The sequence below is a fragment of the Actinomadura terrae genome (assembly GCF_022751215.1).
Lineage (GTDB): Bacteria > Actinomycetota > Actinomycetes > Streptosporangiales > Streptosporangiaceae > Spirillospora > Spirillospora terrae.
Genome location: NZ_JAICDG010000002.1, coordinates 1,542,099 through 1,769,505 on the forward strand (window position 1 = coordinate 1,542,099; position 227,407 = coordinate 1,769,505).

The window sequence follows — 227,407 nt, forward strand, 5'->3', positions numbered from 1 at the left end:
GGACCCAGTCGGCCGCCGTCGAGAGCTGCTGCCAGCCCGCGAGCGGCCGCACCTTCTCCTGCCCGACGTAGTGCGCCCAGCCGCCGCCGTTCACGCCCTGGCAGCCGGTGAGCAGCAGCAGCGACAGGAACGAGCGGTAGATCGTGTCGGAGTGGTACCAGTGGTTGGTGCCCGCGCCCATCACGATCATCGAGCGGCCCCGGGTGCGCTCGGCGTTGTCGGCGAACTCCCGCGCGATCGCGGCGACGCGCGCGGCGGGCACGCCGGTGATCTGCTCCTGCCAGGCGGGCGTGCACGGGACGCGCGGGTCGTCGTAGTCCACCGGCCACTCCCCGGGCAGCCCGGGGCGGTCCACGCCGTGCTGGGCGAGGAGCAGGTCGTACACGGTGGTCACGGTGCGCCCGCCCACCCGGAGCACGGGCACACCGCGACGCACCGCGCCGCCACCACCGGCGGTGGTTCCCTCGCCGTCCGCCGCCCCGTCGGCCGCCCCGTCGCCGTTCGCGCTCGCGGCGGGCGCCCCGGGGATTTCGGTGTCGAAGCGGGGCAGCAGCACCTCGGCGCTCTGCGCGCCGTCGGAGTAGAGGGTGAGCAGCGGGTCGATGCCGCCGAGGTCGAGGTTCCAGCGGCCCTCGCCCGCGGGCGCCCAGCGGTCGGCGAGCGTGCCGTTCGGGGCCGCCGGGGCGCCGGTCCGCGCGTCCATCAGGACGGGCTGCCAGTGCCGGTCGTCCGGCGCCGCCGCCGTCTCCAGGCCGATGTCGGCCGCCGTCACGAACTTGCCGGGGACGAACGCGCCGTCCCGCTCCTGCAACTCGACCAGGAAAGGCAGGTCGGTGAAACGCTTCACGTACCCGTCGAAATAGGGTGTGGTGCGGTCCACAAAATGTTCGCGCAGGATCACATGGCCCATCGCCATGGCGAGCGCGCCGTCGGTTCCGGGATGCGGATGCATCCACTCGTCGGCGAACTTCGTGGCGTCGGAATAGTCGGGCGAGACCACCACGACCTTCTGTCCGCGATAACGCGCCTCGGTCATCCAATGGGCGTCGGGGGTGCGCGTCACCGGGACGTTGGAGCCCCACAGCATCAGGTATCCCGCGTCCCACCAGTCGGCCGACTCGGGCACGTCGGTCTGGTCGCCGAACACCTGCGGCGAGGCGACCGGGAGGTCGGCGTACCAGTCGTAGAACGACAGCATCGGCGCGCCGATCAGCGACATGAATCGGGCGCCGACCGCGTGCGAGGCCATCGACATCGCCGGGATGGGGGAGAAGCCCGCGACCCGGTCCGGCCCGTGGGTCTGGATCGTGTGGACGTGCGCGGCGGCGGCGATCTCCAGCGCCTCGTCCCAGCCGACGCGCACCAGCCCGCCGCGGCCCCGCGCCGACTGGTAGCGGCGCCGCCGCTCGGGGTCCTCGACGATCTCGGCCCAGGCCGCGACGGGATCGCCGAGACGCCGTCTGGCCTCCCGGTACATCTCGATCAGCACGCCGCGCGCGTGCGGGTAGCGCACCCGCGTGGGCGAGTAGGTGTACCAGGAGAAGGACGCCCCGCGCGGGCACCCGCGCGGCTCGTACTCGGGACGGTCGGGCCCGACGCTCGGGTAGTCGGTCTGCTGCGTCTCCCAGGTGATCAGCCCGTCCTTGACGTACACCTTCCACGAGCAGGACCCGGTGCAGTTGACCCCGTGGGTGGAACGCACCACCCTGTCGTGCGCCCAGCGCTCGCGGTACGGCGCGTCGTTGACCTTCTGGTCGTCGCGGTAGACGAAGCGGAGATCGGCCGCGGTCCGGGTGGGACGGAGCAGTCGCCCCGCTCTCAGCAGCCGCTCCTCCGCTTCCGCCGCCACCTGACCGGCACGTTCACGGCCTCCACGAAGAACCACGACACACTCCTTCACAAGCGCACGCCGCTGTACTGGCCGGAACCGGCCCCCGAGAAATCTCACGCTCCTTGACCATAGGAGTCAATGCTCTTTGCCGTTCGCTAACCTAAATTCCTCGCGCGGGGGTTCTGGGGCGTGCCGGCGCCACCGGTGAATATAGGAAAAACTCCGTGGTCAGGTGTGCTGAAAATCAGACGTCACGGCCTTCCGAGGGCCACGAACGATCCAACTGATAAGCCGGTGACATAAAACGCGAAACGTACAGTCCCCCGGGGGCCGGTCCGGCCGAACCCGCGCGTCGCGGCGGGGCGCGCGGACCGTTCGGCCCACCGGACGAGCGATGGCGCCCGCCGGAACGTCCGGCGGGCGCCATGGCCCTTCACGATCGTGCGGTCGGACCCTGCGGGGTCAGCCCGCCCTCTTGGGGAAGCGGAGGATGCGGTCGTCGGTCGCGGCGGGGCTGCCCCGGCCGTCGCGGTTGCTCGTCGTCACCCAGAGCCACCCGTCCGGGCCCAGCTCGACCGTGCGCAGCCGCCCGTAGGTGCCCTGGAGCACCGCCGTGGGCGTACCGGACGAGCCGCCCTTGCCGTCCAGGGGGACCGTCCACAGCCGCCGCCCGCCGAGGGCGGCGGTGTAGAGCGTGTCGCCCACGACGGCGGCGCCGCTGGGCGAGGCCTCCCTCGTGCGCCAGGTGGCGATGGGATCGATGTAGTTCGACCCGCCGCCGGTGCCCTCGACGTTCGGCCAGCCGTAGTTGCCGCCGGGCGTGATGTGGTTGACCTCGTCCCAGGTGTCCTGGCCGAACTCGCTGGCGTACATTCCGCCGGCGCCCCACGCGAATCCCTGCACGTTGCGGTGCCCGAGCGAATAGACGACGGAGTTCGGGGCCGGGTTGCCGGGCGCGGGCTTGCCCTCCGCCGTCATCCGCAGGATCTTCCCGTTCGGGCTGGACGCGTTCTGCGCGTTGGGCTTCGTCCCGGCGTCACCGGTGCTCGCGTACAGGAACCCGTCGGGGCCGAAGTGGATCCGGCCGCCGTCGTGGAAGGAGTTCTTCGCGATTCCGGAGAAGACGACTTCCTGCTGGGGCGAGGCGGCGAGCTTGAACCGGACGATCCGGTTGTCGGTCGAGGAGGTGTAGTAGGCGTAGACGTAGCCGTCCTTCGCGTAGTCCGGCGAGACCGCGAGGCCGAGCAGGCCGCCCTCGCCGGTGGGCGTGACGCCCGACAGCTTCGCCACCTCGGTCGGCGTCGAGCCGGGCGTCGTCAGCTTGAGGATGCGGGCGGTCGTCCGCTCCGCGATCAGCGCGCTTCCGTCGGGCAGGAACGCCAGTCCCCACGGCACCGTGAGATTGGACGCGGCGGTCTGCGGCTTGGAGAAGTCGAACGCGGGATTGGCCCGCGTGACTGTGCCGGGGGCCGCCTGCGGCGTCGCCGACGCGGGCGCCGCGACCAGGGACGCTGCGGTGAAGACCGCGATCGGGAAGGCCATCGCGCGTGTTTTCCGGGGCATTTTCCACTCCATGTCGCTTGGTGCTGCCGGTTGCCCCCGGTTGCGCCTCCGCAGTGGCGAAATGATCGGATCCAGATCCCTCCGTATCGCCTTGTAACGTACCTGTCCCACCGTCCGCTGTGAAGGTTCGATTTTTCACCTTCAACATTCAGAGGTGTCGCGAGAATCAGAAATAACCGCGATGACCAGCGGTATCAACCGTGCCTTGGCGACCCTTCGGCAAGATCAACCTCTTGCCGCGCATTGCGCGCTTCCAATATCGATGGTCAGCGGGCGGACGGGCCGGTGGAGTCGAGGCTCATGACGGCCGCGTGCAGGGACGTCCGGACGTCCGCCGACTCCAGGCTGACGCCGAGCACCCGCTCGATCGCCGCGAGGCGCTGGTAGAGGCTCTGCCGCGACAGGTGCGCCGCGGTGGCGGCCTCGGACTTGTTCCCGCCGTGCGCGACGTAGGCGCGCAGCGTCTCCAGCAGGTTCGTGCCGTGCCGGTTGTCGTGGTCGAGCAGCGGCCCCAGCGTGCGCTCGACGAACGCCTGCAACCGCGGGTCGTCGCCGAGGATGTAGAGGAGGCCGCGAAGCTGGATGTCCGGCAGCTCGTAGTAGGGCCGGTGGTGCCCGGTCGCGGGCGGCGGCGCCGCGTCGGCGACCTGGTGGGCCTCGGCGAACGAGCGCCTGACCTCGGCCAGGTCGCGGGCCGTCGTCCCGGCCGCGACGGTCGCGGGACGGCCGAGCCGCTCGTGCACGCCCCGCGCGAACCGCTCCAGCACGCCGGGCCGCCCCGCCGGGTCGGGCAGCGCCAGCAGCGCCCCGACGCGGCGGCCGTCCAGCGCCCCGACCAGCGCCCGCGCACCGGCGGCGCGCGCGGCCGCCGCGACGGGCTCGGCGGCGAGCGGCCCGGCGGCGAGCGGGCCGACCGGCTCGTCCGGCCCGTGCTCGGGCTCGACGATGACGGCGACCAGTGCGGACTGGTCGATCGGGACGCCGAGCGCGGCGGTGCGCGCCGCGATGTCCTGCGGGGAGGCGTACCGGCCGTCGATGATGTCCGACAGCGTCGAGCGGTGCGCCTGGCGCTCCAGGCTCTCCCGGTTGCGCTCCAGCAGCCGGTTGAGGGTGAGCGCGGTGGCGCCGCGCTCCAGCACCAGCAGCTGGGTCTGGGACGGTTCGCCGGACGGCAGCAGCACCAGCCGCCCCCACGCCTCGCCGCGCGCCTCGACGTCGGTGACCGCCCAGCGCTCGTCGCCGCAGACCGCCGTCCGGCCGTCCGCGCGGGCCATCCGGGAGCGGGCCTCCCAGTTGCGGAGCAGGTCGTCCACCGGAATGTCGGCCGCCGCGTGCGCGACGACGCGGTGCATGAGGTCCTCGAAGACGACCGGGCAGCCGGCCATGTCCGCGACCTCGGCGACGATCTCCGCCGGGGACGCCCCGCGCACGCACAGCGCCGTGAACCGCTCGTGCGCCCGCTCGGACGCGCGCAGCACCGCGAACTGCTGCTCGACGATCCAGGTGTGGATCGCCTCGGTGATCTTGACGAACCGCACCTCGCGGTGCAGCGCCACCAGCGGCAGGCCGCCGCGCTCCATCGCCTGGACGAGCGGCCCCGGCAACCGCCGGAAGCGGCGTCCGAGCTCCACCACCAGCCCGGCCGCGCCCGCCTCGGCCAACCCGGCGGCGTAGCGGCGCAGCTCGTCGTCGCCGTCGGGCAGGCCGATCCCGGTGGACAGGATCAGCTCGCCGCCGAGCAGCAGCCCGGCGATGTCGGGGATCTCGCCGACGTGCACCCACCGGACGCGCCGGTCGAGGCGGTCGCGCCCGGCGAGGACCTCGGGCCGTCCGACCCGCAGCGCGGGCAGCTCCAGCACCTCGGCGACCGTCGGCAGGGCCACCCGGACGAGCGGGCCGTCGGCCTCGTCACCCATGCCGTGCTCCCTCCGCCCGTCCGTCGAGCCTGCCCGTGCTTCGGGCCCGCGCCCGCGATCTCCGAAAAACCTGTTCAGGACCATTGTGGGTCAACAAAGTGTCAGCAGAGAACACCGAGCGTGGGCAGTCTGTTCGTTGTCCCGGCCCCCGTGCGTTGCGCACACTCGGTGTCACAGCCCGCAGTCGCGCTGGAAGGGAGTCGATGCCTGTGGTGGTGGACGTCCCTGCCGTCCGGCGTACGAGCCCGCTCCCGCAGATGCTGGTCGTGACCGTGGGCGCCGTGCTCCTCAACCTGGCGATGACCGGGGCGCAGGACCACCTGCCCGCGAGCGGGCCCGAGGCGGCCGTGCCGAGCGGCCGGGGGATCGCCGCGTGGCTCGACTGGATGCTCGGCGACACCACCGAGGCGCAATTCTACAAGGCCTGGCTCGCGGGGGCGGGCCTGCTCGCGGCGGCGGCGGTCGCGCACCTGGCGGCGCGGCGGCGGTGGCGGGGCCGGGGCTTCGACATCGCCTACGGCACGGGGCTGTGGCCCTGGGCGCTGCTGGCGGCGGGCTGCGGCCTGCTGCTGTCGAACGCCCTCTGGGGCTGGACGCTGTCGGGCGGCGAGTGGCAGCCGACGTTCGTCCCGTTCGTGTCGGTCCCGCCCGCGATGGTGCTGATCTACGGCGGCGGCCTGCCGGTGGCGCTGACCTCGGGGGTGCTCGGGGCGCTGCTGGTGACGCCGGTGTCGCTGCTGCTGTGGCACTACCTCTGCCCGCCGCTCGACCTGCCGTCGGTGGTCGCGAACGTCGGCGGGATGTCGGTCGGCGCGCTGGCGGCCTTCTCCGTCGCGCGCCGCCTGCCCTGGATGCCCGCCCCGCCGCCCCCGGACGACCCCCGCACCGACCCGGCCGACCCGGCCGAGGAGGACCCGGCGCCGCGGCCCCGGCTGTGGCTGGTGCGGCGCGCGCTCGCCGACTTCAGCGAGGCCCAGTTCCACGGCAACGAGTGGGCGTCGGCGGGTCTGCTCGCCGGGCTCCTGGCCGCCTGGACGATCGACACGATGGGCCCCTCCTACAGCAGCGGCCTCGTCCCCGACCTGCTGACCGCCCAGATCCTCACGGCCGTCTGGGGTGTCTGGTTGCACGCCGGGCGGTGGGCGCGGTACGGCTGGTATCCGACGTTCGTTCCCGTCGTGTCGCTCGCCCCGGCGGCCGTCCTCGCCACCGGCGGCGGCTGGCGCGCGATCGTGCTGGCGGCCGCCGTGGGCGCGGCGGTCGGGCCTCCGCTGGCGCGGGCCATCGCCGTCCGGCTGCCCGCCGACTTCCATCCGTTCATAGGGAGTGTCATGTCGATGACCGTCATCAGCGCACTGGGGATTCCCGCGCTCACCTCGCTCGACTCGGCGGGTCTCGTATGAGCCGGACGGAGGTCCCCCGCCACCCGCTGCGCCTCGTGCGGGCGAGCCGCGTCATCACCATGGACGCGCCCGACGAGAAGGGCGGCGCCGACGCGTTCGTGATCCTGGGCGAACAGATCGTCGCGGTGGGCGACGCCCGCGACCTGAGCGAACGGTTTCCCGACGCCGAGACGGTCGACCTGGGCGGCGACGTGGTCGTGCCGGGGTTCAACGACGCGCACGCCCACCCGTCGCTGCTGGCCGACGGCGGCCTCTACGTCGATCTCGCGCCCACGGTGACGCGCAGCGCCGAGGAGGTGCGGCAAGCGCTGGCCGAGCGCGCGGCCCGCACCCCGGAGGGGGAGTGGGTCGTCGGCCACAACTTCGACGTCTCCCGCACCGAGGACGGCGGCGCCGTCGACCGCGCCCTCCTGGACCGGGTCTCCGCACGCCACCCCGTGCTGATCATCCACTACTCGTACCACGGCGCGGTCGCGGGCTCCGCCGCGCTGGCCGCCGCCGGATACGACGAGGACACCCCCGACCCCGTCGGCGGCGAGCTGGTCCGCGACGGCGGGCGGCTGACCGGCGTCGTCTGGGAGCGGGCCTGGATGGAGGGGTTCCTCGGGCACGGCTCGCGGCCCCCGCTCGTCCCGGCCCCGACGATGGAGGCGCGGGTCGAGTCGCTGCGGCGGGTGATCGGCGAGCTGAACGCGGCGGGGATCACCTCGATCTGCGACGCGATGGTCCACCCGGCCGACTGGAAGCTGTACCAGACCGCCCGCGACCAGGGCGCGCTCACCGCCCGGATCGGCATGCTGCTCTGGTACGAGTTCTTCGACCCGGCGCCGGGCCTGGGCCTGAACACCGGTTTCGGCGACGAGTGGCTACGGTTCACCGGCGTGAAGATGATGAGCGACGGCGCGGTCTCCGGCGGCACCTGCCTGTGCTCGCGGCCCTACCGGGGCGCCCAGGGCGAGCCGACCGGCGGCATCCAGGTCATGCCGGACGAGGAGATCGCCGACGTGATCCACCGGGTGCACGCGGCGGGCGCGAGGCTCGCCGTCCACGCCAACGGCGATCTCGCGATCGGCAAGGTGCTGGACGCGATGGAACGGGCCATCGCCGCGACGCCGCCGCGTCCCGGCCAGGCGCACCGCATCGAGCACTGCTCGGTGGTGGACGAGGGGCTCGTCCGCCGCATCCGGGACCTCGGCGTGGTGCCCGTCCCGTTCGGCGCGTTCGTCCGCTACCACGGGCGCAACCTGGTGGACCACTACGGCCCCGAGCGCGCGGCCCGGATCAGCCCGCACCGCACGTTCCGGAACGCGGGGATCACGGTCGCGGGCTCGTCCGACTACCCGTGCGGCCCGCTTGAGCCGCTGTACGCGCTCCAGTCGATGACGACCCGCCGCAGCCTGGACGGCACCGTCCTCGGCGAGGGGGAGCGGCTGACCCCGCGCGAGGCGCTGGAGGTCTACACGCTCGGGTCGGCCGCCGCGTCCGGCGAGGAGCATGTCAAGGGCCGTATCGCGCCCGGCTATCTGGCCGACTTCACGGTCCTCGCCGAGGACCCGCTGCGCGCCGACCCCGAGCGCCTGGCCGACATCCCCGTGACCGGCACCTGGGTCGGCGGCAGTCCCGTCTGGGAGAAGGGGAACTGACGATGGACGAGATCCTGGACGCCCCGATCCGCGAGCTGCGCGCCCGCTACGCCGACGGTGCCGTCTCCCCGGCGGAGGTCGTCGAGATGGCGCTCGACCGCGTCGCACGGGACCCGCTGAGCGCCATCGCCCACGTCCGCGCCGACGAGGCCCGCGCGGAGGCGGCGCGCGCGTCCGAGCGGCACGCCGCCGGGGCCCCGCTCGGCCCGCTGGACGGCGTGCCCGTCGCGGTCAAGGCCATGATCGCCATCGCGGGCATGCCGCAGGACGCGGGCTCGCGCGTCCTGGCTGGGGCGATCGCGCCGGAGGACGCGTCGGTGGTCGCCGCGCTGCGCCGCGCGGGCGCGGTCATCGTCGCCTCCACCACGCAGGACGAGTTCGCCCTCACCACGCTCGGCCCGGCCCGCAACCCGTTCGACCCCGCGCGCACGGCGGGCGGGTCCAGCGGCGGTTCGGCCGCGGCCGTCCGCGCCGGGATGTGCTTCGCCGCCCTCGGCACCGACACCGGCGGCAGCGTCCGCATCCCCGCCGCCTGCTGCGCGGTGGTCGGCCTCAAGCCCACCTACGGCCTCCTGCCCACCGAGGGGATCGTCCCGCTCGCCTGGTCGCTGGACCACGCCGGGCCGATCGGCCGCACCGTCGCCGACGTCGCCCTCACGCTGGACGCCCTGCTCGCCGGTTCCGGCGACACCGGTTCCGGTGACCCGGCGCACCTGCCGGGACGGCGGATCGGCGTCCCCACCGACGACTACCTGAGCGTCGTCGACCCGCACCTGTGCGACGACTTCACCACCGCGCTCGGCGCCGCCCGCGCCGCCGGGGCCGAGCTGGTCACCGTCGACCTTCCCGACCAGGAGGACGTCAAGGCCGTCCACTGGCCGGTCCTCTCCGCCGAGATGGCCGCCTACCACCGCCGCCGCTTCGGCGAGCCGGACGACCGCTACGGGACGGCGATGCGCGACGGCATCCTCGCGGGCGCCGGGGTGAAGACCGCCGACTACCTCGCCGCGCAGCGCGGCCGCCTCGTCCTGCGGTCCCGCCTCGACGAGATCCTCACCGGCGTGGACGCGATCGCCCTGCCCACCATGGCCATCGACCCGCCGCCCCTCGGCCGGACCGAGGTGGACCTGGCCGGGGCACCCGAGGACGCCGTGGCCGCGATGGTCCGGCTGACGTCCCTGGCCAACCACACCGGCCACCCGGCGGTGTCGGTCCCGGTGGGCACCGTCGCCCCGGGCCGCCCGTCCGGCGTCCAGCTCATCGCGCCCCACTACGGCGAGCGTGATCTCCTTTCCCTCGCCGCGGCCCTGGAGGCCCTGCGAAACTGAGGGCATGGCGGCAGGCGGTTCGGCGGGTGAACGGGGGCGGCGGGCGCGCGAGCAGGCGCTCGAACTGGCGCGGCGGTCGCGCGAGGCGTGGGCGGTGGCGGCGCGCTGGGAGGCGGGCGCCGAGGCCGAGCGGGTGGTCGCGGCCTCGCTCGTCAGCCTGACCGCCGTCGGCTGGCGGCTGCTGGTGGACCGGCACTGGCCGGGCACCCGCGCCGCGAACATCGACATGATCCTCGTCGGTCCCGGCGGCGTGTTCGTCATCGACGTCAAGCGCTGGCGCGAGCCGCCGGAGGTCGTGGACGACCATCTGACCACCGGCGGCGAGAACCGCGACGGGGAGCTGGCCAAGCTGCTGGCGATGACGCGGACGGCCGACGAGCAGGTCGCCGCGCTCGGCATGTCGCCGGTCGCGCTGCGCCCGCTCATGGTGTTCGCGGGGCACCGCCTCGACGTGCGCCTCGGCCGGGCTCGGCTGCTCGGCCATCCCGACCTCGTCCACGCGCTGGTCGCCGAACCGAAACGGCTGACCCCGGCGCTCGTGCGCATCGTCGGCGACCACCTGGCCCAGGCGTTCCCCGCCTACGAGTCCACCGCGTTGAAGGAAGGCACCGCGCCCGCCGACATGGCCGACGACGCCCTTTTCCAGACCGAGGACGTCGAGAAGGCCGCGATGGAATCGCTGCTGCACGCGCCGATCGAGCAGTGGATGACGTTTCTGGACTCCGACCAGGTGGCCCTCGCGCGCCGCGACTGGAGCGGGCCCGCGCGCATCACCGGCCCGGCCGGAACGGGAAAGACCGTCGTCGGGCTGCACCGCGCCGCCCATCTCGCCGGACGGACCTCGGGCCGCATCCTCTACGTCACGTTCGTCAACAATCTGCCGCGCGTGCAGAAGCAGCTCTTCGGACGGATGGCCTCCACCTTCGCCGACCGCGTCGAATTCCGCAGCCTGCACGGATGGGCGTCGGCGTTCCTCGCCGAACGCGGTGTCGCGCTGACGCTGAATCCGCCGCGCGCCGACGACGCGTTCTCGCGCGCGTGGGTGACGGTCGGCCGCGACAGCGCGCTCGCCGAGATCGACCCGAGCCCCGGATACTGGCGCGAGGAGATCGACCACGTCATCAAGGGACGCGGGCTGACCTCCCTGGAGGAGTACCGCACGGTCGCCCGGCACGGACGCCGTACCGCGCTCCAGCCCGCGCACCGCGAAGCCGCCTGGCTGCTCTACGAGGAATACGAGATGCTGCGCGAAGCGCGCGGCGTCGGCGACTTCAACGACGTGCTCTCCGCGGCCCTGGAAGAACTGCGCGAACGCCCCGCCGATCCGCCTTATTCCGCCGTCATCGTGGACGAGGTCCAAGACCTCACGCTGATCGGCGTCAGGCTGCTGCACGCCATTTCCGGCGACGGTCCGAACGGCCTGCTGCTGATCGGCGACGGTCAGCAGGCGGTCTATCCGGGCGGTTTCCGGCTCGCGGACGCGGGGATCGCCGTGAAAGGTCGAGGCGCCGTCCTGCGCACCAACTACCGGAACGCCGCGCGCATCCTAGAAGCGGCGATGGAGGTCGTTTCCGACGACCCCTTCGACGACCTCGACGGCCCCAACCCGAACGGTCGCCGCACGGTCGATCTCACCTATCACGAAGGAGAGGTCCTCCGGGTGGACGCGGCCGACGAGGAGGACCACGACCGCCGCCTCATCGAGGCGATCAGGGCCCTGCCCGAACGCGACGGCGGCGGCGCCACCGCGCTCGCCGACTCGGTGGTCCTGTGCCGCTCGCTCCGCGAGATCGAGCAGTACCACCGCCTGTTCGCCCGCGAGGGGATCCCCGTCCTGCGCCTGGAGAGCTACGACGGCCGCCCGGTCGAGGCGATCAAACTCGGCACCTACCGCCGCGCCAAGGGCCTCGAATTCAAGAACGTCTTTCTCCCGCATTTCGACAACGACCTTTCGCCGGAAAGGGACGCGGGAGCCGCCGAGCGGGAACGCGCGGAACTGGCCCGCCGCCAGTTGTTCGTCGCGATGACGCGCGCCCGCGACCTGCTCTGGCTCGGCTGTGCCGACAAGTCCCACGAAAACGGGCGAACGGCGGGCAACGCGGAGCTATAGTGCACGGCGATAGGGGTGGGCCGAAACAGCGGTTCACGGCAACCCGCGAGCGAGAGGCAGGATCCCCCGACATGCCGGACGCCGGACAACGCCCCGACCAGCAGGAACCGATCGACCAGACCGACCTGCAAACCGACCGGCCCCATTCGGCGCGGGTCTACGACTACATCATGGGCGGCAAGGACAACTTCGTCGCCGACCGGGAGACCGCCGCCACCGTCCTCGCCGACTGGCCGGGCCTGCGCACCTCCATGCTCGCCAACCGCGCCTGCATGCACCGCATGGCCCGCCACCTCGCCGACCAGGGGATACGGCAGTTCATCGACGTCGGCACCGGCATCCCGTCCTCGCCGAACCTGCACGAGGTCGTGCAGGAGGCGGCCCCGGACGCGCGGGTCGTCTACGTCGACAACGACCCGATCGTCCTGGCCCACGCGCGGGCGCTGCTGGCCAGCTCACCGGAGGGCCGCACCGCCTACATCCAGGCCGACATGCGCTCGCCTGGAACGCTCCTCGACGACCCCGCGCTCGCCGCGACCCTCGACCTGACCCGCCCGGTCGCGCTCACGCTGATCGCCGTCCTCCAGTTCGTGGAGGACGCGCAGGCGCTGGTGGAGGCGCTCGTCGCGCCGCTCCCGTCCGGCAGCTACCTCGCGCTCACGATCCCCACCGGCGACCTCGCGCCCGAGTCCGCGCACCTCGCCGCCGAGTACACCCGCCGCGGCATCCCCATGTACCTGCGCGACCGCGCGCAGGTGGAACGCCTGATCGCCGGGCTGGAACCGGTGGCACCGGGCGTCGTCCCGATGCCGCGCTGGCACCCCGCCCCCGGCGAGGAGATCCTGCCCGACACCGCCACCAACATGTACGCCGTCGCCGCCCGCAAGCCGTAACCGATGTGCGCCCGGCCGATTGCCGGGCATGAATGCATCGCGGCCATCGAAACAGCCGAAACGCGGGAGAGCTCCGAAATGCGCGGCAGCGGCATCACCCCATCGCAGATTCCCGGGCCGTCCGCGGAGGGCGACGGCGCGCAGGCCATCGTGGCCGCCGGTGGGCTGCACAACTACCAGCTCGGCCTGCACGCCGAGTACGGGCCCGTGGTGCGCTTCCCCCTCCCCGGCGCGGGCCTCGCGGTGTCGGTCGCCGACCCGGTGCTGCTGGAGGCCACCGCGAAGATCAACAAGCGGCCGGAGCGGCTGTTCGAGTTCCTCGCCCCGCTCCAGGAGGCGGGCAACCTGCAAACGCTCCCGGCCGACGAGCACGGCCCGTGGCGCCGCGTGATGCTGTCGGTGCTGGCCGGACGCCCCTCCCACGAGGCCCACTTCGCGCACTTCACCGCCCTCGCGACCGACCTGGCCGACCACTGGGAGACCCGCGCCGCGTCCGGCCCTGCTGCTGGTGGGGGGACGACCCCCCACACCCCCCGGAACGGCACTATCACCTCCCAGAAGGACCTGAGCGAACTCTCCCTACGCATGATCTGCCGCTACTCCCTCGGCAGCGGCCTCACGCCCGAGGAGTCCGGACGCGTCGTCTCCGCCTTCGAGGCCGTCCTCACCGAGTACCTGGGCCGCCTCTACCAGCCGGACGCCCCCGACACCTCCGACGCCGCCGACGAGGGCCTCGCCTACCTGCGCGCGACCGTCGACAGGGTCCTCGCGGCCCACCGCGAGAGCACCGGCCGCAGCGACATGATCGCCGCGCTGGTCGAGTCGGGCGAGTCCCCGGCGCGCATCCGCGACTCGGTGCTGATGACCATGCTCGCCGCCCACCACACGACGGGCGTCGCGATCTCCTGGGTGCTCTACACGCTGGCTCAGCACCCGGACATCGCCGGACGTGTCGCCGCCGAACTCGACAATGTCCTCGGCGACCGCGCCGTCCCCGAATACGCCGACCTGAAGAAACTGAAGTACCTCGACCGGGTCCTCAGAGAAACAATGCGCCTGTACCCGCCGGGCCCCTACGGAGCCCGAGAGGCCACCGAAGACCTCACAATCGGCGACTACGAAATTCCGGCCGGGACGACCATCTTCTACCCCTTCTGGGCCGTCCACCTCAACCCCCGATACTGGCCGGACCCGCACGTGTTCGACCCCGACCGGTTCACCCCCGAGGCGTCGGCGGGCCGCCCCCAGCTCGCCTACATCCCGTTCGGAATCGGCCCCCGCAGCTGCGAGGGCGCCGCCCTCGCGATGGTCGAGGCGGAACTCGTCCTCGCCGTCCTGCTGAAGCGATTCGAGTTCCGCCTCGCCCCAGGCCACACGGTGACCCCCACAGAACGCTTCGTCCTATGGGCGGCCAACGACATCCACCTGGACCTCACCCCCCGGGCGCGTCCGCATTAGGCCAGCGGCATAGGTCATCCAGACGCCCACGGCCCGCGAACAGGAGGGAGAACGAGACCGAACACGGGGGCCGCATCATGGGGGACTTGTTCAAGCTGCTGGAGAGCCGGGTGGGCGCCAACGCGCGGCGCGCCGTCGAGATCTACGCGCGTGAGGTGCCCGAGTTCCGCGCCGTGGCCGCCGACGCCTCGGCGCGGGAGGCGCTCGTGGAGTTCTCGGTGCTGCTGCGGCGCCGGACCGTCGAACTGGCCGTCGACGAAATGCCCCTGAGCAGCGACGATTTAGCGGCCATCGCCGCCGCCGGACGCGAACGCGCCCTGGCCGGGATGTCCCTGAAGGCCCACGACCACGTCCTCGGCCTGCACTCGGCCCTGGCGGTGCAGGAGCTGCACGAGGCGGCCGGGCCGGGCGAGGCGGACGCGCTCATGCGGCTCCTCGGCTGGCTCGGCCCCCAGGGCACGGCGGCCAAGGACGCCTACACCCACGGATTCCTGGACGGGCAGAGGAACGTCCTGACCTTCGCCCACCGCGTCCAGCAGCTCGCCGAGGCGCTGCTGACCGGCGACCCGGTCGCGTCCGGGCTGGCCGAGGTCCTCGGCCTCCCGCTCGCCGCCGGCTACACGGTGACGGTCGTCCGGATCGCCGGACGCGGCCCCGACACGCCCGCGGCGGAACGCCAGAAGATCGTCGGTGCCCTGACCGCCGAGCACCGGGTGCCGTTGCGGTGGCGCGAGCCGCTCGAAGTCGTCGCGCTCGTCCCCGGCGACACCGCGCAGGCCCGCGTCCGGCGGAGTGCGCTCGACTTCGCCCGCGCGGTGGCGGGCGCGGTCGGGCGGCCCTGCGCCGTCGGGGCGTCGAGCGCGCGCCGGCACGCGCTGCCCGACGCGCTGGCGATGGCGCGGCGGATCGCCGAGGCCGCGCCGCTGCGCGCCGTCCCGCGCGAGGTCAGCACGCTCCAGGACGTCTTCGTCGAGCTCGGCGCCGGACGGCTGCCCGAGGTCGAGCGCTGGCTGCGCCAGGTGGCCCAGCAGCTCGCGCGCGGCCCCGACCTGGTCACCACCCTCGACGCCTACTACCGGCACGACATGAACCGGCTGGCCACCGCGTCCCACCTGCACATCCATCCCCGCACCGTCGACTACCGGCTGCACCGGGCGCGCGAGCTGACCGGCATCGCGCCCGCCACCGCGCACGGCGTGCGCGTGCTGACCGCGGCGGTGGCGCGCGTGCTGGCCGTCAACCCGTGACGCCCGGCGGCCGGTCAGCGCGTGATGGCCGCGATGATCCGCGGACGCAGCTCGGCGGCACCGATCACCGCGTCCACCGAGCCGACCTCGACCGCGCGCCGGATGTCGTGGACGCGGTCGAACTCCGCCGCGACCTCGTTGAGCTTCTCCGTCCGGACGGACGAGCGCAGCTCGTCCAGCTCGGCGGTCAGCGTCGCGCGCTCGGCGCCGGACGCGGCCGTGACCCGGCCCTCCAGGTCCCGGACGCGGGGGTCGGCGGCCGTGCGGGCGTTGACCTCCCCGGCGAACACCGCCGCCGCGGCGGGCGCCCCGCCGAGCACGGACGCGAACGAGCCCTCCAGCGCGAGCACGGTCATGTTCGGGTTCAGCGCCTTGGAGAACACCACGAACGCGCCGCCGTGGTACCGCGAGATCACGCAGAACACGATGGGCCCGCGGAAGTTCACGATCGCGCGGCCGATCTCCGCGCCGTACTCCAGCTGGAGCTTGCGCATCGACTCCGGCGACCCGTCGAAGCCCGACAGGTTCGCCAGCACCACCAGCGGACGGTTGCCGCTGGCCGCGTTGATCGCGCGGGCGGCCTTCTTCGACGACTGCGGGAACAGCGTGCCCGCCGTGTAGCTGTCGGGCCCGTCGGTGGGCGGGAAGCCGCGCCGGGGCACCGCCTGCGACTCGATGCCGAGCAGGCAGGCGGGCTGCCCGCCGAGGTGGACGTCCTGCACGACCGCCGTCTCGGCGTCGGCCATGCCCGCCCAGCGCTCCAGCACCGGGTGGTCCTGGTCCGACAGCGCCCGCATGACGGTCCGGATGTCGAACGGCTTCTTGCGGTCCGGGTTGGCCTCGGCGGAGAAGATCTCCCCGACCGTGGCGAAGTCGCTGCCCGCCACCGTGTGCGGGAAGGACGACACGTCCCGGTCGACGGGGTCGGTAGTGCTCGCCCGGCGCGGCCCGTCCTCCCCAGGCGCAACATAAGTGTGGTCGTAATGCGCCATGAGAACATCCCGCGCGGCGGCCAGGTTCGGCGCCCAGTACTGCGCCTGCCCGTTCGGCCCCATCACGCGGTCGTAGCCGCCGATGCCGAAGTTGTCCTCCGCCGACACGCCGCCGGAGAAGTCGAGCGCCTGCTTGCCGGTCAGCACCATCGCCGAGTCCGGCGTCATCACGAGGATGCCCTTGGTGTGCATGAGCATCGTCGCCTCGGCGTTCCAGTACGGCTGCGCGCCGACGTTGATGCCCGCGACGACGATGTTGATCTCGCCGCCGTCCTGGGTGAACTCGACGATCCGCTTGAGCGCGGCGGCGACCCAGTCCATGTTCTCGGTGCCGGACTCCATCGAGACCCGGGCGCCCGACGACAGCGCGTACCACTCCAGCGGCACCCGCATCCGCTCGGCGAGGTCCAGCGCGCCGATCACGCGGCGGCACTCCGGCTCCGACAGCGCGCCGAGCGACTTGGTCGGGTCGCCGAGCAGCACGACCCGGCTGACGCCCTGCGGGTGCCGCGCGGTCCGCGTCGTGACGACGCCCGCGACCATCGCGGCCGTGTTGCGCCCCTTCGGACGGTCCACCGGCACCAGCGCGTGCGTCTCGTCGAGGTCGTGCTCGACGAAGTCGCCGAGCAGCCCCACCAGCTCGTACGGGTAGACGGTGTTGCGGCTGCTCGCGCGCAGCACCTTCTGCCGGTAGCCGTCGATCGGCTCGACCGGCGCGTCGGACGGCGCGCCGATGTGCAGTTCGCTGCGTCCGGCCGCGTCGAAGGTGACCCGGACGGCGATCTTGCGCAGCTCCCCGGTCCGCTCGTGGCGGTGCCGGGCGATGAACAGCATCTCCTCCAGGCCCGCGCCCGCCGCCGTCGGCAGCACGCGCTCGGCGATCGTCTCCAGCTCGGCGCGGGTCATGTGGCTCGGCGGCCACACGTAGATGACGACGCGGTTGGTGGGGAACAGCTTCTTGGACGGCCGCCGCGACCGCGCCCGCCGGATCGAGTCCAGGCACGCGGCGATGGTGTCCTCCGCGGTCGGCAGCGCGACGAGCCTGCCGTCCAGGTCGCGCAGCTCGGTCAGGTCGCGGACCTGCGCGAACGCCACGAGCCTGTCGTCGGACGGGTTGCCCCGCGCCACCGCCTGGAACAGGTAGACCTCCTCGTCGGAGGACGGCAGCCGGGTCAGGTCGAACTCGCTCAGCCGCTCGATCTGCATCCGGTGCGCGATGTAGGGGTGCAGGCCCCGGATCAGCCGCTCCTCGACCATCCCGCCCTCGGACGGGCGGAACGTGAAGTGGTGGTGCATCACGGCGCCGCCGCTGCCCGCGACGGTCGCGGTCACCCGCCGGACCGGCTCCGGCAGCGGGTGGGCGTCGATGACCTCCTGCAACGCCTCCGCCATCGCGCCGAAGTCCTCCGGCTGCCGCTCCCAGGCGAGGTAGATGTCGGCGTCGATGGCCTCCTCGCCGCGCGCCAGCTCGGCGAGGCCGTCCAGCGCGCCGCCGAGGGCCTCGAAGCCCACCGCCGCCGACACCACGGCCGAGCCCGCGCGCTCGGCGACGACGAACGTGCAGCCCGCGGCCTCCCGCGTCCGGACGCCGGTGATCCCCTTGTTGCCGTAGTAGCGGCGGGTCAGCACCTCCAGCAGGATCGAGTTGTCCCGGCCGTCGCGGCCGAGGCGCTGGCCGAGCAGCCGCACGAGCGGCTCGGTGCTGCGGACCATCTCGGCGATGCGCTCGCCGCGCTCCGGCGCGTCGGGGTTGGCGTCCAGGTGCCGCAGGTGCTTGCGGACCTCGGCGTAGACGCGGGCGCGGTTGCGGCGCAGCAGCGGCTGCGCGAACCAGGCGAACACCACGCCGCGCGCGAGGTCGCAGACGACGGGGAAGCGCACCTGCGTCGCCGCGACCAGCCGCTCCAGCGCGAGGCCCACGTCCTCGCGCAGCGTCAGGTCGGGCGGCGGCTCCCGCAGCCACGCCCGCAGCAGCGCCACGATCACCGCCGTGTCGGCGGCGGCGCGCTGCTGCGACAGGAAGATCCGGAACACCGCCGCGTCCAGCTCGGGGGAGCGCTCCAGCTCGGTCACGCCGTAGTGGCCGAGCGCCTTGGCGAGCTTGGCCTGGAACGCCTCCGGCAGCCCGGCCCGCTCGACGTCCAGGCTCTGGAGGTAGGTGTGGAAGTACTCGCGGGCGCTGTGCACGTGGCCGCCGTCGGTGCCGTCGCCGCTCACGGGCCGGTCGCGGCCCAGCTCGGCGAGGTCGGCGAACACGTCGACCAGGCGCAGCTCCCCGAGCAGCGGCTGGTGCCCGTTCCGCTCGGCGGCCTTGCGCGCGTCGAGGTAGTCGTCCAGGACGCGGCGCTCGTCATGCGGGTCCACGTCGAAGCCCAGCAACAGGCTGCGCAGGTCCTCCTGGCCGCGGACGGCGCGGACCCGCGCCGGGACCTCCTCGGGCGCGGCGGGCAGTTCCAGCTCGACGGTCGGCCCTTCCGCGGCCGCCTCGTCCTGCGCGCCGTCGGCGAGCGGCTCCAGCCGCAGCAGCGGCGCGCCGGTCTCGACCTGGCTCCCGACGGACACGACGCATTCCTTCAGCCGCGCCCGGAACGGCGCGCGCAGCACCGTCTCCATCTTCATGCTCTCCAGCACCAGCACCGGCGCGCCCGCCTCGACCTCGTCGCCCGCCTTCAACGGCGTCGCGACGACCAGCGCGGGCGCGGGGGAGCGGACGACGCCGCCCTCGTCCCGGCTGACGCGGTGCGCCACCCCGTCGACCTCGACGAGGTGGATCGGCCCGTGCGTGCCGGTCAGCAGCCGGTACCGGACGCCGTTCACGGCGATCTGCCCGGTGTGCTTGCTGAAGCGGTCGAGCTCCACGTCGGCGGTGCGGACGTCCTCGCCCACGTCGAAGCCGACCCGGAACCGGTGCGCGCCGACCCGCGCCACGCGCAGCCGGTAGGAGACGCCGCGCAGCTTGAGGTCCAGCGGGCGGCCGCTCTCGTGCCGCGCCTGCGGGCGCCCGCCGGACGCCGTCGACAGCAGCCGCTGCCGCTCGGCGCGCTCCTCCTCCTCGTACGCCTCGATCGCGGCGGCGGCCAGCGCGACCGCCGAGTGCCGGTGCGAGACCAGCCCGCCCTCGCCGCGGACGCGGTCGATCCAGCCGGTGTCGGCGCTGCCGTCGATCACCTCGGGCCGGTCGAGCAGGTCGAGCACGAAGCTCTTGTTGGTCGCGCCGCCCTCGATGATCACGGTGGTCTCGGTCATCGCGCGGCGCAGCCGGCCGAGCGCCTCGTCCCGGTCCCGGCCGTAGGCGATGATCTTCGCGATCATCGAGTCGAAGTCGGCGGGGATCGTGTCGCCCTCGCGGACCCCGGTGTCCACCCGGACGCCGGGCCCGGCGGGCAGGTCGAGCCGCGCGATGCGGCCGGGGGAGGGGGCGAAGTCGCGGTCGGGGTCCTCGGCGTTCAGCCGCGCCTCGACGGCGTGCCCGCGCTCGACCGGCGGCTCGCCTTCGAGCCGTCCGCCGGACGCCACGTGCAGCTGGGCCTTGACCAGGTCGAACCCGGTGGTGGACTCGGTGATCGGGTGCTCGACCTGGAGCCGGGTGTTGACCTCCAGGAACGCGAACAGCCGCTCGCCGGGGTGGTAGAGGAACTCCACGGTCGCCGCGCCCCGGTAGCCGACCGCGAGCGCCAGCCGCTCGGCCGAGGACTTCAGCTCCGCCGCCTGCTCGGCGCTCAGCACCGGCGAGGCCGACTCCTCGATGACCTTCTGGTTGCGCCGCTGCACCGAGCAGTCGCGGACGCCGAGCGCCCACGCCGTCCCCTGCCCGTCGGCGATCACCTGGACCTCGACGTGCCGCGCGCCGGTGACCAGGCGCTCCAGGAACACGACGCCGCTGCCGAACGCCCGCGCGGCCTCCTGGCCGGTGCGCTCGTAGGCGTCCTCCAGCCCGGCCGGGTTCGTGACGACGCGGATGCCGCGCCCGCCGCCGCCCGCCGTCGCCTTCAGCATCAGCGGGTAGCCGATCTCGGATGCCTTGGCCAGCGCGTCCTCCAGCGTCTCGACCGCCCCGCGGCTCCACGGCGCGACCGGGACCCCGACCTCCTCGGCGATCAGCTTCGCGCCGATCTTGTCGCCGAGCTTGCGCATCGCCTCCGGGCTCGGGCCGACGAACCTCACCCCGACCCGCTCGCACAGCTCCGCGAACGCCGGGTCCTCGGCGACGAAGCCCCAGCCGACCCAGGCCGCGTCCGCGCCGGACTCCACCAGCGCGCGCTCCAGCACCTTCAGGTCGAGGTACGGACGCGCGGACGCGGGCCCGAGATCGTAGGACCGGTCGGCCTCCCGCACGAACGCCGCCGCGCGGTCGACGTCGGTGTGCAGGGCGACGGTCTCGATCCGGGTCCCGGTCTCCGCGGCGATGTCCCGTACTGCGTGGATGAGCCGCATGGCGGCCTCACCACGGTTGACGATGGCGACACGACTGAACACCGTCCGAGCCCTCCTCTAGACCACCGATGTGCGCGCCGTGGACACGGTCGGCCCCGGCCATGCTCACCCTTCCGCCTCCGGCCCGGCTGCGCCATGCCGCTGAGGGGGCAGGCTGAGCGCCCCCAGTTTGTGGGAAACATCCAAAAGCCGCCGCCCACCTGCACGCCCTCCGAGCATGCGCCACCCCGCCAGCGGCAACCTTGTCCCCACCTATAGCCCCCACCCTGACCAGGCGAAACGCCCGCCCACCACGCGGTATCCGAAGCTCCGATCAAGAAACCACCCCTCCGCTGGTAACCACACGCAACCAATGAATCACGCTCCGCGTCCACTCCCGTCCAGACTTCCGACTCGCACGCCGACCCGCCCGCCGAGGACGCTTTTCGCCCCGGAGGGCATAACCGCTGAGCTATCCCCAGAATGGTCGAAGCGGTCTCAAAAACGCCCAGTCAAATACCGCCTAAGCTCGCCCGGGCGCAAACATTGACAATTGCCGTTACAAGGCTGGTCACTTATCAACGAATCTCGGCAGGACGCGAGCTGGTCCGGCCCCTGATCTGCGCTGGTCTATTACGATGCGAATCGACGGCGCCCAATTGGCCCTTGCCCGCTATTCGGAGCGGCGGCTATCGTATAGCAAATCCGATAGGAAGATTTCCTAGCGGACGAAAGCAATGCCCCGCCCCCCGCTCCCCGCTCCCCGCCATGGACGAGGTCGCCGACGGAAGTCACGGCTCCCACCGTCCAGGATCACATGGCTCCGCAGGCCATGCCCGACCGCCCACCCCTAGCCCGGGCGGTCGCGACGAAAGCCCGCCTCCAGGGCCCGGAGGCGGCGTTCGTCTCCTGAGCGAACCCGCCATCGCGGGGTCGCGTACCCGCCCTGCTCCGGTCCCGAGAGCAAGGGCTGGGGGTCGTCGGCGGCATGACGCCGATTGGAGAAACTGCCATGCGCAAGCTGATGCAAGCGACGCTGGGCGCGTGCGCCCTCGCCCTTGCGATGGGTGGCGCGACCGCCGCGAACGCGGCCCAGCCCCCCGCCCCCAGCGGTCCCGCGCCCATCATCGGCGGGCACAACGCGACTGAGACCTACCCCTGGATGGTGGCGCTCAGCAACGGCTGCGGCGGCAGCCTCGTCGCTCCCCAGTGGATCGTGACGGCGAACCACTGCGGCTCCGCGTCCTCGGGCCGGATCGGCTCGAACAGCAAGAGCTCCGGCGGCGAGGTCCGCTCGATCGACCGGCGGACCACCCGCTCGGGCACCGACCTCACGCTGATGCACCTGTCCACGCCCGCGACGGGCACGCCGGTGAAGATGGCGCAGAGCCAGCCCGCCGCGAACACCCCCGTCCGGCTGCTGGGCTTCGGCTGCATGAGCTGGCCGAGCTGCCGTAACGCCACCACGCTCCAGGAGATCGACCTGACCATCCTGCCGAGCGGCAACTGCGCGGCCGGCGGCGGCACCGCGAACGACGTCTGCGTCTCGGGCGACCGCGGCCACTCCGCCTGCCACGGCGACTCCGGCGGCCCGGCGGTCACCGGCTCCAGCGGCAACTGGACGCTCGTCGGCGAGACCCACGGCCCGGGCGACAACCGCGGCGAGTGCGCGACCACCACGCTCTACACCGGCATCGCGCCGTACCTGTCCTGGATCAACCAGCAGATCGGCAAGTGACGCAGGCTCCCCTCCTACCCGCAGGAGTTCCGATGTCCATCCGCAAGATCATGGTGACGCTGGCCGTCACCCTCGGCCTGGCGATGCTGCTCCCGGCGCTGGTGGTCGACACCGCGTCCGCCGCGGCGCCCGCGGCCGTCCGCACGATCTACTACGACGCCAGCGCGTCGCAGGAGTTCAAGGCCGCCGTGGACGAGGGCGCCGAGGCCTGGAACGTGGCCGTGCCCACGATCAAGCTCGTCGCCGCCACCGGCGGCCAGGCGACCATCAAGGTCTACGCCGACAACGGCTGGCCCCGCACGATCTCCTACGGCTTCGGCCAGGGCACGATCTACATGGGCCGCCAGGCCGTCCAGGACGGCTTCTACCCGCCGCGGATCGCCGCGCACGAGCTCGGCCACGCGCTCGGCCTGCCCGACAACCGCAACGGCCGCTGTGACTACCTGATGTCCGGCCACAGCTCGCCGACCTCGTGCAAGACCACCGCCCCGCACGCGACCGAGGCCGCCACGGTCCGCCGCAACGCGGGCGGCGGCTGGGTCACCACCCTCACCCGGCAGAACGCCTACGCGAACTGCTACACCTTCTAACCCATCGCCCCACACCGCGGGCACGAGCCAAGCCGTGCCCGCGGTGCGGCACGTCCGGGGTCAGGTGGCGGGTTGTTGCATGGCCTGGTCCAGGTGGGTGATGACGGCCGGGACGTCGTGGCTCTCGCTGGCGCGGATCAGTTCCAGCGCCGGGCGGACGAGGCCGCCGGGTCGCGCGATCAGCCGGGCCAGGACGGCCGCGCGGACGTCCATGCGTTCGATCGTCGCCGCCTGCTCCGCGTCGTTCTGCCCCGCGAGCAGGACGGCGTTGTGCCAGGCCTCCTCGCGGGACTGGCGGATGCTGAAGTCCAGGATGTGCTCGTCGCTGCGCCCGCCCACCTGGTCGAGCAGCCACAGCAGCGGCGACACGTCGCCCACCGCCGCCTGGACGGCCAGCACGACCCGCGTCAGGATCTCGTTGATCAGCAGGAAGTCGCGGCGCAGCGCGTGGATCTCCTCGCCCGGGCTCGTGCGCGCGGCGGCGACCGCGAGGTCGAGGCCGATGTGGGCGTTCACGCCGAGGATCAGGTGCTGGACGATGATCGTGTCGGCGTCGGTCAGCAGGCCGAACGTCTCGCGCCAGCAGCGGGGGCCGCTCCGGTCGCGCAGCCAGGCGTCGCGGGCCTCGAAGTAGCGGTTGCCGAAGTGGGTGTCGAAGCGGTCCATGCGGGGGCCGTCGTCGAACCGGCCCTCGTGGATCGCCGTGCGGACCTCGACGGTGACCTGCCGGTACAGCGCGGCGAAGTACCCCGCGCGGTCGCCGGTCCGGACGGCCTTTCCCACGATCTCGGCGAGCCCCGCGACGACTTCGTCGATGTTCTTCGCGGCCATATGCCACCTCCCCAAAAATGCGGACTTTTGGTAGGAGCCGTTAATTGACGCCCGGGGGACGCGGGCCGAAGAACCAGTCTCCCTCCAGGCGCTCGCGAATGAGCTCGAATCTGTGAACCTTGGCCTTTTCGCTTTCCGGCAGCGGCTCGGAGCCCAGGGCCAGGAAGACGAGGGCGGCGAGGCCCGCGACGATGAGGACGACGACCCCGAGGGCGACCACCCCGCTTGAGAAGGCGGCGAGCCCGAGGGCGGTGCCCACGACGGCGGCCCCGGCACTGGAGGCGTAGAGCGCCGCCTGCCGTTTCCGGTGGCCTGACCGGCAGGTCGCGCAGCGCGGCACGTTCACCGTCAGCACCTGCCAGGCGACGCGTCCCATATGGTGCTGGACGTTGCCGCTGAGCTTCTGCTCGTAGGCGCTCTCCTTGTCGGCCGGGTGCTCCTTGCAGAACCAGCAGGTCAGGTACATCAAATTGCTCTTGGCGATGTCGAGGCTGTCGGAGACGCGTTTGCGCACGGCGTTCGTCGCCGCGACCGCGAGCGCGCGTTCGAGCACCCGGACGGCGGGCGGCCAGTCGTCGGTCTTGTTGGCGTAGGGGATCACGCAGCCGAGCGCCCGGTTCGCGACGTCGTCCCGGGCGCCGCGCAGGACCGGGCTGTCGTCGGGGAGCGCGATCGCCAGGACGTCCAGCAGCGGCCCCGCCTGGTCGAGCAGGCGTTCGGCGGACTCGGCGCCCCGGGCCGGGTCGGCGTCGGCGGTGTTCTCGGCGTGCTCCCCGAGCGTCCGGAGCCGGGACGCGTCGGGCTCCACCGCGCGGCGCAGCGCCTCGGCGACGTCGAGCCGGGCGAAGCCCGACCGCTCCATGTGGACGATGTGGGCCTCGGCCTCGGGGCGGCGGCCGTCCCGGAGCGCGGTCACCGCGAGCCGCGCGTTGATGCCCAGCAGCGCTTCGGGCAGGTCAGCGCGGATGCGGGCGGCGGTGGCGGGGCCGAGGCGCGGGTCGTCGAAGTCGCGGGCGCGGGACTCCAGGAGCGTCCAGAAATTGCGGTCGTGGACGACCTTCACCCACGCCATGAACACCTCGGGCCAGGACGCCGTCCCGGACGCGTCGAGCGCGCGGGCGTGCGCGAGGACCGCCAGGTTGTGCCTGCCCACGGAGGACGCGGACTCCGTCCACAGGCGTTCGGCCTCGTCCAGGTCGCCGCGTCGCAGCGCCGTGAGCGCCAGATCGGGACGCCCCGGCTGCACGGGCCAGAACCAGAACAGCTCGTCGAGCAGCCGCCGGGCCGGGTCGCGCAGCCGTTGCGCGGCCTCCTGGATCTCGGTCGCATCGGGATCGGGACCGAACAGGACGCTCTCGGATGTGGAATCGGACCCGAAACGGTTCGCCACCCGCATCTTCTCAGCGTGCCGCCGGATTTCACGCGGGCTCGCAAGTATCCCCAGCCCCGTCACCCGGAACGCGTTCCTGCGATACAGATCGGGGCCCAACTCGTCCAGGAGCGGGCCGAACACGTCCTCGGTCATCGCCCTCACTCCTGACCGGCCGGGGAGATCCGCAGGCCGACGGTCCGGTTCCGGGCGGGGGAGCGGTCACCTTCGAGGGCGGACGCGGCGCCGAGGGTCGACACCGTGAACCTGCCGGTCGGTATCCCCGCGCGGTCGTGGAGCAGTTCCCGGACGACCATCGCCCGCAGCGTCCCGAGTTCGGTGTTGGTCGCATACCCGCGCCCGGGCGGCACCGGCTGGTCGTCGGTGTGCCCGATGACGGCCACCGAAATGCGCGTCGCATAAGGCCGCAGCCGCGTCCCGAGCGCGGCCAGAACAGAACGCCCATCCCGCGACAACCGCACCCCGTCCAGAAACAGGCCCTTACTAAAACTGACGGAAATCTCCCCTTGGCGGCGCCGCACGACCGCCCCCGGCACCCCGAGATCCATCCCCGCCAGCACATCCGCCGTGGGCGACGGCCGCACCGGCGCCGGAGCAACCGGAACCGTCCGCACCACCACAGGCGGCGGCGTGGAGCCGTCCTCCCCGAAACTCACCACGCCCAGGACGACGGCCGCCACCCCCACCACCGCCACCGCATAAGGCCAGGCAGGACGCGTCGTCCGCCGCGCGCGGGCCATCGCGACCCGCCGCCGGCACTCCGCGATCTCCGGGGACCCCGGGGCGAGGTGCTCGGCCTCGTCCCAGGCCGCGTCCGCCTCGTCCAGCCGTCCCTGCTGGGCATGGATGCGGGCCAGCAGGTCCAGCAGCGGGACGCTCGGCTCGATGTCGCGCCCCGCCTCCGTCAGGATCGCCTCGGCCTGGGCGTAGCGGCCGTGCCGGGCCAGCGTGCGGGCCTGCGCCAGCGCCAGCTCGCGGGTCGCGAGCAGCAGCGGTGCCTGGTCGGCCATCAGACCTTCCTCACCGTGCTCAGCAGGTCGAGGCCCGCGCGCTCGTCCGGCAGCAGGTCGGCGAGGACGCGGTTGATGTCGCGCAGCGTCCCGGCGTCGCCGTTCGCCGCCGCGCGGCGGCCCGCCGCGACGAGCTTGCGGGCCTCGCCCGGATCGCGCATCTCCGACTGGTGGGCGCACAGGTTGTCGAAGATGATGAACGGCAGGTCGCCCGACTCGTCCAGCACCCGCATCGCGAGCGTGCGCAGGTCCTCGATCCGCTGCCGCAGCAGCTGCGCGTCCCGCGAGGCGCGCGCGGACTGCACCGACGACTCGGCGATCGACAGCGACCGCCGGTGATCGCCGTTGCCCCGCTCCCGCACGATGTCCTGGACGACGGCCAGCAGCTCCTGCGACTCCCTGACCAGCTCGGGCCATTCGAGCGCGTCCTCGATGTCGTCTACCGCCGCCCGCAGGACGAGGATCAGCTTCCCGCACTCGATCGCCTCGGTCGTGTCCGCCCGCGCCGCCTCCGCCTTCGCCTCCACGTCCGCGACGAGCCGGTCCCGGTCGATCCGCAGCAGCAGGTCCGTCGCCCGCGCGTCGCCGATCTCGGTGAGCCGCCGCCGCACGGTCTCCAGCCGGTGCTTCTCGGCCTTGGCGTCCCGGACCAGGTCGGCATGCTTCGGGACGGTCTCGGTCCGCATGTTGATCACGTGCTCGAACTCCTCGTCCAGCATCGGGACGTAGGCGCGCGCGACGACCAGGCGCGACTCGTCCACCACGATGGTGAAGTCGACCGCGCTGCCCTCGGGCACGTCCCGCCGCACCTGGTCGGGCACGACCTCCAGGCGGCCGATGCGCAGGTTGCGGTCCGCGCGGGCGTGCTCGCCCTCCATGACCGGGATGCGGATCATCCCCTCCCCGGTGCCCCGGTTGACCGCGACCGTCGTGCGCAGCTCGACGTTCCGCCGCGCCGGAAGCGGGGTGTTGCGCGTGACGAGCGGCAGGAACTCGTTGCCGTCGAGCCCGACGCCGAGCGTCTGCTGGAGCAGCGGCTGCGTCTCGACCGCGCCGACCGTGTAGTCGATCCGGTCCTGGCTCAGCCGCAGGACGGCGCCGGACGCGTCGGTCAGCTCGATCCCGAACGTGTTCCGGCGCCCCTTCTCCGCCCAGAGCGTCGCGGTGAAGGTGCCCTCGTCCGACAGGGGAATCCTTCCGCTACGCCATGCGGGCCTGGCCTCGGCATTGACGAACTCAACGGCGAGCCCCGCCGCTTCCGGCCCGGTCACCTTCCCGCCGACAAACGGCTCGGTCTCCGGCCCGGTCGGGCTGTACTCCAGCTCGATCGCGTACACGCCCGGGTCCGTCTTCGCCAGCGACGGCGTGACCTCCAGCCGCTTGGACCCGGCGAAGATCGCCGCGCCCTTGGCGACCACGGTGAGCGGGTCCTGGCTCTGGTCGATCGCGATCCCGAGCCCCTCCTTCGGGTCGGCGATGCGCTCACGCAGATACGGAGACAGCGTCGTCCCCCCGACCAGCAGCACCTTCTCGATGTCGCCGGGCCCCAGCCCGCTCTCCTTCAACGCCCGGCGGCACAGGTCCACCGACCGCGCGATGTAGGGTTCGGCGATCCGCTCGACGTCCCCGCGCCGCAGATCGAAGTCGAACTCGAACCGCTGCTCCTGCGCGTCGACGAGGACAACGTCGATATCGACCGACTCTCTCCTCGACAGCTGGATCTTGGCGGCCTCGGCGGCGAGCTTGAGCGTGTTCACGGCGGCGGGCCAGCGCGGATTCCCCCGCGTGAAGTCGGAGAACCCGTACCGCTTCTTCACCGCCGGGATCAGCAGCGTCTCGACGATCTTCCAGTCGATCAGCTTGCCGCCGAGCAGGTTGTCCCCCCGGTGGTTGACGACGTTGAACTCGCCGTCGCGCATGTTGACCACGGCCGCGTCGAACGTCCCGCCGCCGAAGTCGTAGACGAGCCAAAACGCGTTCTCGACGTCCGACTGGAACCCGTAGGCAAGCGCCGCCGCCGTAGGCTCCTGAAGTAGAGGTGCCTGCGCCAACCCCGCCAACTCGGCGGCCCGCTTCGTCGCCTCGCACGCGCTCAACTCGAACGCCGCCGGGACCGTGATGACGGCGGCGGCCACCTCGTCCCCGACACTCTCCACGTCCCGCTTCAAGGACTTCAGCACCTCGGCCGAAAGCTCCTCGGGTTCCATGGACCGCCCCGCGTCCCGAAAGACCTTGGGCTGCCCGGTCGTCCCCATCCGAAGCTTGAACTCGACGCAGGTGTTCTCCGGGTCCTGCTCGCTGCGCTCCTTGGCCTCGCGCCCGACGTACAGCCGGTTGCGCTGGTCGACCCGCACCGCCGACGGGGTCGTCTCGCTGCCGTCGACGTTCTTGAAGACCTTGGCGTCCACGCCGCCCAGCACGGCGATCGCGCTGTTGGTCGTGCCGAGGTCGATCCCGAAGTCGATCGTGGTCCTGGTCATGGACGCTGCTCCCTCGCTTCCTCGCGCGGCCTCTGGTCGGCGGACTCCGGGGTGCCCACGATGACCTCGGCCATCTGGATCCGCTGGTCACCGAAGTAGACACTCGGCCGGATGGTCTCGATCACGCGTTCGCGTTCCAGCCCCGGCGTGGGCTGGAACGCGACGACGCTGATGCTCAGCCCCGAGTCGAAGGGCTCGTTGAGGTGGTCCTTGATCTCGACCCCGGCCTGGACGAGCGTGTCCCACGCCTTCTCGACCTGCCGGGTGGTGGAGCGCATCCCGTCGGGCAGGCTCGCCGTCCGAACATGAAGCCGCCAAACGGACGTCGCCACATCCGCCAGCGACCGCCCACCCAACCCAGCGACTTCTTCAGGGGCCACCCCGGGACGTTCTTCAGGCCCGGCCATCCCCACCCCGGGACGCTCCTCAGCCCCGCGCAACCCGGTCAAATGTGTGAAGGCGGCCAGAATGTCGTCCGGCCACTGGGCCTGTTGGATGCGGAACTCCCGGGGCCACCGCCACTGCCGCAGCGTCGCCCCGGCCTCCCCGGCCCATCGTCGCTTCACGACCGGACGCTTCGGTTGACGGGGACGGTGCGCGACAGTTCGGGAGGCATGGGGCCGAACCTAGACACACCCCACCGGGACCGGTCCCGGACCGTATATGAAAGGCCCCGACCCTAATCCGTAGGTTGTGGGTTCGAGTCCCACGCGAGCCACCTAGCCGTCTGTGTGGGAATGCGACAACAGCATCCCTGGCGAGTGGCCCCGGTCGTGATCGATCTGGAGCCGCCGGAGGGCGTGGGCGTTGTCGGGTCCTACAAGGCGCGTGCGTTACGGTGCTCTGCCCACCGCTGGGCAATGGGCAGGTTGGCCGGGGGCTCTGCGTCTGGATTAGCGGCGGCGCGTCGCCTCCAGCGTTCAGCCGATGCTCGCGTGTACAGGTCGAGCGCCTCAGGGGCGGCGCTTGTCCATGCGGGGAACTGGGCCACCCAGCGTTCGGCGTCGGCGGGGGTGTGCCCAGCGTGGATCAACCAGGGGATGATCTGACCGATCTCCACCCAGGACGTGCCCCGAGACGCGAACCCCCAATCCACCACGTAGGCGTGTTCTGGGGTGATCAGCAGATTGTAGGGGTTGAGGTCGGTGTGCAGAAGGGCGTCACCGGCCATCGGAGCCACGTCCGGTACGAGATGCTCCCAACGACGTTCCACACGCATGACGACCGCATCCGGGCATGGCGTGCTTTGGAGTTGATGAGCCGTCTTCGCCAGAGCCGCCAGGTCGGGGGAACCGGGCGAGTAGTCGGCATGGCGGCCTTGGACGTGCTCGAACCCCACCGCGAGCCACCCCCCGGCTTCCACGGTCCACAGAAGCCGGGGGGCGAACTCGGGCACGACAGGGTTGGTCGTGGTTTCCCTGCGCAGCGCGCGGACGCGTGGTCCGTCCTGGCCCAGGGAGGCTTTCCGAGCGGCCTTGACGAACGATGGCCCGGACGAGCCGGTCACAGTGGCGGCAAAGTCGGCGTTACCGCCGCCGGGAACCGCCCGAACACTGAGGACCGCGCCGGTTCGTCCGGTGATGGCCGTCCGGACCGCTTCCGGTAGGCGGGTCCACTGGTCGCGCATCTGCGCCCTTCGTCAGTCGGCGATCGTGCTGCACTCGGGCGGGCAGCAGCCCGCCCCGGCACCGGCCTCCCAGAATTCCATGTCCACGTGATAGCCCGTGGCCCGCAGGATCGGGACGGTCCTCTCCAGAGCGGCCACGGAGAGGATGTCAGCGTCCACCACCGGCACGTGGTGGAGGTACGTCCCCGCGTGTGTCATGCCGAACTCGTGGTAGGGCTTGGTGCGCTTGAGGAAGGCATGCCAACCCTCATCCACCGGGACCGACGGAACGATTCTGACCCACGCCTCAGGGTCCGTCGCGGCGGCCTTGATGAGTTCGGCGTGTGCCTTGAGGAACACCAGGGCCTGTCCTATCAGGCGTTCGGCGTAGGCGCGGGTGACGTGGTCGTACCGCATGATGTCTTCGACCAGGAGGGCGAACACCTCGGGTGAGACCAGCTCGCGGGGGTCCTTGACCGCCTCCGCCGTTCTCTCGGGAGCGATGGTCATTGCGACTACCTCCAGGGATTGAGCGCGACCGGTCGCCGCGCTTGAACCTCCGAGCGGCGGCGGAGTGTGAGGGTTACGAAGACCCACCACCACCGCGCGGAGAGGTCTAGGCGCCGGGCTCGGCGCTATCCTCCTGCGCCGCTACCTCAGCAAGCTGGGATTCGGCGTGGGCGTGAACCGATGGGCTGGTCAGCGGCTCTTCTTGCATGTCGGGGAGTGCCGAAGCTCATGCCCACAACGCTAGGAACGTCTGTTCTCGCTCGTCCACAATGTTGCGGGTTGTTGAGCACTAGAACGCCGCAAGTGCCTTCCTGATCAAGGCTTGGGCATCCGGGCCGTAGACGGCGGCCTCTCTGAGCACGTCAAACATCCGAACATACTGCGCCACCTCTTGGGGGCGAGTCACTTCGATCGAAGCAGTAGGAGTCTCCAAGCAGACAAGGGAATCATCGAAGATCCAGAACCCGGCGGAACCCACGGCCTTCCGCTCCCTCATCATCGGGATGATGCCAATCGATACATTGGGCAATCCCATGTCAGCCAGCAAGCGGTCAAGCTGTCCAATCTGGACTTCCGCTGTTCCGAACCAGGTGCACAGCGCCTGTTCCTCCAGAAGTACGGCAACGCGCTTGCTGCTCTGATATATGACTTTCTGACGTTCCATCCTGATCGCCAGGGCTTGCTCAAGATCGTTAGGCGAGTCCAGGAAGTCAATCCAAAAGGACAGCATCGATGCCGCATAGTCGGCGGTCTGGAACAGTCCAGGAATCGCGTTGTGCTCGTAGATTCTGAAGTGCTCGGTACGTTCGTAGAGCGGAACGTGCGCCGCCATCAGACGCTTCATTCCCGCACGCGTTTGTCTGCGAAATTCCAGGTAGGCCGACTCGACTGCCCGAGCGGTTGCAACGAGGTCTGGAGCTTCTTCCTCTACGCCGCAAGCATTGCACCAGGCGCGAATATCCGCATCCGAGGGCGCCTGCGAGCCCGTCTCTAGACGACTCACCTTGGAGTAGTGAAAACCCCGGGAGGCGAGTTCCCTGCCAGAGAAACCGGCATCCTTACGAAGCTCCCGCAGGCGTGCCCCGAGCGCCTCCCTCGCCTGCCTAGCCGAACTAGAAGGGACGGTAGTCACTGTGAGGGACCGAGAACTTCCATACTGCCTCAAAGGAGGAGCGGCAAAGGTCAGCTACATCTGGGTCATCCGTCGCCGTCATTCCAACAGACAGACCGTTGCCAGCATAATGAAGGAACACCGCCAAGTAACCGTCGAAGAGATAGAAATCGTTTCCGGGAACCCCGACAGCGGACACCGCAGGGCGAGGGACCCACCTGATGTCCTCGCCGGCCTCCACCATCGGGCCGGCGATGCTATGCGACCAGAGCTGGTATTCGCTCAGAGGCTCGGACACGATCCTAGCCCGCCGGACCGACCTCCCCGCCCTGACGTGCTCGCGAAGCGTTTGACACCAGCCACCTAGCCATGCCAAGTCGTCCGGCTCACCGGCAAGCCATTTAGCGAGGTATGGCAACTCAGTGGCAGTGCCGTACGCATCCCTCGCCTCAAGATGTAGGGCTTCACGTTTGAACGTCTTCAAGAGCCGTTCAAACTCATCAGCTTCCACTTCCCGCACGAGCCTCCTCCTCGAAGAACTCTCGGAAGAACTGAATCATGCGATCGGGGATCTCAACAACCGTCTCCCCTTCGGGGATGTCCATCGTCGCGAGCGCCTCCGGGTCCGACACGACCCACCCCTGAACGAACCAAGAGCCCCGGTCCGTCCGGTAGATCGTCGGCGAGCCAGTCGGGTTCGAGTCCGGGTCCTTGCCGACCAATCTCGGACGCATGAGCCTCTCCCGTCGGGTTGTTGCGCTGCGTTGCGCCCTCTCAGGCTCCTGTTGGGCCGCGTTGACCGTCAAGGGGTGTTGCACGATGTTGCACACCAACAGTCGCAGGGCCGTGTTCGACCCCCATTCGATCCCCACGGATGGGGTCACCAGGCCGGAACAGGTTCCAGACAGCCAGAACCCCCTCGTTAATCCGCCTCCCTCATGCGGACGGCGACGGTACTGGCCGTACGAACGAATTCGGCCAGGGCTTCCGAGCGGCGGCCCCGCGGCCACGCCAGCACCATCGGGGTGGACGGGGCGTCCTCGACCGGCACGGGACCAGGTCGGCCCGGATCTGCCCGCGCACGGAGGAGGGGACTACGGCGACGAGCCGTCCAAGGGCGATGAGCTGTATCAACTGGCCGACGTCCTGCGCCTTCGGACGCGCCGACCAGGGGGGCAACGCCTCGTCCCTGAGGTCGGCCATGGTGAGGCTCGTCCTACAGGCGAGCCGGTGCCGCCGGGGAAAGACCGCCGGCCGCGATTCGACGAGGAGCTCGGCGGTGTCGAGATCGTGCAGGTCGGCGAACGAACCGTGCAGCAGGCTGACATCCGCGCGGCCGTCACGCAGGACGGCGGTGCGCTCGTGGATCCCGCACATGATGACATCGACCGAAACCGCATCCAGCGCCTTCCCGCCCTCGGCGAGCAGCACTTCACCCGCTGGCGCGAGCGCGACCTTCCGGCTGCTGCGCTCGAACAGGACCACGCCGAGCCGCCGGTCGCCTGGTCGTCCTCGACGTCACCGACGGCGCGTCCGTGCGCAGGGCCGCCCGCTCCATCGAGGCCGACGTCGGCGGGCTCGACGTCCTGGTGAACAACGCTGGGCTGACCGGCGACCTCGGCCGCCAGACCCCGGCCGAGGCCGACCCGGACGTCGTCCGCCAGGTGTTCGAGACCAATTTCTTCGGCGTCATCACGGTCACCAACGCCATGCTTCCGCTGCTGCGGCGCTCGTCCAGCCCGCGCATCGTCAATATGTCGAGCAGCGTGGGGTCACTCAGCAAAATGTCGGACCCCGCGCATTATCTAGCGAGGATGCCGGGCTACGGGGCCTACCCGACCGTCGAAGACGGCGCTCAACTCGCTGACGGTGCAGTACGCCAAGGATCTGCGCGACGAGGGGATTCTGGTCAACGCCGCCGACCCGGGCCCCTGCGGCACCGACCTGACCCGCCCCCTCGGACGCACCATCACCCGGACCGCGGCGGAAGGGGCCGCCATCGTGGTCGAGCTGGCGACGCTCGGCCCTGACGGCCCGACCGGCGGACTGTTCAACGACGACGGCCCGGTCCCCTGGTAACTATGCTTGCCGACGCGTCGCGCCGCGCGTGAGGAGTGCGCGAACTTCCTTCTCGGGGTAACGCCGATGCCCGCCGAGAGTCCAGACATAAGGGATCTTGTCCTGTTGCGCCCACCGAGTGACGGTTTTCGCGTCCACACGGAACATGGCGGCCACCTCCGCCGGGGTGAGCAGGACGTCGTGTTGCAGTGTCTTTCGTGGCATTGGGGGGATCTCCTGTAGTAGGTGATGGACAAGGAACTCAGGAAAGGTCGAGCCGCCGCACCGACGAGATGCGCAGGATGGCCCAGACCGTCTTTCCGCCGGGCTCTTTCCTGACTCCGTGATGCCGGGAGAGGGCCTCGACGATGCCCATGCCCCACCCATGCGGGTCGGGCGCGTCATCGGGAACCGGCTCGGTCGGCATCGTCAGATCGGGTTCGCTCCTCTTGGGAGTCTTCCGAGAGAAATCGCGAACCTCGACATGGAACCCGTCCTTGGAGGCGAACATCCGCAACATGATCGGCTTATCCGTGGCCCGGATCGCATTGGTCACCAGTTCGACCGCCACGAGCACGGCGTCCTCGGTGGTCTCGATCCCGACGTTGTAGGTGGCGGCCGCCGCCCTCACCAGGCATCGGACGTCCGGGACGACGCTGGGCGTGCTCGCCACCTTGTGCCGCACCGCCACCGGCTCGTACCGCGCGGCCCCCAGAATCGCGCTCATGTCCCGCTCGATTCCGGACGCTTGCGCTGCGCCAGTTCGTCCTGCTGCGCCATAAGTGCGGCCAGCGCGGATTCGCTGGAAGCGGTGAGCGTGTCCACCAGCCGATCATCACCGACGATCATTTCGGGACACCTGAGGTGCACGGTCCACAGCTCATCGTCATAGCGCTGATAGGGCTCCGCCCAGCGACCTTCGGGCGGCTGGTACGCCGGTAGGGGATCGGTGTGACTGATTCGCGGGCTTTTGGGGGACCTGTCAACGCTCATGGACCTGATCGCTTTCGCTTTGTCCTTGTGTTCGAGCCCCAGATTGGCCCCGCCGTCGTATTGTGGGCTAGACGTACCCCCGGTACCTCGCGAAATACCAGCGATGGAGGATGGCTTATGCCCCCTTCTGCCCCCATAGATCCGCGCCAGAGCATGAGAGCCCAACTGGCCTACGCGCTTCGTCTGATGAGAGAGGCGAAGGGCCTGAGTCAGGACGGCCTGGCCAAGGAGCTGTACACGACGCGCGAGTCGATCGCCGCCTACGAGTCCCAGCGAAACCGTCCTGACAAGGACTTCTGCAAGAAGCTTGACGACTTCTTCGAAACCGGCGAGCTCTTCCAGGGTCTCTGGCACCACGCCCGGCGCGAGCACATCCACGAGTGGCTCGAAGCCTATTTCGCGCACGAGAGCGAGTCTCTGGAGATCCGCAGCTTCCAGCCGCTCTACATCCCTGGTCTGCTCCAGACTGAGGGTTACATGAGGGCAGCGGCTGCCAAGGGTCAGGTGGATGAGGACCAGATCCGCCAGCGACTGGCCCGGCGGGGCATCCTGACCCGCGCCGAGAACCAGCCGCATCTCTTCGTGGTCCTGGACGAAGCCGCCATTCTTCGTCGCAGCCACGACGGAAGCGTGATGCACGAGCAGCTTCAGTACCTGCTCGACGCCACTGAACTGCCTCGGATTCACGTACAGGTAGTGCGGATCGCCGATGGCTGGTACCACGGACTCAAGGGAGCGATGATCGTTCTCACCAAGCCCGACCGACTCCGGATCGGCTATGTGGAAGCCCAGTTTGGTGGGAGACTGGTCCAGGAGCCAGCTGAGGTCACTCGGCTGGGAATTCGGTTCGATGAGATCAGGGGCCATGCGCTGTCAGAAGAGGCCACTCGGGCCCTGATCCAGAAGACGATGGAGACGATGCGGCATGATCCAGTGGCGTAAGAGCAGCCACAGCCAGGGCGGCGAGGGCGAGTGCGTCGAGGTCTCGACCAACACCGTGGACACCCTGATCCGCGACTCCAAGGACCCCGAAGGCCCCCGCCTGACTCTCGGCCGCACCGGCCTGACCGCTCTCCTCGGCCAGATCAAGGCCGGAGAACTGGACCTGAGCTAGCTCCCTCGGCTCCGATCGTCCAACGACGGAGAGGATGCAGCATGATCCAGTGGCGTAAAAGCAGCCACAGCCAGGGCGGCGGCGAGGGCGAGTGCGTGGAGCTCTCGACCAACACTGTCGACACGCTCGTCCGCGACTCCAAGGACCCCGAAGGTGCCCGCCTGGCTCTCGGCCGGGGCGACCTGACCGCTCTCCTCCACCAGATCAAGGCCGGTGAACTGGACCTCTAGTCCACCGCAGGAGCCCCCCGACACGAGTCGGGGGGCTTCTTGCTGCTTCACCGTGAACGGCATCGCTGAGCCGGGCAGACTCTTCCCATGGCAACCAGTTACGACGAGATCGTGGGCAGGGCCGAGACCGAGATCGCGACGTTCGCCCTCTCCGGGTGGGTGGGCGCGATCGTGGTCGTTGAGGGCGCGGTGTGGGTCGCCGTCAAGCGTCCCGGCGGCGAGGAGGTCGTCGAACAGGGCCCGCTGTCCACCGCCCTGCGCCACTACACCTCGTCCCTCCGCCAGGCCGCCAACCGCACCACGTCCCTCTAACCCGTCGCGCGCGCCGGATTGTCCGTACGCGGACCTAAGCTCTCCCCATGCCGATATCCGCCGTCGCCGCGTCCCTGCGCTATGCCGACGCCGATGCCCGCCTGGGCGGCGCGTTGTCCGCCGTGTTCGAGGGGTCGGGGGCGTCGCCCGGCTACGACGAGGTGCTGTTCTTCGACGGGGACCTCAGCCTCGACGGGGATTTCCTGGACGCCGTCCGGGACCGTCGATACCCCCTGGGTGAACAACTACGACGACGATGACGACGACATCGACTTCGCCGTCGGGGACGGCATCGTCGAGGCGTTCGTGCCCGAGGTCGTCGACGCGGAGGCCTGCTGCCTGAACGTCGACGACTTCCTGGACCGGCTACGGGCCGGGCTGCCCGTCCTGCGACCCGGAGCCCAGGACGGCGGCCGGGTCGGCGAGTGACCACGTGTCTCGGGCCCGGCGCCACCACACCTCGTCCCCCCTGCAACCACAGCACGTCCCTCTGACCCCAGGGGAACCGGGACAAGCATTGTTGGTGGACGCGGCCCCGCCATTTCGCTGCGGCTTTGTGGAGCCGGTCCGGCCACAGCGGTACGGGAGCTTTGCCGGCCGGGCCCAATGCTTCTGACCTGCATCGAATGTGATTCCCTAAACGGCGCTCCCGTTACCGGCACGGCCGAATTCTCGACGCTCGGTCGGCGGAATCACGTCACCGGCTCAGGGAGAGGGGCGTGACCGCCTGGGCTGACCAGGGTCACTTTCAGTCATTAATCGATTACGAGGTGTGATGATGTTCCTGCCGCTCCCGATCTCCGGGGATCACAGATCCCACCGGGAGCCCGGACTCCACGAGTAGGCAGGAGAACACATGCAGCTCCCCGCACGCATCGCCACCGCGACCGCCGTCGCGGTGCTGGGCCTCGGGGCGGCCCCGGCCATCGTCCTGGCCGCTCCCGCCGCCCAGCAGGTGGACGTGGACCAGTGCGGCGGCCACATCTATGACCGGGTCGGCCTTCGCGGCGCCGTCTACAACGGGGTCCGCTGCCCTGCGAGTTCGAGGACGGCGTCATCAAGGCCCACCGGATCGGCCTCAAGATCGTCCTGGGCAACCCCCAGTGCCGCGTCGGCACTGACGTCGCCGAGGCCGATCTGACGCTCGACAGCTCCCAGAATCCCCCTTGTACGCGGAGGGCACGGCCACCCGGACGAGCCGGGCGGCCTGAGGCGACGCTGAGCACGCCGACCGGACAGGGCTCGCTCTCCACCGCCCTGTGGCACGACACCTCGCTATTTCCCGGCCCCCGGGGATCACAGATCCCACCGGGAAAGCGCGCTCCAATCAGCAATCAGGAGAAACAGATGAACCGCTTCCCCGCACGCATCGCCATCGCGCTCGCGGCCGCGGCGCTCGGTCTCGGGGTGGCTCCGGCCATCGCCCTGGCCGCCCCCGCCACCACCATCGCCATCGAGCAGTGCGGCTCCCACATCGAGGACTGGATCAACGGCAACGGCGGCTTCTACGTGGGAACCCTGCACGGGACCACCAAGGACCCGGTCGCGGCGTCGGTCGACATCAGGCGCGAACGCCTCGTCCTGACCCTGGACGGGCACACCGGAGGGCCCCGGCCCTATGAGTTCGAGAACCGCACCATCACCTCGAATTTGATCGGCTACAGCGTCGTCCTGGACAACCCCATCTGCCGCGTGGGCAACTTCGTCAACGAAGCCACTCTCACGATCAACAGCCCCCAGAACCCCCCTCTGCACCTGAAGGGCCAGGTTCGCCGGGTGCACTAGTGACCTGAGGCGAGGCCGAGCACGGGCCGGGCAGAGTCGACCGACACTCTGTCCGGCCTGTCGCATGACGACCCGCCGATAACCAACCGAACAGGGCCCGCATTCCACTGCCCTGCGCCACCGCAATTCCCGCCGGGAGCCCGAGCTTTCACAAGTAGAGCAGGAGAACACATGAACCGCTTCCCCGCACGCGTGCTGACCACGACGGCGGCCGTGGCACTCGGCCTGGGACTGGCGCCGGCCGCCGCCCTGGCCGCCCCCGCGCACCCCACCACCGTCCAGCGGACGGATCTGGACCGGTGCGGCTCCCACCTGGACGACTGGATCGACGGTCGCGGCGCCGTCTACAGGGGGCCGCTGGACAAGAGCGGCGGCGGCCGTCCGGTCGAGGCGACGGTCGAGGTCGACCGCGACCACCTCGTCCTGACCCTGGACGGGAACCGGGGAGACCCGCGTCCCTACGAGTTCGAATACGGCGCGATCATCTCGGACGTGACTGGCTTCAAGGTCATCCTGGACAACCCCATCTGCAAGCTGGCCACCATCGTCAACGAGACTGAACTGACGGTCGCCGGCCCCCTGGAGCCCCCCGTGTATCTGAAGGGCAGGATCTACCGGGGGCGCCGGTGACCTGACACGCCGCCGACCACAGGCCGGACAGAGTCGACCGACTCTCTGTCCGGCCTGCCGCGTCCCCCGAGGCCATGTTCGCGGCGGCTTTGCGGTACCGGTTCGGATAAACCGCTACGAGCGTTTAGTTTCCCGAATCCAATGGCCTTGACCTGCATTGTTTGTGGCGCCCTGGACGGAGGGTCCGTTACCGGCACGGCCGAATCGCCGAATCGCAGTCGGCGGAATCACGTCACCGACTCAGAAAGAGACGCGTGGCCGTCCAGGCTGAGTGCGGTCACTTTCGGTCATTTATCGGCCACAAAGTGTGATGCTGTTCCTGTCGCTCCCGACCACCGAGGATCACAGATCCCATCGGGAGCCTGAGCTCCACGAGCAGAGCAGGAGAACACATGAAGCTCGCCACGCGCATCGCCACCACCACCACGGTCGCGGCGCTCGGTCTCGGGCTGGCTCCGGCCGTCGCCCAGGCCGCTCCCGCCACCACCGCCACCACCGCCATCGTCCAGCCGGTGGTGGCGGACGGGTGCGGCGCCCGCAAGGAGGACTGGGTCGGCGTCTACAAGGGCAAGGTGCGCGGCCCCAAGGGCTCGAAGGAGGTCACGGTCGATGTCAAGGCCAACTACGAGCTCAACCTTTTCGTGGACAACACGCGGATCGACCTGCGCTACGAATTCAAGAACGGCACCCTCCACGCGGCGCGGCCCGGCATCGACGTCACCTTGAGCGAGCCCCACTGCAAGGTGGGCTCGACCGTCACCGAGGCCACGCTGACGATCCGCCGGGGCTCGCCCCCGCCCGTGAGCGGCCATGTCGTGCGGCAGTCGCGGTGACCTGAGGCGACGCTGAACGCAGACCGGACAGAGGTGCTCGGCGCTCTGTCCGGTCTGTCATGTGACGACCCGCTCATGACCGACCAGAGACCGGGGGACCGGGCTCCACAAGGAGAGCAGGAGAACAGATGAACCGCTTCCCCGCACGTGCCATGACCGCCGTCGCGGTCGCGGCCCTCGGCCTCGGGTCGGCTCCGACCATCGCCCGGGCCGCCCCCGTCCGCCTCGCCGCGGGGGTGTCCGAGTGCGGCGCCCGCCTGGACGACTGGCTCAACGCCAACGGCGCCGTCTACAAGGGGGACCTGAGCAAGAGAGGCGGCAAGTCGATCAAGGCGGTGGTCGACATCAACCCCGAGGACGTCGTCCTGATCCTGGACGGCAACCGGATGGAGGGGCGGTCCTACAGGTTCGGGCAGCGCGCCATCGTCGTGGCCCGGAGGGGCTTCACCGTCCGCATGGTCGACCCCGTCTGCGAGGTGGGCACGACCGTCAGCGCGGTCACCCTGACGGTCGACAGCTCCCCAGAGCCCCTGGCGCACCGGGAGGGCCACATCGTCCGGACGCCCGGGTGACCCGAGGCAACGCCCGCGGTGGCTTTGTGGCCCCGCCCGGCCGACCCTGCACAGAAGCCTTGGTCGCCGGTCTCGATAGTGCTGACCTGCACCGTTCGCAATAGGCCTGGACGGCGTTCCAGTTACCTGCACGCCCGAATTCTCGAAGCGCGGCTGTCGGAAACACGTCACCGGCTCAGCGAGAGGCGTGTGACCGTCCAGGCTGACCACAATCACTTTCGGTCATCGATCAACCTCGAAATGTAATGCTGCTCATGCCGCTCCCGACCCCCGAGGGTCACAGATCCCACCGGGAGCCCGGACTCCACGAGTAGAGCAGGAGAACACATGAACCTCTCCGCACGCCTCATGACCACGGTCGCAGCCGCGGCGCTCGGCCTCGGGCTCGTCCCGGCCGCCGCCCTGGCCGCCCCGGCCCCCGCCCCCGCCGTCCAGCAGACGGACGACCGCGCGTGCGGCTCCCACCTGGAGGACTGGATCAACGGGAACGGCGCCGCCTACCTGGGGACGCTGAAGCACGTCGACGGCGGCCACGGAACGGTCGAGGCGAGGGTCGACATCAACCACGACGAGGTCGTCCTGACCCTGGACGAGAACCCGGGCGAGCCGGAGGCGTACGAGTTCAACAATGGCGTCATCACCTGGGGGGGGAATTCGGCAGGTCCGCCCGCCTGCACAAGCCCGTCTGCGAGGTGGGCACGATCGTGACCAAAGCCGAACTGGAGATCTACATCCCCCAGAGCCCGCCCGTGCACCTGAAGGGCGAGGTCGAGCGGGCCCTCGGCTGACCGTGAGCCGACGCTGAGCACAGACCGGACAGAGAAGGCCACCCCTCTGTCCGGTCTGTCCCTTCTACAGCGGGTAGGTGGAGTACGGGGGCTATGGTGCGAGTGATCGGGTGGGTTTCGGGAGGACCGGGACTCTTTCGCTCAAGGCCGCGCTGGAAGAACTGGGCTTCGGGCCCTGCCACCACATGCTCACGCTGGTGCGGGAACCGGCTCGGATCGCGATGTGGCAGCGGGCGAGCGAGCAGGCGGCGCGCGGGAACGCGGTCGACTGGGACGCCCTGTACGCCGGGTACGGTTCGGCGGTCGACTGGCCGGGGGTGCGGTACTGGCGGGAGCTCGTCGCCCATTTCGCCACCGCCAAGGTCATCTTGACGGTTCGCGACGCCGACCGCTGGTACGCCAGTGCCCGCCGGACGATCTACGCCAACGCCCAGATCCCGCGCACCGATCCGGCGTCGGCCGCGCGCCGGGAACTGAACCGCCGCGTGGTCTGGGACGGGCAGTTCGATGGCCGCTTCGCCGACGAACAGCACGCCACCGAGGTCTTCACCAGGCACAACGAGGCGGTGCGGCAGGAAGTCGAACCGCACCGCCTACTCGTGTACGAGACCGGCCAGGGCTGGCGGCCGCTCTGCGAGTTCTTGAACGCCCCCGTCCCCGCGACACCGTTCCCCTGGCTCAACTCCCGCGAGACCTTCGCCGACCTGTTCCCCACCGACTGACCCCAGGCCGCCCGCAGCACCCCTGAACGACCCTCACCAACTGACCCTGGCCGCCACCGGACGGTGATCGCTGCCGGTCCGCGGCAGCACCCACGAACTCCTCGGCTCCAACCCGCGCACCAGAATCTGGTCGATCCGCACCACGGGGAAGGACGCGGGCCAGGTGAAGCCGAACCCGTCCCCGGCCGCGTCCTGCGCCGAGCGCATCCGCGAGGTGAGGTCGTCGAACGCGCGGTCGCCGACGCTGCCGTTCAGGTCGCCGAGCAGCACCACCCGCTCGTTGCGCTCGGCGGCGACGGCCTGGCCGAGCGCCTCCACGCCCCGGTCCCGCTGCGCCGTCCCGAAACCCGCCCTCGGATTCACCCGCACGGACGCCAGGTGCGCGACGAACACCACCAGCGGCCCCTTGTCCGTGGCCACGGTGGCGCGCAACGACCGGTTCTCGTCCAACCTGGGCTGCTTGGCCCCCGCCAGCGGCCCGTAGTCCATCTTGATATCGATCGGCCGGACGTCCGACAGCGGCAGCTTGCTCCACAGCCCGGCCGTGCCCTGCACCGTGTGGTGCGGGTACGCCTTCGCCAGCTCCCTCTCATAGACGCCCGTGGCCTGACTGCCCAGCTCCTCCAGCGCCAGCACGTCCGCCCCGGACGCGGCCAGCTCCCGCGCGGTGCCCACCGGATCGCGATTGGCGGCCCCCACGTTATGGCTGGCCAGCGTCAGATCGCCGCCCGAATGGGATTTGCCGACGAGCGGCCCCCCGAAGAAATTCACCCACACCAAGACCGGCACCAGCAAAGCCACCGCCGCAGACGCGGAACGGCGCACCAACGCCCCGACCGCCAACACCGGCACACCAAGGCCGAACCACGGCAAGAACGTGTCGACCAGGCTGCCGAGCCGCATGCTCCCGTTCGGAACAAACGAGTGCAGCAGCATGAACAGGCCCAACAACACCGCCAGCGCCGCGAGCACCAGCCCGCGCCTCCAGACCCCCGGCCACGAGCCGCCCCCGCCGACCCGGGGCACGGCCGCGCGGGTATCAACGCGGTCGGTGGCGCCCTGACCGGCCACCACCGTGTCCACCTGCGTCAACGTCTGCCCAGACTCACTGCCCGTCACACCGGTCCCACTTCCGTCACCCCGTTGGACCGATCTGGCCCCCACCCCAATGGAAGCCGACCGACCGTCACAGCGGCGTATCCGATTTTCGATACACCCGCGATACACCCACCCCGCTACACTCCCCGCCCTCACCCCTTCCCCTGGTCAGTCGATCAGCGAACGCCGCCCCGGGCTCAACTCTCGACTTGTATCCCAAGCTCGGTGAGTAGTGCTTCGGTGAGCTGGGGTACCTGGGTGTCATCAAGGGTGCTTCCGGCCAGGCAGTTGATCCCGGTCAGCGTTGTGAGCGTGCTGCCGCGCAGGTCGGCTCCGCGCATGCGGGTGCGGGCGATCTGGGCGCCGGGCATCGGGCAGTCGGCGAGGACCGCGTTGTCGAGGCGGGAGTCGTGGATGGTGGTCTCACGGAGGACGCAGTCGGTGAACGCGACCGCACCGGTGGCGTGCAGGCCGGTGAGGTCGGCGTAGTCGAGGCGGCAGCGTTCGAAGATCACGTCGGCCAGGGTGATGTCGCCGGCTTGAAGGCCGATCATGCGGCAGCCGCGGAACATGCACCGGTCGATCTTGAGGTTGGTCCAGCGCGCCGAGGCGAAGTCGCAGTTGTCGAAGACGGTGTTGGTGAGGCGGGCCTCTTCGAGATGGGCTTCGGCCAAGGTCACGCTGGTGAGGCTGCAACCGGAGATGTCGCGTTCGGCGGCCCGCAGGCGTGACCAATCGGTGTTCCGGACGCGAAGGTCGGTCAGGTCGCCGCGGACGGGAGGCTGGGCGGCGGGGGTGAGCCGGTCCTCCGCGTCGGAGGGAAGCAAGATCTTCGCCTCGCGGATCTGCCGGATGTCCATGCGGGGCGCCTTCCGAACGGCCGGGCGCGTCCCGCTCGACCCGTGGGGTGAGCGGAACGTCCCGGGTAGTCATCAATTACCGCTTGCTCCAGTTGTCCCAGGTTGGACGGTTGTCCCAGGCTGTGGCCAGGGCCGGGGCGGTGGCGGTCACCTCGGCGACAAACTCCTCCACCGTAGTGTCGGTGGTGTTCTCCAGCGTTTCGAGGACGGGCATGGTGGTCACTCCTTGATGGTGTTGGCGAAGGCGTTGACGAGGGCTTGTCGGGTGTTGCGGCAGTGGGCGGTCTCGGTCGCGGCGAAGGTGCCGTGTTCGTAGTACCGGTTGCCGGCGTGTGCGCCGCGGCAGAAGTCGAAGAACGCGCAGCTGGCCTGGCAGTTGTCGAGGCCGTGCAAAAGTTCTCGGACGTAGCCGACCTGGTGCGCGCGGCGAAGCATGGTGGGCAGCGACTGGTGGAGCACGTTGCCGACGACGAAGTCGTGGTGCTCGGGGGCGTCGATGCCGAGCAGTTCCGGGGACATCAGCACGGTGTCGCCGTTCCAGGCGATTGTGGGGATCGGATCGTGTTTGGCCTTGGTCCATTCCTCCTTCCGCCCGTTGCGGGCTTGGGCCAGGTAGGCGCCAAGCTGGTCGATCTCCCGGACGGGCAGCCGGGAGGCCGTCCCTCGGTGGTGGCCGATCTGGTGGGCGAGGACGCTCCTCCAGAACGTCTCGGCGGCCGTGATGTCGACGGGAATGCGGGTGTTGACTCCCTCGTATTCCTCGATGTTGAACCCGACCTGGGTGCAGCCGAGTTGGTCGAAGAAGGTCATCAGGGCCTCGGGAGCGGTGATGGTCTGCGGGGAAACGACGCAGATCACGCTGAATGGAATCTGGTACCGGCGCAGCATGCCGATGCCGCGCATGATCCGGTCGAAGACGGGGTGGCCGGACCAGTCGGCGCGGTTGAGGTTCGCGGCCGCCGGGCCGTCGATGCTGACCCCGACTTCGAACCGGTAGTCGCGGAACAGCTCGCACCACGCGTGGTCGATCAGGGTCGCGTTCGTCTGGATCGCGTGTCTCACCTGCCCGGTCCGGCGCAGGTCCTCGAACACCTGGAGTCGTTCGCCGAACCGGAGGATGGGCATGGCGGTGGGCTCGCCGCCGTGCCAGACCACGTCGACCGGTTCGGCGGTCGGCTCGTGGCCGTGTTCGGTGGCCTGCTCGGCGATCGATGCCGCCGCCGCCTCGGCGACGGTCGGCGGCATTTCGTAGCGTCTCTTGCGGGTGGGCAAGTAGCAGTAGACGCAATCGAGGTTGCAGAGGCTCGTCGGCTGGAGGACGACGGTCCGAAAGGTGCGGCCGATCCGGTCGTCGAAGCATGGAGTGCCTAACGGCCAGGAAGGGGCGCCGTCGGCGTGAGCGTGGTAGGGAACTCGGGTGTTCATGCCGTCAGCATCGGCCGTTGGACGGCCGGATCCCGCTGACATTTCGATGTCATGACAAATGACCTGTCATCGCCTTTTCGATGACATGTCATAGGGGAGCTGACAGCCTGCGCGCGGTTTCCTGATCCGCCTGGTTGATCGTGATCGGTGGGCTATGGTGGCGGACGTGGCGCGACGTTCGATCCTCATCCGGGACGACGAGGTGACCAAGGACACCGGATTCGTCCTCATCTGCTCGGGCTATCTGGTCGAGCGGGGCCGGGTCCTGCTGGTACATCACAACCGGTTCGGCAAGTGGGTGCCGCCGGGCGGGCACATCGAACCGGCCGAGACGTTCGCCGAGACCGCCGTCCGGGAGTTCAAGGAGGAAACCGGGCTGCTGGTCGAGGTCCTGTCCGCCCAGCCGGTGATCCATCCCCCCGACGACAACGCCACCCCCGAGCCGGTCCCGTTCTATGTGGATCTGGAACGCGAGGGCTTCCGCATTCCAGCGATCGTCCAGTTCTTCTATGTCCGCCGGGTCGGCGGCGAGCAGGAACCGCGGGCCCAGCTCGAAGAGGTCGCCGACGCCGACTGGTTCACCTTCGGTGACCTCGCCGACCTACCCACCTTTGAGCAGGTCAGGTCTCTGGCTCGGTTCGCGCTTCGCAATTACCCGATCGAGGGCGAGCGGGCCTGACCGTGCGACGATCCGGCCTGGGCGTCACGGGAGCGGGCCCGGTGTACGGCTCTGCGAGGTGTCCTCGGTCTGGACGCGGTCGACTCGTGCGGCCAGGGCGTAGCCGCTCACCAGGCCGCCACTCCCGCCGACCTGGCCGCCGATGACCTGGCGGGGAACCACCAGCTTGATCGGTTTTCCGCCGAACGCGTCGGCGACCGCGTTGTTGAGCCGCTGAACGTACTTGGGCACTGATGAGGAGGCGACATGCAATGCGGCGGCGATCTGCGGGACTGCCAGCCCGCCGGGGGCGGGATGCAGAATTAGCGCCAGGTCGAACAGCCGCTGCGACACGGCGCAGGTTGCCGACGCTTCGGCGGTGCTCACCACGATCTGGCGGCCGTCCTGCATCAGCGAGATCTCGCGTATGTCCGGCGGCGCGTCCTCCAGCCGGACGGCGCCGGACCCGTCCGCCTCGGCCATACTGAGCCGACCGATCCGCAGGCGGGCCTCCTCGTATGCGGTGACGGTGTAGTAGGCCGCCCGGACGGTGGCGCGCTGCCCAGAGGCGCCGGGCTCGTTCCAGAGCCCGGCCTCGGGGTCCCAGAGATCGTTCATCAACCGCCAGGCTCGTGTCAGCCTGCGGTCATGCGGGTTGCCGCCGGCGTGGAGCACGCCCTGGACGCCGAGCGCGTAGGCCATGTGCTCCCAGGCGGTGCCCTGGACGTCCTTGTCGTCCTCGACGAAGGTCTCCCATCGATGATGGTTGCGCAGCAGCCACTGCCCGGCCTGAGTGACGATCTGTGCCGGACGCAGCCGCTGCGGCCTGCCATCCACCCCACCGACCTCGTGCGGTTGGTCCCAGGTGCGGGGGCCGCCCGCCGGGTGGCCACGTCGGCTCCCTGCCGCCGCGGCGACGGCCATCAGACACAGAGCCGTCTTGCTCGGGCTCGGCTCGGTGTCGACATAGGTCCGCCACCCCCAGGCGCCGCCTGCGCGACGGTGGTAGAGCAGCCCGGCCAGCCCGTGCCCGATCAGCGGCTCGACCCGGGCGGCCAGGATGCTGGTGTCGGTTCCACCGGGCAGCGTCAGCCCCGGGCCCAGCGCCGTCAACGCATCGCGCAGCCGCGACAGCGCCAGCACCGCCAGCGCGGTCTGGTGAAGCGAGGTGTCATCGATCCCGGCGACCTCCGGCCAGCCGTGCTCGATCCGGTGGCGATCGAGCCAGTCCACGCACCAGGCCGCGGTCTCGGCGACCTCGGGCTGGGTGAAGAACTCCGGGTAACGCAGCAGCCCGGTCAGCCCGAAGCAGACGAACCGGGTGTTCTCCCCGCGGCCGCCCTTCTGCCGGGGACGGCAATGTCGTTCGACCGCCTCGGCGAGGTAGGCCAACGCGTCGCGAGCCGGGGCGCCGCCGACGTCCGCGGCGCGCAGGATCGCCAGCGCTTCGCTGGTATTCACGATCGAGGACACCGACGACAGCGTCAGCCCCCACCCGCCGTCGAACCCCTGGCAAACCAGCAACGTCTGGGCCGCGCGGGTGACACGCCCGTCGTAGGCAGCGAGCCCGGCCAGCTTCATCGTCGACCACCCTCACTGCGTCCAGCGATAACGGCGTCCGGCTGAGGTCACGCGGTCACCGTGAGCATAACGATTCACGCCCAAGGTCAGGTGCCGGACGTGATGGAGCAGCGATAGGCACTTAGAGTCAATGATCTTTCACTATGTGTCATGATCGTGAGGGTCGCGGCGCGAGGGAGTCGAGGCAGGGGGACGGGGCCGCGCATCGCTGGGCGCCGTGGGTCTGGGGCCCCGCGTCAGTCATCGCTTCATCAATACGAAGGCGAGGAACGATGGGCATCTACACCAACCCGACGCGGTGCGGTTCGGCTGTGCTGCGGGGGGCCGTCCTGGCTGCGGGCGCCGTCATCGGCACGGCCGGGATAGGCGGCGGCGGCCTCGCCGATGCCTCCGGCGCCGAGGCGAAGTCGCGCTGCAACAGGATCGTCGCCGCGACCCCGGGCCACTGGACCGAGGACAGCGGCTGTGATTGGAGCACGCCTCGCGGAAAGGGGCCCTTCAGGGTCACCTTCTCGTGGGACATCGCGCCGAGCGGCACCAACCAGACGGCATGCGTCCAAGCCAAGGCGGACGCGAACGGCCCATGGCACAGCGCCGGGTGCGGCAAGCGAGGCGCCATCGGCCTTCCCGCGCCGGGCAACTCGATCGGCGCGTACCGGATTCGTGTCAAGAGCATGCAGCCCTTCAGCATCGCGCAGGTGCGGTGGGGCGGCGCGTAACGCCGACGGGGGTCAGGCGGGGGACGGGAGGCCGAGGGAGCGGATGAGGTCGATGATCTCGTCGCGGTAGAGGGCGGCGGGTTCGTGGGTGAGGCCGCGCAGGTGGCCGTAGATCTCCAGAGCCATCAGGCCGTGCATGCGGCCCCACACGCGGAGCGAGAGCGCGACGGCGGCCGGGGGCAGGCCCGGGAACCTCTCCTGGACGTGGGCGGCGAGGCCGGGGTCGAAGTCGTCCCAGGTGTAGCGGTGCAGGTCCCGGTGCAGGGGTTCGGCCTGCGGCCAGGCCGCGACGACGAGCCCGGTCAGGCCGGTGCAGGCGCGCTGCTCGGCCTCCTGCGCGGGCCCCTCGTCGGGCGCCTGGTAGCCCGACACCGGATCACCGTAGATCAGACGGAACCCCTCCGGATTGGCCAAGGCCCATTCGCGGACGGCCTGCGCCCAGGCCAGAATCCGGCCGCCCGGGTCGTCGGCCGGGACGGCGTCGCGCGCGGCCTCCGCGGTCTCCACGAGCGACGTGTAGACGTCGCTGATCAGCGTCGTGACCAGGTCGTCGCGGGTGGCGAAGTAGCTGTAGATCGCGCCCGCCGTCATGCCCATCTCGCGGGCGATGGCGCGCAGCGAGATCGCGTCGGGGCCGCCCTCCGCCATCAGCTTGAGCGCGATCGCCTTGATCTCCGAGCTGGTCTGCGCGCGCAGCCGGTCGCGTCGGCTCGTCGTCTGGTCCTTCACCCTTGACACTCTACAGCGTTGCAGTACTGTTCGCCGTGATGAAACTGAACGGCGTGTAGTAAATCAACGCTGTATAGGAGATGCTCGTGGAACCGGCCGCTTCCAGACCGCCGTCCCGCACCGGCCTCAGGCTGGCGCTGTTGGCGTTCACCCAGCTCATCGTCGCCCTCGACTACAACATCGTTTACGTGGCGCTGCCCGACATCACCGCCGCGCTCGGCTTCACCGCGGCGTCGGCGCAGTGGGTCGTCAGCGCGTACGCCGTCGGCCTCGGCGGGCTGCTGCTGTTCGGCGGCCGGGCCGTCGACCGGCTCGGCGCGCGCCGCATGTTCATGCTCGGACTGGTGCTGTACGGCGTCGCCTCGCTGACCGGCGGCCTCGCGACGGACTCCGGCGCGCTGATCGCCGCGCGCGCCGTCCAGGGGGCGGGCGGGGCACTGCTCACCCCGGCGACGCTCGCGCTGATCTACCGGGGATTCGCCGAGGGCCCCGAACGCAACCGGGCGCTCGGCGCCTGGGGCATGGCGGGCAGCGCGGGCCTGGCCGCCGGGTCGCTGCTCGGCGGGGTCGTGACCAACTACTGGGGCTGGGAGTGGGTCTTCTTCGTCAACGTCCCGCTGGCCATCGGTGCCGCCGTGGCCGCGCTGCGGCTGCTCGACGCCGACCCGGCCCGCACGTCCGGCCTCGGCGGGTTCGACGTGCCGGGCGCCGTACTGGCGACGGCCGGTTCGGTGCTGCTGGTGTTCGGCCTGGCCAGCGGGCCCGAGCACGGGTGGACGTCGGTCCGCGGCGCGGGTGCGCTGATCGCCGGGGCCGTCCTGCTGGGCGCGCTGCTCGCCGTCGAGTCGCGCACCCGCGACCCGCTGATCCCGCTGCGGCTCCTGCGCAACCGCAGCCTGGCCACGACGATGGTGGTGATCGCCATGTTCCAGGGCACGCTGGGCGGCGGCTACTACGTGCTCACCTCCTACCTGCAACCCGTCCTCGGCTACAGCGTCCTGGAAGCGGGCCTGTCCTTCCTGCCCCTCACGATCGTGGCCATGATCGCCGCCGTGCGGCTCGCCCCGGCGATGATCGGCCGCTGGGGAGTCCGGACCACGCTCAGCGTCGGGATGTTCGGCGCCGCGGCGGGGATCGCGATCCTGGTCGCGGGGATGCCCGCGGGCGGCGGCTTCTGGACGCTCGTGCCCGGCAGCGTCATCTGGGGCGCCTTCGGCGGCGTCGCCTTCGTCACCCTGTTCGTCTCGGCCGGAACCGGAACCGCGCCCCACGAGCAGGGCGTCGCCTCCGGTCTGGCCAGCACTGCCAAGGAGGTCGGCGGCGCCATGGGCCTGGCCGTCTTCGTCGCCATCGCCACCACCGGTTTGGACGTCCGTCCCGACAAGTCCCACCTCCTGGACGGCCTCCACACGGCCGGATGGGTCGCTGCCGCCGTCACCGCGGTTGGCGGGCTCATCGCCCTCGTACTCAAGTCCTCCTCGGCGCCGACCGCGCCGCGCGAACGAACCGATTCCACGAATCTGGAGGAAGTCACCCCATGAGCACCGTCAACGACCTGATCCAGCAGTACATCGACGTCTGGAACGAGCGGGACCCCGCCGCCCGCGACGCCCTTCTCAAAGCTGCCCTCACCGAGGACTCGGTCTACAGCGACCCCGACTACGCCGGGCTCCGCGGCCACGGCGAACTGTCCGCCGCGATCACCAAGGCCCAGGAGAAGTTCGGCGACCTGGTCTTCACGCTCGGCACCGTGATCGACGTCCACCACGACACGGCATTGTTCACCTGGAAGCTGGGCGCACCGGGCGGCGAAAAGCCCGTCGCCACCGGCTACGACTTCGTGGAACTCGCCGGCGACCGCATTCGACGGGTGGTCGGCTTCTTCGAATAGGACGGGAACGGCGGCCGCCCGCGAGGGGACGGGCGGCCGCCACATCGGTTCCGTCAGCCGTCGGATACGGCCGTGGCCGTGAAGTGGAAGGCCCGGTAGGCGGTTCTGGACTTCTCGACCACTCCCGTGCTGATGACGGCGTGCGCGGCGGTGGCCTCGCGGACATGGGCGTTGGAGCGCGGATCCTGGGGGCCGAAAATGGAGACGGTGACGATGGGCGGCTCGGGGAACGGGACGCTGAAGGTGATGGTGAAATCGCCGTCCTGATGGGCCCTGGTCACGGTGAACCCGTTGCCCGCGACCCGCTTCCCCTCCTTGCTGACGCTGCCCCGCACGATGGTCGGGCCTCGCCCGCCGGGGTGCAGGTACAGCACGTACCCGCCCTCGCTGCCCAGGAAGAGCCGCGTCGAGCCCTCCAGCCCGACGAATTCGACCTTCCTTCCCTTGTCGCTCTCGACGACGACCTTCACATGCTCCAGGCACCAGTCGTCCTCGCGGGAGTCGACCGTGTCGGGCAACGGAGAGAAGCGGATGTAGACGGGGTAGGCGTGGACGTCCGCCATCGTCTGGTTCGTCGGGTCGCTGGCCTTGGCGGCCTTGACGTTGGCGCCGCGTCCGAAGACGAACGTCGCGGTCGAGCCGGCCTCTAACGCGTCTCGGTCGCCGCGGGCACAGCGCAGTTCACGCCCGGCGAGGCCGAGCAGGATCCGGCTGTGGGACGAACTGTCGGGCGTTTCCTGGAGGATCTTGGCGGCGTCCTGCTTCTTGCTCGTCAGGAGTGTGACGGTCACCTTCTGGATCGTCTCTGCCATCTGCCGGTTCCTCTCTGGTCATCACCGCGATGGGTTCGGTCACCACTGGGAAGCGCGGGTGTCCAGGCTCGACACCCGCAGGCTCGCGTAGCTCGTCGTCCCGTCCTTATGCCGTCGTTCCAGGGATATCTCTCCGCCGTCCGACATGCTGATCCACCGGTTCTCCTCGCCCGGGACGAATTGCCGCTGATATATGCCGGACTCGGCGAACACGGCACCGATCCGGGGAGTGTCGAAGTTCCCGTTGCAGACCTGGAGGCCGCCTTCGGGGAAGGTGATCCATCCGGCGCGGCTGCCCGTTCCCTGCACCCGGTCGGTGTTCACCCGTTCGGCGACGACCGAGAAGGATTGGACCACTCCGCGGGTGCCGGTGTTGCTGAAGACGTCTATTCCCACGCTGGTGAAGGTGAGGCTCCCGGTGTTCCCGATTCCCTGGACCTTGAGGGCGTGGACGCCGGTCTCGAAGGTGGGGGTGCGCACCTGGACGGTGGTGGTGAGGTAATGCCGATGTCCGGTGCCCGGTTCGGTGGCGATGAGCGTGTAAGTGGAGTCGCGTTTCGGGCCGGTGCCGGGGGCGGGCTTCCACTCAAGCGGCCCCGGGGTGGGGACGGCCGCGTTGGTGCCGTCCGGGAGAGCGATCGTGTAAGCCCAGTCGGCGGGTCCGTCCCAGCGCAGGTGGAGGCGGTCCCCGTCGTCCACCATGGCCTGGACGGGCCGGAAGCCGCTCGGCGCCGCGCTCGCCCTGGCGGCGGTCTTGACCAGCGGCAGCACCGCGAAACCGGTGCTGACCTTGGCCTTCGTCGTCCTGCTGGCGAGCTCCTTGACCCGCACCACGGCCAGCCCGGCGGCCGCCGCGACCGCGACGCCCTCCAGCTTCAGCAGCAGATGGTCGCCCTGGGCGAACGGGATCTTGACGCCGGACGGGTCGGTGACCACGAACGGGCCGGTGGCGGCCGGGGTCGGGACCTTCAGCTTCCGCACGCCGCCCGTCTTCGCATCGTGGAACGTGCCCGTGGCCTTGATCGTGGAAAGGTCGGGGGTGAGTCCGTCGGTGCCCTCGCCGACGGGCAGCGTCACCTCGTTCCCGGACCAGTGCGCCGCGGTCGGCCCGGTGTTGGTGACCATCAGATACACCGTTCCCGTACTGCGGGCCTGCCCGGCCGTCGAGGCCGCCAACGGCGCCGGGTCGCTGAGCAGGGTGTAGGTCAGCATGGTCATGGTCACCACTCCTTGGCTAGGAGGACCGGCGTCCCTGAAACCCGCCGCCGGTGACACCCATCGAAGATCACCCCTTGATCCAATCGAAGTCAGCAAAGCACGCCAAGAACCTCAAAGAGCCCATAAAGGGGCGATCCGGCAATATGTTCAGCATCTTGACAAACAGCTGATCTCGACTAGATCACAAGAAGCCGGTGCGTCTCAGCGGTAGCCGGTCAAGCCGTCCGCGAGTTCTTCTTCGTCACCGTCGCGGATTGCGTAAAAGGCTTGCTGCAAGGCGAATGTATTGCGGATCGTCGCGATGCGGTCGGGCAGGCCGTCGTTTGTCCAGTTGCCCAGGGCGAGCACCCGTGCCAGATGTTCGCGGCCGTGGCCGGCGCCGATGGCCGCGAGGTCCTCGGCCGGATCGCCGAGCGCGACCTCGTCCCAGTCGAGTACGCCGGAAAGGCGCGGCAGACCCCGCGTCCACTCCCACAGGACGTTCTCGGCGCCGAGATCGCCGTGCACCACCGCTCGGGTGATGTGGGGGAGGCCGTCGAGTGCCGCGAGTTCCCGTTCGGCGCGGAGGCGCCCGCTCGCGGACATGAGCGGGAACAGTTCCGCGCGCACGCCGTCCGCGAACCGTCGCCACCGGTCCTCCGCCGCCTGCGGGAGAACCGCCCGCGCCGCCTCGTCGGCACCGGCACGGGCCAGAGTGGACAGCAGCGTCGCGTACTGCGCCGCCACGCTCTCGGCCACCTGGGCATTGTCGAGCGCGGCGTCGTCCAGCGTTTCCCCGGGAATTCGGCTGAGGACGAGGAACGGCGTCTCGCCGGTACCGCTCTCAAGCAGTGGCTCAGGTGTGCGGAAGCCGAGGTCGAGACGCGCGAGGGCGTTCAGCGTGGCCGCCCGCTCGGGCAGCCGGGCCGCCGCCGCCGGGGTGCGGGGGAGGCACACGACGCGGTCCGAGCCCATGACCACGATGTGGAACTGCCCCTGACGCACCGGAAGGTCGTCCGGTCGATCGTCGGGCAGCAGCCGGTTCAGCAGGGCGCGGTGCGTCGTGGTGATGTTCACGAGAGTGAACCTAGCCCTGAACACGGCCGGTGGAGGGGAGGGCTTCGGCCCGTGGCCGCCGCCCTCCCCGGGGCGCGCTAGATCGACGCTTCCACCAGGTGCAGGTAGGAGTTCACGGGCTGCATGTTGACGACGCGCAGGTCCGCGTTGCGCACCACGGCGGTGATGGTCTCCGTCGTGTGCTTGCGGCCGTTGGAGTTCAGCAGGAACAGCAGGTCGGTTCCGGTGGTGAACTTGATCTCCGGGCTGCCGTCGATCATGTTGGTGATGATGAAGATGCGGCTGTCCTTGCGGCCCGCCTTGGCGGCGTTCCGCAGAGCCTTCACCGACTTCTCGTCCGCCCATTCGAGAATGTTCTTGAACAGGTAGACATCGGCCTCGACGGGGATCTCCTGAAGGCAGTCGCCGCCGACGATACGGGCGCGGGACGCGAACTCGCCGCCCTCGCGCAGCCGCGGGTCGGCGTCGGCGACGACGGGCGGCAGATCGAACAGGATGCCGTTCAGATCCCGGTTCTTCGCCAGCAGGGACGTCAGCGTGTAGCCGTGGCCGCCGGCGATGTCGACCAGCGTGCCGACACCGCGCAGGTCGAGCGCGGCGGCGACCGCGTTGTTGGCGAGCCTGCTCAGCTCGGTCTGCGCCTTGTTGAACACCTCCGCCGATTCCGGCCACATGGCGTGCAGGTAAGAGAAGAAGTCCGTCCCGTACTTCTCCTCGAAACCGCCGCGGCCATTGCGGACGGCCTCCTCAAGGTGCGGCCACAGTTCCCAGGTCCACGGCTCGGTGACCCACAGGACATAGTGCTTGAGGCTGTTGGGGTCGTTCTCCCTCAGCAGCCGCGACGTCGAGGTGTGCGCGTATCCCTGCGCGGTCTCGACGAAAACGCCGTGCTGCGTGAGCGCGCGCAGCAGCCGCGCCAGCATTTCGGCGTTGACGTTGAGCGCCTTGGCCAGATCCGCGGGCGACCTGGGGTCGTCCTCCAGCACCTCGGCGACGCCGATGCGTACGGCGGCCCGGAGCGCCGCGGCGCCCGCGGCGTTGAGCGCGAGCTCCCGCACGCCGATGACCGCACCGTGATCGGCGATGTCCTTCTCCTGGATCGTCATCGCTCTCTCCATTCGACAATCTTCGTTTTTCTGGCCTCCGCAGGCTTCACGGTAGAGGGGCACCCCTCAAGGAGCGGTCGAGAAATCTATGAATGGAACGGAGATCGACACACTTGATCACTCAAGGTGTCCTCAGCGCCAATTCGAGGCGGGCATAGGACGATGGGGCACAGAACCCAACACGACCACCCAGGAGAGCACATGGCAAAGGAACTCGGAAGGGTCGCTCTGGTAACAGGCGCCACGAGTGGGATCGGGCTGGCCATCGCCAATCGGCTCGCCCGCGCCGGGCACCGGGTGTTCATCTGTAGCCGGGACGCCGCCGCGGTGAAGGAAACGGTGGAGAAGCTGCGCGGCGACGGATACGAGGCCGACGGCATCGCGTGCGACGTGACCGACGTCGCACAGATCGAGCAGCTGGTCAAGGCCGCGAAGGACACCTTCGGGCCCATCTCCGTGCTGGTGAACAACGCCGGCCGCAGCGGCGGCGGCCCGACGGCGAAGGTCCCGGACGAGCTGTGGTTCGACGTGATCAACGTCAATCTCAACAGCGTCTTCCTGGTGACCAAGCGCGTCCTTTCGGACGGCGGAATGCTCGAACTCGGACGCGGCCGGATCATCAACATCGCCTCGACCGGCGGAAAGCAGGGCGTTGTTTTCGGCGCGCCCTATTCGGCGTCCAAGCACGGCGTCGTCGGCTTCACCAAGGCGCTCGGCCTGGAGCTCGCGCGGACGGGCGTCACCGTCAACGCCGTCTGCCCCGGCTATGTCGAGACCCCGATGGCCCAGCGGGTGCGGGAGGTCTACTCCAACATCTGGGACATCTCCGAGGACGCGGTGCTCGACAAGTTCAACACGAAGATCCCCATGGGGCGCTACGGCGAGCCGGAGGAGGTCGCCGCGATGGTCGACTATCTGGCCGGCGACGACGCGGCCGTCGTCACGGCCCAGGCGATGAACGTCTGCGGAGGGCTCGGCAATTACTAGGCCGGCCTCCTGGACCGGGTCCGCCAGGCCGGGCTGGGCCGGGTCCGCGAGGCCGGGCCGGCCCGAGTGGCCGACCGTCGTGCCTGGCCGACCGTCGTGCCTGGACCTCGCCGGTGGGAGCACACCACCCGCCGGTGAGGACCAGGCCCGCTGGTGACGATCCGCTCGTCGAGATCCGTGTTCCCCGTCGGATCGATGGGAGCACGGGCCGTCGTTCAGGAACCAGATCCGCTTGCCGGAATTCGCCGGTCGGGAGCGATTCGCCCGCCCGCTAACAGGGCAGGCCGGGCGACGGCGACACGCTGGTAAAAAAGCATGCTGGCGGTCACCCCCTCCGGAACTCCGAGGCATTCGGCCCGGTATTCAGAACGCACAGGCGATGGTCTTGTCCGCACCCCCCCGATCCATGCGCCAGTTCCCGTCCGAGGACGGTTCCGACGCCGGGTCATCCGGCGCTCAGTTCGTCCAGGGCGGGGGCACCGTCGAGGGCGGGAGCGCCGTCGAGAAGAGCGTGGTGGAGTCGTTGCAGACGCGGTGACGGCTCGAGTCCGAGTTCGTCCCTCATCCATTTGCGGAGGCTCCGGTACCGCTCCAGTGCCTTACTCCGCCGGCCCGCCCGGTAGAGCGCGAGCATGTACAGCGCGTGCAGATTCTCGTTGTCGTCGTAGCGCGCGGTCAGCGACGCCAGTTCGCTGAGCGACTGGCGGTGTCGCCCGCGCCGCAGCTCGGTTTCGAGGCGACATTCCACGACCGTCAGGCGCGACTGCTCGAGCCTCGCGACCTCGGGCTCCAGAACGCGCCCGAGTTCGACGTCGGCGAGCGCCCTTCCGCGCCACAGCGCCAACGCCTTGTCGAAGATGCGCACCGCGCTCTCGTGGTCGCGCGCCTCGAACGCCGCCATCCCCGCCTGCTCCAGCGACCTGTATTCGTACAGGTCCACGTCGGCGTCCCGGAGCATGAGCATGTACCCGCCGTTCCGGGTCAGCAGCACGTTGCCGGCGACCTCGGCCGCGGGAATCTGGAGTGCCTTCGCGAGGTGCTTGCGCACCTGCACCACATAGGTCTGCAATGTGGTCTGCACACTCTTGGGCGGCTGCGTGTCCCAGATCTCGCTGATCAGCGAATTCGTCGACACGACGTCGCCCTCGTTCAGCAGCAGGAGCGAGAGCAGTTGCCGTGGCTTGCGCGCCGACGGTGTGGCATCGCGATTATTATGCGATACCGTAAGTGGTCCCAGAATTCGAACGTCCATCCGTGGCTCCAGATCTCGTGCGCGAATCGAACCCTTGCGGCAGGAGGCGCGTATCGTAGAGCGCGATCCTCCTCGACCCATGGAACGAAGAACGGGGGTGCCACCACATTGCGAAAGACTCATTCCCGGCCACGAACATCACACCGTGTTCGTAGTGATATACGCCGCGCTATTGAGTACAGGCAGGGGTGCCCTCAATCCGCGACCGGTGGCCAGGTACGGCCATTTCTGCCAAACGATGTCAGTGTGGCACGTTGAGCGCGCCGGCGATGGCCGTCAACAACGTCGTCTCCTCACTGAACTCCCCCCTAAGTGCGTCCTGGCCTCGGCAAACTAATGCCGATAATTCATGTTACATGAGCATCCCTGGGACTTGTGGTATCGGCGGGATGAATGTTGACGTTGCAACTGAACGTGTTGCGTGCGTCGTGAGCCGCCTTGAGGGACGCGAGTCGCTCGAAGGTGTCGGGCTCGTAGCATTCCCGCGCCAGCTCGCCCGCGCCCTGGTCGCCCTGGACGAACCCCGGCGCGCGGCCGACCGTCCACGGCTTCACCGCGCCCATCACGCGGTCGGCCGTCTCGTGCGCCGCGTCGCGCGCGGGCCCCTGCGGAAGCGTGACCAGGCGCAACACGTGTGAGGCGTCCCGATGCCCCACCGCGTTCGCCACCTCGGGCAGACCGGTGAGAGCCCCGCCCAGATGGTTGACCTGCACGACCCCGAAGACCCCGGCGCCCGGGCCGACGAGATCGAGAAGGGCGTCCGGGGCCGACGCGTCGAACTCGCTCAGCATCGCGTTGGAGCAGAGGAAGTTGCGCGGCTGTTTCGGCTCGTTGTGAATGGTCCCCGAGGCCGTGAACGGCATTTCCCCGAGGGTGTCCACGATGCGCGGACCGAGCGCGCGCAGCGGCTTGACCAGCCGTTCTCCGTTCTGCACGGTGCCGACGTAGGCGATCCGCACATGCGCGAGATGCCGTCCCCGCAGCGGCGCCGGCACGGCCGGGACGTCCGGCATCGGAATGAGCCCGATGCTGGACCCCATCGTGTCCGGCACAGTTTCGGTCCATTCCCGGTACGTCTTGAACACCGTCGGTAGCAGATCGGTGTCGAAGTACAGGCCGCCGCCGTAGATCAGGTCGACCGGGAACAGGTCGAACTCGATCCCGGTGACCACTCCGAAGTTCCCGCCGCCGCCCCGCAGCGCCCAGAACAGCTCGTCGCCGGGCGTCACCGTTCTCGGCTCGCCGTCGGCGGTGACCACGTCGATCCGCCGGACGTGGTCGGCCGCGTACCCGAACGTCCGGCCGAGCAGGCCGAGCCCGCCGCTGAGGATGTAGCCGACCACGCCGACGTCGGGGGAGGAGCCGCTGAGCGGCGCCAGCCCGTGCTCGCCCGCGGCGTCGATGACCTTCTCCCAGCGCGTTCCCGCCTCCGCCCACGCGGTGCGCGCCGCCGGGTCCACCCGGACGCCCGACATCCGCGAGGTGTCGATCAGCACGCCGCCCTCGGTCGGGACGTTCAGCCCGTGCCCGGTCGCCTGGACCGCGACGGCCAGGCCGTGCTCCACCGCGTGCCGGACGGCGCGCGCGACGTCGGCGACCCCCTCGGCCCGCACGATCACCGAAGGGCGGTGCAGGTAGCTGCGCTGGACGCCGCTGCGGGCCTCGTCGTAGCCGGTGTCGCCGGGCCCCAGCGCGACGCCGTCCAGCCCGTTCATCAGTTTCATCAGCCCCCGCAGCGTCATCAGGCGCTCCCGGCCTTCGATTTCGCGAGGAGGTCGTCGCGGGTGACGGTGCGGTACCGGACGAGCAGTTTCTCGCCGGAGCCGACGAGTTCGTCGCGCATCACCGTGCTCGTGGTGAGGTTCGTGACGCCGTCGATGGTGTCGAACACCGGGACGTAACAGGTCGTCCACAGCGTTCCGTCGGGAGCGGTCTCGACGATGACGTTGAACACGAAATGGCGCCGGATGGCGCCCTGCTCGTCGAGCCGGGCGACGGCCTGGCTGCCGAGCGTGCGGAGTCCGTCCCGGCCCTCGACCGGGTCGGGCAGGCCGTTGGAGACGAAAACGCCGTCGTCGGTGAAGGTGTCCACCCACGCGGCGATGTCGCCGTCGTCCAAGGCCTGCATCTGCATCGCGTAGAACTGGTCGATCCGAGAATAGATCTCGGGCGAAACGGTTCCGTTGGCGGATTTGACTCTCTGGCTCATGGCTCCTTCTCTCAACCTAGGGGCACGTTCTGCGACGCGGCGTTGCGGCCGAGGTCGTCCCGCTCGATCTCGCGGGACATCACCCGCCAGGTGGTCCCGTGCCGGCGCAGGACGTCGGAGATCATCGCCGCCGACTGGAGGCAGGAGCCCCGCTCGGCGTCGATGACCAGGAACAGGCCGTAGAACCGCGACACGACGAGGTCGTCGTGGGTCGTGAAGGTGAAGGACTGCACGCAGTGGCGCCGCTGGATCCCCTTCTCGTGGAAGGACGCGTCCAGCTTCCAGACCTCGGGGACGAAATCGCTCTTCCGCACGGGCGTGCTGCCGTCGCCGATCACTTTCGTGGTGATCGTCGCGTCGTCGTCGAAGACGTCCAGCCATACCTGGGTGTCGCCGCGGTCGCGGGCGTCCAGCTGGTCCAGGTAGAACCTCCTCAGTTCGTAGTAGGTGTCCAGGGAAACGCCGTTTCCCTGGTGGGAGCCGGCCTCTGTCATTGTTCGGTCCTCCTCGAATCTCCCGTTCCAAAATCGGCGCGCTCGTTCAGGCCAGGCATGCCGGCAGGCCCCCGTGGTACTCGATCACCTCGTTGAAGACCGCCACCGGGTCGACCTCGACGCCGAGCGGCAGATCCGGCCGCGCGACCTCGAGAAAGGCGCGGTGCAGGTTCGCGGCGAGCCGCTCGGAGTCCAGCCAGTCGCTGAATTCGCCGGGCCCGTAGTCGCGGGCGGCCTGGAGCGGGGTGATCCCCGCGGCGACGCCCTGCTCCGCGATGGCGAGGATCCGCCGCAGATAGCGCTCGGTCTGGTCGAACACCTCGGGGCCGCCGATCCGGCCGTGCCCGCCGACCACCGTCTCGGCCCCGAAGCCGCGGAGCCGGTCGAGCGTGAGGAGGGAGCCGCGGATCGAGCCCATCATGCAGAACGGGGTGCAGCCGGGCAGCGCCACGTCGCCGACGAACAGCACCCGCGCGTCCGGCACCCAGACGACCGTGTCGTTGGTGCTGTGCGCCGGGCCGAGGTGGTGCAGCTCGACCGTCCGGGCCCCGACCTGCAACGACATGCTCCGCGCGAACGTGATCGTCGGCGTCGCGAGGGACAGCTCGCCCCACTCGACGTCCGGCCAGATCTTCGTCAGGCCCATGCCGATCTTCTCGACCTCCGGCCCGAGCGCCTCGTGCGCGATGATCGTGGCGGACGGCGCGAAGACGCAGTTCCCGAAGACGTGGTCGCCATGGCTGTGGGTGTTCACCACCGACCGCACGGGCCCGCGCCCGAGCCCCTCGGCCTGCTCCCGCAGCGCCTCGGCGCGCGCCCGGGTCGCGGCCGTGTCGATCAGGAGCAGCCCGTCCGGCCCGGCGATCACCCCGGCGTTGTTGAGGCACCAGGTGCCCGGCGGCTGGAGGAAGGCGTGCACGCCGTCCGCCACCTCGTGGAGCCGGCCGAGCGGCGCCCGGACCGCCGTGTTCATCGCGCCGCCCCGATCGACGCGGAGTACAGCGACGCGTGCTCCATCGTGACCCGGCTGTTGGCCGACAGCGCGGCGCGCACGCGGCTCGCCGCCTCCCGCGCCGGGACGTCCGGCCCGTACACCTCGGCGACCCCGGCGGGGTCGAGCAGGAAGGTGTGCGTGGAGCGGACCGCGGCGCCCGATGTGTCGGAGTGGAACTCCCACCGGCCGCTGTGCCCGAGCAGCACCCTCGGTGGTTTGGTCTGCTTGTAGACGATCGAGCCGTCCGACAGCATCACCCGGATCGACCGGGTGGTGTGCACCGAGCCGTCGGGCGCGCGCGTCCCCATCGTCATGTCCTGGACGCCGCCGGGCTGCTCCGCCAGCTCCAGGTCATTGACGTGGGGGAGCCGCTCCGGCCAGCGTCCCGCGTCCCAGACGAACTCCCGCGCGGCCTTCGCCGAGCCCGCGAGCTCGATCGTCTCGGTGAAGGTGAGCAGCCAGGGCTCGATGCCGCCGGGCAGCGTCGAGACGGTCCGCAGCGCCTCCAGCTCGGCGGCGCCGTTGTGGTCCAGCTCCCGGGCGATCCTGTCCCGGGCGTCGGCCTGGTCCGGCGGCGGGTTGAAGCGGTGTTCGAGGATCACCCGCGTCCGGTCGCCGTCCAGCGGCGCGCAGGTCCAGCCGCCGCCCATGAGGCCGAACAGCGGATTGTCGTGGTCCTGCCTGAACGTCACGCGCCGCGCGTCCGCGTCGAACTCGCGGCGGGAGCGCCAGGTGTTCACATCGCCGCTCGAAACGGTCGCCCAGATCTCGAACCGGTCGCCCTTCGCCGAGCGTTCCAGCACCCGCGTATGGACGGTGGGCCGGAAGATCACGGGCCACAAAGCGACATTCGTGATCAGCTCATACACCGTCGACGGCGGTGCCGCCACCTCGGTCTCATGGTGCGCGTTAATCTCCGCAGCGGTCATTTCGCACTCGCCCTCTTGTGGTCGCGGTCGAATGGTTCCGTCAGGTGGTCGCCTCGATCGAGGAGTTCACCCGGCCGAGGATGAGACGGAAGGTCCGTAGGTCGGTCACCTCCTCGTCGGGGATGTCCACCGAGAACCTCTGCTGAATGCGCGCGGCCACTTCCATGAGCGCGAGCGAGTCGTAGCCGAGGTCGTAGAGGTCGGCGTCGATCATTTCCTGGTCCAGCTCCACCCCCTCGACCGCTCCGGCGGCATCGATGAGAATCGAGCGCAGATCGTCGTAGTTCATCTGGTCAGCCATGATCTCCCCGTGCTTCCCTTCGCTTCGGCCCTGGTCGAGCGGGCACTCGGGCGCGGCTCAGGCGGTGGCCTAAGCCGCGACCGCGACGACGACGCTAGACGGCGACGCCAGCCCGACGGTCTCGGCGAGCCGCAGCCCGGCCTTCTCGAAGACCTCGACGAACTCGAATTCGGTACGGTCCCGGCCCTCGCTCAGCGCCATCATCGTGATATCCATGAACTTCCCGGGGTGCGGAGCGTCGCCCTCGGGAATGAGCGGGTCGATGATCAGCACCCGCGCGCCCGGAGCCATCGCCTTCCGGACGTTCGTCAGAATGGTGATCGCGTCGCTGTCGCTCAACTGGTGCAGGACGTGGGAGATGGTGTAGACGTCGCCGCCCGCCGGCACCTCCCGCAGATAGCTGCCGCCGACCAGCTCGGCCCGGTCGAACACGCCCGCCTCGGTCAGCACCTGCTCCGCCCCCGGGACGACATGCGGCTGGTCGAAGACCACGCCCCGCATTTCCGGGTACTTGCTCAAAATGGCGGCCATCAGGTGCCCGTGCGCCCCGCCGACGTCGACCAGCTTGCGCACACCGGTGAGGTCATAGGCCTCGATGGCGGCCTGCTGCGTGTCCCCGGCCGCGTTTCCCATCGCGCCGCTGAAGAGCTTGTTCATCTCCGGGTGCTGGGCGAGGTAGGCGAACATCTCCTCGCCGTTCACATAGTCGAAGGCGGGCCGGCCGGTGCGAATGCAGTAACCGATCTCGGCGTAGGAGTTCCGCATGAACTCCTTGCCCTGGAGCCGGAAGACGTCGCGCATCGAGCCGGGCGAGTCCGCCCGCAGGATGTCCGCCAGCGGGGTCAGCGCGAAGGTGCGGCGGGACACCTCCGTGAAGACGCCCTTGCTGGCCATGGCCCTGAGCACCCGGTACAGGGAGTCCGCGTGGCTCCCGGTGCGCTCGGCCAGCTCGTCCGCCGACAGCGGGCCGTCCGCGAGGTGGTCGGCGACGCCGATCTCCGCGACGGCCGACAGCATGAATCCCATCCGCAGACCGCTGTGGAAGTCCCACATCGCGCGGCGCAGCGCCTCGGTGTCTTCGCTCGTGGTGCTCACAGTTTTCTCGGGCATCTCCGGTCCTTCCTCGAATCGGGTGGGCGCCGTGGATCAGTCGGTCGCCGTGAATCAGGCGATCGCCGTGAATCAGGCGGGCAGTGCGATGACCACGCTCGACGGGAGCGCCCGGCCGGAGATGCTGTCCAGCCGCAGGCCCGCCTCCTTGAAGAGCTCGACGAATTCCGCCTCGGTGCGGTCCTTGATGGGCCCCATCAGGAGCATGGTGGCGTCCAGGACCTTCGCCAGATGCGGCGAATCACCCTCGGGCAGGACGGGGTCGATGACGACGACCTTGCTGGTCGGCGCCATCGCCTGGCGGATGTTCTTCAGAAGGGCGAGCCCTTCGTCGTCGCTGATCCGGTGCAGCACCTGCGGAAGCAGATAGGCGTCGGCCTCCGGCGGCACCGACTCCAGGTAGTTGGCGGCGATGATCTCGGCCCGGTCGGCGACGCCCGCGCCCCCCAGGATCTTCTCCGCGACCGGCGCCATGAAAGGCAGGTCGACATAGACGCCGTGCAGTTCCGGGTACCGGCGCAGAAGGCCCGCGAGCAGGCTCCCGTTCATCTCGCCGATGTCGACGAGCGTCCGCACCCCGGACAGGTCGTAGGTCTCCAGGGCGGCGTTCTGGATACGCCGGGCGGCGCCACCGGTGAAGGAGTCGAAAAGCGGCTTCTTCTCGGGGTCGCGCGCGAAGTACTGGAACATCGGCGCGCCGTTCACGTGGTCGAACGCCGGCTCCCCGGTGCGCAGCGTGTGCCGGACCGCGGTGAAGGTGTCGCGCATCTCCTTCTGCGCGTGCATCCGGAACGCGTCCCGCAGCGAGTTCGGCTGGTCGGACCGGAGGAGCCGGCCGAGCTGGGTCTGGCCGAAGGTGCGGTGCGCGACCTCGGTGAAGACGCCCGTGGTCGCCACTCCCCGCAGGATCCGGTAGAGGGCGTCGGGGTTGCTGTCGGTGCGCTTCGCCAACTCCTCCACCGAGAGCGGGCCGTCCTCCAGTTCGTCGGCGATGCCGAGTTCCGCGATCGCCTGGAGCATGCACGCGAGCGGCATTCCGCTGATCAACCACAGCATTTGGCTGAACAGTGAGTCGCTGTGCAGTTCCGCCGCGTTGCTCATCGTCGGCGCCGTTCCGGCACCGTTCGCGGCGGCACGCGTGGCCTGTTCGGTCATGATGGTTCTCCGCTTCTGTGGTCTTGGTGTTGCCGGTCCCGATCCGCCGGTTCGCCGCTCCGCCGTGGAGGCGATCGGGCGATCCGCCGGTCGGGCGATCCGTCGATCAGGCGATCTGTCGATCAGGCGGTGATGACTACCGCGGAGTTGAAACCGCCCCGGCCGCGCGCCAGCACGACGGCGACCTCGACCCTCGTCCGCCGCGGTTCGACGACCAGGTCGAGGGCGTACTCGTCCGGGACCGTCCTGGTGTGCGGGGTCGGCGGGATCACACCGTCCCGGATGCTCAGCAGCGCGGTCACCACGTCCAGCGGCCCCCCGCCCGCGAGGAGACGTCCCACCCCCGCCTTGGGCGCGGTGACCGGAACCCCCCTCGGCCCGAACACCCCGGCGATGTCCCGGGCCTCGCTCCGGTCGCGCTCCGGGACGCCGGCGGCGTCGGCGAAGACCACGTCCACCCGGCCGGGCTCGATCCCGGCGTCCTCCAGCGCGAGCCGCAGGGCCCGCCCCAGGTTGGACGGCCGGCCGCTGCCGGGCGGCGGATCGAACGTCGAGGCGTACCCCGCCACCCGCCCGTACCGCTTGGCGGACGGGCCGACCGCGTCACCGTGTTCGAGCACCAGCATCGCGCCGCCCTCGCCCGGGATGTAGCCGTGCGCGTCGGCGTCGAAGGGAAGGTAGGCGTTCGAGGCGTCCTCGGCGGTGCTGACCTCGCCGCCGGAGATGTGCGAGAGCCACCCCCACGGGTCGAACGCCGAGTCCATCCCCCCGGTCACCATGAGCTTGGCGCCCCGGCGCAGGTTGCGGCGGGCCTGGCCGATCGCGTCCAGCCCCCCGGCCTGGTCGGCCACCAGCACGCCGCTGGCGGCGCGCAGCCCGTTGCGGATGGAGATCTGGCCGGTATTGGCCGCGTAGAACCAGGCGAAGGACTCGTACACGCTGACCTTCTCCGGCCCCTCCGTCCACAGCTTCTTGAACTCGTGGTGGGTGAACTCCCAGCCGGCCGAGGCGTTGGACGTGACGACGCCCATCTCGAAGTCGTCGTAGTCGCGTCCGGCGAACCCCGCGTCGGCCAGCGCCTGGTCGCTGGCGACCAGCGCGAGCCGCGTCACCCGGTCGGTCTGCGGGATGAGGCGGCTCGGCAGGTGCTCCTTCGCGTCGAAGTCGACGACCTGGCCCGCCAGCCGGGCACTGTAGCGCGAGGCGTCGTACCGCTGGATCGGCCGGATCCAGGACCGGCCCTCGAGGACGCCCTTCCAGTGCTCCTCGATGCCGGTGCCGTCCCCGACCATCGTGCCGATCCCGGTCACGACGGCGGAAACGGCGCCGGTCACCTCACTGGTCGCTTCGCCGGACGCGGCGCCGGTCGCCTTGCCGGTCGCGGCGCCGGTCGCCGTGTTGGGCGCGTTGGCGGGGGCGCTCATGCCGCGAGCTCTGGGGATCGCAGCACGACCGCGCTCTGGAAGCCCCCGAAACCGCTGCCCACCGACAGCACCGTGTTCACCGGGACCTCGCGCGCCTCCAGCGGGACGTAGTCCAGGTCGCACTCGGGGTCCGGTTCGTGCAGGTTCGCGGTCGGCGGGATCACGTCGTTGTCGATGGCCAGCGCGCACGCGGCCACCTCGATCGAGCCGATCGCGCCGAGCGAGTGACCGATCATCGACTTGATCGAGCTGACCGGCGTCCGGTAGGCGTGCGCCCCGAGCGCGTCCTTGAACGCGGCGGTCTCGTGGCGGTCGTTCTGCCTGGTGCCGGAGCCGTGCGCGTTGACGTAGTCGATCGACTCGGGCGCGCACCGGGCGTCGGCCAGCGCGTGCCGGATCGCCTCGGCCATCTCCCGGCCGTCCGGCCGCAACCCCGTCATGTGGTAGGCGTTGCAGCGGGTGGCGTGGCTCGCGACCTCGGCGTAGATCCGGGCGCCGCGCGCCATCGCGTGCTCGCGCTCCTCCAGCACCATGACCGCCGCGCCCTCGGCGAGGACGAACCCGTTCCGCGTCGCGTCGAACGGACGGGAGGCGTGCTCGGCGTCGTCGTTGCGCGGCGTCGTCGCCTTGATCGCGTCGAAGCACGCGACCACGATCGGCGAGACCGGGGTATCGGTGGCGCCCGCGAACATCACGTCGGCGCTACCGTCCATGATCTTCTCGTACGCGCGTCCGACCGCGTCCAGGCCGGCGGTGCACCCGGTCGCGACCATCGCGACCGGCCCCTCCGAACCGGTCCGCCACGCCACCTCGGCGGCCGCCGCGCTCGGCACCATGTAGTCGTACATGTGCGGGGACAGGTGGCCCTCGTCCATCAGCCACTCGCGCCCGCTGTCGGAGAGCACGAGGTACTCGCGCTCGATGCTGGTCGTCGCCCCGACCGCGCTGCCGAGGCTCACCCCCACGCGGGTGGGGTCGACCGTGCTCATGTCGAGGCCGCTGTCGGCTAGGGACTCGCTGGCGCACGTCACAGCGAACTGTGTGGCGCGATCCATTCTTCGGATCTCGCGCGGCTGCAAGCCCACCGAAGCGGGGTTGAAATCACATTCGCCCGCAATTCGCGAACGGAATGCACTAGGGTCGAAAAAAGAAATGTCCCTGGTCGCGGTGCGGCCCGAGGTGAGCAGATTCCAAAACTCTTTCTTGCCTACCCCCCCTGGCGCGATCACGTCGATACCAGTGATCACTACTGCCCGGTTCACAAGCACTCCTCTGGAGTCCGCCAGCCACCGCTCTTTCCGATGGCAATACTTCAACAGCGGACTTGAGAGCACCTTGAACGATACTAGACCGAGCAGGTTGGAATTTGATCTTTGCTCGCGTTGACGCAGGTCACAGGTCGAGGCGGTCGCAAGTGTCGTCGCCGGTGGATGAGTCGAACACGGTGCGTGCCCGCGAACTCGGCTGGATCAGCCCGGTTTCGTAGGCGATGACGACGAGTTGGGCGCGGTCGTGCGCGTCGAGTTTGGTGAGCAGTCGGCTGACGTGCGTCTTGACAGTGGCGACACTGATGTGCAGCCGTCCGGCTATGTCGTTGTTCGAGTGGCCGGAGGCGACATGGACGAGGATCTCCCTCTCGCGGTCGGTGAGCGGGTCGAGCAGGGACGGCAGGGCGCGGGGGTCGGCGGCGGGACGGTTGACGAAGTCGCGGATGAGACGGCGTGTCACGCTCGGGGCGAGGAGCGCGTCACCGGCGGCGACGGTGCGGATTCCGGCCAGCAGCAGCTCGGGCGGGGTGTCCTTGAGCAGGAACCCGCTGGCGCCGGCCTTGAGCGCACCGAAGACGTAACTGTCGAGATCGAAAGTGGTCAGGATGAGGCTGCGGATGGACTTGGTCGCCGGGTCGTCAAGGAGCAGCCGGGTTGCCTCGATTCCATCCATGGTGGGCATTCGGATGTCCATCAGGATGACATCCGGCAAATGGCGCCGCCCGGCGGCGACGGCGTCCGGACCGGTTCCGGCTTCGGCGACGACCTCCATATCCGTCGCGGCGTTGACGAGGACGCTGAATCCGGCCCGCACGAGAACCTGGTCGTCGGCGATGACCACGCGGATGGTCATGAGCGACCTCCGTGCGCCGATCCGGAGTCTGAATCCGGTTCGATCTCGGAATCTGAATCGGATCCGGCCGGGATTGGCACCGAGAATGATCTTGCGGGCTGCCTGGACGGCGCGGCGGCGGAGGCCCCGTCATCGGGCGGTGCGGGGCGGTTGGTCATGGGGCTGGATTCGTCCGTCCGGAGCAGCGCCTGAACGCGGAAACCGTCGCCGTGGCGGTCGGCACGCAGGTAGCCGCCGTAAAGAGCCGCGCGTTCACGCATGCCGATCAGCCCGTGCCCGGCGGACGCGCGGGAGTGCTCCGAGGGCTCGGGGTCGGGATCGGTGGTGGGGTGGAAGTTGACGACGGTGTGGATGTCGGGGTGGATGACGGCGTGGATGGTGGTCTTCCCTGTCCGGCGGGGTTCGGGCGGGGCGCTGTTGGTGACCTCGATCTTCACGTCCTCGTCGCGGTACTCGATGCGGAGGGAGGCCGGCACCGGGCCCGCGTGGCGGACGACGTTGGTGAGCGCCTCCTGCGCGATGCGGTAGGCCGACAGGTCCACGCCCGGGGGCAGCGGACGGGGCGTCCCGATGATGTCGAGGCTCAGGTCGACGCCCGCGCAGCGGACCTGGTCGGCGAGCGCGGCGATGTCGTCCAGCCCCGGGGTGGGGGCGAGCGCGGGGTCGACGGCGTGCTCGTGCCGCAGCACCTGCACCAGCAGCCGCATCTCGTGCAGCGCCTGCCGGGTGGTGGTCTCGACGATGCCGAGCGTCTCCCGCGCCTGGCCCGGGTCGCTGTTCATCACCATCCGCGCGACCCCGGCGCGCACGGCGATGACGCTCATCGAGTGCGCGACGATGTCGTGCAGCTCGCGGGCGATCACCAGCCGCTCGTCGATGGCGGCCTGCCGGATGGCGGCCGCGTGCTGGCGCTCCCGCTCGGTGCGCTGCTCGGCGATCGCGGCGAGCCGCTTGCGGTGCTCGCGGGCGGCGAGGCCCGCGAACCAGCCGGCGCAGATGATCGCGACATCGGCCATCAGCACGGCCTCCCAGCTCGACGCGACGCGTCCGATGCCGATCCCGGCGGCGGTGAGCAGGCTGGCCGCGCCCGGACGCGCCCACCAGAACACGAACTCGCCCGCCTCGGCGACCGTGTAGGCGGTGACGGCGACGCACACCGACACCTGCGGCGCGCCGCCGACCGCGGTGACCGCGAACGTGCAGAGCGTCGCGACGGCGAACGACCATCGCGGGCGGAGGCGGCGGACGGCGACGGACAGGGAGGCGAGGGCGATTCCCCCCGCCCGCACGGCGGACTCGGCCGCGGCGGCGTCGTGCAGGCCGCTGCGGGCGTCGGCCATGATCAGGCCGACGAGCAGCAGGACGGCGACGGCGATGTCGAGCAGCACCAGCGGATGCGGATGCCTGGTGACGAATCGCCGAATGGGCCGTGTGAGGGCGGTGCCGGACACGCCATCAGGCTACCCATGGGGTGGGGCGCCAGTCGTCAGGTCACGGTCGCGTCGACCGCGTACAACCAGGGCTGTACGCGGCGGCCGGGTACCGCTCTGGTCGGACGCCGATTCCATCCCGAAGCCTGACGACCGCAGCGTCCACTGACCGACAGTCTTGGAGAAGCGGAGTCCCGCCCGTTGTACGAGTGGCCGCGTCGGCGCGAAGCGCGGCCACTCGTACCTGGGCGAACCGCAGGACGTCACCGTGTGCGCGGCCCCGCGCACGGGCGTCCCGAAATCTCGCCACACTCCAAAAATCAATTCGATCCAGTCCATGGGGGGACCCGATGAGCGTGATCGCTCGCTGGTGTTTCCGGCATCACTTCGTCGTCATCGGTGCCTGGCTGCTCACCCTGGCGGTCCTCGGGGGGACCGCCATCTCCGCCGGCGCGATGTTCTCCGACCGGTACTCGCTGCCGGGAACCGAGTCCACCCGTGCCTCCGACCTGCTGGAGACGCAGTTCCAGCGCGGCTCCGGCGACCGGACCACGATCGTGCTGCACACCACGAACGGCAAGGTGACCGACCCGGCCGTGCAGGGCAAGGTCAACGCGATGCTCGCCGAGGTCGGCAAGGTGCCCGAGGTCGGCGCGGTGGTCAACCCGTTCAGCGCGCGGGGGGCGGCCCAGATCAGCCCCGACCGCCAGACAGCCTACGCGACGGTCACCTTCACCAAGCAGAGCCAGAGCCTGGACACGGCGAACATCCAGAAGGTCGTGGACCTCGGCTCGAAGCTGCGCGGCGACTCGCTGCGGGTCGAGTTCGGCGGGGCCGCGATGGCTCAGCTCGAGAAACCCTCGACCTCCACCGCGGAACTGGTCGGCATCGTGGCCGCCGCCGTGGTCATGCTGTTCGCCTTCGCGTCCGTGCTGGCGACGGCCATCCCGCTCATCGCCGCCATCCTCGCGCTCGGCAACGCGCTCTTCTGCATCGACCTGCTCACCCACGTGATGGACATCGGCACCACCGCGCCGATCATCGCCGCGTTCGTCGGCCTCGGCGTCGGCATCGACTACGCCCTGTTCGTGGTCGCCCGGTACCGCAACGGGATCATCGCCGGGCTCACGGAGGAGGAGGCCGCGGTCGAGGCCATGAACACCTCCGGCCGCGCGATCGTGTTCGCGGGCGGGACGGTCGCGGTCGCGATGCTCGGCCTCCTGGTCCTCGGCATCAGCGTCATGTCCGGCATCGGCCTGGCCGCCGCGATCATGGTGGCGTTCGCCGTCGCGGTCGCCGCGACCCTGCTCCCGGCGCTGTTCGGCATCCTCGGCACGCGCGTGCTCAGCCGCCGCCAGCGGGCCCGCCTCAAGAACGAGGGGCCGCGCGGCGCCAGCACGTCCGACGGCTGGGCCCGCTGGGCCGGGTTCGTGCAGAAGCGGCCGGTCACGCTGACGCTGGCCGCGACGCTGGTCATGGTGGTGCTGACCGTCCCGTTCTTCTCGATGCGGCTCGGCGCCGCCGACGCCGGCAACAACGCGCCCGACACCACGACCCGCAAGGCCTACGACCTGCTCGCCGAGGGGTTCGGCCCCGGCTACAACGGCCCGCTGCTGCTCGTGGCGAAGGTCCCCGCCGGCGGGGCGGCCGCCACCGACTTCGGACGGCTGGAGCAGGACCTCCGGACCGTCCCCGGGGTCGCCTCGGTTCAGTCCGGGCCGGTCGCTCCGGGTGCGACGGTGCGGACGTTGCAGGTCACGCCCACGACGGCACCGGACACCAAGGAGACCGCCGACCTCATCGACACGCTCCGCGACCGCGTGATCCCGAGCTATGAGAAGGACGGGCTCACCGTCCATGTGGGCGGCCAGACCGCCGTCTTCAAGGACTTCGCGTCCGTGGTCGGCGGGAAGATGCCGCTGTTCGTCGCCATCGTCGTCGCGTTCGGGTGCGTGCTGCTGATGCTCGCCTTCCGCAGCCTCGTCGTGCCGCTCACGGCGGCGGTGATGAACCTGCTCTCGACCGGCGCCGGGTTCGGCGTCGTGGTCGCGGTGTTCCAGTGGGGCTGGGGCGCCTCGGCCCTCGGCGCGGGCTCCGCCGGGCCGGTGGAGTCGTTCCTGCCCGCGATGATGCTGGCGGTGCTGTTCGGGCTGTCGATGGACTACGAGGTGTTCCTGGTCAGCCGCATCCACGAGGAATGGCTGCACACCGGCGACAACGACCTCGCCGTCCGGCGCGGGCAGGCCGCCACCGGCCGGATCATCACCGCCGCCGCGATCATCATGATCTGCGTGTTCATGGCGTTCGTGTTCGCGGGGATGCGCACCATCGCCGAGTTCGGCCTCGGCGTGGCCGTGGCCATTCTGCTGGACGCCCTGGTGGTGCGGACCATCCTCGTCCCGGCGGTCATGCAGCTGTGCGGCAAGTGGAACTGGTACCTGCCGAAGGCGATCGACAAGATCCTGCCGCACGTCTCCGTGGAGGGCCCGTCCAAGCCGCCCGTCAGCCGGGAGCCGGAACTCCAGGCGGCCGACGGCCGCACCTGACACCACGCGCCCGTGCTCTCCTTCGCCGCCGGACATGGCCATATCCGGCGGCGAAGGGACGTCCGGCCAACCAGGTCAGGCATGTGAACTCACTTGAGCGACCGGGCCCCTTGCGGCTGTTCGCGGTGGCCTTGGCGACGGGGCGTCCGCACCTCCCTGAGCCCATGCGGCGGCGGCAACGGAACAGTGGCCGGGACCCCTCCCGTCCCCCGCCGAGGACCATCTGCCCGATCTGTCGGCCCCGGACCGCGCCGGTCCCCGAGCACGGACGAGGGCCGTGATCTCAGGGAGGTCCCATGCCGTGGATCCGCTTGGCCTCGTTCGTGTCGCTGCTCTCCTTACTCCTGTTACCAGGCCCGGTCTCGCTCGCCGGAACGCGGGCCGCGCCACCGGCCGCCCCTGCCGAAAAAGGCATCGCCGGGAAGGGCATCGCCTGGAAGCCATGCCCCGAAGATCCGTGGGTGCAGTGCGGCAAGGTGGCGGTCCCGGTCGACTGGGCCCACCCCGCGGGCGCCAAGATCGACCTCGCGGTGGCCCGGCGCCCGGCCCTCAAGCCGCGAGAGCGGATCGGCTCGCTGTTCCTGCTGCCCGGCGGCCCGGGCGATTCCGGCGTCGACTTCGCGTTCTACGCCGATCTGGAGCTTGACCCCGAGCTCTTGCAGCGGTTCGACATCATCGGGTTCGACGCGCGCGGAATCGGCCGCAGCCACCCGGTGACGTGCCCCGTCGATCCCGACCCCGTATCGGAATTCCCGCAGGACGCGAAGGCCTACCAGCAGCTGCTGCGCTCGCACAAGGACCGAGCCCAGGAATGCCGGCGGCGAAGCGGGCCGTTGTTCGATCACATCGACACCCGCAGCGTCGCCCGCGACGCCGACGTCGTCCGTGGGGCGCTGGGCGAGCGCCAGATCTCCCTGCACGGGGAGTCCTACGGAACGCTGCTGGGCCAGCAGTACGCCGAGGAGTATCCCGGCCGCATTCGCGCGCTGGTGCTCGACGGCAATATGGACCACAGCGTCACCGGCGCCCGCCGCTACCTGCTCGGTGGATCGACCACCCTGGAGGAGCACTACCGGAAGTTCGCCGCCTGGTGCAACGAAAGCTCACACTGCACGCTGCGCGGAAAAAACGTGTTCAAGGTCCTGGACGGCCTGCTGGCGAGGGCGGACCGAGGGGAGCTGAAAGACCCCGCAGGGACCGCGATCACGTCCGACGAACTGTTGGAAACGGTTCGCCGGGCGATGTACGCGCCGAACAACAATGTAGGCGGCTGGCGACCCCTGGCTATTTATTTCACCAGGCTGCAAGCGCGAAAATCGATACAGCTGCCGGGCTGGTTCCCGGACTCCTTCCAGCCGATCTTCTGCAATGACTTCAGCTTCCCGGTCCGTGACTTCGAGCACCTGAAAAGCCTCATGGCCGCCTCCCGGAATGCAGCGCCGCACACCCGGTTCAACAACCTGAACTGGCTGTCCATCACCGGTTGCCAGGGCTTCCTGCCCCGGGCCAGCAACCCGCAGCACCCATACCGAATCAAGGGCGCTCCGCCGATTCTCCTGACCAACAGCCGATACGACGTCTCCACACCGTACCCGGACGCGCAGAACGTGGCCCGTCAGATCCCCGGATCGGTACTGCTCACCTACGACGGCATCGGCCACCGGGCCTATAACCGAAGCGCCTGTATCAACGCGGCCGTCAACCGCTACCTGCTGACGCTGCGCACCCCGCCACCAAACACGCACTGCCCGGCCGAGCCGGCACCGCTCACCGAAACGCCGTCCAAGCCGAACCGCCATACACCCCACTGGCTTTGGTGAATCGCCTTTGAGGGCGGCGGAGACACCGCCCTCAAGGGTTCTATCGCCGGGTCTCGACCCTCATATCACCCTGGACCAGCTCTCGGCCGAAGCCGCTGGCGAGCAGATCGTGCGGAGAACCGAGTTCGGGTCCGCTGGCATCGTCGAGCCGCGCCAACTGCGCGCCCGTGAGCTCGACTTCCAGAGCACCCAGATTGTCCTCTAGTTGCTTGGAGGTGCGGGCGCCGATAATCGGCGCGGTAACGTCGGGCCGACGCAGCACCCAGGCCAACCCGACCTGCGCGGGTGTGCGACCCAACTCCCGAGCGACCTCTTTCACCACGTCGGCGATGGCAAGGCCCCGTTCGGTGATTCCGCCCCTGGCCAGGTTGAAGTCCCTGCGGGTGCCGTCATCGGACGATCCGCCCACCGGAGCCAGATCACCACGACCGTACTTCCCGGTGAGCACCCCGCCGGCCAGCGGTGAGAACGGGACCACCCCGAGCCCCATTTCCCGCGCCATGGGGATCAGGTCCCGCTCCCCGGTACGTTCGACCAGGTTGTACTCGAGTTGCAGCGCGACCAGCGGCGACCACCCCCGCAGGTCGGCGATCGCCTGCATCCTCGACACCTGCCATGCCGGGGCATTGGAGATCGCCACGTACAGGACCTTGCCCTGCCGGACGAGATCGTCCATGCCGCGCAGGATCTCCCCGACCGGCGTCACGAAATCCCAGACATGAAGGTAGAGCAGATCGATGTAGTCCGTACCCAGCCGCCGCAAACTGGTCTCCACCGAAGCGAAAAGGTTCTTGCGCTGGCTGCCCCCGGAATTCGGGTCCCCCTCCCGGCGCAACGTCGTGTACTTCGTGGCCAACACCAGCCCCTCACGCTTTCCCCGGGCAAATTCCCCCAGCAAATGCTCCGAACTGCCGTCCGTATATGTGACGGCGGTGTCGATGAAATTGCCACCGCGCTCAACGTAGAGGTCGAACAGCCTGCGCGCCTCGTCCTTCTCGGCGCCCCACCCCCACTCGGTACCGAAGGTGGCCGCGCCCAGGGCCAGCGGCGAGAGCCGGAACGCATCAACGGCAGCGTCCGGCAGTCGATCGAAGTGGTACTGGCCACCATCCACAAGTACGCGCCCAATGCTAAAATCGTCCTTATGGGGTACCCCCGGCTGCTGGACGGCAACGGCCAGTGCATCCCCGGTATCGGGACCTCCGAGGCGCCATGGCTGAACGATCTCGCCGACGTCCTGGCGGCGGCGATGAAGACCGCCTCCGAGAACGCCACCCAGGCCGGTGCCCCGACCTGGTTCTCCGACCCCCGCGCGAAATTCGCCGGTGAAGCGGTCTGCGGCAATCCCGAAACCATCCACGGGATCGTCCTGGACAAGACGCCCGATGACGACCTATCCCCGACCTCGCCCAACTCACCCCAGTCATTCCACCCGAAGATCGAAGGAACCGCCCACTATTCAGCGGCGCTGAACGAAACCCTGCGCCAGATGGGCCTGTAGCCGATGACACGACCCAGGGCGCTGGCGGGCATCCTGTTAATCCTGCTCACCAGCGCCCTGGGCGCCGGCTGTGCCGACGCCCAGGACCAGGCCATAAGGGATGCGGCCGACCGGGCCCGCGACGCGGCGACCGCGTTGAAGCAAACGATCGAACTTCGCCTCGGTCAGGCACCAGACCGGCGGAACGCCTACGACAGGTTGCTGACGAGCCTTCCCCGCCACACCCCCCAACGAGGCGGGCTCCTCCTGAAAAGCGACCTCACGGCAGACCAGGCATGGTTCGACGTCACCGTGGTCAAGACCGCGACCGCCTCGGACGGGTTCAGCAGCGAAAGCCGCACCGTACGGCTGTGCGCCCACGTCGTCGTCAGATTTCCGGCGGGTCAGCGTCCCGCAGCCAGCATGACCAATCTCGACTGCCCGAGCGACCTGCCCAGAACCGACCCGCGACTGGGAACCATCGACAAAATAGTCAGCCTGACCACCTGAACTGCCACCCAAAATGGCATTCAGCAACTCGCGCCCAGGCCAGAGGCGCCACAAACAGTCAACTGGCACTGATCGATATGTCAAGCTTGCAAAGGCCTGCGATCTGGGAGCGAATCCCCTCGACGGGACGCTCTGTGGCCGCCTGCTGCGTGACCGTGCCGATGAGGAACGAACTGAGCCCGTGACCGACAACACTCGCGTCCCGCACACCGAGGTCCTCCAGAAGCTCGGTGAAGATGCTCGTGACGTTGCCGAACATCCGCTCCAGCGGTTCGAGCCGACCTCGCCGCACCGAGTCGATCCAGTACTCGTGCCAGAGCACCAGCCCCCTCGGCACCTCCTGGAAAATGGCCACGTACTCGTCGACCGCGGCCCACAAACGGTCAACCGGCCCGGTATGGCGCGCGATCGCTGACCGCACGCGCTCGATAAAGGAAGAGATATGATCGGCCATCGCCTGATCGATGATCTCGTCCATATCCGAAAAGTAGTAATGAACGGCACTTTTGGTCAGCGGACTAGCATCGGCGACAGACCGCACCGTGCAGCCGGCCAGACCATCACGGACGAGCACCTGCTTGGCCGCCTCGATGATCTGCCGCTGCTTGGCAGCCTGGTTCGGCGAGACCTGGTCCCCCCACGATGCTGATGTCCGCATAACACCAGGCTAGTCGAGTCGACCCAGAACCCAGGACACGTGACCCACCTTCGACGCCACCCGAATGTTCACAACCGCGTCCGCAATGATCGTCCGCCCTCACCAGACCTCGGCGAACGCCTTGAGCTCGCCCGCCACGTCCGAGCCGCTGGGGACGTAAACGACCTCGGTGATCCCGGCTTGGCCGGCCTCGTCCAGCCGGGCGCCGATCGCCGCCGCGTCGCCCGTCCACCCCGGCCCGAGAATCGCCGGCCCGGCCGCCGCCACCGCCGCCCGGTCGCGTTCGGTCATGGCCACGAGATGACCCTCATGGACGGCCTACCGGGTGAGCTGCCGGGTTCGGGCCGGAGTCGCCCTACCGCTCGCGGGAGCGGATTCACCCCAGGTGGAGAAACGGTTCCCCGGTTCCGCGAACGTCGGGGGTCCGCAGGATTCGGCGGGGTCGACGTCGTCCCCGGCGGGGACGCCTGACGACGACCTCCTACGAAGTGTAGGAGGCGGAGGGCTCATTCGCCACACAAGTGGCTGATTGCGGCAAACCGCCTCTGCGGTCACATGGGTGTCGGCACGGCGCCGCCTCCGCGACCGCGCCCTCAGGCGTTGAGGAGCGGCAGTTCTGGGGTGCGGGCTCCGCCTCAGCAGACGTGAGACAAGCTCGCGATCGTCGCGACGGCGACCACGACGGGAGCGACGACGGCGACCGTCGCAAAGACGGAAGCGGCCACCCTGGCGGCGTGGCGGGGCCTGCCCGTCTCGACGGTCTCCAGCCGCTGTACGCGCTCCGCCAAAGCCCCGGTGGACGGCCCCGCGGCGCCGAGGGCGCCGGCGACCCCCGGGATCGTCGCGAGCCGGCGCAGGGCGTCGACGAGCGTTCGGCTGCCGCATGCCCGCACTGCCACGTCGTCCGCGGCCATTTCCAGCAGCAGCGGCAGGGTGGTCTTGGCCCGCCGGACGGTGGGCGGCCACGGCAGGAGGGCATGGACGAGATCGAGCATGAGCAGCAGCGCGTGGTGTCGCTGGCGGAGGTGGGCCCGTTCGTGGATGAGGACCGCGTTGAACTCTTCGGGAGTGAGAGTGTCCTGGGTGCCCGTGCTGACCACGATCGGGCGCCGGCGGGCGGGGAGGGAGTAGGCCACGGGGACGGGATGGTCGAGGATGAGGACGTCCTCGTGCCGCTCGTGCTCCCTTGCGACGAGCCGGAGCATCTCCCGATGCTGACGCCGATGACGCACCGCACGCCGAAGGCGGGGCAGGCTCAGGAAGAGCCTGACAGAGCAGGCGGTCAGCAGAACCAGGCTGGCGGCCGTCCCGAGGATGATCGCCACGTCGCGCCATGGTGCGGCAGGCAGTCGCGCAGCCACTCCAGCAGGCCGTGACCCGGCGTCGGCGGCGCCAGCAGCGCCACCGCGACGACTCCGATGTCGGCGATGAAAGCGCCGGTCAGCGCCGCGACCCAGCAGGCGATGGCGATCCCGGGACAGGCGGCGGGACGCTGGAACCGATCGAGGACCGGCCCCGCCAGCCAGCCCAGCATGACCGCCGTGGAGACCAAACCGGCCACGAGGTAGATCACGCCGTCACCGCTGCTCACCGTCGGAGGTCCGGCGACGGAGGGCGTCCATCAGGTGGCGCGCATCCTCCGGAGGCATGCTCTCGGCGAACCGGGCGAGGATGCTTCCGTGATCGGAGGTCTCGGTAAGCGCGTCGAGCATCAGCTCGACGACATAATCTTCCCGCGCTTGGGTGGGGGTGTAACGGAAGGCCAGCCCGTCCTGCTCGCGCCGCAGCAGCCCCTTCTGCGCCAGCCGCTCGGCGACGGTCTGGACGGTGTTGTAGGCGAGCGCCTTGTCCGCGTTCTCGTTCAGCTTCGCCAGCAGCTCACGCACCCGCAACGGGCTAGGCGCGTCCCAGAGCACGTCCATGATGGAACGCTCAAGTGAACCACCCAGTAGGGCCATGCGCACCCCTCCATCCTCCGCACATTGTGCCGGAGAAGCCGCTCTGGGCGGGAACGCCGGCCCGCACCCTCGCAGCGTTGAGGCTGGCGAATCGCCTCCGCCAGCAGCAAGAGCGATGTCACAAGCCGAGCGGTTCAACGGCTCGCTCGTGGCCTCCCGAGCCTTCCGCGCCGGTGTCGCCAGTGAGGTAGCGGCCGGGAGAGGTGCCGACGGTGCGCCGGAAGGCCGCGAGGAACGCGCTCGATGTCGCGTATCCCACGGCGTGTGCGGCCTGCGACACGGGACGGCCCTCGGCGAGCAGCGGTAGGGCCGCCCGCATGCGCATGTGGGTGCGCCAGCGATCGAAACTCATGCCGGTGTCGTGGACGAACAGCCGCGTCAGAGTCCGTCTGCTCACGCCGATGGCGCGGGCGTGCGCGTCGAGGCTGCGCGGGTCCGCCGGGTCCGCGAGCAGGGCGGCGGTAACGGCTCGGACGCGTGCGTCGACGGGCTCGGGCACGTCGATGGGCGTCGTCGGTAGCGGATGCAGCAGGTCCAGCACGACGCCCTCGGCCCGCAGCCGGACGTCGTCTTTCAGGTCGTGGCGGCCGAGGTAGGCGATCAAGTGGGCCAGCAGGCCGTCCACGGCGACCGGCGTGGGCGTCGTCCAGTCCAGGTGGCATCGTTCCGGGTCCAGGTAGAGGCTGCACAGCACCGCCTCGCGGGTCGCCCCGGTCCGATGGACGACGCCGGCCGGAAGCCACAGGGCGCGGGTGGGCGGCAGGACCCAATGGGCATCGCCGACGGCCACGCAGAGTACGCCGCGGCGGGTCCACGCCAGTTGGTGTTGGGGATGCCTGTGGGGGGCGATCCTTCGTGCCCCGCGAGCGACGAGGTGCCGCTCTGGTCGTGCTGTGCTTCGTGCAGTTCATGCTCGTCCTGGACGACACCGTCGTGAACGTCGCGCTGCCCAGCATCCGGGACGCTCTCGGCTTCGATGCCACCGGCCTCGCCTGGGTCGTCAACGCCTACTTCCTCGCCTTCGGCGGACTGCTGTTGCTGTTCGGGCGTGCGGCCGACCTCCTGGGCCGCCGCCGTGTCTTCCTGATCGGTGTCGGATTGTTCGGCGCGGCCAGTCTGGCCTGCGGGCTGGCTCAGGAGCCCTGGCAGCTGGTGGTCGGACGGTTCGTGCAGGGTGCGGGCGCCGCCATGGCCGGACCCGCCGCGCTGTCCCTGATCACGCTGCTGTTCCCGGGGACCGAAGAGCGCACCAAGGCGCTCGGTATCTGGGGCGGCATCGCGGGCCTGGGCGGCACCCTGGGCCTGGTGGTCTCCGGTGCCCTCACCGGTCTGGCCTCCTGGCGCTGGATCTTCTTGATCAACCTGCCCGTCGTCCTGGTCGCGTGCGCGCTGCTCCCGCGCCTGGTCCCCGAGAGCCGGGTCACCCGCGGGGCGCGCTTGGACGTCCCCGGTGCGGTGCTGGGCACCGGCACGGTCCTGCTTCTCGTCTACGGCCTGCTCCAGGCCGGCGAGTCGGGCTGGACGGGCGTGAGTGTCGTGGCGCCGATGTTCGCCGCCGTTGGCTTGGCGGCCGTGTTCCTCGTGGTCGAAGCCCATGCCGCCGACCCGCTGGTGCCCTTGCCCTTCCTTTCGTTTCGGACGCGCGCCGTCGGCAACGGCATGACCCTGCTCTTTTCGGCCGCCTTCTACGCGATGGCCTTCCTGCTGATGATCCACATGCAGACGGTCCTCGGCTACGGCCCGCTCAGGGCCGGTCTCGCCTACCTGCCCTACGGTGCCGGAATCCTCGCGGGCATGTGGCTGTCCTCCCGCGCGGTGATCAAACTCGGGATGCGTCCGACCCTGGTCCTGTCCTTCCTGGTCAGCGCCGCCGGACTGCTTCTGCTGTCGAGGGTGGCGCCGGGCGACGGCTACGCGGCCGGTGTCCTGCCGGGCATGCTCGTGACCAGCCTCGGCTGCGGCCTGAGTCTGCCCGCGCTGACGGTGGCCGCGGTCACGGGCACGACCGAGGAGGACGCCGGTCTCGGCTCCGCTCTGTTCAGCTCCGTACAACAGGTCGGTGGTGCCGTCGGAGTGGCGGTCCTGGTCGCTCTCGCCGCGCGCCGCACCGACGCCGCGGTCGACTCGGCAGGTCGGCTGCACGCAGCGACGGACGGCTTCTCTCTCGCGCTCACCGTCGCCGGAGGTCTTCTCGTGCTCGGCGCCGCTCTGATCGCCGTCCTGCTCGGCGATGGCCGTCCAGATGCCGGAGGTGACTCCGGTGCGGCCCCGACGCAACGCAGGGCGAAGCCAGGTGACGAGTCGGTCGACGCGGAACGCGACCCCTCTCCCTTGTGACGTGCGGATGTAGTGCGGTGGTTGTCGCCGAGCCGGACTGGTAGGGGTGCGAAATCCTCTCCACTCCACCTGGGACTAATACCCCCGGGCTGTATGTTACGGTCTGGCAGATACCCCCTAGGGGTAAGTCTCAGGAAGGGTGCACCCTCATGTCCGCAGATCCGAGGCGCTGGTGGGCGCTCGCCGTGCTCGCCACCGCCCAGTTCATGGTCATCATGGACACCTCGATCATCGGGGTCGCGCTCCCCGACATGCAGCGCGACCTCGGCTTCTCCCAGGGCGGCCTGCAATGGGTGTTCAACGCCTACGTCGTCGCCCTCGGGGGGCTCCTCCTGCTCGGCGGCAAGCTGTCGGACCTGCTCGGGGCGAGGCGCGTCTTCGCGGCGGGATGGCTGGTGCTGATCGGCGGCTCGGTGGTCGCGGCGGCCGCCACGGGCGCCGAGGCCGAGATCATCGGCCGCGCGATCCAGGGCGTCGGCTCCGCGCTGATCGCGCCGTCGGCGCTGACGCTGCTGATGGTCCTGTTCTCGGCGCGGCCCAGGGAACTGGCCAAGGCGATGGCCTTCTACGGCGCCGCGGCCCCGGCGGGCGGCACCGCCGGGGTGTTCCTCGGCGGCGTCATCACCGAGTGGCTGAGCTGGCCCTGGGTGTTCATCATCTACGTCCCGATCGGCCTGGCCACGCTGGCCGCGGTTCCGGCCGTCCTGCCGAACGTCCCCGGCCGCCGCACCGGCCTGGACGTGCTGGGCGCGCTCGCCGTCACGGCGGGGCTGGCCCTCGCCGTCTACGCGATCGTCCAGGCGCCCGGACGGGGCTGGGACGCCCCGGCGACCGCTCTCCAGCTCGGCGGCGCCGTCCTGCTGCTGGCCGCGTTCATCGGCGTCCAGCGGATCACCCGCGACCCGCTGATGCCGCTGTCGGTGTGGCGCACCCCGAACCTGGCCGGCGCCAACGTGGCGATGACGCTGCTGGGCGCCGCCTGGATCCCGATGTGGTACTTCCTCAACCTCTACCTCCAGCAGGTCCTGGGCTACGGGGCCTTCCCGAGCGGCGCGGCCCTGCTTCCGATGACGGCGCTGATGATGGTGCTGATGGTCGGCGTCACCGGACGGCTCATCGCCCGGTTCGGCACGAAGCCGCTCATTGTCACCGGCCTCGTGGTCCTCGCGGGCGGCCTGGCCGTCCTGTCCACGATCGACGCGGGCGGGAGCTTCGCCACCGACGTGCTGCCCGGGTCGCTGATCTCGGCGGTCGGCATGTCGCTGGTGTTCATCCCCGCCACCATGGCGGCGCTGAACGGCGTCGCACCCGAGCAGGGCGGACTGGCGTCGGGCATCGTCAACACGACCTACCAGGTCGGCTCGGCGATCGGGCTGGCGGCGATGACCGCCATCGCCACCTCGCGGGGCGCGGACGAGCTCGGCGACCTGCCCAGCTTGACCGACGGCTTCCGCGCCGCCTTCATCGGCGCGGCCGTCGTCGCCCTGGCGGGCGCCGTCCTGGCCCTGGTCACCCTGCGCACCCCCGCCGTCCCCGCGAACGCGGACGAGCCCGTGAAGGAGAGCATCTAGGCATGATCGGCTGTACCGGAACCGCCGCCCGGGTCACCGACCCGGGCGGCGCAGCCTGCCGGGGACGGACGTTCAGCCGATCGTGAGGGCGATGCCGCTTCCGACGCCGAGGACGAGTGAACCCGCGGCCGCCAGGTAGGCCGTTCCTTGGGCGACGCGGTCCAGGCGCCGATCCGGTTCGGTCTCGTGGGCGAATGCGGGCACGATCCAGCGCAGGTAGTAGAAGACGCTGGCGACGGAGTTGAGGGCGGCCACGACCGCCAGCCATGCGTAGCGGCCGTCCAGCGCGGCTCCGAACATCAGCAGCTTGCCGACGAACACGGCCGTGGGCGGAGTGCCCACCAAGCCCAGCAGGCAGATGACCAGGGAGAGTGCCAGAAGTCGGGAGCGGCGTATCAGCGCGGTATAGGCGGACAGTTCGTCGCGGCCAACGGCGATGACGACGGCGAACGCACCGATATTGGTGACCGCGTATGCGGCGAGATAGAACAGCAGCGCGGGCTCGGCGAGGTCGGTGCGCCCGGCCATCGCGATCGGGACCAGCAGGTAACCGGCCTGGCTGACGGTGGAGTAGGCGAGCAGTCGGCGGACGTTGTCCTGGGCGAACGCGGCGAGGTTGCCGAGCGTCATGGTCGCCGTGGCGGTGATCGCGATGAGCGGGGGCCAGTCGCCCGCGCCGGGTGGAAGGGCTTCGGTCGCGAAGCGGAAGAGGGCGGCGAAGGCCCCGATCTTCGGGACGGTGGTGACGAAGGCCGCCACCACCGGGGGAGCGCCTTCCGTGACGTCCGGGACCCAGAAGTGCGCCGGGACCGCGCCCGCCTTGAACAGAAGTCCGGCCAGCAGGAGCACCACGCCGACCGTGACCGCGCCGCCCGGGGCCGCCCCGAGCCCGGCGCGGAGCGTCCCGTAGGACGTGCCGCGGCCGAGCCCGTAGAGCAGGGTGACTCCGGCCAGCATGAGGATGCCCAGGAAGGCCCCCATGAGGTAGTACTTGAGCGCCGCCTCGGTGCCCGGCGCGTCCTTCCCGAAACCCGCGAGCGCGTAGCCCGGAATGCTCGCCAGCAGGTAGGCCGCGACCAGCACCAGCAGGTCGGACGCGGCGCCCAGCGCGATCGTGCCGAGCGCTGCCAGCAGAATGAGGACGTGGAACTCGCTCTCCCGCCGGTGCCCGCGCATCGGGCCCGCCGCGAGCACGATGACCAGCAGCGTCGCCGCCAGGACGACGGCCCGCGTCACATGGGTGACGGCGTCGAGCATGAACGCGTCGAAGGTCGTCAGGTCAGCCCGGTTCGCGGCGAGGGCCGTCGTGACCAGGCCCGCCACCAGGCCGGACGCGCAGATCAGCGCGACGATCCACTGCCGTGTTCGCGGCAGGAACGACCCGGTCAGCAGCCCGGCCACCGCCGCGCCGAGGACGGACAGCTCCGGCAGGAGGTCCGCCGGGTTCTCGCGCATCATCGCGCCACCAGCGAGACCACCGTCGCCGAGAACGGCTCGATGACGTCCAGGAGGAACCGGGGCGCGACCCCGATGACCACCGCGAGCACCAGCAGCGGGACGATCGCGCCGAGTTCGCTGCGATGCGCGTCGGTGACCCGCGCGGTGAGCTCGCCCGGCGGCCCGAGGACGGCGCGGTGCAGCAGGCGCAGGAACAGCGCGGCGGTGATGAGGATGCCCACGATCGCCAGCGCGCCGGCGACGGCGGTTCCGGTGCCGCCGCTGCCGATCACTCCGGTGAAGATCTGGAACTCGGCGATGAACCCGGCGAAGCCGGGCAGCCCGAGGGAGGCGAACGCGCCGACCGCGACGAGTCCGGAGAAGATCGGCGCGCGCCCGGCCAAGCCGCCGAAGCGTCCCATGTCATAGGTGCCGACCCGGCCGTAGAGCACCCCGGCCAGCAGGAACAGCTCGGCGGTGATCAGTCCGTGGCTCACCATCTGGGTGACCGCGCCGGTCACCGCCAGCCGCCGCGCCGCCTGATCGCCGGCGGCACCGGCGGCACCGGCGGCACCGAGCGCCACGATGATGTACCCCATGTGGTTGACCGAGGTGTAGGCGATCAGCCGCTTGAGGTCCTCCTGGGCGTAGGCGACCAGCGCGCCGTAGAGGACGCTGACCAGGCCCACGATGATGACGACCCAGGCGTAGCGGCGCCAGGCGTCCGGGAGCATGGGCATCGCGATGCGGACGAAGCCGTAGGTGCCCATTTTCAGCAGGATTCCGGCGAGGATCGCCGACCCGGCCGCGGGCGCGTCGGTGTGCGCGGGCGGCAGCCAGGTATGGAACGGCACGGTCGGCGTCTTGATGGCCAGGCCGACGCCGACCGCCAGCAGGACGAGCCCGCCGAGCCCCGCCGATGCGGCCGGCGGCGGCGTGCGGGTGAGCTCGACCATGTCGAAGGTGTGCGGCTCGGCTCCCAGGTAGAGCCCGATGAACCCCAGCAGCAGGACCAGCGAGCCGAGGAAGGTGTAGAGGAAGAACTTCAGCGCCGACCGCATCCTGTCGCCGTGTCCCCACCCGGCGATGACGAAGTACATCGCGACGATGGACAGGTCGAAGAACACGAAGAACAGCAGCAGGTCCAGGGCGGCGAACAGGCCGAGCGAGGCGGTCTGAAGAAAGAGGAAAAGCGCGGCGAAGGCCCGTACCTGCCGTTCCTGGCGCAGCGAGTAGATCGCGCAGGCCAGGAACAGGAGCGAGGTCAGGGCCAGCAACGGCAATGAGAGGCCGTCGACGCCGATGTGGTAACCGGCGCGGACGGACGGGATCCAGCGCGCATTCGTCTCGTAGGAGATCCCGTCGCCGGTGCCGCGCCCGATCCACAGTGCGATGACCAGGGCGAGGTCGACGGCGCACGCGGCGATCCACGTCCAGGTCACCGCCCGGTCGCCGAGCCCCGGCACCGCGTACAGCCCGAGCGCGACGGCGAGCGGAAGGAAGACCACGAGAGAGAGCACGTTCACCCGACCATGAGGACGACGACGATGAGCACGGCGAACAGCACCGCTGCCTGCGCGTAGTACGTGTGCGCCTGCCCGGTCTGCGGACGGCGGGCGAGGTCCGCCAGGCGGCGGGCTCCCCGGCCGATCGCGTTGACGAGCCCGTCAACCCTGATCTCGATCCGGCGGCCCGCGAGCGCGGCGGCGAGACGTCCCAGGGCGGCGGTCGCGCGCACTCCCGCGTCGATGACGCGGTCGTCGAACCGGGCGAGTGCGGTGGCCAGTGCGAACACCGGACGGGCGACGAGCAGCCCGGCGAGCCGTTCGAGATGGAGCCAGTTCAGTGCGGGCGCCGTCCAGGCCGTCCGGACCCGAGCGCCGTGCCGCATGAGAGCCCAGGTCACTGCCAGGACGAGCAACGCCAGAGCGGAGGAGAGCACCAGCTCGGCCGAGCCTGGGCCCTGCCCGTTTTCGGTATCGAGAAGGTTCCCCCACGCCTCGTCCACCGCCGGCAGGGCGAAGATCCCGAGTGCCGCCGAACCCAGGGCCAGCGCGGGCAGCGGCAGCCTTTCGAGCTGGCCGACGTGGCGTGTCCCGGTCTCCTCGGTGTCCAACCGCGTCGCCGCGTCGATCGGCCGGGTCACGGCGAACAGCGCACGCGCCGCGTACCCCGCCGAGAGCAGCGCGGCGGCGAGCCCCACCGCGTACAGCAGGGGAGACTCCTTCAGGGCCGCGCTGAGGATCGTGTCCTTGGTGGCCCACAGTGACAGCGGCGGCGCTCCGGCGAGGGCGAGCACTCCGACGCCGAACGTGATCCCTACCAGGCGGTACCGGCGGGCGGCGCCGTGCAGCTCGCCGAGGTCCTTGGTGCCGAGGGCACCTAGCCAGGCACCCGCACCGAGGAACAGCAGGCTCTTCACCGCGGCGTGCGCGACGAGATGCGCGGTCCCTCCGGCCACCGTGCCGACGCCCGCACCGAGCACCATGAACCCGATCTGCGCGCAGGTGGAGGCCGCCAGCAACTGCTTGAGGTCGCGTTGGGCCAGCGCGACCGCGCCCAGCAGGAGCGCGGTGAGCGCGCCCGCCCACGCCACCAGCGACGCCGCCCAACCGGTCGCGTCGAGCAGCGGTTCCAGGCGCAGCAGCAGGTAGGCCCCGGCCGCCACCATCGTCGCCGAGTGCAGCAACGCGGACACCGGGCTCGGGCCGTCCATGGCCCGCGACAGCCAGAACGAGAACGGCAACTGCGCCGACTTGCCCAGCGCGGCCAGGACGACGCCGACCGCGACCAGATCCCGCCAGAGCCCGCCCGCGCCGGCCAGGCCGTCGAGGTCCAGCGAACCGGTGCCGACCAGGGCGGCGCCCGCCGCGAAGTACAGGCCGAGGTCGCCGGTGCGCGTCGTGACGAACGAGATGCCGGCGGAACCGACGCGTCCCGGCTCACGCCACCAGAAGCCGATGAGCGCGTACGACATCGCGCCCATGACCTCCCAGCCCATCAGCAGGACGGCCAGGTCGGTCGCGGTAGCCGTCACGAGCATGGCCCCGGTGAACACCAGCATCAGCCCGAAGAAGCGCGCCCGGGACTCGTCCGGGGCGAACTCACCGGCGGCGAAGACCAGGACCGCGAGGCTGACCGACGTGACGGTCAGGACGAGGACGGCGGAAAGACCGTCCACCGCCAGGCCGGACGGCAAGTCGCCGAGCAGCGGGAACCGCACGGTCGGCCGAACCAGTGCCGCCGCGATCGCCAGCGACAGCGCGACGAGTGCGGCTCCGATGGCGATCGTGGGCGCCGTCCGGTCGATGCGGCGTCCGACGGCGAACCGCCCGGTGAGCAGCAGCACGCCGGTCACGATCGGGGCCGCCGGTAGGAGCCAGCCGAGAGCGCTCATCCCCTGAGGTCCCCGGCGTCGTCGGTCACGTCCACGTCGCGCGCGCGGAAGAGCGCGGTGACGACGGCGAACCCCATCGCCATCTCCAGGGCCATCACCGTGACGGCGACGAGCACCAGGACCTGGCCGTCCGCCGCCCCGGGCGCGATGTAGAACCAGAACGCGGCGCCCGCCACCAGCAGCCCGTTGATCATGAGTTCGAGACCCATCATCAGCATCACGACCGACTGCTGCGACAGCGCCCCGTAGAGGCCGACCGAGAACAGCGCGGCGGCCAGAAGGAGAAAGGCGTCGAGGCTCATTTCGCACCGCGCCCGCGGTCGGTCGGCCGGTCGTAGCGGCCCCGGTCGGTCGCCAGCACCACCGCGGCGATCATCGTCGCGAGGATGGCGATGCCGATCAGCATCATCGCGAGCATCTTCGGGCCCATGATCGCTTCACCGGCGGAGAAGGTCGGGTCGGCGGGCACGGTCCCGCGCCGCCGCGGCCAGGGGGTGAGGAGGATCCCGGCCGTCAGGGCGGCGAAGACGGTGCCGGAGATGGCGAGGGCTCCCCGGTTGTTGTGCACCATCGTCATCGGCATGAGCCCGCCCGGGTTCATCATGTACATGATCATGAAGACCGCCATGACCAGCATCTCCATGATCATCATCAGCACCACCAGGACGCCGAGGTAGTCGAGGTTGAGCAGCAGAAGCTCGACGCCGACGCACAGGAACGAGGCCAGCAGCGCGAAGGTCGCCCGTGCCATCGAGTCCACGACGAACACGGCCGCACCGAAGCCCACGGCCGCCACCGCCAGGACCCAGAACGCGACGGTCTGCATCCCACCCCCTCAGTTCACGACCACGACGCCGACCACCAGGGCCTGCAACAGCGTGGCCGGAATCAGGAGCATCCAGGCGGCCTCCATGAACCGGTCCATCCGCAGCACCGGGAACCGGCCTCGAACCCAGACCAGCAGGGCCAGCACCGCGTACGTCTTGACCAGCGACCAGGCCCATCCCGGCAGCCACGGCCCCGCGCCGCCGCCCAGGAACAGCGGCACCGCGGCCGCCGCCGCGACCGACAGCAACGCGAACCGCCCGGCGGAGAACACCAACCGGTCCGGCCCCGACAGCTCGGCCGCGACCCCGCCCGCGAGATCGTCCGCCACCGGGTGGCCCAGCGGTCCCCAGAACGCCATCGCGAGCGCCGACAGCAGGTAGGTGGCGAGTGCGACCGGCATCCAGACGGCGAACCAGAGACCGTCCTGCGCGGCCGCGACCCCACCGAAGTCGAGGGAACCGGCTCCGAGACCGGCGGTGATGAGGGCGAACATGTGCGGCAACTCGTAGGCCAGCCCCTGAGCCAGGAACCGGTACCCGCCGACCAGCGGGAACGCCGCGTTGACGCCCCAACCGGTCAGCCAGAGCGAAGCCCAGGCCACGACCTCCATCGCGTTGAACCACACCACGCCCACCGGCAGATCCCACACGCTCGTGTCGCCCAGCGGGATCACCGTCGCCGCCAGCAGCGCCGCGGTCGCGAGACTGATCACGCCGATCCGCGACAGCAGCACGTCGGGCGCGTGCGTACGCCTCCGCTGCTGGACGATCAGCCGGACGCCCTCCCGCAACGGGCCGACCACGCCGTCACCGGTGCGGAGCGCCGCGTCCATCGCCGCGGCCGAGTAGGCCAGGGCGCCGAGGACGACGGGAAGCGCCACGACCGTCCAGACCGGTACCGGCTCACTCACCGGGAGCCTCCGCTAGGGCGGCGACCTGGTCGAGGTCGGGGTCCAGGCTGGCGACGATCAGCCTCGCCGCCGCCAGCTCCGCGCCGTCCAGCAGCTCGGGGAGCATCGCGACGACGGCGGCGCTCGCCCGGCCGTCCACCGGGCCGCGCGGGCCGTCGATGCTCTCCACGGGTGCCGGATCGTTCAGCCGTTCCGAGGCTTCGGCGATGTCGCCGAGCCAGCCGGTCAGCCGGGTGAGCGCGTCGCCGGGGCGGCGGGCGGACGGTCCCTCAAGCTGAAGATTCTCCGCCTGCTCAGGGGTGATGGCGCCGACGCCGCTGAGCATCCACCGCAGCGTTCTCGACCTGCCGGTGCGGCGCACGAACCTGGCGACGCGGGGCGCGATCTCATTCTGCCCACCACCCGCGATGAGCTGATCACGCAGGAGGCGAGCCTGGTCGGCGGCCACCTCCCAGCCCGCGACGGCCAGCAATCGCCCCACGCTGTCGAGACGGCTTGCGGCCCGCCGTCGTTCCGCCTCACCGGTCGTGACCCGCTCTCCGGCGGCGGCTCGCAGCCACGGCTCGTCCCAGAAGGCCGGCCCGGACGCCGCGCCGCCCATCACGGCGGGCTCCACGCCTTGGAGGACGTCGCCCTGCACGGTCAGGTCGAGCACGAGCCCGGCAGGCCAGTCCGCGAGAGCCGGGCCCAGCGGGAGGTGCAGGACATCCAGCTTCAACCCGTCCCGGTCGGCCGCCCGCCCGGCCATGGCCAGCCCCATCGGAGTACCCATGTGATGCTCGTGGCCGCCATGGCCGCCGCCGTGCTCCATAGGGCCACCGTGATCATCCTCTTCGGCGGACGAACCTTCGTCGTGCCCAGCGTGATCAGGGTCGTGTCCGGCCTCAGGGCTTGCGTGGTCGTCTCCATGGCGCATCTCACCGTGGTCGGACCCGGGCGAGGCCCCGTGGTGGTGCTCATGCCCGGACATGTGATCGTCGTGTTCGCCCGTCCGCTCGGACTCGTCGGCGGGTGCCCACGGTCCGCGATCTCTGCGGGCTGCGGCGTCCGCCCATTGGGCAGGGACGTCGGCCAGTTCCCGTTGTGCGCGGTCGAGGTCAGCGGCGACTTCTTCGGCCGACGCCGCCTCGTCCAGCCGGACGAGGGATCGCGGACCCGGCATGCTCTCCCAGATGGTGTCCACCGCCGCCGCCAGATCCATTCCGGGACGTCCGCACACGACGAGGATCGCCGCCGCTGCCGGGGATGAGACCGGCCGTCCCCCGCGCCGGCGCAGCTCGGCCTCGACGAACAGCCTGGTCCGCGTCGCACCGGGTGCCGTGATGACGAAGGCGCGGGGACGCGCGTGGGCGAAGCGGAAGAGCCGCTCCCTCAGGCCCATCTGAACGCCCCCTCGCGCCACGCGTACACGACCCCGGCCATGAGGAGCGCGAGGAACCCGAACATCTCCACCACGGCCTTCGTCCCCACGGAGGCGACCACCACCGCCCACGGGTACATGAAGACCATCTCCATGTCGAAGGCCAGGAAGACCATCGTCACCACGTACCAGCGCACGTGATAGCGCGACACCGCATGCTCCCTGGGCACTCCGCCCGACAGGAACGGCCCGGTACCGAGGGTGCCGGGCGGCGCGTAGACGAACGACAGCGCGTATACGGCCACGACCACGGCGGCCAGCAAACCCAGCAGCGCGAGCACCGCTACGTACGACTGCATACCGGCCCCCTGAATCGACTCCTCCTACACGCCGTAGGAGATGATGCCCCACGGGTGCGCGATGGGGACCCCACCCCCGCCTCTGACCTGCGATCCCATGATTGCTGGCGCGGTCGGTAGGACGCGGCTCGTCGGGCCCCGCCCTACAGACCCGGAGCTTGAGGGCGCGACGATGGGCCCACGGCGACCTCTCCAACCCAGCATGGGCCGGCCGGAGGGTCCCAGGAAGACTCACCGGGCTTGCCGTCTTCGGACGGCTCGCTGGCACCGCCATGGCCTGTGCGGTCGGTCATAGTTGCCGGACCGCCTCAAACTGCTGGTCACCTCGTGACCAGACGGCTCAGGATAACGGGCTGTGCCGTTTCCGATCGAGGACCTGTCTCGCCCATTCCGCCGCCCGAGTGAATTGCTGCGTCTGATCGAGGCCGTACGCGCCCCGATGAGAAAGACGAGTCGCTGTGGCTGGAATGGAAGAACCCGCTGGATCTGACCTCGCAGCCTGGGCGGCTGCACTTGGTCCGGCAAATCCTGGGCTTCGCCAACCGGGCGCCGGAGGCGGCCGCGATCCCCAGCGCCTGGTGCAGAGCCTGCGGCCCTACCTCGGTACCGAGATCACCTGGACGCCCGAGTACGTCACCGTCGAGGGACGAGAGGTGCTGGTGGTGGAGATCGGCCCGCCCAAATCGGGTGACCCGATCCACTTCCTGCTCAAGGACCTGTTCATCACCAAGACGGTGAACACCGCGAGCGGGCCGGTGACCAAGCAGCACGGCTACCATCACGGCACCATCCTCATCCGCCGGCCCGGCGACACCGAGCGCGCCGACCACCACGAGCGGCAGATGCTGTTGCGCCGGGCCCGCGCCACCGGAACCCGCTTGCACGCGCGGGTGGTCGCCGACCGTCCAGAGATCGAGGCAGCGCCGGCGCTGGAGGAATGCTGGCCCGGTTCACCGAAGGTGAACGCGAGCGCCTGCTGGCCGCCCGTTACCAGCCGCCCGCCGACGAGCACGAGCGGCAACCGCGCGGCTTGCTGTCGACTGCCGCCGACCGTGCGCTGAGGGGATCCGCGCAGCCTGGAGGAGTATGCAGCGGAGATCGAGGCCCATCTGGAGCGGGTCTGCCCGGGTGTGCGGTACATCGACCCGGACTGGGAGGCCAGCTCTAAGGAGCTCGACCTCCCCGAGCCCCCCAAGCCCTACGGAACCCCGCGAAGCACCCGCGCTCTTGCCTGGCCCGTTGTGCCGCATCTCGCCATTTCGCCCGTGCGCCCGTATTTGAGGACGATCACCGATTGGCAGGCCGAACAGCGTCCCGAGGGGGTGCGGATCACCTTTAAGCCGGTCGACCTGCGAGCCCACGCCCGAGTGCTGCTGGAACCCGTTCCACTCGCCACAGCCCCGGGGGCCGCCGACCCGCTCGCCGTGCATTGGACCGCCGCCGGGATCGATGCCATCCGCCAAGACAACGGCACCATCGCGCTGACCGTGGTGCCCTCCACCCTGCCGATCCTGCAGGGCGGTTTGGTCGACGGCGACGACCCCGACGGCATGGCGGCCGGCGGCGCCGGAGCACGGACGACCTAGACGGCGCGTCGGGATATTTCCAGACAGGTCCACGCTCTCAAGTGGGTCGTTTGGGGGTGAGGACGGCGGCCGCGAGGGCCGAGACGGCGGCGGCGACCGCGGCGAGGACGAACCCGTGGGTGAAGCCGTCGAGGGTGTCGCCGACGAGGCTGGCGGCGGCGACGCTGGAGATGACGGCGGCCCCGATGGACGCGCCGAACTCGTGGAAGGTGCTGACGATGCCGGAGGCGACGCCGGACTCGTGCGGGGCGACCTGGCCGAGGGCGGTGGCGGACGCGACGACGAACATCGCGCCGGTTCCGGCGCCCGCGATGGCCGTCCCGACGGCGACGGTCGCGGTGTGCATGGACAGTGCCGGTATGGCCATGCCGATGGCGGCGGTGAGGAGTCCGCCGACGGCGAGCGGCCGTGCTCCGGTGCGGGCGATGGCGCGGCCGGTGAGGTCGGCGCCGAGCATGGTCGCCGCCGCGACCGGCAGGAACAGCAGGCCGGTGCGCAGGGCGCCGTAGCCGTGCGCGTGCTGGAAGTAGAAGGTGCCGAGGAAGAACACCGCGATCATCAGGGCGGTCGCCATGAGGATCAGGAAGGTGCCGGTGGCCACCGGCCGCCGCACCAGCAGCGCGAGGTCCATCATCGGGGACGCGGCGGTCCGTTGCCTGACCACGAAGGCCAGGTAGCCGAGGGCGGCGACCAGCACGAGCAGCCCGGTACCGCTGGTGAGCCAGCCGTGGTCTCCGGCGCGGACGAAGGCGTAGATCAGGCTGCCGGACGCGGCGGTGACCAGCAGCGCGCCGAGCGCGTCGAGCCCGCCGCGCGTCCGGGGCGCCTCCTGCCGGGGCAGCATCCGGGCGAGCGCGGCGACGATGACGATGCCGATGGGCACGTTGATGTAGAACACCCATGGCCAGCCCGGGCCCGCGGTGAGGGCGCCGCCGAGCAGGACGCCGAGCGCGGCGCCGCCCCCGCCGAGCGCGGACCAGACACCGAGTGCCTTGTTGCGCTCCTCGCCCTCGAACAGGCTCACCACGAACGACAGCGCGGACGGCGACAGCAGCGCCGCGCCGAGCCCCTGGGCGATCCGTCCGCCGAGCAGTAGCCCGGCTCCTCCGGCGAGGCCGGTCACCAGGGACGCGGCGGTGAAGACCGCCAACCCGGTGAGGACGACGCGTTTGGCGCCGAGCAGGTCGGCGGCGCGCCCGCCGAGCAGCATGAGGCCGCCGAAGGTCAGGGTGTAGGCGCTGACCGTCCAGGTCACGGCCTGGCGGCTCAGATGCAGGTCGGCCTCGATGTGAGGCAGTGCGATGGCGACGACGGTGACGTCCAGGATCAGCATGAGCTGGGCGACTCCGAGGAGGCCGAGGATCCGCCAGCGCAGCGGATGGGGCTTGTTCTCCTGGGCGGCCGTGGTGCGGGTCTGGTGCGTCATGACGCCCCTCCATTCTTAACTCGTACTTCCATGTACGAGTTCAATGCCGGGGAGGGTAACATGTATTCCGGGGTACGAGTTAGCATGGGGCATGCCCACAGCCAGTCCCGGGCGGCGCCGCCGCGCGGACGCCGAGCGCAGCATCGCCCGCATCGTCGGTGCGGCACGCGAGTGCCTGAGCAGAGATCCGAACGCCAGCATCGACGACATCGCCAAGCACGCCGGGGTGGGCCGGATGACGCTCTACGGCCACTTCCCCAACCGCGCCGAACTGGTCGAGGCCGCTTTGGCGGACGCACTGCGCGCGGGCGAACAGGTGCTCTCGGCCATCGACCTCGCCGGCGACGCGCGGGACGCGCTCACCCGGTTGCTCGAATCAAGCTGGTCGCTGGTCGCCGAGTCCACGGCGTTGCTGGCCGCCGCTCAGGGCACCCTTCCGGCCGGACGCATCCGCGAGTTGCACTCCGCGCCCGCCCAGCGCGTGGAAGAACTGATCCACCGAGGCCAGGAGCAAGGCGTGTTCCGCACCGACATGCCGCTCACCTGGTTGGTCAGTGTCATCCAGTACGTCCTGCACGGCGCGGCCGAAGAGAACCGCACCGGCCGCCTCACGCAACAGGAAACGGGCCGCATCGTCACCGAAACCGTACAGTCGATTCTCGCCCCACCCCCAACAAGCGACGCATAACGACGGGGGCAGACTCAGTCGAACTGCCAGTCTCTACGTCACAATCATGCTGTTGAGACGGGAATACCTGGCCATCAATTACGCGTGGATGCGAGGAAGCATGGCTACAAAGAGCGACTTCTACACCAGTGTGCTGCCCCAGGTCGCTCGCGAGGCGGCGGAAGCGGCCGCCGCGTTGGTCCCGCGTGCGATCGATCCGTCCTCGCTCGGTACTGGGGTTCTCATACCGTTCCCACAACTCACTCGAGCACTACAAAAGGCGCTCTTCGCGTACGAAGAACGCCCTGGGCAGAGAGGAAACACGGGTGCGCCGTCAGGGACTTGAACCCCGAACCCGCGGATTAAGAGTCCGCTGCTCTGCCAATTGAGCTAACGGCGCGTGTCGGACGGGGCTCCGGCCTTGGCCGGTGTCCCTCGCGACAGGAAGAACAGTACCAGGGGCCGCGGACCTGTGCGAATCGGTTAGTCCTTGGCCGGGAGCACGCTCATCATGCCGCGCCAGAGGGCGATGGCGGTGGCGCGGGAGCTGACGCCCAGCTTGGCGTAGATCCGGTTGACGTGGTTCTTGACGGTCTTCTCGCTGAGGAAGAGCTGGCGGGCGATCTCGCCGTTGGAGCGGCCGGTGGCGATGAGGTCCATCACCTCGGACTCGCGGGCGGACAGGCCCAGGGATACGCGGGACGCGTCGCGGACGCCGCGGATCAGGTCAAGGACGGTGAACGCGCCCGGTACGAGATGACCGCAGGCGCCGCCCCGGATGGCGACCTCGACGCACTGGTCGCCGGCGGACGCCAGGACGAATACGCGGGAGGTGCGGCTCAGTGGGGTGGCGTGGCCGGTGCGGGCGGAGTCGGCGTCCAGTAGAACGATGTCAGGACGCAGGCGTTCAGCCAGCTCGACGGCGTCACCGGCCGTGGCGGTCTGTGCAATGACCTCAAGCTCGTCGCTGTCGTCGAGTAGAGCGACGACGTCCGCGCGGACGCGGGGGTCGCCGTCCACCACGAGGACGCGCAGTGGGGCCGTTTCGTCGACACTCATCCGCTGCCCTTGGGGTGTCGTTGGGCGTTTATAAGGACGGAGCATAACCGGCCGATCATCCTGAGTCGATGAACCGCGCCATGAAGAAGCCGCTGTCCGGGCGACCCGGGCTGGTTTCGGGCGATACGTCCTTCGTGGCGGGCCAGGCGAGCGCCGCACAGGTCAAGGTCCGCAAAGCAGCGGATATTGCCCATCTGCGGGAGATGCCGTGCGTATGAAGGCATGTCCGTAGCCGATCAATCCACCGACCTGACCGAGTCGGCTACCGGCGCCCACGACCTTGGAACCTTCCTGGCACGGCTCCCCGCTGACGGCGTGTCCCTGCGGGTGGACGCCCGGCTGACCTCGATCTCGCGCAACCGGCCTTCAGTAAGCGAGCGCTTGCGGAGCAGCGGGAAGTCGGTGGGTATCGGCCGCTCGGCGGAGGAGCTTCAAGGCGCCAGGCGGCGATTCTCAACTGAGTTGGAGGCGCCGGCCGCGCACGAATGGCTCGCTAAGATCGCGTGCTGGACGGCCGATCATCTGCTTCGAAGCTAAGCAGAAGCGCCGCCACCGCGACATGGTGGGGTTCAGGGACCGCGGCCGAACTCGCCCTCTGGCCTCATTCAGCGGTCGATTTTGCTGCTCATCCGGTTCCAGGCTATGTACGCCTTGCCGTCGAACTTCCGAAAGGCGTTGCGGGCAAGCAGTTCCCGAAAGTGATCGAGTAGAGCCGCATCCACCCGGTTGGTGGCACATCAACCTGAATTCCTGCGACTCATATCGTTTCGCCGTAGGGCCCAAATAATTTGATGCAGCCTCGACGGTAATCAGGACTTGCATGCCCTTCCCTAGGTGACCGGGCAGCTTCACTGGCGTCTCGCGGGGCTCCGGCCCGGAACCAGGATGGCTGCTCCGCAGCGGTCACCCTCGGTTCCTTGCGAGTCCCCTGGGTGAGGGCCCGCGCTGAGTCCACCTGGCACCAGCTCCTGACCGCATCCGGCGGCGCCGGGGCTCGCTGGTCGGTCGAAATCACGTACATGGGTGCAAAAATGATCAGATCAGCTCACAGGTGGTAAACCCGGCCAAGAGGACCGAGTGTGACGGGCGTAGTCATCCTCAGGCCGGGCCCGGTTCTGGGGCGCCAGATCGTTCCAGAAGAGCAAGATGGCGCGCGTGCGGTCCGGCGATGTCGTGTTGTTCACAGGACAGAAGAAGGTCTGCGCTATCGGGGAAGTCGGCGTCCTCCTTGAAAACGCGGCTTTCGCCGACACTCTCTGGACTCCGGGTGAGGGCGGAAGCTGGAACCACATCTACAGTCTGCTGAGCTTCCAGCCCACAGAGATTCCCTACGAGGAGATCTGGGCGCTGCCGGGGTTCAACGCCGGTGACAACTTCATGGGGCTTCGGATACTGGATGCCGGTAAGGCGGAAGCGGTGCTCCAAGGGCTCGGGATCGCTCCGTCCAGCGACCTTCAGCACGAGCTTGCTCAGGAGGACGCGGTCGCTCAGGCGCTCGCCCACGGTACACAGGTGGTGGACCTGGAGAAGGTCCACACTGCCCAGGCCAGTTACCGGACCGCTGGGCGGCAGATTCTCGTTCGCCGCGCGGAGGCCTTGCTTGTCCGCGAGTACGTCGAGAGCTTGGAAGCCTGCGAGACGGGACGGTTGCGGACGCCTGTCGGCATCACGGACATCCATATCACGGGACCCGGTGGTACCGAGATCGTTGAAGCGAAGAGCGGTTCCGGACACCGGTATGTGCGCGATGCTCTGGGTCAGCTTCTTGATTATGCACCCCATAGTCCTCAGCCCGCCGACAGGCTTGCCGGGCTGTTTCCGGAGCGGCCGGACGAAGTCTCCGTCATGCTTCTGCATCGGTACGGGGTGAATTGTGTGTACCGGCAGGCGCCGGGGACGTTCGTGCGGCTATCCGCACCGGCGACGGCACCGAAGGTCTGGACGGTCGGCTCAGGGCAGGATGGGTAGGGTGCGGGCGCGTTGTCTGGCTGTGGAGCTGATCTCGGTGAGCTGGGCGTGGAATGCGTTGTGCTTGTTCTGGTCCAGGTTGAGGGGGAGGTCGAGCTGGTTGATTAGCTCGGTTTCCTGAAGCCAGGGCTCGGGGTCCATGTTCCAGCACACGAGGGCGTGCTCGGCCATCCAGGCCGTGAGCTGTTGTTCGCCGTGCTTGCCGAACGTCATGCGCGTGCCGCTGCCGACGCGCCGGAGTTCGAGGCCGAGCAGGCAGCCGAGGGTGCGGCGGAGGGTGGATCCCTCCGCGTTGCCGCGGTAGTGGTTACGGACCCTGGTTCGGAGGGTCTGCTTGCTGCGCCGTGAGGTCATTCTGCGCGGCGCGATCCCCACGTACAGCAATTGCCGGGGAGGCAGCGAGGGGTGGGGCGGGACGTCGAAGTGCCAGCCGTAGACGCCGGGAGCGGCCGGGACGGGGGTGGGTCTGGCGAGGACCTCGGCGGCAGTCCAGAGGCGGTCCGGGGCAAGGAGCTTGGTCGCGAGCGTTTCCGTGGGGGGCGTCATGGCGGCTCCCGGCGCGATTCCGAGATGGGTCCTGGGAATGAGAAAGGCCTGGCCACTGTCGGTGACCAGGCTCTTTGCTTGGGGTGAGTGAGGGGACTTGAACCCCCGACATCTTGGACCACAACCAAGTGCTCTGCCAGCTGAGCTACACCCACCGTGGCCGGGAGCGCGTCCCGGCTTTCAGTAGTGTAGCGGGTTCTGCCGGGTGGGTCAGCCGGTGACGCCGGACGCCAGGGTGCGGGCGGTCTCGGAGTCGGGGCCCGGCTGGGGGACGAAGACGGCGGCGCGGTAGTAGCGGAGTTCCTGGATGCTCTCGGTGATGTCGGCGAGGGCGCGGTGGCCGCCCTTCTTCTCCGGGCTGGCGAAGTAGACGCGGGGGTACCAGCGGCGGGCCAGTTCCTTGATGGAGGAGACGTCCACCATGCGGTAGTGGAGGTGGCCGTCGAGGGAGGGCATGTCGCGGGCCAGGAAGGAGCGGTCGGTGGCGATGGAGTTGCCGCAGAGGGGGGCCTTCTTGGCGTCCTTGACGTGGGTGCGGATGTAGGTGAGGACGGTGTCCTCGGCCTCGGTCAGCGTGACGCCGCCGGGGAGGGCCTCCAGCAGGCCGGACGTGGTGTGCATGTCCCGCACGACCTTGGTCATCTGGGCGATCGACTCCGGCGGGGGCTTGATGATGACGTCGACGCCCTCGTCCAGGATGTTGAGTTCGCTGTCGGTCACCAGCGCGGCTATCTCGATGAGCGCGTCGTGACGCAGGTCGAGTCCTGTCATTTCGCAGTCGATCCAGACCAGCCGCTCGTTCATGGGTTCACCCTACGACCATGAACGACTGCGCGGGGCATCGAGACGGGTCGATTTACGAGGTCGGAGCCGTTTCGGTACCGCGGGCGGCGATGTGCGGAGGGACGGAAATGCCGGGGCGGAGCAATGGGTCGGGGGACGGGGTGCCGAAGGTCTGGCTCACGGGGACCACTCCGGCCCAGAGGTCGAGGGAGTAGTCCTCCTCGTCGTCTCCGGGCGGGCCCTGCCGCATCTTGACGGACGCCTCGTCCAGGGAGAGGGCGAGGACGGTGGTGGCCGCGAGTTCCTTGCGGGTGGGCTGGCGGGCGACGTCCCACTGGCCGGGGGCGAGGCGGTCCACGATCGCGCGGAGGCCCGCGAGCTTCTCGTCGCCGGTGGTGAGGCGGGGGGTGCCGTAGATCACGGCGCTGCGGTAGTTGATCGAGTGGTGGAACAGGGAGCGGGCGACGACGATGCCGTCCAGGTGGGTGACGGTGACGCAGATCTCCTGGGACGGGGCGGCCATGAGGCTGCGCGCGCCGGTGGAGCCGTGGACGTAGAGGGTGTCGCCGGAGCGGCCGTAGCCGGTGGGCAGGACGCGGGGCGCGCCGTCCACGATGAGGCCGAGGTGGCAGATCATGCCGTCGTCGAGGATCGCGTGCAGGACGGAGCGGTCGCCGGTGGAGCGCTCGGGGTAGCGGCCGAGGCGGGTGCGGTCGGTGGCGGAGAGTGCGGTCATGTCCGTTTACGCTAGGTGGAGAGTGGCCTGGTCGGTAGTGCCACTTGGGCCCGATAGCCGGAGACCAGTTTGTTGATAGACCTACCCCTCGTCGTTGACCGGCACGCCGGGGAGCCGATGAACGCCCAGCTCGTGGCGCAGTTGCGCGCGGCGATGCGGGACGGGCGGCTCGCCGCCGGGGAGCGCCTGCCCGGCAGTAGAGCGCTGGCGGCACTGCTCGGTGTGAGCCGGACGGTGGTGACCGAGGCATACGAGCAGCTGTACGCGGAGGGGTGGTTGGAGGGGCGGCACGGTTCCGGGACGTATGTGACCGACGGCGTCGCGCCCGTGCCGCTGCCCAAGCCGATCGTGGACCAGGCCGTCTACCGGACGTCGGTCCCGGGGATGCTCGACCTGCGCGCCGGGGTGTCGTGGGTCGGGGCGCTGGACACGCCCGCGTGGCGGCGGGCGTGGCGGATCGCGTCGGGGATGCCGCCGCAGGAGCGGCAGGAACCGCACGGGATGGCGGAGCTGCGGGTGGCGCTGGCCGACTACACGCGGCGCAGCCGGGGGGTGAGCTGTCCGGCGGAGGGGCTGCTGGTCACGCGGGGGGCGACCAGCGGGCTCGATCTGCTGGCGGCGACCGTGCTGCGGCCGGGCGACCGGGTCGGGGTGGAGGAGCCGGGGTGGCCGCGGGCGTGGACGGTGCTGGCGGGACGGGGCGCGGTGCCGGTGCCGTGCCCGGTGGACGAGCACGGGCTGGTCGTCGACGGGCTTCCGGACGATCTGCGGCTGATCTACACGACGCCCTCGCACCAGTTCCCGCTGGGCGGGGTGCTGCCCGTCCGGCGCAGGCAGGCGCTGCTGGCGTGGGCGCGGCGCACCGGGGCGCTGGTGGTGGAGGACGACTACGACGGCGAGTTCCGCTACGACGTCGGGCCGCTGCCCGCGCTGTACGGCTTGGACCCGGACGTCGTCGTCTACCTGGGCACCACCGCGAAGATCCTCACCGCGGACATGGGGGTCGGCTGGCTGGTGGGACGGCCGGACCTGGTCGCGGCGATCGCCTCAAGGCGGGAGGAGTTGAACGACCGGACGGCGGTGGTGCCGCAGCACGCGCTGCGGCTGCTGCTCGAACGCGGCGACCTGGACCGCTACGTCCGGCGGATGCGGGGCGAGTACGCGCGGCGGCGCGAGGCCGTGGTCGGGGCGCTGGACGGGTTGCCCCTGCAAGGCGACACCGCCGGCCTGCACCTGGTCGTGGCCGTGCCGGGCGCGGTGGCGGACCGGGTCGTCGACGCGGCGGCCGAGCGCGGCGTGCTGGTGGAGACGCTCGACCGCTGCCACCGCGGCCCCGGCGGGCCGTTCACCGGTCTGGTGATCGGTTACGGGTCCGCGCCGGGGCTCGCCGATCTGCGGTGGGGCTGCGGGCTCGTCCGCGACCTCGTCCTGGAGAACCGCTAGTTCGACATCGCGCGGGGGCGTGCGCCGGGGGCGGCCAGGTGGTCGGGCGGCGCGGCGACCGAGAGCGGAGCCGGACGGGCCGGGACGGGGGTGGGCCCCGGCGGCGTGTGGTCGGGGCCGGGGCCGGGACGGGCGTTCTCACCCGCGCGGGTCGGGCGCGGCACGAGCCGGGCGCCGGCCGGCTCGGGGATCGGGCCGCGCGTCGTGGGCAGCGGCGCGACCGGCGTGTTCGGGCCGGTGATGCGGCGGATGTCGATGCCGCCCGGGTCGGGACGGTCGGCGACGGGGACCTGCGAGGCGCCGAAGTGGCCGCCGCGGGCCCAGTCCTTGCGGGCGCGCAGCGAGTGGTAGGACTGCGGGGACGGCAGCGGCGGTCCGGCGGGCCAGCGGCGCTCGATGCCCCAGGTGTCCAGCCAGCCGACGATCGTCTCGACGCCGATCATGAGGGCGGCGGTGAACGGGACGCGGGCCTGGCCGATCACGACGATCTGGAGGCAGGCGCGGCCCTCGCGGCCGACGGGGTCGCCGAGCAGCCGGGCGGCGCGGGTGGCGGGCAGCGTCTGGATGATCTCGCCGGTGCCCGGATGCCAGACCAGGTGCGCGGGCCGGTCCTCCTTGACCATGTCGGCGGCGACCGAGCGTGCCGAGACGGTACGGGGGTCGGACTCGCTGGCGAACCAGACGACCCTTGGCGCGCCTCCTCCCAGTCTTCCCCCGTCCTGTCGCGCCGGCATGCGGCCGGCTCCCGGCAGCCATGCGTCTGCCACGGTGTGTCCCCCCAATCGGGCGGTCTAGCCCCGAGTGGTCTAGTCCCTGTAGTAGCCCAGCGGGACACAAAAGTCCAGCTTGCCGCCATGGGCCGGATATGGCGGCATTCGACCTCCATGCCGGAAGAGGTCCACTCTGCTCGGGTGTCGTCGCAGATGCGTACCCCGGCCGTACTCCGAATCCACCTTGCGGTCGGGGATTCCTGTGCAAGTTTCACGTCCCGCGGTGGGTTCAGGGTACGTACTCGCAGGTCAGCGTCCAGACTGGGGGGAGGCTGAAGGCTGCCTGAACGGCGACCGGAAGTGGCCGACGGCGCCGGTATACGTACCGGTCGCGCCGCGCGTCGAGAATGCGTCGTCGCAGGTCACGCCGTGGGCAAGGCGGCTCAGGCGGTCGAGAGGGCAAAACGGGGGACGCGCGCCCGGGGCCCGCCACGGGCGCGCGTCCTGTCCGCGACGATTGTCAGCAGACGGTTCTCAGCAATGGTAGGAGACGCCCGCGGAGGCGCCGGGGGAGAACGACACGGATCCGCTGCGGCTGCCGAGGCAGAGGCCGTTCTCGTCGCGCCAGACGCGCACGGTCGTCGACTGGCCCGCCGACAGGCTTCCGGAGCCGCCCGCCTCCACCGGGCCGCTGGTGCTGGTCACGCGCCAGGACACCGGGCCGCCGACGGCCGTGATCCGGACGGCGCACCAGTCCTCGTAGCCCATGCTGCACCCCGCCGCCGACAATGTGCCGGGCTGGGACGGCGGCGGCGGGTCGTCGTTGTCCTTCGGCGGCGGTGCCGTCGTCGTCGAGGTGGACTTGGAGGGCGTCTTGGACGGAGACTTCGACGGCGACGCGGACGGGGACTTCGACGGCGACGCCGACGTCCGCGAGGGGGACGGGCTGGTCGGCGAGGGGTCCGCGCTCGTCCCGGTCGGGGAGCCGCTGCCGCTGTCGCCCGGGGCCGGGCCGGACGCGCCGGCCTGGGGGGAGGAGCCGCCGCCGTCCTCCTCGCCGCCGAACGCCGACATCGCGCCGACCAGCACCACGACCGCGGCGACCGCGGCGGCGGCGACGCCGATCAGCGGGCCGCGGCGGCGGCGCGACTCGCGGTCGCGGGCGCGCGAGGGGGCGGGCTCGTAGGGGAGCGGCCAGCCGTACTCGTCGAACGGCTCGGTCCAGGCGGCGATCGCGCGCCGGTTGTCGGCGCGGTCGGCGGCGGTCGCGGCGGTCAGCACGTCCAGCCGCAGGTCGGCGGGGATCGCGGCGATCGGCAGCACCGACAGCAGCCGGTCGGGGGGCAGCGGCGGGGTGTCGCGCTCGCCGCACACCGGGCAGCTCCCGACGTGCCGGACGAGGGACGCCGAGGTCTGCGGCGACAGCGGCCACGACTCGGTCAGCGCGGAGACGCTGGGGCAGTCCTTCCAGTGGTTCTGCGCGATGAGGGCGGCGTGCAGGGCGGCGGCGAGGTCCTCGCGGGACTCCTCCACCAGTCGCAGGGTCTCCTCCAGCGGCATGCCGAACACGCCGGACAGGTCGACCTCGTCCAGCTCGTGCCGCACCGACAGGTCGATGGCCTCGCGCTGGCGCCCGGTGAGCGCGGCGAGCGCGCTGTGGGCGAGCAGGCGCCGCTCCTCGCGGCGGGCCAGCTGGTCGTCGGTGAGGTCGTCGTCGGCCTCCGGCGCCTCCTGGCCGGTGTGCCGGTTCGGGCTGTCGCGCCGCCGCATGCACTCCTTGCGCGCGATCGCGTACAGCCAGCCGCGCAGCCGGTCGGGCTCGTTGAGCCGTCCGACGTGCTCGCGGGCCGCGATGACGCAGTTGCGCAGCGCCCCGGCGGCCTCGACGCGGTCGCGCAGCAGGCCGTGGCAGTAGTCGTAGAGGAACGGCGCGTAGGTGTCGTAGACCTCGGTCAGCGCGATGACGTCGCCGTCGCGGAGCGCTTCCGCGAGCCTGATGTCGTCGGACTGCCCGGGCCCTGGCTCACCGGCCACGGGATCCCTCCAGATGAATCGGGGACGTTGATCGTGCGCCCGGAGAACGCGTCCCCGGGCGAGCGCCGACGCCTGACCGCCCGCACTGGTTGCCCGATCTTGCCACCAAGTTCCTGGATTTTCTCCCCTATGTGCGGATTTATGTGACCAGCACGGTACGCCCCGTGGCCGTCTGTCCTCGTAGAGACGGGGTTTCGGCTTCGAATGTGATGTGGATCACTCTTGACTTTCGGGGCGCCCTCATCACTCTTCGGGACACGCCAGAGTGATCGACGCGGCGCCGCTGGGGGAGAAGCTCACCGATCCCGATCCGACGCCCGGGGGACACCCGCCGTTGAGCGTGACCGTGACGGGTTGCGAGCCGCCGCCGGCGACCCGTCCGCCGCCCGGGCTGACGCTGAGGAAGGAGGAGCGACCCGCGACATGCCAGTTCACGGGCCCGCCGGACGCCGACAACGTCACCGTGCAGCTGCCGCCGGGCGCGCTGATCGTGCAACCGCTCGCCGCGAGCGTCCCGGGCCGCGAGTGGGTCGGGGACGAGTGGGGCGGACGGGTCGACGGGCGCCGCGTCGGCGTCCGCGTCGGGGTCGGGGTGGTCGGCGACGGCGTCGTCGGCGTGGGCGTCGGCGTCGTGCTCTCCGTCGGCGTGGGCGAGTCCGACGGCTCGTCGCTCTCGCTGGGCGACTCCGACGGGTCGTCCACGGACGCCGACGTGCTCCCGGCGGGGCCCGAGGCGCCCGTCGGCTTGTTGGACGAGTCGGGCATCAGGAAGAACGCCCCGGCGACGATGAGGACGACCGCGGCGGCCGCGGCCAGCGCCGGCCAGAGCGCGCGCGGCGACCGCCGGGACGGCTCGTCCGGCGGCGCGGTCTCGCCCGCGACCATCGGCCAGCCCTGGCCGTCGAACGGCCCGGCGCGGTGCGCGATCGCGGTGCGGTCGGCCGACAGCGCCGGGTCGGTGGCGGTCGCGAGCACGAGGCCGCGCAGGTCGGTCGGCATCATCGCGACCGGCAGCACCTGGAGCAGCCGCGCCGCCGACAGCCGCTCGCGCCGGGCGTGGCAGACCGGGCAGCCGCCGATGTGCTCGGCCACCCGCTGCGCGAGCGGCGGCGGCAGCGGCCAGGGGGCGGCGCCGACGAGGGCGGAGAGTTCGGGGCAGTCGTCGCGTCCGGTGCGGGCGACGAACGCGACGGCGAGCGCCTCGTCGAGGCGGACGCGGGCCTCGGCGACCAGCGCGGTCGCCTCCTGGCCGTCCATGCCGAGGACGCCGGAGACCTCCAGCGGGTCGAGGCCGTGCCGGAGCACGAGGTCGAGCGACTCGCGCTCGCGTCCGCGCAGGCCCGCCATCGCGCCGTGGACGAGCTGCCGCGCCTCCTGCCGCCGGGCGCGCTCCGCGTCGTCCACGAAGCCGTCCTCGACCTCTGGAGCCTCGCGCCGCTCCACGGGACGGTCTGGAGCGCGCAGGCGGCGCAGGCACTCGCCTCGAACGAGCGCGTACAGCCAGGCGCGGAACCACTCGGGTTCGCGCAACGCGTGCACATGCGCATACGCGGCGATGAGCGCGTCGTGCAGGGCGCCTGCGGCGAGCTCCTGGTCGCGCAGCAGCGCGTGGCAGTAGTCGTAGAGTCGCGCGGCATAGCGGTCCATAACCTGGATGAGCGCGCCGGGGTCACCGGCGGCGAGCGCGCGCGCGAGCCGTTCGTCGTCTGCGCGGTCGAGGCTGGGCCAACCGGACACGAGGGCCTCCCGAGCTTGGGTGAAGCGATCCCCGGCGGACGGTCCACCGGGGATTTCAGCCGTTCGATGGGGGATACTCGCCGGGGGCCGGGGTCGGCCAGCACACCCTTGGCGGGGGGCGTTCCGCTGGGGCGGGACGTCCTGCGAAAGAGGTCTTCCGCGAAGAGCGGGGCGTCCTGCGAAAAGGGAATCCGCTTCCCCGTGAAGGGGATTCCTTCTCCCGCGCCGGGGGAATTCGCCCCCGGGGCCGGCGGCCGACCGGCCAGGACCGGTGGGCCGGAACCACTCCCCGTCACCGACAGGGAGGGAAGAGGTCGGAGGCCCGACGGCCCCGCTCCCCGTCGGGCCTCCACTTAGAATGACGGGCGGCTCGCGCGTCCGGTTGACACCGGAGCACGGGAAAATCGAGAACTTCGAACCGTGTCCGGAAGATCACGAAGTGATGCGCCGGGACAGCATCTTGAGAAAGATCTTTGAAATCTCCTGCGGCGTCATCGCGATCTGGACGTTACCCCCCGTAGCCGACGCGATCTGCTCCAGCTCGGCGCGGTCCACGCCCTTCCCGAACCCGATCATGTTGACCTGGATCGGCTTGTTCGGGTCCTGCATGGCCCGCAGCTCGGCCAGCGCCTCCTTCAGCGACGGTCCGCCCGGATCGTCGTTCTTGCCGTCGGTCATCAGCAGGATCGAGTTGCCGAACTCCGGCTTGTAGGACCGGTTCATCGCCTTGTAGGCGGCGAGCATCGTCCGGTAGAGGCCGGTGTCGCCGTCCGGCTTCGGCTTCATCTGGTTCAGCCACGACAGGACGAGGCCGCGCCGCGTGTTGGACCCGACGCGCTCGCCGAGCGGCCCGACCGGCACCGTCTCCCGGTAGGGGAGCCCGCCCCGCATGTTCGTCGAGAACAGCCACTGCCCGAGCTCGGTGTCGTTCGACATCATGCTCAGCCCGCCCTGCGACACCTGCGCGATCGCCTGGAGCCGGTTCGTGTGCGGGGCGACCTCCTCGGCCATCGACCCCGACACGTCGACCAGCGTGAGGATGCGCAGCCCGAGCGACAGCTTCGACCACGCCTGCATCACCTGCGTGACCTCGGCGGCCTGCGGCATCGGCAGCTGGCGCGGGCGGGCCGGGCTGACGCCGGTCTTCTCGCCGAACGTCGGCGGCGCCTTCCCGTCCGGCGACCGGAACCCGGCGTCGCGGACGTCGTTCTTGGTCGCCTCGGTGCTCATCGCCTCCTCCAGCAACCGCGCGGCCTTGCTCTGGTCGTCGTCCTCCGCGGTGATCGTGAACGGGTAGTCCATCGACAGCGTGCCCTCGAGCGGGTACAGCGCCACGGCGGGCTCGGCCGGGCCGCCCCGGTCGTACTTCCACAGCGCCTGCTCCGACGACAGCGAGATCGGCTGCTTGCCCGTCCGGTCCTTGCGGAAGTGCGTGAACTGCTCCTCGACGTCCGGGACGATGCTCTCCCGCACCGTCCGCACGATCCCGGTGAAGATCGACTCCTTGTTCGGGTCGTTCGCCAGCAGCGCACTGGTGATCATCAGGGAGCCCATCCCGGCCGCGTTGCGCGTCGGGTCGGGGACGAGCAGCCGCACCGACCCCGCCGGGATCATCTGGTTCTTGGTCACCGCGCCGCCCGCGACACCGCCCGCCGCCTTCAGCAGGTTGTCCCAGGACGGGGTGGCCGTGACGCCCGACCGCTTCAGCTGTTCCGCGAGCGTCTGGGGGAGGCCGACCACGATCGGGCTCGTCGCCACCGACGTCTTCGTCGGCACGATCGTGTTCTTCTGCTTCGTCTCGCCGCTCTGGCCCTGCGCGAGGGACGGCCACAGGGAGGAGTCGGGGATCCACACGTCCGGACGCTGGTTGGAGGCGTTCGCCACCCCCTGACCGGACAGCAGCGTCGCCACCGAGGCGGGCTCCACGCTCCGCACGTTCGCGCGGACGCACCTGTCGCCGACCTTCTCCTTGCCGTCGTTGAACCGCTCGGCCGCCTTGGTCACGACCGGCGCGATGTCGGGCGCGGCCGCGACCGAGAGGCTCAGCGCGTCGCCGCCGCAGTCCGACCCGCTCTCGGCGAACGCGTACACGCCGACGCCGAGCAGCAGCGCCAGCCCGATCGCCCCGGCCATCGGGCCGATCAGCGCGGCGAGGCTGCGCTTGCGCCTGCGGTGCCCGTACTCGCCGCTTCCGTACTCGCCGCTTCCGTATCCGCCGGAGCCGCGGGGGCTGCTCGGGGGGATGCCCGGCCCGCCGGGTCCGCTCGCGCCGCCGAAGAAGCCGGACGGTCGCTCGGCGGAACTGCGCAGCACGTCGTACTCGCCGGGCGGCGGGGCGCTGCCGGGGTAGCCGCGCGGTGACGCCGCGGGTTCGGAGGGATACAGGTTCGGAGGTTCCGTCCCTTGGCCCCCTTGGTCCCTTTGACCCCCGTGGCCCTCTCGGCCCCCGGGCTCCTCGGCGCCGTAGACGCCGTACCCTCCGGGGCCGTAGACGGGCTCCTCGGACGACCGTCGCGGTATGAACCACGACGGGGTCTCGCCGGACCCGGGCGGCGGCCCCTGGGGCATCTGAGGGCCTTGTGGGGATTGCGAGCTTTGCGGCGGGCGCGGGGCCTGAGGTTCGTGCGCGGGCGGCGGGGGTGGCATCGGACGACCCTCCCGGGTTCCGAACCAATCGGACGACCCGTCGTTGGCGGGACCGAAAACAGGCGCGCCGGGGTCGTTCCCGTCCTCGCCGATGCCTTCGGGGAAGTCATCGCGATGGCGTCCGCTCATGGCTGCCCTCGATTCACCAGATACCCGCCGATGCCATGCGGCACTGTAGTAGTACGCACTAGAGGTTACAAAGACCTCAAAACTGATGATGACGCAGGTCATCGGCGTGCGACCCGGTCACCTCGGGCCCCTTCGACTCTCGTGACCGCCCGCGATCGGAACGGCACTCCACGGCGCGGAAAACGATCTTTCTCGGCCAATCAAGATCAAATTAAGCCGGGTTTCCGGTGCGCCGGGCAATGCCGTTTCCCCTGGGTTCGGGGCATGCCGCGCGCCCCGGCACAATTGGGGGATGGCCCGCCTGGTACCCGTCTCCGACCCCGCCGACCCGCGCCTCGCCGACTACGTCCGGCTGCGGGACGTGAACCTGCGCAAGAGCCTGGAGGCCGAGCACGGGCTGTTCGTCGCCGAGGGGGAGAAGGTGATCCGCCGCGCGGTCGGCGCCGGTCACCCCGTCCGCTCGCTGCTGATGGCGCGCCGCTGGGCCGAGCCGCTGTCCGACGTCCTGGACGGCGTGGACGCGCCGGTCTACATCGCCGACGACGCCACCATGGAGGGGCTCGTCGGCTTCCAGGTGCACCGGGGCGCGCTCGCGTCCCTGGAGCGGCTGCCCCTGCCCCCGGTCGAGTCGGTGCTGCGGGACGCCCGCCGCGTCCTCGTACTGGAGGACCTGGTCGACCACGGCAACGTCGGCGCCATCTTCCGCTGCGCCGCCGCGCTCGGCGTGGACGCCGTCGTCCTGTCGCCGCGCTGCGCCGACCCCCTCTACCGCCGCTCGGTGAAGGTGTCGATGGGCGCGGTGTTCGCGATCCCCTACGCGCGTTTGGCGGGCTGGCACGACGGGCTCGCCCGCCTTCGCGGCGCGGGCTTCACGCTGCTGGCCCTCACGCCCGACGACGCGGCCGTCCCGCTCGACAAGGCGCCGCTGTCGGGACGCGTCGCGCTGATGCTCGGCTCCGAGGGCGACGGCCTGTCCTCGCACTGGATCCACGAGGCGGACGAGGCCGTCCGCATCCCCATGAGCCCGGACGCCACGTCCGCCGGGGTGGACTCGCTCAACGTCGTCGCGGCGGCGGCCATCGCCTGCCACACTCTCGTCGGCGCGCCGGACGTCCCGTAGCGGGCCCCTACTTGGCTAGTGGCCCCTACTTGGCGAAGGTGCCGCGCCGCGTACGGCGGTGCATGCCCCTCGCCCGCCGCGCCGCCGCGGCGGCCGCCGCGCTCGGCGTCCCCTTGCGGCCGAGGCGGAGCTGCGTCAGCAGCAGCGAGAACACCACCAGCAGCGCCGCCAGCCACGCGATCTGCGTGCTGGCCATCCGCTCGAACGTCAGGTCCTGCGCGACCGGCGCCTTGTTGTTGCGCAACCGGCTGACCGGCGTCGCGTCGGCGAGGTTCGGCGCGACCTGCGGGCTCGGCGCGGCGATCGGCGGCGGCAGCGCCACCTCCGGGCTCTTGTCGAAGTTCGGCGTGGGCGGGACGTAGGTTCCGTTCCCGGAACTCGACCCGGTACCGCTGTTCGTCCCGGTTCCGGTCCCGGTGCCAGAACCAGTACCGGTTCCGCTGCCCGAACCGCCCGTCCCGGTGCCGCCGCTGCCGGTGGTGCCGTGGCCGCTGCCGCCCGAGTCGTGGCCCTTGCCGCCCTTGTCGGACGACCCCTTCCCGCCCTTGCCCTTGTCGTCGCCCTTCTCCGGCGGCTTCTGCTTGGGCGCCTTGAACGTCACCGTGACCGGTTTCGGGTCGGCCTTCTGGCCGTCGTCCGTGCTCACCTTCACGGTGAGCGTCACCTTGAGGTCCTTCTTGATGCTCTTGGGCACGGTCACCCGCGACCTGATGAACTCGCGGTCGCCGTCGACGGCCCCCAGCTGGCAGCCCACCGACTCGAACGGCTTCAGGCACTGGCCGTCCAGCGTCGCCTGCTTGGTGCTCAACTGGATGTCGGTGATCCGCACGTCCTTGACGGGGCCGCCGTGCGTGATGAAGTAGGTGTTCACCACGATCGTCTTGCCCGCGTCCGTCGAGGACACGTCCGGGACGACGTCCACCGAGAGCTTCCCGGGCTTGACCGGTTCCCCGGACGGGTCGCCGGGCGGGTCGCCGGTCGGAGCCGTCGAACCCGAAGCCGACGTGGACGGGGAAGGCCCGTCGTACGCGAAAGCGACCGCGGATCCGGAGCCCGCGGCGAGCACCGCCGCCGTCCCCAGCCCTACGATGATCGGTTTTACCGCCGATCGGGAGACCACCGCCGCCGCACCTCCGCCGCGTCGCCATTGAGCGCCTGAGCCCCGGATCTTTACCCGGGGAGTCCACACCGGAATCATGCGAACACGGAACTACTGTTCAAATCAACCCCGGTTGAGCCCTGCCGTCGATCAGATGAACTCCTCGCGCACGTCCTCGATCTCCGAGCCGGGCGCCCACGCCTGCCAGATGCCCTGGTCGACGCGGTCCAGCCCGAGCCGCTCGGCGGTCGGGGCGCGTCCACCGGCGTACTCGACCCGGAGCCAAGTTTCATGCTCCCCGACGATCACGAAGCGCTCCCCGCGCCAGGCGCACGTCGTCCGGACATAGCGCAGGTCCTCGATCTCCGACGCCGGGACGATCCGCCGGAACCGTCCCGGACGCAGCTCCTCGAACCCGTCGGTGGGCTCGGGCGCGTACAGCCGGACCTCGCCGTCCGCGCCCGGCGCGGCCTCGAAGTCGCGGCCGAGCCAGCGCGCGACGTACCCGTCCCGGATCACTGCGCCGCCTCCGATCGGCCGTCCCAGCCCTCGGGACCGGTCGCCGCGTCCGGCCGCAGCCAGGCGAGCCTGTCGGGGTCGTACATGGCCACGAAACGCTCGGACCGGTCGTGGCCGAGATAGTACATCTCCGCTCCGTAGGGCAGCCGGACGCTGTCCACCTTGTACTCCCGGATCGATCCCGCGCTGCCCGGCGCGAACCCGGTGCCGAGGAACGGCGGCCGTTCGATCACCCACCCGGCGTCGCCCCAGGCCGCGAGCTCGGCCTCGTCCTGTCCGCCGAACGGGGTCCGGTACAGGTCGGGGCAGTACGCGGGCCACCGGATGACGTACACGCCCTCGTCCGAGGGCGAGAACGACGTGTCCTCGTACAGCAGGCCCAGCGCCTCGTACAGCTGGACGGGCGTCTGCAATTCCGTCACGTCCGCCGTCGGGTGGACGAACCCGCCGACGCGGTCGTATCCCTGGTCCAGGTACCAGCCGACATGGCCGTGCGGGACCACCTTCTGCATGATGGTCGGCTGCGCGACCCGGTCGCCCTCGAAGTAGGGCTGCCGCTCCACGGCCTGCGGAACATCTTCGACGACGGCCCGCGGCGGCACCTCCCGCACCACGTCCTGCGCCGTGACCAGCGGCGACGGCTCCGGCGGCGGCAACGGCACCTCGGGCCGCGCCGGGACGAGCCCGACCCGCACCGCCCACTCGCTCAGCGCCAGCACCTGGTCGCCGCGCAGCGACGCCCCGATCCGCGTGCCCGGGTTGAGCAGCATCGCCCAGTCCTCGCGGGGCCACGCCGCGATCAGCTCCCGGAAGTCCGCGTACACGAACCGCGACTCAGGCAGCACCTCCCGCAGCCGCACGAGCGAGGTGAACACCCGCACGGACGACGCGCACTGGAGCGCCGCGTCCCACCGGAACTCCTTCTGCACCGGCGTGACCTCGAGCGGCGCGTCCTCCGGGATGGGCACCAGCACGTTCGCGTTGAGCAGCACCCGCAGGAACGCGTCGGAGTCGCCGCCGAGCGTCGCCTCGTACAGCTCCTGGTCGATGCGGTTGCCGGGCTCGAACTCCGGCTCGGACGGCTCGGGGGGCGCCTCCACGACGTCCGGCGCCACGGCCTCGGGCGCGGGGACGTCCTCCCTGGGCTGCCCGCTCAACGCCCGCACCTGCTCGCCCGGCATCGTCGCGTCGATCGGCGTCCCCGGGTTGAGGACCAGCGTCCACGACACGTCCGGCCACGCCGACACCATCTCCAGCAGCGTCGGCATCACGAACCGCGACGACCCGATCGCCTCGTTCATCCACTTCAGCGACGTGAACAACTGCACGCACACCTCGCCGTGCACGGCCACCGGCCGCCACGGGAAGTCCGGATCGTCCGGCGCGATGCCCCACGGCGTATCCGGCTCCGCCGGGACGAGCACCTGCGCGCCCAGCAGCACCTTGAAGAACGCGTCGGTGTCCCGCCGCGTCGCCGCCTCAAACAACCGCTGCTCGACGTCGTTCTGCGGCTCGAACCCGTCCGTCATCCGCTGGACGGCCCGCTGGTCGGCCCACCGCGCGAGCCCCGGCAACTGCTGCGCCAGGATCGTCCCGCCCGCCGGCGACCCGGAGTTGATCGCCAGTGGCCACTCCCGGTCAGGCCAGTACCGCAGCACGACCGTGAACGGAACCTTGATGTACTCCGTCCCCGTCCCGGCCGCCCGCGCCGCCTCGATCAGCCGCTCGGGCGAGGTGAACACGGGCACCACGGTCGCCCCGTCCACCTCCCGCGTCTGCCACGGGAACCCGGCCCGCCCCGGCCGCAGCGTGTAGTCCATCTCCTCGGGCGTGGGCAGCAGCACCTCCGCCCCCGCCATCGTCTGCAAGAACAGGTCATGGTCGTTGTTCGCGGCGGCCCGCAACAACTCGCGCTCGACCTCGTTGGCAGGCTGGAACGCCGGCCGCGCCCCCTCCCGCTGCAACCCCCGATGCTGGGCCTGCAACTCCTCCCACTCACCCGCGTCCCCGGCCCCCGAAGCCGCATCCGCACCCCGCCCAGCCTCCGGCACCCCAGGCTGCCCCTGCGAGCCGGAGACGCCAGGCGCACTGAGTCCGTCCTGCGCAGGCTGTTGCGCCTGCGCAGCAGCCTCTTCCGGCCCGGCAGGGTGACCTTGCGTGGAGTGCGGCCCCTGCGTGGTGGCCTCACCACGCGCGGTGCGCTCCCCCTGCGCGCTGAGCCCATCCCGCGCGGACGTGCTGGCCTGCTCTGGTCCGATGGGGTGGCCCTGCGTGGAGTGCGGCGCCTGCGAGGCAGCTTCGCCATGCGCGCCGGACACGCCCGACGCGCCGACTCCGTCCTTCGCAGAGTGCGGTGTCTGCGTTGTGGACTCGCCGCGTGCGGCGTGCTGGCGCGACCGGCCTAGCTCGTCCCGCATGGTGTGTTGCTCTGGCGCGTCAGGCTGCCCCTGCGCGGCGAGTCCATCTTGCGCGGGCGTGCCGGCTTGCTCTGGCCCGATGGGGTGACCTGGCGCGCTTTGCCGCGCCTGCGGGGCAACTTCGCCATGCGCGCCGGGCTGCCCCTGCGCAGTGCGCTCTGTCGTGCCGGGCTGCCCCTGCGGGCCGGACGCGCTCGGCGTGCCGGGTCCGTTCTGCGTGGGGTGTTGGCCCTGCGCGGCTGCCTCTTCTGGACCGGCCGGGTGGCGTTGCGTGGAGTACGGCGCCTGCGCGGTGCCTTCACCGTGTGCGGGAGGCTGCCCTTGCACACCGTGTGGCGCGCGCGGCTCGTCCCGTGCGGGGGGTGGCTCCGTCGCGCCGGGCTGCCCCTGCGCGCTGAGTCCGTCTCGCGCGGGCGTGCTGGCTTGCGTTGGCCCGGCAGGGGGGCCTTGCGCGGTGTGCCGCGCCTGCGCGGCGGCCTCGCCATGCGCGCCCGCCTGCCCCTGCGGGCCGGACGCTTTCTGCACGCCGAGTCCGTCCTGCGCGGCTGTCTCTTCTGGACCGGCGGAGTGGCCTTGTGTGGAGTGCGGCGCGTGTGTGGTGGACGCCCCGGGTGCGGGGGGCTGCCCCGGTGTGCTGAGTCCGTCCCGCGCGGGCGCTGGCCCGGTGGGCTGCTCCTGGGGGCCGGACGCGCCTGGTGCGCTGAGGCCGTCGTGCCGGGGCTGCTGCCCTTGTGCGGCTGCCTCTTCCGGTCCGGTGGGGTGGCCTTGTGTGGTGGACGGGCCGGGTGTGGGGGGCTGTCCCTGCGCGCTGTGTGGCGTGCCCGGCTCGTCCGGCGCGGGGGGCTGCTCCGGCGCGCTTAGTCCATTCCGTGCGGAGCCCGGCACGGCGGGGAGTCCTTGCGCGGTGGCCTCGCCATGCGCGGCGGGCTGCTCCTGCGGGACGGATGGTCCATGTGCGCTGAGTGCACCTTGCGCGCGGGTCTGCTCCGGCCCGGCGAGGTGGCCTTGCTTGCCGTGCTGCTCCTGCGCACCGGGCAGCTCCGGTGCGCTGGAGTCCGTTTGCGTCGCATGTCGTCCCTGCGCGCCTGCCTCGTCCTGGGCGGCGTACGGTGCCTGCGGACCGGGCTGACCTGGTGTGAGGTGTTGGCCCGGTGCGGTGGACGGGCCGCCATCTTGCGGGCGGGTCTGCTCCGGCCCGGCAAGAGGGGGTTGCGCGGCGTGCTGCGCCTGCGCGGGGACGTTGCCGTGCGCGATGGGGTGGTCTTGGGCGGCGGGCTGGCTTGGTGCGTTCGAAGGTGCGGCGTGCCGGGGCTGGGGGGCCGGGGCCTCGGGGAGGGCGGGGCGGCCCACCTGGGGTGGACGGACGTCGCCCTCCGCCACCTGGCGGACGAACCACGCGGGCATGCGGGCCTCGATGGGGAGGGGCGCGCCATGTCCGGCGGGGACGTCGACGGCGAGCCACCAGCGGCCGTCCGGCCAGGCTTCGGCCAGGTCGCGGAAGCGCAGCGTCATGTAGTGCCGGTAGGCCGGGCTGAGGCAGGCGTGCATCGCCGCGGGCGAGGTGTAGACCAGCACGTGGACGCGGCCGTCCTCCTCGTGGAGGGGCCACGACGGGTGGGACGTGTTCGCCAGCAGGTCGTCGACCGCGCCCGGCGGGACGGGAACGAGAAGTTCACTGTCGGCCAGGAGGCGGAAGTAGCCCTCCTGGTCCCCGGTCCGGACGCTCTCCTGAAGTCGGCGCTCCAGTTCCGACGTGGGTCGCCAGGCGTCGGCCACGGTCGGCACCCCCTGTTTCTGTCTTGCTGTCCCCGACCCGCGGCAGCGGGAAGCCGCGCGACTGCCTACGCTACATGGGTGAACAGGACCAATCGCCCGCGTCGGAGAGTTCGCTGGTCAGACGGGTGAGCGCGGCGAGCAGGCGGTCGATGTGCTCCACGGTGGTGCCGATCCCGAAGCTCGCGCGGACGGCGGATCCGTCGTTGTCGACGCCCTCGGCCGACAGCAGGTGCCGGACGAACGGATGCGCGCAGAACTTACCGTCGCGGACGCCGATGCCGTGCCGTCCCGACAGGGCCAGCGACACGTCGCGGGCGGCGAGGCCGTCCACGGTGAAGGAGACGATGCCGACGCGCGGGCCGCCGCCCCACAGGGTGAGTTCGCGGACGCCGGGGATCGCGGCGAGGCCGGAGCGCAACCGGGTGAGGAGGCGCTCCTCGTGGGCGGCGAGGTCGCTCCAGTGCGGGGCGAGGGCGTCGCAGGCGGCGGCGAGGGCGATGGCGCCGAGGACGTTGGGGGTGCCCGCCTCGTGGCGCTGCTCGGCGCCGGACGCCCAGCGGACGGTGGAGGTGACGGACGCGCTGGCCCCGCCGCCCTTCAGGTACGGTTCGGCGGCGCGCAGCCAGTCGGCGCGTCCGGCGAGGACGCCCGCGCCGAACGGCGCGTAGAGCTTGTGGCCGGAGAACGCGACGTAGTCGAGGTCGAGCGCGGTCATGTCGAGCGGGCGGTGCGGGACGAGTTGCGCCGCGTCCACGGCGATGCGGGCGCCGTGCTCGTGCGCGACGCGGGCGAGTTCGCCGATCGGCCACAGTTCGCCGGTGACGTTGGACGCGGCGGTGACGACGAGCAGCCGGGGGCCGGTGGGCGCGGCGGCGAGAGCGCGGTCCGCGAGCGTGATGGCCTCGGCGGGCGTCGCGGGGGCGGGCAGCCGGACCGGCCGCCGCCACGGCAGCAGCGACGCGTGGTGCTCCGTCTCGAACGTGACGACGGTCGTGCGGGGCGGGACGGCGTGCGCGAGCAGGTTCATCGCGTCGGTGGTGTTGCGGGTGAACACGACGGCGGCGCGCCGCCACGCGCCGAGGAACACGCGCACGGTTTCGCGGGCGTTCTCGTACGCCTCGGTCGTCACCTGGGACGCGTGCCCCGCGCCGCGGTGGACGCTGCTGTAGTACGGCAGCGCGCGGGTGACGGCCTCGTGCACCGCCTCCAGGCAGGGGGCGGACGCGGCGTAGTCGAGGTTGGCGTAGGGGACGCGGCGTCCGTCGTCCAGCGGGACGAGGGAGTCGGCGCCGATCACATTGGGTCGAACCCCGACCCCCGATCGGGACGTCACAGAAAAGGTCGGACGGACGGCGGCGGGGGTGAGCGTGGACACAGGAAGCCTTCCGGGGTCAGGGACCCCGCGAAGGGTGGGGCCCGCGCTTGCCGGGCGCGTTCTCGCGCTCGGCCAGGTCCTCACCCGGGGCACCCCATCGCGGACGAAGGGTTGCCGGCCAGCGAGCCGGGGCTTGGCGCTGGCGCTCATGACCTAATGCGGAAGTATATGCGGAGCCTTACGGGGATCAAAGGGGAGGATGCGATGCGGTACCGGGTGGGTGGGGTGCTGGCCGCGGTGCTGCTCGGCGCGTCGAGCGCGTGCGGGGTGCTGAGCGGCGGCGGCGACACCGGGAAGGTGTGCGCCGATACCAAGCAGGCGTTCCAGCAGTACGTGACGCGGGTGCGGAGTGTGTCGGCGGCCGAACCCGGCCAGTGGCGGGAGGCCACCGGGCAGCTCGCCGGACGCCTGGACGGCCTCGCGGGCAAGACCGACGACGCCGCGCTCAAGAAGGCGTTGAAGACGGAGGCGGACCGGCTGCGTTCGGCGGCCACGGCGGTCGGCACGGGCGACGCGTCCCAGCTGAACGCCGCGATGAACGAGGCCCCCGCACAAATCGGCAAGGCCTGCGACTAACGCGAAGTCCGAAGCGCAAATCCGAGGTCCGAATCCGAGGTCCGAAGCGCGGAGAGCGAAGCGCAGGGGACCGAGGCGCGCAGATCGAAGTCCTAGGCGCGAAGTCCGGGGCGCGGGGTCCGAAGCGTGGAGAGCGAGGTGGGGCCCGGTCTTTGGAAGGCCGGGCCCCCGTTTTGTGGGTTAGGCGTTGAAGCCTGGGCGGGTCGGGCCGCCTCCGCCGCCGTCTCCGCCGTCGCCCCCACCACCGTCTCCGCCGTCGCCGCCACCGTCGCCTCCGCCGTTGCCGCCGCCCGGGGGTTCGGGCTCGTGCGTGGGGATGCGGGTGGGCGGGACGGGGATCTCGGGGGTGTCCGGCCTGGTGGTCGGCGTCTCACGGGGGCGGACGGGCGTGCGCGGCTCCACCGGGCCGCCGGGGTTCGGGAACACCGGGCCGCCGTCGCCGCCGCCCGGCGTCTCCGAGGGCGAGCCGAACTCCTTCTGCTCGTAGCCCTTGATGTTGACCGCGTCGCTCATGTAGGAGTTCCAGATCTGCGCGGGCAGCTGGCCGCCGTACGCGCCGTATCCGGGAATGTTGAGCGGCTTGTTGTCGGTCCGGAACATCGCGACCGACGTCGCCATCTGCGGGATGAACCCGTTGAACCAGATCGCGCGGCCCTGGTCGGTGGTGCCGGTCTTGCCCGCGACCTCGCGGCCGTCGGGGAGCTGCGCGGCGCGTCCCGTGCCGCCCTGGACGACCTGCTGCATCGCGTAGGTCGCGTCCCGCGCGGTGCGGGTGCTGAACGCCCGGTCGCCCTTCTCGGAGAACGTGCGCTTCTCGCCCTCGTCGTCGGTCACCGACTTGACCACGTAGGGCGTCTTGTGGACGCCCTCGGCCGCGAACGTCGCGTACACCCCGGCCTGCTGGACGGGGTGCAGCGACACCACGCCGAGCGGGAAGGACGGCGCGGCGCGCTGCGCGGGCGACATCTGCTCGGCGGGGATGCCCATCTTCTCGGCCATCTCGGCGATGCGGCGGGTGCCGATGTCCTGGCCGAGGTTGACGTAGGCGGTGTTGATCGAGTGCTCGGTGGCGGTGACGAGGTCGACCTGCCCGAAGTTCTCGCCGCTGTCGTTCTCGATCGGATGGCCGTTGTAGTACTGCGGCGAGCTGCCGTCGTAGGAGCTGCTGAGGCTCTTGCCGTTCTCCAGCGCGGCGGCGAGCGCGATGGGCTTGAAGCCCGACCCGACCTGCGCGGTGTCGTAGAAGGCGCTGCTGGCCATCTCCGAGAGGTAGTCGCGGCCGCCGTAGAACGCCAGGACCTGCCCGGTGGACGGGTCGACCGACACGACCGCCGTGCGGATGCGCTTGCTCATCCCGTCCGGGGCGTTGGCGGTCACAGCGCGGCGCGTCGCGTCCATCAGCCGCCGGTCGAACGTCGTAGTGATCTTGAGCCCGCTGCGGTTGATCTCGTCCTCGCTGTAGCCGCGGCGCTCGATGAGCTCCTTCTTGGCCACGTTGACCATGTAGCCCTTCTGGCCCTTGAGGATGTCGGTGATCTTCTGGTTGACCGGCGCGGGGAACCGCATCGCGGCGGCCTGCGCGGGGGTCACCGCGCCGTCCCGGACCATGTTCGCGACGACCGCGTGCCAGCGCTGCTCGGCGTAGGTGCGGCGCGCGCCGCTCGGGTCGGAGAAGTTGCTCGGCTGCTGGATCGCGGCGGCGAGGTAGGCGCCCTCGGCCGGGGTCAGCTCGGAGACGTCCTTGTTGTAGTAGGCCTTGGCGGCGGCCTGCACGCCGTAGGCGTCGCGTCCGAAGTAGATCGTGTTGAGGTACTGCTCCAGGATCCAGTTCTTGGACTTCTCCCGGCCGACCTTCAGGGAGACCATGATCTCCTTGAGCTTGCGGGTGACCGACCGCTCCTTGCCGATGCCGCCGTAGTAGTTGCGGACCATCTGCTGGGTGATCGTGGACCCGCCCTGGAGCTGCTCGCCGGTCACCGTGGACCAGAACGCGCGCCCCGTCCCCTGCACGGAGACGCCCGGGTCCTCGTAGAAGCTGCGGTTCTCGGCCGCGATCACCGCGTTCCGCACGCCCGGGGGGATCTTGTCGAGCGTGACCGCGTCGCGGTTGACGCCCGTCTTGGCGATCAGCGTCTTGCCGTCGGAGTAGTAGAACGCCGGGCCCTGCGCGACGGCCTGCTCCTGCGGGGAGGGCACCGGCGTGAACAGGTAGGCGATGGCGAACGCGCCGACGAAGAAGCCGATGAGCCCGAGCAGGGTGAACAGGATCCGCCGCGCGTAGCGGACCTTGCGGCTGCGCGTCTTCTTGGGCTTCCGGCCGCCCTTGCCGCCTTTGCCGGGACGTTCGGCGGCCGGGGCGGGCGGCCCGGTTCGTCCGGGCGTTTCCGACATGGCGGCTGTCTCCTCGGGCACCTTCTCGGACTTCTCGGGTTCTTCGACCTTCTTCTCGGACGACTCGGACGACTCGGACGACTCGCCGTCCGCGTCCTCGACGTCCTCGTCGGCCGGTTCCTCGGGTGACTTCTGGTGGTTCAGGGGCTTTTCTGGGACGGAGGTTTCGTCGTCCCCCTCGTCCGGGACGGGGGTTTCGGCGGCCTTGTGCCCGTTTCGAGATATGTGGTCGTCGCCGGAAATCGCGCCGTCGCCGGCCGAATCGTCGTCGCCGTCCTCCCGGTCACGGGCGGTGGCCGTCACCTCGGCGCCACTGTCTTCCGGCGGCGTGGTCACACTGTCGTCGCGATTCTTTTCGCCCGGCCCGCCGGGCTCGTCGCCCTCAGGACCCTTTCTGCCGATGCTCACAAGCCCCCCGTGACTAATGCGTTACAGACGATACCCGAGGGCGTCCATGCGTTGGGCGGCTCCGATCCAAGGCGATCGCGGCACACGCTCGGGCTCACCGTCGCTCCCATTAGGAGGACGACCAGTGAGCCCGCGAGGTTGTCGTGACGGACATCGCAAAAGCCGCGAGACCCCCGCTCCGGGCCTCGCATGACATAGCGGAGAACACCGGACGGCGCGAGCGTGAACGCACGCCGCAAACCGTCCTGAAGCCTTTCTGAAGGTCCCCTGAACGCGCGCCCCGGGAACGCGAAGAGCGGCGGGGCGCCCGCCGGGTGCCCCGCCGCTCTCAGGCGATCCGCCGGACGGCCTACTTCACGACCTTGGCGAGGATGTCGACGATGAACACCAGCGTGTCGGTGCCCTTGATCCCGGCCTGGGCGTTGCCCTTCTTGCCGTAGCCCTCCTCGGGCGGCAGCACGAGCATCAGGCGGCTGCCGACCTTCGCGCCGGTCAGCCCCTTGTCGAAGCCCGGGACGGTGCCGCCGGTGCCGATCGGGAACTTGGCGGGCTGGCCGTTGGTGAAGCTGGAGTCGAAGACCTTGCCGCCGTTCCAGAGCTGCCCCTGGTAGTTGACGATCGCCTCGTCGCCCTTGGCGAGCGCCGGGCCGGTGCCCTGGACGAGGGTCTTGGCCTGGAGCTTGGCGGGCGCGTCCTCCTTGGGCATCGTGACCTTCGGGGCCTTGCCGGCGCCTTGGTCCTCGACCTTGGGGAGCTTCTTGTCGTCGAGCTTCTGCGCGGCGCCCTGCGGGGCCTGGTTCTTGTGGATGGTGGCCTGCACGTCCACGACGAACACAATCGAGTCGTTCTTGCCGAGGCCGAGCTGGGAGCCCTGCTCGCCGAAGCCCATGGACGGCGGGATCTCCAGGATCACGCGGCTGCCCACGGTCTGCCCGAGCAGGCCCTTGTCGAGGCCCTTGACGCCGCTCTTGCCGACCTCCAGCGGGCGGTCGGGCTGGCCCTGCTGCTGCTGGTAGGACGAGCCGAGCTGCTTGCTGGTGCTCTTGTCCTTGGAGTCGTCGGAGGACGTCGTCTTCGACCACTGGTAGAAGACGTACTTGACGTACATGCTGTCGCCGTTGGCGATCGCGGGTCCGGTGCCCTTGATCGCGGTGGTCACCTTGAGCTCGTCCGCCGGTTCGAGGCTCTTGGGGATCTTCACCTTCGGCTCGACCGCGAACTTCCCGCTCACCGACAGCTCGGGGCCGGGACGGGTGACCCAGTAGGCGGTGCCGCCGACGACGAGGGCCAGCGCGACGACGACCCCGGCGACCCCGGCGTAGCGTCGTTTGCGGGCCTGCGCGGCGGTCAGCCCGGACGGGCGGGAGGGTCCACTGCCGCGCCCCGCGCTGATGCCGTGCGGGGTGAACTCCGGGCTGCGGATGCTCTTGGCGGCCGGGATCTTCGCCTTCGCCTTGACCGCCGGCTCGCCCCGGGGCTTGTCATCCTCGGACATGTTTCCTCACTCGCTCCGGGTTCGACGACATCACGAACTGTGCCACCCTTCCACCACCGGTCTAAGCACAGCGTGAAAACCGAGCAAAGGTGGCCGACCCGCAATCTACCGGTCAAAACCATGGCCGGTGCTGGTCCGGGAGGGCGCATGGCAGGGGAACGGGAGCCGTCAGGATACTCGCGTCGGACGGTTCGCTCACGTCCCCGGACGAGCGCCCGCGGCGGCGATCAAGGGCGTGCGCCCCGCGACGTGGGCATGTCCGCGTCCCGGGGCGTCCTTCGCCTACCGAATATCACACAGAGTCACTGATCGGCGCCACCCGGCGCGGCGGTGCGGCGGGCGAGGAGGCGGCGCTTGGCGCCGCCGGGCACGTCGCCCTGTTCGAGCACGGTGAACCCGGCGGGCAGCAGCGCGGCCGGTTCGCCCTCGGCCAGGCACCATTCGGCGCGCAGCGACGGACGGGCGCGCCGTGCCGCCTCGGTGAGCGCCTCCCAGCCCAGCAGCCCGCCCGGCGCGACGGCGCGGGCGGCGGGTCCGAACAGCGCGCGGTCCCAGTAGCCGGTGCACAGGACGAGCGCGAAGGCGTCCGCCGGAGGACGCCACACCTCCAGGTCGGCCTCCTCGACCGAGATCCGCTCGGAGAGGCCGTCCCGGCGGGCCGCGGCGGCGAGCCGGGCGAGCGCGACGCCGGAGATGTCCACGGCGCGGACGTCGCGTCCGGCGCGGGCGGCCAGCAGCGCGCTCCCGGACGGACCGGACGCGAGGTCGAGCACCGGGCCGTCCGGCAGCGGCAGTGCCAGCGCCCGCTCCGCCAGCGGATGCGCCGCCGGCTCCGTGGTGCCCTCGCACGCGGCGCCCTCGTACTTGGCGTTCCACCGCTCCCGGTCCGCGTCGCTCACGCCCCGACCCTATAAGGGCCGCCCGCGCGGCGTCCGATCAGCGGCGCTCGGCGGTGAGGAGGATGAACATGGCGGTCGGGAAGCCCTTCCGCCACCAGGGGTCGTGGTCGAGCTGCTCTTCCGTTGGACGGGGTTCGCGCAGGTCGGTGATGACGAAACCGGCGTCGCGGAGCGTTCCAGAGTAGTACTCCAGCGGCCGGAGCCAGGATGTGATCATCGAAGGGGAGACGAGCCCGTCCACCACGAAGTGCTGGTCGACGCCCCGGGTGACGAAGTATTCGGACGCCGGGACGGAGGTCAGCGAGCCGAGCTCGGAGTCCTTGACGTAGAAGCAGGGGTGCAGGGTGAGGATGACCAGCCGCCCGCCGGGCCGCAGCACCCGGCCGAACTCGTGGATCGCGGGCGTCGGGTCGTGCAGGTGGCTGAACAGGTGGTTGCAGACGACGACGTCGAACAGGCCGTCGGCCAGCGGCATGTCGTTGACACTCGCGCAGACGAACGACAGCGACCCGCCGGGCGCGGCGGACGGCAGGCTCCCGGCCGCGTCGACCAGCCCCCACGCGGCGTCGATCAGGCCCTGGCAGGCGTCGAGGCCGACGACGCGCGCCCCCCGGGCGGCCAGCGCCCGCGCGAGGTAGCCCTCGCCGCACCCGGCGTCCAGGACCCGCTGGCCCGCGCACTCGCCGACCGCCTCCGTGACGGCCCGGTCGGTCAGTTCGGTGCGGTACCGGTCCCGGCCCTCCCGGATGATCTTCACCCAGTAGGCGGAGTTGTCCTGCCATCGCCGTCGCGTCATGTCCTCGATGGCTCGCGCCCGGTGGTCCACCAAATCCCCTTCCCGCGGCATGGGGTCAGGCCATGCCCTTGAGCCGCCGCACCAGTTCGTTGACCGTGCGGCGGATTCGTCTGTCCCGGCAGTCGGCGCAACGCAGTTCCAGCGCGAGGATCAGCTCGGTCAGCTTTCCGCCGAACGTGGGGTCGCGTTTGAGCGCCAGCGGGATATAGGTCGACGCCAGGTAGTACACGTAGGCGTCGTTGTAGGTCGTGATCTCCCGCAGGACCTCCCGCGCCGTGTTGCGCAGCGGAAGGGAACTCGGCAGCGTGAAGTCGGAGCTGAGCCGCCCGTCCCGCGAGTAGGTCGGGAACGACCATTCCTCCAGCGCCGCGTAGACGGGCATCGCCTCGAGCTGCAACCGGTACCGCTCGGCGAGGTCGAAGTCGCCGGTGCTGATCAGCGCGCCCATCACGACGCCGCGCATCATGAACGCGGCCTGCCGACCGGGGACCTCGAAGCCGAGTTCGGCGTCCATGGTCCCGGTCACTTTGCTGACCTGGTGCGTGAGGATGTTCAGCGCCAGGATCGAGTGGAAGGAGTAGGTCTTGCGGTTCAGCCTCGGCGCCAGTTCGACCGACGACTCGAACAGCGGCTGCGGGTCGGTGAGGAGCCCGTGGCCCGGTTCGACGGAGTAGAGCGACTCCAGGGCGCGGTCCTGCTCGCGGCCCCAGAAGCGGGCGATGAAGGACGAGACCTTCTGGGTCGCCTCGCCGCGCACGATGTGGAGCGCGGCCTCAAGGGCGTTCAGCAGGTGCTGCTGGGCGACCGTGGACGACTCGAACGTGTCGAGGTCGACCGTGAGGCCCTCGGCGCTCAGCTCGGCGACGAGCACGTCGCGGCGTTTCCGGATGGCGTGCGCCATCGAGTACTCCGCGATTCCCGGCACCGACGACATGAGGCTTTGCAGCGACCGGCCGCTGACCCGGTCGAGCCATTCGGTGTTGTCCCACAGCCGGAATATCGTGCTCTCGTCCAGCCCGGAGAAGGCCGCGACGTCGGACATGTTGAGACCCATGTCCTTGGTGATTTCCGAGAGGGACTTCGGCGCGCCGTCCGGTGCCATCACTCGCCCTACAGCCTGGACTTGGTGGAACTCCGATCGTAGCGAAGCGCCAGGCAAGCCGAACGGCTCGGCGGAGGATGCCTCCGGCGGGTGTCCCGGTCCGGGGGCCGCTGTCTGTTTCGGTGTCCGATGGAGCGGCGGCGCCTTCCTTGGGGGCCGGGTCGGAGGCGGGGAGGGCAGATGGTCACCGTGAAGGTGGAGGGTCCCGGGTGCCGCGCACGTCCCCTCGTCCACGGCGGGTTCGGCCCGCCCATGCGCGACCACCACGGGATCCACCTCGGCGCCGCCCGGCCCAGGAGACCTGGAGGCGCCGGTCCCGCCGCCGGTGACGAGGTCACCCGTCCCGGCGGCGCGGGGGGTCATGGCAACCGCCACCCTTCCCGGACGGCCATGCCGAACCAGAACGTGGAGGTCCCGTTGCGGTTGCGGTGCGTCCCGTGGTCGACCGAGAGCGCGCGGATCAGAACCAGCCCCCGCCCGTGGTTCTGCAACGGCTCCTCGGGGGTGCGCTGCGGGCCGGGCTGCCCGCCGCCGTCGGTGACCTCGATCCGGACGAACCGGTCGATGTGCAGCGCCGACAGCATGACGGTCCCGTCCCGGCGCGGCCGCGAGTACAGCACCGCGTTGGTGAGGGCCTCGCTGGTCAGCAGCTCCAGGTCGGCGAGGTCGGAGCGGTCCGCGCCGAAGTACTGGCCGACCAGCTCGCGGATGTAGGAGCGGCCGAGCCGGACGGCGGCCGGTGTCGCGGCGAGGTCGACCTCGCCGAGGAGGCGCCCGAACGACTTTCCGTTGTTCCAGGCGGACGATGATGCGAGCTCCAGCGAGGGAGCGGGCGCGGGGGCCGGTGCCAGGACCGGCGTCCCCGACCACGCGTCTGGTGCGTTCATGGCAGCGACGGCTTCACGTCTCCGTGTCGGGCTGTAGGCGAACATGTGTCCAATGGCCTGCTGGGTGTCGGGCATCGGCGCTTGCGTTCGCGGGCCGGGCGACGGCGCCCGCCCCGCACGACAGCCACCCTGACGCACCGTCCCCCGTCCGGTCACCGACGCTTGCACGCGCGCAAGGGCCTTGCGGCACGCTGCGGCGGGTCACGCCACGTCGTTGATCCGCGACGTGGCGCCCATCAGCCGTGTCGCCCGGACGTGGCGGCCCCCGTGCCGGTCGCGGTGCCGGTCGCCGCGCCGGTCGTCGGGGATGTCCGGAGTCGCTGAGCTGGGGTTTCGGACAACTCCCGGGCCCCGTAGACCTGGGATCGGACCGGCGCGGGGCCGGTCGGGGACGAGGGGAGCGGCCGGTGAGGTTCAGCGTGCTGGGGACGCTGGAGGCGCGGGACGAGGACGGGGCGGTCGAGCTGTCGCCGAAGCTGCGGGACCTGCTCGCGCTCCTGCTGTGCGCGCCGAACACGGCGGTCTCCGCCGAACGGCTGGTCGGCGGGCTGTGGGGGGACGCGGCGCCAAGATCGGCGCGCACGACGCTGCGCGGCTACGCCAGCCATCTGCGCCGCGCGTTGGGTGAGGATCGTCTTACCTTCCGGTCAGGGGGTTATGTCTTCCTCGTCCGGGACGGGGAACTCGACGCCGCGCGCTTCACCGACCTCGCCGGGACGGGACGCCGGGCCGTCGCGGACGGCGACCACGAACGCGGCGCCGCGCTGCTGCGCGAGGCGGCGGCGCTGTGGCGGGGCGTCCCCTTCGACGGGCAGGACCATCTCATCGTTGTCCGCAGGGAGGCGATGCGGCTCACCGAGCTCCGGCTCGCCGCGACCGAGGCGCGGGTCGACGCCGACCTCGCGCTCGGCCGCCACGCCGACCTCGTCGGGGAGCTGCGCTGCGTCGTGGTCGACGACCCGTTCCGCGAGCGCCCCCGCGCGCAGCTGATGCTCGCCCTCTACCGTCTCGGCCGGGCCGCCGAGGCACTGGAGGTGTACCGGGAGACGCGCGCGCTGTTCGCCGCCGAGCTGGGCCTGGACGTCAGCCCGGCGCTGCGGGCGCTGGAGCACGCGATCCTGAGCCACGACCTTGCGCTCAGTCATGATCACGCACTCGGTCACGACCCCACCCTCAGCCCCGCACCCGGTACACGCTGAGCGCCGCCGCGCCGTCCTGACCTGTTCGCGCGTCCCGGCCGGGCGTGGTCAGGACGGCGAGGCCGCCGCCGAGCGCGACCGGGGCGCCCGGCAGGTCCTCGGCGATCGTGCGTCCGGCCGCGTCCAGGAGTGGGAACCGCGCGGTCCCGCCGGGCGGCGCCGGACGGGTCGCGGCGAGCCACGGCCCGAGCGCGCGGAACGCGGTCAGCCCGGCGGTCCGGGGCAGGTCGTTGATCCGGGCGGTGCCGTCGCCGGTCTCGATCGTGACGGCGTGCTCGCCGACGCCGGTGTAGTCGCCCTGCCCGGTACGGCACACGACGAGCGCGCCGGTGCCGCCGCAGCCGCTCAGCCGCGCGCCCGTCCGCGCCAGCTCGCGTCCGGTGGCCCGGTCGAGGATGGCGGCGCCGTCGCCCACCGCGACGACGAGCGCCCGTTCGTCCGCGTACTGGAGCCTCGGGTCGCGGTAGCGGCCGCCGGTGCGCCATTTCTGCTTCCCGTCGGACGCGGCGTAGGCGATGAGGTCGGTGTGCGGCTCCACCCCGTACTTCTCCGCCTTCCCGAGGCGCGCCGCGATCACGAGGTCGCCCGCGAGGTCGAGCTCCGGGACGACCCCGGCCCGGCGCCACAGCTCGCGCCGCGTGGACGTGGCGAACGCGATCGTCTGCTCGCGCTCGCCGCCGTCCCCGAGATCTGCGCCGTAGTCCGTCACCCGGACGACGAACGTCGCGTCGCCGACCGCGTACAGGTTCACGCCGTCGCCGGAGACGGCCTTCTTCCACCGGACATGGCCGTCTTTGAGAGAAAGCGCCGCGATTCCCTGCGAATCCGAACCCTCGTGATTGACCAGGCTCAACGTCTCGCCGCCCACGTGCGCGAGGTCGGGGAGGCCGAGCGAGGCGATGCGGTCGCCGCCGCCGAGGGAGTCGCCGGTGCGCTTGCTCCAGCGGACCTTGCCGGTTCGCGCGTCGGCGGCGACATGGCGGCGGTCGTCGGAGTCGTCCGGATCGGTGCCGGAGATCAGGACGGTGTCGCCGTCCAGCACCGCGTTCGAGATGCCGCGAAATGTGCCCGGCTTCGTCGTCCAGAGCGGGCTCGCCTCGACCCGCAACGGCTTCTGCGAGGGCGTCGCCTGGGCGGGCTCGTCCGGCCTGCCGGTCTCGGACGCGCCGTACATCACGAGCCCGTCGTCCAGGCGGCGCTTGACGAGGAACGCGGCGAAGCGGTCGGAGATCGCGGCGGTCCGTCCGGGCGGCGTCGCGTCGAGGCCGTTCCCGGCGCGGTCGGCGACCACGCCCGCGCGGCCGTCCCCGTCGAGCGCGCGGCTCGCGAGGACGCGGTCGCGCCACACCGCGTCCGCCTCGACCGACGAGGCGTCCTTGAACAGCGTCTTCTTCGCGGTGAACGGACGGCCGCCTCCCGGCCGGATCGTCACCAGCCGTCCCGTGTACCCGGCGCAGGCGATCAGCGTCCGGCGGTCGTCCACGCAGCCGGCGGGCTCCTCCTCCGTCGTCGACTCCGGTGCCAGCGACGCGGCCCGGACGCGTCCGGTCGCCGAGTCGAGCGCCATCGTCCGGACCCGCGTGGACGGCCCGCCCGCGATCTGCTCCTGAACGCTGACCACGGCGGTGCCACCGGCCGCCGCCTGAACGTGCGCGCCCTTGGAGGCCCCCGCGAGGTCCCAGCGCTTGCGCCCCGTCATCAGGTCGAGCCCGAAGACGGCGGTGCCGTCCCGCACCTCCCTCGGTTTCCACGGCTCGCCCCCGGCGCTCTCGCCGAGCACCGTGCCGCCGTCGATTCGGAAGGCCCAGCCGTCCTTGTGCTCCCACAGCCTGCGGCCGCCCGCCGCGTCGAACGCGACCGTCCGCAGGCGGAACTGCCCGGACGACCGCACGCTGGCCAGGACCACGCGTCCGTCGGCGGCGAGCAGCCTGGTCTCCTGCTTGCGGTCATAGTCGTCGGCGTCACGGAACAGAGCCTGCTTCCACAGGACGTGCCCGTCCTTCCCCGACAGCGCGGCCACCCCGCGTTCCTCGCCGTCGGGCCCCTTCGCGTACTGGACGACCACCGACCAGCCCCCGGGCGCCGCGTTCGCGTCCGCGAGGACGGGCGCGCCCGTCAGGCCCTGGACGCCCTCGGCGTCCGGCGGCCCGTCGTAGGCGACGGCGCCGTCGCCGCCGAGGAGCGGGCTGCCGCCGTCCACCGCCCAGGGGATCGTTCCGGTCCTGGCGTCGGCGACGACCAGCCGTCCCGCCGCGGCCGACCGCCCGGTGACGACGGCCGCGCCCCCGCGCAGTTCGACCCCGTCGACGTCCGTCATCGCGAGCGTCCGCTCGTCCCACAGGGGGTTCCGTCCGAACGCGAGGGACCGGGGATGCGCCTCCCCCCTTGGAAGTGCCGCCGTGGCCGGGCCGTCCCCCCGCGACCTCACCACGACGATCACCGTGAGCAGCAGCAGGGCCGCGGCGACCGCGCCGATCGCGCCCACCCGTCCCCGCAACCGCCCTCGGCTCATCCCCGGTTCCCTCCCGATCTCCCGGGATTCTGGCACGAACCCGTTGGAACGGGATGGGAACCAGGTTGGGACGACCGTTACCCGAGCAGCGCCGCGACCGCCGCCGAGGTTTCGGGATGCCGGACGAGCAGCGCCCCCGCCTCACCGCCCGGAGACGCGGTCTCCGCCCAGCCGCCCGGGTAGCCGAGCAGCGCGGCGACGGCGTCGCAGGTGTCCGGACGCGCGGCGAGCAGCTCCGACACCGGCCCCCCGGCGGGCGCCGCGACGCCCGCGGCCTCCACCTGGGCGGGCACGTCCCACGGCGGCCGCCACGCGTCCACCCCCGAGAGCGTCGCCGGGAACGTGCGGCCCGCCTCGCGGACCAGCACCGGCACCAGCTCGCGCGCGTGCTCGCGCAGCGCCGTGATCAGCCTGGGCAGCCACGGCAGCAGCACCGCGTCCGGCAGCCGCGCGAACGCCTTCGACATCACCTCGACGACCAGAGGCGCCAGCGTCGGGAACGGCACGAGCGCCTGCACGAACCCGCTCATGTACAGCGGGAACGACGGGATCACCAGCGGGTTGGCGAGCAACTCGTCGCACCGCTCCCGCAGCTCCGCGAGCGAGGTCATGCCGAGCTGCGACCGCGCCGCCCACAGCAGCGCGACCTTCGCGGGCGCCTCCGGATGCGACTGCCGGACGGCCAGCTCCAGCTGCGCGTGGTCGCAGCCGAGCGACAGCGCCAGGCTCTCCATCCCGAACAGGAAACCGAGCATCGCCCCGACCTGCCGGACACCGGTGTCCTCGTCGGTGAACGCGGTCGGCAGCAGCGTGCAGTAGTGCGCGTAGCCCTCGGTCACGAACGCCTCGCACCACGCCGGAAGCTCCGGCTCGCTCGCGCGGTAGTACGCGAGCAGCCGCCGGACGCGGCGCAGCACCTCCGGCGCGTCGTCGACCGTCCGCTCGGCCGCGAGCAGCTCCACCGCGCGCGCCCCGAGCTCGTCGGCGAACCGGCGTCCGCCCAGGTAGAGCGTGGCGTCCTCGACCGCCTCCAGCGCGATCGCGGCGGTCGCCTTCGGATCCCACACCGCGCGCCGCAGCCGCTGCTCCAGGACCTGCTCGACGGTGACGCCCTCGTAGCCCAGCTCGACGATCGACCGCTGGTTGCGGCCGATCGCGAGGTCCCAGCTCTCCTGGATCGACCGCTCGCCCAGCTTCCGCGACCCCATGATCGGACGGACCGCGTCGTCGGGCAGCAGCCGCCGCAGAATCCACAGCAGCCGCGAGCACGACGCCAGCGCCGGGTCGGCGTCCATGTTCAGCAGCGCCCGCTGGATCGTGCGCTTGGTCAGGTCGAGGCCGAGCGGCTCCAGCCGGTCCAGGACGTCGCGCGCCAGCGGCGGCAGCGACTCGTAGCCGACCGAGCCGACCCGGTCGCCGCCGAGCAGGATCTCGCACAGCCGCCGCACGTCCCGGCGGCCGGGCACGGAGTCCTTCTCGATGCAGGTGACCGCCGCGTCCTGGAAGTCGTAGGGCGTCGGCCGCGCCCGCCCGCGCATTCCCGCCAGCAGGATCGACGTCTCGAACACCGCGATCGCGTCCGCCGTGCTCGACAGGTACCCGTTGCGCCGCGCCAGCCGGACGATGTCGACGCACCAGCCGAGCAGCTCCGACTCGTCCAGGCCGTCCAGGACGGGCGGGCTCGCCAGATACCCCGACAGCCGGTCGGCGGCGGGCTCGGTCACGGCGATCTTGGACGGCTTCGCCGCCTTCCGCTTGGCCGCGCCCTTCTGGCCCTCCAGCCGGAACGGCGTCACGCCGCCGCGCTTCAGCGCCTTCGCGAACGTCGCCGCCGCGATCGACACCGACCCCGGCGCGAGCCCGAACTGCGCCTCGATCGCCGAGTGGCTGGACGGGATGAGCCCGTAGCTCCAGCGCGTCGCCGTCCGCGGCGTGATCTCTTGGGGCTCGGCGTCCGCGGACAGCCCGAACTGCTCCACCCGGCTCGCCGCGTGGAACGCGCCGCACACGTACAGGCAGTCGGCCGGGTCGGCGCCGGTCGCCGCGAGGTGCTCGCGCATCCGCGTCCACATGTAGCGCTCGCGGTCCTCGTCGCGGCCGTCGCGGCCCGCCCGCTCGGGACGCAGCCGCCGGAACAGGCTCCCGATCAGCACCATGACCTGCCGGTAGGTGGCGTAGTCGGCGCCCGCCAGCGGCTGCTCGACGTACTGGTCCCACCACTCCGACCAGTGCCGCACCTTCCCGTGGTGCAGCAGGTGCTCCTCCAGCTCGGCGAAGCCCGGCCGCAGGTCGCCGATCTCGATGCCGACCGCGTCGCCGTGCAGCGCCGCGTCGTCCTCGCCCGGCTCGCCCTCCTCCGGCTCCTCCTTCTCCGCGGGCGGCTCCTCGCGGGGCTCCCACTGGAACACGTGGTCGGTCGACCGGTCGACCAGCACGATCTCGACGCCCGGCGTGTCCAGCGCGTACGCGATCGCCTGGTACTCCGCCGACGCCTCGGTGATCGGCGCGATCACGCTCAGCGGCGCCCACGCCGCCGGGAACCCGTCCAGCTCGCTCGCGAACGCCTGCAACGCCACCGGCAGCCGGCAGTTGCGCAGCTCCTCCAGCAGCGGCGCGAGGTCCTCGCACATCTCCAGGTAGATCACCGACGGCCGCTTCTCGCGCAGCCGCCGCGCCATCGCCAGCGCCGACGCGGGCGAGTGGTGGCACACCGGGAAGATCTCCGGCTCCTCGCCGAGCGCCCGGCCGACGTCGTCGACCATGCCCGACAGGATTCCGGCCACCGCGTCCTGCCCGCCGAACGCGCGCGCGGCCTCGTCCAGCTGCTCCCGCAGCGCCTCGAAGGTGCTCACGACAGCGTCGAGATCGCCTGGCGGCCGCCCTCGAGGAAGCCCTCCCAGGGGCCGCCCTTGTCCTTCCTGCTGCGCGGCTCGACGACGCCGTGCCAGAACTTGTTCAGGATCGCGAGGTCCTCCGGGCTGCGCCGGGCCAGCGACCCGACCAGCGAACTGCCGAGCGTCTCGGCCCGCAGCGTCGCGTCCCCGAAGAACCGGCTGTGCAGGATCGCGTCCTCCAGCACGCCGATCTGCTCGGCGGTCGACAGCGCCGACTCCAGCTTCTCGTCGTCGCTGGTCGCCGACGCCGCCGCGGCGCGCAGGTCGGCGAAGCTCTGCAACAGGACGTCCAGCAGCGTCGGCGGCAGCTCCAGCTCGATCTGGTGGCGGCGCATCAGCTCCTGCGTGCGGAACCGGACGATCTCCGCCTCGCTGCGCTTGTTCGTCACCACCGGGATCCGGACGAAGTTGAACCGCCGCTTCAACGCCGACGACAGGTCGTTGACGCCCCGGTCCCGGCTGTTGGCCGTCGCGATGATCGAGAAACCGGGCTTGGCGAACACGATGTTGTCATCGTCCAGTTCGGGGATCGACACGTACTTCTCCGACAGGATGGAGATCAGCGCGTCCTGGACGTCGCTGGTCGAGCGGGTCAGCTCCTCGAACCGGCCGATCACACCCGCCTCCATCGCCGTCATGATCGGCGAGGGGATCATCGACTGCCGGGACTGCCCCTTGGCGATCACCATGGACACGTTCCACGAGTACTTGATGTGGTCCTCGGTGGTGCCCGCCGTCCCCTGCACGACCAGCGTCGAGTTCCGCGAGATCGCCGCCGACAGCAGCTCGGCGAGCCAGCTCTTGCCCGTCCCCGGGTCGCCGATCAGCAGCAGCCCCCGGTCGGAGGCCAGCGTCACGATCGCCCGCTCGACGAAGCTGCGGTCGCCGAACCACTTCTGCGCGACCTCCCGGTCCAGGCCGTCGGCGCGCTCGGACCCGAGCACGAACAGCCGCACCATCCGCGGGCTCAGCCGCCACGAGAACGGCTTGGGCGAGTCGTCGATCGACTCCAGCCAGTCCAGCTCCTCGGCGTACTTCACCTCGGCCGGGGCGCGCAGCATGTCGTCGGTCATGAAGTCTCCTAAAGATCAGATGGACGTCGTCCGCGGGACGCGCCGGGCGTCCCGGTGTCGTGTGCGCCGGGGCGCGTTCAGGCGAGGAAGTTCTTGAGCTCGCCCACGAGCTTGCGGATGTGCCCGGAGATGACGGGCGTCCCGAGGTTCCTGAACCGCTCCCGGAACCACGGGTTCACGATCTGGGTGCCGGAGCTGTTCACCGACCCGACCGGGATGAACTTCACCCCCGACCGGTGCACGGCCTGGATGCCGTCCAGCAGGGGCTGCGACCGGTCGAACTCGTAGAAGTCGGAGATCCACACCATGACGGTGTTGGCCGGATCGGAGATCTTCGGCCGCGCCATCTCCATCGCCACCGGCCCGTCGTTGCCGCCGCCGAGGTTCGTGCGCAGCAGCACCTCGAACGGGTCGTGCACCCACGGCGTCAGGTCGATCGCCCGCGTGTCGTAGGCGATCAGGTGCACGTCGACCTTCGGCAGCCCCGCGAAGATGGACGCGAGGATCGTGCAGTTCACCATCGAGTCGACCATCGACCCCGACTGGTCGACCACCACGATCATCTTCGCGGGCGTCGTCCGCTTCGCGGTGTGCCGGTAGAACAGCCGGTCGACGTAGAGCCGCTCGTCCTCGGGGCTCCAGTTCGTGAGGTTCTTCCAGATCGTCCGCTCGAGGTCGAGGTTGCGGAACACCCGCTTCGGCGGGACGGACCGGTCGAGCGTCCCCGCGCTGGTCTGCTGCACCTGCGTCCGCAGCACCTCGGCGACCTCGTCCACGAACCTGCGGATCAGCGCCTTCGCGTTGGCCAGCGCCACCCCCGACAGGTTCGACTTGTCGCGCAGCAGCTGCTCGATGAGCGACATGCTCGGCGTCAGCCTGCTCGCCAGCTTCGGATCGGCCAGCACCTCCCGCAGCCGCATCCGCTTGACGAGATCGCCCTCGACCTCGCTCAGCACGCCCCCGTTCGCCGCCGCTCCCTCCTCACCGAGCGCCTGCTTCAACCACCCCGCGTCCTGCTGCCACCCGGCGAGCTGCTGCGCGCTGACGTTGCCGCTCCCGGTGCAGAACACGTTGAGCAGCAACTTGGAGACCAGCGCCGCCCGCCGCACCCGCTCCCCGCCCTTCTCCAGAGACCCACCCTCAACGGCCGCCGGAATGACCTCGCCGACTTCACCCGCCGCACCGGGCAGGCCCGCCGCGTCCGGTGCGGTCGCCTCGCTCGCTCCTCCTGGCACGTCGGCCTGGCCTGCCGCGCCGGTTTCGCCTGCGGCGGCCGAGTCGCCCGGAGTGCCTGGGGCAGGCGCTTCGTCTGCCGGGTCGGCGGCATCGGGGGTCGCGGGCGGTGTCATCAGGTCGGCCAGTTCGGTGGCCAGCTCGGGGAAGCGCTGGACGATGTTGTCGACCGACACCCCCGGGTCGAGGAGGGCCGTGGGCAGGCCGAGGTCGTCGACGATCGCGACGCTCGCGGTCTCCAGGGACGGCTGCTCCTCGGGGTCGAACACGCGCGCCAGCAGCCGCCAGTACAGCACCTGCCGCCGCGTGTCGTCCGCGCTCTGCCCTGCTTCGACGTCGATGTTCATTTGCGCAGCAACCGTCCCGCCCGCTCGCGCAGCACGGTCACGACGTCGCCGGACTTCGCCACCGCCTTCACGACCTTCGGATCGGTCGGGCCGAGCGCCCAGTCGCCGGTGTGCGCCTCGACGGGCTTCTTCTTCACCGTCGCCTGGACGGCGAGGGGTTGCAGCCGCCAGCGGCCGCCGTCCCAGCGCATGAGCCCGATACAGGACGAGGACGCCGCCACCAGCGCGGGCGTGAGCGGCCCGCAGGAGGGGAGCCGATCGACGTCCACCTCGATCTCGTGGCCGTCCAACGACCAGGTGGTGCCGTTCACGGTGTGGCCTTCCACCAGCACGGGCTCGGAGATCCGGACCGGGTGCCGCTCCAGCGGCGGGACGGCGGGGGCGACCGACCCGGCGAGCATCAGCCGCGCGGTCGCGAACGGGTCGGCGGGCTCGGCGAGCGCGGCCCTGGCGTCGTCCCACCGGAGATGACCGGCACGCAGCGGAAGGTCCTGGACGGTGACGCTCCGCCGCTCCGCGAGCGCCGTCATCAGCACCGGATGCCCGCCGAGCATCTGCCAGACGGCCGGGCCGACGATCGTGTCGACCTTCGGCGCGGCGACGCCCGTCCGGACCAGGCGCGTGCCGTCCGGCGACTCCAGGACGCCGTGCACCTCGATCTGGACGGCCGTGCCGTGCTCGTGCACGTCCACGCCCAGGGGGAGCAGCCGTCCCGACACGATCTCGGGGTCGCCGCCGCCGGGCGGGCCGGGCTGCGACAGCAGCACGCCGCGCGCCCACAGATCCGCCCACCGCCGGACGGGAAGCCGCTCCATCGTCGCCACCGGGCACGAGGCCCGCAGCTCGGCGGCCAGGCCGTCCAGCAGCACGCCGAGGTGCCGCAGCCGGGGTTCGGCGAGCACCGCCTCCAGCGTCTGGTCGGACGCCGAGACCAGATCGTGGTCGACGCCGCGCCAGCCCGCGATCGCCAGCTCGTTCAGCCAGGACCGGCACCCGCTGAGCAGGTTCTCCGGGACACTCTCGCCCTTCCCGTCGGCGGGCTCCTCCCACGCGGCGCGTTCGCGTCCGAGCGCCGTGTCGAGCTGGGCGAGGAGCGCGTCGTGCACCGCGCCGAACAGCGCGGCCCGCGCCCCGGCGAGCGCCGCGAGCTGCTCGTCGGCGACCGAGCCCGCCGCCAGCTTCCCCGTCGCCTCGCCCACCGGACGGCCGAGCGGCGAGCCCTCCAGCGCCCCGGCCAGCGCGGCGAGCGCCGCCGCGCGCTGCTCGCCGAGCCGCCCGAGCCCGTGCACGAGCGCGTCGTCGAGCCCGTCGGCGAGGCCGAGCGCGTCCGCCACCCCCGCCGGTGTCCCGGCCAGGTCGGCCAGCTGCACCCCGAGCATCAGCGCACCCCCGCCGACGAGGACGGGAACCAGTGCATCTCGGGCAGCGGCTCCACGGTCTCCGGCAGCTCCAGATAGGCCAGGTGCCGCAGGAACCGGCTGAACACCATGGCGGCCGGGGCGGGCTCCCGCCTGCCCTCCATGGAGTCGATGAGGTTCTCGCCCTCGCCGACCTCGACGCGCAGGTACCGCGCCACCCGGTCGAGCCCGTACTGGCGCACCGCCTCGTCGGCCAGCGCCTGGAGGTGCTTGCAGGTGTAGTACCCGTTCAGCCCGCCGCACGGCCGGTTGTTGTTGGTGCTGCAACTGAACCCGTGCGTGCTCGCCGTGATGGACGAGACGTACACGCGGGCGATGTCCGAGCCGCTGGACACCACCCCCTGGAGCCGTCCGTCCGCCAGCTCGACGAACGGTACTTTCGCGAGCTTGCGCGGTTCGACGGGTGGCACCACCCGCGCCGCGCTGTGCTGTTCCCACGCGGCGGTATCCGCGTTCATCGACTCTCGACCCCCAGCCAAACGGACGATCATGAACCGGAAAGCTACCGAAACCCGAACCCCGTACGGGCTCGAATCCCTCAGCCGCCAGAACACTCTCAGTGGGGTCCGACAGTTCGAATCCTGCCTGCTCAGCCCGCCGGATGGAGGACGGTCGTGCTCCAGCGGTCCCAGTCGAGCTGCGACTCCTGCCGCTTGGCGAGACCGATCGCGCCCTCCAGCGCGGCCTGCAACTCGGTCTCCCCGGCCGGCCCGCCCGCCAGCCCGTCCAACTGCGAAAGGACGTGCGGATAAAGGACGGCGGCATGACCGGCCGGCACCGGCCCGGCGCACCCGAGGAAGGCCACCGGACGATCAAGGCTCCGCCGCAGCGCCCTCGTGTGCGCCGACGCCGCGCCGTCCTCGCACCCAAGGACGATCACCCGCGCGCACAACCCGCCGCCGTCGTCTCCCCGCAATCCGGTGAGATCCAGCCCTCCGACCAGCGCTTCGACACAGTGATCGTCCAACAGCACGACCTGCGCCGCCCGAATGGCCTCCCGCCGCCGCTCGGCACTGTCGGCGACGCACAACCGGACATCGAGCCCACCGAGCCCGGAACTCTGCTCGCCCACCTCCCGCAACCGCCGCGCGATCCCGGTCGTCCGGCTACGCGTGACCAACGCGACCGCCAACGGCCGAGGCAGCGCGCCGTTCGGCGACCGCGACGCCCCGAGCGAGGGGACCAGCGCGGGCAGGTGCGGCAGGAGCCGTTCCGCTTCGGGATCGTGGACCTTCACGTTCATCGACCCGGAGCCGTCCGCCCTGACCTCGCACTCGATGGACAGGATGATGTCGGCGATCGGGTCGCCGGATTCCTGCTCCCCGGCGAGTTCCCGATTCCCCTCGATCACGCCGCCGACCGTCCCGGTCAGGGCGGTGATCGTTCCGACCGTGGCCCACGCCAACACATTGCCCTGAAGGTCGGTGGCGATATTGACCGCGACACCGAGCGCGGACGCCGACACGGCGCTGACGAGGCCGACAAGGTACGGCCGGACCTTGCGGTTCATGCCCGCTCCGCCCTGTCGAGCCCCTCACGCGCCCGCGCGACGATCGCCTCCGACGACGACCCGGCATCGAGGACGTCCTCGAAAAGCGCTGCCGCTGCCTCCCGACGGCCACCCCGCAGGTACAGGAAACCGAGGTTGTTGACCGCCTTGAGGGTCGCGGGGTGGCCGGGCCCGAGCGTGCGGGTCCGGACGTCGTGGACCTCCCGCAGGCGCGCGAGGGCCTCGTCCTGCCGTCCGAGATCGGCGAGCACGGCCGCGAGCCCGGACTGCGCGTCGAGCGTCTGCGGATGCTCCCCACCGAGCACGGCACGCGCCCGCTCGAAGGACTCCCGCAACATCCGCTCAGCGGTTCCGAGCTCCCCGGCATCGCGGAGCACCGCCCCCAGGTTGGCCCGCAGCGCCAACGTCCGAGGGTCGTCGCGTCCATTGGACGCGACGGCCGCGTCGAGTGCCTCGGAGGCTTCTTCGACGGCCTCGTCCAGCCGTCCCGCTCCGTGCGACGCCACGGCCAGATTTCCGCGCAGGGCCCCGGACGCCCCCTCTTTCCCGAGAGCATGCGTCCGCAGGACGAGCATGAGGCTCATGTACAGGGTCTCCGGCCCGCCGACGCCGCGCTCGTACTGGAGGGCGGCCATGTTCGCCTGGACGCGTTCTCGCACTTCCGCCGAGGAGTGCGTAATGGCGTCACCCAAGGCGGCATGGGCGGCGTCGATTTCTCCGAGGCCGTGCAGGGCGACGCCCAGGTTGTTACGCGCGATCACCGCCTGCGGATCGTCCACCGGCCGCGAGTCCACGATCCGCCGCAGCGCCGCCTCAGCGGTGCTGTAGTCAGCCGTACGTATCCGCCTTAACGCCTCACCGCCCAGCAACCGGACCTGCCGCTCCGCAGCCGACCTCCGCAATCGCCGGACCTGTACGACGAGCACGACGACGAGCGAAGCCACCGCAAACCACGCGCTCAGCCCGACCCCGATCGCAAGGGCGCCACGGCCCGTCTTGAGCGCCCAGGCGACCGGTATCACGGCCAGTAGAAGCGCCGTCATGACGAGCTTCCAGAGAGCGGGCCGGGCGAACGCCGCTCCCTCGCGGCCTGGTGCAACGGAGGGACGAGGGGTGAACACCGCCCCCTCAAGCCATGCCGCGAAAACGGGCCCCGGCTGAGCGGGCTGCTGGTGAGGCCGGAAGCTCTGATCGGCGTGGGAGACCACCGCGTGCGTCGCGCTCGATGTGAGAGCAACGACCAGGGCGGCCGCCGTGGGACGGGCGGACGGCTCCTTGGCCAGAGCCGATTCCAGCACCGACACCAGCCCTGTCGGCACGTGGCGCAGATCGGGTGCCGTGCGAACGGTGTTGCTGAGAAGCCGCGCCAGCGAACCGCCCTCGAACGGGTGGCTTCCGACCGCCGCGTAATAGAGGACGCAACCCAAGGCGTACACATCCGAGGCCGGGGTCGCCTCTCCGCCTCGGAGGAGTTCGGGCGCGAGATAAGCGAGGTTCCCCACCACAGGTGGTGCTGCCTGGCCCGACCCGATTGGCGTCATGAGGTGCGCGATGCCGAAGTCCATCAGCGCGGGCTCACCGTCGTCCCGCAGGAGGACGTTGGGCGGGCTGACGCTCCGATGGAGCACCCCCGCCTCGTGTGCCGATGCCAGCGCTGACGCCAGCCCCCTACCCAGCTGCCGCAACGCGTCCTCGCGAAGGGGCCCGGAGCGCTCGACGGTCTCCCTCAGCGTCCGCCCGGCCGGTAGCGGTGTGACGACGTACGGCTGCTCCGCCCTCATATCGACGGCGCTGGCCTGGACGATGTACCTGGGGATCTGGTTCAGGGCACGCAGCTCCCGCTCCAGCCGCCGCCGCGACGCCTCGCCCAGCTCGGGTGGCAGCAGGCGCAGCGCCACCTCATGTCCATCGGGATCCGTCGCGCGGTAAATCCCCTCGGCCCCCCAGGGGAGGGGCTCGTGCAACGTGTAGCCGCCGATATTCATGACGGGACCCCTTAAACACATGGTGATGGGGAGGTCTGCTTTACGTTAGCGCTTCTCATGGGAGCCCGGGCGGAGCAGACTGGAAAGCACGGCAGGTCCGAAAAGCCCTCGCTCCCACGCCCGTTAAAGCCCGCGCCCCGCGCAGGGGCCGCGGGCGGAGAAGGGGAGGGACATGACCTCCACGCACATCACCGCGATACCCACCGGGTTCCAGGGCGACGTCCTGCGGCCGGACGAGCCCGGCTACGACGACGCCATGGCCATTTTCAACGCGATGATCGATCGGCGTCCGGCGCTGATCGCGCAGTGCCAAGGCGCAGCGGACGTCCAGCGCGCCGTCCATATGGCCCAGGCAAACGGAATGGAGATCGCCGTGCGCTGCGGCGGGCACGATGTCGCGGGCAACGCGCTCAGCGACGGCGGCCTGGTCATCGACCTGCGCCGGTTGAACAAAGTGGAGGTCGATCAGGATGCGATGACGGTCCGGGTCGGCGGCGGCGCGACCATGTCGGCCGTGGATCGTGCCACCCAGCCGTACGGGCTGATGATGCCCGGGTCCCGGGCCTCCACCACGGGGATAGGCGGGTTCACGCTGGGCGGCGGCTCGGGATGGCTGGAGCGCAAGTACGGCCTCGCCTGCGACAGCCTCCTCGAAGCCGAGCTGGTGACGGCGGCGGGCGAGGAGATCAGGGCCAGCGATGACGAGAACCCGGATCTGTTCTGGGCCCTGCACGGCGGCGGCGGCAACTTCGGCGTGGTCACCTCGTTCACCTTCAGGTTGCACGAGCTCGCCAACGTCACGCTCGCCCTCCTGCTCTGGCGGGCCGAGGCGGGCGCGGAGATGGCCCAGGCCTACCGCGACTTCATGGAAACTGCCCCGGACGAACTCGGCGGCGCCGCGCTCTACCTCACGCCACCGCCCCAGGAGTTCGTCCCGGAGGAATTGGTGGGGAAACAGGCGTTCGCCACCCTGCTCGCCTACGCCGGGACGGGCCCGGACGCGGACGCGGCGATCGCGCCCATGCTCGGCCTGGGCCACGCCGGGGGAATCGTCCTCGAAATGCCCTACGCGGACATGCAGAGCATGCTGGACGAGCCCGCCGGGCTGCGGAATCACTGGTCCGTGGAGCATCTGAGCGAATGCCCCGACGCGGCGGTCGCGGCCTACAGCGCACGCGCCGAGGAGATGATCGTCCCCTCGCCGTCGCTGCACCCGCTGGTTCCGGGCGGCGGCGCGCTGGCCGATCCCGATGCCCGATATCCGCTCCCGTGGCGGAACGCGGCGTGGACCGTCCACCCGATCGCCCTCTGGGAGGACGAGGCGGACGACGAACGCGCCATCGCCTGGGTGCAGGGCGTCCGCGCCGATATGAAGCCCTATACGACCGGTGACGTCTATCTGAACTACATCGGCGACGAGGGGCGCGGCCGTGTGGAGGCGGGCTTCGGCGCTGAGAACTACCGGCGGCTCGCGGAGGTGAAGGGGCGCTACGACCCCGGCAACCTCTTCCACCTCAACCAGAACATCAGGCCCCGATGACCGGCCGCGGCTAGTCTCGGGACATGACACGGCTACCACCGAATCCGGCTCTGAAACAGCTCGAGGTCCTGGTGGGGGAATGGGATGTCGAAGTCCCGGAGATCCCGGGCGCGCGGGGGAAGGCCACGATCAGCTGGATCGAGGACGGCGCGTTCCTGCGGTTCCACACCGAGGCCCCCGACCCCGCCCCCGACGCGACACTGATCATCGGACGGGACGACGCGTCCGGCGAGTACACGTTGTTCCACTACGACTCGCGCGGCGTGTCGCGCGTCTACGGGATGGACTTCGACAAGGGGGAGTGGCGGATGTGGCGCGAAGCCCAGGGCTTCCACCAGCGCTTCTACGGCGTGGTGGCCCCCGACGGCGCCACGATCCGGGGCGCCTGGGAGAAGTCTCCCGACGGCGCGGAGTGGCACCTCGATCTCACTCTCGTCTACACAAAACGGCCTTGAGGGATTTCAGGTCGCCGGATCGTTCGGTAATCTCGGGGACAGGCCGAGAGGCGCTGCAACGGGCTCACGCCCGCCACGCTCGGCCGGGACGGTCCGCGCCGTCCACCCTCTGTAGACAAGGGCGCCTCCCAGAAACGGGAGGTGGCCAGTGCAGAAGAACGAAGACGCGCTCCGGGGTCTGCTGGACGAGAGGATCGCGATTCTCGACGGCGCGTGGGGCACGATGCTCCAGGGCGCCGGCCTCACCCCCGCCGACTACAGCGGCGACCGCTTCGCCGACCACTCCCGCGACGTCACCGGCGACCCCGACCTGCTGAACCTGACCCGGCCCGACGTGATCCTGGACGTCCACCGGCAGTACCTGGCGGCGGGCGCCGACATCACGACGACCAACACCTTCACCGCGACGAGCATCGCGCAGGCCGACTACGGCCTCGAAGCCCACGCCCGGGAGATGAACGTGCGCGCCGCGCAGCTCGCGCGGCAGGCGGCCGACGAGGCGGAGGGGCAGCGGTTCGTCGCCGGGTCCGTCGGCCCGCTGAACGTGACGCTGTCGCTGTCGCCCCGGGTGGACGACCCGTCCTACCGCGCGGTCACCTTCGACCAGGTCAAGGCCGCCTACGCCGAGCAGATCGAGGGGCTCGCCGAGGGCGGCGTCGACGTCCTGCTGATCGAGACGATCTTCGACACGCTGAACGCGAAGGCCGCGATCGCCGCCGCCCGCGAGGTCGCCCCGCAGCTGCCGCTGTGGATCTCGGTGACGATCACCGACCTGAGCGGCCGGACCCTCTCGGGCCAGACCGTCGAGGCGTTCTGGCGCTCGGTCGAGCACGCCGAGCCGCTGCTGGTCGGCCTGAACTGCGCGCTCGGCGCCGAGGAGCTGCGCCCCCACGTGACCGAGATGGCCCGGCTCGCGGGCACCTACACCGCCTGCTACCCGAACGCCGGGCTGCCCAACGCGTTCGGCGGCTACGACCAGACGCCCGACGAGATGAGCCGGCTGATCGGCGAGTTCGCCGCGGCCGGCATGGTCAACGTCGTCGGCGGCTGCTGCGGGACGAGCCCCGCGCACATCGCGCGGATCGCCGAGGTCGTCGCCCCGTCCGCGCCGCGTCCGGTCGAGCCCGAGCCGAAGGCCACCCGCTTCAGCGGCCTGGAGCCGTTCGCGATCGGCCCCGACACCGGCTTCGTCATGATCGGTGAGCGCACCAACGTGACCGGCTCCGCGCGGTTCCGCAAGCTCATCGAGGCCGGCGACCACCAGGCCGCCGTGGAGGTGGCGCTGGAGCAGGTCCGCGGCGGCGCCAACCTGCTGGACGTCAACATGGACGCCGACCTGCTCGACAGCGAGCGGGAGATGACGACGTTCCTCAACCTCGTCGCGACCGAGCCGGAGGCCGCCCGCATCCCGATCATGATCGACAGCTCGCGCTGGAGCGTGCTGGAGGCCGGGCTGAAGACCGTCCAGGGCAAGGGCGTCGTCAACTCGATCAGCCTCAAGGAGGGCGAGGAGGTCTTCCTGGAGCAGGCCCGCCGCATCCGCGACTACGGCGCGGGCGTGGTCGTCATGGCCTTCGACGAGCGCGGCCAGGCCGATACGACCGAGCGCAAGGTCGAGATCTGCGGCCGCGCCTACGACCTGCTCACCCAGAAGGCCGGGTTCCCCGCCGAGGACATCATCTTCGACCCGAACGTCCTCGCCGTCGCGACCGGCATCGCCGAGCACAACGGCTACGCCAAGGCGTTCATCGACGCGCTCCCGCTGATCAAGGAGCGCTGCCCCGGCGTCCGCACCAGCGGCGGCATCTCGAACCTCTCGTTCTCCTTCCGTGGCAACGACGTCGTGCGCGAGGCGATGCACTCGGCGTTCCTGCTGCACGCGGTCCGCGCCGGGCTCGACATGGGCATCGTCAACGCCGGGCAGCTCGCCGTCTACGAGGACATCCCCGCCGACCTGCTCGAACTCGTCGAGGACGTGCTGTTCGACCGCCGTCCCGACGCCACCGACCGGCTCGTCTCCTTCGCCGAGAACGTCACCGGCAAGGGCAAGCAGCGCGAGGTCGATCTCTCCTGGCGGGACGCGCCGGTCGAGAAGCGGCTCGCGCACGCGCTCGTCCACGGGATCATCGACTTCATCGAGGACGACACCGAGGAGGCCCGGCAGACGCTGCCCCGCCCCCTCGACGTCATCGAGGGCCCGCTGATGGACGGCATGAAGATCGTCGGCGACCTGTTCGGCTCCGGCAAGATGTTCCTGCCGCAGGTCGTCAAGAGCGCCCGCGTGATGAAGCGCTCGGTCGCCTACCTCGAACCCTTCATGGACGCCGAGAAGGAGGAGGCGCAGGAGAGCCGGGGCCAGGGCAAGATCGTGCTCGCCACCGTCAAGGGCGACGTGCACGACATCGGCAAGAACATCGTCGGCGTCGTCCTCGGCTGCAACAACTACGACGTCGTCGACCTCGGAGTCATGGTCCCCGCCGCCCGCATCCTCGACACCGCGATCGCCGAGAAGGCCGACGCGATCGGCCTGTCCGGCCTGATCACCCCGTCGCTGGACGAGATGGTCTCGGTCGCCGCCGAAATGGAGCGGCGCGGCCTCCGGCTGCCGCTGCTGATCGGCGGCGCGACCACGTCCCGGCAGCACACCGCCGTCCGCATCGCGCCCGCCTACGACTCGACGACCGTCCACGTCCTGGACGCCTCCCGCGTCGTCGGCGTCGTCTCCAACCTCCTCGACCCGGACCGCGCCGCCGCGCTGGACACGACCAACCGCGCCGAGCAGCAGCGGCTCCGCGAGGAGCACGAGAACAAGCGCCGCCAGCCGATGCTGACGATCGAGAAGGCCCGCGCCAACCGCGAGGAGGTCGACTTCTCCGACCTCCCGGTGCCCGCGTTCACCGGCGTCCGCGTCGTCCGGCCGAGCCTGACCGCGCTCCGCGAGATGATCGACTGGCAGTTCTTCTTCCTGGCCTGGGAGCTGAAGGGCAAGTACCCCGCGATCCTCGACCAGCCCGTCGCGCGCGAGCTGTTCGACGAGGGCAACGAACTCCTCGACCAGATCATCGAGGCCGGGACGCTCCAGGCCCACGGCGCCTACGGGTTCTGGCCCGCGCACTCCGAGGGCGACGACATCGTCCTGGAGAACGGCGTCCGCTTCCCGATGCTGCGGCAGCAGACCGCCAAGCCCGCGGGCCGCCCCAACCGCTGCCTCGCCGACTACATCGCCCCGTCCGGCGACCACCTCGGCGGCTTCGCGGTCACGATCCAGGGCGCCGACGACCTCGCCGCCGGGTTCGAGGAGAACAACGACGACTACCGCGCGATCATGGTCAAGGCCCTCGCCGACCGCCTCGCCGAGGCGTTCGCCGAGTACGTCCACCTGGAGGCCCGCCGCGCCTGGTTCGAGCCCGGCTCCGAACCCGACCTGGCCGACCTGCACGCCGAGCGGTTCCGCGGCATCCGTCCCGCGCTCGGCTACCCGGCGAGCCCCGACCACAGCGAGAAGGGCATGCTCTTCGACCTGCTGGACGCGGGCACGCTCGGCATGAAGCTCACCGAGTCGTTCGCGATGACCCCCGCCGCCAGCGTCAGCGGCCTGATCTTCGCCCACCCCGACTCGCACTACTTCACCGTCGGACGCATCGGCCGCGACCAGACCGAGGACTACGCCGCCCGCCGCGGCGCCCCCCTCGCCGACATCGAACGCTGGCTCCGCCCCAACCTGGCCTACGACCCTGTGTAACTAAGTCCCGGCCCAAGGGGGCTCGCCTGGCGGCTCGCCCCCTTGACCGTGCCTTGGCGGGCGCGGAATCGCTTCGCGATCTTCCCGGTGGGGCCTCGCCTTCGGCGTCGGCCCCACCGCTCAGCTACGCGCCCGCGTGACGGCTAGGGTCGCTGTGCCGCATGGACCTGGCAGGCGTGCGGGTCATGACTCAACACAAGTGTGGTGAGGGCTGGAAGGGACTCGGCGATGGGCAAGCACGAGAAGAAGGACAGCTAGAGGTGGCCGACCCCGCTGAGCTGTCGGCCCGGCTGATCAAGGCACTCAGCGAATCGGGCGACCTTACAGCGGAGTGGCGTCCGGCATTCGAGGCGGTGCCTCGGCATCGGTTCATTCCCGACACCGTGTGGACTCAGCAGGGTAAGCGCCTCGTGCCGCTCGACCGCGTTGATGACGAATCCAGATGGTTGGAACGGTGTTATGCAAACGACCCCGTCATCACGCAGGTGGATGACGGTGTTCCGGGGGAGCCGGGACGGGTCGGGCGGCAGATCACCAGTTCGGCCAGCCGTCCCGATGTGGTGGCGTCGATGTTGGCGGCCCTGGACGTCGAGCCGGGCATGAACGTGCTGGAGATCGGCACGGGCACGGGGTGGAATGCCGCGCTGCTGGCCGAGCGGCTCGGGAATGACAACGTGACCTCCGTGGAAGTGGATCCGGAGATCGCCGACCGCGCGCGCCGGGTGCTGCGGGAGATGGGCTACGAGATCACGGTCGTGACCGGGGACGGTGCGCTCGGTCATCCGGAGTCCGCGCCGTTCGACCGGGTGATCGCCACGGTGGCGGCCGACCGGGTTCCGCAGGCGTGGGCCGCGCAGACGAGGCCGGGTGGGCGGGTGCTGGTGCCGTGGACGACCGATTTCCACAATGGTGCGCTGGTGTCGTTCGCGGTGTCGGAGGACGGCACAATGCGCGGCCGGATCGTCGGGAATGTGGCGTTCATGCTGCTGCGCGACCAGCGGGGCAGGGGCGCCTCGCTGGCCCGCGACGTGCGCGACATCGCCGGGGCGCGCCAATCCTTCACCCGGACGCACCCCTACACCGTGCTCGGCGAGTACGACGTCTCGTTGGCGATCGGGCTGAGGGTTCCGCGCTGCAATTTGGTCGTCCAGGACGGCGATGAGGACGGCGTGTACACGGTATGGCTGGTCGATCCGTGGTCGGGCTCGTGGGCCAGTTTGGAGCATCAGCCGGGCGCGGAGAAGTTCGCGGTCCGGGAATCGGGCGAACGAAACCTGTGGCAGGAGGCGGAGGCCGCCTACCGCTGGTGGGACGGCCTGGGCCGCCCCACCGCCGACCGCTGGGGCCTCACCGTCACCCCGGACGACCAGTACGTCTGGCTCGACACCGAGGGCCACCGGATCGACGGGTAGGCGGGGGCTGTCGGGGGGACGCGTGATCATGAGGGTGTTGCGGGGCGCGGACCATCAGGTCGGGGACCGGTTTGATGCCTGGTGCGACCTGGTGGGCGGGATGCCGTGCTCGTATCAGGTGCGATCCGAGCATGCCGCCGACTACGACTTCACGTTGCGTGTGGCGCAGCTCGGCGCCGTCACGGTGGCTCACACCGATATCTCCTCGATCCATGCCCTTCGTACTCCGCGCATGACGCGTCAGGCGGACGCCGGTGTCTACTCGCCGGAGCTGTGCCGGGGCGGCCGGATCGGTGCCGAGCAGTCAGGCCGCCAAGTGGAGGCGGCCATGGGCCAGTGGATCGTGCAGGACTCCTGCCGTCCGCACTCGTTGTGGTCGGTGACCGAGGGGCACCGCAGACCGTCCGCGATCGGGCTGGCCGTCCCCAAGTCCGTGGTGGGGTTGAACGAGGACGCGGTGGCCCCCTTGCTGGCCGGTCCACTACCGGGCGATAGCGGTACCGGCGGGATGCTCACCGAGTGGACGCCGGTCACCTGCTGCCCGAGCAGACCCACAGCCGGGCACTGACCCTGCGGATCGAGGCGTTCGCGCTGGCCCACCTGGGCGACCGCGACCTCACCCCGGGGACGATCGCGGCCGCGCACCACATCTCTGTGGGCTACCTGCACCGGCTGTTCCGTCATGACGGCCGGACGGTCACCGCGTGGATCCGCACCCAGCGGCTGGAACGCGCCCGCCGTGACCTGGCCGACCCCGCCCAATACTCCACGCCGGTACAGGCCCTGGCCGCGCGCTGGGGCTTCGCGCACGCCTCGGACTTCTCCCGCGCGTTCCGCCGCGCCTACGGCACGTCCCCCCGCGACTACCGGGAAGACACCCGCAAACAGAACCCGCGCAGTTGATCGGTAGGACGTCTCTCGGCCGGGGTGCGTGACTCCAAGCATCCCGAGGGGGGTACATCAGCCTGACCCCTGCGCGGTTCGCTGTTCTCGTGGCGCGGCTCAAGGGGTAGGGCAGGGGTCCTAGGACGATTTACCCCGACCGCTGAGACCCGTGGCCGACGCGCACGTGCGGGCCTGGAGATCAGTATGGGGGGCATGACCGCACTCCAAGATCCCGAGTCCGCCGTCCAGGCGGCGAGACCCCGTGCCGGGGCCACGGCCGGGTGGGCCGCCGTGCTCGCGGCGAGCATCGGGCAGTTCCTCGTCGTCCTGGACATCTCCGTCGTCAACGTCGCCCTGCCCGATATGCGGTCGGGGCTCGACCTCGGCGCGAACGCGTTGCAATGGGTCGTCAACGCCTACTCGCTGACCTTCGCCGGGTTCCTTCTCCTCGGCGGACGCGCCGCCGACCTGTTCGGGCGCAAGCGCGTGTTCCTGCTGGGGGTCGGGCTGTTCTTCGTCGCCAGCCTGGCGGGCGGTCTCGCCACCGAGGGCTGGATGCTGATCGCCGCGCGCGCCGTCCAGGGGGTCGGCGCCGCGATCATCGCGCCGGTGACGCTGTCGCTGATCACCGCCACGTTCCCGGCCGGGCCCGCGCGGACGAAGGCGATCGCGATGTGGACGGCCGTCGGTACCGCCGGGGGCGCGACGGGCGGCCTGGTCGGCGGGCTGCTGACCGACTACCTCGACTGGCGCTGGGTGCTGCTGATCAACGTCCCGGTCGGCATCGCCGTCGCCGTGATCGCCCTGCTGTGGCTGCACGACGAGCCCTCCGACGGGCCGCGTCCGCGCCTGGACCTGCCCGGGGCCGTGCTGGTCACCGCCGGGGTGGGGGCGCTCGCGTTCGGCATCGGCCAGACCGAGAGCCACGGCTGGACGTCCGCCGCCTCGCTGGTCCCGCTCGTCGCGGGGCCGGTGCTGCTGGCGCTGTTCGTCGCGGTCGAGGGACGGGTGCGGGAGCCGCTCGTCCAGCTGCGGCTGTTCCGGCTGCGGAGCGTCTCGGTCGGCAACCTCGCGACGCTGGTGAGCACGATGGCGGGCTTCGCGCTCTGGTACTTCCTCTCGCTCTACATGCAGAACGTCCTGCACTACAGCGCGGTCCGGACGGGTGTCTCGTTCCTCCCGCACACCGCCGGGATCATCATCGGCTCGAAGCTGGCCCCGCCGCTCATGGCCCGCATGGACGCGCGGCTCCTGGCCGGGATCGGCGGCCTGCTCGCGGCGGCCGGGTTCGGCTGGCAGAGCGCCGTGCTCGACGCCGACGGCACCTTCCTCACCGCGATCCTCGGCCCCGGCGTGGTGATGGCGTTCGGCTTCGGCCTGCTGATGACGCCGCTGGTCGAGGCGTCCACGTTCGGCGCGAACGCCTCCGAGGCGGGCGCGGTCGCGGGCATCGTCAACACCTCCCGCACGATCGGCGGCGCGATCGGCCTCACCGTCCTGGCGACGGCGGCGAGCAAGTCCGGCGGGGACCTCGCCGACGGATACGCGACGGCGTTCCTCGTCGCCGCGGTCATCACCGCCGCGGGCACCGCCCTCGTCGCCTTCCTCCCGCGTCCTCAGGGTGAGACGAGGCCGGTCTCGTAGGCGACGATGACCAGGTGGACGCGGTCGCGGGCGTCCAGTTTGGTCAGGAGGCGGGCCACGTGGGCCTTCGCGGTGGCGGCGCTGATGAAGAGGGCTTCGGCGATCTCGGCGTTGGACATGCCGCGGCCGACGAGCGTGAGCACCTCGCGTTCGCGGTCGGTGACGGCGCCCAGGCGGTCGGTGGCGGGGGCGCGCCTGGGGGCCGGGCCGGACGCGAAGTGCTCGATCAGGCGGCGGGTGACGCTGGGGGCGATCAGCGCGTCCCCGGCGGCGACGACGCGGATGGCGCCGAGGATGTCCTCCAGGGCCATGTCCTTGACGAGGAAGCCGCTCGCGCCCGCCTGGAGCGAGGCGTAGACGTACTCGTCGTCGTCGAAGGTGGTGAGCATGATGACGTGCGGCGCGGACGGTTCGGCGGTGATCCGGCGGGTCGCCTCGATGCCGTCCATGTCGGGCATGCGGATGTCCATCACGACGACGTCGGGGCGCACCTCGCGGGCGAGCGCGACGGCCTCGGCGCCCGTCTCGCCCTCGCCGGCGAGGACGAGGTCGGGGTGGTCGGCCAGCAGGACGCGGAGCCCGGCGCGGATGAGGGGCTGGTCGTCCACCAGGACGACGCGGACGGTCACCGCGACTCCAGCGGCAGCCGCGCCGCGACGCGGAAGCCGCCGCCGGGACGGGGGCCCGCGGTGAGGACGCCCTTCAGCAGGCCCACCCGCTCCCGCATGCCGACCAGGCCGAATCCGGAGCCGGGGTCGGCGACGCCGACGCCATCGTCGACGATCTCGACCGAGAGCTCGTCGTCGCGGTAGTCGACGTGGACCTCGCAGGCGGGCGTGCCCGCGTGCCGGACGACGTTGGTGACGGCCTCCTGGACGATGCGGAAGGCGGACAGGTCGATGTCCGGGGGGAGGGGCCGCCGCTCGCCCCGCCAGTGGACGTCGACGCGGACGCCCGCGTCGGCGGTGGCGGCGACGAGGCGGTCGAGGTCGGCCAGGCCGGGCGCGGGGTCGAGCGGCGCGGTGCCCGGGGTGTCGGCGCGGCGGAGCGCGCCGAGCATCCGGCGCAGGCCCGAGAGGGTCTCGCGGCTGGTCGCCTCGATGGCGTCGAGGGACTTGCGGGCCTCGCCGGGCTGGGTGTCGATGACGCGGCTGCCGACGCCCGCCTGGATCGCGATGATGCCGATGCTGTGCGCGACCATGTCGTGCAGCTCGCGGGCGATGCGCAGCCGCTCGGCCGTGACGGCCTGCGCGGTGGCCTGCTCGGACAGCTCCCGCGCGTGCTCGCGGCGTTCGCGGGCCGAGTTGCCGACCGTCCACGCGGCGACGAGCGCGACCAGGATGAGGACGCCGCGGGACGCGACGTCCGTGCCGGGGAACAGGCCGATGGTCGCGATCTGCGTGACGAAGGCCATGCCGGCGGTGATCAGGGACGTCCGGCGCTGGTGGTTGGCCGCGACGAAGCCGACGGCGAGGTCGGTGGTCAGCATCTGGAGGAGCGCGACGGCCACGGTGTTGGCGACCAGGCACGCGGCGCCCCAGGCGAAGACCAGCACCGTGAACGCGGGCAGCGGGTGGCGGCGCAGGAGGCCCACGACGACGAACGTGAGGAGGGCCGCCGGGACGATCTCCACGCGGGTGAGGCCCGGCGCCCCGTGGCTCACCACCAGGTTCAGGGCGGCCGGGTAGAGGGCGGCGCCGCACCAGGCGAGGACCGTCCAGACAGAGGGGCGCGCCCGCCTGAACAGGAAGGAAGTGCGCGTGGCGGCCATAGGCAGATCGTAACCGGGGCGCGTGCGGCCCGGCATTGGCCCTGAGGCGTACGCCCGGAGGCCACCGCGATATGGCCGGTGGCCCGATGCCCCGGCGTGTTCGCCCGGGGGACCGTTGATCGAATCCGAGGAATTCGACGGCGGACGGGAGCGCGCGCGTGCGCAGACATTGGGTTTATGGCGTGCTGGCGGTGGAGCTCGCGGCGGTCCTGGTGTTCGCCGTCATGTACGACTCGCTGGACTTTCGCATCTACATGCTCGGCGGGCGCGCCATCGAGGACGGCTCGCGCCTGTATCTGGAGCAACTCGCCGCCCACTGGTATACGAACACGCCGTTCATGGCCGCGTTGTTCATTCCGCTGTCGGCCCTTCCGCTGACGGTCGTCCGGGTCGCCTGGCAACTGGCGTCGGTCGCCGCGTTCTCGTGGGCCTGCGTCAGCTCTCTGCGGCTTGCCGGATACCGGACGACACGCAGGACGGTCGCGACCGCCGTCGTCGCGGGAATGCTCCTGCAACCGATGTGGCAGTCCATTTTCCTGGGCCAGGTCAACATGTTCCTCATGGCGCTGGTCATGGCCGACGTCTGGCGGGTGGCGCGGGGGAGGCCGGCGGGGATCGGCATCGGGATCGCGGCCGCCATCAAGATCACACCGGCCATCTTCGTGGTCCTGCTGCTGGTCACGGGACGGATCAAGGCGGCCGTCACCGCGTCGGTGACGTTCGCCGTCTGCTCGCTCGCCGCGTTCGCGATCGCGCCGGACGCGTCGCGCCTGTACTGGCGGCACACCTTCTATGACACGTCCCGGGTCGGCGTCACCTACATCAGCAACCAGTCGCCGTTCGGTGCCGCCGCGCGCATCATGAAAGGCGTCGACAACGTCGGCGGGTGGTATCAGGCGGTCCCGCTGACGGCCGCCGTCCTCGGGCTGACGCTCGCGGTGTTCTGGGCGAGGCGGAACGACTGGTTGAGCGCCGCGGCCGTCACGGGAGCGACCGGCCTGCTCGTCTCGCCCATTTCCTGGGCGCACCACTGGGTGTGGGTGGCGCCAGCGCTGCTGGTGCTTCTCCGCAATGGCAGCCGTGTCATCGCGGGGTGCGGTTACGTGCTCTTCGTCCTGTCCCCGCTCTGGTGGACGCCGCATGGCGGAGTTCCCATGCAATACGGCTTCCACGGTCCGCTGACGATGGTCGCGAACTGCTATCTGGTTGCGGGGGTGTGCTTTCTCGTCTACATGGCCTCGCGGCTGAGGAACAGACCCGGGGCCGTGGCTCCCGAGCCTTTGCCGGAACCGGAGGCGAGGCGTCCGGCCCTGGCCTAGCCTTCGTCGAAGGAAAGGCCAGGGCGTCCACCCGGCAAGAGGGTGGACGCCCTGGAATCGCCGGTTCAGCGGCCGTTGCGGCGGCTGACTCTGCGGTCGGCGGCGGCGGGGGGCCTCAGCGGGGAGGACGCCCGGCGTGACGGCGGGGTGGCGCCGTTCTCAGCGGTTCCGCTCGACCTCGGCGATCTCGGCGGCGTCCGGACTCTCCGGAGGACCGGCGGGCCGCGCCCGTGCCGATCCTGCGGGGAACCTGGGAGCGGGACGCCGTGACGTCATGTGCGGGTTCTTCCTTTCACGCTGGTTCTTGCCTTTCACGCTGGTTCTGCCTAACACGCTGGCGGGGGGGAGCGTGCTGACCGCAGGGCCCTGCCGGTCTCCGGCGGGGCGACGCTTGCGGGGGGAGCGGGACGCGCCGCCTGCCGGTGCCTCGACTATTGACCATGCGGCTGGAAATTTCCATTTCCGGATTCGTGTGAATCGGTGCAGTAGAAGGGCCTGAGCGGGGAATCGCGGGACCGACCTGCGAACACTCCAGGCCGGCCCCGTCCTAACTGAATTATCGTCGGATTTTCAAGCGTCCAACGATGGTGCCTTGGGAGAAGGGCGCGGCCTGCACCGGGGGGCGGCTCGGCGCAGGCCGCGCCATGGGGGAGGGGCTAGAAGCCTGCCGTGATCTTGCTGAACTCCCACGGCTGCTGGCTGGTGCCGCTGCACTCCTCGGAGGTGCCGCCGCCGGGGCACGGACGGTCCCGGTTGACCGACCAGAAGGTGAACCTGACCAGGCCCTTGGACTTGGCCCAGTCGCGGATCTGGGTCCAGATCGCGGTGGTGGTGAGCTCATTCTGGTCCGACACGCCGTTCATGCCGGAGATGCCCATGTGGCCGTACGCCTGCGCGTCCGTCCAGCCGTAGGCCGACTTGAGGGTGTTCTTCAGACCCTCACTGGCGCTGACGGTGTTGCCGTACATGTCCGAACCGCCGTTGAAGTCGAACGGCATGATCGTGAACACGTCCACGTTGGCCTGGAGGGCCTTGGACTGGTCGATGAGCCGCTTGCCCCAGGTGTTCGGGCCGCTGGTGAAGGTGCCGAACGTGAGGATCGTCTGGATGCCGGGGTTCTTCTGCTTGATGATCTTCAGGGCGCCGAGGATGCGGTCCTGGACGGCCGCGCTCTCGAACTCGTCGGTGTTCTCGATGTCGATGTCGATCGCCTTGAGGTTGAAGGCGTCGATCACCTTCTGGTACGCACCGGCGAGCGCCTCGGGCGAGTTGCAGTTCGGGCCGAGCTTGTTGCCCGACCAGCCGCCGACGGACGGCAGCACGTCGCCGCCGGCCGCGCGGATCTTCGCGATCGCCTGGGCGTCCACGCCGCCGGTGAGCGGCCGCTGGCCGTCCCAGCTCGGGTTGCAGCCGCCGCCCGAGAGGATGAACGCCATCGTGAACCACTTGACCCCGCTGGCCTTCATGACCACGGTCGGGTCGGGCGGGCTGCCCCAGCCCATGTAGAGGTAGGGCGCCGCCTTGCCGACCGCGGGGGTGGTGCAGCCGGTGGTCGTCCCGGAGACGGCCTGGCTCGCGGGGGACTCGCCGACCGCGTTGTAGGCCTTGATCACGTAGGTGTGCGACGAGCAGGTCTCCAGGCCGGAGATCGTCGTGCTGGTGCCGCTGGTCGTGGCGCGCACGTCCGAGCCCTCGTAGACCCGGTAGCCGGTGACGTCGCCGCCGGGCGCGGTCCACGACAGCGTCAGCGAGGTGTCGGTGCGCTCGGACACGCTCGGCGAGGCCGGTGCCTTGGGGGCGCCCGGGGTCCCGTCGTCGGTGCAGGACGCGCCGTTCAGCGAGCAGTTCGTCGGGGTGCCCGTGCCGCTGACGAGGAAGCCGAAGGTCACCTTCGAGCCGTCGCCGATGGTGGTGTTGTACTCACGGTTGGTGAAGGTGGCGTGCTGCCCGGACTTGGTGAGGATCGCGTCCCAGTAGGACCCGATGGACGCGCCGGCGGGCAGGTCGAACTCCACCTTCCAGCCCGAGATCTGGGAGCCGGTGGTGTTGGTGATCGTGTACTTGCCCTCGTAGCCCGAGCCCCAGTCGGAGGCCTTGGTGAACGTGGCGGTCGCCGATGCGGCGGCGTTCGCCGGGACGGGGACCAGCAGGGCGATGACGAGCGCGCTGAGCGCGGTGAGGAGTGGGAGAAGTCTTCTCAATTTTTGCTCCCGGGTAGGAGACGCGGACACGCAGGAATCCCCCGAACCCCGAGTCGTTGACGTCGCATGGCGAGGTAACGCTGGCGGGGAGCGGGCCACAACCGACCTCGAATCATTAGGAAAGTTTCCTATCAGTCGGATGTACGGTAACCACCGCGTCGCCCACCGGCAAGACCTCACGGCGCTCGCCTCCGTTTCGCCTTCCAACCACCCCAGCTAAAGGACCGAACCAGCACGCCCACCATGAATATCGGCACCATCTGCCAACGATTACGCGCGTCCCTTGGCAGGCGACGCACAGAACCGCCGTTCATACCCCTGCGCGGGAACGGACACGGGCGGATGGATCGGACGAAAGTAGACGGTGAAGGTTTACGGCGAGGGAAAGCGCACGGCGAACGGCACACGGGCCCCCGCCCGGAGGCGGAGGCCCGTGATCGCCGGAACTTCCCGTTGGTTCTCCCCTGTCAGTCCTCCTTCGACGTGGGCAGCTTCGCGGCGATGAGGTCCATCACCGACGAGTCCTGCAACGTGGTCACATCGCCCAGCGAGCGGTTCTCCGCGACGTCCCGCAGCAGCCGGCGCATGATCTTGCCGGAGCGCGTCTTCGGCAGTTCCGGGACGACGAGGATCTGCCGGGGCTTCGCGATCGGGCCGATCTCCCGCGCCACGTGCTCGCGCAGCTCGGCGGCCAGCTCGGGGCCCTTGTCGGCGGTGCCGCCGCGCAGGATGACGAACGCGACGATGCCCTGCCCGGTCGTCGGGTCGGTCGCGCCGACCACCGCCGCCTCGGCCACCTGCGGGTTGGACACCAGCGCCGACTCCACCTCGGTCGTGGAGATGCGGTGCCCGGAGACGTTCATGACGTCGTCCACGCGGCCGAGCAGCCACAGGTCGCCGTCGCCGTCCTTCTTCGCGCCGTCCCCGGCGAAGTAGAAGCCCTGCTCGGCGAACCGCGACCAGTAGGTGTCGGCGTAGCGCTCCGGGTCGCCCCAGATTCCGCGCAGCATCGACGGCCACGGCTCGGTCAGGACGAGGTAACCGCCGCCGCCGTCGGGCACCGGGACGCCGTCGCCGTCCACCACGTCCGCGGCGATCCCCGGCAGCGCCACCTGCGCCGACCCGGGCTTGGCCGCGGTGACGCCCGGCAACGGGCTGATCATGATCGCGCCGGTCTCGGTCTGCCACCAGGTGTCCACGACCGGGGTGCGGCCGCCGCCGATCGTGTCGCGGTACCAGATCCACGCCTCGGGGTTGATCGGCTCGCCCACCGACCCGAGCAGCCGCAGCGACGACAGGTCGAACTTCGCGGGGATGTCGTCGCCCCACTTCATGAACGTGCGGATCGTCGTCGGCGCCGTGTAGAGCAGCGTGACCTTGTACTTCTGGATGATCTCCCAGAACCGGCCCCGGTGCGGCGTGTCGGGCGTCCCCTCGTACATCACCTGCGTCGCGCGGTTCGCGAGCGGCCCGTAGACGATGTAGGTGTGGCCCGTCACCCAGCCGATGTCGGCCGCGCACCAGTACACGTCGGTGTCGGGCTTCAGGTCGAACACGGCGTGGTGGGTGTAGGCGGCCTGGGTCAGGTAGCCTCCCGAGGTGTGCAGGATGCCCTTCGGCTTCGCCGTCGTCCCCGAGGTGTAGAGGATGAACAGCGGCTGCTCGGCGTCGAAGTACTCCGGCGTGTGCGCGCTCGGCTGCCGGTCGACGACGTCGTGCCACCACACGTCGCGTCCCTCGGTGAACGGCACCGCCTCGCCCGTCCGCCGGACGACGAGGACCCGCTCGATCCCGGTGCCCTCGGCCGCCTCGTCCGCCGCCGGCTTCAGCGCGTTCGGCTTGCCGCGCCGGAACCCGCCGTCGGCGGTGATCAGTATCCGGGCCCGCGCGTCCTCGATGCGGTTGCGCAGCGCCTCGGCGGAGAAGCCGCCGAACACGACCGAGTGCGGGGCGCCGAGCCGGGCGCAGGCCAGCATCGCGAACACGGCCTCGGGGATCATCGGGAGGTAGATCATCACCCGGTCGCCGGCCCGCACGCCGAGCTCGACGAGCGCGTTCGCGGCCTTGCACACCTCGTCCTTGAGCTGCGCGTAGGTGATCGTGCGGGTGTCGCCCGGCTCGCCCTCCCAGTGGATGGCGACCTGGTCGCCGTGCCCGGCGTCGACGTGCCGGTCGACGGCGTTGACCGCCACGTTGAGCAGACCGCCGTTGAACCACTTCGCGAACGGGGGGTCCCATTCGAGGGCGCTCGTCCAGGGGCGTCCCCAGTCGAGCCGCCGCGCCTGCTCCTCCCAGAACGCGATCCGGTCGGAGGCGGCCTCGGCGTACGCGGACGCGGTGACGTTGGCCTCGGCCGCCAGCCCGGACGGCGGCGGGAACCGCCGGTCCTCGGCCAGGAGGTTGGACAGGGTGTCCTTGGATGGGGGCATGTCGCTCACGGTCGCTCTCCTCTCGTCCGGCGGGGCGTCAGCCGATGGGCCAGGTGGGCATGACCGTGCGCTTCCAGGTCGAGTTCGTGACCGAGGCGAACGAGGTGTACCAGGCCAGGACGGCGGTGAGCAGGCCGAGGTAGCCGCCGACCTTGGTCATGTTCTCGTTGACGGTCAGGTCGCCGATCGTGAGGAACACGAACGTCGCGGTCAGGAACACGAACACGGCCGCGACCGCGCCGCTCACCCGCAGCGAGGCGATCGTCATGTACGCGGTGAAGATGGTCCAGCCGAGCAGGAAGACGCCGACCGCGTGGGTCGCCTGGTCGGCGGTCGCGCCGGTCGGCTTGTAGAAGAACAGGATTCCCGCGAACGCCAGCCAGAAGGCGCCATAGGAAGTGAACGCGAGGGCGCCGAAGGTGTTGTCCTTCCGGAACTCCCACATTCCGGCGGCGAATTGCGCGAGGCCGCCGTAGAAGAGCGCGAGGCCGAGCACGACGCTCTTCGTGCCCACCTCCAGGATGCCCGCGTTGACGCAGCTCAGCACGAACGTCGTCAGGGCGAACGCGGCGAGCCCGAGCGGCCCGGGGTCGGCGATTCCGGGCGCCGGCGCCACCTGCTCCGGAGCCCTGACCGGTAGCCTGCCCGCTTCGATATCGGCCATTCGATTTCCCTCCCGTCGCGCGTCTCACGACGCGAACAAGCGCTGATGAGGCGAACATAGGCCCGCGAACTCGGGCGAAATAGAGCAGGCCGGAGTCGATCGGCCAATGGCGAAACCCGGGCGATGGCGTGCGCCCGCGTCCGAGCGAACGGTCGATCCGTTACGACCAGCGGTGCACCCTGTTTACGACCAGCGGTTCGCGCGCAGCGTGTCGCCCGTGTCGGGCCCGGCCGGACGCACCGACTCGGGCGCGTGCATGCGCACCATCACCGACGCGATGTCCGCGCGCAGCCGCCCCCTGGTCAGCCGCGACACCACGATCATCACCAGGAACGCGATCGGGACGGTGAGCGCCGACGGCTCGGCCAGCAGCTCGCGCGGCCAGCCGTCCAGCCCGGGCAGGAGGGTCGAGACGATCACCGCGGCGGTGGCGAGGCCGCCGCCCGCGACCAGGCCCGCGGCGGCGCCCGCCGAGGTCAGCCCGCGCCACCAGATCCCGAGCAGCAGCAGCGGGCAGAACGACGACGCGGCGACCGCGAACGGCAGCCCGACCGCCCGCGCGATCGGCACCCCGCCCGTCGACATCGCGACCGCGAACGGGACGCAGATCGCCACCACCGTGCCGATCCGGAACGGGTGGAAACGCCGTATCCGGCCGCCGGAGCGGCCGCCCAGCATGTCCTGCGCGAGCACCCCGGCGACCGACATCGTCAGCCCGGACGAGGTCGACAGGAACGCCGCGAACGCGCCCGCCGTGACCAGCGCGCCGAGCAGCCGCCCGGCCGTGCCGGGCACGAGATGGCCGGGCAGCAGCAGCACGATCGCGTCGGCGTCGCCGGTCACCAGCAGTTCGGGCGCGTAGAGGCGGCCGAGCGCGCCGTAGGCGGTGGGCAGCAGGTAGAAGCCGCCGAGCAGGGCGAGGACGGCGAGCGCCGTGCGCCGCGCGGCCCGCCCGTCGGGGTTGGTGTAGAAGCGCACGAGGATGTGGGGGAGCCCCATCGTCCCGAGGAACGTCGCGATGACCAGCGAGTACGTCGCGTACAGCGGATGGCCGTGCCCGCCGCCGCCGTTGAGCGGCGAGGCCCACGCGTGGTTGCCCGCGATCGCCGAGCCGTCCATGACCGGCGCCGCCGACCCGGCCGGGAACGTCAGCCGGGCCTCCTCGGCGACCGTGTGCCGCCCGGCGGCCAGGGGGAGGGACGCGTCGGCGCGCCGCCCGTCCACGACGCCGTGCGCGGTCACCGTCACCGGGACGCGCACGTCGATGCGCGTGGCGGTGTCGAACCGCACGGTCGTCGCCGCCGCGAACTCCGGCGCGTCGTGCGCGGTCACCGGCGGCGCGCCCCGGCTCGACCAGGCGAACCCGACGAACAGCAGCGGGATCGTGATCGCGGTGATCTTCACGCAGTACTGGAACGCCTGCACGGCGGTGATGCTGCGCATCCCGCCGACCGACACGCTCGCGACCACCACGACCACGATGATCAGCGCGCCCAGCCACGGCGGCGCACCGGTGATCACGTGCAGGGTCAGCGACGCGCCGCGCAGCTGCGGGACGAGGTAGAGCCACCCGACGACGATCACCAGCACGCTCGACATCCGCCGCACCACCGGCGACCCGAGCCGCGCCTCGGCGAAGTCGGGCAGCGTGTAGGCGCCCGAGCGCCGCAGCGGCGCCGCCACCAGCAGCAGCAGGACGAGGTACCCGGCGGTGTAGCCGACGGGATACCAGAGCATGTCGGCGCCATAGGCCATGACCAGCCCGGCGACGCCGAGGAACGAGGCCGCCGACAGGTACTCGCCGCTGATCGCGGAGGCGTTCCAGATCGGCGAGACGGTACGGGAGGCGACGTAGAAGTCCGACGTCGTCCGCGACCGGCGCAGGCCGCGGCTGCCGATCAGGACCGTGACCACGGTGACGACCGCGATCGCGACGACCGCGTACCCGGAGCTCACGAACGGTCGACCAGGTCCTCGAACTCGTGCTCGTTGCGCTCGGCCTGGCGCACGTAGAGCACGGCGCCCGCGACCAGGCCCGGGTAGACCAGCACGCCGAGCAGCAGCCACGGCAGCGGCAGCCCCGCGACGTTCAGGCTCCGCACCTGCGGTACGAACGCGAACACCAGCGGCAGCGCGCCGAGCAGCACCCCGAACAGCGCGCACACCCGGATCGCCAGGTGCAGCTGGACGCGCATCAGCGACCGGATCATCAGGTCGCCGAGCTGGGTCTGCTCGTGCAGGTCGCGGCGGCCGCCCGCGCCGGGACGCAGCCGCGTCGCCCGCCCGGCGCTGCGCTGCACCCGGACGCGCTTCGGCGGCTCGTCCCCGGTCACGGGCGGTGCGCCCCGGGCCGCGCGTGCCGGACGAGCCGGTCGCGCAGCGCGCGCGTGTTGCGGCGGCTGACCGGCAGCCGCATGTCGCCGACCCGCACCGCGCACCGTCCCGACTCGATGTACATCTCGTCGATGTAGGCGAGCGCGACCAGGTGCGAGCGGTGCACGCGGACGAACCCCGCGTCGCTCCACGCCTCCTCAAGCGCGGTCAGCGACGTGCGGACGAGGTAGCTCTCCCGCTGCGTGTGCAGCCGCGCGTAGTCGCCGTGCGCCTCGGCGTACCGCACCTCCGACCGCCGGACGAACCGGGTGACCCCGACCAACTCGACCGGGATCATCTCGTCCTCGGGGGCGACCTCCTGGCGCGTCCGTCCCGAGACGGCCTCCACGACGCGCCGCACGGCCTCGGCGAGCCGCTCCTGCGCGACGGGTTTGAGCAGGTAGTCGACGGCGCCCAGTTCGAAGGCGTCCACCGCGTGCGTCTCGTAGGCGGTGACGAACACGATCTTGGGCGGCCGCTCGAAGTGCGCGAGCACCCGCGCGAGGTCGAGGCCCGACAGCCCCGGCATGCGGATGTCGAGGAACAGCGCCGCGACCGCCCCGTCCTCCAGGGCGCGCAGCGCGGCCGCGCCCGTGGCCGCCGTCGACACCCGGCACACCCGGTCGTCGGCGGCCAGCAGGTAGGCCAGGTCCTCGATCGCGGGCAGCTCGTCGTCCACGACGAGGACGTGCAGGCCCTCCTCGACGCTCTCCTCGGCCAGACTGGTCAAGAGACGCTCACCCCCGCCTTGTACTTCGGGATCCGCAGGCTGACCTTCGTGCCCGCGCCCGGCCCGGTCTCGATGACCAGGCCGAACGCGGTGCCGTACACCTGGCGCAGCCGTTCGTCGACGTTGACGAGGCCGACCGAGTCGCCGCCGGGCTGCTCGCCGTCCAGCGCCCGGCGGATGTACTCGGGGTCCATGCCGACGCCGTCGTCCTCCACGCTGAGCAGGCACTCCTGCCCGGCGTCCTCGGCCACGATCGTGACGTGCCCGACCCCGGTCTTGTGTTCGAGCCCGTGCCGGACGGCGTTCTCCACCAGCGGCTGGACGCACAGGAACGGCACCGCGACCGGCAGCACCTCCGGCGCGATCCGCAGGCTGACCCGGAGCCGGTCGCCGAACCTGGCGTGCTCCAGCAGCAGGTACCGGTCGATCGAGCGCAGCTCCTCGGCGAGCGTCGTGAACTCGCCGTGGTTGCGGAAGGAGTACCGGGTGAAGTGCGCGAACTCCAGCAGCAGCTCGCGGGCGCGGTCGGGCTGGGTGCGGACGAACGCGGCGATCGTCGTCAGCGAGTTGTAGATGAAGTGCGGCGAGATCTGCGCGCGCAGCGCCCGCACCTCCATCTCCGCGAGCCGGGTGCGGGAGCGGTCCAGCTCCGCGAGCTCCAGCTGCGTGGACACCCAGCGCGCGGTCTCGCCGACCGCGCGGACGAGGCCCGCGGTGGCGGCCGAGTCGTAGGCGGCGAGCGTCCCGACGACGTGGTCGCCCGCCGTCAGCGGCGCGATCACCGCGTGCACGAGCGGGCAGTCGGGGTCCTCGCAGGCGACCTGGTCGGCCTTGAGGACCACGCTGCGTCCGGTGCCGACGGGGTGCCGCGCGTGCCGGACGGCGTCGCCCGCGTGCGCCTCGCCGGTGCCGTCCCAGGCGAGCAGCGCGCGGCCGTCGGTGACCGCGACCGCCTGGCAGCCGAGCAGGGTCCGCAGGTGCCGCGCGGCGCGTCCGGCGCCCTGGGCGTCCAGGCCGCCGCGCAGCGTGCGCGCCGCGACCGAGACCGTGTGCAGCGTCTGGTAGGTCGCCTGCTCCGCCGGGCCGCCGAGGTAGCGGCGCGATCGGGTCACCAGCCGCAGCAGGACCCCGACGGCGAGGATCGCGCCGGTGATGGCGAGGGTGGCCAAAGTCGTCTGCATCCGCACGCCCTTGATCGCAACTGCCGCAACTATGACACGCCTGTTTCGGGCATATCAATGGCGAGTTTCGGTCAATGAACGGGCGACTGAACCGTGGGGCCCCTGTCAGGGCCCCACGGTCAGCGTCACCTCTCGGTGAGTGAGCGGATCAGTGGTTGAACGGCGTGAGCGCGTTCCAGAACCCGCAGTGGTGCTGCTTGCCGATCTCGGTGGTCAGCTCGCTCGTTCCGGCGGGCGCCATCGACAGCACGTTCGGGTTGCGCTTGGTGAACTTCGGCCAGTACGGCGCGCCGGGGACGGTCGGGTCGCCGGTGCGGGCGAAGCCCGTCCACTGGTTGGTGATCTGGTTGCCGAGCGCCTGCTGGTTCGGGTTCGGCGGGACCGGGCCGGGGGAGAGGAACTGGTTCTCGCCGACGTGGAACGACCCGTTCGGCTTGGTCTTGTCCAGCCAGGACGCGGGCGGGGCGTCGGCGTTGTCGGTCTGGTAGGCGAACACGGTCAGGTGCTTGGCGAGCCGCTGGTCGTTGAGCAGCGCCGGGCACACGGAGTTGGAGTCGGCGACGATCGTCCGGTAGGCGATGAACGCCGACGGCTCCGGGAACCGCTCCAGCGGGTACAGGTCGAACACGGCGTTCGCGTGCGGCCCGTACTGCTGCCGGACGAGGCGCCGGTAGTCCGCCGGGGTCTCGGCGTTCTCCAGCTGGGTCTCGTCGCGGTCGACGCCGTGCATCAGCGTGACGTCGTTGACCTTGCCCTTCTTGAACGCCTCGGCGGGCGACATCGGCAGCGTCTTCCCGTCGGCGATCGGCGCGATCGTGCCCTTGTCGGGGCCGAGCCCGTCACCGGACTTGTCCAGCAGCGTCTGCACCGGCACCTTGCGCAGGCAGGCCGCCTTGTCGGCGGTGTTCTCGCAGCCGAGGACCTTCGCGAACCGCGCGCCGGCCTGCTGCGCCTGCTTCTCGGTCGGCAGCTGCGACTTGCAGTCGCCGGGCTGCCAGGACGTGTTGACGGTGCCGCCGCGCAGCGAGTTGTACTCGCCGCTCTGCGCGATGCCCTTCTGGAACAGGCCCTTCGCGGTCGGCGACACGGTGTTGGAGCAGACGCTCGCGCCGCCCGCCGACGCGCCGTAGATCGTCACGTTGTTCGGGTCGCCGCCGAACTTGGCGATGTTGCGCTTCACCCAGCGCAGCGACTCCTGCTGGTCCTGGATGGCCCAGTTCCCCGAGTGCTCGCCGAGCGAGGCGTGCGCCATGAACCCGAAGATGCCGAGCCGGTAGTTGACGCCGACCTGGACGAGGTTGCCCGCCTTGGCGAGGTGGCTGCCGTCCGCGGGCTTGCCGAGCAGCCAGCCGCCGCCGTGGAACTCCACCATGACCGGCAGCTTCTTGCCGCGCGGGTTCTCCGGTGCCCGGACGTTGACGTTGAGGCAGTCCTCGTTGGTCGACCCGGCGCCGAGCGCGGCCGACTGCGGGCACGTCGGCCCGTTCTCGGTCGCGGGCAGCGTCGAGGTCCAGGCCGGGCGCTTCTGCGGGGCGGCCCAGCGCAGGTTCCCGACCGGGGCCGCCGCGTAGGGGACGCCGAGCCAGGACCTGACGCCGTCCTTGACGACGCCGCAGACGGAACCGGTGTCGGTCTGGACGGTCGTCCCGTCCGCGCACTCGCCGGCGGCCGCCCGGACCGTGGTGCCGGACGCGGAGGGGATCGCGCCGGTCAGCGATGTCATCAGTAGGGCGACCAGGGTCGCGGCGGCGGCCAGCATGGATGTGGTGACCGGATTTCGGAGACGCGTCGGCCTCATGCGGTTGCTCCCTTGTCATGGACTCATGGACGTCGTCATGGACGACGGAGCGGTCGTCGTCACCGAGTGGAAAGCGCCTGACGTGCGAGGATTGTGATCGGCGAACCGAACGATAAGGCGATCCGGACGAACCGGACAGCCCCCGGGGAGGCCACTATCGGCAAACGGTGAGACCGGGTCGTCCGCGAGCGCGGCGCCTCCGATGAACGGTCGGTTCCCCGCGATGAACGCCTTTTCAGGACAAGTCATGACATGTCGGGCAGAATGCTGACTCTCGGCTGCGGCCGCCGAACTCCCCGAGCCGGAGGGACAATTCCGGCAAATCCGTATAAGTCGCCCGTCCATCGCACGTTTTGTGCCGTTCGTCCGGCCGGGAACGGTCCGCTCGGCGCATGAATCCGGCTGCTCAACGCAGCGGCGGCGACCGCGTCTTCGCCGCGCCGCCCGATCATGGCACGCTCCGGGCCTGCCCCGCATCGAGCAGGAGGGACCCTGTGACATGAGAAGACGGCGCGAATCGAGAGAACCGCGCGGCGCGGGCCGCGCGACCCGGCCGGTCGGGCAGGGACGCCTCCGGCTGATGGTGCTCGGCACCGCCGCGCTCGCCCTCGGCGGCACCGCGGCGGTCCCCGGGGCGCCGGCCTCCGCCGCGGCCCCCGGCGCGTCGGAGCACTGCGAGTTCACCGAGCAGAAGGACGTCGGCACGAAGATGCGCGACGGCACCGTCCTGCGCTCGAACGTGCTCACCCCGAAAGGCAAGGGGGATTTCCCCGTCATCCTCATGCGCCTGCCCTACAACAAGGAGGGCGCGGAGGACTTCTTCTACGACAAGCCGGCCGGCTACGCCTCGGCCTGCTACGTCGTCGTGGTGCAGGACGTCCGCGGCCAGTACAAGTCGGACGGCGACTTCTACCCCTACCGCACCGAGGGCACCGACGGCTACGACACGATCGAGTGGGCCGCCCGCCTGCCGCACTCCAACGGCAAGGTCGGGATGTACGGGTTCTCCTACCCGGGCCTGACGCAGTGGATGCCCGCGACGCTGCGCCCGCCGCACCTCGTCACGATCATCCCGGCGTTCACCTCGTCCGACTACTACGACGGCTGGACGTACGAGGGCGGAGCGATGTACCAGTCGTTCACGCAGTCGTGGCCGCTGTTCTCGCTCGCCAACAGCTCCGTCCGCAAGTACCCGGACGGCGCGAAGCTCGACGCGGAGATGAACAAGGCGAACCAGCAGCTGTTCAGCAAGTGGTACTGGTCGCTGCCGCTGAACAAGTTCCCGCCGCTGTACCCCAAGGACAAGCGCGTCGCCCCGTACTACTACGACTGGGTCAAGCACCCGAGCAACGACGCCTACTGGCAGCGCTGGAGCATCCGCACCCGCTACCCGCAGGTCACGGTCCCCTCCTTCAACTTCGGCGGCTGGTACGACATCTTCCTGGACGGCACCGCCGAGAACTTCGCCGGGATGCGCGCCAAGGGCGGCTCCCCGGCCGCCCGGCAGGGCAGCACACTGCTGCTCGGCCCCTGGACGCACGGCGGCCACGGCACCCGCTCGGGCGCGCTCGACTTCGGCCCGGACGCCGCCGTCGACGTCGACGCCCTCCAGCTCCGCTGGTTCGACCACTGGCTCAAGGGCGCGAAGAACGGCGTCGAGAAGGACCCGGCCGTCAAGGTCTTCGTCATGGGCGCCAACAAGTGGCGCACCGCGAACGCCTGGCCGATCCCCGGCACGGTGAACACGAAGTACTACCTGAACAGCGAGGGCAGCGCGAACACGATCACCGGTGACGGCACGCTGAGCACGACCCCGCCGTCCGGCCGCCGCGAGCCCGACCGCTACCGCTACGACCCCGACAACCCGGTGCCGAGCTTCGGCGGCCGCTTCCAGAGCTCGGTGCCCGGCGGCCCGCAGGACCAGCGGCTCATCGAGCAGCGCCCGGACGTCCTCGTCTACAACACCCCGACGCTGGAGAAGGACACCGAGGTCACCGGGCCGATCTCGGTCACGCTCTACGCCTCATCCTCGGCGAAGGACACCGACTTCACGGCCAAGCTCACCGACGTCGCGCAGGACGGCACGTCGATGCTGATCCAGTACGGCATCCAGCGCGCCCGCTACCGCGACTCGCTGGAGCACCCGTCGCTGATCAAGCCCGGCAAGGTCTACAAGTACACGATCAAGATCTGGCCGACCGGCAACGTCTTCAAGGCCGGGCACAAGCTGCGCCTGGAGATCTCCAGTAGCAACTTCCCGATGTACGACCGCAACCCGAACACCGGAAAGGAGTTCGGCACCGACCGGCACACCCGGGTCGCGGACCAGACCATCTACCACGACGCCGACCACCCCTCCTCGATCACCCTCCCCATCCAGCCGACCCCCATCGGCTGACCTGAGCCAGGCGGGCGTCCCCCTCCCCCCGGGGACGCCCGCCCCCCGCTTTTCGCTCACATCGGGCCTATTACGGCTTCGGTTCGCGTGCAATTCTCGCTGTAAGCCGGGCGATATGTCGGTTGAATACCTTTGATGTTCCCTTGATCCTCTGGAGGTCTTGGAGGGCCTGTCTAAGCCCTGTCGTCCTTGACGCGTAGTTTCCTGCAAGGTATGCATGCAAGTTCGATGGCCACGAATCCGGAAGCCGACGGAACACCACGCGCGCACGTCAACGAGCTGGGCGGAGTCGTCGCCGGGCCTGTCGTGCAGATGAGGGACGTCCACGGCGGGATGCATTTCCATGGCGCACCGGACACCCCGCCGGTGCCCCGGCAGCTTCCCGGGTCCGGCCGGCTCGTCGACCGCGCCGGCACCCTCGCCGACCTCGGCGCGGGGACGTCCGCCCACGAGGCCATCGTCGTGAGCGGACCGGCCGGGATCGGCAAGACGACCGTCGTCCTCCACTGGGCGCGGAGCATCGTCGCGCACTTCCCCGACGGGCAGCTCTACGCCGACCTCCAGGGGCACTCGGCCGCGGGCCCCGTCCGGCCGGCGGAGGTGCTCGGACGCTTCATCCACGCGCTCGGCCTCCCCGACGCGCGGATTCCGGCCGGGCTGGCCGAGCGCACCGCCCTCTACCGGTCCCTCGCCGCGAGCCGCCGGCTGCTCGTCGTCCTGGACGACGCGTACTCGGCGGCGCAGGTCGGGCCGCTGCTGCCCGGCGCGCTCGGGAGCGTCGCCGTGGTGACGAGCCGGTGGCGGCTGGCCGGGCTGATGGTGCGCGGCGCCCGCAGCGTCCAGGTCGGCCCGCTGGGCCGCGACGACGCGCTGGAGCTGCTGCGGGCGGTGCTCGGGCCGGGCCGGGTCGCCGCGGAGCCCGACATGGCCGTGCTGCTGGTCGAGCAGTGCGAGCGGTCGCCGCTGGCGCTGAGCATCGCGGCGGCGCGGCTCGTCACCCGCCCCCGGTGGACGCTGGCGCGGATGGCGCGGTCGCTGGCCGAGGAGCGCGGGCGCCTCGCGGTGCTGGCGACGCAGGACGCGGAGGACGACATGACGATCAAGGCCGCGCTGACGCTCTCGTACCGGAACCTGCCCGAGGACGCCCGGCGCCTGTACCGCATGCTCGGCGTCCACCCGGGGCCGACGTTCGACGGGGCGATGGCCGCCGCGCTCGCGGGCGTCCCCGTCGCGGAGGTGGAGGACGGGCTCGACCTGCTCACCGAGGCCAACCTGCTGGACGACCTCCCCGCGGGCCGGTACCGCTTTCAGAGCCTGGTCCGGTTGCACGCGCTCGAACTGGCCGAGGCCGACGAGCCGGAGGACGTGCGCCGCGCCGCGATACGGCGCCTGGCGGAGTGGGCGGTGGTCGCGGCGCTCGCGGCGAGCGGGGTCATCTCTCCCTACCGGCGGCTGCCCGACCCCGGCTTCCCCACTCCGGACCCGCCGCGGTTCACCGACGCTACGGGCGCCGTCGACTGGCTGGACGAGGAGTTCGGGAACCTCCGCGCGATCGCCGCGACCGCCGTGGACCTGGGCCTGTACCGCCACGCCCGGCTGCTGGTGGACGCGAGCTGGCCGCTGTTCATGCACCGCGGGCACCACGCGGAGCGCCTCGCCTTCGACCGGACGGGGCTCGCGGCGGCGCGCGCCGAGGGCGACCCGGAGGCCGAGGCCAAGATGCTCAACCGGACCGGCCTCGCGTTACGCCAGCTCGGCCGCCTGGACGAGGCCGCCGCGGAGTTCACCGCGGCGCTCGACCTGTGGCGGCGGCTGGACGTCCCCTCCAGGATCGCGGGCACCCGGCGCAGGCTCGGCCTGCTGGCGCTGGACCGGGGCGCCCTGGCCGAGGCCGCCGACCAGTTCGGCGCGGCCCTCGACGCCTACCGCGCGGCGGGTGAGGATCGCCGCGCGGCGCTCACGCTGTGCGACCTCGGCGCGACCCTGATCAAGGACGGGCGCGCCGCCGCGGCCGTGACCGCGCTGACCGAGGCGGGGCGTTCGCTGGCCACCGCGTCCGACCCCTACAACGAGGCCCGCTCCCTCGTGCTGCTCGGCCAAGCCCACGCGCGGCTCGCCGACCTCGCGGCCGCGTCCGCCGCCGTCGAACAGGGCCTGGCGGCGATGCGCGGGATCGGGTCGGCGCTCGGCGAGGCGGACGCGCTGCACGTCCTCGGCGACCTCGCCGTCCAGGCGGGCGACCCGGCCGCGGCCCGGCTTCGCTACCTGCGCGCCCGCGAGATCCTCGGCGACACCGGCGCCTCGACCGGCGCCCTGGACGCCGCCCTCGCCGCCATCGAGCCGGAGCCGGGCCCGGGGCACGAAACGCCGGGCTAGCGGCCGGGCCGCCGCCGTCGCGGACCCGCGACGGCGGCGACCCCGCTCAACTCACGCGCTCCTCAAATGGAGCACGGTGGCGGGCGGCGGCGCCGACGCGCGGCGCCGCGCCAGCTCGCCGCAGGAGAGCGACACCGCGGCCGGCAGCCGGTGGCCGATCTTCCACCCGGCGTGCAGCACCCCGGCCTGGAGCGCCGCGACCGGATCGCCGGTGCGCAGCCACTCCGCCAGGAACGTCGCGAACAGCGCGTCCCCCGCCCCGGAGGTGTTGACGATGCGCGGGGGAGGCACCGCCGCGACATGGACGAGCGAGCCGTCCCGCAGGCCGAGGAGTGCTCCACCGGCTCCGAGGCCGACGCCGACCATCTCGCAGCCGTAGCGGGCGAACATCCCGTCGATCCAGGCGCTCGGGTCGGGCAGCCGCTCGTGGCTGCCGAACACGATCGCCGCCCGCTCCAGCCACGGCCGGTCGTACGCGCCGTCCAGCCCGGCGACCAGGTGGACGTCGACCGCGATCGGCACCCCCAGCGCGGCGGCCGGCTCGACCAGCGGTCGGACGAACCGGGCGTTCGTCAGCACCAGCAGGTCCGCGCCGCGCGCCTGCTCCGCCAGCACCTCGAAGGGGTAGCGGAACCCGTCGACCGGGTCGAGGTGGGGGAGTCCCATCCGCCGCCCGTCCGGGTCGACCAGCACGATCCCCGACGAGGACGCCTCCGACTCGACCACCCCGGGGCCGAGCAGGCCGTCCAGGACGAGGCCCGAGCGGATGAGCGTGCCCGCCAGATCACGGCCCACGACGCTGCACAGCCGGACGTCGACGCCGAGCGCGCGGTGCACCCTGGCGATGTGCGCGGCCGCGCCCGAGACCCCGACATGCCCCCACAGCGGCGGGCACGTCGGGGCGTAGCGGACCGGGAACGCCTCCACGCCCACGGTGGTGTAGCAGCTGGCCGCGCCCGCGACGACGACCTTCGCCCTTCTCGACGCGACTTTCATGAGCGCGGCGCTCATGACGCGGCCCTGCCCGCGTCGTGGCCGTCGGGCAGCGCCGTGACCTGCACGCGTCCCACCGTCTCCAGGTAGCCGGGTCCGGCGCCGGCCGACGCCCGGAACCGGCCGACGACGAGCACCGTCCTCGGCAGCTCCGCGACCGCGAGCCCGGCCGCCGTCCAGCAGTACAGGAACGAGCCGCAGATCGGCGCCCACAGCTCGTCCGCGCTGGAAGGGCCGCGCGTCGAGACGACCGAGCCGTCCCGCGTCACCACCAGGTGGCCGCGGGGCCTCCGGCCGACCGCCACGCTGCATCCGGGGTACCGGTCGAGCGTCCTGCGGAGCCGGTCCCGCAGGCCGAACGGGACGTGGAGCACGCGGTCCACGAGGACGTCGGCGAGGTCCCGCCGGTCCGTCCCGGCGCGGGGATCGGGGCCGGCGTCGCGGCGCCGGCCATGGCGCCCGTCGCAGTCCGCGACGACGTGCGCGTCGGTGCACAGCGGGACGCCGAGCCGCGCGGTGTCCCGGGCGTCCTGCTCGCCGAAGAGCAGCAGCCGCGGCTCGTGGGGGCGGCCGCCCCTCGGGATGGTCAGGACGGCGGGCGAGCCGCTCTCGCCCCCGCCGTCCGGGCGGGTCAGGCAGAGCACGCGGTCCAGCGCGAACAGGCGGGTCACGACGAGGCCGCCCATCCTGGCTTCGTTCGACATCACGGCCCTCACCTCGCCAGGTACGGCGGGATGGCCGGCAGCGCCACCGGCACGGTGGCCGGCTGTTTCAGCCGCAGCTGCCGGTAGATGAGCTGCCGCATGTTGCGGTTGAACCGGCCCGGCTCGGAGGTCAGCCGCCCGATCACGTCCCGGTGCCGCTCGGGCTCGAACTCCTCGGCCGCCTGGAGCAGCTGCCTGCGCAGCGACCCGCGCCGGGAGACGCGCGGGGCGACCGAGCCGAGCAGCGACTGCGCGGACCCGGGCTGGCAGTCCGCGGCGGCGAAGCTGCCCAGCAGGACGGGCACGCCGGTGACCGCCCCGTAGGCGGTGACCGAGCCGTGGTCGCCGATCACGAAGTCCGCCGCCGCGAGGACCGACCGCCAGTCCGCCTCCGGCGGCACGAGGCTCAGCCCGCGCCGCAGGCAGTCCGCGAACCACGCCCTGACCTGCCAGGTCCCGTAGCCGAACCAGACGTTCGGGTGCAGCATCGCGACGACCTGGAACTCCTCCTCGGGCAGCTCGTCGGGCAGCCGCGACCACAGGCCGGCGTGCCGTCCGAACAGCGACTTCGGCCCCCACGTCGAGGTGACGACGACGAGCCTGCGCCCGTCCCCGGCCCCGAGCGCGACCTGGTAGGACGGGCGGCAGGCGAGGCTCGCGACCAGCGTGTCGTAGCTCGGGTCGCCGCAGATGACGGCGGCGGGCACCGCCTCCGGGCACGACCGGCCGAGGTGGCCGAGGTCCTCGTCGTGCGCGAGGACGATGGAGGACGGCACGAGCGCGCCGTCGTGCACCAGCCGCTGCGAGTCCAGGTCGTAGGCCGCGCGTGCGCCCACCGCGCGGCCCCTGCCCCGGACGACCAGCTTGTTGTGCCCCGCGCCGTGCGGCATGACGATCAGCGGCGCGTGCACCTCGTGGAGCCCTTGCAGGCTCGCCGCCAGCGCCAGGTCGAACTCCGTGCGCGTCGCCTGCTCCCAGGGCACCTGCGCGGCGCCGATCCCCGCGAGCAGATCCCCGACCCCGTCCGCGAACGGGTCGGGAGCCTGGGTGAAGACGACCTGGATCCGCAGGTCGTTCTCCAGTACCCGGGCGGCCTCCAGCAGCCGCTGCCCGGATGTGACGGTATGGACGACGACCAGCACGGTCTTGCACTCGCGCCGTGTCGCCCACCGCTCGGCGCCGAGCCCCACCGGGACCGGGCGCCATTGACTTACGGACATCGTGGTTTCACTGCCCCTCTGATCAGTGCTGTCCGAACTCGCGACCCCACACCGATCGTCGGAAGCCGTCCTTGCGGCGGACCTTGCGGGATTCCTTGCGGAAGACTTGCCGGCGGCCTCCGGCGGCCGACCCCTTTTGGCCAGGACAGAACATGCTCACTGGTGGAAAACCGCACTTGACAATGCGAGGATCAATACTGTCAAAGGTCGGCTTTCCCTTAGGGAGTGCGGATGGAATTCCGCATCCTCGGCCCGATGGAAGTGTGGTCGAACGGGCAGCGCCAGCACCTCGGGTGGGCGAAGGAGCGCTGCGTGCTGGCCGTCCTGCTGATGTCGCCCGGCCGCCCGGTGACCACCGAGACATTGATCGATCGCGTCTGGGACGCCGACGCCCCGGCCAAAGCGCGTGATCTTCTCTATCCGCATATGACGCGGCTCCGGCGCAGCCTGCACGCGCTCGGGGAGGATATCCGGCTGGAGCACACCGCCGGCGCCTATGTGCTGAACGCCGATCCCGACGACATCGACTACCACCGCTTCCGGTCGCTGCTCGACCACGCCCGCGCCATCGCCGGCGGCGGGCACGGCGCCGAGGCGGTGCGGCTGCTCAACGAGGCGCTGCGGCTGTGGCGCGGCGACCCGCTCACCGGGGTCGCCGGACGCTGGGCCGCGCGCCGCCGCCGCGGCATGCAGGAGGAGCTGCTCGGCGCCGCCCTCGAACGCGGCCGGCTCGAACTCGACCAGGGGCACCACGCGGAGCTGATCCCGGAGCTGACCGAGCTGGCCGACCGGTTCCCCGACAACGAGAAGCCCGTCGAACTGCTCATGACGGCCCTGCACCGGAGCGGGCGGTCGGGCGAGGCGCTGCGGATGTACGAGCGGGCCCGCGAGCTGGCCGCCGAGCTGGGCGCCCTGCCGAGCACCGCGCTCCGCGACCTGCACCAGCGGATCCTCGCGGGGGACCCGGCGCTGCTGCCGCCGCCGCGTCCGCCGCGCGCCGGCCCGCCGCCCAGCGACCTCCCGCGCGACCTGCACACCTTCACGGGACGCGACGCGGAGCTGGACCGGCTGACCGCGCTGGCCGAGGGCGACGGCACCGCGGTCACGGTGCTCGCGATCGACGGGATGCCGGGCGTGGGCAAGACCACGCTCGCGATCCGGCTCGCGCACCGCCTCGCGCCGCGCTACCCCGACGGCCAGATCTTCCTGGACCTGTACGCCCACGACCCCGAGCACGAGCCGCTGGCCCCCGCCTCCGCGCTCGACCGGCTGCTGCGGACGCTCGGCGTCGCCGCCGGCCGCGTCCCCGCCGACCTGGACGGCCGGGCGGCGCTCTGGCGGACCGAGCTGGCGCGGCGGCGCGTCCTCCTCGTCCTCGACAACGCGCTCGGCCACGACCAGCTCCGACTGCTGCTGCCCGGCGGGCCCGGCTGCCTCGTGGTGATCACGAGCCGGCGCCGGCTGGAGGGCCTGGACGCCGCCCGCACGCTGCCGCTGGACGTCCTCGCGCCCGACGAGGCGGCGCTGCTGCTGACCCGGACGGCGGGCCTGCGCCCGGACGCCGACCCCGACGCGGTCCGCGCCGTGGTCCGGCACTGCGGCCGCCTCCCGCTGGCCGTCCAGCTCATCGGCAACCGGCTGCGCCACCGGACAAGCTGGACCGTCGCCGACATCGCCGCCCGGCTCGCCGACCCCCGCCCGCTCGCGGAGTTCCGGGCCGAGACCCGCGACCTCACCACCGTGTTCGAGCTGTCCTACCAGGGGCTCGACGCCCGCTCGCGGCGCGCGTTCCGGACGCTCGGCCTGCACCCGGGCGTGGACCTGACCGCCCGCGACACCGCCGTGCTGCTCGGCGCGGGCCCCGTCGACGCGGACGCCCTGCTGGACGGCCTGCACGACCACCACCTGATCACCGAGCTCCAGCGCGGCCGCTACCGGTTGCACGCCCTCCTGCGCGAGTACGCGCGGCACCTCGCCGACCAGGATCCGGCGCCGGTCCGCGAGGCCGCGGTGCGGCGGCTCCTCGACCACTACCTGGCCGCCGCCGCGTCCGCCGACCGCCTCCTGTTCGGCTACCGCCCGCGCCCGCCCGCGCCCGCCGTCGCGTTCATCGAGGACGAGGACGGCGCGCGCGAATGGATGCGCGCGGAGCTGGAGAACATGCTGCGCGCCGCGCACCACGCCGCCGACCACGGCCACCCCCGGCACGCCGCCCACCTGGCCCGCGTCCTCGGCGAGTACCTCGAAACCCAGGGCCACTGGACGGAGGCCGCAGAGCTGCACGAACGCGCCGTCCAGTGCTGGCGCTCCCTCGGTGACGAGCAGGAGGCGGCCCGCGCGCTCGCCGATCTGAGCCGCCTGCTGCTGCGCGCGGGCCGGCACGAGGAGGCCCTGGACGCCGCGAACGAGGGCCTGGCCATCGCCTACGCCCCCGGCGACCTCGCGACCCTGCTCGACCAGCTCGGCCTCATCCACTGGCAGCGCTCGGAATTCGACGTCGCCGCCGGCTACTGCGAGCGGGCGCTGACGATACGCCGCGCGACGGGGGACCGCCCGGGCGAGGCGGTGGTCCTGCACCACCACGCGATCGTCCTCTGGCACCTCGGCCGCTACGCCGAGGCCGAGGAGGAGATGCAGGCCGCCCTCGCCCTTTACACCGAGGCCGGAAACCGCCAGGGCCGCCAAATGGCGCTCAACAATCTTGGCGACTTCGAAGTGCAGCGGGGCCGCCACAGTTCCGCCCTGGCCTATTACGAGCGGGCGGGCGAGGTCATGGAGATGAGCCGCCAGCATCGCGCCACCTGGCTCAACAACATCGCCACCGTGCAGCTGAGACTCGGCCACCGTACCGAGGAGATCGAGCTCTACCGGCAGGCGCTCGACATCTACCTGGAAATCGGCGACCGGCGCGGCCAGGCGGCCTGCCTGAACAATATCGGCCGCTGGTACTCCGAAATGGACCGGGGCGGCGAGGCCCTCATCCATTTTCAGCGCGCGCTCTATCTGGCGCGCGAGATCTCCGAACGGTTCGAGGCGACGACGGCGCTCCGCAATATCGCCGACGCCTACCGGCGTTCGGGCCGGCATCGGATGGCTCTCGAACACTACGAGGAGTCCCTGGCGCTCGCCCGCGCGATCGGCGATGCCTACCAGGAGGCCCGGGCGCTGGACGGCATGGCGCAGGTCGTCGCGCGCACGCGGGGCCCCGCCCAGGCGGAGCCCTACCACCGCCAGGCCCTCGAACTCTTCGAGGCCTTGGGGGTCCCCGAGGCCGACGAGGTCCGAACACGCCTTGCCGGGCGGGGCAGCGCCTCGGGCGGCTAGTGCCCAGAACGTCCTTGCCATCCCGATAGTCGGGGTAAGGGAGATTTTCGCACTCTCGTGGGGACAGCCGGAGATGATCCGGGCTCATCCTTTCTGGTACGGTCGGACCGCTCCCAACCGCTTAACGCGGAGTTGTAGGAGATTCCAACTCGTCATCCTGAAAGGTGACCCGTCGATGCGCTGCATCTTCATGTGGCTCTTTCCCGAGGACCACTAGAAGTCCAGATAGAGAGGCCGGGCGTCGTCACGCCCGGTCCTTCATTTTTAAACGACTTGCGGTCGGCGGTGCGGGGTGAATAGCGTCGTGGTATGGGAGAGGACGTTTCACGGGTCAACCGGGCTCACTGGGATGTGTGGGCCGCCGCGCACGGGCAGGACGCGTACTACGACACGGAGGGGCTGGTGGCGGGGGCCGACTCGCTCACCGACGTGGAGCGCGCGGTCCTCGGCGAGGTGAAGGGGTTGGACGTGCTGCACGTCCAGTGCCACATCGGGTTCGACGCCATCTCGTTGGCACGTTCCGGGGCGCGGGTGACGGGCGTCGACTTCTCGCCGGTGTCGTTGGAGAAGGCGCGGGGGCTCGCCGAGCGGTGCGGGGTGGACGTCCGGTTCGTCGAGGCGGACGCGACCGACCTGCCCGAGCAGCTGCGCGGCCGGTTCGACCTCGCCTACGCCGCCTACGGCATCCTGTGCTGGATCGCCGACGTGGACGCCTGGATGCGCTCGGTCGCCTCGACGCTCAGGCCCGGCGGGCGGCTGGTCCTCGTGGACTTCCATCCGCTGCTGACGATGGTCGAGACCGTGGAGCCGCTCGCGCTGGACTTCCCCTACGCGTTCGACGGGCCGCACGAGTACACCTCGTCCCAGTCGTATGCGGGCGAGACCGAGCCGACGACCTCGGTGGAGTTCGCGCACTCGCTCGGCGAGATCGTCACCGCGGCGGCGACGGCGGGGCTGCGCGTCACCCGGTTGGAGGAGCGACTCGACGCGGCCCTGGACCTCGGGCGCGGCACGCCGGTCGGGCCCGACGGCCGCTACCGCTTCCCGGTGGACGGGCGGCATCTGCCCGTCCTCTACGCGCTCGTCGCCACCCGCTGACCCGGGCCCTGGACGGGAAGATCGACATTCGTTAGCTTGCGTCGCATGAAGCCAATGCGCGGGGCCGCGTGGAAGATGTCGCTCGCCGGGGTGTGCGGGGTGATGGCCGCGACGGCGCTGTCCGCGCCCGTCGCGCGGGCCGCGCCCGCGGTGGAGAGGGTGGCGCGCCCCGGGCCGGCGTGGCAGGTCACCCCGACCGGGACGGACGCGCGCTTCCGCGGGCTAGCGGCCGTCAACCGGAAGGTCGCCTGGCTGGCGGGCACCGGCGGGACCGTGCTGCGCACGACCGACGCCGGGCGCAGCTGGCAGAAGGTCGGCCCCCCGGATGCGGCGGGCCTGGAGTTCCGCGACGTCGAGGCGTTCGACGAGCGGCGGGCTGTGGTGCTGGCGATCGGCGAGGGCGACGCGTCCCGGGTGTACCGGACGGCCGACGGCGGCCGGACGTGGACGCTCGGCTTCCGCAACGACGAGCCGCGCGCCTTCTACGACTGCATGACGTTCTTCGACTCCCGGCACGGGCTGGCCGTCAGCGACCCCGTGGACGGGCGTTTCCGGATCATCTCCACCAGCGACGCCGGGCGCACCTGGCGGGTGCTCCCGAACAAGGGGATGCCCGACGCGCTGACCGGCGAGGCCGCGTTCGCCGCCAGCGGGCAGTGCCTGGTGAGCCACGGGAGCCGGGACGTGTGGCTCGCCACCGGCGGGGCGGCGAAGTCGCGGGTGTTCCACTCCCGCGACCGGGGCCTGACCTGGACCGTCGCCGACACGCCGCTGCCGAGCTCCGCGTCCCAGGGGGTGTTCGCGGTGGCGTTCCGCGACTCACGCCACGGCGTCGCGGTCGGCGGCGACTACCGTCCGGGGGAGCCGTCTCCGGCGGCGGCCGCGACGACGAGCGACGGCGGGCGGACGTGGCGTCCGGCGCCGCGTCCCCCGGCGGAGTACAGGTCGGGCGTGGTGTGGCCGACCTACACGGGCCCGGCCGCGCTCGCCGTCGGCCCCACCGGCAGCGACGGAACCCTCGACGCGGGCCGCTCGTGGCGGCGGTTCGACAGCGGCAGCTTCGACACCGTGGACTGCGCGTCCGACGGCGGCTGCTGGGCCGCCGGGGAGAAGGGCCGCGCCGCCCGGCTCGCCTTCCGCATCACCGGTTAGTACCAGCGCGCGGCCCCCGCAGCCCGTCCGCCACCAGGCGGGCGGGCTGTTTCGTTGCCTGCGGGGCGGCTCTGACCAGGCAAAAGTCCCAGACTAAATGATAGATCTTGTCATATACGATTTCGTGTATGTAAGCTCCGTCACGTCCGGCCGGGCAGGCACGTGACGCTCGCGCCGGACGCATCGCAACGCACGTTGTGCCCCCAGACGGCGCCCGCGCGGCACGCGGCGCCGAGGAAGGCGGACCTCCATGACGGGATCGCGCGAGCCCGGCCCCACCGGCCCGGAACACGCCGGAGACCCCCTCGACGACGCACGGATCACGCAGCACAAGCGCCTGGTGCTGACCCTCGCCGGGGTCACCTTCCTGGTGTTCATGTCGTTTCCGGTGCTGACCTCGTTCACCCCCGCGCTGGACGGGGTCGTGAACGGCATCGGCGTCGCCTACATCGTCGGCCTGGCGCTCGTCGTCGCGCCGGTCCTCGGTGCCATGGCCTACCGGCGCAACGCCCTCCGCAACGAGCGGGAGGAGGGGCGATGAACACCACGGCCGTACTGATCGTCCTCATCCTGGTCGCGGTGACGCTCGCGCTGACGGCGTGGGCGGCGCGGCAGAACAAGGACGCCGACGACCACTACGTCGCCGGAGGCCGGGTCGGCGGCTGGCAGAACGGGCTGGCGCTCGCCGGCGACCAGCTCTCGGCGGCCTCCTTCCTCGGCATCACCGGGGCGGTGGCGCTGACCGGGTTCAACGGCTTCTACCTGGCCGTCGGGGTCCCGGCCGCGTACCTGCTGATGCTCGTGGTGATCGCCGAGCCGCTGCGCAACCTCGGCCGGTACACGCTCGCCGACGCGGTGGGCGCCCGCTTCGAGGGACGCGGGCTGCGCGCCGCGATGGCGGCGGCAACCCTCGTCATCAGCGTCATCTACATGGTGATCCAGTTCGTGGGCGCGGGGCTGCTGGCGCAGCTGCTGCTCGGGGTGGACTTCCCGGTCGCGGTCGTGCTCATCGGCGTGCTGATGACGGTCTACACCGCGCTCGGCGGCATGGTCGGCACCACCTATATCCAGGTGTTCAAGGCGGGGGTGCTGATCGTCACGATGCTGGTGCTGCTGGCCCTGCTGACGGCGAAGACCGGCGGCAACGTCGTCGGGTCCATGCAGGACGCGGCCGCGCGCTTCGGCGACAAGGTCGTCGTGCCGCACCGCGGCGGCACGACGGAGGCGCTGGAGACGGTGTCGCTGACGATGGGCATGGTGCTCGGGATGATGGGCCTGCCGCACGTCATGGTGCGCTTCCTCACCGTCCGGGACGGGCGCGCCGCCCGCGACTCCGCCCAGATCGCCATGTGGATCTTCGCGGCGTTCTTCCTCATCCTCCCGATCTTCGGGTACGCCGCGCTGAACCTCGTGGGGCGGAGCGAGATCGTCGCCGACAACAAGGCGGGCAACCTCGCCGCGCCGCGGCTCGCCGAGGAGCTCGGCGGCAACCTCCTGTTCGCGGTCACCGCCAGCGTGGTGATGGTGACGATCCTCGCGGTGCTCGCGGGCCTCGCGATCGCCTCGTCCGGCGCGATCGCCCACGACCTCTACACCTCCGTGCTGAAGCGGGGGGAGGTCTCACCGCGCGCGCAGCTGCTCGTCGGCAGGCTCGCGGGGGTGGGGATCTCGGTGGTGGCGATCCTCGTCGCGCTGTGGGCGAAGGACCTCAACATCGCCTTCCTCGGCAACGTGGCGTTCGCGGTCGCCGCGAGCACGACGATGCCGGTCCTCGTCCTGACCATCTACTGGCGCGGCCTGAACCGCTACGGCGCGGTCGCGGGGCTGCTCGGCGGGCTGGTGGCCTCGGTGGGGCTGGTCGCCGTCGGCCCGGACGTGCTCGGCGACGACCACCTGTTCCCGCTGTCGATCCCGGCGCTGGTGTCGGTGCCGGTGAGCTTCCTGTGCGCCTGGGTCGCGAGCGTGGCCACCCGCTCCAGGGCGGACGCCGCCGGGCACCCCTACGACGAGCTGGCCAGGCGGGCGTTCCCGGCGCACCCGCGGCCGAACCTCGGCTCCCCGAACTGATCTTCGCGCCGGACGCGCCGTCCGGTCTGGGTCTGGCTCAGGCCGAACGGCGCGGCGCGGACGGGCCGTCGCGCGGTGCCGCCTCGGCTTCGGGGTCGAGGTGGTCGGTCAGCTTGCGGGCGAGCCGGGCCGGGTCGGGCCAGCGCACGTCGTGCGCCCAGCCGAGCCGCTCGAAGCCGCGGATCAGCAGGGCGCTGGCGTCGAACTGCCCCTTCAGGACGCCGTGCCGGGCGGAGGTCGGCTCGGCGTGGTGCCAGTTGTGCCAGCCCTCCCCGAAGGTCAGCAGCGCGACCCAGCGGACGTTGGTCGAGCGGTCGCGGGTGTCGAAGGCGCGCTCGCCGAAGCTGTGCGCGACGGAGTTCACCGACCAGGTCACGTGGTGGACGACGGCGTAGCGGACCAGCCCGCCCCAGAACAGCGCGGACCACATCCCCGCCCACGACGCCGTGACCAGCCCGCCCGCCAGCGCGGGCAGCGCGAACGACAGCACGACGACGGCGGGGTAGGCGGCGTCCATCCGCCGGACGACGGGGTCGGCCAGCAGGTCGGGCACCCAGTGCCGGCGGACGGAGCGCCGCCGCGCGGTGTAGAACCAGCCGACCTGCGCGTGCAGCAGGCCGCGCGCCAGCGACGGCAGCGACTCGCCGTAGGCCCAGGGGGAGTGCGGGTCGCCGGGACGGTCGGCGTACTTGTGGTGGCGGCGGTGCTCGGCCGCCCACAGCGAGGCCGGGCCTTCGAGGGCGAGGCCGCCCGCCAGCGTGAGCGCGATGTATAACGGGCGGCGGCAGCGGAACGAGCGGTGGGTCAGCATCCGGTGGTAGCCGACGCTGATGCCGAAGATGCTCACCGCGTACATGACCGCGAAGATCGCCACGTCGGCCGGGCCGATGCCGTGGCCCCAGAGCGCGACGACGGCCGCCGCCAGGGCCAGCACCGGCAGCACGACCAGCGTGATCAGGTAGGCGTCGCGGCGGACGCCCGAGACGGCGGCGGTGCCGGTGGAGTCCGGTTCCGTCCAGCCCTGTCGCGAGGGCATAGGGCCTCCTCTTTTCCCGAGTGAACGACACCGGTCCAGTCCCGCAACAGTGGCCTGAAGGCCAACAAATTGTTACTTTACGCACCTGTTCTCCTACTCTATGTGGCGAAGTGAGGGGAATCTGGTTACCTTTGGTGCTCGTCCGGCTGCGCGCGTCGTGGCAGGTCTGCCGTGGTCCCCCGAAGCCCTGGCACCCATCGACTCCCGAGGTGGAGGCGCCGCCGCATGAACCCCCCAGAGCAGACGTCCGCGCACGCGGGCGCGCCCGCGCAGGTGCCCGCGCAGGCGGACGCGTCGGAGCCCGCCGCCGACGGCTATGTCGGCAGGTACGACGCCGCCGCCGCGAAGGACCCGGCCGACGCGCTCGCGCTCCTGGCCGGGTGGCTGCGCACCGACTGGCGGCCCCTGTTCGCCGAGTTGCGCGCGCGCCGTCCCGTCCTGGTCACGCCGGTGTTCACGGTCGTGACGCGCTTCGCCGACGTGACCGAGGTGCTCTCGCGCGGGGAGGTGTTCACGGTCGCCGGGTACGCGGCGCGCCTCGACCCCGCGCTCGGCGGCCCGGTCATGCTCACCAGGGACGCCACGCCGCTGAACCGGCGGGAGAAGGGCCTGATGCAGGTCATGCTCCCGCCCGAGGACGTGCCGCGCGTCCGCGCGCTGGTGGCCGAGGTCGCTGACGCCGCGCTCGACGCCGCGCTGCCGCACGGCCGGATCGACGCGGTCGGCGGCCTGTTCCGGCGCGTCTGCGCGGAGGTGTCCGGCCGCTACTTCGGCTTCCCCGGCCCCGACCGGCCGACGCTGTCGCGGTGGTCGCGGGCCGTGATGACCGACGTCACCGCCAACCTCGCCGGCGACCCGGGCATCCACGCGGCCTCGCTCAGCGCGGGCGCGGAGATGATGGACTACCTCCGCCGGCTCCTCGCCGAGCGCCGGATGGCCATCCGGGCCGACGCGGCGCGCGCCCCGCAGGACATCCTGTCCCGCCTGCTGCGGACGCGGCTGCCCCGCGAGCTGTCCCTGGAGGACGAGCGCGTCCTCATCAACGTCGCCGGGCTGCTGCTGGGGTTCATGGAGAACGCGTCGGGCTCGATGGTGCACGTGGTGCAGCAGGTCCTCGGCCGTCCGGAACTGCGGGAGGCCGTCACCGAGGCGGCGGCCGAGCCGGACACCGCCGCCTTCGACCGGCACGTGTGGGAGGCGCTGCGGTTCGACCCGTTCCTCAAGCTCATCGCGCGGACGTGCGAGCGCGACCACGTGCTGGCGCGCGGCACCCCGCACGAGACGCGCGTCCCGGCCGGTTCGCTGGTGCTGGCCGCCGTCGCCTCGGCGATGTTCGACGAGACCGCCGTCCCGGCGCCGGACGCGTTCCGCCTCGACCGGCCGCTGCACACGTCGCTGCACTTCGGCCACGGCCCGCACGCGTGCCTCGGCGCCGACCCGGGGGCGGCCGTGATCTGCGAGACGCTGCGCCGCCTGTTCCGCCGCCCCGGGGTGCGGCTGCTCCCGGCCCCGGAGGGGGCGGTGCTGCGCGACCGGGGCGTCTTCCCCGACCGGTTCACGCTCGGCCTCGGCCAGGAAGAGGAGTGAGGATGGCGCCCAGCCCTACGAATCCACGCCGTATCAGAGCACGCGGCATCGCGACGGACGGGGCCGCGAACCGGCTGCGCTACCTCGCGCTCACCCGCGGGCGCCCGCTGTGGAGCCTCGCCGAGTCGATCCGCCCGGTGCGGCGGCGCGTCAACGCGTTCCTCATCGACAGCGCCGTCCGCGAGATGCCGGGCCGTCCCGAACCGCTGAGCGCCAGGTCCGACTACACCTCCTGGGCCTCGCTCACCGACCGCACCTACATGGGCCGCCACCTGCCGCCGGTGCCGTCGGTGTCCGGGTCCCGGCCCACTCCGGAGCGGGCCGCCGACCTGTTCGCGCGCGGGGACGAGATGATCCCGTGCCCGCGCTCGACGGTGCTGTTCGCCTACTTCGCCCAATGGTTCACCGACGGGTTCCTCCGCGGCGACGTCAAGGAGCCCCGCGACCCGCGCCGCAACTCCTCCAACCACGAGATCGACGTCAACCCCCTCTACGGGCTGAACGAGGAGGCGACGAACGCCGTCCGCGCCTTCGACGGCGGCCTGCTGAAGAGCCAGCTCGTCGACGGCGGCGAGTTCCCGCTCTACCTGTGCGAGCAGGGCGCGATCAAGCCGGAGTTCCGGGCGCTGAGCATGGCCGACTTCGACCGGCTCGACACCGCGCGGCGCGACACCCTGTTCGCGACCGGCGGCGACCGCGGCAACGTGCAGATCGGCTTCACGATGTTCACGGTGCTGTTCCTGCGCGAGCACAACCGGGTGGCGCGCCTGCTCGCCGAGGAGAACCCGCGCTGGGACGACGAGCGCCTCTTCCAGACCGCGCGCAACATCGTGATCGCGCAGGTCATCCGGCTCGTGGTCGAGGAGTACGTCAACCACATCACGCCCTACCACTTCCGCTTCCTGCTCGACCCCCGGCTGGGCACCATGCTCTCCCGCGCGTCCTGGCACCGGCAGAACTGGGCGTCGGTGGAGTTCAACCTCGTCTACCGCTGGCACAGCCTGATCCCGTCCACGCTCGTCGTCGGCGACGCCGAACTGCCGATGCACGCCACGCTGTTCGGCGGCCCGCTGATCCCCAAGGCGGGCCTCGGGCGCCTCTTCGAGGACGCCTCGGAGCAGCGCGCCGGACGCATCGGCCTGTTCAACACCGACCCGGGGCTCCGCGAGGTCGACCGGACGTCCATCGAGCACTCGCGCGCGCTCGACCTGGCGCCCTACAACGACTACCGCGCGCACTGCCGGTTCCCCCGCGTCCGGCACTTCGAGCAGATCTCCGGCGACCCCCGGGTGAGCGAGGCGCTCCGCGACCTCTACAAGAGCGTCGACGACGTGGACCTCTACGTCGGCCTGTTCGCCGAGGAGCCCGGGTCGGCGAAGGCGATCCTGCCGCCGCTGCTCACCAAGATCATCGCGATCGACGCGTTCTCGCAGGCGCTCACCAACCCGCTGCTGGCGCCGCGCGTGCTGAACACCGCGACGTTCACCCCGCTCGGCATGCGGATCATCGGCGCCACCCGCACGGTCTCGGACGTCCTGCACCGCAACATCCCCGAGGACCCGAGACCCCGTTTCGTGAGCATGACCTGGCGAGGCGCCCTCTAAGAGGCACGGCCCCCGACATCGGTGAGGAGGACAGGTGACGACGGACGACCCATCTGAGGAAACACCCCGGCCCGGCCCCTCGCACGCCGACCCGGAGACCGCGCGGACGCTGCGCGCCGCCGCCCGCGAGCTGGCCGACATCGCGGGGATCATGCGGGAGGTGTCGGTCCACGCGACCGGCGCCCTCACCGCCGGGGCCGTTCCGGGCGCCCTGCACCGGGCCCCCGGGGCGGCGCTGCGCGCGGAGCAGGCCCTGCTGCGCGCGGTGACGAACCGCAAGGGCCTCGGCTACGCCCTGGCGGGGGGCCGCGCGGGGACGGTCGGCGCCAAGGTCGGCAGCGTGCTCGGCGCGCGCAGCCTCGCGGTCGCGGTCATGACGACCTCGCTGCGGCTGCGGATCGCCGCCGTCACGCTCGACAACCCCGAGCTGGCCGCCGACCCGGTGCTGGCGCGGCTCAACGAGGCCGTCGCCACCGACCACGAGATCGAGGCCGCGCGGGCCCTGTACGCGCTGGTCAAGGACCGGGGCGCCGCGCGGGCGCTGACCGCGATCGCGCCGGTGTTCGGGGAGATCCTCGCGCTGCGCGCGCTGCTGGACGAGAACCCGCTGAACGACCACACCGCCTGGATGATCGCGAGCGGGTCGGCCGCCGCCACCGCCGACCCGGTCACCGGCGTGAGCAACCTGGCGATCGCGCTGCTGGACGTGGGCGGCGGCGCGGCCCGCCCCGTCCAGGCCGACCCGCCCGAGCGGGAGCGGCTGCGCGAGACGGGTTCGCTGCTGGACTTCCTCACCAACATCGGCGTCGTCGGCACCACCGGGCGCGTCCTGATCCAGACCGTCATCGGCCCGGACGGCGTCGAGCGGCACGTCGTCCAGGCACCGGGCATGCGGCCCGGCAACCCCGACAACGACTCTCCGGGCGACCTGCTCGGCGCGTTCAGCAGCACCCTGCTCGACAGCGCGCCCTACAGTCGCGCGCTGGCCAAGGCCATCGCCGACTACGGCATTCCCGCGGGGGCCGAGGTCGCGCTGGTCGGGCACAGCGCCGGGGGATCGGCGGTGATGAGCCTCGCGCAGGACCCCGCGTTCTCGTCCCGCTACACCGTCACGCACGTGGTCGTGGTCGGCTCGCCGGTCGACTTCAAGCGTCCCGCCTCCGAGAGCACGTGGGTCGCCAGCGTCGCCAACCAGCACGACATCATCCCCAGCCTGGACGGGCAGGGCGCCGGGAACTGCTTCGACCTGCACCCCGACTGGTACGTGGTCGACTACACCGACCCGAGCCACGAGTTCCCCGCCTGCCACGCCATCGAGCACTACACCGCCAACCTCGCGGTCGACCTGCCCGAGGCGCGCGACCACATCGACGCGCGGCTGCGTCCCTACCACGGCCCGGCCGTCCGCTCGCAGCTCTACCGGCTCTACGACGACGAGCCGGTACCGGAGTCCGCGCGCCGGGGCGTCGCCGTGACCCCCGCCGCGACGCGGGTGACGACCGCGAGCGGGCCGGTGGAACTGCCCGTTAGGTGCGACGACGGGTACGCGCTCACCGCCTACTTCACCGCGGACGTCCTGGCGGCGACCAGGCTGCTCGGCGGCGAGGCGTCCGCCGTGCGCCTCGGCGGGCGCGCGGTCGTCGCGCTCCACGTGTCCGACAACCGGCGGACGAACCTCGGCGCCTACGCGGAGGTCGGCCTCGCCGTTGTCGTCGCCGCGCCCGGCGGCCGGGGCGCTCTGCGTCTGCTGTCCTGGCGCGCCCTGCTCCCGCGCGCACCCCGCCCCGACCGCGTGGGCTGCCACTTCGTCGACGTGGTGCTGAGCACCGAACTGTCCCGCGCCGTGGCCGAGGAGGTCTTCGGGCACGCGGCGACCCTCGGCCCGGTGCGGGTCGAGGCGGGCCTCGGCGCCGCGCGGGTGGAGGCCTGCGCCGGCGGCGAGCCGATCATGTCGCTGGCCGGCACGCTCGGGCCCGGCTTCCCGGCGGCCGGCACGATCGCCGGCCGGGGCCTGGTCGTCTACTCCGACCGGGACGGCGTCCCGCTGCGCTCCAGCCTCCAGTGGCGCGGGACGCGGCGCGCGCACCCGTCCCCCCGGCTCCGGCTCGCCGTCGCGCGGACGGACCACCCGCTCGCCCGGCACCTTCGCGACCTCGGGCTGGACGGCGCCCGCCCGATCCTGTGCCTGGTCTCGCCCTCCCGCCGCAGCCTCCGCGGCGCTCCCGTCCCCCTCACGCTTCCCGCCCCGACCACTCCCGCGATGGTCGTTCCCGCCGGGCTCGTGACCCCGACCGCCCCCGCCCCGCCCCCCGACCCGGCCGCCCCCGCCCCGCCCCCTGATCCGGCCGCTCCCGCCACGGCTCCCGACGCGTCGCCCGACGTCAACGAAGGCCCCTAGAGGGCCCCGATATCCCGGGAGATCCGATGCCCGCACACCAGCGCGCGATCGCGGCCCACGCGCAGGCCCTCGACGCCGACGCCGAGGCGCTCACCGGCTGCGCCGCCCGGCTGCACGCGCTCGCCGCCCGGCTGCGCTCGGACACGGCCACGCCGCCCTGGCTGTTCGACACGCTGAACGCCCACATCACCGCGTGCGTGGTCGCCTCCGCCGATCTCGCCGAGGTCGCGACCCGGCTGCACGTCTACGCCGACCTCCTCGCCGAAGAGGAGCGCTGAGCCGAAGAGGAACGCTGACCGCGCGCCGATCGCGGGCCGCCGCGGCGAGCCGGATCGCGTGAGAGAACAGCAGGTCAGCGCCGAAACCAACGGTGCCCCGAATCGCCCACGCAACGATTCCGGGCATTCACCCGGTATTGACATCAAAACGGTACGGAGCGAGAATCGGTTGAATAGGAAACTTTCCTATTAGATTTGCCCTGGTCACGCCCCGGAGTCGCCATGGAGGCCCGCGCCCCGCCACCGCCCCCCGCCGAGCCCACCGAGCCGAGAACTGCCCCCCGCCATGGCCGCCCGAGCGGCCATCCCACGAGATTCGGAGCTCCCATGAAGAAAAGGCTCATCGCCGCCGCCTCAAGTGTGGCCGTCGCTCCCGCCATCCTCGTCGCCCTCCCCGGCACCGCCAGCGCCCACGGCTACGTCAACGCCCCGCCGAGCCGCCAGGCGCAGTGCGCCGCCGGCACCGTCCAGTGCGGCTCGGTCAAGTACGAGCCGCAGAGCGTCGAGGGCCCCAAGGGCCTGCGGTCCTGCAACGGCGGCAACGGCGCCTTCGCCGAGCTGAACGACGACAGCAAGGGCTGGAAGGCCGCGTCCGTCGGCCGGTCGACCACCTTCACCTGGAAGTTCACCGCCCGGCACCGCACCACCAACTGGGAGTACTACATCGGCGGGACGCGCGTCGGCAATGTGAGCGGCAACAACGCCCAGCCGCCGGCGACGGTCTCCCACACCATCAACCTCGGCAACTTCTCCGGCCGCCAGAAGGTCCTGGCGATCTGGAACATCGCCGACACGGGCAACGCCTTCTACGCCTGCATCGACGTGCAGATCGGCTGACCCGCGCCGCGACCCCGACGACCCGGGGGCCCGTGCACGCCATAATCCCGAGTGGCGCGCACGGGCCCTCGGCCCGTTCTGGAGGCCGGTCCGTTTTCGCCTATGCCACTCCGTTGGTAGGCAAATGTGGTGAAAGTGTTGGGTTGCGCTTTGGCGCCCTCGCGGTAGGTCACGGGTGACCGGGGCGGCCCGAGCGCGGCCGCCGTTCGTCCGGCGAGCGGCAGGGGGCGATGGCGATGGGGGAGCGCGTCGAGGACCCGGGCGGTATCAAGGTCGGGCCGAGTGACCCGAGGTATCCGGCACTGCGTCGCGGCTACAACCCGCGCTGGTACGCCGACCCGGCGTACGTGCGGCTCGTCGCCAGCCCGCAGCAGGCCCGGGAGGCGCTCCAGCAGGCGGTCGACGAGGCGGGCCACGACTCCGGCGAGGGCGAGGTGCGGGACCGGATCACCGTCCGGTCGGGCGGGCACTGCTACGAGAACTTCGTGTGCTCACCGGACGTCCGGGTGATCATCGACATGTCGCTGATGAACCGGATCTACCCCGACCCGGAGAAGGACGCGATCTGCATCGAGGCCGGAGCCACCAACGCCGACCTGCGCAAACAGCTGTACCTGAAGACCGGCAAGGTGCTGCCGGGCGGGTCGTGCGCCACGGTGGGGGTCGGCGGGCACGTCCCGGCGGGCGGGTTCGGGCTGCTGTCGCGGCAGTTCGGCCTCACCGTCGACTACCTGTACGCGGTCGAGGTCGCCGTCGTGGACGACGCGGGCAAGGTCCGCCTGGTCACCGCGACCGCCGACAGCACCGGCGTGCTCGGCGACCTGTGGTGGGCGCACACCGGCGGGGGCGGCGGCAACTTCGGCGTGCTGACGCGGCTGTGGTTCCGGCACCTGCCGGACGCGCCGCGCCACGTCCTGCTGACGGCGGGCGGCTGGAAGTGGAACTCGATCGAGCGGGAGTCCTTCGCCCAGATCATCGCGAACTACGGCGGCTTCTTCGACCGGCACCGCGGCGGCGAGGACGACCCGTTCGCCGCGCTGTTCGGAATCCTGCTGCTGACCCACCGCAGCAAGGACACGATCGGCCTGATCGCCCAGCTCGACGCCGACATCCCGCACGCCGAGGAGCTGATGAACCGGTTCCTGCGCGAGATCGGCCAGGACCTCGGCGTCGAGCGGCACGCGCTGGCCCACGCCTACGGCGAGTATCCGGCGCTCGTCGGCCTGCACGCGCCGACGCCGCTGCCCTGGGACCAGGTGGACAAGCTCTTCGGCGGCACCGACAACACCCGCGCGGGCAAGCACAAGTCCGCCTACATGCGCGGGCCGCTGCCCGAGCGGCACGTCGAGGCGCTGTGGACGGCGCTGGCCGGAGAGCATCCCGCGATCAAGCGGGACGCCGTCGTCCAGATCGACTCCTACGGCTCGGCGATCAACCGGGTCGCCGCCGGGGAGACCGCCGCCTCGCAGCGCGACTCGATCCTCAAGCTCCAGCACCAGGTGTACTGGCCCGTGTCCGTGAACGGCGACGACCAGCTGCGCTGGATCCGCGAGCTGTACCGCGACATGTACCGGGACACCGGCGGCGTCCCCGTGAACGCCCCGTACGCGAGCGCGGCCGCGCCGACCGACGGCTGCTACATCGGCTACCCCGACGTCGATCTCAGCGACCCGGTGTGGAACACCTCCGAGGTGCCCTGGTCGACGCTCTACTACGGCGCCGACTACTCGCGCCTCCAGGACGCGAAGCGGGTGTGGGACCCGCGCAACGTGTTCCACCATCGCCAGTCCGTCCGGGTCTGAGGGCATCCCGCCGCCTCGTCCGCCGCGCCGGGGGTGGAACGATGGGGGGAGGAGGTGCGATGGAACAGGACACGACACAGCCCACCGGTCCGGCGCGGTACCCCGGTGCCGCGACGGTCGAGGACTTCGCCCGCAACATCGCGGCGGTCCGGGCGCGGATGACCGCCGCCGCCGAGCGCGCCGGACGGGACGCCGCGCGGGTCCGGCTGCTCCCGGTGAGCAAGACCGTCCCGGAGGAGCGGCTGCGCCTGGCCGTGCGAGCGGGCTGCGACGTCCTCGGCGAGAACAAGGTGCAGGAGGCCAAGCGCAAGGCCGAGAACCTGGCCGACCTGGACGTGTCGTGGTCGGTCATCGGGCACCTCCAGACGAACAAGGCCCGGTTCGTCGCCGCCTTCGCCTCGGAGTTCCAGGCGCTGGACAGCCTGCGCGTCGCCGAGGCGCTCGACCGCAGGCTCCAGGCGGAGGGCCGGGGCCTCGATGTGTTCGTGCAGGTCAACACCTCCGCCGAGGAGAGCAAGTACGGCCTGCCGCCCGAGGAGGTGGCCGCCTTCCTCGCGCGGCTGCCGCAGTACGGCGCGCTCCGCGTCAAGGGTCTGATGACGCTGGCGCTGTTCACCGATGACGCCGACCGGGTCAGGGAGTGCTTCGTCACGCTGCGGACGATCCGCGACCAGGCCCGCCAGGACGCCCCCGACGGGATCGGGCTGGACGAGCTGTCGATGGGCATGTCCGGCGACTACGAGATCGCCATCGAGGAGGGCGCGACCGTCGTGCGCGTCGGCCAGGCCATCTTCGGCGCCCGCCCGACGACCGACGCCAAGTACTGGCCGGGTTCCTGAAGGCGGGCGCGGAGCAGTTTCGCGATCTAGCCTCGGGCCGCGTCCACGGCCTGGATCAGAGCCTTGATGTGGGCGGGCGTGGTGCGGTGGCTGATGACGCAGGCGCGTAGCGCGGCACGCCCGTCCAGCCTGACGGGGCTGATCCACGCGCTGCCGCCGTCGACGACCGTCCGGGCGAGGGCCTGGTGGTGCTCGAAGGACGGGTCCGCGGGGTCGGCGAAGCACACGACCGGCAGCGGCGTGTCGTTGAGCAGGGTCCAGCCCGCGTCCGACAGCCCGGCGCGGAGCGCGTCGGCGAGGTCCGCGTCGTGGTCGATCTGCTCGGCGTATCCGGTGCGGCCCGCGACGGCGAGGCTGAGGAACAGCTTCAGGCCGATGAAGCGGCGCGACCACTGCTGGCTCGTGCTGTAGGGGTCCACGGTGCCGTGGACGTCGGCGGGCATGTAGGACGTGGTGACCCGGAACGTCTCCGCGAGCCCCTCGGCGTCGGTCGAGAGCAGCGCGCCCGCGCCCATCGGGACGCTCAGCCACTTGTGCGCGTCCACCGTGATCGAGTCGGCGCGCTCGATGCCCGCCAGCGCGGGACGCAGCCGGTCCGAGAGCGCCGCCGCGCCGCCGTAGGCCGCGTCGACGTGGAACCGCAGCCCGAGGTCGGCGCACAGGTCGGCCAGCTCGGGCAGCGGGTCGATCACCCCGGCGCCGGTGGTCCCGGCGGTGCCGATCACCAGGAACGGCAGGTCGCCGGCGGCGCGGTCGGCCTCGACCTGGGCGGCGAGGTGACCCGGGTCCAGCTTCAGCGACGGCCCGGTCGGGACGAGCCGGACGGCGTCGCGCCCGATCCCGGTCCCGTGCGCGATCTTCAGCCAGGCGAGGTGGCTCTCCGCCGACGCGTACAGCACGGGACGGCCGGGCAGCGCCCGCAGCCCCGCGGCGCCGTACTCCGGCCACGTCCGGGTCAGCGCCAGCAGTACGGCGGTGAGGTTCGCCTCCGCGCCGCCGCTGGTGAACGACCCGGCCACGGAGTCGGCGGGGTAGCCGAGCCGCCCGCCGAGGAAGCGCAGCAGGTGCGCCTCGATCTCCGCCGCCGCCGGGGCGTGCGACCAGGCGGCGAGCTGCGGGTTGAAGGCGGCGGCGAGCGTGTCGCCGACGACGCCGAGGTGGGTCGGCGTCGGGTTGAACAGGCCGAAGTAGCCGGGGTGGGTGGTGTGCACGGTCGCCGTCCGCAGCAGCGCCGCGACCTCGTCGACCACGGTCTCGGCCCGGACCGGGCCGCCGAAGTCGTAGGCGGCGACGGCCGCGCGCAGGGCCGCCACGTCCACCGGCGGGGTGACCGCCCGGTCAGGGACGCGCTCGCGCTCGTCCTCCAACAGCTCGGCGACATGCCGCCACAGCTCCAGCGCCGCGTCCGTCGGCGGGGCGAACGAGTCACGTCCGGTGGGAAAAACGTCCATGACCAGGATCGTCGCGGCCCGGCCTCACCTCGCACAAGGCGCGAATCGGACGAAGATCGTCAGAATCGCGCCACCCCCTGGATTCAGGACGAGCCGGACGGTGCGCGGCTCAGGTCGACGACGCAGAAGAGGTTGGCGTCGGGGTCGGCGAGGACGACGAAGTCCGGCCTCGGCGGATACAGCTCCCACTTCACCCTGCTCGCGCCGAGGCCGACCAGCCGCTCGATCTCCGCCTCCTGCTCGGCCTCATCGTCCACCAGGAGGTCCAGGTGCAGGCGGGGCCGCGGCTCGGCGGGCGACTCGCTGTACATCAGGCCGAGCGCCGGGCCGGAGCCGTCCGCGTGCTCCAGCGTCCGCCAGGTCGGGCTCTCCCACTTCGGTGTCGAGACGAGGTCGAGCGCGGTCGTCCAGAAGCGCTCGGCGCGGGGGATGTCGGTCACGCCGATGACGGGGAATCCGAGTCTGAGCATGAAAAGCAGTTTAAGGGCGGTGCTCAGCGCGGGTACGGTCCTGATCATGGATGATGAGGACGGCTACTTCGGGGAGCCGGTCGCGGCGACCTACGACGAGGGGTCGGCGGGCATGTTCGCGCCGGAGGTCCTCGGCCCGGCGGTCGACCTGCTCGCCGGGCTGGCGGGCGGCGGCCGGGCGCTGGAGCTCGGCGTCGGCACCGGACGCGTCGCGCTGCCGCTCGCCGGGCGCGGCGTCCCGGTGCACGGCATCGACATGTCGCGGGCCATGGTCGACCGGCTGCGCGCCAAGCCCGGCGGCGACGCGGTCGGCGTGACGATCGGCGACTTCGCCACCACCCGGGTCGAGGGCGAGTTCACGCTCGCCTACCTGGTCTTCAACACGATCAACAACCTGACGACGCAGGACGCGCAAGTCGACTGCTTCCGCAACGTCGCCGCGCACCTGGCGCCGGGCGGCCGCTTCGTGATCGAGGTCGGCGTCCCGGGCCTGCGGCTGCTCCCGCCCGGCCAGACGGCCGTGCCGTTCCGGGTGGAGGACGACCGGTGGGCGTTCGACCTCTACGACACCTCCACGCAGGAGATGAGCTCGAACTACGTCGAAGTGGTGGACGGTCGGGAGGTCTTCCGGCGCTTCCCCTTCCGGTACGTGTGGCCCTCCGAACTCGACCTGATGGCGCGCCTCGCCGGGCTCCGCCTCGCCGACCGCTGGGAGGACTGGACGCGCACCCCCTTCACCCACGAGAGCACCCGCCACGTCTCGGTCTGGGAGAAGCCCCCCGGCGAGACGGCGTGAACGTCTCCGAATTCGACCTGCCGCTGGACGACGACCGCACCCTCCACGTCTACGACACAGGCCCGGGCGGCGGCGACGCCCTCACGGTCTTCTGGCACCACGGCACCCCGAACATCGGGGCGCCGCCCCGCCCGCTGTTCGCCGCGTCGGAGCGCCTCAACGTCCGCTGGGTGTCCTACGACCGTCCCGGCTACGGAGGCTCGACCCCCGTCCAGGGGCGGGACGTGGCGTCCGCGGCCACCTACGTCGCCGCCGTCGCCGACGCGCTCGGCATCCGCCGGTTCGCGGTCATGGGCCACTCGGGCGGCGGCTCCCACGCCCTGGCCTGCGGCGCGCTTCCGCAAGACCGGGTACTGGGGGTGGTCGCTATCGCCGCCCTGGCCCCGTTCGACGCGGCGGGCCTGGACTGGTTCGCGGGCATGGGGGACGGCGGCGCGGCCTCACTGCGCGCCGCCGCCCAGGGACGCGAGGCGAAGGAGCGGCACGAGGCGGCCGCCGAGTTCGACCCGGAGATGTTCACGCCCGCCGACCACGCCGCGCTCGCCGCCGAGTGGTCCTGGTTCGACGAGGTCGTCGGCCCGGCCGTCGAGCGGGGGCCCGGCGGGCTCGTCGACGACGACCTCGCCTACGTCGCGCCGTGGGGGTTCGATCCGTCCGAGGTCGCCGTGCCCGTCCTGCTGCTGCACGGCGAACAGGACCGGATCGCGCCCGCCGCGCATGCCCGGTGGCTCGCGCGCCGCTGCCCGGCGGCGACGGCGCGGCTGGTACCGGACGACGGGCACATCTCCGTCCTGCGCTCCGCCGTCCCGGCCCTGGAGTGGTTGCACGCCAGGGCCGGGGCCGCGGCTCAGTTCCCGGTGTAGACCGGCGCCAGGTCGGGGCGCGGCAGCGGGGGCAGCGCCCGCTCGACCGCCTCGGCGACGGCCAGCAGCCGGGCGTCGGACGCGTCGGGCCCGACCAGCTCCAGGCCGATCGGCAGCCCGTCGCCCGACATCCCGGACGGGACCGACAGGCACGGCAGCCCCGCGTTGCTCGCCGGGTCGGTGTTGCGGATGTAGGTGAGGAAGGTGTCGGCGGCGCGGCCGTTCAGCTCGACCGTCCGGTCCTGGCCCGGCGGGCGGTGCGGCCGCGCGGGCAGCGGCGTCGTCGGGATCAGCATCGCGCTCACCTCGTGCTCGGCGAAGTACCGGGCGTAGGCCGCGCGCAGCGCCGGGCGGTGCACGGCGACCGCCTCCCGGTGGTCGGCGGAGGAGACCTGGTCCTCGTCCAGGACGGAGGCGAGCACGTCGCGGACGTGCTCCGTGGACACCTCCTCCACCAGTCCGCGCAGCGCCACCGGCGCCGCGTGCTGGTACAGGTACGCCGACAGCTCGCGGCCCACCTCGCGCAGGACGAGCGCGAAGCTGACCGCCTCGTTGAGCCGCTCCAGGTGGGGCACGTCCTGTTCGACGAGCACGGCGCCCTGCGACGCGAGCTTGGCCAGCGCCTGCTCGGTCACGGTGGCGACGTCCGGGTCGAGGTCCTCGTAGAAGAACGCGGACGGGACGCCGAGCCGCAGCCCGGCCAGGTCGGCGGTGAGGCCCGGGTCCGCGCCGGACGGGGCGCAGATCGCGTCGACCAGCCGCACGTCCGCGACCGACCGCGCGATCGGGCCCGCCGTGTCGCGGGTGGAGGAGATCGGGACCATGCCGCGCCCGTCGTAGCGCCCGTGCGTCGGGCGGAACCCCACGCACCCGCACAGCGCGGCCGGGATGCGCAGCGACCCGCCGGTGTCGCCGCCGAGCCCGAACGGGACCAGGCCCGCCGCGACCCCGGCGGCGGTGCCGCCGCTGCTGCCGCCCGGGATGTGCCCGATGTTGTAGGGGTTGCCGATCGCGCCGTACGCGGGGTTGTTGCCGGTGATGTCCAGGGACAGCTCGCCCAGCGTCTGCTTGCCCATCAGCGTGCCGCCCGCGTCGAGCAGCCGCCGCGCGAGCGGCGCGTCCCGGCGGGGCCGCCAGCCGCGCAGCGCCGGGGTCGCGGCGGAGGTGGGGAGGTCCGCCGTGTCGTAGACGTCCTTGAGCGCGAACGGCAGCCCGTACAGCGGCCCGCCGCGCGGGTGCTCCGCGACCGCCCGCCGGATGCGGTCCGGTTCGTGCGTGACGTAGGTGTTCAGCCGGGTCAGCCGGGCCGTCCGGTCGATCAGCGCCTCGGTGTACTCGGCGAGGTCCAGTTCGCCGTCGCGGAGCATGCGGACGGCGTCGACCGCGGACAGCCAGTGCAGTTCTTCCATCTCGCCCCCTACGACGCGACCGTGAAGGCGAACGGGACCGGACCGCGGCTGCGCATGATCGCCGGGACCAGCAGCATGACGGCCTCCGGCCCCCGCGCGGTCGTGACGTCGCCGAGGTCGTGGACCCACCCGGGCGGCCAGCCGAGGTCTTCGAGCAGCCGGGCGACCTCCGCCTTGGCGTCCGCGTCGTCGCCGGACAGGAACGCGGTCGGCGGGACGTCGAGCCCGCGCGGGTCGGTCATCACCGTGAACAACATGGTGTTGAGCGTCTTGACGACGCGCGTGCCGGGCAGGGCCCGCTGGAGGTGCTCGGCCAGGCTGCCGTTGGGGTAGCGCAGGCCGCCGGGCGCGCCGTCCGGCCCGCGCTCGGTGGCGTTGGAGACGTCGACGAGGATCTTCCCGGCGAGCGCGCCGCGCAGCGCGGCGAGGCGGTCGAGGGCGCTGTCGCCCGGCGTCGCGTTGACGACCACCGAGGACGCCTCGATCGCGGCGGCGGGGGTCGCGACCGCGACCGGGCTCCCGGCGAAGGCGGCGGCGGTGGCGGGCACGTCCCGGGTCCCGATCGTGACGCGGTGCCCGGCTCCGGCGAGCCCGGCGGCGAGGACGCCGCCGACGCGTCCGGAGCCGAGTACGGCGATGTTGGTCATGGGGCGCTCCCTTGTTGTGCGGGGGTGTGCTTGGTCAGCCACGCGTCGGCCGTGGCCAGTGTCGCGGCGCGGTCGAAGTCGTTGATCCGCTGGAGGACGTCGGTGGCGAGAAGGGTGGTCAGGTCGACGGGCTTTTCGAGCGCGCCGGATTCGAGGAGGAGGTTCTGGGCGTTGGACCAGCGCGCGGGTCTGATCTCGCCGAAGGTGCGGCCGTCGAGCGGGGCGAGGGTCCTGGAGAGTTCCGCGAGCAGGCCCCTGGCCTTCTCCGGTTCGCCCCACTCTTCGGGGGCCGCCTGCCGCGCGGCGGCCTCGGCCGCCTTCGGGCGTTGGAGGCCGGCGTAGGTCCCCCGTGCCAGGGCACGGAAGAACCTCACCGGCACGTCGCTGTTCTCGAGTGTCTGCGTCCTGACAACGTAGCCTCCGGCCGGCAGTTCTTCGAGGCCGGGAGGGGTGATGTCGCGGACCGGGAGGCCCGCGTCGTCGAAGGCGAAGAAGTCGGTGAGCGTTCCGGCGTAGGCGGCGATGCGCCCGGACTCCAGCGTCCGCGCGACCGCGGCGCTGCCCGGACCGACCGTCGTCGTGTCGACGTCGCCGATCGACAGGCCCGCCTTCCTCAGCGCGGCGGTGAGGTAGGCGCGGTCCTGGTCGGGTGAGGCGAGGCCGATGTTCCTGCCCTTCAGGTCGGCGACCGTCCGCACCCCGCTCTTCTCCGGGACGCCGTCTCCGGTGAGCGGGGCCGCTCCAGCGGGACCGGCACCACGGCCGCGACCGTCCCCGGCCGCGACGTCATCACGACGACGCGGTCCGACAGCAGCACGGCCTCGGCGATCGTGTGCGTGACGAGGACGGTCGCCGACTCCGTCCGCTCGTGGATGCGCAGCAGGTGCAGGTTCAGCGTCTCGCGGGTCAGCTCGTCCACCGCGCCGAACGGCTCGTCCAGGAGCCGGACGCCCGCGCCGGTCATCATCAGCCGCGCCAGCGCCACGCGCTGCTGCATCCCGCCGGACAGCTGCTGTGGGAAGCTGTGCTCGAAATCGTCAAGATCGAACAGGGCGAGCAGGCGCATCGCCTCGCGGATGTCGTCGGCGGTCACCCTGCGGTGGACGCGGATCGGGAGTAACACGTTCTCCAGCGACGTCTTCCAGGTGAGCAGCGCGGGCCGCTGGAACATCAGCCCGACGTCCTCGCGCGGCCCGGTGACCGGTTCGCCGTGGACCTCGGCCGTGCCGTCCGAACTTGGGACGAGCCCGGCGATGACGCGCAGCAGCGTCGACTTCCCGCAGCCGCTCGTCCCGACGATCGAGACGAATTCGCCCGGCGCCACGGAAAGGTCCACGTTCTTCACCGCCTCGACGCCGCCGTCGAATCGTTTACCGACCCCGCGCAGCCGTACCGCCGTCCTTTTCACGGTCGCCGGTTCAGGCGAAGATGTCGGAGACACGGGCGTGGTCCTCCTCGCTCAGCCGCAGGGCCATGGCGTCGTGAATCGCGCCCCATTGCGCGAACGTGCGCGGCGCGACGATCGGCGCCGTCACCGCCGGATGGTCGCGGAGCCACGCCAGCGCGAGCCCCGAGACGCTGGTCGAGAACTCCCACGCGATGTCGCGGAGCGCGGCGACCTTCGCCAGGTTCTCCGGCGAATGGAAGCCCTTGTAGTAGAGGTCTCCGGCGACCGCGATGCGGCTTCCGGCCTCGGGCGCGTTGCCGTCCAGATAGCGCTCGGAGAGCACACCGCCCGCGAGCGGGGAGAACGGCGTGTATCCGATTCCCTCGCCTTTCACCAGGGGAAGGAGTTCGGCCTCGTCCGTGCGGTCGAGCAGGTTCAGCCTGTTCTCCACCACGACGGGACGATGCAGTTTCCGCTTGTCCGCGATCCGCAGAATGCCCTCCAGCATTTCGCGGTCCACGTTGCTGACCCCGTAGGCGCGTATCTGCCCCGACTCCTGCGCGCGGCTGAACGCCTCGACGGTCTCCTCGACCGGCGTCACCGGGTCGGGGACGTGGGACAGGAACAGGTCCACGTGCCCGAGCCGCTCGATGCTGCGCGCCAGCCGCCTCTCGATGTGGCCCCGGGTCAGGTCCACGCCGCGCGACCCGTCCGGCCTGCTGATCAGGCCCACCTTCGTGGAGACGACCACGCCCTCGGGACGCCGGTCGTGCAGCCAGCGCCCGACGGTCTTCTCGCTCTCGCCGCCGCCGTAGGAGTCGGCCGTGTCGATCGTGTCGATGCCGAGGTCCCACGCCTCGTCCAGCCGCTTGAAGCCTTCTTCGGAGCTCAGCCCGTACGCGCGGGTGCTGGTGGACGCCCCGACGCCGCCGATGGAGCCGGCGCCGAAGACGAACTCGCTGATCCGGACCCCGGACGTGCCGAGGGGGAGCGTGCGCATGGTCCTTTCCTCTCTTCGGTGACGCGTGGTCAGTTGATCGTCGAGAGCGTCTCGACGGCGGCGGCGTGCAGCGCGGGCGCGGCGGCGAGGAAGTCCGGGCTGCCGGGGGTCCACGGCCGGCCGCGCGTGTCGGTGACGACGCCGCCCGCCTCCGCGACCAGCAGCGCGCCCGCGAGCAGGCCGGAGCGCACCCGGCTGAACTGCCAGAACACGTCCATCCGTCCGGCCGCGACGTGCACGAGCTGGAGCGTCGCGGGCACCGAGACCCGGATGACCAGGGCCTCGTTCAGCATCGCCCGGACCGACGCGCCGATGCGGGCGAAGTCCTCGGCGGTCTCCTCCGGGCTGGCCTGGCCGGTGCCGACGTACGCCCCGTCCAGCCGCCGCTTGGCGGAGGGGCGCAGCGGCGCGCCGTCGCGCCACGCGCCGCCCGACCGGACGGCGGTGTAGGTCTCGCCGCTCAGCGGCAGGTGCACGGCGGTGAGGACGGGGACGTTGTCGCGCACCAGCGTCGCGGTGACGCCCCAGTCGGTCATCCCGTGGACGTGGTTGACGTTGCCCTCCACGGGGTCGGTCACCCACCACTCGCCGTCCGGCAGCGGGCCGCCCTCCAGCTCGTCCTCGACCCAGCCGGCGCCCGGGCGCAGCCGCGCCAGCTCCGGCCGCAGGATCGCGAGCGACGCCTCGTCGTTGGCGTGGATCTCCGCCACGACCTCGTCGCGTCCGTCGAGGTGGACGACCTCGCTGAAGCGTCCGGCCAGGTACTCGCCGGCCGCCTGGACCGCCGCCGCGACCCGCTCCACGAGCGCCCGGTCGGCCTCGTACACGGCGGCCGTCTCGGCCGCCGCCGGTTGTCCGATCCGCATGTCCCACTCCTTCGTTCGGCTCGGTGAGCTCGACATTAGGAGCGGTCATAGCTGATGGCCAGTGCATGTTTGGTAGGCGTAGATTTACTCTGGTGCACTTGGATTTGAATCTGCTGACCGCGCTGGACGCGCTGCTGGAAGAGAACAGCGTCGCCGCCGCGGCCGAACGGCTGAACCTGTCCGCGCCCGCCATGAGCCGCACGCTCGGCCGGATCCGGCGCATCACCGGCGACCAGATCCTCGTCCGCACCGGCCGGACGATGATCCCGACACCGCACGCGCTGGCGATCCGCGGCGAGGTCCACGACCTCGTCCAGCGGGCGCGCGGCGTGCTGGAACCCGAACGCGAGCTGGACCTCGCGAGCCTGGCGCGCGTCTTCGCGGTGCGCGGGCACGACGCGGTCATGACGGCGATCGGCCCCGACCTGCTCGCCACCGTCCGCGAGGAGGCCCCCGGCGTCGCGGTCCGGCTGCTCGGCGAGGCGCCCGGCGACACGAGCGACCTGCGGCACGGACGCGTCGACCTGGAGATCGGCGCCGCCGAGCCCGACCAGCCCGAGATCACCCACGCGACCGTCGGGCACGACCGGCTCGTCGCGGTGCTCGGCCCCGGCCACCCGGCCGGGGAGGGCGAGTTGACGCCCGAGCGGTTCGCCGCGGCCGACCACGTCCTCGTGTCGCGGCGGGGCAGGCTCCGCGACCCCGTCGACCGCCTGCTGGAGGAGGCCGGGCTGCGCCGCCGCGTCGTCGCGTCCGTGCCGACGAGCACGGCGGCGCTGTACCTGGTAGCGCGGAGCGAGCTGGTCGTCGCGGTGCCCGAGCGCATGTGCCGCCCGACGCTGCGCATGCTCGGGCTCCGCACCCGGCCGCTGCCGTTCGACCTGCCGCCGGTGCCGATCGTCCTGGCCTGGCACCAGCGCTACGACAACGACCGGGCGCACGCGTGGCTGCGCGCCCGCATCCGCGAGGCGCTCGCCTTCTACGCCCGCGTCAGCGGGTGAGGCTCTCCCGGACGCGGCGCGCCGCCGTCACGAGGTTCCGCAGCGACGCCTCCGTCTCCGGGTAGGCGCGGGTCTTCAGCCCGCAGTCGGGGTTCACCCACAGCCGTCCGGGCTCCACGGCCCGCAGCGCGCGCCGCAGGTTCTCCTCCATCTCCTCCGCCGACGGGACGCGCGGCGAGTGGATGTCGTAGACGCCCGGCCCGATCCCGTTCGCGTACCCGGCGGCGCTCAGGTCGGCGACCAGCTCCATCCCCGACCGGGCCGCCTCGACGCTGGTCACGTCCGCGTCCAGCGCGCCGATCGCCTCGATGATCTCGCCGAACTCCGCGTAGCACATGTGCGTGTGGATCTGGGTGGCGTCCGCGACGCCCGAGGTCGCGAGCCGGAACGCGCCGATCGCCCAGTCGAAGTAGGCGTCCTGGTCGGCGCGGCGCAGCGGCCGCAGCTCGCGCAGCGCGGGCTCGTCGACCTGGATGATCCCGATCCCGGCGGCCTCCAGGTCGGCGACCTCCTCGCGCAGCGCCAGCGCGACCTGCCGGGCGGTGTCCGCGAGCGGCTGGTCGTCGCGCACGAACGACCAGGCCAGCATCGTCACCGGCCCGGTCAGCATGCCCTTCACCGGACGGTCCGTCAGCGACTGCGCGTAGGCCGCCCACTCGACCGTCATCGGCCGCGGCCGCGCGACGTCCCCGTGCAGGATCGGCGGCCGGACGCAGCGCGTCCCGTAGGACTGCACCCACCCGTGCCCGGTCGCGGCGTACCCGTCGAGCTGCTCGGCGAAGTACTGGACCATGTCGTTGCGCTCGGGCTCGCCGTGCACGAGCACGTCCAGCCCGAGCTCCTCCTGCAACGCGATGACCTGCGCGATCTCCTCGCGCATCGCCGCGGTGTAGGCATCGGCGGTGATCCGCCCCGCCCGCCGGTCGGCGCGGGCCCGGCGGATCCGCCCGGTCTGCGGGAACGACCCGATCGTGGTCGTCGCCAGCTCGGGCAGGCCGAGCGCGTCCCGCTGGGCGGCGAAGCGCGCGGCGCGATCGCCCCGGCGCGCCTCCGCGAGACCGCTCGCGAGCCCGTCCAGGCGTTCGCGGACGCGGGGGTCGGCCGCCGCTCGGGGCCGCTCGTCGACGTCGCCCGGGACGTGCTCGCGCAGCGCCCGCCCGAGCGCGACGACCTCGCCGACCTTCTGCCGGGCGAACGCGAGCCGCTCCCGGACGTCCGGCGCGAGCGCCTCCTCCGCGTCCAGGTCGAGCGGGACGTGCAGCAGCGAGCACGACGTGCTCACGACGACCCGGTCGCAGAGCCCGAGCAGCGCCGCGCAGGTCGCCCTGGCCCGGCGCCGGTCGGCGCACCACACGTTCCGGCCGTCCACGACGCCCGCGACGACGGTCGTGCGCGGCAGCCCGGCGACCGAGGCGAGCACGTCCAGGTTCTCCGGACCCGCGACGAAGTCCAGGCCGACGGCTTCGACGCGGGCCCCGGCCAGGGCGCGCAGCGACGCGGCGTCGACCGTCCCGAAGTAGGTGGCCACGAGCAGGCGCGGCCGGCTGGGCAGCGCGCCGAGCCGCCGGTAGACGCGGGCGAGCGCCGCGATCTCCTCATCGCTGCGGTCGGCGACCAGGGCGGGCTCGTCGAGCTGCACCCACGTGGCCCCCGCGCCCGACAGCCGTTCCAGCAGCTCCGCGTAGACCTCGACCAGGTCGTCCAGGAGATCGAGCGGGCGGAACCCGTCCGGCGCGTCCGGCGCGGGCTTGGCCAGCAGCAGGTAGGTCAGCGGCCCGACCAGCACCGGACGCGTCTCGACGCCGAGCTTCCTGGCCTCCCGGAACTCCGTGATCGGCTTGGCGGCGGGCCCGTCGGCCAGCCGGAACCGCGTGCCGGGCCCGATCTCCGGGACGATGAAGTGGTAGTTGGTGTCGAACCACTTGGTCATCTCCAGCGCCGGGACGTCCCGCGCGCCGCGCGCCATCGCGAAGTACCGGTCGAGGCCGGACAGGTGCCGGTAGCGGTCCGGGACGGCGTCGACCAGCACGCTCGTGTCGAGCACCTGGTCGTAGAACGAGAACGTGTTGGACGGGACCGCGTCGAGCCCGGCGTCGCGCAGCGTCCGCCACGTCCGGGCGCGCAGGTCGGCGCCGGTCTGCTCCAGGGCGGCGGCGTCGATGCGGCCCGCCCAGTAGTCCTCGGTGGCGAACTTCAGCTCGCGCCGCTCACCGATGCGCGGGTATCCGAGGATCGTCGTGTTCATGGCAGCTTCCCTCGCTGAGCCACAATGCGGAGACGCGAAGGGGAGACGGAGCGGTTCCGGGGGCGTGGGGGTCGCCCCCCACAAGACACCCGCCTGATGTGCGCGCCGCCGGCCCTCCCGCGAGGCCGCAGACCACCGCGCGCCGGGCGGCGCGCGGGTGGAGGCAGGTCTTCGGACTCGCGGGCGCCGCTTCCCTGAGGAAGCGTCCTACTGGCCGTCGCTTCCCAGGCCGCGTGGCCCAGTGCGTGTTGACGGCGGTCGTTCCCGCTCACCGCTGCGGGGCAGTCCCGGATTCGCACCGGGTTCCCTCTTGCGACGCTCGCCCCTGTGCGGGGCGGGCGAACCATCCACGAATCCGAGTCTAACCACACGCGGCGGGATCGCACCCTCGTTGACTTCGGGCCGGAGGGGACACAGGATCGACGCGATGGCTGAGCCGGTGCGGCTGCTGGTGGTGGGCAGCGTCAACATGGACCTGACGGTCACCGTCCCCCGGCTGCCCGGGTGCGGCGAGACCGTGCTGGGCTTCGAGGCGGTGCCCGGGCCCGGCGGGAAGGGCGCGAACCAGGCGGTCGCCGCGCGGCGGCTCGGCGCCGCCGTCCGCATGGCCGGGCTGGTGGGCGACGACGCGCACGGCGCGGAGCTGCGCGCGGCCCTCGCCGCCGAGGGCGTCGACGCGTCCGGCGTGGGCGTCGCCCCCGGGACCGCGACCGGCCTCGCGATGATCATGGTCAGACCGGACGGCGAGAACGCGATCGCGGTCGCGCCCGGTGCGAACGCGGCGCTCGGGCCCGGCGTGCGGGACGCGGTGGCGGACGCTGACGCGCTGTTGATGCAGCTGGAGATCCCGGTGGACGCGTGCGAGGCCGCCGCCGAGGAGGCGCGGCGGCGCGGCATGCTCGTGGTGCTGAACGCGGCGCCCGCGCCGCCGGTCGTGGACGCGCCGGTGGCCCGGTTGCTGCGGCTGGTGGACCTGCTGATCGTCAACGAGAGCGAGGCGGCCGCGCTGGGCGGGGACGGAGCCGCCGCCGAGCTGCGGCGGCTGGGCCCCGACCGGGTGGTCGTGACGCTCGGCGCGGACGGCGCCGCCGGGGCCGACACCGACGGGGAGTTCCGGGTCGCGGCGTTCCCCGTCCCGGCCGTCGATGCCGTCGGCGCGGGTGACGCCTTCTGCGCCGCGCTGACCGTCGGGGTCGCGGCGGGCCTGCCGCTGCGCGCGGCCGCGCGCCGGGCGTGCGCGGCGGGCGCCCTCGCGGTGACCCGGCGCGGCGCGCAGGGCTCGCTGCCCCGCACCGCCGACGTCGACGCCCTGCTCGACCGTAGTTGATCTTGATATGCTCGAAGGAGCCGTTCGCGCGCGTGACGTGGGCGCCGCTCCCGGCCCCCGCCACCGCCTGCCGGAGGGGGGACCGATGAGAGCGCTGCCCTACGTCCCCTTCGGTCCCGCCCTCGACGACCGGCCGCACGTGTTCGTCGACGGGCTCCGCACGCCGCGCACCGTCCTGGAGCTGAGCCACTGGCCGGGCAACCGCACCCCTTCCCATTTGAAGGACGACGTCAGTACGCAGTCCGTGCTGCGGCTGCTCGCGCTGCCCGAGGCCGAGCGCGAGGCCCTGCTCGGCGACGCGAGCGCAGTCACCTGCGACCACTACGACGTGGACGGCCTGCTCAGCGTCCTGTGCCTGACCAGCCCCGACTTCACCGCGCGGCACCGCGACCTGGTCGCGCGGACGGCGCTGTGCGGCGACTTCGACGTCCACACCGGCGACGCGCCCGTGCGCGCCTGCCTGGCGCTGCTGGCGGCCGAGCGCGAGATCAGCCGCGCGACGGAGTTCCGGTCGGTCGACCAGGCCACGACCGCGCTGTTCGCCGGGATGCTGGAGGTCGCCGAGGAGTGCCTGCTCGACCCGGGCGCGTGGCGCGACGGCTGGGCCGAGGAGTGGGACGACGTGGAACGTTCGATGCGCGCCGAGATCGAGATCGAGGAGCACGGCGACCTCGCGATCTTCGTCGACACCGCCGAGCCCCTGCACGAGTACGCCGTCCACGCGTGCACGGACGCGGGCCACGTGCTGCGGCTCCGCCCCGACGGGCGGCACAGCCTGCGCTTCCGCTACGAGAACTTCGTCGACTTGCAGACGCGGCGCCCCGGGCCGCGCGTCCGGGGCGATCTCCTGGCACGCGAACTCAACATGTTGGAACGTGACGGGACCTGGTTCTGCGAGTCCCCGGCTACCGCCACGCCGCTGCTCCAGCTGTACTCCGCCACCGAGGTCCCCGCGCCGAGCGGTCTCGGCATGGACGAGGCCCGCCGCGTCGTCCTCGCCTTCTTCGACGCCGCGCGCACGGACGAGTCGCTGCTGTGGCGCTCCCACGCGGGCTGGCTGGACGAGGCGCCCGGTACCCCGCCGTCCAAGGAGACCGCATGAGGGTGCCGGGGGCGCGCGACCGGCTGGCGGACGGGGGCGTCGTCCGGCTGGAGACCGAACGCGGGCCCTATGTCGCCCGGCTCGCCGGGGGACGGCCGGTGGTCCACGGCGCGCTGTGCCCGCATCGCGGCGGCCCGCTCGAAGACGCCTACCTGGTCGAGGGCATGCTGATCTGCTCCTGGCACCGCTCGACGTTCCGGGCCGCGGACGGCCGCGCGGTCTACGGCCCCGCCTGCGAAGACCTCGCCGTCGCCGCGGCGCGGTTCGACGGGGACGACCTGGTCGTCGACCTGCCGGGGGAGCCGTCCGGTGCCTGACCCGCTGGTGGCGCGGCTGGCGGGGCGCGCCGACCGCGCGGCGGCCGAGGGGGACCCGGCCTGGCTCGACCTCGTCCGCCGCTACGGGGAATGGGATCTGGCGGAGGCCGCCGAGGCGGCCGTCCGGATCCTGTGCTCGGCCGACCCCGCGACGGAGACGCGGGTGCACCGCGCGCTGCTGGCCCCGCCCCCCACCAGGCCCGATGCGGGACGCGTCGTCCGGCTGCTGCTGTGCTGCGCCGCCGCGTCCGACCTGCGGGACCTGTGCGGTCTGCCCGGCGAACCCGCGCTCGGCGACGTCGCGGTGATCGAGCCGCTCGCCCAGCTCCGCTGCTACGCCGACGACTTCCTCGACGGCCGCGACCCCGGCGCGGTGCTCGGCGGGGTGGCGGAGTGATCGGCCGGTGGCTGGACGTCCGCGCGCAGGGCCGGGCCGTCGCGCTGGGGCCGCTCGGCGTCCGCCCGCGCGGCGGCGTCGCGGCGGCGTTCGACGGCGACGCCCGGGAGCTGTTCGAGTTCCTGCTCGGGCTGCGCGTCGCGCTCCCGGTGACCGAGCGGGACGCGGCGATGCTCGGCGATCTGCTGGCCGTGCTGAACGTCCGGCTCGCCGCGCGGCTGAGCGTCGTCCGCGGCCCCGACGGCACGCCGACCGCCCACGACGAGCACCCGGCCGGGCTCCGCTGGACGGGCGCGGCGCGAGGTATCTCGGCCGCCGAGTACGCGCTGCTGGCGGGGCGGCCGCCACGGGAACGGTCCCGGCTCGGCGCGGACGCGCCGCTGGTCGTCCTGCCCACGGCGGGACGGGCCGCCGACGTCCGCGCCGCCCTCGCCGCGCACTGCGAGGTCATGCTGCGGAACGGGCACGGCGGCCTGCGGATCGTCGTCGCCGACGACGCGCCGACCCCGGAAGCGGCGCGTGAGTTGGACGCCGTCTGCGTCCAGGCGCGGCGCGAGTTCGGGTTCCGCGTGACGCGGTTCGGCGAGTGGAACGCGGACGGCCGCCCCGGCCCGAAACAGGTGTTCCGCCGCAGGATGACCGCCTCCGCCGACGCGGGCACGCGGGCCTGCGCCGACCGCACGTTCGCGCCCGGGCTGCCCGGCACCGCGAACGCGATCTTCGCCGCGTTCGCGGGGCACGACATCGTCTGGCTCGAACAGGACGCGACGCCCTGGGCCCCGACGACCCCCGCCCGCCCCGGCGGCGGCCCGCGCCCGTTCGTCGACGTCATGGACGGCGCGTCCGCGCGGGTCGAGCCGCAGCCGGTCGACGTCCCGCACGTGATCGACCGGCTCGCCCACACGGCGCCCCTGGAGGCCATGCCCTACGAGACCCACGCGGTCACCTACGAGGACACCGACTTCACCCATCTCGGCCCGGCCTCGTCCGGCAGCCACCCGCTCCCGGGAATGGTGCATTTCCACACCTGTGGACACCCCGACTTCCGGGCGCGGGCGAGCCACCACCTCGCGCTCGACCCCGCGACCCCGGAGCCCGCGCGGCGGAGCCTGCTGTCGGGCGGGCTGCCGATGCGCCGCCTGCTCGCCGACCCGCCGCCGACGGTGTCGCTGCGGCGCTGGACGTCGGCGTTCGGAACGGTCCTCGGGCTGCCCGCCCGCCGGACGCCCGGACCGCCGACGATGTGGGCGACCTCGGCGCGGCTGGTCGACATCGCGGTCGGCGACCTCATGGCGGCGCTCGGCGTCCCGGGCTGCGTCGCCGGGACGGGCCTGTGGCACGACCGCGGCGAGGTCACCGACTCGGGGCGCGGCGAGCTGTCGTCCTACCTGTTCCGCGAGGAGCTGCTGTGGCCGCTGCTGCACGCGTCCCGGGAGGCGCTCGGCGAGGTCGGCGCGGCGCCCGGCGACCCCGGATATCCCGGCTACCCGGGTTGGCTGCGCGCCGCCGGTGACGCCGTGGCCGGACGCGCCGGCCTCGGCGGCCTCGTCCCGCCCGCGCTCGGGCACGCCCTGTGGGCGGAGCTGCGCGCCGACGTCCGCCGGGCGCGCCGGTCGCCGCACGCGGAGATCCGCGCCTACGGCGACGCCCTCGCCGAGCGGGCGGGGGAGTCCCTCCAGGGAACCTGGCGCGAGTACCACGCGCGGATGGAGACGGCGGCGGTGGCGGAGCTGGTCCACTACGGCGACCAGCTCCGGTTCTGGGCGTCGCTCGTCGAGCGGGGCGCGGATGACGGAGCCGCGAGGGACGATCGGATCGAGAATGTGGGGACGGTGCCGCGATGAGCGCTGACATGCCCGGACCGGCGCGGGTGCTGGTGGTCAGCCCGCACCGCGACGACGAGACGATCGGCTGCGGCGGGACGATCAGCCGGCACGCCGACCGGGGCGACGCCGTCCACGTCGTCCATCTGACCGGGCACGGCGGCGCGAGCCTCGCGGAGGCGCGGGAGGCCGGGCGGCGGCTCGGCGTCGCGGGCATCTCCACGCTGTCGGCGCCCGAGACGCAGCTCACCGCCGACCGGGCGCTGCTGACCGAGCTCGTCGCGGTGTTCCGCGAGGTCCGTCCCGGCGTCGTCTACGCGCCGCACGCGGACGAGGACGATCCGGCGCACCGCGTGGCGGCCGAGCTGGCCCGCGAGGCCCGCTGGATCTCGGCCTACCCGATCCTGCCGGACGCGGGGCCCGCGCTGGCGGAGCCGCCCGCCGTCCTCTACGAGTTCGAGGTGTGGACGCCGATGGCGCGCCCGTCGGTCTTCGTCGACATCACCGCCGTCCGCGACCGGAAGGTCGACGCGCTGACCGCCTACGCCTCGCAGCTCGCGCACAACGAGTGGATCGACGGGGCGCTGGGTCTCAACCGGTACCGGGGCGTGACGTCGGGGCACGGCGAGTTCGTCGAAGCGTTCACCGCCGTCCGTACGACCCACGTCAGTTTCGGACAGTAATCCCCGCTGGTCACGCACCAGGAATGGTGGCCATGAATGGCCGCGAACAGGGACGTATCGGGCAGAGGGTTGACGTCGGAAGATCTGATAGTAAAGTTTCCTATAAGAAGGTCGCTCCGCGCCCCGCCCCCCGCCCTGCTCCACACGCGGACCGCCCCGCCGCGTGCACACCCCCGAAGGACGTGATCAGGTGCGCCGAATCCTGACACCGCTCGCCGCGCTGTCGCTCGCGGCCGGAATGCAGATGGCCGTCCCGCAGCTGGCATCGGCCGCCGCCGTGCAATGCGCGACCCCCTGGAACTCCTCGTCCGTCTACACCGGCGGCGCCGGCGTCTCCTACAACGGCCACAACTGGAAGGCCAAATGGTGGACGCAGAACCAGGCCCCCGGCCAGGACTCCGTCTGGGCCGACCAGGGAGCCTGCGGCGGAACGCAGGAACCGGAACCCCCGCAGACGGGTGACTTCGTGGTCAGCCAGGCGCAGTTCGAGCAGATGTTCCCGAGCCGCAATTCCTTCTACACCTACAGCGGCCTGACCGCGGCGATCAAGGCATATCCCGCGTTCGCCGGAACCGGCAGCGACACGGTCAAGAAGCAGGAGGCCGCGGCCTTCCTCGCCAACGTGAACCACGAGACCGGCGGCCTCGTCTACATCGTCGAGCAGAACACCGGGAACTACCCGCACTACTGCGACAAGAGCCAGCCCTACGGCTGCCCCGCGGGCCAGGCCGCCTACTACGGCCGCGGCCCCATCCAGCTCAGCTGGAACTTCAACTACAAGGCGGCCGGCGACGCCCTCGGCATCGACCTGCTGAACAATCCCTATCTGGTGGAGCGGGACGCGGCGGTGGCCTGGAAGACCGCGCTCTGGTACTGGATGACCCAGAACGGCCCCGGCACGATGACCCCGCACGCGGCGATGGTCAACGGCCGCGGCTTCGGTGAGACGATCCGCAGCATCAACGGCGGCCTGGAATGCAACGGCGGAAATCCGGGCCAGGTGGAGAGCAGGGTGAACGCCTACAAGAAGTTCACCCAGCTATTGAACGTCCCGCCGGGCGACAACCTGTACTGCTGACCACAGGCAGACGGGATTAACCGTTCCCGGTGGCGGACTCCTCGTCCGCCACCGGGAACTGTTTTTCCAGCCTTCAGCCGGTCATTTCGGGTTGGCCGTGCAGCCGCGGCGCCGATTCGGCGGCCACCGCCATGGCGGCGCGGACGAACGCGGCGACGGCCCGGGAACGGGAGTCCCGCGGCCAGGCGATGTGGAGTTCGGACGGCGTCAGGTCCTCGACCCTCCGGTAGGCGACGCCGGAGCGCGGGTAGCGCCGGGCGACCGAGACGGGCAGGAACCAGATGATGTCGCCCAGCTCGACCAGGTTGAAGATCTGCGCGAGGTCCCACGAGCGGGCCCCGGGCGGCGGCCCCACCTCGGCCCCCTCCCGCACGGTGCCGGACGGGCGGTGCTCCATGTCCGCGAACGTCCCGTCGGGGAGCGACCGGCCCGCGAGGTCGGCCAGGCGCAGCGACGTGCGGGCGGCCAGCGGGTCGCCCGCCGCCATCGCGACGAGGCGGGGCTCGGTCAGCAGCGGCTCGGAGTCCAGGCCGAGGCGGTCGAAGGCGGCGGGCAGGATCGCGACGTCCGCGCGGCCGTCGCGCAGCGCGGGGTCCTGGTCGCCGCGCCCGCCCAGCATCAGCTCCACCGGCAGCGCCGCCTCGTCCTCCTGGAAGGCGGCGAGGATCTGGGGCAGCAGCCCGGCGTCGTAGTCGGCCTTGAGCGCGAGGCGCAGGCTCGGCGCCGGGCGCCCGGCGTTGCGGGCGCGCCGGTCGGCCGCCGCGACCGCGTCGAGCGCGGTCCGGGCGTCGCGGAGCAGCACCTCCCCGGCGGGGGTGAGCGCCACGGCGCGCGTGGTGCGCTCCAGCAGCCGCACGTCGAGCTGGCGCTCCAGCGTCCGGATCGCGCGGGACAGCGGCGGCTGCGCCATGCCGAGCCGGTCGGCCGCGCGCCCGAAGTGCAGTTCCTCGGCGACGGCGACGAAGTAGCGGAGCTGCCGCACCTCCAGATCACTCATATCCGCAGGGTATCAATCGCGATCGCATCGGTCCTTCAGATCGGATCGGCCGCCGGGTTGACTGGCGTTGCCATTCCAGAGCGATGGCGATTGAAAAGTGGAAATTCCCCTCGGAGGTAATAGTGATCGTCGTGACGACGCCGACCGGCCAGATCGGACGGCGGCTCACCGAGCTTCTCCTTTCCGCCGGCGAACCGGTGCGCGTGATCGTGCGCGACCCGTCCCGCCTTTCTCCGCAGGTCCGCGACCGTGTCGAGGTCGTGGCGGGCTCGCACGGCGACCCCGATGCCGTCGATCGGGCGTTCGCGGGCGCCGATTCGGTGTTCTGGCTCGTGCCGCCGGACTATCGCGCGAAAAGCCTCGACGCCGCATATCTGGATTTCACCCGTCCGGCGTGCGAGGCGATTGTGAGCCGGGGCGTCCGGCGCGTGGTCGGGGTGTCGGCCCTCGGCCGCGGCTTCCCCGGCAGGGCCGGGCTCGTGTCGGCCTCACTGGCGATGGACGAGCTGATCGCCGCCACCGGCGTCGCCTACCGCGCGCTCGCGATGCCCTCGTTCATGGACAACCTGCTCCGCGACGCGAAGTCGATCGGCGGCCAGGGCGTGTTCTCGGGGATGACGCTGGGCGACCGCAAGGTCCCGGCCTGCGCCACCCGCGACATCGCCGCCGTCGCCGCCCGGCTGCTGCGCGACACCACCTGGACCGGCACCGAGGACGTCCCCGTCCTCGGCCCCGAGGACCTGACCATGCACGACATGGCGCGGATCATGTCCGAGGTGCTGGGGCGGCCCGTCCGCTACGAGCAGGTCACGGCCGAGACGTTCCGCGCCGGGCTGCTCGCGCACGGGATGTCCGAGGCGATGGCCGAGGGCATGGTCGAGATGATGGAGGCCAAGAACGCGGGCCTGGACAACGCCGCGCCGCGCACGCCCGGCTCGTCCACCCCGACGAGCTTCCGCGAGTGGTGCGGGGAGGTTCTCAAGCCGGCCGTGGAAGGTGTCGGTGCCCGGTCGTAATGTCGGGGTATGTCGCGGCGACGGTTCGATCAGGCCATGCAGCTCATGCGCAAGAGCGACCCCCAGGTCAGCGAGGACGCGTTCGACTTCCTGCGCGAGCACGCCGACGCCTACGTCGAGGAGCTGATCGCCGAGTTCGCGGCCGAGCGCGACGACCACGGCCTGCGCTGCTGGCTGCTGGAGCTGATCGCCGAGGCCCGCTCGCCGAGCGCGCTGCGGGTGTTCCGCGACGAGCTGGAGAGCATGGACGACTCGCTGCGCTTCTGGGCCGTCCGGGGGCTGGAGATGCTCGACACCCGCGAGGCGGAGCAGGTGCTCGACGAGGCGCGCGCCAACGGCTGGATCTCCTGAAAGACCGCCGCCCATGACCGACCTCCCGGCCCGTGCGGCCGGGAGGTCGTCATGCGCTCAAGACCCGCTGATCTCCTCGGAGAGCGTGCAGCAGCACTGCCCGCCGTCACCGCAGTCGTGCCCCGGCTCCCCGCCCCGCGCGAACGCGGCGGGCGTCGCGGCGGCGCGGGCGCCCCCGGACGGCCGCTCGTAGACGACGCGCCCGCCGACCAGCGTCGTGGTGACCTGGAGGTCGGCGAGGTCGTGCGGGTCGGCGCCGAGGACGTCGCCGCCGACGACGCAGACGTCGGCGGCCATCCCCGGTTCGAGCGTGCCCTTCCAGCGCTCCGCGTGGTCCTGCCACGCCGCCACGCGGGTGTAGGTGGCGAGGCTCTGCGGGACCGTGATCCGCTCCGCCTGCCCCGCGACGCCGCCGTCCGCCCCCTCGCGCAGCGCGGCCGTCATCACGCCGCGCAGCCACTGCGGTTCCACCACCGGCGCGTCCGACCCGGACGTGGTCTTGACGCCCGAGGTGATCGCGCTGCGGTAGGGCCACTGGTACTCGGTCAGCTCGCGGCCGATGATCGATTCGAGCACCCGGCCCTGGAGGTAGAGGATCTCCGCGTTCAGGTTCGCGCCGATGTCGTGGCGCGCCATCGTCCGCAGCGTCCGGGCCGAGGGGAAGTTGCAGTGGATCACGTAGTGGCGCAGGTCTGCGCGGTGCCGCGTTGACCTGACATATCCGGCGACGACCGCGTCGATGGTGGCGTCGCCGCACGAGTGCGTGCCGACCTGGAGCCCGGCGCGCGCCGCCATCGCGATCATCTCGTGCAGGTTCGCCAGCTGCTCGGCCGCGGTCGCGCCGTCGATGGTGAGGCGCCCGTTGGACCCGTCGAGGTAGGGCCTGTTCATCCACGCGGTCCGGAACCGGGGGATGCCGTCGGCGAAGATCTTGACGCCCGCGACGCGCAGCACGCGGGGATCGACGTCGTGGAGCGGGCGGTACCGGTCGAGGACGTCGCGGAGCGTCCGCGGCCCGGTGCCGCTCCCGAGCAGGGCGGTGATCCGCATCGGCAGCGCGCCCGCGCGCGCCTTCTCCGCGTAGAGCGCGAGCGTGTCGAGGTCGATGCCCGGCTCGGTGGCGCTGGTGACGCCCCTGGAGTGCAGGAGGCCGATCGCCGCGTCGATCGCCTTGGATCGTTCCTCGCGGGTGAACGGCGGCACCACGTTCCGGACGAGGCCCTGCGCCGTCTCCCGCAGCACGCCCGTCGGTTCCCCGTGTGCGTCCTTGTCGATGACGCCGCCCGGCGGCGGGACGGTGTCGCGGGTGATGCCCGCCTTGCGCAGCACGGCCGTGTTCACCGACGTCGCGTGCCCCGAGAAGTCGTTCAAGATCACCGGGTGGTCGCCCGAGACCGGGTCGATGTCGGCGGCGACCGGCGCGCGCGGCAGCACGAGCTCCTGCCATCCGCGACCGCGGATCCACGAGTCCGGCGCGGACGCCGCGCCCGCGGCGGTGCGGATCACGGCGACCAGTTCCTCGATCGTCTTCGTGTCCACGTTGACGTTGAACGGCGGGACGCTCAGCCCGTGCGAGCCGAGGTGCAGGTGCGTGTCGTTGATCCCCGGCAGCACCGTGCCGCCGCCCGCGTCGAGCAGTTTCGTCCGGCGGCCGGTGTAGCGCCGCATGTCCCGGGCCCGCCCGACGGCAAGGATGCGCCCGCCCCGGATGGCGACCGCCTCGGCCTTGCGGAAGTGCTCGTCGAGGACGAGCACGTGCCCGTTGTGGATGACGAGGTCGGCGTCGCCGCCTCGCTCGGCGTCCGCGTCCGCGTGCGCGGCGGCGGGCAGCGCTCCCGCGGCGGCGGTTCCGGCGGCCACGGCCGCGGCTCCGTGCAGGACCTGGCGGCGGTGGATCTCGGTTGACGGCGGCATGTCCGGGACCTCCTTGAGTGGATGATCGCGGCGGGTGGGCCCAGTCTCGCCAGTGCTGTTGATGAAGTCAACAGTTGGCATTCGGGCAACCTGCACGGTGGCCGGTCCGCGCCCGAGTTGCGGCACCGGCACGAATGCCGCTGGCCTGGAGGAACAACGTCGGGAGCGCCCGGACGGACGATGCCGGTCAGAGGGTTCCCGACTGGGTGTTGTCATTGTCATCAAACGCGCGCACCATGCGAGGTGGGAGCGGTGTCGTGGCGTGCACGGCGGGCGCACCCCCTTGACCGCCCCTCCTTGGTCATGCACACTCGCTTCAACTGGCGCACAAACGTGCGACAGGCGAACCTTCCTTCCCTGACATCCGTCCGGCTGAAACGAGTCCCATGACCTCCCATGAGGCGGCGCGGGGCGGCAGGAGGCTCGCCGCCCCGCCGCACCCGAACCCCACGGCTCCGGTCCTGCGGCTGCCGTCGCTGAGCTGCGACGCGCACTGCCACATCTTCGGACCCGGCGACGTCTTCCCCTACCCGGAGGACCGGGCGTATGACACGCCCGACGTCACCAAGGAGGACCTGCGCCGCCGGCACGACCTGATGGGGGTGGAGCGGGCGCTCATCGTCCAGTCCGCCGCGCACGGCACCGACCACGCCGCGCTGCTCGACGCGCTGCGCAGCAATCGGGGCCGGTACCGGGGCGTCGCGCTGCCGACCCCGCGCACCACGCCGGCCGAGGTCGCGGGCCTGCACGAGGCCGGGGTGCGCGGCGTGCGCCTCCAGTTCATGCCGCACCTCGGGACGAGTCCGTCGCCGGACGAGGTGCGCGCGGTGGCCGATCTCGTCCGCCCGCACGGCTGGCACATGGCGTTCCACATCGCGGGCGACACGGTCGTGGACATGTTCGACACGCTCCGCGCCGGCGGCCCGCCCGTGGTGATCGACCACATGGCGCGCGTCGACCTGCGCACCGGTCTGGACGGCCCGCAGGTGAGCGCGCTGCGGCGGCTGCTCGACACCGGGAACGTGTGGGTCAAGCTCAGCGCGCCCGACCGGCTCTCGGCCGGGGGCCCGCCCTACGACGACGCGGTCGAGCTGGCCGCGCTGCTCGCCGCGCAGGCGCCCGAGCGCTGCCTGTGGGGGAGCGACTTCCCGCATCCGAACGTCCGCGAGATGCCCGACGACGGGGTGCTCGTCGACCTGATCGGACGGATCGCGCCGGACGAGAAGACCCGGCACCGCATCCTCGTCACCAACCCCGCCGAGCTGTTCGACTTCCCGCTGGAGGGTGCATGACCTCCGGGGCGCCCACGAGTCTGCATCCGCGCGGCACGGTGTTCACCCGCGCGCCGCGCCCGAGCGAGGAGGTCCTGCGCGCCTACGACGAGCTGGCCGTGGCGTCGGTGCACGAGGCGATGGGGCAGCGCAACCTGCTGCGCGGGGTCCGCCCGCTGGCGCCCGGCACCCGCGCGGTCGGGCGCGCGGTCACCGCGCTTGACCTGTCCGGCAGCAACCTGACCCTGCACGCGATGCTGGAGGTGGCGGGGCCGGGCGACTTCCTCGTCTGGACGTCCCAGCACGGGCCCGTCGACTCGGCCGTGTGGGGCGCCAACGTCAGCGAGTCCGCCGCCGCGCGCGGGCTCGCGGGCGCGGTGATCGAGGGGCACGCCCGCGACATCGCCGACATCGAGCGGGTCGGGTTCCCGCTGTGGGCGCTCGGCGTGACCCCGGCCGCGACCGGTAAGACGCGCACCGGGTGGGGCAACGTCCCCGTCGTGTGCTGCGGCGCCTACGTCCGGCCGGGCGACCTGATCGTGGCCGACGGCGACGGCGTCGCGGTCGTCCCGCTGGAGGACGCGGGCCGCGTCGCCGAGGCCGCCGCCGCCCGCGACCTGCGCGAGACCACCACCCTGACCCCGCGCGTGCGCGAGGGCGCCTCGCTGTTCGCGGTGCGCGACTGGAGCCAGAACTTCCCCGCCGACGGCGGTCGCTTCGTCGACGCCGCGTGGGACCGAGCCGACGAGAGATGACGAGAGGAACGGAGCGCGCATGAAGGCCATCGTCGCCAGGGAGACCGGTCCGCCCAGCGTCATGCAATGGACGGACATGGAGCCGCCCAAGCCCGCGCCCGACGAGTGCGTGGTGAAGGTCGAGGCGTGCGGCGCGTGCATGCACGAGGTGCTCGTCCGGCGCGGCGACCGGGCGCAGGGCACCGGCTTCCCGATCATCCCCGGGCACGAGGTCGTCGGCGAGGTCGTCGAGGTCGGCGCCGCCGTCGTGGACTTCGCGGTCGGCGACCGGGTCGTCGCCAACCAGCGGCAGCGGGTGTGCGGGAAGTGCCGCGAGTGCCGGACGGGCCGCGAGACCCGCTGCCCGCGCAAGGTGTTCCTCGGCGACATCGGGTTGAACGGCGGCTACGCCGAGCTGGTCACGGTGTCGGACGGCAGCCTCGTGAAGGTGCCGCCGGGCATCACCTCCCCGCACGTCGCGATCGCGTCCTGCGCCATCGGCACCCAGCTCAACGCGCTGCGCGACGTCGCGCACCTGGAGATCGGCGAGACCGTGCTGGTCACCGGCGCGGGCGGCGGCGTGGGGCTGCACGCGATCCAGCTCGCCAAGGCCTCGGGCGCGCGGGTGGTCGCGCAGACGACCTCGCCGGAGAAGGTCGAGGCGGTCCGGCAGGCGGGCGCGGACGAGATCCTGCTGGTCGAGCGGGGCGCCGACTACAGCAAGGACGTCATGGAGGCCACCGCCGGGCGGGGCTGCGACATCGTCCTGGAGAACGTCGGCGCCGCGTCGTTCCTGTCGAGCATCAAGACCGTCGCGCTGCACGGCCGGCTCGTGCTGGTCGGCGAGGTGCAGAAGGTGCCGCCGCCGGTGGAGGTGGACCTCGTCGGCTGGCGCGGCCGCGACATCTCGGTCCATTCCGCGGCCAGCACCACGCGGCGGCAGCTGGAAGACGTGCTGACGCTCATCGAACGGGGTCTGGTGACCCCGGTGGTGACCGACACGCTGCCGATGTCGGAGGCGGCGCGGGCCCACGAAATCCTGGAGAGCGGCTCGGCGACCGGGCGGATTCTCCTGGTCCCCGACACCGCGGCGTGAACTGTGGAAGGAAACGGCGATGAGACGTCGTAGCTCGGGCTCTCTGACGTTTCGCGTGGTGCTGTCGCTGGTCGCCGTCGCGCTGGCGGCGGCCGGCTGCGGCGGCGGCGACTCGGGTTCCAAGGAAAAGGGTGAGAACCTGCGCACCGTGAAGGTCGCGCTCTCCATCAAGGCGATGAACGCCAGTTTCGCCGCCATTCCCGTGGCCCGCTATCTCGGCTACTTCAAGGAGGAGGGCCTGAAGGTCGAGACGACGTTCACGCCCGGCTCGACGCAGGCGATCCAGGCCGTCGCCGCCGGGCAGCTGGACATCGCCGCGCCGGTGCCGCAGTCGCTCATCCCCGACGCGGTGACGAACAAGTCCGACCAGCGGATGTTCTTCAACTGGGCGCGGTCGCAGGTGGCGAGCTTCGCGGTCGAGGACGCGAGCCCGATCCGGAGCTGGCAGGACTTCAAGGGCAAGAAGATCGGCGCGCAGAGCCTCGGCAGCGGGACGATCCCGCTGGCCAAGGCGCTGCTGCGGGAGCAGGGCCTGGACCCCGACAAGGACGTGCAGTTCGTGTCGGTCGGGCTGGAGGCCGCCGCCTACCACGCGATGCAGAGCAAGCGCATCGACGCGCTGATGCTGTTCGACTCGCAGTACGCGGCGATGGAGAACCTCGGCGCGAAACTCCGCTACTTCAACTCGCCGCTGGGGAAGCGGCTGTTCTCCACCGGGTTCTCCGCGAAGCAGTCGTTCATGCGGGCCAACCCGAAGGTGATCGAGGGATTCGGGCGGGCGATGGCCAAGGCGAACGTCTTCGCCACCGCCAACCCCGAGGCCGCGATCAAGATGATGTACAAGGTCTATCCGAAGACGAACGTCCCCGGCGTCCCCGAGAAGAAGAAGATCGCCGACAACAAGCGCATTCTCGCGCTGCGCACCACCTACCTCACGACCGGCGACCCGGCCGGCCACAGGAACTGGGGCTCCTTCCCCGAGGACGGCGTGAAGGCGTGGAGCGACTTCTCGGTCACCACGAAACTCACCCCGGGCGCGTTCAAGGCCGACCAGATCGTCACGAACCAGTTCGTGCAGGCCTTCAACAATTTCGACAGCCGGCAGATAGCGAACGCGGCGAAGACCTACAAGTTCGGAGGCTGAGATGGCGACGACAGGGCACGCCGTCGAGCTCGCCGGCCTGCGGCACGTGTTCGCGGGCCGGGGCCGCGGCCGGCGGGCCGTGCACGGGGTCGAGGCGATCAGGGACGTCGACCTCACCGTCGAGCCCGGCGAGTTCGTGAGCATCGTCGGGCCGAGCGGCTGCGGCAAGAGCACGATCCTGAAGATGATCGCGGGGCTGCTGCGTCCCGCCGAGGGCGCCGTGCGCGTCTGGGGCGAGCCGGTCACCGGGCCGCGCCGCGACATCGGCATCGCGTTGCAGGACGCGACGCTGCTGCCGTGGCGGGACGTCATGTCCAACTGCCTGTTCCCGGTCGAGCTGCACGGCAAGGTCACCGCCGAGGCCCGCGAGCGGGTGGCCGGGCTGCTGGAGCGGGCCGGGCTCGCGGGGTTCGAGTCGCGCCGTCCGAAGGAGCTGTCGGGCGGCATGCGGCAGCGCGTCGCGATCTGCCGGGCCCTCGCCGACGACCCCCGGCTGCTGCTGCTCGACGAGCCGTTCGGCTCCCTGGACGCGCTGACCAGGGAGCAGATGAACATCGACCTGAACCGCCTCTGGCGGGAGTCGGGCAAGACCGCGATCCTCATCACCCACGGCATCGACGAGGCGGTGCTGCTGTCCACACGGGTCGTGATCCTGTCCGAGCGTCCCGGCACCGTTGTGGAGGTCGTCACCCCGCCTTTCCCGAAGGCGCGGACCAAGGAGCTGATGGCGACGCCGGAGTTCGCCGAGGTGTGCGGGCGCATCCGCGACCGGCTGTTCGCCGCCGAGCAGAAGGTCGGCGGATGACCGCCCCGGCGGCGAATGCCGGGGTGGCGGCGCGCTGGGGCGGGCTGGTCGCGGTCACCGCCGCGCTGCTGCTGGCCTGGCAGATCCTCCCGTCGGACGTGCAGGGCGACGGCAGTTCGGTGCCGAAGCTGGACGCGGTGCTGAAGGCGCTCGGCCCGTCCGGCGAGTGGGGCGAATACCTGAAGGCGCTGCGGACCACGCTCGGCGAGGCGTTCTTCGGGCTGCTGATCGGCTTCGCCGCCGGGGTGGTGCTCGGCGTGCTGCTCGGCGAGTCGCGGATTCTGCGGCAGGGCTTCTACCCGTACGCGCTGGCGTTGCAGGCGCTGCCGCCGATCGCGCTCGCGCCGATCTTCGTGATCTGGTTCGGGCTCGGCATGCAGTCCAAGATCGGGCTGGTCGCTGCGGCGACCCTGTTCCCCGTCCTGGTGAGCACGATGGCGGGCGTCGCCGAGACCGACCGCGGCCGGATCGAGATGGCGACCGCGTTCGGCGCGTCCAAGTCCCAGATCAGGCTGCGGATCATCTTCCCCGGGCTGGTCGTGCCGATCTTCTCCGGGCTGGAGATCTCGGTGGTGCTGTCGTTCCTGGCCGCGATCGCCGGCGAGCTGATCAGCGCCAACGCCGGAATCGGCGTGATCTTGCAGGTCTACCAGCGCGACTACCGGCTGGCCGAGGAGTTCGCCGTGCTGATGATCCTGGTGGTGGTCGGGCTGGCGCTCGCGCTGCTGGTGCGGCTCGCCCGGCGTCTCGTACTGGAGCGCATGCCCAATGAATAAGGTGACCGAGGCACCCGGCAGACCCGTCCGGTCCCGGCGGGATCTCGAACCGAGGCGTCCCCTGCTGGCCGGGCCGCTCGGGACGGCGGCGTTCGTGCTGCTGCCGCCCCTCGTGGTCGGCCTCGCCGGCGTCCTGCTGATCCAGCTCGTGATCTCCCGCTTCGAGATCAGCGGGGTCGTGATCCCCAAGCCGACCGAGGTCTGGGAGATCATGAGCTCGGACCTGTTCCTCGACCAGGTCGGGCAGAGCGCCTGGGAAACCTGGAAGGCCACGCTGATCGGGTTCGCGCTGGGCGCCGGGGCTGGCATCGCGCTCGGCGTGCTGATGGCCGAGTCCCGGACGGCGCGGTTCGTCCTCTACCCCTACGTCGTCGCGTTCCAGTCCCTCCCCAAGATCGCGCTCGCCCCGGTGTGCGCGCTGTGGCTCGGGTTCGGGCTGACGATGAAGTTCAGCTTCGCGGCGATGCTGGCGTTCTTCCCCGTCCTGATCGCGATGCTGTCGGCGCTCTCGACCGTCTCGGAGTCGCGGCTGGAGATGGCGACGGCGTTCCACGCGGGACGCTGGCAGCGCTTCCGCCGGATCTCGCTGCCCTCGGCGGTGCCGGGCATCGTGTCCGGGCTGGAGATCGGCATGGCGTTCGCGCTGATCGGCGCGATCGTCGGCGAGTTCGTCGCGCCGTCGGCGGGCGGGCTCGGGCAGCTGCTGCTCACCTACAGCGAGGCCATCAACGTGGCCGCCGAGTTCTCCGTGCTGGTCGTGCTGATGCTGCTCGGCGTCCTCCAGAACAAGATTCTTTTCGGGCTCGTCCGGCTGGGCACGCGAAGGTTCTTCGAGTCGTCCCGATGACGGCCTACGACCTGCTGGTCAGGGGCGGCCGGGTGCTCGATCCGGGCGCGGGCCTGGACGGCCGCCTCGACGTCGGGGTCCGCGGCGGCGTGATCGCCGCCGTGGCGCCCCGCCTCGACCCCGCGTCGGCGGCGCGGGTGCTGGACGCCTCGGGCGCCCTCGTCTGCCCCGGCCTGGTCGACGCGCACGCCCACGTCTACTGGGGCGAGACGCCGATGGGCGCCTGGCCGGACGAGGTGTGCGCGGGCGGCGGCGTCACGACCGTCGCCGACGGCGGCAGCAGCGGCACCGACTCGTTCGCGCGGTTCCGGCGCTGGATCGTGGACGGCTCGCGCACCCGCGTCCTGTGCCACCTCAACCTCGCGCGGACCGGGCTGACCAGGTCGACGGGGGAGCTGCGCCCGGGCCTCGTGGATCCGGACGGCGTGGCACGCCTGATCCACGAGCACCCCGACCTCGTGGCCGGGATCAAGCTGCGGCTGTCGGAACCGATCACGGGCGGGCCGTGCCGTCCGATGCTGGAGCTGGGCGCGCGGGTCTCCGCCGAGACGGGCACGCCGCTGCACGTCCACATCGGCGGCACCGCCGAACCGCTCGCCGACCTGCTGCCGCTGCTGTCGCCCGGCGACACGGTGACCCACTACCAGACACCCCGGCCGAACGGCTTGCTGGACGACACCGGTGTACTGCTCCCCGCCGCGCGCGAGGCCCGCGAACGCGGCGTCCTCTTCGACTGCGGCCACGGTATGAGCCATTTCGGCTTCGCCGTCGCCGAGGCCCTCCTGGCCCAGGGCTTCCCGCCGGACACCATCAGCAGCGACCTCAGCCGCCGCTCCTTCCCCGACCTCGCATTCGGCCTGCTCACCGTCATGAACAAGTGGCTGGCACTCGGCATGCCGCTCGCCGACGTGGTCCGCGCGGCCACCACGTCCCCGGCCGCCGCACTCGGCTGGGGAGACCGAATCGGCGCACTGCGTCCCGGGGCGGAGGCCGACATCGCGGTACTGAAATGGGAGAACGGCGAATTCACCTACACCGACGCCCTGGGCGAGCGGCGCGGCTCGCGCGGGAGGCTGGTTCCGGTGGCGACTGTTCGGCGAGGAACGGCGTCATCAACGGGACCAGGGCGTCGGGGCGGTCCAGCGGAATGAGGTGGCCGCAGTCGTCGATGACGTGGCCGGTGAGGTCGTCGGCGAGGGGGCGCAACTGGCGTTCGAGCACGTCGCCGACCGGGTGGGCGCCGACGGTCATCGTAGGCACGGTGAGGCGGTGCGAGTTCGCCGCGTCCTGGATCTGGCGGGCGCTCGTGGGCAGCGCGCGGTAGTAGGAGAACGCGCAGCGGAGGGCGTCCGGGCCGGTGTAGGCGGCGACGAACGCGTCCCTTATCGGACGCGGCACGTCCCGCGTGCACGTGCCGGAGGTGAGGAACCAGTCGATGTACTCGGCCTCGTGGCCGATCAGGACGGTCTCGGCGAGGCCCGGGACGGAGTGGAAGCCGAACCACCACGGCGTGGGGAGGGCCTCGGCGCCGGGCAGCCGTCCCAGCAGCGACTCCATGAGGACGAGCCGCCGCACGCGCTCGGGCCGCCGCAGGGCCAGCAGGAACGCGGGCGGGGCGCCCGCGTCGATCCCGGCGACCGCCGCCGAGGGTTCGCCGAGCGCGTCGAGGAGCGCTTCGGCGTCGGCCGCGAGGGTGGCGGCGTCGTATCCGTCCGCTGCCCGGGTGGTGGCGCCGGTGCCGCGCATGTCCGGGGCGATGACGCGGTGGCGGTCGGCGAGCGCGGCGATGACCTCGGTCCAGAGCCGCCAGGTGTGCGGGAAGCCGTGCAGCAGCAGGACGGCGGGCCCGTGCCCGGCGACCGCCACGTTGAACTCGATGCCGTTGGCGGCGACCCGCCGCGTTGGGGGAAGCGAGGCCATGCCGAACCCTTCGGGGTAACCAATGGTGACAAGCTGACCATAGGTAACCTGTGCCGTAGGCCCAAGAAGGCACTTTCCCGACAGGTGGTGAGTTCCAGGTGACCCCGAGGAGCGGTGCGCGCGGCGACCTCTTCGATCCGCTGTGCCCGACCCGCCGGCTGCTGGACCGCATCGGAACGAAGTGGACGTCGATGGCGGTGAAGGTGCTGGCGTCGGCCGCGCCGGGCGAGCTGCGCTTCGCCGAGCTCCAGCGGCGGATGCCCGGCGTCTCGCAGAAGATGCTGTCGGTGACGTTGCGGAACCTGGCGCGGGACGGCCTGGTCGTCCGGCGGGTGGAGCCGACCGTGCCGCCGCGCGTCCACTACCGGCTCACCGACCTGGGCCTGTCGCTGGAGGTCGTGCTGGCCGCCGTCCGCGACTGGGCCGAGGAGCACATGGCCGAGATCGACGCGGCCGGCGCAGAGTAGCCCCGTCTGGCAACGGTTTACCGCCCGTCGTCCATTCAATGGATGATGGTCACATGTCGCGGATCTTGGTTCCGGGGCGCCAGCCGAGCGCCCGGGAGATGCCGAGGCCGCCGGCGATCACCGGCGGCAGCACCGCGCGGGGGTTCACCGAGCCCGAGCGCACCACCACCGACAGCGCCGCGACGACGCGCCCGTCGCCGTCCACGATCCGCGTCGCGATCGAGTCGGCGCCCGGGGTGAGCTCGCCGCGCACGCTCGCGTTGCCGGTGCGGCGGCACTCGGCCAGCTCGCCGCGCAGGACGCCCGGGTCGACGGTGGTCGCGGGCGTGTACCGGCGCAGCGGGCCCGCCAGCACCCGGTCGACGAGGTCGGCACCGCCGTGCGCGAGGACGACCTTGCCGACCCCCGAGCAGTGCAGCGGCAGCCGCCCGCCCACCTGCGAGACCAGCTCGGGCGCCTGCGGCGCGGACAGCCGCTCGATGATCACGGCCTCGGTCCCCTCCAGCACCGCGAGCTGCACGTGCTGGTGGAGCGCGGTGTAGAGGTCCTCCATGAACGGCTGGGCCTGCGTGCGCAGCGACTCGGTGAGCGGCGCCAGCGTGCCGAGCTGCCACAGCCGCAGGCCGATCGTGAAGCGGCCGTCGTGCCGGCGGGTCAGCGCCCCGGCGTCGGTGAGCTCGATGGCCAGGCGGCGGACGGTCGCGTGCGGCAGCCCGGTCCTGCGGACCAGGTCGGCGAGGCTGAGCACGTTCTGGCCGGGCTGGAACGCGAACAGCACCTCCAGGAGGCGGGAGCTGACGCTCCGGCCCGGCTCGCTGGTGCGCGGCATGGCGCGGCCTCCTCTCGTTGACCCGCGAGGATAGCCGACGGTGTCCATAGGATGACCAACCGCGCGCCACGGGACGGGCCGCCGGGGCAGCATGGCGTCGTCAGCAGGCAGGCGGCGACCATGGGGGACCAGACGATGCTCGGGCCGGACGGCGGCACACCGGAGATCGCGATCATCGGCGGCGGGATCGGCGGCCTCGCGACCGCCGCGTTCCTCCACCGCGCGGGTCTCCGCGGCACGGTGTACGAGCAGGCGCCCGCGCTGCGCGAGGTCGGCGCGGGGCTCGTCGTCGCGCCCAACGCCGCCCGCCTCCTGCGCGGGCTCGGCGTGCTGGAGCAGCTGCTCGGCAGCGCCGTCCGGCTGGAGGTCGGGTGGGAGTTCCGGCGCTGGCGGGACGGAACGGTCCTGTCGGCCGAGGACCTCGCGACGGCCTGCGAGCGCCTCTACGGCGAGCACACCTACACGGTGCACCGCGCCGACCTGCTGGAGGCCATCGGCCGCGCCGTCCCGCCGGGCGAGGTCCGGCTGGGCAAACGCTGTGTCGCTATCGACGTCCGGGATGGCCGCGCGTTGCTGCGCTTCGAGGACGGCGAGAAGGCCGAGGCCGACGTCGTCATCGGCGCGGACGGCGTCCACTCGACGGTCCGGGCCGCCATCGCCGAGCCCCACGACGCGACCGACTCCGGCCTCTGCGCGTTCCGCGCCCTGGTGCCCGGCGAGAGCGCGCCGCCGTTCGCGCGGCGTCGCGCGCAGACGCTCTGGATCGGGCCCGGCCGCCACCTGGTGCACTACCCGATCTCCGGCGGGCAGCTCGTCAACCTCGTGGCGTTCGCCCCGGCGGGCGAGGACTCGGTGGAGTCGTGGACGGCGCGCGCGACCGTCGAGGAGTTCCTCGGCGAGTTCGACGGCTGGGACCCCCGGCTCGTCGGCCTCATCGCCGCCGCGCGGGACCCCGGACGGTGGGCGCTGCTGGACCGCGCGCCGCTGCCGAGCTGGAGCCGCGGCCCGGTGACGCTCCTCGGCGACGCCGCGCACCCCATGTTCCCGTTCTTCGCGCAGGGCGCCGCGCAGGCGATCGAGGACGCGGCGGTCCTCGCCCGCTGCCTCGCCGACGACGCCGCCGACCCGCCCCGCGCGCTGCGGCGCTACGAGGCGCTGCGCCTGCCCCGCACGTCCCGGTTGCAGGAAGTGAGCCATGCGCGCTCGGACGTCAACCACCTCCCCGACGGCCCGGACCAGCGCGCCCGCGACGCGTCCTTCGCCGGGACCGACCCGCTGGTCGACAACGGCTGGATCTACGGCTACGACCCCGACGCCGCGATCGCCGCCGAGCCCGCCGCGGGCTGAACCCCGGACACGTCCGCCCGCCGAGCCCCGCGGGCCCCACCGCAGAAGGAGATCTCCATGACCGTCACCGAGGACGCCCCGGCCGTCCGCACGAGCGAGCTGTTCATCGGCGGGCGGTGGTGCGCGGCCGAGCACGGCCGGACCGTCCGGACGAGTTCGGAGCTGACCGGCACGCCCGTCGCCGAGGTCGCGGCCGCCTCACCCGCCGACGCGCGCCGCGCCGTCGAGGCCGCCGAGCGCGGGCTGGAGACGTGGGCCGGGTGGCCGCCCGCGCGCAGGCGCGCCGTCCTGGAGCGGGCGGCGGCGCTGTTCGCCGAACGCGCGGACGACCTTGCCGCGCTGATGCGACAGGAGATGGGCGCCGCGCGGCCGTGGTGCGAGTTCAACGTGTCGGTCGCGCGGGGGATGCTCGCCGAGGCCGCCGCGCAGGCGTACTCGGCCGTTGGGGAGGTCATCCCCTCGGACGTGCCCGGCCTGACCGCGCTCGGCGTCCGCCGGCCGGCCGGCGTGGTGGTCGGCATCGCGCCCTGGAACGCCCCGCTGATCCTGGGCGTGCGCGCGCTGGCGATGCCCCTCGCCTACGGCAACACGGTGGTGCTCAAGTCGTCCGAGCAGGCGCCGTGCACTCAGGGGGCGATCGTGGAGGTGCTGCACGACGCGGGAGCCCCGCCCGGCGCCGTGAACCTGGTCAGCAACGCGCCGCCGGACGCGCCGGAGGTCGTCGAGGCCCTCGTCGCGCACCCCGCCGTCGCGCGGGTGAACTTCACGGGCTCGACCCGTGTCGGCCGCGTCATCGCCGAGATCGCGGGCCGTCACCTCACCCGCACCGTCCTTGAGCTGTGCGGGAAGGCCCCGTTGATCGTGCTCGCGGACGCCGACGTGCGGGCCGCCGTCGATGCCGCGACGTTCGGCGCGTTCCTGAACCAGGGGCAGGTCTGCATGTCGACCGAGCGGCTGATCGTCGACCGCTCGATCGCGGACGAGGTCGCCGGACGGCTGACGGAACGGGCCGAGAGCCTGGTCGTGGGGCCGCCGGACGACCCGTCCACCCAGCTCGGGCCCATGGTGAACCGCGGCGCGCGCGACCGCGTGCTCGCGCTGGTGGACGACGCCCGCGCGCAGGGCGCGCAGGTGCTGACCGGCGGCGAGGCCGAGGGCCTCTACCTGCGCCCGACGGTGCTGCGGGACGTGACGCCCGCGATGCGGATCTACGCGGAAGAGTCCTTCGGCCCGGTGCTGTCGATCATTGAGGTGGACGGCCCCGACGAGGCGGTCGAGGTCGCCAACGACACCGAGTACGGGCTGTCGGCGGCGGTGTTCGGCGGCGACGCCGGCGCGGCACTCGACCTGGCGCGCCGCGTCCGGTCGGGGATCTGCCACGTCAACGGGCCGACCGTCCACGACGAGCCGCGGATGCCGTTCGGCGGGGTCGGCGCGAGCGGCTGGGGGCGCTTCGGCTCCCGCGCCGCGCTGGAGGAGTTCACGGAGCTGCGGTGGATCACCGTCCAGACCGGTGAGCGGCACTACCCCATCTGAGAACACGCCTCCGCCTCGGAGGCCCAACGGACGTGGCGGGGGCCTCGTCGTCAGGAGAGTGCAATGGCCCTCACATCCGTCCCGGGACGAGCGCGCGACGCGCGCTGGGTCCTCGCGATCTGCTGGGTGACCGTCGTGTTCGACGGCTACGACCTGATCGCCTACGGCACCGTGGTACCGAGCCTGCTGCGCCACGAGTCGTGGGACCTGAACGCAGCCGAGGTCGGGCGGATCGGCAGCCTGGCCCTGGTCGGGATGCTGGTCGGCGCGCTCGTCGTCGGCACCCTCACCGACCTCGTCGGACGCCGCCGGATCATGCTGTGCTGCCTGGTCTGGTTCTCCGTCGCGATGCCGCTGACCGGGCTGGCGCCGAACCCGGAGATCTTCGGGCTGCTGCGTTTCGTGACCGGGCTCGGCCTCGGCGGGGTCGTCCCGACGGCGATCGCGCTCACGATCGAGTACGCGCCGCCCGCGCGCCGCCAGCTCCACAACGCGCTGATGTTCTCCGGGTACTCCATGGGCGGGGTGCTCGCCGCCGTCCTCGCCCTGGTCGCGCTCCCGTCCGGCGGGTTCCGCGTCATGTTCTTCTGCGGGGTCGCGCCGCTGGTGCTCGTCGTTCCCCTCGCCTACCGGCTGCTGCCCGAGTCGGCCGCCTTCCTCGCGGCGCGCGAACCCGCGTCGGCGGACGCCGGGGGAGGCGCGGCGGGCAGGTTCGACTCCATCCGCTGCCTGTTCTCCCGCCGGAACCTGCTCGGCACGCTGCTGTTCTGGACGATCTCGCTGATCGGGCTGCTGCTGGTCTACGGGCTGAACACCTGGCTGCCCGAGCTGATGCGCGACAGCGGCTACTCGATGGGCTCGTCGCTGACGTTCCTGCTGGTCTTCAACGCGGGCGCGGTCGTCGGGGTGATCGCCGCGGCGGCGCTGGCCGACCGGGTGGGGGAGCGCGCGGTGGTGTGCGGGGCGTTCGCGGTCGCCGCGGTGTCCGTGCTGCTGTTCGCGACGCGTCCCTCGCTCGTGCCGCTGCTGGTGCTCACGGCCGTCGCCGGGTTCGGCGCCAACAGCCAGACCATGGTCAACGCCCTGGTCGGCGGCCACTACCCGCCCGCGGCGCGGGCGACCGCGCTCGGCTGGGCGCTCGCCGTCGGCCGGATCGGCGCGATCATCGGCCCGGTCTACGGCGGCCTGGTCGTGACCGCCGTGGACGACGGCGTCCTCGGGCCGAACTGGCACTTCTACGCGTTCGCGGTCCCGGCCGTCGCCGCCGCCGGGCTCGTGCTCCTCGTTCCCCGGCCGGGGGACGCGACCGACAACGAGACGAAGGATGAGGCCGATGCGAGATCGACCACCGGTGGACGGGCGGCCGGCGGCCGTCAGCGTCCGTGACGCCGCGTTCGCGGTGCTGCGCCGCCTCGGGCTGACGACGATCTTCGGCAACCCGGGGTCGACCGAGATCCCGTTCCTGACCGGGCTGCCGGACGACATGGCGTTCCGGCTGGCGCTGCACGAGGGCCCGGCCGTCGGGATCGCGACCGGCTGGGCGCTCGCGCGGGGCCGTCCGGCGCTGGTGAACCTGCACACGACCGCCGGGCTCGGCAACGCCGTGGCGGCGCTCGCCACCGCCCGCGCCAACCGGGCGCCGCTCGTGGTCGTCGTCGGCCAGCAGGACCGCCGCCACCTCGCGCACGACCCGTTCCTCGCGGGCAGGCTGGACGGCCTCGCCGGGGAGTACCCGGTGTGGACGCACCAGCCCGTCCGGGCGCAGGACGTGCCGGGCGCCCTCGCACGCGCCCACCACGAGGCCGTCACCGGCGCGGGCCCGGCGCTGGTCGCCGTCCCGATGGACGACTGGGACGCCCCGGCCGACCCCGGCCGGGGCGCCGCCCCGCTCGTCCTGCACCGACCCCGCGCGGCGGACGGGGAGGGCGCCGCACGGCTCGCCGAGGCGCTCGGTACGGCCCGCGCCCCCGTGGTCGTCGCCGGGGCCGGCGCCGACGGGGCGGAGGCGTGGGACGCGCTGGCCGACCTCGCGGGCAGGCTGGGAGCGCCGGTGTGGCAGGAGCCGTTCGGGGCGCGGGCGGGCTTCCCGCAGGACCATCCCGCGTTCGCCGGGCACCTGCCGCCCGGACGGTCCGCGCTGCGAGCGGCGCTCACCGGTCACGACGTCCTCCTCGTCGTCGGCGCGCCGGTGTTCCGGCAGTACCCGCGCGAGCCGGGGGAACTGGTGCCGGACGGCATGCGCGTCCTCCAGGTGACGGCCCATCCGGACGAGGCGCATGGCAGCGTCGCCGACCTCGCGGTGGTCGC

The 227,407-nt window shown here is 71.6% G+C and carries 201 protein-coding genes, 2 tRNA genes, 3 pseudogenes and 3 riboswitches (2 of these 209 only partly in view); of the genes and pseudogenes, 93 read left to right on the forward strand and 113 right to left on the reverse strand.

Features of this window, described 5'->3' with window-relative positions; genetic code table 11:
* The 3 genes from K2F47_RS17065 to K2F47_RS17075 all read right to left on the reverse strand — a co-directional run.
* On the reverse strand, nt 1–1,849 hold the 5' end (the start) of the coding sequence (locus K2F47_RS17065; RefSeq protein WP_242904368.1) for a nitrate reductase subunit alpha. 1,922 nt of this gene lie to the left of the window's left edge; only the first 1,849 of its 3,771 coding nucleotides appear in the window; its start codon is at nt 1,847–1,849; its stop codon lies beyond the left edge, outside the window.
* Nucleotides 1,850–2,293: 444 nt separating this feature from the next.
* A complete protein-coding gene (locus K2F47_RS17070; protein ID WP_242904370.1) occupies nt 2,294–3,394 on the reverse strand; it encodes a PQQ-dependent sugar dehydrogenase in 1,101 nt (366 codons plus the stop codon).
* A gap of 266 nt (nt 3,395–3,660) precedes the next feature.
* A complete protein-coding gene (locus K2F47_RS17075) occupies nt 3,661–5,310 on the reverse strand; it encodes a PucR family transcriptional regulator (RefSeq protein ID WP_242904372.1) in 1,650 nt (549 codons plus the stop codon).
* Between the two features lie 203 nt (nt 5,311–5,513).
* Here K2F47_RS17075 and K2F47_RS17080 point away from each other — a divergent pair, with 203 nt between their 5' ends.
* The 7 genes from K2F47_RS17080 (at nt 5,514) to K2F47_RS17110 (ending at nt 15,392) form a co-directional block, all read left to right on the forward strand.
* Nucleotides 5,514–6,713 (forward strand): hypothetical protein, encoded by a 1,200-nt coding sequence (locus tag K2F47_RS17080; RefSeq protein WP_242904374.1) that lies wholly within the window; start codon nt 5,514–5,516, stop codon nt 6,711–6,713.
* Entirely contained in the window at nt 6,710–8,356 is a 1,647-nt protein-coding gene (locus tag K2F47_RS17085) for an amidohydrolase (protein ID WP_242904376.1), read from the forward strand. The genes K2F47_RS17080 and K2F47_RS17085 overlap by 4 nt, the downstream gene beginning before the upstream one ends.
* A gap of 2 nt (nt 8,357–8,358) precedes the next feature.
* Nucleotides 8,359–9,684: an amidase gene (locus tag K2F47_RS17090; RefSeq protein ID WP_242904378.1), complete on the forward strand. Its 1,326-nt coding sequence runs from the start codon at nt 8,359–8,361 to the stop codon at nt 9,682–9,684.
* 4 nt (nt 9,685–9,688) lie between these two features.
* Nucleotides 9,689–11,794 (forward strand): nuclease-related domain-containing DEAD/DEAH box helicase, encoded by a 2,106-nt coding sequence (locus K2F47_RS17095; RefSeq protein ID WP_242904380.1) that lies wholly within the window; start codon nt 9,689–9,691, stop codon nt 11,792–11,794.
* Nucleotides 11,795–11,865: 71 nt separating this feature from the next.
* Complete coding sequence (locus tag K2F47_RS17100) at nt 11,866–12,687, forward strand: SAM-dependent methyltransferase (protein ID WP_242904382.1); 822 nt, start codon at nt 11,866–11,868, stop codon at nt 12,685–12,687.
* 78 nt (nt 12,688–12,765) lie between these two features.
* Nucleotides 12,766–14,145, forward strand: a complete 1,380-nt coding sequence (locus tag K2F47_RS17105; protein WP_242904384.1) for a cytochrome P450 — start codon at nt 12,766–12,768, stop codon at nt 14,143–14,145.
* A 77-nt stretch (nt 14,146–14,222) separates the two neighbouring features.
* Nucleotides 14,223–15,392, forward strand: a complete 1,170-nt coding sequence (locus tag K2F47_RS17110) for a PucR family transcriptional regulator (RefSeq protein ID WP_242904386.1) — start codon at nt 14,223–14,225, stop codon at nt 15,390–15,392.
* A 14-nt stretch (nt 15,393–15,406) separates the two neighbouring features.
* Here K2F47_RS17110 and K2F47_RS17115 read toward each other — a convergent pair whose 3' ends face one another.
* Nucleotides 15,407–20,860 (reverse strand): ATP-binding protein, encoded by a 5,454-nt coding sequence (locus K2F47_RS17115; protein ID WP_242904388.1) that lies wholly within the window; start codon nt 20,858–20,860, stop codon nt 15,407–15,409.
* A gap of 949 nt (nt 20,861–21,809) precedes the next feature.
* Between K2F47_RS17115 and K2F47_RS17120 the strand changes: the two genes are divergently transcribed.
* Nucleotides 21,810–22,535 (forward strand): S1 family peptidase, encoded by a 726-nt coding sequence (locus K2F47_RS17120; protein ID WP_242904396.1) that lies wholly within the window; start codon nt 21,810–21,812, stop codon nt 22,533–22,535.
* 32 nt (nt 22,536–22,567) lie between these two features.
* Nucleotides 22,568–23,125, forward strand: coding sequence for a snapalysin family zinc-dependent metalloprotease (locus K2F47_RS17125; protein WP_242904398.1), 558 nt, complete (start codon nt 22,568–22,570; stop codon nt 23,123–23,125).
* Between the two features lie 60 nt (nt 23,126–23,185).
* Here the strand turns inward: K2F47_RS17125 and K2F47_RS17130 are convergent, their stop codons facing one another.
* From K2F47_RS17130 to K2F47_RS17180, 11 genes are all read right to left on the reverse strand, one after another.
* Nucleotides 23,186–23,956 (reverse strand): DUF5995 family protein, encoded by a 771-nt coding sequence (locus tag K2F47_RS17130; RefSeq protein ID WP_242904400.1) that lies wholly within the window; start codon nt 23,954–23,956, stop codon nt 23,186–23,188.
* A 40-nt stretch (nt 23,957–23,996) separates the two neighbouring features.
* Nucleotides 23,997–25,481 (reverse strand): hypothetical protein, encoded by a 1,485-nt coding sequence (locus K2F47_RS17135; protein ID WP_242904402.1) that lies wholly within the window; start codon nt 25,479–25,481, stop codon nt 23,997–23,999.
* A 5-nt stretch (nt 25,482–25,486) separates the two neighbouring features.
* Nucleotides 25,487–26,356 (reverse strand): OmpA family protein, encoded by an 870-nt coding sequence (locus K2F47_RS17140; RefSeq protein ID WP_242904404.1) that lies wholly within the window; start codon nt 26,354–26,356, stop codon nt 25,487–25,489.
* A complete protein-coding gene (locus tag K2F47_RS17145) occupies nt 26,356–28,836 on the reverse strand; it encodes an Hsp70 family protein (protein WP_242904405.1) in 2,481 nt (826 codons plus the stop codon). Before K2F47_RS17145 ends, K2F47_RS17140 begins: the two co-directional genes overlap by 1 nt.
* Nucleotides 28,833–29,402 (reverse strand): hypothetical protein, encoded by a 570-nt coding sequence (locus K2F47_RS17150; protein WP_242904407.1) that lies wholly within the window; start codon nt 29,400–29,402, stop codon nt 28,833–28,835. The genes K2F47_RS17145 and K2F47_RS17150 overlap by 4 nt, the downstream gene beginning before the upstream one ends.
* Before the next feature lie 251 nt (nt 29,403–29,653).
* Nucleotides 29,654–30,463, reverse strand: coding sequence for a phosphotransferase (locus tag K2F47_RS17155; RefSeq protein ID WP_242904414.1), 810 nt, complete (start codon nt 30,461–30,463; stop codon nt 29,654–29,656).
* Nucleotides 30,464–30,475: 12 nt separating this feature from the next.
* Nucleotides 30,476–30,952: a glycine-rich domain-containing protein gene (locus K2F47_RS17160; RefSeq protein ID WP_242904416.1), complete on the reverse strand. Its 477-nt coding sequence runs from the start codon at nt 30,950–30,952 to the stop codon at nt 30,476–30,478.
* 289 nt (nt 30,953–31,241) lie between these two features.
* On the reverse strand, nt 31,242–32,084 hold the full coding sequence (locus K2F47_RS17165) for a helix-turn-helix domain-containing protein (RefSeq protein ID WP_242904418.1): 843 nt from the start codon (nt 32,082–32,084) through the stop codon (nt 31,242–31,244).
* Nucleotides 32,065–32,583, reverse strand: a complete 519-nt coding sequence (locus K2F47_RS17170; protein WP_242904420.1) for a DUF6879 family protein — start codon at nt 32,581–32,583, stop codon at nt 32,065–32,067. Before K2F47_RS17170 ends, K2F47_RS17165 begins: the two co-directional genes overlap by 20 nt.
* Nucleotides 32,564–32,935 carry a hypothetical protein gene (locus tag K2F47_RS41410; RefSeq protein ID WP_308198421.1) on the reverse strand — a complete coding sequence of 124 codons (372 nt, stop codon included), beginning with the start codon at nt 32,933–32,935 and terminating at the stop codon, nt 32,564–32,566. Before K2F47_RS41410 ends, K2F47_RS17170 begins: the two co-directional genes overlap by 20 nt.
* A 64-nt stretch (nt 32,936–32,999) precedes the next feature.
* Nucleotides 33,000–33,548 carry a type 2 periplasmic-binding domain-containing protein gene (locus K2F47_RS17180; protein ID WP_242904422.1) on the reverse strand — a complete coding sequence of 183 codons (549 nt, stop codon included), beginning with the start codon at nt 33,546–33,548 and terminating at the stop codon, nt 33,000–33,002.
* 50 nt (nt 33,549–33,598) lie between these two features.
* Here K2F47_RS17180 and K2F47_RS41735 point away from each other — a divergent pair.
* Nucleotides 33,599–33,781 (forward strand): annotated as a pseudogene (locus tag K2F47_RS41735) (SDR family NAD(P)-dependent oxidoreductase); the annotation flags it as partial.
* Nucleotides 33,782–33,932: 151 nt separating this feature from the next.
* Complete coding sequence (locus K2F47_RS17185; RefSeq protein ID WP_242904424.1) at nt 33,933–34,142, forward strand: Rossmann-fold NAD(P)-binding domain-containing protein; 210 nt, start codon at nt 33,933–33,935, stop codon at nt 34,140–34,142.
* Here K2F47_RS17185 and K2F47_RS17190 read toward each other — a convergent pair whose 3' ends face one another.
* The 3 genes from K2F47_RS17190 to K2F47_RS17200 are packed head-to-tail and all read right to left on the reverse strand — an operon-like array spanning nt 34,143 to nt 35,114.
* A complete protein-coding gene (locus K2F47_RS17190) occupies nt 34,143–34,346 on the reverse strand; it encodes a BldC family transcriptional regulator (protein ID WP_242904430.1) in 204 nt (67 codons plus the stop codon). It abuts the gene before it with no gap.
* 37 nt (nt 34,347–34,383) lie between these two features.
* Nucleotides 34,384–34,848 carry an ATP-binding protein gene (locus K2F47_RS17195; protein ID WP_242904432.1) on the reverse strand — a complete coding sequence of 155 codons (465 nt, stop codon included), beginning with the start codon at nt 34,846–34,848 and terminating at the stop codon, nt 34,384–34,386.
* Nucleotides 34,845–35,114, reverse strand: a complete 270-nt coding sequence (locus K2F47_RS17200; protein ID WP_242904433.1) for a hypothetical protein — start codon at nt 35,112–35,114, stop codon at nt 34,845–34,847. Before K2F47_RS17200 ends, K2F47_RS17195 begins: the two co-directional genes overlap by 4 nt.
* A 153-nt stretch (nt 35,115–35,267) precedes the next feature.
* On the opposite strand from K2F47_RS17200, the gene K2F47_RS17205 reads away from it, so the two are divergent.
* The 13 genes from K2F47_RS17205 (at nt 35,268) to K2F47_RS17265 (ending at nt 42,100) form a co-directional block, all read left to right on the forward strand.
* Nucleotides 35,268–36,056, forward strand: a complete 789-nt coding sequence (locus tag K2F47_RS17205) for a helix-turn-helix domain-containing protein (RefSeq protein ID WP_242904435.1) — start codon at nt 35,268–35,270, stop codon at nt 36,054–36,056.
* Nucleotides 36,040–36,228, forward strand: coding sequence for a DUF397 domain-containing protein (locus tag K2F47_RS17210; RefSeq protein ID WP_242904437.1), 189 nt, complete (start codon nt 36,040–36,042; stop codon nt 36,226–36,228). The genes K2F47_RS17205 and K2F47_RS17210 overlap by 17 nt, the downstream gene beginning before the upstream one ends.
* Before the next feature lie 41 nt (nt 36,229–36,269).
* The gene (locus K2F47_RS17215; protein ID WP_242904439.1) at nt 36,270–36,458 is read left to right on the forward strand and encodes a DUF397 domain-containing protein; all 189 of its coding nucleotides are present in this window, start codon (nt 36,270–36,272) and stop codon (nt 36,456–36,458) included.
* 87 nt (nt 36,459–36,545) lie between these two features.
* A complete protein-coding gene (locus K2F47_RS17220) occupies nt 36,546–36,770 on the forward strand; it encodes a hypothetical protein (RefSeq protein WP_242904441.1) in 225 nt (74 codons plus the stop codon).
* Between the two features lie 47 nt (nt 36,771–36,817).
* Nucleotides 36,818–37,030, forward strand: a complete 213-nt coding sequence (locus tag K2F47_RS17225; protein WP_242904448.1) for a hypothetical protein — start codon at nt 36,818–36,820, stop codon at nt 37,028–37,030.
* Nucleotides 37,008–37,199 carry a hypothetical protein gene (locus tag K2F47_RS17230; protein WP_242904449.1) on the forward strand — a complete coding sequence of 64 codons (192 nt, stop codon included), beginning with the start codon at nt 37,008–37,010 and terminating at the stop codon, nt 37,197–37,199. Before K2F47_RS17225 ends, K2F47_RS17230 begins: the two co-directional genes overlap by 23 nt.
* 427 nt (nt 37,200–37,626) lie before the next feature.
* On the forward strand, nt 37,627–37,911 hold the full coding sequence (locus K2F47_RS17235; protein WP_242904451.1) for a hypothetical protein: 285 nt from the start codon (nt 37,627–37,629) through the stop codon (nt 37,909–37,911).
* A 206-nt stretch (nt 37,912–38,117) separates the two neighbouring features.
* Nucleotides 38,118–38,555, forward strand: a complete 438-nt coding sequence (locus K2F47_RS17240; protein ID WP_242904453.1) for a hypothetical protein — start codon at nt 38,118–38,120, stop codon at nt 38,553–38,555.
* A gap of 171 nt (nt 38,556–38,726) precedes the next feature.
* Entirely contained in the window at nt 38,727–39,185 is a 459-nt protein-coding gene (locus K2F47_RS17245; RefSeq protein WP_242904454.1) for a hypothetical protein, read from the forward strand.
* 392 nt (nt 39,186–39,577) lie between these two features.
* On the forward strand, nt 39,578–40,018 hold the full coding sequence (locus K2F47_RS17250) for a hypothetical protein (protein WP_242904456.1): 441 nt from the start codon (nt 39,578–39,580) through the stop codon (nt 40,016–40,018).
* Nucleotides 40,019–40,146: 128 nt separating this feature from the next.
* A complete protein-coding gene (locus tag K2F47_RS17255) occupies nt 40,147–40,590 on the forward strand; it encodes a hypothetical protein (protein WP_242904458.1) in 444 nt (147 codons plus the stop codon).
* Between the two features lie 327 nt (nt 40,591–40,917).
* On the forward strand, nt 40,918–41,298 hold the full coding sequence (locus K2F47_RS17260) for a hypothetical protein (protein ID WP_242904459.1): 381 nt from the start codon (nt 40,918–40,920) through the stop codon (nt 41,296–41,298).
* A 190-nt stretch (nt 41,299–41,488) separates the two neighbouring features.
* Nucleotides 41,489–42,100 (forward strand): sulfotransferase family protein, encoded by a 612-nt coding sequence (locus K2F47_RS17265; protein ID WP_242904461.1) that lies wholly within the window; start codon nt 41,489–41,491, stop codon nt 42,098–42,100.
* Between the two features lie 33 nt (nt 42,101–42,133).
* On the opposite strand, the gene K2F47_RS17270 is transcribed toward K2F47_RS17265, so the two are convergent.
* The 4 genes from K2F47_RS17270 to amcB all read right to left on the reverse strand — a co-directional run bounded on the left by K2F47_RS17270 (nt 42,134) and on the right by amcB (nt 45,483).
* Nucleotides 42,134–43,126 (reverse strand): endonuclease/exonuclease/phosphatase family protein, encoded by a 993-nt coding sequence (locus K2F47_RS17270; protein WP_372490873.1) that lies wholly within the window; start codon nt 43,124–43,126, stop codon nt 42,134–42,136.
* Between the two features lie 269 nt (nt 43,127–43,395).
* Nucleotides 43,396–44,058 (reverse strand): pentapeptide repeat-containing protein, encoded by a 663-nt coding sequence (locus K2F47_RS17275; protein ID WP_242904478.1) that lies wholly within the window; start codon nt 44,056–44,058, stop codon nt 43,396–43,398.
* A 76-nt stretch (nt 44,059–44,134) separates the two neighbouring features.
* Nucleotides 44,135–44,272, reverse strand: coding sequence for a hypothetical protein (locus K2F47_RS17280; RefSeq protein WP_242904480.1), 138 nt, complete (start codon nt 44,270–44,272; stop codon nt 44,135–44,137).
* 5 nt (nt 44,273–44,277) lie between these two features.
* Nucleotides 44,278–45,483, reverse strand: coding sequence for a cyclophane-forming radical SAM peptide maturase AmcB (amcB, locus tag K2F47_RS17285; protein WP_242904501.1), 1,206 nt, complete (start codon nt 45,481–45,483; stop codon nt 44,278–44,280).
* Nucleotides 45,484–45,649: 166 nt separating this feature from the next.
* Between amcB and K2F47_RS17290 the strand changes: the two genes are divergently transcribed.
* Nucleotides 45,650–46,162: an NUDIX domain-containing protein gene (locus tag K2F47_RS17290; protein WP_242904503.1), complete on the forward strand. Its 513-nt coding sequence runs from the start codon at nt 45,650–45,652 to the stop codon at nt 46,160–46,162.
* 24 nt (nt 46,163–46,186) lie between these two features.
* Here the strand turns inward: K2F47_RS17290 and K2F47_RS17295 are convergent, their stop codons facing one another.
* Nucleotides 46,187–47,722 carry a prenyltransferase/squalene oxidase repeat-containing protein gene (locus tag K2F47_RS17295; RefSeq protein WP_242904505.1) on the reverse strand — a complete coding sequence of 512 codons (1,536 nt, stop codon included), beginning with the start codon at nt 47,720–47,722 and terminating at the stop codon, nt 46,187–46,189.
* A 272-nt stretch (nt 47,723–47,994) separates the two neighbouring features.
* On the opposite strand from K2F47_RS17295, the gene K2F47_RS17300 reads away from it, so the two are divergent.
* A complete protein-coding gene (locus tag K2F47_RS17300) occupies nt 47,995–48,441 on the forward strand; it encodes a hypothetical protein (RefSeq protein WP_242904507.1) in 447 nt (148 codons plus the stop codon).
* 12 nt (nt 48,442–48,453) lie between these two features.
* Here K2F47_RS17300 and K2F47_RS17305 read toward each other — a convergent pair whose 3' ends face one another.
* Nucleotides 48,454–49,170, reverse strand: coding sequence for a TetR/AcrR family transcriptional regulator (locus K2F47_RS17305; RefSeq protein WP_242904509.1), 717 nt, complete (start codon nt 49,168–49,170; stop codon nt 48,454–48,456).
* Between the two features lie 80 nt (nt 49,171–49,250).
* Here K2F47_RS17305 and K2F47_RS17310 point away from each other — a divergent pair, with 80 nt between their 5' ends.
* Nucleotides 49,251–50,711, forward strand: coding sequence for an MFS transporter (locus K2F47_RS17310; RefSeq protein WP_372490858.1), 1,461 nt, complete (start codon nt 49,251–49,253; stop codon nt 50,709–50,711).
* Nucleotides 50,708–51,061 carry a nuclear transport factor 2 family protein gene (locus K2F47_RS17315; protein WP_242904518.1) on the forward strand — a complete coding sequence of 118 codons (354 nt, stop codon included), beginning with the start codon at nt 50,708–50,710 and terminating at the stop codon, nt 51,059–51,061. Before K2F47_RS17310 ends, K2F47_RS17315 begins: the two co-directional genes overlap by 4 nt.
* Before the next feature lie 53 nt (nt 51,062–51,114).
* Here K2F47_RS17315 and K2F47_RS17320 read toward each other — a convergent pair whose 3' ends face one another.
* The 4 genes from K2F47_RS17320 to K2F47_RS17335 all read right to left on the reverse strand — a co-directional run bounded on the left by K2F47_RS17320 (nt 51,115) and on the right by K2F47_RS17335 (nt 55,253).
* A complete protein-coding gene (locus tag K2F47_RS17320; RefSeq protein WP_242904520.1) occupies nt 51,115–51,873 on the reverse strand; it encodes a hypothetical protein in 759 nt (252 codons plus the stop codon).
* A 39-nt stretch (nt 51,874–51,912) separates the two neighbouring features.
* Nucleotides 51,913–53,091, reverse strand: a complete 1,179-nt coding sequence (locus K2F47_RS17325; RefSeq protein WP_242904522.1) for a hypothetical protein — start codon at nt 53,089–53,091, stop codon at nt 51,913–51,915.
* 201 nt (nt 53,092–53,292) lie between these two features.
* Complete coding sequence (gene vph, locus K2F47_RS17330) at nt 53,293–54,147, reverse strand: viomycin phosphotransferase (RefSeq protein ID WP_242904529.1); 855 nt, start codon at nt 54,145–54,147, stop codon at nt 53,293–53,295.
* Between the two features lie 77 nt (nt 54,148–54,224).
* A complete protein-coding gene (locus K2F47_RS17335; RefSeq protein ID WP_242904531.1) occupies nt 54,225–55,253 on the reverse strand; it encodes a methyltransferase in 1,029 nt (342 codons plus the stop codon).
* A 201-nt stretch (nt 55,254–55,454) separates the two neighbouring features.
* On the opposite strand from K2F47_RS17335, the gene fabG reads away from it, so the two are divergent.
* On the forward strand, nt 55,455–56,240 hold the full coding sequence (gene fabG / locus K2F47_RS17340) for a 3-oxoacyl-ACP reductase FabG (protein ID WP_242904533.1): 786 nt from the start codon (nt 55,455–55,457) through the stop codon (nt 56,238–56,240).
* Between the two features lie 445 nt (nt 56,241–56,685).
* Here fabG and K2F47_RS17345 read toward each other — a convergent pair whose 3' ends face one another.
* From K2F47_RS17345 to K2F47_RS17405, 13 genes are all read right to left on the reverse strand, one after another.
* Nucleotides 56,686–57,492 carry an AfsR/SARP family transcriptional regulator gene (locus K2F47_RS17345; protein WP_242904535.1) on the reverse strand — a complete coding sequence of 269 codons (807 nt, stop codon included), beginning with the start codon at nt 57,490–57,492 and terminating at the stop codon, nt 56,686–56,688.
* A gap of 347 nt (nt 57,493–57,839) precedes the next feature.
* Nucleotides 57,840–59,234 carry an FAD-binding oxidoreductase gene (locus tag K2F47_RS17350; RefSeq protein WP_242904536.1) on the reverse strand — a complete coding sequence of 465 codons (1,395 nt, stop codon included), beginning with the start codon at nt 59,232–59,234 and terminating at the stop codon, nt 57,840–57,842.
* Nucleotides 59,234–59,701: a nuclear transport factor 2 family protein gene (locus K2F47_RS17355; RefSeq protein WP_242904538.1), complete on the reverse strand. Its 468-nt coding sequence runs from the start codon at nt 59,699–59,701 to the stop codon at nt 59,234–59,236. Before K2F47_RS17355 ends, K2F47_RS17350 begins: the two co-directional genes overlap by 1 nt.
* 11 nt (nt 59,702–59,712) lie before the next feature.
* On the reverse strand, nt 59,713–60,195 hold the full coding sequence (locus K2F47_RS17360) for a hypothetical protein (RefSeq protein ID WP_242904540.1): 483 nt from the start codon (nt 60,193–60,195) through the stop codon (nt 59,713–59,715).
* Nucleotides 60,196–60,241: 46 nt separating this feature from the next.
* On the reverse strand, nt 60,242–61,168 hold the full coding sequence (locus K2F47_RS17365; protein WP_242904542.1) for an MBL fold metallo-hydrolase: 927 nt from the start codon (nt 61,166–61,168) through the stop codon (nt 60,242–60,244).
* Complete coding sequence (locus K2F47_RS17370; RefSeq protein WP_242904544.1) at nt 61,165–62,118, reverse strand: aromatase/cyclase; 954 nt, start codon at nt 62,116–62,118, stop codon at nt 61,165–61,167. Before K2F47_RS17370 ends, K2F47_RS17365 begins: the two co-directional genes overlap by 4 nt.
* 40 nt (nt 62,119–62,158) lie before the next feature.
* Entirely contained in the window at nt 62,159–62,419 is a 261-nt protein-coding gene (locus K2F47_RS17375) for an acyl carrier protein (RefSeq protein WP_242904546.1), read from the reverse strand.
* Between the two features lie 69 nt (nt 62,420–62,488).
* A complete protein-coding gene (locus tag K2F47_RS17380; RefSeq protein ID WP_242904548.1) occupies nt 62,489–63,529 on the reverse strand; it encodes a methyltransferase in 1,041 nt (346 codons plus the stop codon).
* A gap of 72 nt (nt 63,530–63,601) precedes the next feature.
* Nucleotides 63,602–64,684: a methyltransferase gene (locus K2F47_RS17385; RefSeq protein WP_242904550.1), complete on the reverse strand. Its 1,083-nt coding sequence runs from the start codon at nt 64,682–64,684 to the stop codon at nt 63,602–63,604.
* Between the two features lie 122 nt (nt 64,685–64,806).
* Nucleotides 64,807–66,108 (reverse strand): ketosynthase chain-length factor, encoded by a 1,302-nt coding sequence (locus tag K2F47_RS17390; protein WP_272496928.1) that lies wholly within the window; start codon nt 66,106–66,108, stop codon nt 64,807–64,809.
* Nucleotides 66,105–67,370, reverse strand: a complete 1,266-nt coding sequence (locus K2F47_RS17395) for a beta-ketoacyl-[acyl-carrier-protein] synthase family protein (protein WP_308198422.1) — start codon at nt 67,368–67,370, stop codon at nt 66,105–66,107. The genes K2F47_RS17390 and K2F47_RS17395 overlap by 4 nt, the downstream gene beginning before the upstream one ends.
* A 130-nt stretch (nt 67,371–67,500) precedes the next feature.
* Complete coding sequence (locus K2F47_RS17400; protein ID WP_242904554.1) at nt 67,501–68,229, reverse strand: response regulator; 729 nt, start codon at nt 68,227–68,229, stop codon at nt 67,501–67,503.
* Complete coding sequence (locus K2F47_RS17405; protein WP_242904556.1) at nt 68,226–69,680, reverse strand: sensor histidine kinase; 1,455 nt, start codon at nt 69,678–69,680, stop codon at nt 68,226–68,228. Before K2F47_RS17405 ends, K2F47_RS17400 begins: the two co-directional genes overlap by 4 nt.
* 329 nt (nt 69,681–70,009) lie before the next feature.
* Here K2F47_RS17405 and K2F47_RS17410 point away from each other — a divergent pair, with 329 nt between their 5' ends.
* Together K2F47_RS17410 and K2F47_RS17415 are read left to right on the forward strand one after the other, a co-directional pair.
* Nucleotides 70,010–72,205, forward strand: a complete 2,196-nt coding sequence (locus K2F47_RS17410; RefSeq protein WP_242904558.1) for an MMPL family transporter — start codon at nt 70,010–70,012, stop codon at nt 72,203–72,205.
* Between the two features lie 296 nt (nt 72,206–72,501).
* A complete protein-coding gene (locus K2F47_RS17415; RefSeq protein ID WP_242904560.1) occupies nt 72,502–74,025 on the forward strand; it encodes an alpha/beta hydrolase in 1,524 nt (507 codons plus the stop codon).
* A gap of 40 nt (nt 74,026–74,065) precedes the next feature.
* Here the strand turns inward: K2F47_RS17415 and K2F47_RS17420 are convergent, their stop codons facing one another.
* Nucleotides 74,066–75,139 (reverse strand): aldo/keto reductase, encoded by a 1,074-nt coding sequence (locus K2F47_RS17420; protein WP_242904562.1) that lies wholly within the window; start codon nt 75,137–75,139, stop codon nt 74,066–74,068.
* A gap of 30 nt (nt 75,140–75,169) precedes the next feature.
* On the opposite strand from K2F47_RS17420, the gene K2F47_RS17425 reads away from it, so the two are divergent.
* Together K2F47_RS17425 and K2F47_RS17430 are read left to right on the forward strand one after the other, a co-directional pair.
* Entirely contained in the window at nt 75,170–75,526 is a 357-nt protein-coding gene (locus tag K2F47_RS17425) for an SGNH/GDSL hydrolase family protein (protein WP_242904564.1), read from the forward strand.
* A gap of 3 nt (nt 75,527–75,529) precedes the next feature.
* Nucleotides 75,530–76,015: a hypothetical protein gene (locus tag K2F47_RS17430; protein WP_242904571.1), complete on the forward strand. Its 486-nt coding sequence runs from the start codon at nt 75,530–75,532 to the stop codon at nt 76,013–76,015.
* A gap of 58 nt (nt 76,016–76,073) precedes the next feature.
* Here K2F47_RS17430 and K2F47_RS17435 read toward each other — a convergent pair whose 3' ends face one another.
* The 6 genes from K2F47_RS17435 to K2F47_RS17460 all read right to left on the reverse strand — a co-directional run bounded on the left by K2F47_RS17435 (nt 76,074) and on the right by K2F47_RS17460 (nt 79,481).
* On the reverse strand, nt 76,074–76,673 hold the full coding sequence (locus tag K2F47_RS17435; RefSeq protein ID WP_242904573.1) for a TetR/AcrR family transcriptional regulator: 600 nt from the start codon (nt 76,671–76,673) through the stop codon (nt 76,074–76,076).
* A gap of 99 nt (nt 76,674–76,772) precedes the next feature.
* A complete protein-coding gene (locus K2F47_RS17440; protein ID WP_242904575.1) occupies nt 76,773–76,964 on the reverse strand; it encodes a hypothetical protein in 192 nt (63 codons plus the stop codon).
* Nucleotides 76,965–76,973: 9 nt separating this feature from the next.
* Nucleotides 76,974–77,122, reverse strand: a riboswitch (cyclic di-AMP (ydaO/yuaA leader).
* Between the two features lie 186 nt (nt 77,123–77,308).
* The gene (locus K2F47_RS17445) at nt 77,309–78,034 is read right to left on the reverse strand and encodes a M56 family metallopeptidase (protein WP_308198423.1); all 726 of its coding nucleotides are present in this window, start codon (nt 78,032–78,034) and stop codon (nt 77,309–77,311) included.
* The gene (locus tag K2F47_RS17450) at nt 77,956–78,264 is read right to left on the reverse strand and encodes a hypothetical protein (protein ID WP_242904579.1); all 309 of its coding nucleotides are present in this window, start codon (nt 78,262–78,264) and stop codon (nt 77,956–77,958) included. Before K2F47_RS17450 ends, K2F47_RS17445 begins: the two co-directional genes overlap by 79 nt.
* Nucleotides 78,251–78,631 carry a BlaI/MecI/CopY family transcriptional regulator gene (locus K2F47_RS17455; RefSeq protein ID WP_272496929.1) on the reverse strand — a complete coding sequence of 127 codons (381 nt, stop codon included), beginning with the start codon at nt 78,629–78,631 and terminating at the stop codon, nt 78,251–78,253. The genes K2F47_RS17450 and K2F47_RS17455 overlap by 14 nt, the downstream gene beginning before the upstream one ends.
* Nucleotides 78,632–78,749: 118 nt before the next feature.
* Nucleotides 78,750–79,481, reverse strand: a complete 732-nt coding sequence (locus K2F47_RS17460) for an AraC family transcriptional regulator (protein WP_308198430.1) — start codon at nt 79,479–79,481, stop codon at nt 78,750–78,752.
* A 38-nt stretch (nt 79,482–79,519) separates the two neighbouring features.
* On the opposite strand from K2F47_RS17460, the gene K2F47_RS17465 reads away from it, so the two are divergent.
* Nucleotides 79,520–80,968 carry an MFS transporter gene (locus K2F47_RS17465; protein ID WP_308198431.1) on the forward strand — a complete coding sequence of 483 codons (1,449 nt, stop codon included), beginning with the start codon at nt 79,520–79,522 and terminating at the stop codon, nt 80,966–80,968.
* A 149-nt stretch (nt 80,969–81,117) separates the two neighbouring features.
* Nucleotides 81,118–82,539, forward strand: coding sequence for an MFS transporter (locus K2F47_RS17470; protein ID WP_242904585.1), 1,422 nt, complete (start codon nt 81,118–81,120; stop codon nt 82,537–82,539).
* A 72-nt stretch (nt 82,540–82,611) separates the two neighbouring features.
* Here K2F47_RS17470 and K2F47_RS17475 read toward each other — a convergent pair whose 3' ends face one another.
* Genes K2F47_RS17475 through K2F47_RS17505 form a run of 7 tightly spaced genes read right to left on the reverse strand, consistent with a single transcriptional unit; the run spans nt 82,612 to nt 89,883 of the window.
* Nucleotides 82,612–83,997, reverse strand: a complete 1,386-nt coding sequence (locus K2F47_RS17475; protein ID WP_242904587.1) for an NADH-quinone oxidoreductase subunit N — start codon at nt 83,995–83,997, stop codon at nt 82,612–82,614.
* Nucleotides 83,994–85,502 (reverse strand): complex I subunit 4 family protein, encoded by a 1,509-nt coding sequence (locus K2F47_RS17480; protein ID WP_242904596.1) that lies wholly within the window; start codon nt 85,500–85,502, stop codon nt 83,994–83,996. Before K2F47_RS17480 ends, K2F47_RS17475 begins: the two co-directional genes overlap by 4 nt.
* Nucleotides 85,499–87,373, reverse strand: a complete 1,875-nt coding sequence (locus K2F47_RS17485) for an NADH-quinone oxidoreductase subunit 5 family protein (protein WP_242904598.1) — start codon at nt 87,371–87,373, stop codon at nt 85,499–85,501. The genes K2F47_RS17480 and K2F47_RS17485 overlap by 4 nt, the downstream gene beginning before the upstream one ends.
* The gene (gene nuoK, locus K2F47_RS17490) at nt 87,370–87,675 is read right to left on the reverse strand and encodes an NADH-quinone oxidoreductase subunit NuoK (RefSeq protein WP_242904605.1); all 306 of its coding nucleotides are present in this window, start codon (nt 87,673–87,675) and stop codon (nt 87,370–87,372) included. The genes K2F47_RS17485 and nuoK overlap by 4 nt, the downstream gene beginning before the upstream one ends.
* Nucleotides 87,672–88,199: an NADH-quinone oxidoreductase subunit J gene (locus tag K2F47_RS17495; RefSeq protein ID WP_242904606.1), complete on the reverse strand. Its 528-nt coding sequence runs from the start codon at nt 88,197–88,199 to the stop codon at nt 87,672–87,674. The genes nuoK and K2F47_RS17495 overlap by 4 nt, the downstream gene beginning before the upstream one ends.
* A 9-nt stretch (nt 88,200–88,208) precedes the next feature.
* Nucleotides 88,209–89,111, reverse strand: a complete 903-nt coding sequence (locus K2F47_RS17500) for an NADH-quinone oxidoreductase subunit H (protein ID WP_242904608.1) — start codon at nt 89,109–89,111, stop codon at nt 88,209–88,211.
* Complete coding sequence (locus K2F47_RS17505) at nt 89,104–89,883, reverse strand: hypothetical protein (protein ID WP_242904610.1); 780 nt, start codon at nt 89,881–89,883, stop codon at nt 89,104–89,106. The genes K2F47_RS17500 and K2F47_RS17505 overlap by 8 nt, the downstream gene beginning before the upstream one ends.
* Here K2F47_RS17505 and K2F47_RS17510 point away from each other — a divergent pair, their 5' ends adjacent.
* A complete protein-coding gene (locus K2F47_RS17510) occupies nt 89,884–90,360 on the forward strand; it encodes a hypothetical protein (protein WP_242904612.1) in 477 nt (158 codons plus the stop codon). It abuts the gene before it with no gap.
* Between the two features lie 122 nt (nt 90,361–90,482).
* Here the strand turns inward: K2F47_RS17510 and K2F47_RS17515 are convergent, their stop codons facing one another.
* Nucleotides 90,483–90,830: an NADH-quinone oxidoreductase subunit A gene (locus K2F47_RS17515; RefSeq protein ID WP_242904614.1), complete on the reverse strand. Its 348-nt coding sequence runs from the start codon at nt 90,828–90,830 to the stop codon at nt 90,483–90,485.
* Between the two features lie 578 nt (nt 90,831–91,408).
* Between K2F47_RS17515 and K2F47_RS17520 the strand changes: the two genes are divergently transcribed.
* Together K2F47_RS17520 and K2F47_RS17525 are read left to right on the forward strand one after the other, a co-directional pair.
* Nucleotides 91,409–91,891 (forward strand): hypothetical protein, encoded by a 483-nt coding sequence (locus K2F47_RS17520; protein ID WP_242904616.1) that lies wholly within the window; start codon nt 91,409–91,411, stop codon nt 91,889–91,891.
* 180 nt (nt 91,892–92,071) lie between these two features.
* On the forward strand, nt 92,072–92,416 hold the full coding sequence (locus K2F47_RS17525) for a hypothetical protein (protein ID WP_242904618.1): 345 nt from the start codon (nt 92,072–92,074) through the stop codon (nt 92,414–92,416).
* 37 nt (nt 92,417–92,453) lie between these two features.
* Here the strand turns inward: K2F47_RS17525 and K2F47_RS17530 are convergent, their stop codons facing one another.
* The gene (locus K2F47_RS17530) at nt 92,454–93,842 is read right to left on the reverse strand and encodes an MFS transporter (protein WP_242904619.1); all 1,389 of its coding nucleotides are present in this window, start codon (nt 93,840–93,842) and stop codon (nt 92,454–92,456) included.
* Between the two features lie 91 nt (nt 93,843–93,933).
* On the opposite strand from K2F47_RS17530, the gene K2F47_RS17535 reads away from it, so the two are divergent.
* The gene (locus K2F47_RS17535; protein WP_242904620.1) at nt 93,934–94,530 is read left to right on the forward strand and encodes a TetR/AcrR family transcriptional regulator; all 597 of its coding nucleotides are present in this window, start codon (nt 93,934–93,936) and stop codon (nt 94,528–94,530) included.
* A 306-nt stretch (nt 94,531–94,836) separates the two neighbouring features.
* On the opposite strand, the gene K2F47_RS17540 is transcribed toward K2F47_RS17535, so the two are convergent.
* A tRNA-Lys gene (locus K2F47_RS17540) sits at nt 94,837–94,909 on the reverse strand.
* A gap of 83 nt (nt 94,910–94,992) precedes the next feature.
* Entirely contained in the window at nt 94,993–95,568 is a 576-nt protein-coding gene (locus tag K2F47_RS17545; RefSeq protein WP_242904621.1) for a response regulator transcription factor, read from the reverse strand.
* 68 nt (nt 95,569–95,636) lie between these two features.
* Here K2F47_RS17545 and K2F47_RS17550 point away from each other — a divergent pair, with 68 nt between their 5' ends.
* From K2F47_RS17550 to K2F47_RS17560, 3 genes are all read left to right on the forward strand, one after another.
* Nucleotides 95,637–95,786 carry a hypothetical protein gene (locus tag K2F47_RS17550; RefSeq protein WP_242904623.1) on the forward strand — a complete coding sequence of 50 codons (150 nt, stop codon included), beginning with the start codon at nt 95,637–95,639 and terminating at the stop codon, nt 95,784–95,786.
* A gap of 4 nt (nt 95,787–95,790) precedes the next feature.
* Entirely contained in the window at nt 95,791–96,105 is a 315-nt protein-coding gene (locus K2F47_RS17555; protein WP_242904625.1) for a hypothetical protein, read from the forward strand.
* Between the two features lie 609 nt (nt 96,106–96,714).
* A complete protein-coding gene (locus K2F47_RS17560) occupies nt 96,715–97,536 on the forward strand; it encodes a hypothetical protein (RefSeq protein ID WP_242904627.1) in 822 nt (273 codons plus the stop codon).
* On the opposite strand, the gene K2F47_RS17565 is transcribed toward K2F47_RS17560, so the two are convergent.
* The 4 genes from K2F47_RS17565 to K2F47_RS17580 form a co-directional block, all read right to left on the reverse strand.
* Nucleotides 97,519–98,082, reverse strand: a complete 564-nt coding sequence (locus K2F47_RS17565) for a GIY-YIG nuclease family protein (RefSeq protein WP_242904629.1) — start codon at nt 98,080–98,082, stop codon at nt 97,519–97,521. The two genes, K2F47_RS17560 and K2F47_RS17565, sit on opposite strands and share 18 nt — an antisense overlap.
* 79 nt (nt 98,083–98,161) lie before the next feature.
* Nucleotides 98,162–98,237, reverse strand: a tRNA-His gene (locus tag K2F47_RS17570).
* Nucleotides 98,238–98,292: 55 nt separating this feature from the next.
* Nucleotides 98,293–98,886 carry an oligoribonuclease gene (gene orn / locus K2F47_RS17575; protein ID WP_242904635.1) on the reverse strand — a complete coding sequence of 198 codons (594 nt, stop codon included), beginning with the start codon at nt 98,884–98,886 and terminating at the stop codon, nt 98,293–98,295.
* 52 nt (nt 98,887–98,938) lie between these two features.
* A complete protein-coding gene (locus K2F47_RS17580; RefSeq protein ID WP_242904637.1) occupies nt 98,939–99,601 on the reverse strand; it encodes a pyridoxamine 5'-phosphate oxidase family protein in 663 nt (220 codons plus the stop codon).
* Between the two features lie 117 nt (nt 99,602–99,718).
* On the opposite strand from K2F47_RS17580, the gene pdxR reads away from it, so the two are divergent.
* A complete protein-coding gene (gene pdxR / locus K2F47_RS17585) occupies nt 99,719–101,044 on the forward strand; it encodes a MocR-like pyridoxine biosynthesis transcription factor PdxR (RefSeq protein ID WP_242904639.1) in 1,326 nt (441 codons plus the stop codon).
* On the opposite strand, the gene K2F47_RS17590 is transcribed toward pdxR, so the two are convergent.
* The 4 genes from K2F47_RS17590 to K2F47_RS17605 all read right to left on the reverse strand — a co-directional run bounded on the left by K2F47_RS17590 (nt 101,041) and on the right by K2F47_RS17605 (nt 107,838).
* Nucleotides 101,041–101,778 (reverse strand): hypothetical protein, encoded by a 738-nt coding sequence (locus tag K2F47_RS17590; protein WP_242904640.1) that lies wholly within the window; start codon nt 101,776–101,778, stop codon nt 101,041–101,043. The two genes, pdxR and K2F47_RS17590, sit on opposite strands and share 4 nt — an antisense overlap.
* A gap of 510 nt (nt 101,779–102,288) precedes the next feature.
* On the reverse strand, nt 102,289–103,788 hold the full coding sequence (locus K2F47_RS17595; RefSeq protein WP_242904642.1) for an RNA polymerase sigma factor: 1,500 nt from the start codon (nt 103,786–103,788) through the stop codon (nt 102,289–102,291).
* Between the two features lie 243 nt (nt 103,789–104,031).
* Complete coding sequence (locus tag K2F47_RS17600) at nt 104,032–105,525, reverse strand: sigma factor (RefSeq protein ID WP_242904644.1); 1,494 nt, start codon at nt 105,523–105,525, stop codon at nt 104,032–104,034.
* A gap of 432 nt (nt 105,526–105,957) precedes the next feature.
* Complete coding sequence (locus K2F47_RS17605; RefSeq protein ID WP_242904646.1) at nt 105,958–107,838, reverse strand: substrate-binding domain-containing protein; 1,881 nt, start codon at nt 107,836–107,838, stop codon at nt 105,958–105,960.
* A gap of 754 nt (nt 107,839–108,592) precedes the next feature.
* Between K2F47_RS17605 and K2F47_RS17610 the strand changes: the two genes are divergently transcribed.
* Nucleotides 108,593–109,420 carry a TrmH family RNA methyltransferase gene (locus K2F47_RS17610; RefSeq protein ID WP_242904655.1) on the forward strand — a complete coding sequence of 276 codons (828 nt, stop codon included), beginning with the start codon at nt 108,593–108,595 and terminating at the stop codon, nt 109,418–109,420.
* Nucleotides 109,421–109,445: 25 nt separating this feature from the next.
* Here K2F47_RS17610 and K2F47_RS17615 read toward each other — a convergent pair whose 3' ends face one another.
* The 5 genes and pseudogenes from K2F47_RS17615 to K2F47_RS17630 all read right to left on the reverse strand — a co-directional run bounded on the left by K2F47_RS17615 (nt 109,446) and on the right by K2F47_RS17630 (nt 116,528).
* On the reverse strand, nt 109,446–110,540 hold the full coding sequence (locus K2F47_RS17615) for a hypothetical protein (protein ID WP_242904657.1): 1,095 nt from the start codon (nt 110,538–110,540) through the stop codon (nt 109,446–109,448).
* A 129-nt stretch (nt 110,541–110,669) separates the two neighbouring features.
* Entirely contained in the window at nt 110,670–111,038 is a 369-nt protein-coding gene (locus tag K2F47_RS17620; protein WP_242904659.1) for a UCP033725 family protein, read from the reverse strand.
* Nucleotides 111,035–113,002 (reverse strand): SseB family protein, encoded by a 1,968-nt coding sequence (locus K2F47_RS17625; protein WP_242904660.1) that lies wholly within the window; start codon nt 113,000–113,002, stop codon nt 111,035–111,037. Before K2F47_RS17625 ends, K2F47_RS17620 begins: the two co-directional genes overlap by 4 nt.
* A 1,881-nt stretch (nt 113,003–114,883) precedes the next feature.
* A pseudogene (locus K2F47_RS41740) lies at nt 114,884–115,240 on the reverse strand (SseB family protein); the annotation flags it as partial.
* Nucleotides 115,241–115,301: 61 nt separating this feature from the next.
* A complete protein-coding gene (locus K2F47_RS17630; protein WP_308198424.1) occupies nt 115,302–116,528 on the reverse strand; it encodes an aminotransferase class V-fold PLP-dependent enzyme in 1,227 nt (408 codons plus the stop codon).
* A gap of 116 nt (nt 116,529–116,644) precedes the next feature.
* Nucleotides 116,645–116,760, reverse strand: a riboswitch (SAM riboswitch).
* A gap of 50 nt (nt 116,761–116,810) precedes the next feature.
* Between K2F47_RS17630 and K2F47_RS17635 the strand changes: the two genes are divergently transcribed.
* On the forward strand, nt 116,811–117,182 hold the full coding sequence (locus K2F47_RS17635; RefSeq protein ID WP_242904664.1) for a DUF8711 family protein: 372 nt from the start codon (nt 116,811–116,813) through the stop codon (nt 117,180–117,182).
* A gap of 180 nt (nt 117,183–117,362) precedes the next feature.
* Here the strand turns inward: K2F47_RS17635 and K2F47_RS17640 are convergent, their stop codons facing one another.
* The 6 genes from K2F47_RS17640 to K2F47_RS17665 form a co-directional block, all read right to left on the reverse strand.
* Nucleotides 117,363–119,981 carry a transglycosylase domain-containing protein gene (locus K2F47_RS17640; protein ID WP_242904666.1) on the reverse strand — a complete coding sequence of 873 codons (2,619 nt, stop codon included), beginning with the start codon at nt 119,979–119,981 and terminating at the stop codon, nt 117,363–117,365.
* Nucleotides 119,982–120,330: 349 nt separating this feature from the next.
* A complete protein-coding gene (locus K2F47_RS17645; RefSeq protein ID WP_242904668.1) occupies nt 120,331–121,476 on the reverse strand; it encodes an FKBP-type peptidyl-prolyl cis-trans isomerase in 1,146 nt (381 codons plus the stop codon).
* A gap of 302 nt (nt 121,477–121,778) precedes the next feature.
* Entirely contained in the window at nt 121,779–122,375 is a 597-nt protein-coding gene (locus K2F47_RS17650; RefSeq protein WP_242904670.1) for an SAM-dependent methyltransferase, read from the reverse strand.
* Between the two features lie 37 nt (nt 122,376–122,412).
* Complete coding sequence (locus tag K2F47_RS17655) at nt 122,413–123,171, reverse strand: class I SAM-dependent methyltransferase (RefSeq protein WP_242904672.1); 759 nt, start codon at nt 123,169–123,171, stop codon at nt 122,413–122,415.
* 55 nt (nt 123,172–123,226) lie between these two features.
* Complete coding sequence (locus K2F47_RS17660) at nt 123,227–124,273, reverse strand: hypothetical protein (RefSeq protein ID WP_242904674.1); 1,047 nt, start codon at nt 124,271–124,273, stop codon at nt 123,227–123,229.
* 359 nt (nt 124,274–124,632) lie between these two features.
* Nucleotides 124,633–125,160 carry an ATP-binding protein gene (locus tag K2F47_RS17665; RefSeq protein WP_242904682.1) on the reverse strand — a complete coding sequence of 176 codons (528 nt, stop codon included), beginning with the start codon at nt 125,158–125,160 and terminating at the stop codon, nt 124,633–124,635.
* Nucleotides 125,161–125,567: 407 nt separating this feature from the next.
* Here K2F47_RS17665 and K2F47_RS17670 point away from each other — a divergent pair, with 407 nt between their 5' ends.
* Nucleotides 125,568–126,359: an AfsR/SARP family transcriptional regulator gene (locus tag K2F47_RS17670; RefSeq protein ID WP_242904684.1), complete on the forward strand. Its 792-nt coding sequence runs from the start codon at nt 125,568–125,570 to the stop codon at nt 126,357–126,359.
* Here K2F47_RS17670 and K2F47_RS17675 read toward each other — a convergent pair.
* From K2F47_RS17675 to K2F47_RS17710, 8 genes are all read right to left on the reverse strand, one after another.
* Entirely contained in the window at nt 126,334–128,871 is a 2,538-nt protein-coding gene (locus tag K2F47_RS17675; RefSeq protein ID WP_242904686.1) for an outer membrane protein assembly factor BamB family protein, read from the reverse strand. The two genes, K2F47_RS17670 and K2F47_RS17675, sit on opposite strands and share 26 nt — an antisense overlap.
* 77 nt (nt 128,872–128,948) lie before the next feature.
* Nucleotides 128,949–131,723: a DUF5682 family protein gene (locus K2F47_RS17680; RefSeq protein WP_242904688.1), complete on the reverse strand. Its 2,775-nt coding sequence runs from the start codon at nt 131,721–131,723 to the stop codon at nt 128,949–128,951.
* Nucleotides 131,720–132,838, reverse strand: a complete 1,119-nt coding sequence (locus tag K2F47_RS17685) for an ATP-binding protein (protein WP_242904690.1) — start codon at nt 132,836–132,838, stop codon at nt 131,720–131,722. The genes K2F47_RS17680 and K2F47_RS17685 overlap by 4 nt, the downstream gene beginning before the upstream one ends.
* 77 nt (nt 132,839–132,915) lie before the next feature.
* A complete protein-coding gene (locus K2F47_RS17690; RefSeq protein ID WP_242904692.1) occupies nt 132,916–134,418 on the reverse strand; it encodes a VWA domain-containing protein in 1,503 nt (500 codons plus the stop codon).
* Entirely contained in the window at nt 134,415–135,797 is a 1,383-nt protein-coding gene (locus K2F47_RS17695) for a hypothetical protein (protein ID WP_242904699.1), read from the reverse strand. The genes K2F47_RS17690 and K2F47_RS17695 overlap by 4 nt, the downstream gene beginning before the upstream one ends.
* Entirely contained in the window at nt 135,797–136,294 is a 498-nt protein-coding gene (locus tag K2F47_RS17700; protein WP_242904701.1) for a hypothetical protein, read from the reverse strand. Before K2F47_RS17700 ends, K2F47_RS17695 begins: the two co-directional genes overlap by 1 nt.
* Nucleotides 136,295–136,425: 131 nt before the next feature.
* Nucleotides 136,426–137,346 carry a hypothetical protein gene (locus K2F47_RS17705; protein ID WP_242904703.1) on the reverse strand — a complete coding sequence of 307 codons (921 nt, stop codon included), beginning with the start codon at nt 137,344–137,346 and terminating at the stop codon, nt 136,426–136,428.
* On the reverse strand, nt 137,343–139,331 hold the full coding sequence (locus K2F47_RS17710; protein ID WP_242904705.1) for a serine/threonine-protein kinase: 1,989 nt from the start codon (nt 139,329–139,331) through the stop codon (nt 137,343–137,345). The genes K2F47_RS17705 and K2F47_RS17710 overlap by 4 nt, the downstream gene beginning before the upstream one ends.
* Nucleotides 139,332–139,503: 172 nt before the next feature.
* Between K2F47_RS17710 and K2F47_RS17715 the strand changes: the two genes are divergently transcribed.
* From K2F47_RS17715 to K2F47_RS17745, 7 genes are all read left to right on the forward strand, one after another.
* Complete coding sequence (locus K2F47_RS17715; protein ID WP_242904712.1) at nt 139,504–140,871, forward strand: FAD-binding oxidoreductase; 1,368 nt, start codon at nt 139,504–139,506, stop codon at nt 140,869–140,871.
* Nucleotides 140,872–140,894: 23 nt separating this feature from the next.
* On the forward strand, nt 140,895–141,326 hold the full coding sequence (locus K2F47_RS17720) for a hypothetical protein (protein ID WP_242904714.1): 432 nt from the start codon (nt 140,895–140,897) through the stop codon (nt 141,324–141,326).
* A 148-nt stretch (nt 141,327–141,474) separates the two neighbouring features.
* Nucleotides 141,475–145,068: a methionine synthase gene (gene metH / locus K2F47_RS17725; RefSeq protein ID WP_242904726.1), complete on the forward strand. Its 3,594-nt coding sequence runs from the start codon at nt 141,475–141,477 to the stop codon at nt 145,066–145,068.
* Nucleotides 145,069–145,229: 161 nt separating this feature from the next.
* A complete protein-coding gene (locus K2F47_RS17730) occupies nt 145,230–146,480 on the forward strand; it encodes a methyltransferase domain-containing protein (RefSeq protein ID WP_242904728.1) in 1,251 nt (416 codons plus the stop codon).
* Between the two features lie 28 nt (nt 146,481–146,508).
* Nucleotides 146,509–147,048, forward strand: coding sequence for an AraC-like ligand-binding domain-containing protein (locus K2F47_RS17735; protein WP_242904730.1), 540 nt, complete (start codon nt 146,509–146,511; stop codon nt 147,046–147,048).
* Nucleotides 147,000–147,383: a helix-turn-helix transcriptional regulator gene (locus K2F47_RS17740; RefSeq protein ID WP_242904732.1), complete on the forward strand. Its 384-nt coding sequence runs from the start codon at nt 147,000–147,002 to the stop codon at nt 147,381–147,383. The genes K2F47_RS17735 and K2F47_RS17740 overlap by 49 nt, the downstream gene beginning before the upstream one ends.
* Before the next feature lie 195 nt (nt 147,384–147,578).
* Nucleotides 147,579–149,009 carry a DHA2 family efflux MFS transporter permease subunit gene (locus tag K2F47_RS17745; protein WP_242904747.1) on the forward strand — a complete coding sequence of 477 codons (1,431 nt, stop codon included), beginning with the start codon at nt 147,579–147,581 and terminating at the stop codon, nt 149,007–149,009.
* Here K2F47_RS17745 and K2F47_RS17750 read toward each other — a convergent pair.
* Both K2F47_RS17750 and K2F47_RS17755 read right to left on the reverse strand, forming a co-directional pair.
* On the reverse strand, nt 148,982–149,638 hold the full coding sequence (locus K2F47_RS17750) for a response regulator (protein ID WP_242904749.1): 657 nt from the start codon (nt 149,636–149,638) through the stop codon (nt 148,982–148,984). The two genes, K2F47_RS17745 and K2F47_RS17750, sit on opposite strands and share 28 nt — an antisense overlap.
* Complete coding sequence (locus tag K2F47_RS17755) at nt 149,635–150,780, reverse strand: sensor histidine kinase (protein ID WP_242904751.1); 1,146 nt, start codon at nt 150,778–150,780, stop codon at nt 149,635–149,637. Before K2F47_RS17755 ends, K2F47_RS17750 begins: the two co-directional genes overlap by 4 nt.
* Nucleotides 150,781–150,938: 158 nt before the next feature.
* Here K2F47_RS17755 and K2F47_RS17760 point away from each other — a divergent pair, with 158 nt between their 5' ends.
* Nucleotides 150,939–152,099, forward strand: a complete 1,161-nt coding sequence (locus tag K2F47_RS17760; protein ID WP_242904758.1) for a glycosyltransferase 87 family protein — start codon at nt 150,939–150,941, stop codon at nt 152,097–152,099.
* 656 nt (nt 152,100–152,755) lie between these two features.
* On the opposite strand, the gene K2F47_RS17765 is transcribed toward K2F47_RS17760, so the two are convergent.
* The 8 genes from K2F47_RS17765 to K2F47_RS17800 all read right to left on the reverse strand — a co-directional run bounded on the left by K2F47_RS17765 (nt 152,756) and on the right by K2F47_RS17800 (nt 163,475).
* The gene (locus tag K2F47_RS17765; protein ID WP_242904764.1) at nt 152,756–154,300 is read right to left on the reverse strand and encodes a cellulose binding domain-containing protein; all 1,545 of its coding nucleotides are present in this window, start codon (nt 154,298–154,300) and stop codon (nt 152,756–152,758) included.
* A 467-nt stretch (nt 154,301–154,767) separates the two neighbouring features.
* A complete protein-coding gene (gene acs, locus K2F47_RS17770) occupies nt 154,768–156,729 on the reverse strand; it encodes an acetate--CoA ligase (protein WP_242906002.1) in 1,962 nt (653 codons plus the stop codon).
* Between the two features lie 37 nt (nt 156,730–156,766).
* Nucleotides 156,767–157,393 carry an acetate uptake transporter gene (locus tag K2F47_RS17775; protein ID WP_242904766.1) on the reverse strand — a complete coding sequence of 209 codons (627 nt, stop codon included), beginning with the start codon at nt 157,391–157,393 and terminating at the stop codon, nt 156,767–156,769.
* A gap of 183 nt (nt 157,394–157,576) precedes the next feature.
* Nucleotides 157,577–159,349: a sodium/solute symporter gene (locus K2F47_RS17780; protein ID WP_242904768.1), complete on the reverse strand. Its 1,773-nt coding sequence runs from the start codon at nt 159,347–159,349 to the stop codon at nt 157,577–157,579.
* Nucleotides 159,346–159,726, reverse strand: coding sequence for a hypothetical protein (locus K2F47_RS17785; RefSeq protein WP_242904770.1), 381 nt, complete (start codon nt 159,724–159,726; stop codon nt 159,346–159,348). The genes K2F47_RS17780 and K2F47_RS17785 overlap by 4 nt, the downstream gene beginning before the upstream one ends.
* Complete coding sequence (locus tag K2F47_RS17790; protein ID WP_242904772.1) at nt 159,723–160,496, reverse strand: LytR/AlgR family response regulator transcription factor; 774 nt, start codon at nt 160,494–160,496, stop codon at nt 159,723–159,725. Before K2F47_RS17790 ends, K2F47_RS17785 begins: the two co-directional genes overlap by 4 nt.
* Entirely contained in the window at nt 160,493–161,677 is a 1,185-nt protein-coding gene (locus tag K2F47_RS17795) for a histidine kinase (RefSeq protein ID WP_242904774.1), read from the reverse strand. The genes K2F47_RS17790 and K2F47_RS17795 overlap by 4 nt, the downstream gene beginning before the upstream one ends.
* A 148-nt stretch (nt 161,678–161,825) precedes the next feature.
* Nucleotides 161,826–163,475 carry a carboxylesterase/lipase family protein gene (locus K2F47_RS17800; protein WP_242904775.1) on the reverse strand — a complete coding sequence of 550 codons (1,650 nt, stop codon included), beginning with the start codon at nt 163,473–163,475 and terminating at the stop codon, nt 161,826–161,828.
* Nucleotides 163,476–163,974: 499 nt separating this feature from the next.
* Here K2F47_RS17800 and K2F47_RS17805 point away from each other — a divergent pair, with 499 nt between their 5' ends.
* Complete coding sequence (locus tag K2F47_RS17805) at nt 163,975–165,873, forward strand: CocE/NonD family hydrolase (protein WP_242904785.1); 1,899 nt, start codon at nt 163,975–163,977, stop codon at nt 165,871–165,873.
* Between the two features lie 228 nt (nt 165,874–166,101).
* Nucleotides 166,102–168,249, forward strand: a complete 2,148-nt coding sequence (locus K2F47_RS17810; protein ID WP_242904799.1) for an ATP-binding protein — start codon at nt 166,102–166,104, stop codon at nt 168,247–168,249.
* A gap of 51 nt (nt 168,250–168,300) precedes the next feature.
* Here K2F47_RS17810 and K2F47_RS17815 read toward each other — a convergent pair whose 3' ends face one another.
* Genes K2F47_RS17815 through K2F47_RS17825 form a run of 3 tightly spaced genes read right to left on the reverse strand, consistent with a single transcriptional unit; the run spans nt 168,301 to nt 171,166 of the window.
* Nucleotides 168,301–169,260 carry a carbohydrate kinase family protein gene (locus K2F47_RS17815; protein ID WP_242904806.1) on the reverse strand — a complete coding sequence of 320 codons (960 nt, stop codon included), beginning with the start codon at nt 169,258–169,260 and terminating at the stop codon, nt 168,301–168,303.
* A complete protein-coding gene (locus K2F47_RS17820; RefSeq protein ID WP_242904808.1) occupies nt 169,257–169,949 on the reverse strand; it encodes a hypothetical protein in 693 nt (230 codons plus the stop codon). Before K2F47_RS17820 ends, K2F47_RS17815 begins: the two co-directional genes overlap by 4 nt.
* A gap of 5 nt (nt 169,950–169,954) precedes the next feature.
* Nucleotides 169,955–171,166 (reverse strand): hypothetical protein, encoded by a 1,212-nt coding sequence (locus tag K2F47_RS17825; protein WP_242904810.1) that lies wholly within the window; start codon nt 171,164–171,166, stop codon nt 169,955–169,957.
* Between the two features lie 231 nt (nt 171,167–171,397).
* Between K2F47_RS17825 and K2F47_RS17830 the strand changes: the two genes are divergently transcribed.
* The 5 genes from K2F47_RS17830 to K2F47_RS17850 all read left to right on the forward strand — a co-directional run bounded on the left by K2F47_RS17830 (nt 171,398) and on the right by K2F47_RS17850 (nt 178,807).
* Nucleotides 171,398–174,490 carry an AfsR/SARP family transcriptional regulator gene (locus tag K2F47_RS17830; protein ID WP_242904812.1) on the forward strand — a complete coding sequence of 1,031 codons (3,093 nt, stop codon included), beginning with the start codon at nt 171,398–171,400 and terminating at the stop codon, nt 174,488–174,490.
* Nucleotides 174,491–174,799: 309 nt separating this feature from the next.
* Complete coding sequence (locus K2F47_RS17835; protein WP_242904814.1) at nt 174,800–175,588, forward strand: class I SAM-dependent methyltransferase; 789 nt, start codon at nt 174,800–174,802, stop codon at nt 175,586–175,588.
* 45 nt (nt 175,589–175,633) lie between these two features.
* The gene (locus K2F47_RS17840; protein ID WP_242904816.1) at nt 175,634–176,740 is read left to right on the forward strand and encodes a WD40/YVTN/BNR-like repeat-containing protein; all 1,107 of its coding nucleotides are present in this window, start codon (nt 175,634–175,636) and stop codon (nt 176,738–176,740) included.
* Nucleotides 176,741–176,990: 250 nt separating this feature from the next.
* The gene (locus tag K2F47_RS17845; RefSeq protein WP_242904818.1) at nt 176,991–177,281 is read left to right on the forward strand and encodes a DUF485 domain-containing protein; all 291 of its coding nucleotides are present in this window, start codon (nt 176,991–176,993) and stop codon (nt 177,279–177,281) included.
* Complete coding sequence (locus K2F47_RS17850) at nt 177,278–178,807, forward strand: solute symporter family protein (RefSeq protein ID WP_242904820.1); 1,530 nt, start codon at nt 177,278–177,280, stop codon at nt 178,805–178,807. Before K2F47_RS17845 ends, K2F47_RS17850 begins: the two co-directional genes overlap by 4 nt.
* Nucleotides 178,808–178,844: 37 nt before the next feature.
* Here the strand turns inward: K2F47_RS17850 and K2F47_RS17855 are convergent, their stop codons facing one another.
* Nucleotides 178,845–179,843, reverse strand: a complete 999-nt coding sequence (locus K2F47_RS17855) for an acyl-CoA desaturase (RefSeq protein ID WP_242904822.1) — start codon at nt 179,841–179,843, stop codon at nt 178,845–178,847.
* 225 nt (nt 179,844–180,068) lie between these two features.
* Here K2F47_RS17855 and K2F47_RS17860 point away from each other — a divergent pair, with 225 nt between their 5' ends.
* The 7 genes from K2F47_RS17860 (at nt 180,069) to K2F47_RS17890 (ending at nt 189,188) form a co-directional block, all read left to right on the forward strand.
* Nucleotides 180,069–181,430, forward strand: coding sequence for a cytochrome P450 (locus tag K2F47_RS17860; protein ID WP_242904824.1), 1,362 nt, complete (start codon nt 180,069–180,071; stop codon nt 181,428–181,430).
* Nucleotides 181,431–181,432: 2 nt separating this feature from the next.
* Nucleotides 181,433–183,034, forward strand: a complete 1,602-nt coding sequence (locus K2F47_RS17865) for a peroxidase family protein (RefSeq protein ID WP_242904826.1) — start codon at nt 181,433–181,435, stop codon at nt 183,032–183,034.
* Nucleotides 183,035–183,068: 34 nt separating this feature from the next.
* The gene (locus tag K2F47_RS17870; RefSeq protein ID WP_242904828.1) at nt 183,069–185,432 is read left to right on the forward strand and encodes a hypothetical protein; all 2,364 of its coding nucleotides are present in this window, start codon (nt 183,069–183,071) and stop codon (nt 185,430–185,432) included.
* A gap of 26 nt (nt 185,433–185,458) precedes the next feature.
* Nucleotides 185,459–185,710, forward strand: a complete 252-nt coding sequence (locus tag K2F47_RS17875) for a hypothetical protein (protein WP_242904830.1) — start codon at nt 185,459–185,461, stop codon at nt 185,708–185,710.
* 327 nt (nt 185,711–186,037) lie between these two features.
* Nucleotides 186,038–186,547 carry a lytic polysaccharide monooxygenase auxiliary activity family 9 protein gene (locus K2F47_RS17880; RefSeq protein WP_242904831.1) on the forward strand — a complete coding sequence of 170 codons (510 nt, stop codon included), beginning with the start codon at nt 186,038–186,040 and terminating at the stop codon, nt 186,545–186,547.
* Between the two features lie 230 nt (nt 186,548–186,777).
* The gene (locus K2F47_RS17885) at nt 186,778–188,349 is read left to right on the forward strand and encodes an FAD-binding oxidoreductase (protein WP_242904833.1); all 1,572 of its coding nucleotides are present in this window, start codon (nt 186,778–186,780) and stop codon (nt 188,347–188,349) included.
* A 59-nt stretch (nt 188,350–188,408) separates the two neighbouring features.
* Complete coding sequence (locus K2F47_RS17890) at nt 188,409–189,188, forward strand: YggS family pyridoxal phosphate-dependent enzyme (protein ID WP_242904843.1); 780 nt, start codon at nt 188,409–188,411, stop codon at nt 189,186–189,188.
* Between the two features lie 26 nt (nt 189,189–189,214).
* On the opposite strand, the gene K2F47_RS17895 is transcribed toward K2F47_RS17890, so the two are convergent.
* A complete protein-coding gene (locus K2F47_RS17895; protein ID WP_242904852.1) occupies nt 189,215–190,639 on the reverse strand; it encodes a pyridoxal phosphate-dependent decarboxylase family protein in 1,425 nt (474 codons plus the stop codon).
* An 83-nt stretch (nt 190,640–190,722) separates the two neighbouring features.
* Nucleotides 190,723–191,109: a VOC family protein gene (locus K2F47_RS17900; protein ID WP_242904859.1), complete on the reverse strand. Its 387-nt coding sequence runs from the start codon at nt 191,107–191,109 to the stop codon at nt 190,723–190,725.
* Between the two features lie 46 nt (nt 191,110–191,155).
* On the opposite strand from K2F47_RS17900, the gene K2F47_RS17905 reads away from it, so the two are divergent.
* Together K2F47_RS17905 and K2F47_RS17910 are read left to right on the forward strand one after the other, a co-directional pair.
* Entirely contained in the window at nt 191,156–191,905 is a 750-nt protein-coding gene (locus tag K2F47_RS17905; protein ID WP_242904861.1) for a class I SAM-dependent DNA methyltransferase, read from the forward strand.
* Nucleotides 191,902–192,768 (forward strand): alpha/beta fold hydrolase, encoded by an 867-nt coding sequence (locus tag K2F47_RS17910; RefSeq protein ID WP_242904863.1) that lies wholly within the window; start codon nt 191,902–191,904, stop codon nt 192,766–192,768. Before K2F47_RS17905 ends, K2F47_RS17910 begins: the two co-directional genes overlap by 4 nt.
* Here the strand turns inward: K2F47_RS17910 and K2F47_RS17915 are convergent.
* The 6 genes from K2F47_RS17915 to K2F47_RS17940 form a co-directional block, all read right to left on the reverse strand.
* Complete coding sequence (locus K2F47_RS17915) at nt 192,753–194,177, reverse strand: amidase family protein (protein ID WP_242904866.1); 1,425 nt, start codon at nt 194,175–194,177, stop codon at nt 192,753–192,755. The two genes, K2F47_RS17910 and K2F47_RS17915, sit on opposite strands and share 16 nt — an antisense overlap.
* Nucleotides 194,178–194,185: 8 nt before the next feature.
* Nucleotides 194,186–194,824: an NADPH-dependent F420 reductase gene (locus K2F47_RS17920; protein ID WP_242904868.1), complete on the reverse strand. Its 639-nt coding sequence runs from the start codon at nt 194,822–194,824 to the stop codon at nt 194,186–194,188.
* Nucleotides 194,821–195,522, reverse strand: coding sequence for an ABC transporter substrate-binding protein (locus tag K2F47_RS17925; protein ID WP_242904870.1), 702 nt, complete (start codon nt 195,520–195,522; stop codon nt 194,821–194,823). Before K2F47_RS17925 ends, K2F47_RS17920 begins: the two co-directional genes overlap by 4 nt.
* The gene (locus tag K2F47_RS17930; protein WP_242904872.1) at nt 195,501–196,160 is read right to left on the reverse strand and encodes an ABC transporter ATP-binding protein; all 660 of its coding nucleotides are present in this window, start codon (nt 196,158–196,160) and stop codon (nt 195,501–195,503) included. The genes K2F47_RS17925 and K2F47_RS17930 overlap by 22 nt, the downstream gene beginning before the upstream one ends.
* An 82-nt stretch (nt 196,161–196,242) precedes the next feature.
* A complete protein-coding gene (locus tag K2F47_RS17935; protein WP_242904874.1) occupies nt 196,243–197,211 on the reverse strand; it encodes an aldo/keto reductase in 969 nt (322 codons plus the stop codon).
* Between the two features lie 29 nt (nt 197,212–197,240).
* The gene (locus K2F47_RS17940) at nt 197,241–198,077 is read right to left on the reverse strand and encodes an inositol monophosphatase family protein (RefSeq protein WP_242904876.1); all 837 of its coding nucleotides are present in this window, start codon (nt 198,075–198,077) and stop codon (nt 197,241–197,243) included.
* Nucleotides 198,078–198,175: 98 nt separating this feature from the next.
* On the opposite strand from K2F47_RS17940, the gene K2F47_RS17945 reads away from it, so the two are divergent.
* Nucleotides 198,176–199,078: a LysR family transcriptional regulator gene (locus K2F47_RS17945; RefSeq protein WP_242904878.1), complete on the forward strand. Its 903-nt coding sequence runs from the start codon at nt 198,176–198,178 to the stop codon at nt 199,076–199,078.
* Here the strand turns inward: K2F47_RS17945 and metE are convergent.
* Nucleotides 199,068–201,323 carry a 5-methyltetrahydropteroyltriglutamate--homocysteine S-methyltransferase gene (metE, locus tag K2F47_RS17950; protein ID WP_242904880.1) on the reverse strand — a complete coding sequence of 752 codons (2,256 nt, stop codon included), beginning with the start codon at nt 201,321–201,323 and terminating at the stop codon, nt 199,068–199,070. The two genes, K2F47_RS17945 and metE, sit on opposite strands and share 11 nt — an antisense overlap.
* A gap of 145 nt (nt 201,324–201,468) precedes the next feature.
* Nucleotides 201,469–201,687, reverse strand: a riboswitch (cobalamin riboswitch).
* A 63-nt stretch (nt 201,688–201,750) separates the two neighbouring features.
* Between metE and K2F47_RS17955 the strand changes: the two genes are divergently transcribed.
* From K2F47_RS17955 to K2F47_RS17985, 7 genes are all read left to right on the forward strand, one after another.
* Nucleotides 201,751–202,650 (forward strand): ribokinase, encoded by a 900-nt coding sequence (locus K2F47_RS17955; protein ID WP_242904882.1) that lies wholly within the window; start codon nt 201,751–201,753, stop codon nt 202,648–202,650.
* 85 nt (nt 202,651–202,735) lie between these two features.
* On the forward strand, nt 202,736–203,752 hold the full coding sequence (locus tag K2F47_RS17960) for a DUF6687 family protein (RefSeq protein WP_242904884.1): 1,017 nt from the start codon (nt 202,736–202,738) through the stop codon (nt 203,750–203,752).
* Nucleotides 203,749–204,069 carry a Rieske (2Fe-2S) protein gene (locus tag K2F47_RS17965; protein ID WP_242904885.1) on the forward strand — a complete coding sequence of 107 codons (321 nt, stop codon included), beginning with the start codon at nt 203,749–203,751 and terminating at the stop codon, nt 204,067–204,069. The genes K2F47_RS17960 and K2F47_RS17965 overlap by 4 nt, the downstream gene beginning before the upstream one ends.
* Entirely contained in the window at nt 204,062–204,466 is a 405-nt protein-coding gene (locus K2F47_RS17970; protein WP_242904888.1) for a hypothetical protein, read from the forward strand. Before K2F47_RS17965 ends, K2F47_RS17970 begins: the two co-directional genes overlap by 8 nt.
* A complete protein-coding gene (locus K2F47_RS17975; protein ID WP_242904889.1) occupies nt 204,463–206,310 on the forward strand; it encodes a hypothetical protein in 1,848 nt (615 codons plus the stop codon). The genes K2F47_RS17970 and K2F47_RS17975 overlap by 4 nt, the downstream gene beginning before the upstream one ends.
* The gene (locus K2F47_RS17980; protein ID WP_242904891.1) at nt 206,307–206,972 is read left to right on the forward strand and encodes a PIG-L deacetylase family protein; all 666 of its coding nucleotides are present in this window, start codon (nt 206,307–206,309) and stop codon (nt 206,970–206,972) included. Before K2F47_RS17975 ends, K2F47_RS17980 begins: the two co-directional genes overlap by 4 nt.
* 190 nt (nt 206,973–207,162) lie before the next feature.
* Nucleotides 207,163–208,050 carry a glycoside hydrolase family 19 protein gene (locus tag K2F47_RS17985; RefSeq protein ID WP_242904893.1) on the forward strand — a complete coding sequence of 296 codons (888 nt, stop codon included), beginning with the start codon at nt 207,163–207,165 and terminating at the stop codon, nt 208,048–208,050.
* Between the two features lie 73 nt (nt 208,051–208,123).
* On the opposite strand, the gene K2F47_RS17990 is transcribed toward K2F47_RS17985, so the two are convergent.
* Nucleotides 208,124–209,047 carry a LysR family transcriptional regulator gene (locus tag K2F47_RS17990; protein WP_242904895.1) on the reverse strand — a complete coding sequence of 308 codons (924 nt, stop codon included), beginning with the start codon at nt 209,045–209,047 and terminating at the stop codon, nt 208,124–208,126.
* Between the two features lie 131 nt (nt 209,048–209,178).
* Here K2F47_RS17990 and K2F47_RS17995 point away from each other — a divergent pair, with 131 nt between their 5' ends.
* Nucleotides 209,179–210,063, forward strand: coding sequence for an NAD(P)H-binding protein (locus K2F47_RS17995; protein WP_242904897.1), 885 nt, complete (start codon nt 209,179–209,181; stop codon nt 210,061–210,063).
* A 9-nt stretch (nt 210,064–210,072) separates the two neighbouring features.
* Nucleotides 210,073–210,414 carry a HEAT repeat domain-containing protein gene (locus K2F47_RS18000; RefSeq protein ID WP_242904899.1) on the forward strand — a complete coding sequence of 114 codons (342 nt, stop codon included), beginning with the start codon at nt 210,073–210,075 and terminating at the stop codon, nt 210,412–210,414.
* Between the two features lie 57 nt (nt 210,415–210,471).
* Here K2F47_RS18000 and K2F47_RS18005 read toward each other — a convergent pair whose 3' ends face one another.
* Nucleotides 210,472–212,328 (reverse strand): amidohydrolase, encoded by a 1,857-nt coding sequence (locus K2F47_RS18005; protein ID WP_242904901.1) that lies wholly within the window; start codon nt 212,326–212,328, stop codon nt 210,472–210,474.
* A gap of 386 nt (nt 212,329–212,714) precedes the next feature.
* On the opposite strand from K2F47_RS18005, the gene K2F47_RS18010 reads away from it, so the two are divergent.
* The 8 genes from K2F47_RS18010 to K2F47_RS18045 are packed head-to-tail and all read left to right on the forward strand — an operon-like array spanning nt 212,715 to nt 220,152.
* The gene (locus K2F47_RS18010) at nt 212,715–213,620 is read left to right on the forward strand and encodes an amidohydrolase family protein (protein WP_242904903.1); all 906 of its coding nucleotides are present in this window, start codon (nt 212,715–212,717) and stop codon (nt 213,618–213,620) included.
* Nucleotides 213,617–214,354, forward strand: a complete 738-nt coding sequence (locus tag K2F47_RS18015; protein ID WP_242904907.1) for an RraA family protein — start codon at nt 213,617–213,619, stop codon at nt 214,352–214,354. Before K2F47_RS18010 ends, K2F47_RS18015 begins: the two co-directional genes overlap by 4 nt.
* 19 nt (nt 214,355–214,373) lie before the next feature.
* Nucleotides 214,374–215,429: an alcohol dehydrogenase catalytic domain-containing protein gene (locus K2F47_RS18020; RefSeq protein WP_242904908.1), complete on the forward strand. Its 1,056-nt coding sequence runs from the start codon at nt 214,374–214,376 to the stop codon at nt 215,427–215,429.
* A gap of 19 nt (nt 215,430–215,448) precedes the next feature.
* Nucleotides 215,449–216,573, forward strand: coding sequence for an ABC transporter substrate-binding protein (locus tag K2F47_RS18025; RefSeq protein ID WP_242904909.1), 1,125 nt, complete (start codon nt 215,449–215,451; stop codon nt 216,571–216,573).
* 1 nt (nt 216,574) lies between these two features.
* Complete coding sequence (locus K2F47_RS18030; protein ID WP_242904910.1) at nt 216,575–217,378, forward strand: ABC transporter ATP-binding protein; 804 nt, start codon at nt 216,575–216,577, stop codon at nt 217,376–217,378.
* Nucleotides 217,375–218,154, forward strand: a complete 780-nt coding sequence (locus K2F47_RS18035; RefSeq protein WP_242904911.1) for an ABC transporter permease — start codon at nt 217,375–217,377, stop codon at nt 218,152–218,154. The genes K2F47_RS18030 and K2F47_RS18035 overlap by 4 nt, the downstream gene beginning before the upstream one ends.
* A gap of 1 nt (nt 218,155) precedes the next feature.
* The gene (locus tag K2F47_RS18040; protein ID WP_242904912.1) at nt 218,156–219,001 is read left to right on the forward strand and encodes an ABC transporter permease; all 846 of its coding nucleotides are present in this window, start codon (nt 218,156–218,158) and stop codon (nt 218,999–219,001) included.
* On the forward strand, nt 218,998–220,152 hold the full coding sequence (locus tag K2F47_RS18045; RefSeq protein WP_242904913.1) for an amidohydrolase family protein: 1,155 nt from the start codon (nt 218,998–219,000) through the stop codon (nt 220,150–220,152). Before K2F47_RS18040 ends, K2F47_RS18045 begins: the two co-directional genes overlap by 4 nt.
* A gap of 28 nt (nt 220,153–220,180) precedes the next feature.
* On the opposite strand, the pseudogene K2F47_RS18050 reads toward K2F47_RS18045, so the two are convergent.
* A pseudogene (locus K2F47_RS18050) lies at nt 220,181–220,921 on the reverse strand (alpha/beta fold hydrolase); the annotation flags it as partial.
* A 98-nt stretch (nt 220,922–221,019) separates the two neighbouring features.
* On the opposite strand from K2F47_RS18050, the gene K2F47_RS18055 reads away from it, so the two are divergent.
* Complete coding sequence (locus tag K2F47_RS18055; protein WP_242904914.1) at nt 221,020–221,388, forward strand: winged helix-turn-helix transcriptional regulator; 369 nt, start codon at nt 221,020–221,022, stop codon at nt 221,386–221,388.
* A 49-nt stretch (nt 221,389–221,437) separates the two neighbouring features.
* Here the strand turns inward: K2F47_RS18055 and K2F47_RS18060 are convergent, their stop codons facing one another.
* Nucleotides 221,438–222,217, reverse strand: coding sequence for an IclR family transcriptional regulator (locus tag K2F47_RS18060; protein WP_242904915.1), 780 nt, complete (start codon nt 222,215–222,217; stop codon nt 221,438–221,440).
* 51 nt (nt 222,218–222,268) lie between these two features.
* On the opposite strand from K2F47_RS18060, the gene K2F47_RS18065 reads away from it, so the two are divergent.
* The 4 genes from K2F47_RS18065 to K2F47_RS18080 form a co-directional block, all read left to right on the forward strand.
* The gene (locus tag K2F47_RS18065) at nt 222,269–223,564 is read left to right on the forward strand and encodes an FAD-dependent monooxygenase (RefSeq protein ID WP_242904923.1); all 1,296 of its coding nucleotides are present in this window, start codon (nt 222,269–222,271) and stop codon (nt 223,562–223,564) included.
* 57 nt (nt 223,565–223,621) lie between these two features.
* Complete coding sequence (locus K2F47_RS18070) at nt 223,622–225,100, forward strand: aldehyde dehydrogenase (protein ID WP_242904931.1); 1,479 nt, start codon at nt 223,622–223,624, stop codon at nt 225,098–225,100.
* A 63-nt stretch (nt 225,101–225,163) separates the two neighbouring features.
* Nucleotides 225,164–226,486 (forward strand): MFS transporter, encoded by a 1,323-nt coding sequence (locus tag K2F47_RS18075; RefSeq protein ID WP_242904933.1) that lies wholly within the window; start codon nt 225,164–225,166, stop codon nt 226,484–226,486.
* Nucleotides 226,434–227,407 carry the 5' portion of a thiamine pyrophosphate-dependent enzyme gene (locus tag K2F47_RS18080; protein WP_242904940.1) on the forward strand. The gene runs 664 nt beyond the window's last position, so the window shows 974 of its 1,638 coding nt (coding positions 1–974); the start codon lies at nt 226,434–226,436; the stop codon falls past the right edge of the window. The genes K2F47_RS18075 and K2F47_RS18080 overlap by 53 nt, the downstream gene beginning before the upstream one ends.

What these genes read in the sequence shown, in the direction of transcription:
- K2F47_RS17070 (WP_242904370.1), bottom strand. Translation starts at nt 3,394, where the DNA reads ATGCCCCGGAAAACACGCGCGATGGCCTTCCCGATCGCGGTCTTCACC.
- K2F47_RS17075 (WP_242904372.1), bottom strand. Translation starts at nt 5,310, where the DNA reads ATGGGTGACGAGGCCGACGGCCCGCTCGTCCGGGTGGCCCTGCCGACG.
- K2F47_RS17080 (WP_242904374.1), top strand. Translation starts at nt 5,514, where the DNA reads ATGCCTGTGGTGGTGGACGTCCCTGCCGTCCGGCGTACGAGCCCGCTC.
- K2F47_RS17085 (WP_242904376.1), top strand. Translation starts at nt 6,710, where the DNA reads ATGAGCCGGACGGAGGTCCCCCGCCACCCGCTGCGCCTCGTGCGGGCG.
- K2F47_RS17090 (WP_242904378.1), top strand. Translation starts at nt 8,359, where the DNA reads ATGGACGAGATCCTGGACGCCCCGATCCGCGAGCTGCGCGCCCGCTAC.
- K2F47_RS17095 (WP_242904380.1), top strand. Translation starts at nt 9,689, where the DNA reads ATGGCGGCAGGCGGTTCGGCGGGTGAACGGGGGCGGCGGGCGCGCGAG.
- K2F47_RS17100 (WP_242904382.1), top strand. Translation starts at nt 11,866, where the DNA reads ATGCCGGACGCCGGACAACGCCCCGACCAGCAGGAACCGATCGACCAG.
- K2F47_RS17105 (WP_242904384.1), top strand. Translation starts at nt 12,766, where the DNA reads ATGCGCGGCAGCGGCATCACCCCATCGCAGATTCCCGGGCCGTCCGCG.
- K2F47_RS17110 (WP_242904386.1), top strand. Translation starts at nt 14,223, where the DNA reads ATGGGGGACTTGTTCAAGCTGCTGGAGAGCCGGGTGGGCGCCAACGCG.
- K2F47_RS17120 (WP_242904396.1), top strand. Translation starts at nt 21,810, where the DNA reads ATGCGCAAGCTGATGCAAGCGACGCTGGGCGCGTGCGCCCTCGCCCTT.
- K2F47_RS17125 (WP_242904398.1), top strand. Translation starts at nt 22,568, where the DNA reads ATGTCCATCCGCAAGATCATGGTGACGCTGGCCGTCACCCTCGGCCTG.
- K2F47_RS17130 (WP_242904400.1), bottom strand. Translation starts at nt 23,956, where the DNA reads ATGGCCGCGAAGAACATCGACGAAGTCGTCGCGGGGCTCGCCGAGATC.
- K2F47_RS17135 (WP_242904402.1), bottom strand. Translation starts at nt 25,481, where the DNA reads ATGACCGAGGACGTGTTCGGCCCGCTCCTGGACGAGTTGGGCCCCGAT.
- K2F47_RS17140 (WP_242904404.1), bottom strand. Translation starts at nt 26,356, where the DNA reads ATGGCCGACCAGGCACCGCTGCTGCTCGCGACCCGCGAGCTGGCGCTG.
- K2F47_RS17145 (WP_242904405.1), bottom strand. Translation starts at nt 28,836, where the DNA reads ATGACCAGGACCACGATCGACTTCGGGATCGACCTCGGCACGACCAAC.
- K2F47_RS17155 (WP_242904414.1), bottom strand. Translation starts at nt 30,463, where the DNA reads ATGCGCGACCAGTGGACCCGCCTACCGGAAGCGGTCCGGACGGCCATC.
- K2F47_RS17160 (WP_242904416.1), bottom strand. Translation starts at nt 30,952, where the DNA reads ATGACCATCGCTCCCGAGAGAACGGCGGAGGCGGTCAAGGACCCCCGC.
- K2F47_RS17190 (WP_242904430.1), bottom strand. Translation starts at nt 34,346, where the DNA reads ATGCCACGAAAGACACTGCAACACGACGTCCTGCTCACCCCGGCGGAG.
- K2F47_RS17195 (WP_242904432.1), bottom strand. Translation starts at nt 34,848, where the DNA reads ATGAGCGCGATTCTGGGGGCCGCGCGGTACGAGCCGGTGGCGGTGCGG.
- K2F47_RS17200 (WP_242904433.1), bottom strand. Translation starts at nt 35,114, where the DNA reads ATGAGCGTTGACAGGTCCCCCAAAAGCCCGCGAATCAGTCACACCGAT.
- K2F47_RS17205 (WP_242904435.1), top strand. Translation starts at nt 35,268, where the DNA reads ATGAGAGCCCAACTGGCCTACGCGCTTCGTCTGATGAGAGAGGCGAAG.
- K2F47_RS17210 (WP_242904437.1), top strand. Translation starts at nt 36,040, where the DNA reads ATGATCCAGTGGCGTAAGAGCAGCCACAGCCAGGGCGGCGAGGGCGAG.
- K2F47_RS17215 (WP_242904439.1), top strand. Translation starts at nt 36,270, where the DNA reads ATGATCCAGTGGCGTAAAAGCAGCCACAGCCAGGGCGGCGGCGAGGGC.
- K2F47_RS17220 (WP_242904441.1), top strand. Translation starts at nt 36,546, where the DNA reads ATGGCAACCAGTTACGACGAGATCGTGGGCAGGGCCGAGACCGAGATC.
- K2F47_RS17225 (WP_242904448.1), top strand. Translation starts at nt 36,818, where the DNA reads ATGCCGATATCCGCCGTCGCCGCGTCCCTGCGCTATGCCGACGCCGAT.
- K2F47_RS17235 (WP_242904451.1), top strand. Translation starts at nt 37,627, where the DNA reads ATGCAGCTCCCCGCACGCATCGCCACCGCGACCGCCGTCGCGGTGCTG.
- K2F47_RS17240 (WP_242904453.1), top strand. Translation starts at nt 38,118, where the DNA reads ATGAACCGCTTCCCCGCACGCATCGCCATCGCGCTCGCGGCCGCGGCG.
- K2F47_RS17245 (WP_242904454.1), top strand. Translation starts at nt 38,727, where the DNA reads ATGAACCGCTTCCCCGCACGCGTGCTGACCACGACGGCGGCCGTGGCA.
- K2F47_RS17250 (WP_242904456.1), top strand. Translation starts at nt 39,578, where the DNA reads ATGAAGCTCGCCACGCGCATCGCCACCACCACCACGGTCGCGGCGCTC.
- K2F47_RS17255 (WP_242904458.1), top strand. Translation starts at nt 40,147, where the DNA reads ATGAACCGCTTCCCCGCACGTGCCATGACCGCCGTCGCGGTCGCGGCC.
- K2F47_RS17260 (WP_242904459.1), top strand. Translation starts at nt 40,918, where the DNA reads ATGAACCTCTCCGCACGCCTCATGACCACGGTCGCAGCCGCGGCGCTC.
- K2F47_RS17275 (WP_242904478.1), bottom strand. Translation starts at nt 44,058, where the DNA reads ATGGACATCCGGCAGATCCGCGAGGCGAAGATCTTGCTTCCCTCCGAC.
- K2F47_RS17280 (WP_242904480.1), bottom strand. Translation starts at nt 44,272, where the DNA reads ATGCCCGTCCTCGAAACGCTGGAGAACACCACCGACACTACGGTGGAG.
- amcB (WP_242904501.1), bottom strand. Translation starts at nt 45,483, where the DNA reads ATGAACACCCGAGTTCCCTACCACGCTCACGCCGACGGCGCCCCTTCC.
- K2F47_RS17295 (WP_242904505.1), bottom strand. Translation starts at nt 47,722, where the DNA reads ATGAAGCTGGCCGGGCTCGCTGCCTACGACGGGCGTGTCACCCGCGCG.
- K2F47_RS17300 (WP_242904507.1), top strand. Translation starts at nt 47,995, where the DNA reads ATGGGCATCTACACCAACCCGACGCGGTGCGGTTCGGCTGTGCTGCGG.
- K2F47_RS17310 (WP_372490858.1), top strand. Translation starts at nt 49,251, where the DNA reads ATGCTCGTGGAACCGGCCGCTTCCAGACCGCCGTCCCGCACCGGCCTC.
- K2F47_RS17315 (WP_242904518.1), top strand. Translation starts at nt 50,708, where the DNA reads ATGAGCACCGTCAACGACCTGATCCAGCAGTACATCGACGTCTGGAAC.
- K2F47_RS17320 (WP_242904520.1), bottom strand. Translation starts at nt 51,873, where the DNA reads ATGGCAGAGACGATCCAGAAGGTGACCGTCACACTCCTGACGAGCAAG.
- K2F47_RS17325 (WP_242904522.1), bottom strand. Translation starts at nt 53,091, where the DNA reads ATGACCATGCTGACCTACACCCTGCTCAGCGACCCGGCGCCGTTGGCG.
- K2F47_RS17335 (WP_242904531.1), bottom strand. Translation starts at nt 55,253, where the DNA reads ATGACGATCCAGGAGAAGGACATCGCCGATCACGGTGCGGTCATCGGC.
- fabG (WP_242904533.1), top strand. Translation starts at nt 55,455, where the DNA reads ATGGCAAAGGAACTCGGAAGGGTCGCTCTGGTAACAGGCGCCACGAGT.
- K2F47_RS17345 (WP_242904535.1), bottom strand. Translation starts at nt 57,492, where the DNA reads ATGGACGTTCGAATTCTGGGACCACTTACGGTATCGCATAATAATCGC.
- K2F47_RS17350 (WP_242904536.1), bottom strand. Translation starts at nt 59,234, where the DNA reads ATGACGCTGCGGGGGCTGATGAAACTGATGAACGGGCTGGACGGCGTC.
- K2F47_RS17355 (WP_242904538.1), bottom strand. Translation starts at nt 59,701, where the DNA reads ATGAGCCAGAGAGTCAAATCCGCCAACGGAACCGTTTCGCCCGAGATC.
- K2F47_RS17360 (WP_242904540.1), bottom strand. Translation starts at nt 60,195, where the DNA reads ATGACAGAGGCCGGCTCCCACCAGGGAAACGGCGTTTCCCTGGACACC.
- K2F47_RS17365 (WP_242904542.1), bottom strand. Translation starts at nt 61,168, where the DNA reads ATGAACACGGCGGTCCGGGCGCCGCTCGGCCGGCTCCACGAGGTGGCG.
- K2F47_RS17370 (WP_242904544.1), bottom strand. Translation starts at nt 62,118, where the DNA reads ATGACCGCTGCGGAGATTAACGCGCACCATGAGACCGAGGTGGCGGCA.
- K2F47_RS17375 (WP_242904546.1), bottom strand. Translation starts at nt 62,419, where the DNA reads ATGGCTGACCAGATGAACTACGACGATCTGCGCTCGATTCTCATCGAT.
- K2F47_RS17380 (WP_242904548.1), bottom strand. Translation starts at nt 63,529, where the DNA reads ATGCCCGAGAAAACTGTGAGCACCACGAGCGAAGACACCGAGGCGCTG.
- K2F47_RS17385 (WP_242904550.1), bottom strand. Translation starts at nt 64,684, where the DNA reads ATGACCGAACAGGCCACGCGTGCCGCCGCGAACGGTGCCGGAACGGCG.
- K2F47_RS17390 (WP_272496928.1), bottom strand. Translation starts at nt 66,108, where the DNA reads ATGAGCGCCCCCGCCAACGCGCCCAACACGGCGACCGGCGCCGCGACC.
- K2F47_RS17400 (WP_242904554.1), bottom strand. Translation starts at nt 68,229, where the DNA reads ATGACCATCCGCGTGGTCATCGCCGACGACCAGGTTCTCGTGCGGGCC.
- K2F47_RS17410 (WP_242904558.1), top strand. Translation starts at nt 70,010, where the DNA reads ATGAGCGTGATCGCTCGCTGGTGTTTCCGGCATCACTTCGTCGTCATC.
- K2F47_RS17415 (WP_242904560.1), top strand. Translation starts at nt 72,502, where the DNA reads ATGCCGTGGATCCGCTTGGCCTCGTTCGTGTCGCTGCTCTCCTTACTC.
- K2F47_RS17425 (WP_242904564.1), top strand. Translation starts at nt 75,170, where the DNA reads ATGGGGTACCCCCGGCTGCTGGACGGCAACGGCCAGTGCATCCCCGGT.
- K2F47_RS17430 (WP_242904571.1), top strand. Translation starts at nt 75,530, where the DNA reads ATGACACGACCCAGGGCGCTGGCGGGCATCCTGTTAATCCTGCTCACC.
- K2F47_RS17435 (WP_242904573.1), bottom strand. Translation starts at nt 76,673, where the DNA reads ATGCGGACATCAGCATCGTGGGGGGACCAGGTCTCGCCGAACCAGGCT.
- K2F47_RS17440 (WP_242904575.1), bottom strand. Translation starts at nt 76,964, where the DNA reads ATGACCGAACGCGACCGGGCGGCGGTGGCGGCGGCCGGGCCGGCGATT.
- K2F47_RS17455 (WP_272496929.1), bottom strand. Translation starts at nt 78,631, where the DNA reads ATGGCCCTACTGGGTGGTTCACTTGAGCGTTCCATCATGGACGTGCTC.
- K2F47_RS17470 (WP_242904585.1), top strand. Translation starts at nt 81,118, where the DNA reads ATGTCCGCAGATCCGAGGCGCTGGTGGGCGCTCGCCGTGCTCGCCACC.
- K2F47_RS17475 (WP_242904587.1), bottom strand. Translation starts at nt 83,997, where the DNA reads ATGATGCGCGAGAACCCGGCGGACCTCCTGCCGGAGCTGTCCGTCCTC.
- K2F47_RS17485 (WP_242904598.1), bottom strand. Translation starts at nt 87,373, where the DNA reads ATGAGCGCTCTCGGCTGGCTCCTACCGGCGGCCCCGATCGTGACCGGC.
- nuoK (WP_242904605.1), bottom strand. Translation starts at nt 87,675, where the DNA reads ATGAGCCTCGACGCCTTTCTCCTTCTGGCCGCCGCGCTGTTCTCGGTC.
- K2F47_RS17495 (WP_242904606.1), bottom strand. Translation starts at nt 88,199, where the DNA reads ATGCAGACCGTCGCGTTCTGGGTCCTGGCGGTGGCGGCCGTGGGCTTC.
- K2F47_RS17505 (WP_242904610.1), bottom strand. Translation starts at nt 89,883, where the DNA reads ATGGGTACTCCGATGGGGCTGGCCATGGCCGGGCGGGCGGCCGACCGG.
- K2F47_RS17515 (WP_242904614.1), bottom strand. Translation starts at nt 90,830, where the DNA reads ATGCAGTCGTACGTAGCGGTGCTCGCGCTGCTGGGTTTGCTGGCCGCC.
- K2F47_RS17530 (WP_242904619.1), bottom strand. Translation starts at nt 93,842, where the DNA reads ATGACGCACCAGACCCGCACCACGGCCGCCCAGGAGAACAAGCCCCAT.
- K2F47_RS17535 (WP_242904620.1), top strand. Translation starts at nt 93,934, where the DNA reads ATGCCCACAGCCAGTCCCGGGCGGCGCCGCCGCGCGGACGCCGAGCGC.
- K2F47_RS17545 (WP_242904621.1), bottom strand. Translation starts at nt 95,568, where the DNA reads ATGAGTGTCGACGAAACGGCCCCACTGCGCGTCCTCGTGGTGGACGGC.
- K2F47_RS17550 (WP_242904623.1), top strand. Translation starts at nt 95,637, where the DNA reads ATGAACCGCGCCATGAAGAAGCCGCTGTCCGGGCGACCCGGGCTGGTT.
- K2F47_RS17555 (WP_242904625.1), top strand. Translation starts at nt 95,791, where the DNA reads ATGTCCGTAGCCGATCAATCCACCGACCTGACCGAGTCGGCTACCGGC.
- K2F47_RS17560 (WP_242904627.1), top strand. Translation starts at nt 96,715, where the DNA reads ATGGCGCGCGTGCGGTCCGGCGATGTCGTGTTGTTCACAGGACAGAAG.
- K2F47_RS17565 (WP_242904629.1), bottom strand. Translation starts at nt 98,082, where the DNA reads ATGACGCCCCCCACGGAAACGCTCGCGACCAAGCTCCTTGCCCCGGAC.
- orn (WP_242904635.1), bottom strand. Translation starts at nt 98,886, where the DNA reads ATGAACGAGCGGCTGGTCTGGATCGACTGCGAAATGACAGGACTCGAC.
- K2F47_RS17580 (WP_242904637.1), bottom strand. Translation starts at nt 99,601, where the DNA reads ATGACCGCACTCTCCGCCACCGACCGCACCCGCCTCGGCCGCTACCCC.
- pdxR (WP_242904639.1), top strand. Translation starts at nt 99,719, where the DNA reads ATGAACGCCCAGCTCGTGGCGCAGTTGCGCGCGGCGATGCGGGACGGG.
- K2F47_RS17590 (WP_242904640.1), bottom strand. Translation starts at nt 101,778, where the DNA reads ATGCCGGCGCGACAGGACGGGGGAAGACTGGGAGGAGGCGCGCCAAGG.
- K2F47_RS17610 (WP_242904655.1), top strand. Translation starts at nt 108,593, where the DNA reads ATGGCCCGCCTGGTACCCGTCTCCGACCCCGCCGACCCGCGCCTCGCC.
- K2F47_RS17635 (WP_242904664.1), top strand. Translation starts at nt 116,811, where the DNA reads ATGCGGTACCGGGTGGGTGGGGTGCTGGCCGCGGTGCTGCTCGGCGCG.
- K2F47_RS17645 (WP_242904668.1), bottom strand. Translation starts at nt 121,476, where the DNA reads ATGTCCGAGGATGACAAGCCCCGGGGCGAGCCGGCGGTCAAGGCGAAG.
- K2F47_RS17655 (WP_242904672.1), bottom strand. Translation starts at nt 123,171, where the DNA reads ATGACGCGACGGCGATGGCAGGACAACTCCGCCTACTGGGTGAAGATC.
- K2F47_RS17660 (WP_242904674.1), bottom strand. Translation starts at nt 124,273, where the DNA reads ATGGCACCGGACGGCGCGCCGAAGTCCCTCTCGGAAATCACCAAGGAC.
- K2F47_RS17665 (WP_242904682.1), bottom strand. Translation starts at nt 125,160, where the DNA reads ATGAACGCACCAGACGCGTGGTCGGGGACGCCGGTCCTGGCACCGGCC.
- K2F47_RS17675 (WP_242904686.1), bottom strand. Translation starts at nt 128,871, where the DNA reads ATGAGCCGAGGGCGGTTGCGGGGACGGGTGGGCGCGATCGGCGCGGTC.
- K2F47_RS17685 (WP_242904690.1), bottom strand. Translation starts at nt 132,838, where the DNA reads ATGACCGACGACATGCTGCGCGCCCCGGCCGAGGTGAAGTACGCCGAG.
- K2F47_RS17690 (WP_242904692.1), bottom strand. Translation starts at nt 134,418, where the DNA reads ATGAACATCGACGTCGAAGCAGGGCAGAGCGCGGACGACACGCGGCGG.
- K2F47_RS17695 (WP_242904699.1), bottom strand. Translation starts at nt 135,797, where the DNA reads ATGCTCGGGGTGCAGCTGGCCGACCTGGCCGGGACACCGGCGGGGGTG.
- K2F47_RS17700 (WP_242904701.1), bottom strand. Translation starts at nt 136,294, where the DNA reads ATGAACGCGGATACCGCCGCGTGGGAACAGCACAGCGCGGCGCGGGTG.
- K2F47_RS17705 (WP_242904703.1), bottom strand. Translation starts at nt 137,346, where the DNA reads ATGAACCGCAAGGTCCGGCCGTACCTTGTCGGCCTCGTCAGCGCCGTG.
- K2F47_RS17710 (WP_242904705.1), bottom strand. Translation starts at nt 139,331, where the DNA reads ATGAATATCGGCGGCTACACGTTGCACGAGCCCCTCCCCTGGGGGGCC.
- K2F47_RS17715 (WP_242904712.1), top strand. Translation starts at nt 139,504, where the DNA reads ATGACCTCCACGCACATCACCGCGATACCCACCGGGTTCCAGGGCGAC.
- K2F47_RS17720 (WP_242904714.1), top strand. Translation starts at nt 140,895, where the DNA reads ATGACACGGCTACCACCGAATCCGGCTCTGAAACAGCTCGAGGTCCTG.
- K2F47_RS17730 (WP_242904728.1), top strand. Translation starts at nt 145,230, where the DNA reads ATGGACCTGGCAGGCGTGCGGGTCATGACTCAACACAAGTGTGGTGAG.
- K2F47_RS17735 (WP_242904730.1), top strand. Translation starts at nt 146,509, where the DNA reads ATGAGGGTGTTGCGGGGCGCGGACCATCAGGTCGGGGACCGGTTTGAT.
- K2F47_RS17745 (WP_242904747.1), top strand. Translation starts at nt 147,579, where the DNA reads ATGACCGCACTCCAAGATCCCGAGTCCGCCGTCCAGGCGGCGAGACCC.
- K2F47_RS17755 (WP_242904751.1), bottom strand. Translation starts at nt 150,780, where the DNA reads ATGGCCGCCACGCGCACTTCCTTCCTGTTCAGGCGGGCGCGCCCCTCT.
- acs (WP_242906002.1), bottom strand. Translation starts at nt 156,729, where the DNA reads ATGCCCCCATCCAAGGACACCCTGTCCAACCTCCTGGCCGAGGACCGG.
- K2F47_RS17775 (WP_242904766.1), bottom strand. Translation starts at nt 157,393, where the DNA reads ATGGCCGATATCGAAGCGGGCAGGCTACCGGTCAGGGCTCCGGAGCAG.
- K2F47_RS17795 (WP_242904774.1), bottom strand. Translation starts at nt 161,677, where the DNA reads ATGCAGACGACTTTGGCCACCCTCGCCATCACCGGCGCGATCCTCGCC.
- K2F47_RS17800 (WP_242904775.1), bottom strand. Translation starts at nt 163,475, where the DNA reads ATGAGGCCGACGCGTCTCCGAAATCCGGTCACCACATCCATGCTGGCC.
- K2F47_RS17805 (WP_242904785.1), top strand. Translation starts at nt 163,975, where the DNA reads ATGAGAAGACGGCGCGAATCGAGAGAACCGCGCGGCGCGGGCCGCGCG.
- K2F47_RS17810 (WP_242904799.1), top strand. Translation starts at nt 166,102, where the DNA reads ATGGCCACGAATCCGGAAGCCGACGGAACACCACGCGCGCACGTCAAC.
- K2F47_RS17815 (WP_242904806.1), bottom strand. Translation starts at nt 169,260, where the DNA reads ATGAGCGCCGCGCTCATGAAAGTCGCGTCGAGAAGGGCGAAGGTCGTC.
- K2F47_RS17825 (WP_242904810.1), bottom strand. Translation starts at nt 171,166, where the DNA reads ATGTCCGTAAGTCAATGGCGCCCGGTCCCGGTGGGGCTCGGCGCCGAG.
- K2F47_RS17830 (WP_242904812.1), top strand. Translation starts at nt 171,398, where the DNA reads ATGGAATTCCGCATCCTCGGCCCGATGGAAGTGTGGTCGAACGGGCAG.
- K2F47_RS17835 (WP_242904814.1), top strand. Translation starts at nt 174,800, where the DNA reads ATGGGAGAGGACGTTTCACGGGTCAACCGGGCTCACTGGGATGTGTGG.
- K2F47_RS17840 (WP_242904816.1), top strand. Translation starts at nt 175,634, where the DNA reads ATGAAGCCAATGCGCGGGGCCGCGTGGAAGATGTCGCTCGCCGGGGTG.
- K2F47_RS17845 (WP_242904818.1), top strand. Translation starts at nt 176,991, where the DNA reads ATGACGGGATCGCGCGAGCCCGGCCCCACCGGCCCGGAACACGCCGGA.
- K2F47_RS17850 (WP_242904820.1), top strand. Translation starts at nt 177,278, where the DNA reads ATGAACACCACGGCCGTACTGATCGTCCTCATCCTGGTCGCGGTGACG.
- K2F47_RS17855 (WP_242904822.1), bottom strand. Translation starts at nt 179,843, where the DNA reads ATGCCCTCGCGACAGGGCTGGACGGAACCGGACTCCACCGGCACCGCC.
- K2F47_RS17860 (WP_242904824.1), top strand. Translation starts at nt 180,069, where the DNA reads ATGAACCCCCCAGAGCAGACGTCCGCGCACGCGGGCGCGCCCGCGCAG.
- K2F47_RS17865 (WP_242904826.1), top strand. Translation starts at nt 181,433, where the DNA reads ATGGCGCCCAGCCCTACGAATCCACGCCGTATCAGAGCACGCGGCATC.
- K2F47_RS17875 (WP_242904830.1), top strand. Translation starts at nt 185,459, where the DNA reads ATGCCCGCACACCAGCGCGCGATCGCGGCCCACGCGCAGGCCCTCGAC.
- K2F47_RS17880 (WP_242904831.1), top strand. Translation starts at nt 186,038, where the DNA reads ATGAAGAAAAGGCTCATCGCCGCCGCCTCAAGTGTGGCCGTCGCTCCC.
- K2F47_RS17885 (WP_242904833.1), top strand. Translation starts at nt 186,778, where the DNA reads ATGGCGATGGGGGAGCGCGTCGAGGACCCGGGCGGTATCAAGGTCGGG.
- K2F47_RS17890 (WP_242904843.1), top strand. Translation starts at nt 188,409, where the DNA reads ATGGAACAGGACACGACACAGCCCACCGGTCCGGCGCGGTACCCCGGT.
- K2F47_RS17895 (WP_242904852.1), bottom strand. Translation starts at nt 190,639, where the DNA reads ATGGACGTTTTTCCCACCGGACGTGACTCGTTCGCCCCGCCGACGGAC.
- K2F47_RS17900 (WP_242904859.1), bottom strand. Translation starts at nt 191,109, where the DNA reads ATGCTCAGACTCGGATTCCCCGTCATCGGCGTGACCGACATCCCCCGC.
- K2F47_RS17905 (WP_242904861.1), top strand. Translation starts at nt 191,156, where the DNA reads ATGGATGATGAGGACGGCTACTTCGGGGAGCCGGTCGCGGCGACCTAC.
- K2F47_RS17915 (WP_242904866.1), bottom strand. Translation starts at nt 194,177, where the DNA reads ATGGAAGAACTGCACTGGCTGTCCGCGGTCGACGCCGTCCGCATGCTC.
- K2F47_RS17920 (WP_242904868.1), bottom strand. Translation starts at nt 194,824, where the DNA reads ATGACCAACATCGCCGTACTCGGCTCCGGACGCGTCGGCGGCGTCCTC.
- K2F47_RS17935 (WP_242904874.1), bottom strand. Translation starts at nt 197,211, where the DNA reads ATGCGCACGCTCCCCCTCGGCACGTCCGGGGTCCGGATCAGCGAGTTC.
- K2F47_RS17940 (WP_242904876.1), bottom strand. Translation starts at nt 198,077, where the DNA reads ATGCGGATCGGACAACCGGCGGCGGCCGAGACGGCCGCCGTGTACGAG.
- metE (WP_242904880.1), bottom strand. Translation starts at nt 201,323, where the DNA reads ATGAACACGACGATCCTCGGATACCCGCGCATCGGTGAGCGGCGCGAG.
- K2F47_RS17955 (WP_242904882.1), top strand. Translation starts at nt 201,751, where the DNA reads ATGGCTGAGCCGGTGCGGCTGCTGGTGGTGGGCAGCGTCAACATGGAC.
- K2F47_RS17960 (WP_242904884.1), top strand. Translation starts at nt 202,736, where the DNA reads ATGAGAGCGCTGCCCTACGTCCCCTTCGGTCCCGCCCTCGACGACCGG.
- K2F47_RS17965 (WP_242904885.1), top strand. Translation starts at nt 203,749, where the DNA reads ATGAGGGTGCCGGGGGCGCGCGACCGGCTGGCGGACGGGGGCGTCGTC.
- K2F47_RS17980 (WP_242904891.1), top strand. Translation starts at nt 206,307, where the DNA reads ATGAGCGCTGACATGCCCGGACCGGCGCGGGTGCTGGTGGTCAGCCCG.
- K2F47_RS17990 (WP_242904895.1), bottom strand. Translation starts at nt 209,047, where the DNA reads ATGAGTGATCTGGAGGTGCGGCAGCTCCGCTACTTCGTCGCCGTCGCC.
- K2F47_RS18000 (WP_242904899.1), top strand. Translation starts at nt 210,073, where the DNA reads ATGTCGCGGCGACGGTTCGATCAGGCCATGCAGCTCATGCGCAAGAGC.
- K2F47_RS18005 (WP_242904901.1), bottom strand. Translation starts at nt 212,328, where the DNA reads ATGCCGCCGTCAACCGAGATCCACCGCCGCCAGGTCCTGCACGGAGCC.
- K2F47_RS18010 (WP_242904903.1), top strand. Translation starts at nt 212,715, where the DNA reads ATGACCTCCCATGAGGCGGCGCGGGGCGGCAGGAGGCTCGCCGCCCCG.
- K2F47_RS18015 (WP_242904907.1), top strand. Translation starts at nt 213,617, where the DNA reads ATGACCTCCGGGGCGCCCACGAGTCTGCATCCGCGCGGCACGGTGTTC.
- K2F47_RS18020 (WP_242904908.1), top strand. Translation starts at nt 214,374, where the DNA reads ATGAAGGCCATCGTCGCCAGGGAGACCGGTCCGCCCAGCGTCATGCAA.
- K2F47_RS18025 (WP_242904909.1), top strand. Translation starts at nt 215,449, where the DNA reads ATGAGACGTCGTAGCTCGGGCTCTCTGACGTTTCGCGTGGTGCTGTCG.
- K2F47_RS18030 (WP_242904910.1), top strand. Translation starts at nt 216,575, where the DNA reads ATGGCGACGACAGGGCACGCCGTCGAGCTCGCCGGCCTGCGGCACGTG.
- K2F47_RS18035 (WP_242904911.1), top strand. Translation starts at nt 217,375, where the DNA reads ATGACCGCCCCGGCGGCGAATGCCGGGGTGGCGGCGCGCTGGGGCGGG.
- K2F47_RS18045 (WP_242904913.1), top strand. Translation starts at nt 218,998, where the DNA reads ATGACGGCCTACGACCTGCTGGTCAGGGGCGGCCGGGTGCTCGATCCG.
- K2F47_RS18060 (WP_242904915.1), bottom strand. Translation starts at nt 222,217, where the DNA reads ATGCCGCGCACCAGCGAGCCGGGCCGGAGCGTCAGCTCCCGCCTCCTG.
- K2F47_RS18065 (WP_242904923.1), top strand. Translation starts at nt 222,269, where the DNA reads ATGACCAACCGCGCGCCACGGGACGGGCCGCCGGGGCAGCATGGCGTC.
- K2F47_RS18070 (WP_242904931.1), top strand. Translation starts at nt 223,622, where the DNA reads ATGACCGTCACCGAGGACGCCCCGGCCGTCCGCACGAGCGAGCTGTTC.
- K2F47_RS18075 (WP_242904933.1), top strand. Translation starts at nt 225,164, where the DNA reads ATGGCCCTCACATCCGTCCCGGGACGAGCGCGCGACGCGCGCTGGGTC.